Below are 229549 nucleotides of genomic sequence, written 5' to 3'. Positions count from 1 at the left end.
CGTAGCCCGCTCACTTCCCGGGCGGCCGCAGCACCTTCATCGCCAGTCGCATGACCGGCTCGGGGACGCGATCCTGCATCGACAGCGCGCGATCGGCGGCGCGCGACCGCAGCGGGGTGCCGCGACCGAAGACCCGGCTGAGGGCTCCCCCCGACGGCTCGAGGACGACGTGCAGCGGCGGCGCACCCACCGAGGCGCCGAGCGCATTCGCGATCACCATGCGCTGGATCTCGCTGGTGCCCTCAAAGATCGTGTACAGCTTGGCATCCCGATACCACTTCTCGACCGGGTGATCCGTGATGTAACCCCACCCGCCCATGGTTTGGATGGCCCGCTCGGTCGCCTTGACGGCCACCTCGCTCGCGGCCATCTTCGACATCGAGCCCTCCCCCCGGTCGAACGACACCCCGTTGGCCGCCATCCATGACGCCCGCCAGGTCAGCAGCCGCGCCGCGTCGATCTGGGTGGCCAGTTCGGCGAGCGTGAAGGCGATGCCCTGATTGTCGATGATCGGTCCGCCGAACGCCTCGCGCTCGGTGGCGTACGCGGTCGCATACTCGAGTGCGGCGCGCGCGATGCCGATCGCCTGCGCGGCCACCATCGGGCGCGTCTGCTCGAACGTGCCCAGCGTCGCCGAGCCGGAGCGTTGGCCACCGGCGACCACCTCGCGCGCCTTGGCGAGCTTGTGCTCCAGCTTCTCCTCTCCCCCAAGCAGATTCGCGCCCGGGACGCGGACTCCCTCGAAGAGCAGCTCGGCCGTGTGCGATGCCCGGCAGCCCAGCTTGTCGAGCTTGCGCACCAGTTTCAGGCCGGGCGTCCCGCCCGGCACGATGAACAGCGCCTGACCGCGATGGCCGAGTTCCTCGTCCACCACCGCGTTGACGACATGCACGTTGGCGATCCCGCCGTTGCCGATCCACATCTTGTGGCCGTCGATGATCCAGTCATCGCCGTCGCGGCGGGCCCGCGTGCGTAGATTGCGGACGTCGCTGCCCCCTTCGGGTTCGGAGATCGCCAGCGCCGCGAGTTTGATGTCACCGGGCGTCCCGAAGCATTCCGGCGCCCACTGCAGCATCTGCTCGGGGGACGCGGCCTGACCGATCGCGGACAGGGCAAGCGCCGGCATGACGATCGCCAAACCGATTCCAGCACAACCCCAGAACAGCTCCTCCATGAACATCGGCAACGAGATGCCGGTCGGGTCGCCGATCAGATCGCGGTAGAACAGCGGGCTGTAGAAGCCGCAGCGGGCCGCCTCCTCGAGCACCGGCCAGGGAAACTCCTGTCGCTGGTCGTATTCGAGGGCAACGGGGCGTATCACCGACTCCGCGAACTCGTGCGTCCGGCGGGCCAGGTCGTGTTGCGCGGCCGTCGGTGTCAGGTCGAACGTCATCGCTGGGCTTTCGGGGTTGGCAATGGTTGCCGACCTCGACTACCCCGTCGACCCCCTCAGCAAACTGTCAGGCGGCGGACCGGGGCCCGATCTGAGCGGCCGGCAGGTGCAGTACGACCGCGGCAGCCGGCACGGCATCATGCTCGTGACGAGCCAGCAACATCGCGTTCTCAGGCAACTGCCGCGAGTTGATCTCGCCGCTGGCGATCCGGCGCAGGACGTCGTGGGCGGCGGCCAACTGTTCGCGCTTCCTGTACTGGCCGCCCGGCAACTTCACGCCCGCCCAGACGCCGTATTCCTCGCGGTGCGCGATGGCGTGCTGCGCGCATCGGCGCTGCTGCGCCAGCGGGCAGCGCCGCAGGCACTGGATCCTCGCCTCGGTAGCCGACCGTTCGTAGGCACGTGCCTTCGCCGCGCCGTCAGCGTCATCGTCGTCGGGGTAGCCGAACCACAGTTCCGGGTTCGCTGCGCAAGGGTGTCCCATCTCGGCCTCCTCGTCGGGCTTGAACGTAGTCGAAAGCGTATACGCATCCGAGCGGCCACCGCAAGAGAAACGAGACAAAAACGTATATCCCAAATCTGGTCGAGGCTGCTGTGTAATATCCGGCCTATGGCCGGAGCCTGCGGTGAGCCGTGAATCGGCCGGTGCGGCAATCCGCGCCCTGCGCGAATCGCGCGACTGGTCGCTCGCCGAGCTGGCGGCCGCGACGGGCGTCAGCGTCATGGGGCTGAGCTTTCTCGAACGCGGAGCGCGCAAACCGCACAAAAGCACAGTTCAAAAGGTTGAAAACGGCCTCGGTCTGCCGCCGGGCACCTACTCCCGGCTTCTGGTGGCCGCGGATCCGGAAGCGGAGCTGGCGCGGTTGCTCGCCGCCCAGTCCCCCACCGCGCCGCCGGCGAGGCGCACGGGTCCGGTGGTGGTCGATCGCCACAGCGATACCGAAGTGCTGGAAGGCTACGCCGAGGCGCAGCTCGACGCCCTCAAATCCGTCATCGATCGGCTGCCGGCGACAACATCAAACGAATATGAGACGTATATTCAGTCTGTGATCGCGCAGTGCGTCAAGGCGGAGATGCTCGCCGCGAGTTCGTGGCGGGTGGCGGTGAACGCCGGAGCCGACTCGACGGGCCGGCTGATGGATCACCTGCAGGAACTCGAGGCGACGCGCCAGACCCTGCTGGAGCGGATGCCCACCAGCCTGACCGCCCGGTTCGACCGGGCCTGCTCCCGGTCGTCCCTGCCGGAGACGATCCTCGCCGCTCTGATCGGCGTGGCCGCCGACGACGTCTTCGACATGCGGAGCAGCGGGGTGATTCCGGCGGGGGCACTCCCCCGCGTTCGCGCCTTCGTCGAGGCCGTCGAAGCGGCGGACCGGGACGTCACGCAACAGGGGGCGTCGTGACGTCCGGCGAGATCGACCTGCTGAGGCGGGCCCATGAGTTCTTCGCCGGCGACGTGCGCCCACCGGCGTGGGACGTCGGCTTGGAGCGCCGCGATGGCCTCGTGCCACAACCGAATCATGTTGCGTTGCAGTACTATCGGGACGCGGTCGAGCGCACGCGACAGCGGCTGCTCTCGGCCGTCCGCATCGACGCTGCGGCCGCGGAGGTCGTCGCGAAGGCCTCCCGGGACCGGTCCGAGGCCCGACGGCTCACCCGAGGCGTTCTCGACGAGGCCCGCGCCGACACCGTCACCGCCGTCTCGCCGCTGGCGCAGCGGGAGGCGATGCGGCGTCGAGCGGCGCGGCTGCGCACCCAGCGTGGACATGTGCTGTCCGCCCGCCTGCAGGCTCGGCGACACGCGGCGGCGCTGCGGGCGCTGAGATACCGGCTACGGCACCGCGGTCCGGAGTCGGTGAACGGCCGCGCCGCACTCGCGGTGCGCGCCGCGCTGTCACGCCTGGGACGACCCTACGTCTGGGGTGCGACGGGGCCCGAGCAGTTCGACTGTTCCGGGCTGGTGCAGTGGTCGTATGCGCAGGCCGGGGTTCACCTCGACCGCTCCACGTATCAGCAGATCAACGACGGAATCCCGGTGCCGCGGTCACAGGTCCGTCCCGGCGATCTCGTCTTCCCGCATGCCGGGCACGTGCAGCTGGCCATCGGCAACAACCTGGTGGTCGAAGCACCGTATTCGGGTGCGTCGGTGCGGATCAGCCGGATGGGGGCCAACGTCGCGATCCGGCGACCGCTATGACAGTGATCCGGGCAAGGCGAAGGGGTTGATCCGAATGCCGGAACGGGCCGGGCCTTCGATCGACGCGGTGCGAGCGCGGCAGGCGCAGCTCGCGCGTCGGCACGACGCGATCACCGACGCCGACCGCGTCCTCGCCGACGTGCTCACCACCGCCCACGCCGCCATGCGGGAAAGCCTCGGGCGCCTGGAGGCGATCGGCGAGGACATCGAGAACGCCGTGGCAAACCAGGCGGACCTGGCCTTGGACACCCCGTCGGGCGCGCGCGAGTTTCAGAGGTTTCTGCTTGCCAAGCACCGCGAGATCTCCGCCGTCTTGGCGGAAGCCCGGGAACTGGGCCGCGAGAAGAGGACCGTGCTGGACGGCCTGCGGACGCAGTACGGCCAGTGAAGGCGAAAGGTGTTTGTTCACAACGTCGGTCGTGCTGAATTGTCAGCCGCGATGCGCCCTGCGTACCGTCGCCCGGCATGGAGGGGTCACGATACGTGGCGCAGCGAACCACACCGCCAGCGGCATAGGCCATGTCGGTACATGACGAGTTGCTCGCGGCGGTTGCCGCTCTCAGGGACCGCACCGGAGACGCGACCGCGTGGCAGACCGGATTGGCGCCGAGCGAAGTGGCCGCCGTCCTCAGTCCCGCAACCGGTTCCGAGCAACTCAGCGCCATTCTGGGCAAGATCCATCGGCAACACCCGGATGTGTTCGGCGCCGCGACGCCCGACCCACCGCCGAACGCGCCCCCGCCGGCAGCCCCCGACGAGCGCGAGAGCGGCGATGCCGCGGATGCCATCGCACGCGCCGAAACGGCTTTGGCACAACAGAATTCGACCAGCTCGCAGCTCGACATGCAGGTGGTCGCGGCCATCCTCAACGCACACCTCACGACCGTCGAGGGACGGGAGGCGCTGGTGAAGCTGCAGCGTGAAACGGAGGCGGCGGTGCAGGCGCGCTCCGATCTGGACACCCCCGCGGGAGCCCGGGACTTCCAGCGGTTCCTCATCGGCAAGCTTCGAGACATCCGCGCCGTGGTGCTCAACGCCAGCCTGGACGACACGTCGAAGTCCGCCCTGATGGCCGCCTGGACATCGCTGTACGACGCGTCCCGGAGCGACCCGGGCAGCGGTGACGGGGTGCGCACATCGGCCGACGCCGACGAGGATCCGGCGCCGGATGATCCCGCTTGGGACCCTCTGCTCGATGTGGCCGACGAGGCGGACCCGGACACGGACGGGTCACTCAGCCAGCCACCGGGCGCCGGACCTGCCGCAGCTCCGATGCCGTCGCCGCCGATGCCGGCCCTTCCCGCCCTGGGCGCCGGGCCGCTGCCGGGCCTCGGTGCGGCGCCGGGTTCGTTGGGTGGTCTGGGCTTGCCGCTGCCCGCGCTGCCGGACGGCGGCAGGGGGGATCCGACACTGCGGGCGTTCGGCGACGACAAGCCCCGGCCGCCGGAGGCCCGGGACCTGGACGAGCCCGACCCCGACGCCGCCGCCGAACAACCCGAGGACTCCTCGCCACCACCGTCGGGGGTGACGGTGACACTGCCCGACGGTGAGACGGTCGCGGCGGCCAATGCTCAACTCGCGGCCGCGATCAAGGCGGCGATCGCCGGGGTGCCCATCCCAGATGCGTTCCGCCAGCAGGGAATCACCATCCCCGCTGCGGGATCACCGGTCGCCGAACCGATCGACCCGCCGCGGCTGCAGCCCGGCGACATCGGCATCTTCACCGATCGGCACGCGCTTGCGCTGGGCCCGGGCAAAGCGGTGCTGGACGGGCAGATTCAACGCATCGCCACCGTGAGCGGCCCGGGCTTTCTAGGCTGGGAACACCCACCGGCGCCGTCCACGAGCGCGGACGCGCCGCCCAGGACCGACCCACAGACACCCGCCCGGCCTGCGCCCGCACCCACCACCACACAATAGAAACCGCCGGCCCGCCGACGACGCATGACAGGAGACAGCAAATGGCAGATTCGATCCAGGTAGTGCCCGCGCACCTGCGCGAAGCTGCCGCACGTCACCGCGAGACCTCCGACTACCTGCGCACCGTCCCGTCATCGCATGACGCGATCCAGGAAAGCCTGGACTCGCTCGGCCCGATCTTCAGTGAGCTCCGCGACGCCGGACGCGAACTGCTCGAGGTCCGGCGGCAATGCTACGAGCAACAGGCCGACGACCACGCCGACATGGCGGAGAATCTGACATTGTCCGCGGCGATGTGGGAGCGGCACGAGCAGGATGCGGCGCGGCAGTTCCGCGGCATCGTCGACGGCGGTCGATGACGGACGCCAACCCCGCTTTCGACACCGTTCACCCGAGTGGGCACATCCTGGTCCGCTCCTGCCGCGGCGGATACATGCACAGCGTCGCGCTGACCGAAGGGGCGATGGAGACCGACGCCGAGACCCTCGCGCGGGGCATTCTGCTGACCGCCGACGTGTCGTGCCTGAAGGCCTTGCTGGAAGTCCGCGACGAGATCGTTGCGGCCGGCCACACTCCGTCCGCGGAGGTGCCCACCGTCCGGGACCTCGACGTCGCCATCGAGACGTTGCTGGCGCACAAACTGCGCAGCCGCGCAAAGTAGGCTTACCGTCGTCCTACAGCAGCCAGACCTTGGCCGCGTCCGGGTCGGGTGCGATATCGGTGGGCGGCTCAATGGGATTGGCGCCGAACAACTCTCGCGCGCGCGCCAGCAGGGTGCGCACTTCGTCGAGTTGCTGCTGCAGCGCAGAATCGGCCATGGCCACACGCTACCCACGTGGTGACGGCGGCACAATTCACTGACTGGAAAGGCCCCCCGGTAGTGCCGGTAGGCTTAGCCGGTGGCGATCTTCGGTCGGATAACGGCGCGCCAGCGCCTCCGGAGAGCGACCCGAGAATCACTGGCGATTCCGGCCTTCAGCTCTCCCATCGATTGCACCCCCTGGGTGACCGGTGGACTCTGGCCTGCCGAGCTGTCGACGACCGATCCCGAAACCGCCGGTCTGGCAGAGCATCTCAGGACCGATCTCGAGCGAATCGCCAGAAGTGCCAATGACGAGCTGAAGCTCGTCAAGCGCTCTGGGTTGCCCGACCCCGCGCGCCAGGCCGAAGAAGCCCGAATCATCGACGACGCACGCGCCCGCGCCGAGCGGAGGGTCGAGTCGACGGTGCGCCAACTGCATACCGTGCCTGCCCCGGCGCACCGGAGGGCCCGGCACGTCCCCGGGACGGATTTCGAGGCGACGCAGGTCCTGCCCGCGGTCACCGAATGGGAGCCTGTGCCCGCGCCGGCACAGGCGACACCCGAGCCGCGGTGGCGTGTCGCCGCGCCTCGCCATGACGAAACCCTCGTCATACCGGCCGTCACCGATGACATGCCCGCTCCCCCGGTTCCCCCGCTGCCGGCTCCCCCGGAGCCGCCCGAGGCGGTGGAGCCGGAACCCGTCATCGAGGCACCGGTAGCGGCCCCTCCCCCGCCCGCGAGCGCACCCGACGAAGCGGCCCCGGCGCACGCAGTTCCAGCCCGCGGGGAGCCCGACGGCGACCGGCTGAATCGCCTGCTGGAGTTCGTCGTCCGGCAGGAGCCGCGGCTGAACTGGGCGGTCGGGGATCATGTCGACGGCACCACAGTGGTGGTGACCGACCTGGCCCACGGGTGGATCCCGCCGGGGATCTCCCTCCCGGCCGGTGTGCGGCTACTGGACCCCGCGCGACGCGACGGCAAGGCCGCCGCCCTGATCGGCGAGACGGCGCGCGTCGTCACGTACGCCCCCGGTGATTCGTTGCGCCGCTCGGCCGACTTGGCGACGACGACGTCCTCGCTGCAGCCGCGCGAACTTCCGGCGACCGACGATCTCGGCGGCGCGCTGAGCGCGGCGACGCGGCGCGACGGGTTGCCGAGGATGGTGCACGCGATGGCGAGTACCGCGGCCGCGGGCACCCGCATCGCCGATCAAGAGGTCGACGTCTTGCGCGTTCATCTCGACACCGCCCGGTACCAACTGCTGGTTCAGCATCCGAACGTCGACCCCACGCTCCTGCTCAACTGCCTGTTGCTGGCCGCCACCGAAGCCTTCGTCATCGGAGACACGGTGTCGGCGAACTATCACCTGCGCTGGTTCCAGGCGCTGGAGGCGGCGCCGCCGTCGTAGACACGGCAGTTAGGCGATGAATTGACGCTGGTCGGAGGGGTCGACGATACTGGCCGGGTGTCGGGGTCCGGCGGTCGCTCGCATTCCAGCGACAAAGACCTCGTCGAATCCGTTCTCCGGGAACTCAGCGAGGCGGCCGACAAGTGGGAGGCCCTCGTCGCGCAAGCCGAGGCCGTCACCTACAGCGTCGATTTGGGAGACGTGTATGCGGTCGCGAACTCCGACGGCAGGCTGCTCGAACTGGTCCTGCATCCGGGCGTGATGACCGGCTACGCCCACGGCGAGCTTGCCGACAGGCTCAACCTGGCAATCACGGCGTTGCGGGAAGAGGCCGAGGCCGAACACAAAGCGATGTACGGCGGCCCGCTGCACTAGGCGCGCCCGGCGCTGGGTTGGATGGGCGCCGTCTCTCTTCGCGCGCTGCGCGCGCTCATCGCCCGGCGCCCGGCGGCCCAGCGAAAGCCTGCGCGATCTCCAGCCAGCGCTGCGCGTCCGGACCCTGCGCCGTGAGGTCCAGGGCGCTCAGCGGACGTCGCTGCGTCACCAGGAAACAAAAGTCTTCCGCGGAACCGGTGACTCGCTGCACGGCGTCCGGCGGTCCCCAACTCCACGTGTCACCACTCGGTCCGCGCAGCTCGACAAAAAACTGCTCGGCGGGAGGCGCCAAATTGTGGACGGCAAACGCGTAATCGCGGGTGCGCACCCCGAGGTGCGCGATCGAGCGCAGCCGCTCGGTGGGCCGGCGCTCGACGCCGAGCGCATCGGCCACGTCAAGCCCGTGCGCCCACGTCTCCATCAACCGCGCGGTGGCCATGGATGCCGCGCTCATCGGCGGCCCGAACCACGGCAACTTCCGGCCGTCGGGAACCGTCAGCAGCGCCTCGTGCAGCCGTACGCGGGTGCGTCGCCATTCGTCGAGCAGTTCGGCCGGCGGCAGGGCCGCCAAGTCCGCCGCGCCCGCGTCGACAAAACCCGTCGGATCGGCCGCCGCGGCTTGCAGGGCTTCGGCGAAACCGGCCTCGTCGGTGACGGCGGTCAGGGCGACCCGGTCTGTCCACAGGAGGTGACCGATCTGGTGCGCAATGGTCCAACCGGGGGCAGGCGTGGCGTCGGCCCAGCGCTGCGCCGGGAGCGGCGCGACCAGAGCGTCCAGGTCGTCACTTTCGGCGCGCAGGTCGGCGACGATCGGCCCGGGTCCAGCCATCAATGCCTCCGGGCCGTCGAGAGCAACGCGGACGGGACAAACACGTACGTACCTTAGCGATCGGTCCTCGGCTCGCCCCGGCGGCCGATGAAGGCGTGCAAGAGAAGCCCACCGAGATACAGCACCGAGCCGAACAGCACGAAAGCCGGGGCGCGGCCATCGTCGGGAATCACCGTCGCCGCAACCGTGATAGCAACGATGAACGCCACCCAGAACAACGCGTCCTGAACCGCGAACACGTGTCCGCGCAGGGCGTCGTCGACGTCCATCTGCATCGCCGAGTCGGCGCACAGCTTGACCATCTGCCCGGACACCCCGAGCAGAAAGCTGGACCCGACCATCACCGGGAGCAGCAGCGTGGCGGCGGGAAGCTGGATGACGGCCGACGCCGCCAACGCACCGTTCGCCGTCGCGTAGCGGCCCCAACGCCGCACCGCCGACGGCGTCAACACGTTGGCCAGAAACGCTCCCAGGCCCGAGACGGCGAAGAACAACAACGCGGTCCCCAGCCCTCCCGACGCCGCTCGGCCCGTCAGGTGGTGGACCAGCAGCAGCATGAGTAGCGAGTTGATCCCGACCACCATGCGGTGCGCGGCCAGCCCCGAGAGCGTTGCGGCCACCGTTGGGCGCTGCGCCACCGTGCGCACACCGTGCATCCAGCCCGTGATAACCGCGTAGACCACCGGCCCGTGGATGGCCCTCTTGGTGTCGTCGGGGCCCAGCGCGCGGGGTTTGAACCGCCACGAGAGCAGCAACGCGAGCGAAATCGGAAGCGCGGTAAGGAAGATGATCGCCGACGCACCCTTGTCGCCGGCGCCGACGAGGAATCGCGGCACCAGCATGAAGTTCGCGCCAAGAAACGCGGCGGCCGCGCCGGACGCGGTGGCCACCGAGTTCATCGTGACCACCCGTTCGCGCGGCACGACGTGCGGGAGCGACGCCGATAGGCCCGACGCGACGAACCGGGCGAGGCCGTTGGCGATCAAAGCGGCGAACAATAGCGGCATATCCCCCGCGCGAAGCGCCAGGATCGTTCCGATCGCCGCGATGAGGACGAGCCGGCTCACATTGGCGCCGACGAGCACCAGTCGGCGGTCCCAACGGTCCATCAGCGCGCCGGCGAACGGGCCCAGCAGCGAGTACGGCAAGAACAGCACGGTGAAAGCCCGCGCAATGGCCATCGGATCGGTGGCGCGGTCCGGGTTGAACAGCAGCGCACCGGCCATCCCGGCCTGAAACAGGCCGTCGCCGAATTGGCTCGCCATCCGCACTTGCAGCAGCCGCCAGAAGTCGGGCAAATCGCGCACCGACCGCCAAAGGTGCACGGGTGCGCCCGAGTTCATCCGGGTTTGGATCACAGAACCGTCTTCCACGAATTCGAGTCGGCGGACGACGCCGCTTGATCAACACTACAAATATTCGCGGTGAACGCTCGATTGCCCCGGGCGACGGGAAGGAGGTGCGATGATGGTGAAGTGCCGCCGCCGGAGGATCCAGAGGACTACATCGCGCCCGCCGCGCAGCGGGTACGCGCGGGCACGTTGCTGCTCGCCAACACCGATCTCCTGGAGCCGACGTTTCGGCGCAGCGTGATCTACATCGTCGAGCACAACGACGGCGGAACGCTGGGCGTCGTGCTCAATCGGGCCAGCGAGACCGCGGTGTACAACGTGTTGCCGCAGTGGGCCAAACTGACGGCCAAGCCGAAGACGATGTTCATCGGGGGACCGGTGAAGCGCGACGCGGCCCTGTGCCTGGCGACGTTGCGGGTCGGTGCGGATCCGCAAGAGGCACCGGGCTTGCGTCACGTGGCCGGCCGGGTGGTGATGGTGGACCTCGACGCCGACCCAGACGGCATCGCACCGCTGGTGGAAGGTGTGCGCATCTTCGCCGGGTATTCGGGATGGACCATCGGCCAGCTCGAGGGCGAGATCGAACGCGACGACTGGATCGTCTTGTCGGCGTTGCCGTCTGACGTTTTGGTGGGGCCGAGGGCCGACCTATGGGGGCAGGTGCTGCGCCGCCAGCCGCTACCGCTGTCGATGCTCGCGACGCACCCGATCGACGTCAGCCGGAACTAGTCACGATCGCGAGCCCGGCGTTGCCCGGCTGCGACCGCCGAGAGCGCGGTGAGGGTCGTGTTTTGGCGCGGGTCACGACCGCGGGAGCAATGCCGACGCGGGACCACCCATGGTCCCTAGCCCGCCAACCGCGGTCCGAGAGTCGTCAGCCGCAGGACTGGGTGCAGGCGGCGCATTGCCCGCCGCAGCCGGGGGCGGCCGCTTCCTGACGCGCGGCGAAGCGGGCACTCTGGTACGACCCGGCGGCCAGCGTGCCCAACCCGCCGACGACGCAGACGATCAGCACCACCAGAGCGGTCTTCGGGGATGCGGCGAGCGCGACCATACCGCCGGCGGCGAGCATCACCGCCGCCGCCAATTGCGTCGGCGCCATGGCGCGCAGCGCCAACTGCGTCGTGTCGACAGATTCGTTGTGTGACAGCGACCAGGCCCCGAACCCGGCCGACGCCACGGCCGCGCACACGCACAGCACCCCCGCGATCAGCATGGGCTCACAATACGAGCCCGGCTTTCCTTTCGCGCGTTTGGCTCCGGCCGGTTTCGCGCCGGGGCGGTTCAGTGCTGGAGAAACGAAAAGTTCGGCAGGGGCGGCAGGCCGGGCACCATGGCCAGCAGGTTGGGTGCGGGCTGGGGCGCCGGGGCCACGTTCGGGACCGGCGCCTGGACGGGAAGCCCCGCCGCGGCCGCGGTGGGCACCTGAGCGACCGGAGCCCGTACCGGTGCCTGCCCGGGAAGGCCGACCTGGGACGGAACCGCCGTCTGGACGGGCACGGGCACGGGCGCTGCAGTGGGCGCCTGGACGGGCGCGGGCGCCTGCGCGGGAGCGGGGGAGGCGGCACCGGGTGCGGTGACCCGGAAGCCGTTGACGATGGCGTCGGTAGCGGGGGCGTCGGCGACGGCGACGGCCCGGTCAGTGCTCACCGCCAGCGACACCAGGTACTTGTCACGCCCCGAAGTGGCGATGACGTTGCGGCGCGAGGTGTTGACCGTGACGTCGCCGTCGCGGTAGGTGCCTTCGATGACCGAGGAGGGGAAGCCGCCGAAGTCGGCCATCGAGGCGTTGGTCGTCTGCCACGCAAGCAGCTTCTGGCTGTCCACATATCCGTGCGTGATGGCGTCCCGGGGATCGAAGTTTCCGACCAGTTTGTAGACCACCACCTGGGCGTTCGAGCTGTAGATGCTGGTGCCCTGCCGGTCGGCGATCACTGCGAACGCGTCAGGCACGTTCGGGTCGGGCACCTGGGTCCAGCGGGGCGGCACCGGCAGCGTGATGTCCAGCGCGTTGAATCCCTGGGGCTTCTGCGGTTCCAGCTTGACGCCCTTGGACTGCAGGTATTCCCGCAAGGTGCCCGTCGTCGCGGGAGTGACGGCGGGCTGCCCGGCAACTCCAGTGGGCGCCGCCGGCGGGGCGGCCGCGGCCCCCTGGGCCCCGGGGGCGGTGGCCAGCGTCGGGTTCGACGCCGGCGGGGCGGCAAGCAGCCGGTTGGGGACCTGCGCGGGGGCGACCGCGACGTTCTGCGGCGCGGGCATCGGCGCGGCGATGCCGGGAGCGGGTGGCGCCGGATAGAGGGGATCGGCCGAGGCGTTGGCGCCGGCGAACACCGTGAGGCCGATCCCGCCCGCGGCGAGACCCCCTGTGATTACCCGCATTGCACGGGCGATCTGAATCATCAGCGTCGGTCCTTCCCATGCTGCCCGGGTTAGGCACACCCGTCGTAGAGGCCGACTGTAACCAGAGGTCAGAGGCGGTGAACAGGCTCGAAACCGACCTGGGATGAACCTCTGACCGGTGCGCAACGGAACCGATATCAACCTGTGGCCGGCGTCTCCGCCGTGGCGGTCCTTATACCCTGTTCAGGTGACCGAATCCCCGACCGCCGCTCCCGAGAGCAACTCGGCCGCCGCCGCCGAGTCGTCTGTGGACGCCGACGCGCCACCGCACCGCTACACCGCGGCGCTCGCGGCCCGGATCGAGAGCACCTGGCAGGAGAATTGGGCGAGGCTCGGGACGTTCAACGTCTTCAACCCGGTGGGTTCGCTGGCGCCGCCGGACGGTACGCCGATTCCGGCGGACAAGTTGTTCGTGCAGGACATGTTTCCCTACCCGTCGGGCGACGGACTGCACGTCGGGCACCCGCTCGGCTACATCGCCACCGACGTCTACGCCCGCTATTTCCGCATGGCCGGCCGCAATGTGCTGCACGCGTTGGGGTTTGACGCTTTCGGGCTGCCCGCCGAGCAGTACGCCGTACAGACCGGCACCCATCCACGCACCCGGACCGAGGCCAACGTGGTCAATTTCCGGCGGCAGCTGGGCCGTTTGGGTCTGGGCCACGACAGCCGGCGCAGTTTTTCGACCACCGACGTCGAGTTCTACAAGTGGACGCAGTGGATCTTCCTGCAGATCTACAACGCGTGGTTCGACACGGCCGCCCAGAAGGCCCGCCCGATCGCCGAGCTGGTTTCCGAATTCGACTCCGGGACAAGACGTCTCGATGACGGCCGGGACTGGGCAGAGCTGTCGGCGGGGGAGCGTGCGGACGTCATCGACGGCTTCCGGCTGGTCTACCGGGCCGACTCGATTGTCAACTGGTGCCCCGGCCTGGGCACGGTTCTTGCCAACGAGGAGGTCACCGCCGACGGGCGCAGCGACCGCGGAAACTTCCCGGTGTTTCGGAAGCGCTTGCGCCAGTGGATGATGCGCATCACCGCTTATTCCGACCGGCTCCTGGACGACCTCGATTTGCTGGACTGGCCGGAGAAGGTCAAGACCATGCAGCGCAACTGGATCGGCCGTTCGACCGGCGTGCAGGCGCTGTTCTCGGCAACCGGGCCCGGCGGTTCCGACGTCGACATCGAGGTGTTCACCACCCGGCCCGACACCCTCTTCGGTGCAACGTATCTGGTGCTCGCGCCCGAGCATGAGCTGGTCGACGGCCTCGTCGCCGAGGAGTGGCCGGAGGGAACCGACGCACGCTGGACGTACGGCGCCGCCACACCGGGGGAGGCGGTCGCGGTCTACCGCGGCGCGATCGCCGCGAAGTCGGACCTCGAGCGTCAGGAGAGCAAGGAAAAGACCGGCGTGTTCCTCGGCGCCTACGCGACCAACCCGGCGAACGGACAGCGGGTCCCCATCTTCATCGCCGACTACGTGCTCGCGGGTTACGGCACGGGCGCGATCATGGCGGTTCCGGGCCACGACCAGCGCGACTGGGACTTCGCCCGCGAGTTCGGCCTGCCGGTCGTGGAAGTGATTGCCGGAGGCGATGTTTCGCAGGCCGCGCACACGGGCGACGGCGTGCTGGTCAACTCCGGATACCTGGACGGCCTGGACGTCGCGGCGGCCAAGAAGGCGATCACCGCGCGCCTGGAGGACGAGGGGCGCGGCCGGGCGCGCATCGAATTCAAGCTGCGCGACTGGCTTTTCGCACGGCAGCGGTACTGGGGCGAGCCGTTCCCGATTGTCTACGACGAAGACGGCCGCCCGCACGCGCTCGACGAGGCTGCGCTGCCCGTCGAATTGCCCGACGTGCCGGACTACTCGCCGGTGCTGTTCGACCCCGACGACGCCGACAGCGAGCCGTCACCACCGCTGGCCAAGGCGACCGACTGGGTGCATGTCGAGCTGGATCTGGGCGACGGGCTCAAGCCCTACACCCGCGACACCAACGTGATGCCGCAATGGGCGGGCAGCTCGTGGTACGAGCTGCGCTACACCGACCCGCACAACTCGGAACGGTTCTGCGCCAAGGAAAACGAGGCGTACTGGATGGGCCCGCGGCCGGCGGAGCACGGCCCGCAGGATCCTGGCGGCGTCGACCTGTACGTCGGAGGGGCCGAACACGCGGTGCTGCACCTGCTGTATGCGCGGTTCTGGCACAAGGTCTTGTACGACCTCGGCCATGTCACTTCGCGCGAGCCGTACCGGAGGCTGGTCAACCAGGGCTACATCCAGGCGTTCGCGTACACCGACGCCCGAGGGTCCTACGTGCCCGCGGACGAAGTCATCGAACGTGGCGGCCGGTTCTTCCACCCGGCGTCCGGCGGTGAGATCGAGGTCTTCCAGGAATTCGGGAAAATCGGCAAGAGTCTGAAGAATTCGATATCGCCCGACGAGATCTGCGACGAATACGGCGCCGACACGCTTCGGGTGTACGAGATGTCAATGGGCCCGCTGGAGGCCTCCCGTCCGTGGGCGACCAAGGACGTCGTCGGTGCGCACCGGTTTCTGCAGCGTGTGTGGCGACTGGTGGTCGACGAGCACTCCGGGCAATCCCTGGTCGTCGACGGGCAGCAGCTGGACGACGACACGCTGCGGGCCCTGCACCGCACCATCGCCGGCGTCACGGAAGACTATGTCGCGCTGCGCAATAACACCGCGGCCGCCAAGCTGATCGAGTACACCAACCACCTCACCAAGACGCACCGCGACGCGGTACCCCGTGCCGCGGTCGAGCCGCTGGTGCTGATGCTGGCCCCGCTAGCGCCACACCTGGCCGAGGAGCTGTGGCTGCGGCTGGGCCACACCGCCTCGCTGGCGCACGGCCCGTTCCCGCAGGCCGATCCTGCCTACCTTGTGGATGAGACGGTCGAGTATCCGGTCCAGGTGAACGGGAAGGTGCGCGGGCGCGTGGTGGTGGCCGCCGACGCCGACGAGGAAGCCCTCAAGGGCGCGGCGCTCGCGGACGACAAGGTTCAGGCTTTCCTGGCCGGCGCCGCGCCGCGCAAGGTGATCGTGGTGCCGGGCCGGCTGGTCAACCTGGTGGTCTGACCGGCCCGGGCCGCAGCACGATCTCGTGGACGTGGCCGTCGGGCGGCGTCGTCACCGCGTGGACAACGGCGCCCGCGACCGTCTCCGGCCGCAGGAAGTTGGCCGGGTCGTACTGCCCGCCTTCGAACGCGACGAGTTCGCGCTGCATGTCGCTGTCGGTGCGGCCGGGATAGACGGTGGTCACCCGCAGTTCGGGTTCGTCGGCGCGCAGCGAATCCGCCAGGGCCCGCAACGCGAACTTGCTGGCCGAATACGAGGCCATACCGGGCATCACGGAGCGCCCCGCGCCCGAGTTGATGAACACCACCTGGCCTCGGGCCCGTCGCAACGCCGGCAGCAGCGCGAGCGTAAGTGCCACGGGCCCAAAGACATTGACGGCGAAGGTGGCGCGCCACTCGTCGACGTGAGACTCCCCGAGGTGGCCGGGAATCGACACCCCGGCGTTGTGCACCAACACGTCGAGTTCGTCGACGACCTCGCACGCGGCGTCGATGTCGTCCCGGTCGGTGAGGTCGAGCGGAAACGTCGTGGCGCCGAGCCGGGTGGCGACGGCGTCCAGTCGCTCCGATGGACGCCCGGCCAGCAGCAGGGTATGAGTGGGCGCCAGGGCGGTGGCGATGGCAGAACCGATGCCGCCGGCGGCCCCGGTGATGAGTGCAGTGGGCATGCACATCACTCTACGGGCGCGGCGAACCCCGGCGAACGGCCTTGACTACAAGGCGGTTTCGCGCTCTTCACAGGCAGGAGGGTCCCCGGCGCGGCCCGGTGCCGGCTCGCCACAGGCCAGACGCTCCAGGGGTGCCAGCGCCTTCTTCAACGTCTCGACGTCGGACTCGGGCAGCTGAGCGAGCATCGCCGCCAGGGCGGCGCGGCGATTGGCCAGCGATTCACCATGGACGGCTCGCCCCCGAGGGGTGATGTCGACCAGCACGGCCCGCAGGTCCGACGGGTCCCGCGAGCGCTTGACCAGTCCGATCTTCTCCAGCCGCCGGATGGCGACGGTGGTGGTCGGCGTCCGTACCCGTTCGTGCGCCGCCAGGTCCGTCATGCGAATCGGACCCTGGTCGAGCAGCGTGACCAAGATCGAGAGCTGCGCCAAGGTCAGGTCGCCGGCCGCCGCGCCGTTGGGATCCCCCCGCCGCAGAATCGAAAACAGCTTGGACAGCGCCCGGTGCAAGCCTTCCGCAAGCTCGGTGACCTCGCCCGAGGCCGATTCGCTGTCCGCCATAGACGGGGAGTCTAACCGGATATCCGATCCGGACAAGGGAGCCGGCGCACTCACAGGACCTGGGACAGGAAACGCTGTAGGCGTTCGGTGCGCGGAGCGTCGAATATCTGCTCCGGAGGGCCGGATTCCACAACCTTGCCGCGGTCCATGAAGACGACCGTGTCGGATGCGGACCGGGCGAAACGCATCTCATGGGTGACGACGAGCATCGTCATGCCGTCGGCGCCCAGGTCGGCGATGAGTTGCAGAATCCCCTTGACTGTTTCGGGGTCCAGCGCCGAGGTCGCCTCGTCGAAGAACATGACCTGCGGCGCCATTGCCAATGCGCGGGCGATCGCGACCCGCTGCTGCTGTCCACCCGAAAGGGCGCCGGGTCGCGCAGCGGCCTTGTGTTTCAAGCCAACTCGGTCCAACTGGGCAAGGGCCAACTCGCGCGCGGCGTCCGGTGAGAGCCGCCGCAGCTTGCACGGCGCCAAAGCGACGTTCTTGAGCACACTCAGGTGCGGAAACAGGTTGAAGTGTTGAAACACCATCCCGATGCGCTGGCGAAGCTTGTCGGGATCGTCAGCCAGCACCGATTGGCCGTCGAGGAGGATGTCGCCGCTGTCCGGCTCGTTCAGCCGGTTCAGGGTGCGCAGCAGGGTCGACTTGCCCGAGCCGGACGGACCGATGATCGCGACCGTGCTGCTCGCCGGGGCATCGAGGTCGACGCCGCGCAGCACCTCCTGACCGCCGAGGGTCTGGTGAATTCCCTTGGCAGTCAACGATACCGGTGCGATGGCGGGCCCTTCGGCGCTCACGTGATCTCCTGACCGAAGGTGGGGATGAGGACGTCGGCGCGGTCTTCCGGCTCGGCGGCGCCACGGCCGCGGCGGAGGCGTGCGTCGATGTAGTTGACGAGATGGGTCAACGGAATAGTCAAGATCAGGTAGAAGAGACCCGCGGCGACCAACGGCGACAAGCTGCCCGTCTGTGCGTTGAGGTCGCGGCCGACTTGGAAGAGCTCTCGCTGGTCGGCCACCAGGCCCAGGAAGTAGACCAGCGCCGAGGCCTTGAGCAGCCCGATGAACTGGTTGACCAGCGCGGGCAGCACCCGCCGGATGCCCTGCGGCACCACCACCAGCCGCATCGCGGACGTGTAGCCGAATCCGAGGGCGCGGGCCGCCTCGAGCTGTCCCGGGTCGACGCTCTGGATGCCCGAACGGAAGATCTCGCCCATGTAGGCGGCGGCCATCAGTCCCAGGGCGGCGATGCCGAGGGGGTAGGGGTTCTTGTGGGTCAGGTCGCTCACCAGCGGCCCGATCCCCATCCCGATGATCAGAATGATCACCACCTCGGGCAGGCCGCGGAAGATGTCTGTGTACACCCGCGCCGGCCAGCGCAGCCATCGCGAGTGCGAGATGCCCGCCATGGCAAGGATCATCCCGAGCACCAGACCGATGACGATGGCGCAATTCGTCAGGATCAACGTGTTGGGCAGGCCGGTCTTCAGGAGAACCGGGATGGCCTGCCGGTACATGTCCCAGTCGAGAAACGAGTCACGCAGCTGGGCCAGCGTCGACTTGGGCGCGGCCGGCCCGACGGGCTTGCGGTGCTGGCCGGCGACGATCGCGGCGAAGTCGGGCAGCTTCGGGGCGGGGGCCGCCCGCGAACCGGGCTTCCACCCCGGTGGCAGGGTCCGCGGCACCCACTGGCAGTACAGGTTGGCCCAGGTGCCGTCGGCGATCACGGCGTCCAGGCCGGAGTTCAGAGCGTCGACCAGCGGCTGGTTGTCAGGGGCCACCGCGTAGGCCACGAAGGTGCCGGAACTGAACGTGTTCGCCACGACCACGGCGGGATCGCCCGGCCGGATGACCGTGCCGGCGAGCGTTCCGGGCGCCACCCACGCGTCGATCTGTCGCGTCTTGAGGCTGCCGTACAGCGTCGCGAAGCCGGGATACTTCACCGGTTGCAGGTGCAAAGTGTCGACGACGTACGACTCCTCGACCGTGCCCTGGACCACGCCGATCCGTTGGCCGGCGTGCAGATCGGTGAAATTCTTGATCGCCGAGCCGGGTGGAACCACCAGCGAGTAGAAGCCGAAGTCGTAGCCGTTGGTGAACGCCACCGTGCGGCGTCGCGGGTCGGTGGCCTTGACCGAGGCGGAGCCGACGTCGAACCGCCGGGTGGCGACCTGGGCGAGCAACGCGGAGAAATCGGTGCTGACAAAGCTGATCCGCAGGCCGAGCTTGTCGGCGACAGCGCGCAAGAGCTGGTTGTCGAAACCGGTGAATTCGCCGGTGGAATTGATGCAGATATTCGGCGGAGCATCCGACAAAGTGCCGACTGTCAGCACACCGGGCGTCTGGAGCCCGAGGGCGCCGACGTTCACCGCGCTCAACGGCTCCACGCCCGCGGTCGTGTGGTCATCGGAATTGTGTGCCGCGCCGCTTTCCGTCAGGTCCTTCGGCAAGACCGTGGCGCTGTCCACGCCGGCCGGTGTGCATTGCCTCGTGTCGGCGGCGGCCCGCTGCGCCGGCCCGACCACCGCCATGCCGCACACGATGAGAATCGTTGCGGCCAGCGGGACGAGCTTTCCGCGGCGCGTGCTGCGCCGGCCCACGGGCGGAATCATCACCGCCACCGTATCGACAGTCGGGCGGTCCGGCCTGCCGGGAACAGGGGAATTTCTGGTGGAGATGCGCCGCGGCCGCACTCGCGATCACCGCGGCCGCGCTCGCGGTCGCCGCTAGAGCGCGAGGGACGGTTCCGCGCGGACCTCACCGGCCGCGGCCAGCACGCGTACCGGGCCGGTGACCACCCGGCTGACGTCGTCCGGCGCGGTGAACACCCTGCGCCGGCACAGTTCGGCCAGCATGGTCTGGGCCATCTGATACGAGCGGCCGACGCATGCGGCCCGCGCGGCCTCCGGATCGTGCCGGTGGATCGCGGCGGTCTCGTCTTCGTAGAACGGCAGCATGTCCTCCCGGCCGCTCTGGTACGTCGCCCAGAACGCGCGGGGGATCAGGTTTCGCGACGCTCGGATGGTCGCGGCCAGCCGCGGGCCCGCGTACTCGTCGTTGATGGTGTGCCGATACTCGGCGGCAATCTCGTAGAAGGCCCTCGAGTCCCTGGCCGAGCGCAGGGAGCGCATCAGCGCGTCGAGTTGACCCAGGACACGGGGGGTGGGATTGGCCGCCGCTCGCGCCGACGCGATGCCCTTGAGCACACCGTCGAGTTCGTGATGCTCGAGGACCGTGGCCTCGTCGAACCTCTCGACGAACGCGCCGCGGTGATAGCGCGTGGACACGATGCCGTCGTGCTCGAGCTGGACCAGCGCCTCCTGTATCGGGACGCGGCTGACTCCGAGGCCGATGGCGATCTCGTTGCGGTCGACGCGGTCACCGCTGCGCAGTTTCCCCGTCAGAAGAAGATTCAGGATGTGTGAAACAACCAGGTCTTTTTCCTTGACCCCGTATTTCTTGGGCATCTATTTCCTCGAGCGCCTTCCAACCCTTCGGCCAATCAGCGCGAGAAGTTTCTCATGAGATGGCGCATGAAACATAGATGTTTGGCCGGTGAAAACGGGGTAAACGGGGTTGACGCCGCCTGACCGCTCAGCGGGCGTCGCGCCATTTGCAGAGCGCTTCGGCCACGCTCAGGTCGTAGTCCGGGCCGTCACAGCCCACAGTCAGGGTCGTGACGCCGAGGTCGACGAGAGCTTCCGCGTTGCCGATCAGCCCGTCGCCCTTCTCGACGGCGGCGGAGCGTTCGATGGTCGCCGGGTCGCGGCCGACGTCGGCGCAGTGCCGTCCCAAAACCTCCGACTTGGCCGGAAACTCGTCCACCGAAGTGAAGCTGTGCCAGATGTCGGCGTATTCGGCCACGAGGCGCAGCGTCTTGCGTTCCCCGCCTCCGCCGATGAGGACGGGAATGTCGCGGGTGGGCGCCGGGTTCAGCTTGGCCAGCCGCTGCTTGATGCGGGGGAGCGCGGTGGCCAGGTCGTCGAGGCGGCTGCCCGCCGTTCCGAACTCATAGCCGTACTCGTCGTAGTCCTTTCGCTTCCAGCCCGATCCGATGCCGAGCACCAGCCGGCCGTCCGAGATGTGGTCGACGGTGCGGGCCATATCGGCCAGCAGTTCCGGATTGCGGTAGGAGTTGCACGTCACCAGCGCGCCGATCTGGATGCGCGACGTCTGCTCGGCCCAGGCCCCGAGCATGGTCCAGCATTCGAAGTGCGGGCCGTCGGGGTCGCCGTACAGGGGAAAGAAGTGGTCCCAGTTGAAGGCGATGTCCACACCGATGTCCTCGCAGCGGCGGACGGCGTCACGCATTTGCCGGTACTCCGGGGCGTGCTGGGGTTGTAGTTGGACACCGATGCGGATGGGGAATTCACGATCCATGGCGCCACTCCTCCTCGTCGCTTCTCTCCGCATCGTCGTCGGCGCGGGTCATATGGCCACCATAGGCTCAGAGCGCGCCGAGCACTCCGCGGAGCAGGTCGATCAGCGCCCGCGGCTGGTCGCTCTGGACCGAGTGCCCGGAATTCTCCACGATGTGTGCCGCGCGGAATTGCGTTGCGCGCCTTGCAAGCTCGTCGGCGTCGTCGTCGCTGACGAAACCCGAGGAGCCGCCGCGGATGAGCGTGATGGGCGCGGACAGCCTGTCGACGTCGTCCCACAGGCCGTCGAAATCCGGAAAGGTGCGGATGGCGTCGTAGCGCCATGTCCAGTTGCCGTTGTCGAGGCGGCGCGAGTTGTGGAACACCCCGCGGCGCAGCGCCTTCACCTCGCGGTGCGGCGCCGCGGCGACGGTGAGGTCGACCATCGCCTGAAAGCTCGGGAACTCGCGTTCGCCGTGCATCAGCGCCACGGTGCCCTGCTGTTCCTTCGTCATCTCCGAGTGCCGTTGCAGCGCCGAGGGGGTGACGTCGATCAATACCAGTTCGTTCACCAGATCGGGCGCCTGCGCGGCCACCCGCAGCGCCGTCAATCCACCCAGCGACATCCCGACCATGAGATCGGCTCCGGGCGCGTGCTCACGCAGCGCCGGTAGCAGGGCGTCGGCGTTGAGCTGCGGCGAGTAGTCGCCGTCCTCGCGCCAGGCCGAGTGCCCGTGCCCGGGCAGGTCGACGGCCAGCGCCGGCTCGCCGAGGCCGACGATCACGGTGTCCCACGTGTGCGCGTTCTGGCCACCGCCGTGGAGGAAAACCACGCGCGGGGGAGAGGCGCCCCAGCGCAGCGCGCTGATCCTGCCGTCGTCGGTGCCCGTCTCGACCCGCTCGACGTCGGGTATAGGGCCGGACACCCCGGCTTGCTCGGCGTTTTCGGGCAGCAGCGAGAATTCGGACAGCCCGGCCAGTTCGTCCTCGGAGATTTCGGTCACGGTCTCTGACCCTAGACCCGGCGCCCGGCGCCGCGGCGGGCCAAAAGCTCAAACTGATTGCTCCCGGGGAGAAACGGAAAGTGCGGTGAAGCCGCACCACGCGACTTCACCGCACACCCGGCGAAGAAGAACTACCCCTCGATGAATTCTTCGAGCTGGGCCCGCGCGACGTCGTCGACCAACTGCTGCGGGGGGCTCTTCATCAGGTAAGCCGACGCGGGAACCACCGGTCCGCCCATGCCGCGGTCCTTGGCGATCTTGGCGGCGCGGACCGCGTCGATGATGACGCCCGCCGAGTTCGGCGAGTCCCACACCTCGAGCTTGTACTCGAGGTTCAGCGGCACGTCTCCGAAGGCGCGACCCTCGAGGCGCACGTACGCCCACTTGCGGTCGTCGAGCCAACCCACGTGGTCGGACGGGCCGATGTGCACATCGCGGGTCTTGAACTCGCGCTGCAGGTTGGAGGTGACGGCCTGCGTCTTGGAGATCTTCTTGGACTCGAGCCGCTCGCGCTCGAGCATGTTGAGGAAGTCCATGTTGCCGCCGACGTTGAGCTGCATGGTGCGGTCGAGCTGCACGCCGCGGTCCTCGAACAGCTTGGCCATGACGCGGTGAGTGATCGTCGCGCCCACCTGGCTCTTGATGTCGTCACCGACGATCGGCACGCCGGCGTCGGCGAACTTCTTGGCCCACACCGGGTCCGACGCGATGAACACCGGCAGGGCGTTGACGAACGCGACGCCGGCGTCGATGGCGCACTGGGCATAGAACTTGTCGGCCTCTTCCGAGCCCACCGGCAGGTAGGAGACGAGGACGTCGACCTTGGCTTCCTTGAGCACCTGCACGACGTCCACGGGCTCGACGTCGGAAAGCTCGATGGTGTCGGCGTAGTACTTGCCGATCCCGTCCAGGGTGGGACCGCGCTGCACCACCACGTTGGTGGGCGGCACGTCGGCGATCTTGATGGTGTTGTTCTCCGAGGCGAAGATCGCGTCGGACAGGTCGAAGCCGACCTTCTTGGCGTCCACGTCGAAGGCCGCGACGAACTTGACGTCGCGAACGTGGTACGGCCCGAACCGGACGTGCATGAGCCCGGGCACCGTCGACGTCTCGTCGGCGTTCTGGTAGTACTCAACGCCCTGAACCAGCGACGACGCGCAGTTGCCGACGCCGACAATGGCGACTCGAACCTCTGACTGCGCTTCTGGCGCGTTCTGCTCACTCATTTGGGCGTTCTCCTAACTTCATAACCTTGTGTCCCCGGGTATTCGGACTGCAAATCTCTGAATTTTTGTGTCGTGCAGGGTGTTTCACGCCTATTCGGAAAGGCCGGGCATGGCCCGTTCCGCGGCGATGAGCTCGTTGAGCCACTTGACTTCACGCTCACTGGACTCGAGCCCGAGCTGATGGAGCTGACGCGTGTAGCGGTCGAACGAACTGCTGGCCCGCGCCACCGCCTCGCGCAGGCCTTCGCGCCGTTCCTCGACCTGACGCCGGCGGCCTTCCAGGATGCGCATCCGTGCCTCCGCCGGAGTCCGGTTGAAGAAGGCCAGGTGCACGCCGAAGCCGTCGTCGGTGTAGTTGTGCGGGCCCGTGTCGGCCACCAGCTCGGCGAAGCGCCGGCGACCCTCGTCGGTGAGCTGGTAGACGCGGCGGGCGCGGCGAACGGGCGTTCCAGCCGGGGCGGCGTTCTCGGCGATCAGCCCCTCGGCCTGCATGCGCCGCAGGGCCGGGTAGAGCGAACCGTAGGAAAACGCCCGGAACGCGCCGAGCAGGCCGGTCAGCCGCTTGCGCAGCTCGTAACCATGCATGGGCGACTCGATCAGGAGACCCAGAATGGCAAGCTCCAGCATCGATCCACCTCCTTTTGCATCATTGGTTACGACGGTACGACGTCTCGTGTCATCGTATCGTTTCGATATATTCGCCACAACTTCACCTGACGTGGTGTGCCCTCCGTCACGGCTGACGGTCGGGATCAGGAGGGTGGGTTGATTCGCTTGATGGTGCCGTCACCTGCGAAGGCGATGTAGCCACCGCCGTAATCGCTGGAGACGTACACCGACAGCGACAGCGATCCCGGCGCGGTCGGGTCCGTCGCCGGTTCGATGATCAAGTACGTGCTCGTGACGTCGGACGGCTTGATATGCAGGGTCTGGGGCGCGCCCCGCATGATGCCGACGGTCTTGGTGACGTCGAACCGGGAAAGGTCCACCGGAACCGCCCCATCGGCCGAACTCTTGGCGGAGCTCGTCGGATCGCCGTACCCGCCGCGGTAGTCGTAGGCCAGGACACGGCGATCGTCCGAGGGATCCGGGCGGTCGAGCACCGCATACGTCGGGTAGACGACCATGCGGTACCCGATGGCGTTCCCGAACCGCTTGCGCGTCTGTTCCATGAGGCCGGTGAGCCCGCCGACCGACTGCAGTTCAGTGGGCGGGGTCAACACCACCGGGCCGACCCCGTCCGGCTTGGCGCCGGGATCGGTGGTGAAGTCCAGGGGCGAGCGGGTGTTGCCGTAGAGGCCCCAGCCGAGGCCCATGCCCAGCAGCACGGACACCACGAAGGCCACCGCGAGCAGCACCCACCCGCGGGGCCGTGCGGGCTTCGCCAGCGGCGTGACGTCTGGCTGTTGCATCGCGGCGCCGGACTGCAGGTCGGCCACCAGGGCCCGCAGGTCGCCGAGCGTGACGGCGTTGGTGGCCGCGCTCACGCGCTGGCGGTGCTCCTCCATGGACAGCTCGCCGTCGTTCAAGGCCTCGTCGAGGACTTTGCAGGTTTCCTGCCGGTCGGCGTCCTTGGCTCGTGTCGACGACGTCGCCCCTCCGGTGAGCGGAGTCCCGAGCGCTTTTGCCACGGGATGATCGTAGAAGTCCTTGTCGGGTTCGGCACAAGTCTCATGGCCGGCGTCCGCGGGCCGTGTGCGGGGGGTGATTGGCATCAGCTCCAGGGTCGGCGACGTACTCTGGTCAACGTGCGACTGCAGCGACAGGTGGTGGACTACGCGCTTCGGCGCCGCTCACTGCTGGCCGAGGTGTACTCGGGCCGCACGGGCGTGTCCGAGGTGTGCGACGCGAACCCGTACCTGCTGCGGGCGGCGAAGTTTCATGGGAAACAGAGCCGGGTGATGTGCCCGATCTGCCGCAAGGAGCAGCTGACCTTGGTGAGCTGGGTGTTCGGCGAGCACCTGGGCGCGGTGTCCGGGTCGGCCCGCACGGCCGAGGAACTGGTGTTGTTGGCGACCCGGTTCGACGAGTTCGCGGTCCACGTGGTGGAGGTATGCCGGACCTGCAGCTGGAACCATCTGGTCAAGTCGTACGTGCTCGGCGCGGTGCGCCCGGCACCGCCTCCAAGGGGCACCCGGACGGCGCGCAACGGCGCCCGCACGGCCATTGAGTAACGAAGGGCCCCACGACCAGTCGCGGAGTGACGCGCAGCCGCCGACTGAGCGCGTGGGCAGACACGAGCGGCGCGACGGCGGCCCCCGGGGCGTCCCCCCGGTGCCCGGCCAGCGCCGCGTCGTCCCGCCGGACGACCGGTTGACGACGGTCCTGCCGCCCGTCGTCGACGATCGATCGGCGCGGCGCGCCGACCCCATCGACGAGGTCAAGGCCGCGCTGGACCACCCCACCGGCCCGGTGCAGCGCGACCCGCTCGACGAGGTGAAGGCCGCGCTGGACGGGAGGCGCTCCTCCCGGCGCGACCGCCTGCTCTCGGGCGGCCCGCCACCGCCGGGACCCCGGCCGCCGGACGGACCCGCGCACCGTGAGCCCGGCCCCGGGCGCCGCCAGAGCTGGACGCAGCAGGTCAACTGGCTGTGGGTGCGACGGGCGGCGTACCTGACCGTCGCGATGCTGGTGCTGCTGCCGCTGGTGACCTTCGGCATGGCCTACTTCATCGTCGACGTCCCCAAACCGGGCAACATCCGGACGAATCAGGTGTCGACGATCCTGGCCAGCGACGGCTCCGAGATCGCGAAAATCATTCCACCCGAAGGCAATCGGGTCGACGTCAACCTCAACCAGGTGCCCGTGCACGTGCGCCAGGCGGTGATCGCCGCCGAGGACCGCAACTTCTATTCGAACCCCGGCTTCGACTTCAGCGGCTTCGCGCGCGCGGTGAACAACGACCTCTTCGGCAGCGGCGACCTGCAGGGCGGCTCGACCATCACCCAGCAGTACGTCAAGAACGCGCTCGTCGGCTCCGCGCAGCACGGGATGAGCGGCCTGATGCGCAAGGCGAAGGAACTCGTCATCGCCACGAAGATGTCGGGGGAGTGGTCCAAAGACGATGTGCTGCAGGCATATCTGAACATCATCTACTTCGGCCGCGGGGCGTACGGGATTTCCGCCGCCGCCAAGGCGTACTTCAACAAACCCCCCGAGCAGCTGACCGTTTCGGAGGGCGCCCTGCTGGCCGCCCTCATCCGGCGGCCGTCCGCGCTGGACCCCGCCGTGGACCTCAAGGGCGCGACCGACCGCTGGAACTGGGTCCTCGACGGGATGGTGCAGACGAAGGCGTTGTCGCCGAGCGAGCGCGCGGCACAGGTGTTTCCGGCGACGGTCCCGCCGGACCTGGCCCGCGAGCAGAACCAGACGAGCGGGCCCAACGGTTTGATCGAGCGTCAGGTGACCAAAGAACTGATGGACCTGTTCAACATCGACGAGCAGACGCTGAACACCCAGGGATTGCAGGTCACCACGACGATCGACCCGAAGGCGCAGCAGGCCGCCGAGAAGGCCGTGTCGAAGTATCTCGACGGCGAGGACCCCGACATGCGCGCCGCCGTCGTCTCGATCGACCCCCACAACGGCGCGATCCGGGCCTACTACGGCGGTTCGGACGCGCAGGGCTTCGACTTCGCCCAAGCCGGGCTGCAGACCGGGTCGTCGTTCAAGGTCTTCGCGCTGGTGGCCGCGCTCGAACAGGGGATCGGGCTGGGGTATCAGGTCGACAGCTCTCCGCTGACGGTGGACGGCATCAAGATCACCAACGTGGAGGGTGAGGGCTGCGGAACCTGCAATATCGCCCAGGCGCTCAAGCAATCGCTGAACACCTCCTACTACCGGTTGATGCTCAAGCTGAAGGGCGGCCCGCAGGCGGTCGCGGACGCCGCGCATCAGGCCGGGATCGCCACCAGCTTCCCGGGGGTTGACCACACGCTGTCCGAGGACGGCAAGGGCGGTCCGCCCAACAACGGGGTGGTGCTGGGCCAGTACCAGACCCGGCCCATCGACATGGCCGCCGCGTACGCCACGCTCGCGGACTCCGGCGTGTATCACCGGCCACACTTCGTGCAGAAGGTGGTGAACTCCGAGGGCCAGGTCCTGTTCGATGCCGGGAACTCCGACAGCGGCGGCGAGCAGCGCATCGACAAGGGCGTCGCCGACAACGTCACCGCGGCCATGGAGCCGATCGCGGGCTACTCGCGCGGGCACAGCCTGGCCGGGGGCCGGCCGTCGGCGGCTAAGACCGGCACCACCCAGTTCGGTGACACCAACTCGAACAAGGACGCCTGGATGGTCGGCTACACGCCGTCGCTGTCGACGGCGGTGTGGGTCGGCACGGTCAAGGGTGACAAACCGCTCGTAAACTCTTCCGGCGGTCAGGTTTACGGGTCGGGCCTGCCGTCGGACATCTGGAAGGCGACCATGGACGGGGCGTTGAAGGGCACGTCCAACGAGTCCTTCCCCAAGCCGAGCGAGATCGGCGGCTATGCGGGCGTGCCGGCGCCGCCGCCGCCGCCCAAGGCGCCGCCGTCGGAAACGGTCATCCAGCCGACGGTCGAAGTCGCGCCGGGCATCACCATCCCGGTCGGCCCGCCGCAGACGATCACGGCCGGGCCGCCGGCGCCGGACGGTGTCCCGCCGGGCGGCCCACAGGCCCCGCCGCCGCCAGGCCAGCCGCCGCCGTGACGGGCGCCGAGCCGCCCGTCGCCACCATCTCACCGCAGCCGCTGACCACCGATCTGCGGAGCGTCGCCAACCGCGACTGTCCCAGCCGCACCGAAGCTTTGGGCGCCGCCCTGGCCGAGGTCATCGGCGGACCGGTGGGGCGGCACGCGCTGATCGGCCGCACCCGGGTCATGACACCCGTGCGGGTGATGTTCCTGATGGCGCTGGTGTTCATGGCGCTCGGCTGGTCGACGAAGGCCGCCTGCCTGCAGAGCACGGGCACCGGGACGGGTGACCAGCGGGTCGCCAACTGGGACAACCAGCGGGCGTATTACGAGCTGTGTTATTCCGACACGGTGCCGCTGTACGGCGCGGAGTTGTTGAGCCAGGGCAAGTTTCCCTACAAGTCCAGCTGGATCGAGACGGACGGGAGCGGAACCCCGCAGACCCAGTACGACGGCAAGCCCGCGGTGCGCTACATGGAGTATCCGGTGCTGACGGGCGTCTATCAGTACGTGTCGATGGCGGTGGCCAAGAGCTACACCGCGTTGAGCAAGCTGGCGCCGGTTCCGGTGGTCGCCGAGGTCGTGATGTTCTTCAACGTCGCGGCGTTCGGGCTCGCGCTGGCCTGGCTGGCGACGGTGTGGGCGACGGCCGGGCTGGCCGGCCGGCGCGTGTGGGACGCGGCCCTGGTGGCGGCGTCACCGCTGGTGATCTTCCAGATCTTCACCAACTTCGACGCCCTCGCAACGGGTTTGGCGATGGGGGGCCTGTTGGCGTGGGCGCGGCGCAAGCCGGCGCTAGCCGGTGTGCTGATCGGGTTGGGCGCGGCGGCCAAGCTCTACCCGCTGTTGTTTTTGGGTCCGATGCTGGTGATCGGTCTGCGGACGCGGCGCCTGGGGGCGCTGGGCCGCACCGCTGCGGCTGCGGCGGCGACCTGGCTGCTGGTGAACCTGCCCGTGCTTGTGCTCTTCCCGCGCGGCTGGTCGGAGTTCTTCCGGCTCAACACCCGGCGCGGTGACGACATGGACTCGTTGTACAACGTGGTCAAGTCGTTCACCGGCTGGCGCGGACTGGACCCGAAGCTCGGCTTCTGGCAGCCACCGACGGTGCTCAACGCCGTCGTCACGGTGCTCTTCGTATTATGCTGTGCGGCAATCGCATACATCGGTTTCACCGCTCCCGTCCGGCCCCGGCTGGCACAGCTGGTGTTCCTGGTGGTGGCCGCCTTCCTGCTGACCAACAAGGTATGGAGCCCGCAGTTCTCGCTGTGGCTGGTGCCGCTGGCCGTCCTGGCGTTGCCGCATCGGCGGATCCTGCTTGCCTGGATGACGATCGACGCGCTGGTGTGGGTGCCCCGCATGTACTTCCTGTACGGCAACCCCAACCGGTCGCTGCCGGAGCAGTTCTTCACCACCACCGTGCTGCTGCGCGATCTCGCCGTCATCGCCCTGTGCGCGTTGGTGATCCGGCAGATCTACCGGCCCGACGAGGACCTGGTGCGCTGGGGTGGCCGGGTCGACGACCCGTCGGGCGGCCCGTTCGACCGCGCCCCCGACGCCCCGCCGGGGTGGCTCCCGGCATGGTTGCGCCCCGCCGGCCAGCGACGGCCGGCCGCCGTGGCGCCCGACACCGACACCGAGTTGGTCGGCAGCGTGCCGCCATGACGCTGATCGCCATCCCCTTGTTCGCGCGGTTCACGGCTTTGGACGCCGTGGGTCCTTATGAAGTGCTGCAACGCATTCCGTCGTTCGACGTGGTGTTCGTGGGGCATCGGCGCGGTGACGTGCGCACCGAGAACGGCATGCTCGGCATGACCTGCGATGCGAGGTTCGACGAGATCACCGCACCGGACGTGGTGGTCTGCCCGGGCGGCATCGGGACCCGGCAGTTGATCCACGACGAGACCATCCTCGCATGGCTGCGGTCGGTCCATCCCCGAACCACATTCACCACCTCGGTGTGCACGGGGGCGCTGCTGCTCGCGGCCGCGGGACTGCTGCAGGGCCTCACCGCCACCACCCACTGGCGGGCCGCCGACCTGCTCACCCAGCTGGGCGCGCGCTACGTCCCCGAGCGGGTCGTCGAGCACCTGCCGCAGCGCATCATCACCGCGGCCGGGGTGTCCAGCGGCGTCGACATGGCCCTGCGCCTGGTGGAGCTGCTCGCCGACCGGCAGGCCGCGCAGGCCGCCCAGCTGCTCATCGAATACGACCCCCAGCCGCCCTTCGATTCGGGCAGCCTCGCCAAGGCCGACCCGGCGACGGTGGCCAGGGCCGAGGACTACCTGCGCGCTCGGCAGTAGCCGGGCCGTTTTCGCGGTCGGGCCGAAGTCCGGTAACCTGGTGCGGTTGCCGACGCAGGCGACCCTCCTGCCACGGAACCACCGTGGCCGCTCGAGACCAGAGGAGGTGGTGAGGTTTCCATGCGTCCATACGAAATCATGGTCATTCTTGACCCCACGCTCGACGAACGCACCGTGGCACCGTCCCTGGAGACGTTCCTCAACGTCGTCCGCAAGGACGGCGGATCCGTCGACAAGGTCGACATCTGGGGCCGCCGGCGCCTGGCGTACGAGATCGCTAAGCACGCCGAGGGCATCTACGTCGTCATCGATCTGAAGGCCGAGCCGGCGACGGTCACCGAACTCGACCGTCAGCTGAGCCTGAACGAGTCGGTGTTGCGCACCAAGGTGATGCGCACCGACAAGCACTGACTGTTCGCTGTCGGCGCCGCTGCGTACGCTCAGCGAGACACTCATGACCACTCACCGACCCCAGGCGGACCCAGGAGGAAATGATGGCTGGTGATACCACGATCACCGTGGTCGGGAACCTGACCGCTGACCCGGAGCTCAGGTTCACTCCGTCGGGAGCCGCCGTCGCGAACTTCACGGTGGCGTCGACGCCCCGCATCTACGACCGCCAGAGCGGCGAATGGAAGGACGGCGAGGCGCTGTTCCTGCGGTGCAACATCTGGCGGGAGGCGGCCGAGAACGTCGCCGAGAGCCTGACGCGGGGTTCGCGCGTGATCGTGACGGGGCGGCTCAAGCAGCGTTCGTTTGAGACGCGCGAGGGCGAGAAGCGCACCGTCGTGGAGGTCGAGGTGGACGAGATCGGCCCCTCGTTGCGGTACGCCACCGCCAAGGTGAACAAAGCCAGCCGCAGCGGCGGCGGCGGCGGGGGCGGCTTCGGCAGCGGCAGCGGCAGCGGCGGAGGCGGGGCGGGCCAGGCGGCGCCGCAGGCGAGCGGCGGATCCGGTGACGACCCCTGGGGCAGCGCCCCGGCGTCCGGGTCCTTCGGTGGCGGCGACGACGAGCCACCGTTCTGACCCACGAACTCATAAAGACATAGGAACGGAAGAAAGACAGACATGGCCAAGTCAACGAAGCGGCGGCCGGCTCCGGAAAAGCCGGTCAAGGCGCGCAAGTGCGTCTTCTGCGCGAAAAAGGGACAAGCGATCGACTACAAGGACACCACCTTGCTGCGCACCTACATCAGTGAGCGCGGCAAGATCCGGGCGCGCCGGGTCACCGGGAACTGCGTGCAGCACCAACGCGACATCGCGCTCGCGGTGAAGAACGCCCGCGAGGTCGCCCTGCTGCGCTTCACCTCCTCGGCGCGTTAAGCGCCGGGCTGCAACCGAAAGTTCGTAACGATGAAGCTGATACTGACGGCTGACGTCGACCACCTCGGAACCGTCGGCGACACGGTCGAGGTCAAGGACGGCTATGGCCGCAACTTCCTTCTCCCGCGCGGCCTGGCGATCGTCGCATCGCGCGGCGCGCAGAAGCAGGCCGACGAGATCCGCCGCGCCCGGGAAACCAAGATGGTGCGCGACCGCGAGCACGCCACCGAGCTCAAGACGGCAATCGAGGCGCTCGGATCGGTGTCGCTGCCGGTGAAGACCGCGTCCGACTCCGGCAAGCTGTTCGGCTCGGTCACCGCCGGCGACGTGGTCGCGGCGATCAAGAAGGCCGGCGGCCCGAATCTCGACCGGCGGATCGTCCGGTTGCCGAAGGCGCACATCAAGGCCGTCGGCACCCACCGGGTGGCGGTGCACCTGCACCCGGAGATCGACGTCGAGCTGGCCCTCGTCGTCGTCGCCGACAGCTAAGCCCCCGGCATTAGCCCGGCCACCGGCGGCCCGCCTCATCGGCGGGCGCCGGTGATGCATCGCGCTGTCACGGCGCCCGGCGCGCTCATTCGATCGGTCGCGGGAAGCGGCCCTAGCGAACTGATTGCGCGGCTTGCCCCCGCGCCCCCTCTTTACCGTGCCGTAACGCTGCCAAAATGCGGCGGAAAACCAACACGCCCGGCGCGGTAACCTGCGGCGACACGCCGTAGAGATTCTTGTCCACACCACATGCAGGGCGTTGTATGGCGCTTATCAGCGTTGATGTCCCAGCACCCCGATTTGATCCACAGGTTCTGCACAACCCGTTCAACACAGGTGTCGACGGATATGCACACTCCATGCACAGGTTCATGAACAGCGCCCCTTTCGGGCGCTCGCAGCAACGTTTAACGTCGTCCCGGCGCGAGGCGTGCGGGCGCGATCGGGTGAAGTGTCGGCGCCTTGACTTACGCTCTGAAAACAAATGATCGAATATACGTTCGGGTGCGTGTGTCAAGGGGAGGAGGGAGTCCGTGGCGGTCGTCGATGACCTGGCGCCGGGCATGGATTCGTCGGCGCCCAGTGAGGACTATGGCCGTCAGCCCCCGCAGGATCTCGCGGCGGAGCAGTCGGTCCTGGGCGGGATGCTGCTGAGCAAGGACGCCATTGCCGACGTGTTGGAGCGGCTGCGGCCCGGGGACTTCTACCGCCCGGCGCACCAGAACGTCTACGACGCGATTCTGGACCTCTACGGACGTGGGGAGCCGGCGGACGCCGTGACGGTCGCCGCGGAACTCGACCGCCGCGGCCTGCTGCGCCGCATCGGCGGCGCGCCCTATTTGCACACGCTGATCTCGACGGTGCCGACGGCCGCCAACGCCGGGTACTACGCGGGCATCGTCGCCGAGAAGGCCCTCCTGCGCCGGCTCGTGGAGGCGGGCACGCGGGTCGTGCAGTACGGGTATGCGGGCGCCGAGGGTGCCGACGTGGCCGAGATCGTCGACCGGGCGCAGGCCGAAATCTACGAGGTCGCCGAGCGGCGGATGTCCGAGGACTTCGTGCCGCTCGAGGACCTGCTGCAGCCGACGATGGACGAGATCGATGCCATCGCGTCCAACGGGGGCATCGCGCGCGGCGTGCCGACGGGCTTCACCGAGCTCGACGAGGTGACCAACGGCCTGCACCCCGGACAGATGATCATCGTGGCGGCCCGGCCGGGCGTGGGGAAAGCGCTCGCGCTGGACACACCGCTGCCCACGCCGAACGGCTGGACGACGATGGGTGACGTCGCGGTCGGTGATGAATTGCTCGGCGCGGACGGGCGCCCGACGCGGGTGGTGGCCGCGACCGACGTGATGCTGGGGCGGCCCTGCTACGCAATCGAATTCTCCGACGGCACGACGATCGTCGCCGACGCGGCGCATCAGTGGCCGACGGGCCGCGGCATCCGCACCACCGCACAGTTGCATTCCGGCTGGGACAGCATCGCCGCGGCCGGGTCGAGCGCTTACCACTCGAGTCACCAGGCCACGACCGCGCTGATGGCGCCGGCCCTCCGGATCCAGTCGGTGCGTCGCGTGGACACCCTTCCCGTGCGCTGCGTCCAAGTGGACACGGCGCCGCACCTCTACCTGGCCGGTCGCGGCATGGTGCCCACCCACAATTCGACGCTCGGGTTGGACTTCATGCGGTCGTGCTCGATCAAGCACCGCATGGCGAGCGTCATCTTCTCGCTGGAAATGAGCAAGTCCGAAATCGTGATGCGCCTGCTGTCGGCGGAGGCAAAGATCAAGCTGGCCGACATGCGTTCGGGCCGGATGAACGACGACGACTGGACCCGGCTGGCGCGGCGGATGAGCGAAATCAGCGAAGCGCCGCTGTATATCGACGATTCGCCGAACCTGACGATGATGGAGATTCGCGCGAAGGCGCGAAGGCTGCGGCAGAAGGCCGACCTCAAGTTGGTGGTCGTCGACTACCTGCAATTGATGACGTCGGGGAAGAAGGTCGAGTCGCGCCAGATCGAGGTGTCCGAGTTCTCGAGGCAGCTCAAGCTTTTGGCGAAAGAGATCGAGGTCCCGGTGGTGGCGATCAGCCAGCTCAACCGTGGCCCTGAACAGCGCACCGACAAGAAGCCGATGTTGTCGGACCTTCGTGAGTCGGGTTGCCTGACCGCCAACACACGAATCTTGCGGGCGGACAACGGCGCTGAGGTGACTTTCGGGGAGCTGATGCGTACCGGCGAGCGTCCGCTGGTGTGGTCGCTGGACGAGCGGCTGAGGATGGTCGCCCGTCCGATGACCAACGTCTTCCCCAGCGGCCACAAGGAGGTATTCCGGCTGCGCCTGGCGTCGGGGCGCGAGGTTGAGGCCACCGCCAATCATCCTTTCATGAAGCTCGAAGGCTGGACCCCGTTGGGCGAGTTGAAGGTTGGCGACCGAATCGCGACTCCTCGACGCGTGCCCGAACCGGTGAACACCGAGCGCATGAACGAGTCGGAACTTATTCTGCTGGCCCACATGATCGGTGACGGTTCGTGCGTGAAGAAGCAACCGATCCGGTATGCGTCTATCGACGAGGCGAATCTGGTTGAGGTCACGGTGTCCGCCGCGCATTTCGGCGTGACCGCCGTTCGCGACGACTACCCGGCCGCACGGGTGACCACCCTGCGGTTGCCGGCGCCGGAGCGGTTGACTCACGGCAAGCGCAACCCGATCGCGGCGTGGCTCGACGGGCTTGGGCTGTTTGGGAAGCGCAGTCACGAGAAATTTGTGCCAGAGGCCGTCTTTCGTGCGCCCAACGATCAGGTGGCGCTGTTCCTCAGGCACCTGTGGGCGACAGATGGGTCGGTGCGCTGGGATGAGAAGGTCGGTCAAGGCAGGATCTACTACGCGTCAACGAGCCGACGCCTGATCGACGACGTCGCTCAGTTACTGCTGCGGGTGGGCATTCACGCGAGGATCAAGCGGGTGACGAAGCCCGGCTATCGCGATGGGTGGCACCTGTACATCTATGGCGCGGAAAATCAGGCAAAGTTCCTCCGACACGTCGGTGTGCACGGAGCCAGGTCGGTTGCGGCCCAAAGGGTCCTGGCTGAGCTCGAGGGAGTGGTGCGTAACACAAACCTCGACACCGTCCCGCGGGAGGTATGGGCTCAAGTTCGAGAAGCTCTGTCGAACAGGCAAATGACGCACCGCCAATTTGCTGCTGCCATGGCGACTCAGTTCTGCGGGTCGACCATGTGGAAGCATGCGCCCAGCCGGTCACGACTACACCGTGCGGCCATCGTGCTCGATGACCCAGACATGCATGACTTGGCGACCAATGAAGTCTACTGGGACAGCATTGTCGAGATAACGAGCCTTGGCACACAGGATGTCTACGACGGAACCGTCGACGGCACACACAATTTCGTTGCCAACGGCATCAGCGTCCACAACTCGCTCGAACAAGATGCCGACATGGTGATCCTGCTGAACCGGCCGGACGCGTTCGAGCGCGACGACCCGCGCGGGGGAGAGGCGGATTTCATTCTCGCCAAGCACCGTAACGGCCCGACCAAGACGGTCACCGTCGCCCACCAGCTGCACCTGTCGCGGTTCGCCAACATGGCGCGTTGAGTTCATTGCTCAAGCAAATTGGTCACGTCTCAACCGAATGGCCACATAGAGCGCGGCCGCGAACGCCTCCACGATCGCGGCATCCATACGAGGTCTCCTAACTCCCGAATCCACCCGGCACGGGCGTGGTTCGAGCGTTGATCAGGGTCGGTCGTTCGCGGTCGGCGATCCCGGCTTTGACCAACTCGAATACCTCGTCGGAACTGTGTGCTTCATGGGCGTCGACGCCGTAGCTGGCCGCGGTGGTGACGATGTCCAGGCCGGGGATGTCAAGGCCGGGCACGTTCGGGGTCTTTTCCCAGACGCCGAATTCTTTGACCACCCCGTATTCGGCGTTGGACGCCACGACAACGGTGAGCGGAATGTTGTAGCGCGCGGCGCTCCACAGCGCGGTGATCGCATAGTGGATCGACCCGTCACCCATCAATGACACGACGGGACGATCCGGGGCCGCGATTTGAGCGCCGACGGATGCGGGTAGGCCCCAGCCGAGTCCGCCGCCGGCCGCGGACAGATGCGATTGCGGCTTGCTTGGGCGGATGCTTCCGGTCATGGGGATCTCGTTGCTGCCGGCTTCGCTGACCCACAGTGTGTCTTCGGGTGCGGCGTGGGCAACGGCGGTCCATAGGTCTGTGGGTTTGAGCGGCACCTGCGCCGAAACGCGTTCGGGGACCGCGGTTCTCGGTGCGGGGGCGGGGCGCTGGGTGGGTTTAACCGCTGCCGCCAATGCGCGGGTCGCGGTGCGGATGTCGGCGACGATGGCGTCCCCGACCGGGGCGCGGGCGGCTTCGTCGGGATCGTTGGTGATGTGGATCAGGCGTGTGCCTTCCGGCAAGTAAGGCCCGGGCACCATGGGGTAGTAGCGGAACACCGGCGTGCCGACCGCGAGGATGAGGTCGTGTCCGGCGAGGATCTGCGAGATCCAGCCCGCACCTGGCGGGAGCGCGCCGTGATAGAGCCGGTGGTTTTCCGGGAATCCGCTCCAGCCGGTCAACGGGGCGGTGAACACCGCTGATTGGGTGCGCTCGGCCAGCTCGATCACCGCGTCGTAGGCGTCGTAGCGGTCGATGTCGCCGCCAACAACGATTGCCGGTGATGTGGCGGCGTCCAGTTGTGCACCGACTTGCTCGGCCAGTTCTGTCGGGAAACCGGCCGCGTGGGTCACCGTGCGGTCTCGCACCACCGTGATATCGGCGAGCTGTTCACCGGTGAGTTCGACCGGCATATCGTCCATCGGCAGCGACACGAACACCGGCCCCATCGGCGGGGTGGTCGCCAAGTGAATGGCTCGCGTCAGCACGGCAGGGGATTCACTGGCGGTCGCGGGCTCGGCAGCCCACTTCACGAAAGGCTTTGGTGTGGTGGTGGGTTCGTGATTCGTCAACAGGCAGTACTGGTTTTGCATGTTCCGGCGCTGATTGCCCGCCGTGATGATGAGCGGTGTCTTGTTCACGTAGGCGTTGTAGATCTGGCCTTGTGCGTTACCCATGCCGGGCGCGGTGTGCAGGTTGACCACCGCGGGCCGCCGGGTGACCTGTGCGTACGCGTCGGCCATCCCGACCGGGATCATCTCCTGCAGGCCAAGAAAATAGCGGAAGTCGTCGGGAAAATTTTGCAGCAGAGCTAATTCGGAGGAGCCGGGGTTGCCGAACCAGGTGGTCAAATCGTGTGAGCGGAAGAGGTCGAGGATGGCGTCGCGCACTGTGGTCATTGAGTGATCTTCGCTCTCGAGCGAAGTTTTCGCAGGGTTCAGTCAGCGACTTCGACGAGCTGGGCGAGCAGTTCATCGAGTTCAGCGCTGACCAACCTCTGACAAGACTTCACCGGCGACCTGGCCGCAGACCACACGGATTGATCGCCGGTGACTTCACGGCGCGATAATCAACGGCATGCCGCTAGCTGCGCGCGATGCTGTCGATGCTCCCGAGCTATCCCCGCTGTGACACCTGAAGAGGTGCTCCAGCGATCTATCGACGATGTCATGGGTGCGAGCGCCGACATCGATTGGTCGGTTTGCGTTCGAAGTGCCGCAGGTCACGAACTCGCCTCCTGGAATGCCGATCGTCCGATGAAGACCGCGAGCGTCGGCAAGCTGCTGTTACTTGTCGAGACCGCACGGCAATGCGCAGAGGGCGATCTCAGCGGGGCTACCTTGCTCGGCCGGGATGCAGCGCTCCTGGTCGCCGATTCGGGGATCTGGCAGCACCTTAACGTCGAGAGATTATCCATCCACGATCTCTGCGTTCTGATTGCCAGCGTCAGCGACAATCTGGCCACGAACGTCCTGCTCAAAAGGGTGGGCTTGCGTGCGCTTCGCGACCGTGCCGAATCCCTCGGCTTGGTCCACACGGCCTTGCTGGACTACGTCCGGGATCACCGAGGCCCAGCCGACCCTGCGACGCTGTCTACCGGCTCGGCATCCGAGTTGTCGCGTCTGATGAGTCAGCTGGCGCGCAACGAGCTGATATCGGCAACGGTTTCAGAACAGGTGAACGCCTGGCTGGCAACCTCCGTAGACCTATCCATGGTCGCGGGCCCGTTCGGGCTTGACCCGCTGGCCCATGCGACGTCGGATCGAAACCTCCTTATTCGTAACAAGACTGGCGCTGACGCCGGGGTCAGAGCGGATGTCGGAACGATTGGGCGAGACTCCGTCCGGTTCGACTATGCGGTGATCGCCAATTGGGATGCCTCGGACGGCGACCTGCGAGACGCGGCGCTGGCGGGGATGCATGCCATCGGCACGACACTGAGGACCATGATCGAAACTGCTTCGTGAACGATCCGAATGAGGCCTCGGCGCGCCTTTTCTCGCGGCGCACGGGTTCATTGTCGTTCGGCTATGCCGAATTAATCCCGCTATCGGTACTGGTTTCGGCAACTTGTCGGAGGGTGCGTGCATGCTGGCGCACAACCACGACGGAAGGGACCGACGATGTGCTGGCAATGTGACAACCCGGGCGGCACAACCGAGGAGTACCTGGACGAACTGCGTGCAACCATCCTCGACCACGGCTGGGCGGTGCAGTACGTCGAGAGCGAGAACAGACCGTTCGCTTACACGGTCGGCCTGCACGGTCGAGGGCTACCCGAATTGCTGATGACGGGTCTGCCCCCGGACACGAGTTGTCGCGTGCTGAATTCCATCGCTCACATGATCGTTGACGACGGCACACACCTTGCTCCGGCGATGCACATCGACTATGAGAACAGGTTTCTCATCGAGGTGACCGAGGTCGAGCATCCCGATGTCCACTTGAAGTTAGCGGCCACGCTCTTCGGCCCCCGGATTCGAGCGTTGCAACTGGTGTGGGCCGACGATAAAGGCCGTTTCCCTTGGGAGGCGGGTTGGGGGCATGGCCGTCGCCGGCAGCCGGTGCTGGGCGCCCGGGCTCCCTGGCCCGGCTCGGCGGCATAGAACGCGCAAATCGCCGCGCCGGCGCGCCGATGCGCGTCAAGGTCCGCTCAGCGAAAGCGCACGTTCACCGTCGCCAGCCCGAAGATTTTCCGCCCCCCGGACTTCGCGCCTACGATGACCGCCCCGGAGCGCGTCTCCGGGTCCAAAGATTTGATCCGGCCGCTGAATTCGACGTCGGCGCCCTCCGCCGCCGACACGATCGCGGGCTGCGACAGCCGCACCGCGTACCGCGTCACCGCGCCGGGATCGCCCGTCCAGGCCGAGACGAACCCCGAACCGAGCCCCATGGTGAGCATGCCGTGGGCGATCACATCGGGCAGGCCGGCCTGCTTGGCGATCTCCTCGTCCCAGTGGATCGGGTTGGCGTCGCCCGCCACGCCGGCGTAGTTTACCAGGTCGCCGCGGGACAGCCGGGCGTGGTGGACAGGCAGCTCGTCGCCGACGTTCACGTCGTCGAAGGACGGCGTCCCCGGTGTGCGGGTCGCGCTGCCGTCGGCGATCTGGACGTCGCCTTCGGGGCGCACGGTCTTGTGGTAGACGGCGTCGGACTCGTGGATTGCGAGTATGTCGACGTCGTGCATCATCTTGTTCGCTGCGGCCGTCTTGATCGCCGGATCGACATCCTCGGAAGTAATGCCGACGACGGTGGTGTGCAAGGTATGGACCCGCTCCCCGGCCGTGTCGGTGAAGGTGTTGGTCACGGTGATGAGGTCCCGACCGGCGAACCTGCGCACCGACGACAGTTCGACGTCGACGAGCAGTTCGTCCCCCTCGACGATCGGGCGGTGCTGCTCGAAGACCTCCTCGGTCTGCATGTAGGTGTCGTAGCCGACGACCACCGATTCGAACAAGCGGCGGTTGCAGGCCATGCCCGGAACGGACGTGAACGTCATGGGCGCCACCAGACCCGCATAACCCAGGTCCGCGGCGGCGGCGACATCCCAGTGCGCCGGGTGGTAGTCCTGCACCGCCCGCGCGTACTCACGTACCTTTTCGCGGCCCACTAGGTACGTGCCGTCCATCTGGTAGTAATGGCCGACCCGCGCTTGCAGCTCCGACTCTTCTACTGCTGCGGTCATGAATTCGCTCAACTTGTCTATCGGCTTGTTGATGAGGCCGACCACAGCACCCTAGCGTGCGCGCACAGCGGCAATGCCGGCCGACACTCCTCGCTGCCCGATGCTCTCGCGACGGCCGACCTACAATGCTGCTACCGCCATCGGCCGGAAAGGGATCGCGATGACTGCGCCGGTCGACCCCTCGGTTCCACCCAGCGGCACGGGATGCGTGGAGTGCGAAGCCGTCGGCGGTTGGTGGGTTCACCTGCGGCGCTGTGCCGCCTGTGGGCACATCGGGTGCTGCGACGAGTCCCTCGCCCGGCACGCGACGGCGCACTGGAAGAACACGGGTCACCCCGTTATCCGGTCGTTCGAGCCGGGCGAGGACTGGTTCTGGAACTACGACACCAACGATTACTACGACGGGCCGGAACTCGCCCCACCGGAATGTCGTCCCGAGGACCAAACAGCCCCCGGCCCGCGCGGCAGGGTGCCCCGCAACTGGGGCTATCTGATCCGCCACCGCGACGGCTGACGAGCGTCCACGCGAGTTCGTCAGGCGGCGCGCTGGTATTCGATGGGGCTGCGGTGGGTCGCCGCGCGCAGCGGTTGCCACCGGAACACGCCGGCGCCCTGGGCGTACGACAGGTGCCCGCCGAGGGCACCGCCCACGCTCAGCACGGTCAGGCCCAGCAGCGTGAAGGCCCGCGCCGCGCCCAGCCGCTCCCGCCGGTAGGCCCGGTAGGCGAGCGAGAACATGACGACCCCCACGAAGTTCGACGCCGCATGCACCAGGCCCACACGCTGCTGCCGCCGACCGAGCAGCACGTAGTCGGCCCAACCGGCCAGCAGGGTCGGCGGGGTCGCGGCGAGCCCGACCGCGACGAGTCGGCGGGCGGTCGCGACGTCCCGGAACACCACGTCGAAGACCACCGACGTCATCCAGGTGCCGATCGGCAGCGTGACCAACAGCGGATGCACGGGGTGGCCGAGCCAGGAGCCGCGCAGGGCGCGGGCCAGGCGGCCATGGCCGATCAGCCGGCCGGCGATGTGTGATGCGGCGGAGGCCGGCGGATCGAGCGCTTTGATCCGTTCGGCGCTGCCCAGGGCGTCATGCAGATTCATGCGGAGGGTTTACCCCCTCGTGAAACTTCGAACCCCGCACCCGCCCGCGGCCAAACTGAGGCTACAAACGAATCTTCGCGAATGCCCCGAAAAATGTTGCGCGGCAACCAATCCTTCGGAACAACGAGGCTCAGCCGAGGTGGGCCGACAGCAGCCAGGCGCCGATCGACTTGCGGCCGTTGCCCTCGTCGCGGATGTCGGCGCCGGAGAAGGCGCGGAAACCCTCGACGAACTCGTCGGGCACGTTTGCGTGAATACGGGCCGGGCGAACCTCGTCGATCACCCAGTACTTGGACACCACCGCGCGCAACTCGTCCTCGGTGACCGCATTGACCGGTCCGTCTGGCGGCATGCCGGCGCGGTCGAAGACCAGCACGAAGTACGACGCCCCGGGCGCGGCGGCCCGCACGATCGACTGCTGATACCCCTCCCGCAACTCGAGCGGCATTGAGTGGAAAAGGGTGGAGTCGACGATCGTGTTGAAGCGACCGTCGTACCCAGTGAAGGCGCTGATGTCCGCGACGTCGAAGGTCGCATTCGTCAGCCCCCGCCTGGCCGCCTCCTCGCGCGCCAGCGCGATGGCGGTGGGGGACTGGTCCAGGCCGACGGTGGTGAAGCCCCGCTCGGCCAGGTGCAGCGACACCGCGGCCTCGCCGCATCCGGCGTCGAGCACGACGCCGTGGAACTTCCCGGCGTCGATCAGTGCGGCGATTTCGGGCTGCGGTTCGCCGATGCTCCACGGTGGCCGGGTGCCCTCGCCCATTTCCGCGGCCTCGCCGCGGTAGGCGGATTCGAACATCTCTTGAGTCGGCTGAGTCATGACCCCTGTATATCAGCCTAGCTGATATGAGTCAAGCTTCTTGATATAGCTTTGGTGGACCGGCAGGTGGGGCGCTAAGGTATACGGTTGTTCACCGATGGACTGGTGCACCGTGCGGACATGGAGAGCTTTTCGATGCTGGAGCGAGAAATAGGCCGAGTCGCGGACGTCGCCTTCGATGCCGTGGACGCGACCATCACCCGCATGGTGCGCGTGGTGGGGTTCGTCTCGACGGCCGTGGCGCGGGCCGCTCGCGAAATATCGGACCTGGCGTGGGACTACCAGGATCTCGCCGGTGATCTGCGTCGGCCCGAACCAGAGTCGAAGGCCGATTCCCGGCGGCCTCAGCTGCGTCTTCTGGTGACGAAACCGTCCGCTTGAGGGGCGGCGACGGAGGACCGGGCTGGCTTCTTAACACGGAGGTTGCAATCCCTTTGTCGCCTGGCGAAGGACAAGACGCAACCTTCTCCGATCCGTCGCTGATTTAAGACCCTACGGACGGCCGGACCGATGATTCAGGGCCGAAGGTCCTCGGTATTTGAGCATTAGGGTCCACGAGATCTCCCGCTCCTCGTCGCCGGACGCGCTACGCCGCCCCCTGCCTATAGTCGAGCAGTGACCATCCGGTACGACGAGGCGCTCCGCGAGCGGGTTCGGGCGCACCTGAAGGCGCACGACCGCCGCACGGTGACCGACGCGAGCAAGCGGCACGCGGCCGTCGCGGTGGTGCTGGTGGATTCGCGCGTCGGGGAGGACAGGGTGGACCCCGCGCCGGTCGACGAATGGAACGCCGACCGGCCGATGCCGGAGGCCGGCCTCGACGGCCGCATGGTCAACGTCTCGGGCGGTGCGGCGTTCCTGCTGTGCCGCAGGGCGGCACGTCTGACGTCGCATGCCGCGCAGTGGGCGCTGCCGGGCGGTCGTCTCGACCCCGGTGAGACCGTCGTCGACGCGGCGCTGCGGGAGTTGAGTGAGGAGGTCGGCGTCGCGCTTCCCGACTCGTCGGTGCTCGGCCTGCTCGACGACTACGCGACGCGGTCCGGGTACGTCATCACGCCGGTGGTGATCTGGGGCGGCGGCCGGCTCGACCCGCGGCCGGCGCCGCAGGAGGTGGTGGCGGTCTACCGGGTGGGTCTGCACGAATTGCAGCGCGACGACTCCCCGCGCTTCATCAGCATCCCGGAGAGCCAGCGGCCGGTGGTGCAGATTCCGTTGGGGAACGACCTCATTCACGCACCGACGGGCGCCGTGCTGTTGCAGCTGCGGTGGCTGTGCCTCGAGGGCCGCGACGACCCGGTCGGAGAGTTCGAGCAGCCGGTGTTCGCCTGGCGATAGGTCAACCGGGTCAGGCCGCTGCCGTCCTCTGAGTCGAGAGGACGTTGACTTCGGAGTGCAGGTGACCGCAGGCCGCGCATCGGACCTCGTACTCGAGGGTGTTCGCCCCGCGGTCCAGGAATCGATAGTCGGCCCAGGCCATGCACCTCGGGCAACGGGTACGACCGCGTTCCACCGCCATCGGCTGCGTCCCTTCACTCTGCTATGAGGCGGTAAGTACCCGTTTCCCGACACGTCGAATCGTTGGCGAACGACTGTTCCGGTGAATCATCGGTCGGGGGCGAACTTCAACACCTGCCCCGGCCTCACGATCCGGTTGTTCCTGTCGAGCGTGGCGTTCTCGGCGATGTAGAGGTTGTCGGCCGAGTCGACGGCCACGGTGGAAGCGCGCTCGGAGACAGGCACTTTCGTGGCGGTCGTCCCACCGGCCGGCAGCTCGAACAACCCGGCCGTCTTCTGCCAGGCGTCGGCGACGAAGAGGTTTCCGGCGGAGTCGATCGCAAACCGACTGGCTTCGAGCAGGCCCGGGAAGGAGAGGGCGGTCGGGGTGTCGGCGTTGGCCACGAGTTTGCGGACCCGGCCCTTCCCGGTGCCCCGGATGGTGTCACCGAGGTAGACGGTGCCGGCCTTGTCGACCGCCACCGCGCGCGGCAGGTCCACGTCGGCGAAGGGAAGGTCTGTTGAGCGGGTGTCTCCCGGGGCCAGCCTCTTCACTCCGTACTTGACGTCCAGGCCGCCGCCGGCCTCGTCGCCGGCCGCGTAGGCGGTACCTGCCGCATCGACGGCGATGGCCTGGATGTTCACGAATCCGCGGAACGGCAGCCGGATCGGGCTGGGCGCGCCCGGCGCGAGCTCCCAAACGCTCGTTCCGTCGCACAGGTAGAGGTTGCCGGCGCCGTCGGTGGCCATGTCGGACGCCAGGCGGAAATCGATGCCCGGCACGGTTTTCGCGGTCGGGCTGGTGGCGGACGGGGGCAGCGTGAAGAGCCGGCGTGTCCCCAGATCACCCTCTGCGACGCCCGGAGTCAGCGACCCGAGGACGTAGACACCTCCGGCGGCATCGACTGCGATGCTCTGGGCCTGGTTCAGGTCGGGGAACGGCAGGGGCGTGGGCGCGGCGGTGTAGGTGTGCTGGCTCGGCGTGGTGTCCGAATGACGGGTGAGGCGGGGAACGGCGACGGCGGCCGCGGTCCCGATCAGGGCCACGGCGACGACCGCGAGCACGGCGATGAGCACGCGTCGCCGTCGCCTCGGCCGCGCGACGGGAGAGGGCAGGGGTTGCCATTCGGCGTGGCCGTGGGACGGATACCCGCCGGGCGCAGAGGGTCTCGTGAGCCGATTGCTCGGTCCGTCATGGTGCGCGGTGGCCAGGGCGTGCCGGGCGGCGTCGGCCAGCTCCGCGGCGCTGCCATAACGCTCGCCGGGATTGGGGGCCATGCCACGGGCGATCACGCGGTCGAACTCGGGCGGGATGCCGGGCCGGCGCTGACTGGGAGGCACGACGATCGGCATCGGGGGGAAGCCGGTGAGGCACTCGTAGAGAACGCCGGCCAGGGCGTAGATGTCGGCGCGGTAGCTTGCCTCGCTGTTGCGCATCCCTTCGGGGGACCGCTGCTGTGGCGACGGGAACGCCCGGGGATCCGCCAGGTAGGCGCGCCCGTCGTCGGACAGCAGGATGGTGGCCGTCGTGACCTCGCGATGGAGCGACTCGGTGGCGTGGAGGTGGTCGATTGCCGCGGCGATCTGGCACACCAGGTCGACGGCCCGCGCGGGCTCCATCGGCCCGCGCGCCAGCACCGTCCGCAGGTCGGTGCTCACGTGCCGGCCCCGATCCGCGGCCGGGGGTGGGTTTGGCTGGCGCGTCCCATCACGCGACCGCAAGCTTGAGCAGGCGCTTGTTCTCGGTCAGGTAGAGGTTGCCGGCCTCGTCGAGCGCGATTCCGCCGAATTCCTGACTTTCGGTGGCGAACAACTGTATTGATGTGTTCGCCCCGGCGGGAAGCCTGATCACCCGCCCCATGAGGTTCGCGTTGTCGAGCACATAGACGTCGCCGCGCGCGTCGACCGCCAGCCCATGGGCCGAGCCGAGCGCGGCGAACGGCAGCTGATCCGCGGTCGGGGCGCCGGGCCTAAGCCTGAACACCCGGCCGCGGTCGGCGGCGTAGACGTTGCCCGTCTTGTCGACCGCGACGCTGGTGAAGTACCCGCTGCCGAGGGGGAGCACCGTCGGATTGGTGGCGCCCACGGGCAGTTCGAGCACCCGGTCGACGCTTGCGGTGTACACGTTCCCGGCCGCGTCGGTTGCGACATCCTCGGGGCGGATCCGGCCGAAGGGCAATTCCGTTGCGCCCGTTGCGCCGGGCGGCAGCTTCCACACGCGCCCGGCGCCGTTGCTCTTGGTCCAGTCGACGACATAGACGTTTCCGGCCCCGTCTGCCGCGACGCGTTTCGGGTCCTCCAGGGGAGGAAAGGGCAACTCCCGGGCCGCGGTGGCGCCGACGGGAAGTTCGAGCACGCGCTTCGCGATTTCGTCGACCACGTAGATGTCACCCCGGTCGTCCACGGCCACGCCCAGGAGATCGCCGGTCCCCACGACCGGCAACGGCGTCGCGTTGAGCGGCGGGGCGGTGCTCGTCGCGGCGGCCGAACGCGACGTCGTGGTGGCGCCGGGCGCGCCGCCGGGGGAAGTGGACCGATTGCCGACGCGGACCAGGGCGACCGCGGCGATGGAGGCGGCGATGACCGCCGCGATGACGACGGCAATGACGATGCGGCGCCGGGCTTTTCGAGGTTTCGCCGGCGGGTGGAATGCCGGCGGGGCCGCCCTCGGAACCGTGCGGTCACGATCCTGCTGCCACGGCTGCGTGGTCGGCGCGCTCGCCCATCCCTGTTCGGGTGCGCCGGTGTGCAGTGCGCGTTGGGCCGCGGCGGCGAGCTCGCCGGCGCTGCGATAGCGCTCGCCGGGGTTCTTGGCCATGCCGCGCGCGATCACCTCGTCGAAGCCCACGGGAAGCCCCGGCCGCTGCCGGCTGGGCAGGGGGATCGGCGCGGTCAGGTGGGCGGCCACCAGCGACGGGATTTCGTCGCGGCCCGGGAACGGGTGCGATCCGGTCAGACATTCGTAGAGCACACAGGCCAGGGCGTAGATGTCGGCGGCGGGGGTGACCTGGCCGTTGGTGAGTCGCTCCGGCGCGAGGTAAGCGAACGAGCCGATGGTGGTGCCCTCGCTCGTGAGCTTGGTGTCGGTGGCCGCGTTCGCCAGGCCGAAGTCGACCAGCGAGGCGAAGTCGTTGCGGCCCAGCAGGATGTTGGCGGGCTTGACGTCGCGGTGGATCACCCGCTCGGCGTGCGCGGCGTCCAGCGCGGAGGCGATCTGGCGGGTGATGGCCACCGCCCGCCCCGGGTCCAGCGCCCCCTCGCGGTCGAGCACGCCCTGCAGGTCGGTGCCGTCGATGAGCCGCATGTCGATGTAGAGCTGGCCGTCGATCTCGCCGCAGCTGTGGACGGGCACGACGTGCGGATCGTGCAGCCGTCCCGCTGTGCGGGCCTCGCGAAACAGCCGCTCCCGGAACGCCGGGTTGTGAGAGTAGCTGCTGGACAACAGCTTCAGGGCCACCACGCGATGCATCGCGGTGTCCTCGGCCTCGTAGACCTCGCCGAACCCGCCCCGGCCCAAGAGGCGCCTCAGCAGGTACGGGCCGAACCGGGAGCCGGCGCGCGGGCCGGAAGGATGGGTATCGGTCGGTTCATCGACCACGCCGGCCCCCCGCCGTCGACATATCGGTGATCACGCTCCCGCACCCAGTTCCAGGACCCTGCCGTCCGTGCAGCTGTCGGCGTTGTTGCAGTCGACCACATAGATCTCGCCGGCCTCATCGGTGGCCAACCCGCGCGGGTAGTTCAGCCCCGGGAAGTGCAGCTCGGCGGACGCCGCCGCGCCGGAGGGCAACTTCCACACCCGATGCTTGAACGGATCGGAGACGTATACCGTCCCATCCTTGGCGGCGGCCACGCCGTAGGGCGCGTCGAGGCCCCCGAAGGGCAGTTCGGTGGGGATGGAGGCGCCGGCGCCGAGCTTCAGCACATGCCGGCCGCCGCTGTCGACGACGTAGACGTTGCTGTCGCCATCGACCGCGATGCCCACCGGTGAGTCAAGGGGGGTGGTGGGCATCAGCCGCGTGGGCTGCGTGTCACCGGCCGACAGCTTGAGCACCTCCTTCAGGGCCTGGTCGGCGACGTAGACGCTCCCGTCCTTGCCGGCGGCCACGCCCACCGGGTTCCCGAGGGGCCCGAACGGCATGAGATGCGGGCCCCGGGCCCCGGGCGTCAACTGCCAAACCGCGGACGCGTGCGTGTCGGTGGCGTACACGTTGTCGTGGGCGTCGACAGCGACACCTTCGGCGAACAGGTCCCCGAAGGGCAACTCCACGGGAGCGTCGCGGCCTTCGGCCAGTTCGAGGATGCGTCCGTTCGGGGAGTGGGGTGTCAGTTCGGCGACGTAGATGGTGCCCCGGCCGTCCAACGCGACGCCGCGGGGAAGGGCAAGCTTGGGGAACGGCAGGGTGACGGGAGCCGTCGACGAGGGCCGCGGCCGAGAGGCGGCCTGCTGGGCCGGACCGCGCCGATGGGTGATCGCGATGGCCGCCACGGTGGCGGCGGTCGCGACGACGACGGCGAGCGCGGCCACGATCGTGAGCAGGCGACGGCGCGACCCGCGGCGCGGCGGCGGCGGGCCGACGGCCGGGGACGGATGCTGGGCGGGGGGCGGCGCCGGCGTCGATTCCCAGGGTTGCGTCGTCGACACCGCGGGACCGCGGCGCGCGGGCGCCACCACCGCCTCCGCGGCGGCGGCGAGTTGGCCTGCGCTCTGGTAGCGGTCGCCGGGGTTCTTGGCCATGCCGCGGGCGACGACGGCGTCGAATCCCGCGGGGATTCCCGGTCGCTGGCGGCTGGGCACGGGGATCGGGGCGGTCATGTGCGCGGCCATCAGCTCGGGCAGTTCGCGGTGCGCCGAATACGGGGCGCGACCGGTCAGGAGTTCGTAGAGGACGCAGGCGAGCGCGTAGACGTCACAGCGGTGGTCGACGGGCTCGCCGGTGAGCCGTTCGGGCGCGACGTAGTCGAAGGTGCCGACGGCGGTGCCGGGCTTGGTGAGCCTGGCGTCCCCCGCGGCGTTCGCCAACCCGAAGTCGACGAGGCTGGCGAAGCCGTCACCGGCCAGCAGGATGTTGGCGGGTTTCACGTCGCGATGGATCACGGTCTCGGCATGGGCGGCGTCCAGCGCGTCGGCGACCTGCCGCACGATGGACACCGCCCGGCCCGGCTCCAGGGGGCCCTCGCGTTGCAGCAGAGTCGCCAGGTCGACGCCGCGGACCAGCCGCATGTCGATGTAGACCTGGCCATCGATCTCCCCGCACCCGTGGATGGGCAGCACGTGCGGTTCGCGCAGCCGCCCGGCCGTGCGCGCCTCGCGGAACAAGCGCTCACGGAACACCGGGTCCTGGGAGAAGGTGCCGCTCAACACCTTCAGCGCCACTACGCGGTGCATCGCGGTGTCCTCGGCCTCGTACACCTCGCCGAAACCCCCGGCCCCCAGCAGCCGCGTGAGCCGATAGGGGCCGAACAGCGAGCCCACCCGCGAATCGGCCGGCCGACCCACCGCCGGATCCTCGCCCACCCCCACCACCTCAGCTACTGCGCGGCGCCACGCAACGACAACACCGAAACATCCTGCCATGGTCAATTCACCCGGCCCCGCGGCAACCGGCGCGCGACCAGCGAATGCGGTCGTCGGCCAGCGTTTTCCGGCACCGGCGCCGGGGTATCAGCCTGCCACCCATGACAACGGTGCCGCGGGTCGCAATGACTCCCGACACCCCGACGACCGGGCGGTCGGCAACTGCTTATCCCAGATCTCGGGCGCGCGTCGCTCATGCACGGTCCGATCCCCGTGGCCCTGCAGGTGATCACCGGCGCGGCGCTGGCCTATGTCATCGTCCGGCGGGGCCGGCGCTGGCGGACCCTCTGGGTGCCCCTGGCCGCGGCGGTGGGGGCGGCAACCGGCAGCGTGGCCCATGAGTGCTACAGCAACCTCGGACTGGCGAGCGAGCCTCCGCCGTGGCGGATGTGGGGGTGGGTGTGCCTGGTGGGGGTAGCGACCGCCGCGGCGGTATTCGGTTGGCGCGGCGCGGGCTGGTGGCGCCGGAACGCGGCCGCGTTCGCGTGGTCGTTCTGCCTGCTGTGCACCGGGCTTACGATCAACGGGTGGTTGGGCTACTTCCCGACGGTCTCGTCGGCGTGGGGCCAGCTCACCGGCGGCCGGCTGCCGGATCAGACCGACCTGCAAACGGTCCGGGCCTTCAAGGCCAAAGGGGTTGCGCCGCAACGCGGCGCGGTGCTGGCCGTCGACACCGGGACGGGCGGATCGGGTTTTCGCCACCGCACCGAGTGGGTGTACCTTCCGCCGGCCTGGTTCGCCGCGGCGCCACCGCGGCTCCCCGCGATCGCGATGATCGGCGGCGAATTCAACACCCCGGCCGACTGGATTCGCGCCGGTGACGCGGTTTACACCCTGGACGCGTTCGCCTCGGCACACGCCGGGCGGGCCCCCGCCGTCGTCTTCGCCGACCCGAGCGGCGGTTTCGCCGTCGACACCGAATGTGTCAACGGGTCGCGGGGAAACGCCGCCGACCATGTGACCGACGACGTGGTGCCCGCGGTGCAGCGCGCCTTCGACGTTGGGGGACAGGGGAAATGGGGCGTGGTGGGATTCTCTTCCGGGGGCACCTGCGCGGTCGACTTCGCGGTCATGCACCCCGAGCTGTTCAGCGCGTTCGTCGACATCGGCGGCGACCTCGGTCCGAATGCCGGCACCCGCGAGCAGACCATCGATCGGCTCTTCGGGGGCGACGCGGAACAGTGGTCGAGGTTCGATCCCGGCACCGCGATCGCCCGGCACGGACCGTACGCCGACCTGTCCGGCCTCTTCGCGGTGTCGAGGGCGGGCAAGAAGGCGGGCGTGGGTCAGGCCGCCGCCGAATCCCTGTGTGCGCTGGGCGCCGCCAGGGGAATCGACTGCGACATCGTCGAATACCCTCAGCGGCAACGGCATTCACGGCGACACTGCCGTGGCTCATGGACCGGCTCGACGGCGAGCAGGCGAGGTAGCCGTCAGCGGGTGCTCTCGTCGGCCAGGTCGTGGTGGGACTGATGGCGACCCGGCGCGTCCGGGTCGTTGTCCCGCTGCTCCAGCTGCTCCTGCAATTCGCGCTGCTCCTCGGTCGCCTTCCTGGCGTCCTCGGGCGTCGGCGCGGGGTCGATGTTGTTCTGCTGATCCACCGGAGATCTCCTCGAACGTTGGTCGATGTCTCCGGTGAGGTTCGACCGAATCGCGCCCATCGAAACAAGCCGGGAAACAAGTCGCCGGAACAAGAGAGGGGGCGGTGCCGTGTTCACGCCTCTCGGCAAGTGGTCGCTCGAAGCGACGGTTCTGGTGTGGTACCCGGGGGAACGCACGACACCGCCGACCGGAACCAACGAGCACCCCGCCCCGCTTATTCCGCCGGATGTCAGAGCGGGGGCCGCACCGTCACCACGTCGGCGAGGCCGCTGAACTGCAGGAGCGGCATCAACACCCGGTTCGCGACGATCTCGATGTGGCCGACATGCGCGAAGAGGGTGTTGATCGCGGCGCTGTCCAGGTATTCCACCTGGCTCAGGTCGATCGTGACCGTCCCCCCGTCGGCGGTGGCCTCCCGCAGCGCCTCGATGAACTGGTCGATGTTGCTGAGGTCCAGCTCGCCCCGCGCGATCAGCACGCGCGTGCCGTCGGTCCGACGGGTGGCGGAGAGGATCAAGGGCGTGGCCATCAGGTGAGCCTCGCCCGCAACTCGACCACTGTGCCGCCGGTGCCGGCCGTGCCCGGCTTGATGCTGACGTCGTTCATCAGCCCCCGCATGAGGGTGATGCCCCGGCCGCGGTGAGAATCGGCGGCCTGTTGCGGTGTCTTCCAGCTGCCGGTGTCGGAGACCGTCACCCGGACCTGGTCGGCAAGCGCCGTCGCGTACAGGGTAACCGTGCCGGGGCCGTTGCGGTGCCCGTGCTCGATCGCGTTCGCGACAGCCTCGCCCGCGGCCATGAGCACACTCAGCGTCTGATCCGCGTCCACCCCGGCGCGTTTCAGCCAGGTCCGCAGGGCGGCGCGGGTGCTGGCCAGGTGGTTGACGTCGGCCTCGAAATCCGCTTCCAGCGGGGGCGGTTGGCGGTAGAGCAGCATGGCGACGTCGTCCTGATATCCGCCGTCGGGCGCGAGGCTCGACATGAGTTCGCCCGCAAGCTCTTCCAGCGAGGACGCGCCGCCGTCCCGGACGATCTCCGCCGCCTGGGCGATGCCGTCGTCCAGCGGGACGCGGCGGCGCTCGACGAGGCCGTCGGTGTAGAGCAGCAGGGTGGCGCGCGCCGGAAGGGTGATCCGGGCCTGTGGGCGCGGCCAGTCCTGCCGAAGCCGCAGCCCGAGGGGGATGCTGCGGCCCTCGTCGAGCAACCGGATCGTGCGATCGGCGTCGACCACCACCGGCGGTGGATGGCCCGCGCTGGCGTAGATCAACTCGCCGGTCTCGCTGGTGAGCACGGCGCAGAACGCCGTGGTGCATGCGGCGCCGGGCAGCTGCGCCGCGAAGCGGTCGAGCGCCTCGAGAGTGGCGCTGGGACTGGGGTTCTCGAGCAGGAGGGCGCGGCAGGCGCTGCGGAGCTGACCCATCACCGTCGCCGCCGTCAGGCCGTGGCCCACGCAATCCCCGACGATCAACGCCAGCCGCCCGTCGCCGAGGTCGACGACGTCATACCAGTCGCCGCCGATCTGCAGGGGCCGGGTCGCGGGCTGGTAGCGCACCGCGAATCCCGAAGGCAGCACGGCGGGGCCGAGCATCGCGTGCTGCAAGGCCAGCGCGGTTTCGCGCTGCTGGTCGATCTGATGCACCCGTTGCAGGCCCTGGCCCAGGCGGCCGGCCAGCACCGTCAGCAGCGTTTGGTCGTCGCCGGTGAACGGCCGGTACCGGGCGAGTTCGACCCAGATCACCAGGACGCCGCGGGGATGTTGCAGCGCGATGCCGGCCGTCTCCCGAGTGGTCGCGTCGGTGATCAGCATGTGCCCGTCACGCAGCGAGGTGATCGCGTCCCGGGTGGCTGCCGGCAGGTCCGCCCAGCGCGACGGCTCCCCGTCCGACACCAGGCTCGGTTCATCCGATCCCGACGCCGAGTCGGGGGCGGGTGCGGGGAACGTGGCGGCAAGCACCAGGCGGGCCCGCCACAGCTTGCGCAGCCCGCGGACGGCGGCCGACAGGGCGTCGTCGACCGAATCCGCCTGCGCGAGTTGCTCGTTGAGCTCGGCCAGGGCACTCTGTCGTTGCACCGTGTAGTGCTCGGTGGTGACGTCGCGGAACGTGCCGACGACGACCCGGCGGCCGGTGTCGGGGTCCCGGGCGTGGTTGACGGCGGTCCGGATCCACAGCCGATGACCGTCGCGGTGCACGGCGGGCACGACGTAGGTGCCGCTGGCCTCCCCCGACAAGGCCGCGAACAACCCGGCGCACTGCAGGTGGGCATCGCGGTCGGTCTCCGGATCGGGCCACCACGGGTGCATCGGCTGGTAGGGGATGCCGTCCTGCCCGTACCCGAGGACGTGGGCGAAGGCGGCGTTGATCTCGATGACGGCGCCGCGCTCGTCGCACACGAAGAACGCCTCCTGGATCGACTCGATCAACGCGCTGCGCCACCGCGCCTGGTGGTTGCGCAGCCGCGCGAGTTCGATGTTGGCGCGCACGCGGGCCAGCAGCTCCGCGGCGACGAAGGGCTTGACCAGGTAGTCGTCGGCGCCGGCGCGCAAGCCCTCGATGGACGCCTCCTGCCCGGCCCGCGCCGAGAGCAGCAGCACCGGCACCGCGGCCGTCCGCGCGTCCGAGCGCAGTGCCTTCACCAGCGCCATGCCGTCGAGCCGGGGCATCATCACGTCGCTGACCACGAGGTCCGGGGCGCTGTTTCGAACCGACTCGAGCGCGCGCACGCCGTCGCTGACGGAGTCGACCTCGTAGCCGGCCGCGCCCAACAAACGGCCCAGGTACTCGCGCATGTCGATGTTGTCGTCGGCGATCAGCACCCGCGGCGGCGGTCCCGAGCTCCACACCTGGCTGGCCGCGCTGACCGGTGCCAGCCCCACTTCGGGGCCGTCGGCCGACGTGGCGTCGACGTCGCTGGCCACCCAGCGCAGGGCCTCCTGCACGTACGGTTCGGCGCTGCCCGAGCCGCCGCGCGACGTTTCGGCGGCGGAGACGGCGTCGGCCGGCAGGTGCGCGACGCCCAGCGGCAGCCGGACCGTGAAGGTGGTGCCCAGGCCCTCGGTGCTGTCGACGGCGATGCTGCCCTCGTGCAACCCGACCAGCTCTTTGACGAGGGCAAGGCCGATCCCGCTGCCTTCCGAGGAGCGGGCGTAGGGGGTCTCGATGCGGTGGAACCGGTCGAAGAGCCTCGGGAGTTCCGTTGCGGGAACGCCGATCCCGGTGTCGCTGACCGTGACGACCGCGTCGGGGCCCTCGCGGCGGACGGCGACGGTGATCGAGCCCTGGAAGGTGAACTTCAGCGCGTTGGACAGCAGGTTGAGCACCACCTTCTCCCACATGTCGCGGTCGAGGTACACCGGCTCGTCCAGCGGTGGGCAGTCGACCCGCAACTCGAGCCCCGCCCGGTCGACGGCCGACCGGAAGATGCTGGCCAGGTCCGCGGTGACGCCGGCCAAATCGATCGGCTCGTAATGGGCTTGCATGCGGCCGGCCTGGATGCGCGAAAAGTCCAGCAGCGTGTTGACGAGCTTCATCAGGCGCAGCCCGTTGCGGTGGATGATCTCGAGTTCTCCACGCGTCTGCTCATCGAGTTGCGCCGTGTGCGAACGCAATTCGGCCAGCGGTCCCAGGATCAGGGTCAGCGGGGTGCGCAGCTCGTGGCTGATGTTGGAGAAGAACGTGGTCTTAGCCCGGTCAAGCTCCGCCAGCTCCTCGGCGCGTCGCTGCTGGGCCTGGTAGCTGCGGGCGCTGCCGATTCCCGCCGCAAGGTGCGCCCCGACCAGTTGGAGGAACGCGCGATAGCCCTCGTCGAGCGGACGGTAGCGGTTCAGCGCGGCGACCAGGACGCCGTAGGGGGCGGCGCCCTGCTGAGACAGCGGAACCACCAGCGCCTGCAGCGGCGGATCCGGCCAGGCTCCGGTCGGCAGGCCGGCCGGGAGGTCGTCGTCGAGTGCGATCACCATCGACTCGTTGCGGGGTGACTCTTCGGCGGTCCACACCAGGGAGCGGGCCGCCGTCAGCAGGGCCCGGGCGGCCGGATGGTCGGCCTCGATCCCGCTGAACCCCGCGAGCCGGGCCCCGCCGGTGTCGTCGAAGAGGCCGATGAGAGTGAACGGCAGATCCTGCTGATTCCGGCTGAGTTGGCGGCCGGCGAACGCCAGCATCTGGTCTTCGGTGCGCACCACGCTCGGGTCGGAGCCGAGGTCGCGCAGCGTGGCCATCCGCCGCTCCGCGATCACCTGCTCGGTGTCCTCCCTGACGACGCAGAGCATGCCGGCCACGTGGCCGTCCTCGTCGCGCAGGGGACTGTAGGAGAACGTGTGATACGACTCTTCGGCGTATCCCGACCGCTCGAGGAACAGCTGCAGCGCCGTGTCCCACGTCGCCTGCCCGGTCGAGAGCACCTGCTCGATGCGCGGGCCGATGTCGGTCCAGATCTCCGCCCAAACCTCCCGCGCGGGACGGCCCAGGGCCCAGGGGTATTTGCGGCCGAGGGTGGCGTGGCGGTAGGCCGCGTTGCAGAAGAAGGTGAGTTCCGGACCCCACGCCATCCACATGGAGAAGCGCGAGGACAGCACAGTGTTGACCGCGGTCTGCAGGCTTTGTGGCCAGCCGAGCGGCGATCCTAGCGGGGTCGCCGACCAATCGACCTTGGCGAGATCGGGCCGCAGTTCGTCGTCGGCGGCGAACACGGCGGCCTCCTTGGCGGCCGGCGATTGCGCGGTGCTGTCATCAGCACCCACCCGCCGTTCCTCTCTGGCGGAGCAAAGCCGAGGCGCCGCGGGGCGGCTGGCTCGCCCAGGCGGTTTGCTCTTCGGCGCTGATGGGAGCGCGATCCTGCAGACTGATCTTCGGAGCCTACCGGAGGGCGACCGGCGACCGGTATGGCACGGCCACGGCCAGACCAAGGGTGCCCTCAGCAAACGAATCTCGACTCCTTCAGCCGCCGTCTGTTCGGCCGCGTCGGCCCGAGAGACGGTGTGACCACGTCGGCCCGTCTCGCGCGGGCGCCCGTTAGGATCTGCACATCCACTGGACAGTGACGAGAGGGGTGAGCCTTGTCATCGGGTGGTTCGGCGCGCTCGGACGGCGACAGCTGGGATCTGGCCTCCAGCGTGGGGGCGACCGCGACGATGGTCGCGTCGGCGCGGGCGCTGGCGTCGCGCGGGCCGGACCCGCTGCTCGACGACCGTTTCGCCGAGCCGCTGGTCCGCGCGGTCGGTCACCCGTTCTTCGTCCGCATGCTCGACGGCGAGATACCGCTCGACGACGACGACGTGCCCCTGACGTTCCAGCAGCGCCGTGAGCAGATCACCGTTCGCACAAGGTTTTTCGACGACTTTCTCCTCGATTCCACGGCCGGCGGCATCCGCCAGGCCGTCATCCTGGCCGCCGGGCTGGACGCGCGGGCGTACCGGTTGCCCTGGCCGTCGGGCACCGTGGTGTTCGAGGTGGATCAGCCCGAGGTGATCGCCTTCAAGGGCGTGACGCTGGCCCAGCTCGGCGCCGAACCGACCGCCGAGCGGCGCGCCGTGGGCGTCGACCTGCGCGACGATTGGCCGGGCGCGTTGCGCGACAACTACTTCGACAGCGCGGCGCCCACCGCCTGGATCGCCGAGGGGCTGTTGCCCTACCTGCCGCCGGAGGCCCAGGATCGGCTGCTGGACAACATCACCTCGCTGAGCGCGCCCGGGAGCCGGCTGGCGACCGAGAACATCGCCGACATGTCCGTGTTCACCGACGAGCGCGCCCGCGCGTTGCGGAGCGGCTGGCGCAAGCACGGCCTCGACATCGACGTCGCCGAGTTGGTGTGGGCCGGCGAACGGCGCCAGGCCGCCGACCACCTGACCTCGACCGGTTGGCGGGTGACCCGGCACGCCACCGAGGATGTCTACGCCCGGTACGGGTTCGCCGTGCCCGACAACGAGATACTCGCCACGTTCCGCGGCGCGATCAGCTACGTGAGCGCCGAGCTCGGCTGAGCGCATCGCCGACCCCGTCGCGCGCGGGTGACGTCAGTCGCCGTTTCCGCACCGTTCAACCTCCCGCAACGCCAAGGGTCCATGCTTACCGGAAACAGTTTCCTATGAGGATGGTCCGGCTGTCGACCGTTCGGAAGGTGATGGACATGATGAACAAGATCTGCGCGTGCGTCTCGGGTGGGTTGCTGGCGATCGCGCTGCTGCCGGCCGCGTCGGCGGCGGCCGACACCACCGACGCCGACTTCAACAGCTACCTCAACAACCACGGCGTCCATCTCGGCTCGGCGGCCCAGACCGTGGACATGGCCCGCATGATGTGCAAGGACCTCGACTCCGGCTTCACCCAGAAGGACGAGGTGGACGTGCTCACCGGCGCGCACCGGCTGAATCCGGACCAGGCCAAGCTGTTCGTCGGGGCGGCGACCGCCGACTACTGCCCGAACCACCACAACGCGAGCCCACCGGCCAAGAGCTGACCCCGCGATCCGGACCTATGCCGCCACCCGCGGGAGCACCTCGTCGCCCAGCCGCCGGACCCAACCCGCCGGATCGGTCGTGCCGGGAAGCGGCCCGGTGTTGACCAGGTCGATTCCCAGCGCGGAGTAGCGGTCCAACTGGCGCAGGTATTCGTCGACGTCGGCGAAGGGATCTGCGAAAAGGCCCGCGGTGAGCCGGATCTCACCAAAATCGCGTCCCACGGCGTCGCAGTGGCGGCGCAGGACGTCCAGCTTGTGCGGCAACTCCTCGAGCGCGGAAGTGCTGTTCCACACGTCGGCGTACTGCGCCACCAGGCGCAGCGTCTTCTTCTCCCCGGCGCCGCCGATGAGGATGGGTGGTCGGCGCACCGGCTGCGGCCGGCAGATCGTCTCGGCGAGCCGGTAGTGCCGGCCTTCGAACGGACCGTCGTCGTCGCTCCACATCTGCCGGCAGATCTGCAGCGTTTCCTCGAGCATCTCGAAGCGCTCGCCGAGCGGCGGGTAGGGGATGCCGAGCGCGTGATGCTCGCGGTCGTACCAGGCGGCGCCGAGGCCCAGCATGGCTCGGCCGCCGGCAAGGACGTCCAGGGTGGTCACGGTCTTGGCGAGCACGCCGGGGTAGCGGTACGTGACCCCGGTGACCAGCATGGTGAGCGTGAGGCGCTCGGTCAGGCCGGCGAGGTAACCCATGGACGTATACCCCTCGAGGAACGGGTCTTCGGCCGAACCGAGGCCTTCCATCTGGAAGAAGTGGTCCGCCAGGGTGAACATCTCCACTCCGGCATCCTCGGCGGCTCTGGCCGTGGCGGCCATCGTCGGGCCAAGCCGTTCGGGCGGCCCGGGCAGGAAATCGATGTAGTGGACGCCGAATTTCATTGTGTCGTGGCTCCTTTCGTCAATCGTCCAGCCGGGCGAGCAACGCCAGGGCGTCGTTGATCACCTGGCGCTCGCGCTCGGTGTAGCGGTCCTCCATCGCGCGCGCCAGCCACTCGTCGCGCACCTTCCGGTCACTCTCGGCGCGGCGGCGGCCGGCGGCGGTCAGGGCGATGAGCTGGCGGCGGCCGTCGTGCGGATCGGGCGCGCGTTCGATCAGGCCGTGCCGGTCGAGCCCGGCCACCGTGGCGGCCATGGACTGCGGCCGAACGCGTTCGGCGCCGGCCAGCTGGCTGGTGGAGGCCGGCCCGTCCTTGGCGAGCCGCAGCAACGCCGCCGTCTGCGGCGGTGTGAGGTCGTCCGCCGTGGCGGCCTCCCGCAGGCGCCTGCGCAGCCTGCTGAACACGACGCGCAGATCCCTGGCCGCCCGGATCGACGACTCGCTGACGGTGACCATATAGACAGCCTAGACTGTACAGTCTGAACTGTCTAGTTACACCGCGAGGGCCGGGGGAATGACCGGGGGTGGCGGGGGCGTTGGCCTGGCTATGGCCGACAACATTGAGCTGAGCCCGACCGATTGGGTGCGCGAGCAGACCGAGAAGATCCTGAGTCAGGGCACGACCGACGGCGTCCACATCTACGACCGCCCCGTCGTGCTGCTGACCGTCACGGGCGCGAAGAGCGGCAAGCAGCGATACGTGCCGTTGATGCGCGTCGAGAAGGATGGGCGCTACGCCATGGTGGCGTCCAAGGGCGGCGCCCCGGAGCACCCGCTGTGGTACTTCAACGTCAAGGCCAATCCGTCGGTGACGCTGCAGGACGGCGACAAGGTGGTGCAGCTGACCGCGCGCGAGCTCGAGGGGCCCGAGCGCGACGAGTGGTGGCGCCTGGCGGTCGAGGCGTACCCGCCGTACGCCGAATACCAGACGAAGACGGAGCGGCAGATCCCCGTCTTCGTCCTGGAATAACGCGGGACGGAACCTGAGTAGTTCTACTCACGCATGACGGGTAGAAACGCGCGGGCTTGCGCCCCGTCATTTCGTGATGCTTTTTCGAGGTGCGCTGCAACCAGATTCGCACCCTCGAACGGAAAGGCATCCACGCGCCCGTGACAACTTTTGGCTTTCCCACGCCCACCGAGCTGGCGGCCCGCACCCCGGCCGACCGCGACCGCGCCCTGGACGTCATGCGCATCGGGGCCCTGATCGGCGTCATCGCCGGCCACACCGTGATGGCGATCAGCGTCATCCGCAACGGCGTGCTGATCTGGGACAACCTGCTGACGACCTCGGTGGTGTTCCAGGCGCTGACCTGGATCTTCCAGATCATGCCGCTGTTCTTCTTCGCCGGCGCCGCGGCGTGCGTGTCGTCCTGGTCGCCGGGCACCAACTGGGGTGGCTGGCTGATGCGGCGCTGCACCAGGCTTTTCCGGCCGGTCTTCTACTACCTCGCCTTCTGGGCGGTCGCGCTGACCGTGCTGTACGGCGTTCTGCCGCAGCACGTTTACGAACCCGTCGCCGGCGTCAGCACCCAGCTGCTGTGGTTCCTCGGCGCTTATGTGCTGGTGCTGGGCGCCATGCCGGTGCTGGCCCGGATCACCACAGGGCACCGCCTGGCCTGGGGTGTGCTGGTGGTCTATGGGGCCATCGCGGCGGTGGACGCGGTCCGGTTGCATTGGCCCGCCGCGTCGGCGCTGGGTTACCTCAACCTCGGTGTGTGGCTCATCCCCGCCATGTTCGGCGTGGCGTATCGCCGCCGACTGCTCAGCGGGCGGGCCGCGCTGGTGGTGGCCGCCGCCGCGTTCGCGGTGGATCTGGCGCTGGTGACCTGGGGTCCGTACGAGGTCAGCATGGTCGGCACCGGCGACCACCGCCTGTCCAACACCAGCCCGCCGTCGCTGCTGCTGGCCGGACACGCGATTGTGTTGAGCGCCTTGGCGATCGCCGCCGCGCCGGCGGTCGGGCGGTGGGCGCGGCGGCCGCGGGTGTGGTGGTGGACCGCGATCGGCAACTCCGGGGCGATGACCCTCTACCTCTGGCACATGCCCGCGCTGCTCGCCACGCAACTGGTGTTCGACGTCCTGGGTCACCCCCGCTATCCCGGCCGGCCGGACTTCCTGGTCGTCAGCGTCGCGCAAGTGCTGGTGATGGTGATCGCCGTCGCCGCGATGTTTCTGGCGCGGCGGCCGCTGGAGAACAACCCGCTGGCGGGCTGGGACGGGGTGGGCGCGATCTCCTCGGTCGGACGGGGGGCGGTGACCGGCGCCCTGCTGTGCGTCGCGGGAGTGGCGACCTTGGCCGGGGTGCGGTGGGGCCTCAAGGACGAGGGCCTCGTCTGCTTCACCGCCATGGTGGCCGCGCTGCTGGCCGCCCGGGCGGTGGCCACGCTCGCACCCGCTCCCGTCGAGCCGAGATAGGCGGGCGGACATGGCGATTCAGAATGCGCCGCGGTCCCTGGCCGCCGGAGCCGCCGCCTTGAATTTCGTCGGATTCGCGGTCCACCTGTGCGGGTTCCTCACCGCCGGCTGCGCCCTTGCCAAGTTGCTCGACGGCCTGGGCTTCCTCGCCGTGCTGATGCTGCTGAGCCCCTTCGGCCTCGGTCTGGGGTTGCTCGGCTGCCTCGAGCTGTTCGCCGCGGCGGGGCTGCTGGGTGGCGGCGTCCTGCTGCTGTGTCGGCGGCGGTCCGGTGTCTGGGTCACCGTCGGCGCGTCCGCGGCGGGCTGCCTGGGCCCGCTGCTGCTGGCCGCGCGAATCATCCCCGCTCCCATCGTCTTCGGCAAGGTTGCGGCGGGGATGCCCAGCGGCCAGTTGGCCCTCCTCCTCGGCGGCTGCGTCGTGGTGCTGTCGGGCCTGATCATGGCCCTCACGATGGTTCTGGCGGTCACCGCTCCGGGGCGCGTCGCGGCGGGCTAGGGCTCTCTAGGGCTCGCCGTCCAGCCCGTGCTCGATCGCGTAGCGCGTCAGCTCCACGCGGTTGGCGACCTGTAGCTTGCGGAACGTCGCCTGGACGTGATTCTCGACGGTGCGGTGGCTCAGCGACAGCCTCTGCGCAATCTGTTTGGCCGACAGGCCCTTTGCCACGTAGCGCAACACCTCGGTTTCACGCTCGGTGAGGCTGGGCCCGGTCACTCCCGGCTCCTTGCTCTGGGCGATGCGCCGGTACTCGCCGAGGACCAGCCCGGCCAGGCTCGGGGTGAACACCGCCCGGCCCGCCGCCGTCGCCGCGACGGCCTCCGAAAGCTCGGCCCTGGAAGCGCTTTTCACGAGGTACCCGGTGGCTCCCGCCTTGACCGCTTCGAGGACGTCGTCGCGCTCGTCCGATGCCGACAGCACCAGCACCCGCGACGACGGTGACACCGCGAGCACCTCCGCCGTCGCCTGGGCTCCGTCACCGTCGGCGAGCCTCATGTCCATCACGACGACGTCCGGCTTGAGCACTTCCGCGCGGCGGCGCGCGGCGGCGACGTCGTCGGCGGTGGCGACCACGTCGAATCCGTCGCCGGCGAGGTCGCGTGCGACCGCGTCGCGCCAGATCGGGTGGTCGTCGACCACCATCACCGTCGGGGCAGTATCGGTGGCCTCAGCCATGGCGTCCCTCCCGTCGCGGCACCCGCATCTCCCACTCGCTGCCCTCGCCCGCGGCAGAGTGCAGGTGTGCGCTGCCCCCCATCGACTCCAACCGGCCCACAATCGATTTCGCGATCCCGAAGCGTCCCTGCAGCACGGCCTCCTCCAGCCGGCCGGCGGGGATTCCGACTCCGTCGTCGCGCACGGTGACCGTCACCGAGTCACCCAGGTCCTCCAGGAGCACGTATGCGTGGGCGTCGGGGCCCGCGTGGGCCCGAACGTTGTCCAGCGCGTTACCCACCGCGGCGTCCAACTCCGCGGCCGCGGGCCTCGGTAGGACGACGGGCGTTCCCGGCAGGCTGACAGACACCCGGTCGGACTCCTTGCGGCGGAGCAGGGAGCGCACGTCGATCGTGGACCGGTCCCCGTCCTGGTCGATGCCGATGGAGGCCACCCACCGTCGTAGCGCCCGTTCCTGCTCACCGGCCAGGTCGGCCAGATCGGAAGTGGCGCCGCCGATTTCGTGGCCCCGCTTGGCGATGAGCGCCAACACCTGGATGGCGCCGTCGTGAACCTCACGCGAGAGTCGCTCCCGTTCGTTCACCGCGGCGGACAACTGAGCCGCCCGCTGCAGCTCGTCGTGGGCGCGGCGCGCGGTCTGGGCGGCCATACCGATGGCCATGCCGATCGCCAACTCGATGATGATGGTGGCGTTGTGGCCGAGGTTGAGGCTGAAGTAGTTCTTCACGGCGAAGTTGGTGGCCATCACCACCAGGCCCGTCGCCACCCCGCCGACCGGGCCGAATTGGATGGCGGTCGAGATCGTCGGGTTGCTGGCCCACAGCGTCGTCGGCCACGTCTGGTTGTCGGCGGCCCACTGCGGGGAGGTGACGATCTCGTTCGACAACATCAGCCCGACGACGACCACGACTTCCGCGATCACCCACGCGGGCCTGCGGCCGAAGCCGCGCAGGTAGGCGTACGCGCAGGCCGCGCTCCAGGCGATGAGGACCGCGAACAGCACCCATCCCAGCGCCGGCCGGCGCAGGTCCGCGTTGACCGCGATCTGAAAGCCCAGCGCATAAAGGCAACTCAGCAGCCGGAAGACCTGGGCCGCGCGCCACAGCGGCGCGGTCGCGTCGGGACTGTCGGTCGCCATCGGGCTCAGCATAGGGCGTGCGCGGGCCTCGGCCCGCGCGGAGAATCCCGCGCGAGACCGGGCGTCAGCCCGCGCTGGTGAACGGGTCGTACTCCGCCAGCAGCTTCTCGATCCGCGCCTCGTCGAGGCGCACCCGGACGGTCGCGGCTTCCTGCTGGTCGCGGATGACCTTCGCCAGGGTGAAGGCGCTCGAGACGAGGAACAGCATCGTGATGCCGAAGAACATCCGCTGCCACGTGTCGAGCGGAAGGAAGAGGATGCCGCCGACCGCGGCGACCAGGCTGACGCCGAACGCCACGGCTGCCTGGATGAAGAAGGCGACGGTGTTCTTCGAGGTGTTGTCGGGAAGTGTCATGGGCACCAGCATGCGGCCGGGCGCGGTGGGTTCAGAAGGGTAGGACTACTCAAATCGGGAACCCGGGGGTTGCCTTGCGGCGATGGCGGTCGGGTGACTCGGGCGGGAGCGGAGCGTGACGGTGAACAACAACGGCGGGGTGCTGCGCGTCGGTAACCTCGAGCCAACGTTCTCCGCCGAGCTGGCCGCGCGCTATGACATTCCCGAACTCCCGGGCGGCCCCAGTCGCAAGCAGTTCCTCGCCGAGCACGGGACGGACGTGCGGGTCGTCGTCACGTCCGGCTCCCCGGGCGTCGACGCCGACACCATGGCGGCGCTGCCCAACCTCGAGGCGATCGTCAACTACGGCGACGGGGTCGATTCGATCGACCTGGACGAGGCCGGGCGCCGCGGCATCGGCGTGAGCAACACCCCCGACGTGCTGTCGGACACCGTGGCCGACACGGCGCTGGGGCTGATCCTGATGACGCTGCGCCGCTTCGGGGCCGCCGACCGCTACGTGCGGGAGGGCCGGTGGTCCCGCGACGGCGCGTTTCCGTACGGCCGGGACGTGAGCGGTCTGCGGGTCGGGATCCTGGGACTGGGCCGGATCGGTTCGGCCATTGCGACGCGGCTGCTCGGATTCGACTGTGAAATCGCTTATCACAACCGCCACCGGGTCGACGGCTCGCCCTACCGCTATGCCGCATCGCCCGTCGAGCTGGCCGAGTCGGTCGACGTCCTGGTCGTCGCCACCACGGGCGACCGCAAGACCCCACACCTCGTCGACCGCGCCGTGCTCGAGGCGCTGGGCCCCGAGGGATATCTCGTCAACATCGCGCGCGGCAGCGTCGTTGATCAGGACGCCCTCGTCGAGCTGCTCGCGACCGGGGGACTGGCCGGTGCGGGGCTGGACGTCTTCGCCGACGAACCGCACGTCCCGGCCGAGCTGGTCGGCCTCGACAACGTCGTGCTGTTCCCGCACATCGGGAGCGCCACCGCCCGGACCCGACGGGCCATGGCGCTGTTGGCGATTCACAACCTCGACAGCTACCTGACCACGGGCGAGCTGGTGACCCCGGTGCTCCGGCCCGCGCGGCGCTGAGAAGACGCTACGTGAGGTCGGCGGCCACCCGTTCCAGCGCGGCGAGGTGGTCGTCGACCGTCGCGAGCCCGGCGCCCATGGTGTTCACCGAGACGTACGTCGCCCCGCCCTCGCGCCAGGCCGCGATGTGGGCGGCGACCTTGTCGGGATCACCGGTCCAGCTGACCTGGCCCTCCATCCCGAGGGTGGCGGGGTCGCGCCCGGCATCGCTTGCCGCCCGCGCCACCCGTTCGCGCGCCTGGTCGAGGCGCGGGCCCGGGCCCACCATCGGGAACCACCCGTCGCCCAGCCGTCCGGCGCGTTCCAGCGCGCGGTCCGACGCGGCGCCGATCCACACCGGGATCGGCCGCTGGACCGGCAGCGGCGCCAGGCCGGCGCCGGTCACCGTGTGATATCGGCCCTCGAAGGTGACGGATCGCTGCGTCCACAGCGCGCGCATGAGCTGCACCTGTTCCTCGGAGCGCGCGCCGCGGTTGGTGAACCGCTCGCCCAGCGCCTCGTATTCGACCGCGTTCCAACCCAATCCGACACCGAGCCGGAAGTTCCCGCCGGTGAGCAGGTCGACCTCGGCGGCCTGCTTGGCCACCAGGACCGACTGGCGCTGCGGCAGGATGATGACGCCGGTGACGAGTTCCAGCGAGGTGACCGCGGCCAGGTAGCCGAACATGACGAACGGCTCATGGAACGTCGTCTCGATGTCGTAGGGGCCCCGCCAGTCGCGGTGCACCTCCGGGTCGGCGCCCACGACGTGGTCGTAGGCGAGGATGTGGGTGAATCCCAGTTCTTCGACCCGCTGACCGTAGGCGCGGACGACGGCAGGGTCTCCGCCGAGCTCGGTCTGAGGGAACACGACACCGGTGCGCATTGACGGTGCAACCGCGAGCCGACGGGATAACTTCCCCGGCGAGCAGTGAACGATTGTTCACAGGCAATTGCCAGGATCCCGGTACCGCCGGTATGTATATCTCCCCGGATCGCGGGGTACCCGGCCGACTGAAGGGTCGCCACGGCGCCGTGACCGCGCCGGCGCGTCGTGAGCACGACACGCCTCAAGCACTCTCGCGCTTGGTCGACCACTCCGTCACGAACGAGGCAGGAGCCGGCCGTCGGTCGGCGGGAGGAGTTCCAATGCCAGAGGTCCAACTGCACCACGACGGACATCCGAGGTACCGCCGGATGGTTCGCTTCGACTGGTCGGACACGCCGTTGCACTGGGTGCCGGACGACCCGTTCACCACGCACATGATCAACGTCCTGCACCTGCTGTTGCCCGAGGGTGAGCGCCACTTCATCAAGGCCGTCCTCGAGGCGTCGTCGCTGGTCGACGACCCCGAGCTGGAGGCGGCGATCAAGCCGTTCATCCAGCAGGAGTCCTGGCATGCCTGGGCGCACCAGGTGGTGCTGGACCACCTGGCCGAGCAGGGCATCGACACCGCGCCGTACACCACGCGGCTGCGCAAGACCCTGTCCCTGTCCCTCGGCGACCCGCCGAAGTTCTTCCCGCCGCCGCTGCAGAGGTGGTGGTTGTACCGGCGCCTGGCCGACGTGGCGGCGCTGGAGCACTTCACCGCGATGCTCGGGCAGTGGGTCCTGCAGAACCGGGGCCTCGAGCAGGCCGGCGCCGACCCGGTCATGCTCGACCTGCTGCGCTGGCACGGCGCGGAGGAGGTCGAGCACCGGTCGCTGGTCTTCGACGTCTACGAGCACGTGTGCGGCAACTACCTCATCCGGGCGTTCTCGATGGCGATGGTCGCGCCGCTCTTCATCGGCTGGTGGATCGCCGGGGCGCGATACCTCATGTCCCACGATCCGACCATCGACCAGAAATGGCGATTCCGGGATTGGCTGCGCGCCGCCCGCGCGAGCAAGCTGCCCGGACCGTGGCAGCTCTTGGTCACCCAGCCCGCCCGCTACCTGCGGCCCGGCCACCATCCCGGTCCCGAGGCGGACACCCAGAAGGCGGTCGCGTACATCGAGCAGTCGCCGGCCGCCAAGGCCGCCCGGGAGCGGGCGCAGTCGCAGGGAAAGGTGACGGTCTGATGAAGGTTCTGGTCGATCTTGACACGTGCGACGGCAACGGCGTGTGCATGAGCCTGTGCCACGAGGTGTTCGACGCGCGCGAGGACGGGCTGCACGTGCTGCAGGCCGAACCTCCGGCCGACCTTCGGGGTCAGCTGAAGGCCGCCGAGGTCTCCTGCCCCACCCGGGCCATCACGGTGAGGGACTGAGCCATGGTTCGTCAGCTCAGGAAGGTGGTCGTCGTCGGCAACGGCGTGGCGGGGACGCGGGCGGCGGAAACCCTGCGCCAGGACGGCTACGACGGTGACCTGACCATCGTGGGCGCCGAGCGGCACGCCCCCTACCACCGCCCGCCGCTGTCGAAGAAACTGCTCACCGGCGAGGTCTACCGGGCGGGGGTGGACCTGGCTCCGCAGTTCGACTTTGACGCGCGCGTGCTGCGCGGCGCCACGGCGCTGAAGGTGGACATGGCGTCGCGGACCCTGCACACGCGCGACGATGGCCGGGAGTCGCCGATACCGTTCGCCGGCCTGGTGATCGCCAGCGGTGCGCACCCGCGCGAGTGGCCGGGGGGCCCGGTCCCCGACGGGGTGCTGATGCTGCGGACGGTCGAGGACTGCCTGGCCATCCGGGAGCGGCTCGGCTCGCGGCCGCGGGTCGTCGTGGTGGGCGGCGGTTTCATCGGCGCCGAGGTCGCCGCGAGTTGCCGATCGATCGGGCTCGACGTCGTGCTCGTCGAGAAGGCCGCCTGCCCGCTGTTGGCCGCGTTGGGCGAGGAACTCGCCGCCCGGTGGGCCGCCCTGCATCGCCGCCACGGCGTGGACCTCCGCGTCGGGGTCGGAGTCGACGGTTTCGTCGGCAACGGGCACGTCAAAGCGGTCCGCCTCACCGACGGTTCGCAGGTGCCCGCGGACCTCGTGGTGGTCGGCCTGGGTGTCAGCCCGAACACCGGCTGGCTCGAGGGATCCGGACTGCAGGTGGACGACGGCGTGCTCTGCGACGCCACGGGTGCGGCGGAAGGCGCCCCCGACGTCGTCGCCGCCGGTGACGTCGCGCGCTGGTGGCACCCGCTGTACGAGCGGCACCTGCGCACCGAGCACTGGGAGGACGCGGGACGGCAGGGCGCGGCAGCGGCCCGGACGCTCCTCGCGGGCCCGGACTCCGCCCAGGCCTACGACGACGTGCCGTACTTCTGGTCGGACCAGTACGATGTGAAGCTCCAAATGCTGGGCGTGCCAACGGGTTACGATGCGGTCGAGATCGTCGAGGGCGACGCGGGCGCGTGGGAGTTCGTCGCCGCCTACGGCATCGAGGGGCGCACCGTCGCGGTGCTCGGGACGATTCCCAACCGCGTGCACGCCTACCGCGACGCCATCGCACGACGCGCCGAGTTTCCGCCCCCGCGGCCGGATTAACCCGAATCAGCCCGGATCGGCCCGGTGTGGCATCCACCACAAACACGAGGATGCGCCACCGCAAACCGGGTACCCGACTCGCTACGCCCGGACAAACCCGCACTGACGCGGCATCGAGACGGCTTGGTCATTCGATTAACGGGTATCTAGGCCGCGTGAGGAATCCATCATGAGCCACACCATCCAACGCCAGCTCGGGGAGTACAACAGCCCCATCGAGGACGAACTCGAGGAGGCGTTCACCCGAATGCTGAGCGAGGGCGCCCAGCGGATGCACCGCTCCTGGCGCGGGGTGCTGGTGACCGGCTTCTTCGGCGGTACCGAGGTCGCGCTGGGGGTGCTCGCCTACGTGTCAACCCTCAATGCCACCCACCAGCCGTTGCTGGCGGGACTGGCCTTCTCGATCGGCTTCCTGGCGCTCCTGCTCGGCCGCAGCGAGCTGTTCACCGAGGGGTTCCTGGTGCCCGTCGTCACCGTGGCGGCCAAGCGCGCGAGCTTTCTGCAGCTCGCCAAACTCTGGGGCGGCACGATGTTCGCCAATCTGGTCGGCGGCTTCGTGATCATGTGGCTGATCATGACAGGGTTCCCGGAGCTGCACGAGCAGACCGTGGAGTCGGGGGCGCACTTCGCGACCGCGCCGCTGTCGGCGCAGTCCATGGCGCTGGCGGTGCTCGGCGGCATGGTCATCACCCTGATGACGCGCATGCAGCACGGCACGGATTCCGTCCCCGCGAAGATCGCCGCGGCGATCGCCGGGGCCTTCCTGCTCGCCGGGCTGCGGCTGTTCCACTCGATCCTGGACTCGCTGCTGATCTTCGGCGCGCTCGTCACCGGCAAGGCGCCGTTCGGCTACCTCACCTGGCTGGGCTGGTTCGGCTACACCGTCGTGGGCAATGTCGTGGGCGGGCTGCTGTTCGTGACCATGCTGCGGCTGCTGCGCAGCAAGGACCGGCTGCAGGACGAACGCGCCGAGGCCGAGGCCTCGTGAGCCGGGCATCCCGCTGACTCAGGCGAACAGCCGGTCGGCCAACTCGGTGACGGCCGAGCCCGACACGTCCCAGTCGCCCGACGGCCCGAGGTCGTCGGTCTGACCCGGCCCGTATTCGCCGGGGCGGGCCACGAATCCCGTTGCCAGGCCGCAGCTTTGCGCGGCCGCAAGGTCGGAGTTGTGCGCCGCGACGAGCATCACCTCGCCGGGTTCCAGGCCCAGCAGACGCGCCGGGGCGTGATAGGCGCGCGGATCGGGCTTGTAGGCGCGCCCGACATCCGAGCCCAGCACCACGTCCCAGGGCAGGCCGGCGTACTTCGCCATCTCGACGAGCAGTCCGGTGTTGCCGTTCGAGAGCGGTCCCACGATGACGTGCCGCTTCATCGCGGAGATCCCGGCGACGCTGTCCGGCCACGGCGGCAGCCACCGCCACGAGCGCGCCAGCGCCCGAAGCTCGTCGTCGGGCAACGACTCGGGTGCGACGCCGACGGCCCGCAGCGACGCTTCGAGGTTCTCCCGGTGCAGGACGTCCAGCGACGTGAACTCCCTGCGCCCCGAACGGACTTCGTGAAGCGCCGGCTGGTAGCGGCTGCGCCAGTCGAGGGCGAACTCCGCCGGCCGCAAGGAGATGCGGTGACGATGAGCGAATTGCCCCACCGCGTCGGCGATGCCCGAGCGCCAGTCGACGACGGTTCCGAAGGTATCGAAGAGGATCGCGCGCACCGTCCGACCCGTCGAGGGTGATCGATATTCGGGCATTGCTCAGCCTAACGGCCCGGGGCCCGACCCTCCGCGACCGACCTTGATGGGTCCGTGGCCGAAGCGAGACGAGGATCGCGTTATCGGCCCCGGGCCGAATGGGTATGTGACAGTCATGAGTTCACGACCCCCGACGACCGCCACACCGGCGCAGTTGATGCTCGCCGGATCCGCCGACGCCGCCACGGCCGCGCACCTGCGCCATGCGCTGCGGCGGTGGCTGCGGCAGGTCGCCCGGATGCCCGGGGAGGCCCACGACGACATCGTGCTGGGAGTCAACGAGGCGCTCGCCAATTGCGTCGAGCACGCGTATCGCGAGCACCGCACCGTGGGCACCATGAAACTTCATGCGAGCTTCGATCCCGCCGTCAAGTCGATCCGGGTGTGCGTCAGCGACCGCGGGACCTGGTACCGGCGCACGGCGCACCGGCCCAACGATCCGCGGGCGTCGCGCGGCATCCTGCTCATGCATGCCGTAGCCGACCATTGCGTCATCGAGGCGCGCCCCAGCGGCACCACCGTGTGCCTGGATTACGCGGCCGACGCCGAACGCGCCGCAGGCTAGCGTCCGCGGATCCCGTCATTGGCGGCGACCCGCCGCGCCCGGCTAGCGTCCGCGGATCCCGCCGTCGACGACCTTCACCTGCTTGTGCGGGTATCGCCGCCGGGCGTGCTCACCCGCCGCCGAGTTCGGCAGCACATACAGCGTTTCCTCCTTGTCCTGCAGCGGTTTCAGCACCGTGTCCATGAAGGCCCTGCGGTCGTCGAGGTACGGCTCGATGACGTCCTCACCCGCCGGGCACACCGCCAGGCAGTAGGCGGCCTTGTAGTTGGGTTTGAACGCCAGGCTCTGCCACATCGACGCGTTCTCCGAATCGGTGACGCGGGAACGGAAATCGGCCGCGCCAGCGCTGTCGGCGATCGTCTGGACCCAGTCGGTGAACCCGCCCATGAACTCGCGATAGTTGTGCACCGAGCAGGCGACGAAGTCGAACTCGCCCTGTTTGCCGATCGCCCCGACGGGGCAGGCGGCGACACACAGCTTGCACTCCAGGCACGGGCTGTAGTCCAGTGGCGTGCCGTAACTGCTTATCTGCGCGTCGAGCAGGATGGTGCCCAGCAGGATGAAATTGCCGAACTTCGGATGAATCACATTGCGGTGGATGCCCATTACGCCCAGGCCCGCCGCGACGGCGACCGGCTTGTGCGCCACCACCCAGATCCTGCCGGGGAACCTGTCCATCTCCATCGGGAAGGTCGCCGACGGGTTGAGCGCCCGGTAGCCCGCATCCTGCAGTTGCCGCACGATCCGGTGGGCCGCCTCGTTGAGCACCTCGCCGCTGCGATGGAACTCCTGGTTGGCCACGCTGCGCGCCGTCGAGCGCACGTTGTCGCGGTTCATCTTGACCACCAGGGAGATGTAGCTATTCGTTCCCGGAAGCGCGGCCCGGACGTGCTCGACCTCCGACGCCAGAGCGGGATCGTCGACGCTGGCGAACGCGACGTCGTCGGCGCCCGCCCGAAGGCACATTTCGCGCAGCCAATCAGCCTCTACGACAACGGGTTTGGTCTGCTTCGGCCTGGACCGCACCCGCCGGACGGTGGGGTGCCGGTTCAGTCGTTCGGGAAGCCTGTCCGCCATGCTGAGTATGGTACACCATACCCAGCATGCTTGGCCGAACGCGTGTCCTAGACGCCGACGGCGCGCTCCAACTCCTTCAGCGACGTCTCCAGGTGACCGAGCAGCCGCTGCAGGTGGGGGATGCTGCGGCGGCACCCGACGAGACCGAAGTCGAGGTTCCTGTCGTTGTTCGTGACGGTGATGTTCACCGCCTGCCCGTCCAGTGGGATCGACAGGGGGTAGTTCCCGTCGAGGCGGGCGCCGCGCCAGTACAGCGGCTCCGAGCGGCCGGCCGAGACGTTGGAGATGACGATGTTGAACGGCGGGGAGGCCGCCGAAAGGTACCCGGGGATCAGGCCGAAGAACAGCCCGCCGACGTTCAACGCGGACAGGGCGAGCTGCTGCACCGGCGGCAGCTGCCAGAACACCTCTTTCGTGTCGCGGATCGACGTGCTGATCACCTCGAGCCGCCGGCCCGGGTCGTCGAGGTCGGTCGCCAGGTTGCACAGGAACGTCCCGACCATGTTGCCCCCGCGGTCGTCGTCGTCCTTGCGGAGGTTGACCGGGACCATCGCGGTCAACGGGGCGTCGGGCAGCGCGTTCTGCTCCTGCAGGTACGCGCGCAGGGCCCCGGCCGACATGGCGAGCACCACGTCGTTGACGGTGACGCCCGCGGCCGACTTGACCGCCTTGATGCGTTCCAACGACCACGACTGGGCGGCCACCCGCCGGGCCCCGCCGATCCGGACGTTGAACATGCTGCGCGGTGCCTGGAACGGCAAGTTGAGTTGCTGCTCGAGCAGCGCGGCGCGCGCGAGCTTCAGCGTGGACGGGGCGAGGGAGAGCGCCGCCCCGGCGGCGCCGCCGAGCCGCCCCAGCAGCGACGCCCGCTCGCGCTGCTTGCGCTGCCGCGGGCCCAGGGCCCACGGCACCCGCACCTCGTCATCGGCCGGGTCGGCGGTGAACGCGCGCTGCATCAGCCGCAACGCCGTCACGCCGTCCATCAGCGAGTGATGGAACTTCGTGTAGACCGCGTACCGTCCGTCCTGCAGGCCCTCGACCAGGTGCGCCTCCCACAGCGGGCGGTGCCGGTCGAGCAGGCTGCCGTGCAGCCGGGACACCAGTTCCAGGAGGTCACGCACCCGTCCAGGCTCGGGGAGGGCCGAGCGGCGGAGGTGGTAGTCGAGCTCGACGTCCCGGTCGAACGACCACGCCACGTTGGTGACGCCGCCGAAGAAGGCCGGGTGCTTGCGGAAGGTGGGCTGCACCTGCGTGCACTCGAGCATGGCCTGGTAGTTCTCGCGGACGAAGTGCGGCCCAGCATCCTCGGGCGGCTCGAAGAGCTGCAGCGAACCCACGTGCATCGGATGCTCGCGGGACTCGCCGATAAGGAACAGCGCATCCGTCGGCGATATCGGTTCCATGGTTGACGCTCCCATTCCGTGTGGCCGTGCCACCCACCTGACACCGGGCTCTACTTCCCTTTAGCCAAAGCGGGCGTCCACCACACCCGATCACGCCTGGGGAATTGGCGGAGCGCCGGCGGGCGCCGCGGGCGCGACCGCCCGGAAGGCGGCGGTGACCTCCGCGACCCGGGGGTCGTCGCGCAGCTGCTCGAGGGTCTCCGGCAGCGGGATCCGCCAGTTCGGGTACTCGTCGATGGTGCCCGGCAGGTTGGGCTGCCGGGGCTCGGCGATCACGTCGTACGGCGAGATCAGCTTCAGCCGGCTCGGCGTCGCCGCCAGGAACCGGTGCATCGCGGCGATGATCGCCGCCTCGTCGGGCTCGCGCGAGTCCTGCGGCAGCAGCCCCTCGGAGCGCAGCAGCGCCAGCCACTCGGCCCGTTCCTTTTTGGCGCCGGCCTCCTCGGCGGGGACGTCGTCGAGCAGGCCCAGGTCGGCCCGCGCGCGCACGTGCTCTCCCCGGAGGAACCCGGCCGCCGTGGGCAGGTCATGGGTGGAAAGGCTCGCCGCCGCCCGCGACGGCCACTGCGCCGGGCGCAGCAGCGGCTCGTCGGGTGCGGACTCGTCGCGGGTGAACCACGACACCGCGCACCCCAACATGCCGTTGCCGGCCAGCGCCTCGGTGACCTCCGGTTCGACGGTGCCCAGGTCCTCGCCGACCACAATGGCCCCGGCGCGGTGCGCCTCCAGGGCGAGGACGGCGAGCATCACGTCGGCGTCGTAGTGCACGTAGGTGCCGCGGTCCGGGCCGTCGCCGGGCGGTATCCACCAGAGCCGCCACAGGCCGGCGACGTGGTCGATGCGCAGGCCGTCGGCGTAGGTCAACACGGCGCGCAGCATGTCGCGCAGCGCTGCGTAGCCGGTGGCGGCGAGGCGGTCCGGCCGCCAGGGCGGCAGGCCCCAATCCTGTCCGCGGGGCGTGAAGTTGTCCGGCGGCGCGCCGACGCTGACACCCCTGGCGAGCACGTTGGCCAGCGCCCACGCGTCGGCGCCCTCCTGGTCGACCCCGACGGGAAGGTCGTGCAGTACGCCCAGGGCCATGCCGGCTTGGCGGGCGGCGTCTCTGACCGCGATGAGCTGCTCGGCGCACTGCTGCTGAACCCAGGCGTGAAACGCCACCCTGGGCGCCAGCTCCAGGCGCGTCTCGGCCACCGCCGGGCTCGCGACGTCGCGCAGAGGCTCCGGCCACCGGCTCCACCGCCCGTCGTGGCGCTCGGCCAGCGCGCAGTAGGTGGCCCAGTCCCGCAGGCCTGCTGAGGCGTTCGGCGCGTCCAGCGGGGAGGGCCTGCCCTCGGCGCGCCACAGCAACTCCAGCGCCGCCCGCTTGGCCGCCCACACGAGGTCGTGGTCGATCCGCTCGGTGCTCGCCGACACCCGCAGGGCACCGATCTCCGCGCGGGTCTCGGGGTCGGCCCGGTGATAGGCGTCGATGTCCTCGATGCGCAGCGCCAGCGGGTTGGCGAACCGCCGGCTGGACGGGGTGTAGGGCGAGGGTTGCACGGGGTGCGTCGGCCCCGGTGCGCTCAGCGGGTTGAGCAACACCGCGCCGGCTCCGTGCTCGGCCGCGGTCCAATCCATGAACTGCCGCAGATCCCCCAGGTCGCCGATGCCCCACGAGCGGGCCGAGCGAAGCGCATACAGCTGCAGCATCCACCCCCACGTGTCCGGCGCGGTCGGCACCCGCGGCGGGGCGGCCACCAGCGTCGCCTCCCCGCCGTCGCGGGTGTGGAGCCGGTACCAGCCGGGCTGCAGATCGCCGGGCAATTCGTCACGCACGTCGATCCGGTCGCCGTCCTCACCCACCAGGAGCGTGGCCCCCGGAAGCGGATGGGGACGCCCGTCCACACGCACGGCGACCGTCGGCGGCAGGGCGCCGACGCGGTTGAGCTCGTCGAGCCGGGCCAGCTCGCGGCGCCGCTGCTCGGGCGTGGCCGCCTCGACGTCGAGCAGTCCGAGCACGCGGACCACCACGTCCGCGTCCACCTCGACCGGCTCGCGGCGCTCGTTGCGATAGGACGTGGCCACCCCGTGCGCGGCCGCCAAGCGGCGCAGATCCTCGGGGATCGGCTTGGCCTCCGCCATCACCGCACCGGACCGTCGGGGCGAACGGCTGAAACGCTGGCACCGCAACGAGTCGTGAGCACGACGAGGGTATACCCAGGCCCCCATTTCTCACACCGGCCGGCGCCGGGCGCCAGCAACGCCGGGGGCACCGAGCCGCGGCTGTCCGCCGCGTCCGGAGATCGATTGCCCGATAGGCCGTTTCGCGGCCGGCCCGCGGGAGGGGGAATGCACTGGCAGGAGCGGTGCGACCGGCCCGATACACTAGGGCCTCAGCGCGGTGATCGGCCCTGATCGCATGCCGCCAAGCCAACAAAATCATCCAACGTCGAAGGTTGTGCCTTGCCCGAAAAGCCGAGCGAAAACGTCAGCTTGAAGCCGCATTTCGAGGACGTGCAGGCGCACTACGACCTGTCCGACGAGTTCTTCGCGCTGTTCTTGGACCCGACGCGGACCTACAGCTGCGCATACTTCGAGCGCGACGACATGACGCTGGAAGAGGCGCAGCTGGCCAAGGTCGACCTTTCCCTCGGCAAGCTCGGGCTGGAACCGGGCATGACGCTGCTCGACATCGGCTGCGGGTGGGGCACGACGATCGTCCGTGCGCTCGAGCGCTACGACGTCAACGTCGTCGGCCTGACGTTGAGCCGCAACCAGCAGGCGCACGTCCAGAAGCGTCTTGACGAGCACCCCTCGCAACGGAGCAAGCGCGTGCTGCTGCAGGGCTGGGAACAGTTCGACGAGAAGGTGGACCGGATCGTCTCGATCGGCGCCTTCGAGCACTTCGGGCGCGACCGCTACCCCGACTTCTTCAAGATGGCCTATGAGGCCCTGCCGGCTGATGGCGTGATGTTGCTGCACACCATCATCAAGCCCAGCGACGAGGAGTTTGCCGAGCGCGGGCTGCCCATCACCATGACCAAGATCCGGTTCATGAAGTTCATCATGGACGAGATCTTCCCCGGCGGTGACCTGCCCGCGGCCAAGGTCGTCAAGGAGCACGCGGAGCGCGCCGGCTTCGACCTGAAGCTCGTCCAGCAGCTGCGCCTGCACTACGCCCGCACCCTCGACACCTGGGCGGCGGCCCTGGAGGCGCACCGCGACGAGGCCATCGCGATCCAGTCGCAGGAGGTGTACGACCGGTACATGAAGTACCTGACCGGCTGCGCCGACCTGTTCCGCGAGGGCTACACCGACGTCGCGCAGTTCACCCTCACCAAGGGCTGACCGCCACGCCCGTGCGCGGTTTATGAGCGCCGGGCACCGGGTAACTCCACGAGCAACAACCTGATCCGGTAGGCGCCGATCCTCATCGGCGCAAAACCGCAGGAGGAGTTGACCGTGGGTGCCAAACATCGCCTGAGTGAAGCGCCGGAGCAAAGACGATCACCGGCCGAGGGAGGCGCGCGGCGCGCGATGTCGGGCATCGCCTCGTTGTGCGAAGTCGTCTCGGCGTCGGTGCTGTGCGCGGCGGCCCTGACGGCGCTCATGATCAACGTCGAGCCGCAGAAGCCGTCCGTGGTGGCGAACCCGGCGCCACCGCCGATCTCGCAACCGGTGCGTCAGCAGGGGACCGTGATCGCCGTGTCCGGCAACTCGGTGACCGCGCGCAGCGCCAACGGGTACACGCAAACCTACGTCGTCACCCCGAACACCACTCTCATCACCCAGAACGGCACCCACCTCGTCACCGCCCCAGCGCATTTCGCCGTCAACGATCGGATCGACATCGTCGGCACCATCCAGGGCGGCACCGCGCTGGCGACGGCCGTGGCCGCCGGCGATGCCGGCCACGGGGACGGACCGCCGATGGACTTCGACGGGGATCCTGGCCACACCTGAACACTTTCGCGAGCAGCGCCCTGCGGTCGGATTCAGTAGAGTCCGCCTCTATCCGAATCCTCGACCGCAGGAGGCACCCGTGAGCGAGCACGAAGTGCGCATGATCATTCTGTCGACCGACGACCTGGACGAGTCGATCCGGTTCTATGGCGAAACCCTCGGGATGCCGCTGAAGTTCCGCGACGGAGCCCACTTCGCGGCCCTCGACGGAGGAGCGGTCACCCTAGCGCTGGCTACCGCGGTCGACCATCCGATCCCGGGAAAGGTGGTCGTCGGCATCAAGACGGCGGACGTCGACGCCGCCGCCAAGGCCATCGAGGCCAGCGGTGGCGGAATTGTCAAGGGGCCGTACGACGATGCTCACGAACGCCGAGCGGTGGTCTACGACAACAAGGGCAACGGCCTGGTGTTCTACCGGCCCCTGTCCCGGTGAGTCGCGGTGACCTACCTTCCGGTGCGCTCGCGGTGCTTGCAACCCGGCCAGCAGCAGGGCCTGCGCTTGCCCTCTTCCAGCTCCTCCTGAGTGCGGCGGATGCGGCGTTGACGAGTCTTCTCCTGCTTGGCGTCCTCGATCCAGCAGATGAACTCGTTACGCGCCAACGGCGTGATGTCCGTCCATGCGGCGAGTGCGGCCGCGTTGGCCGACAGCGAAGTACGCAAGTCCGCGGGCAATTCGTGCACCACCCCGCCGGGAACGTCCCCCTTGTCCGTCATGGGGTCAGGCTAGCGGTTGGACCCGGCGGCGGAACCAATCACGACACGTTTTCCGCGCGCCTCCGCTGAGCTGCACGTCTTCCGGACGGCAATAGCCGCTCTTGACGACGGGGTTCGCCCGGCGGCACCGAGGTTGGCTTCACCAACGGCCCGCGAGTCCGCCCGCCGTCCGGGCCCCGCCGTCGCGTCCGTAGGGTGGTTGGGACGCGGACGGGTGGGAGGTCGTGATGTCAGTGCTTTCCACACCCATTGTCGCCGACGCGCTTTCCCGCGCGATCGCCGCGACGATCCGTCCCGCCGCCAAGGCCGGGGTCAGCTTTCCGTCCATCGCCGGCCGAACGACGCTCGCCACCGTGCCCACGCGGCACGGGCCAGTCGCCGCAACTGTATACCACCCGGGTCCCGGCCCTGCTCGCCCGCCGGTATACGTCAACGTGCACGGCGGCGGTTTCGTCATCGGCCACCCCGAGCAGGACGACCCGTGGTGCCGCTACCTCGCCGCCCACGCCGGCGTGGTGGTGGTGAATCCGGACTACGCGCTGGCACCGCGCAGCCGCTTTCCCATTGCGGCCGAACAGGTTTACGACATCGTCTGCTGGGCGGCCGGACCGGGCCGGGACTGGGACGGCACCCGGTTGTGTGTCGGCGGGCAAAGCGCGGGCGGCAACCTCAGTGCGGCCGCCGCCCGGCTGGCGCTCGAAAACAGCGGTCCGGCGATCGTCTTGCAGGTGCTGCACTACCCACCGCTCGACCTGGTCACCCCCACCCGCGACAAGCCCTCGGCGGCAGGCGCCGGTGCGGTGATGAAGCCCTGGATGGGTGAGATCTTCGACACCGCGTACATCCCCGATCCGGCGCAGCGGCGTCACCGGCTGGCGTCACCGGCGTGGGGCGCCAACGCCGACGGCATCGCGGGCATCGCACCCGCGTTGATCGTGACCGCGGAAAAGGACCGGCTGCGAGACGAAGCCCGCCTGTACGGCGAGAAACTCGCGGCCGTCGGCGCGTTGGCCGAGTACTACGAGGTGCCCGGTGTCGACCACGGCTACAACATCATGACCAACGCCACCGAGGTGACGGTCCGAAGCTACGAAATCATGGCAGCGCACGTGGTGCGTGCGGTCACCCGAGAATCCGCGTAAGGCGCTCAGCTACGTTCCAAATGCGCGCTTTCGTCGTGCAATTCGTCGCGGCGCAGCGTCATCGGCGTGAGCTCGGGCAGGTCGCCGCCGGCGATCACCGCCCGGGTGATCGGGGTCAGCGCCCGAAACAGCGCCTCGACCTCGTCGTCGGTGAGCGCGTCGAGCGCGGACAGTCCGAGGGCGTCCGTGGTGGATTCGATGCGGTCCTTGAGGTCCCGACCCACCGCGGTCAGTGACCCGTCGTCGTCGAGGAGCCCCCGGTCGGCGAGGCGCCGTTCGTGATGGCGCCACGCCTCCTCGTCGTAGTCGCGGGTGCGGGCGAGGTACTCGCGCGGGACGCGGCCCGCGGCGGCGTGCAGCACGTTCGACTCCCGGCCCGAGATGCCGTGGGCCACCAACGCCGCCACGTGGCCGTCGCCGCGCTGCTCGCGCAGCAAGGTCGCGGCGTGCCACAGCGCCGCCAAGGGCTCGTCGGGCCACGGCAACGCGCGGTTGGCGGCGAACAGTGGCCTGCCGTCGAGGGGAGCGTGCCGGGCCGCCTTGCCCGCCAATTCGGCTGCGACCGAGACCGTTTCGTCCGAGTCGAGGCCGTAGCGGCGCAGCGCCGCGACCGCGGCGTCCTGCCGCGCGCGCAGCGCCGCGTCGGGCCCGGCGATCTCCCAGGCCGCCGGCAGCGCCTTGGCCACCCGTTCGGGCGCGAAGTTGTAGAAGACCGCGCTCACCACCTCGGGCGGCACCATGCCCAGGGGCGCCGAGCGGGCGGCGAAGTATCCCATCCAGAAGCCCCGGTAGCCCAGGCCGTCCAGCGCGGCCCGCGCCTCCGGCGCGAAATAGGTGACGGCGTGCACCGGCTCGAATCGATCGAAGAAGCGCCGCGCCAAACGGGGTTGTCTGCGCATCGTCGAAGTTAACCACCCGGTTGCCGCGCGGCGCGATACCGGTCTGGCCCGCGCGTACCCTCGCGCTAGACGAATACCGGCGAGAGGCGCGGCGATTGCCCCGGGCGGACGAGCACCGATACGTGATCATCGGCGCGGGTGCCATAGGCGGCACCGTCGGCGCGGTGCTGACGCGGGCGGGCATACCCGCGGTGTTGGTGGCGCGGGGGCGCCACGCCGAGGTGCTCGCCCGGCAGGGCTTGTCGCTCAGAACGCCCGACGGCACCTTCCGCACCCCGGTGAGCGCGGCGGGGCGACCCGACGATGTGGAGTTGGACCATCGCGACGTGTTGGTCTTCGCGACCAAGACGCAGCAACTCGATGCGGCGTTGCGCGAATGGGCGGATCGACCGGTGCGCGGCCCGGGTGGCCTGATCGGAACCGCGGGCGAGCGGCTGCCGGTGATGACAGCGCTCAACGGCGTTGCGGCCGAGGAGATGTCGCTCCGCTATTACGCGCGGGTGTTCGGTGTCTGCGTGTGGTTGCCCGCCGTGCATGTCGAGCCGGGCGAGGTGATCGTGCGGTCGTGGCCGGTGGCCGGCCAGTTCCACATCTCGCGGTGGCCCGCGGCGCGGACGACGGCGGACGACCTCGCTCTCTTGGACGTGCTCGCCCGGGCCTGGAGCGCAGCGGGAATCCTGGTGAGCCTGCCCGAGGACGTGGCCCCGTGGAAGTACAACAAGCTGCTCAGCAATTTGGGCAACGCCGTCGGCGCCCTGACCGCCGCCGCCCGCGGTGCGGGCGGGGTCGTGGCCGCCGTGCGCGCCGAAGGGGAGCACGTGTTGCGCTGCGCGGGAATCGATTTTGTCTCGTTCGAGATCTCGAAGGCGGCGCGGGTTGACGGGCCGATCATCCGCCCCGTGCCCGGCTGGGACTCCGGGCCCAGCAACTCCACCTGGCAGTCGATGAGCCGCAACACCGGCAACGTGGAGACGGACTACCTCAACGGGGAGATCGTCCGCATTGCTCACCGGCACGGCCTGGCCGCGCCGCTCAACGCGGGCGTGGCACGGGCGGCGCGGGCCGCCGTCCGCGACGGTCTGGGCCCGGGCAGTTACACGGCCGCGCGACTCGCGGACATGATCGGTCTCCGGCGAGGCGGGTGAATAGCCGGGTCACCCGAGCAGCCACGCCGTGTAACCGTCCGGACGCGCACTGTTTGCCCGATCGTCATCGGGCCGCGGACTCGGTCTGCAAGCCTTGACCGGCGCTCCGGGACGGAAAAGTCGCCGCGGCTGGTGAGGAAAGGGCGGCCATGACCGAACACTTGCGTGCCTACAACAGCCTGTGGCAGGTCCGCAGCGACTCATGGTGCCGGTTGGAGGAGGCCGCCGATCGGCTGATGCGCCCGACCACCACCGGAGCGCTCAAGGACAAATGGGCCGGTGTCTGCCAGGAACTGCTGACGCGCCTGAGCACGCTCGAGCCCTACTGGGCCTATCCCGGCTCACCTCAATTCGCCCGTGTGCAAAGGCTTTTCGCGGCCGGAAGCTACGACAAGTTCGCCCAGACGGTCGGCCAGATCAACCGGGCGCTGACCACGGAGTCGTACCGGTCGGGAGACGTCGACAACGCGGGCGCCGACGACCTCGACATGTTTCCCTCCGACCCGCGCACGCTCGTCGACCACCACGCGGCGCCGCAGGGCGATCGCCCCTACTTCGAGGTCCTCGTCGTCGAGAAGATGACCGAAGACCAGGAGCGCGCGCTGCGCAACGAGGTCCGCAAGTGGCGCCGGCCCGACGACGAGTTCGTCTACGAACTCGTGGTGGTGTCGAGCGGAGACGAGGCCCTGATCGCGGCCCGGCTCAACGTCAACCTGCAGGCGGTGGTGATCAGGCGGCGCTTCTCGCACCAGTCGACCCGGGACCTGTCGGCTCTGTCGGAGTTCGTCGACACCGCGGTGTCGAACGAGTTGGCCGACCACCAGACTCCCGAGGAGCGCGCCCAGATCCTGGCCGTCTCCCTGACGCAGCTGCGGCCCGAGCTGGACCTCTACCTCATGACCGAGATCGAGGTCGAGGGCATCGCCGGCCGGTTGGGCCAGTATTTCCGCCGGGTGTTCCATGCCCGGGAAGGCATGCTCGAGCTGCATCTGTCGATCCTGCAGGGGGTGGCCGCGCGCTACCGCACGCCGTTCTTCAGCGCGCTCAAGCAGTACAGTCACCGGCCCACGGGTGTCTTCCACGCGCTGCCGATCTCGCAGGGCAAGTCGATCGTCAATTCGCACTGGATCAAGGACATGGTGGGCTTCTACGGCCTGGACGTGTTCATGGCCGAGACGTCGGCGACGTGCGGCGGCCTCGACTCGCTGCTGGAGCCGACGGGACCGCTGCGCGAAGCCCAGCAGCTCGCGGCGCAGACCTACGGCTCGCGCCACACCTACTTCGTCACCAACGGCACGTCGACGGCCAACAAGATCGTCACCCAGGCGTTGGTGGCGCCCGGCGACATCGTGCTGCTGGACCGCAACTGCCACCAGTCGCATCACTACGGGATGATGCTGGCCGGCGCGAATGTCGTTTACCTGGAGGCCTATCCGCTCAACGAGTATTCGATGTACGGCGCGGTGCCGCTGCGTGAGATCAAGTCGAAGCTGGTGGCGCTCAAGCGCGCCGGCAAGCTGCACCGCGTCAAGATGATGTCGCTGACCAACTGCACGTTCGACGGGATCGTCTACGACGTCGAGCGCGTCATGGAGGAGTGCCTCGCCATCAAGCCGGACCTCGTATTCCTCTGGGACGAGGCGTGGTTCGCCTTCGCGCGGTTCCATCCCGTCTATCGCACGCGTACCGCGATGGCGGCCGCCCGCGCGCTGCGCCAGCGGTTGCAGGATCCCGAATACCGGCGCCGCTACGAAGACGAGCTGACGGGAGGATCCGGCACCGAGCCGAGCGACGATGAGCTGCTGAACCGCCGCCTCGTCCCCGACCCGGCGAAGGCCAGGGTGCGCGTGTACGCCACGCAGTCGACACACAAGACCCTGACGGCGCTGCGGCAGGGATCGATGATCCACGTCTTCGACCAGGACTTCGATCAGAAGGTGGCCGAGCCGTTCCACGAGGCGTACATGGCGCACACTTCGACCTCGCCCAACTACCAGATCCTGGCCTCGCTGGACCTGGGTCGCCGGCAGGTCGCGCTGGAAGGCGTGGAACTCGTTCAGCGCCAGATCGAGAACGCGATGCAGTTGCGCGACGCGATCGACAATCATCCGCTGCTCAGCAAGTACATGAGATGCCTACGCACGTCGGACCTGATCCCGGACCGCTTCCGGCCGTCGGCCATCGAGCAGCCCCTGCGCTCGGGGCTGCGCAACATGATGGCCGCCTGGGACCAGGACGAGTTCGTGCTCGACCCGTCCCGGATAACCCTCTTCATCGGCCACACCGGTTATGACGGGGACGCATTCAAGCGTCAACAGTTGATGGACCGATACGGGATCCAGATCAACAAGACGTCGCGCAACAGCGTGTTGTTCATGACGAACATCGGCACCACCCGCAGCTCGGTCGCATTCCTGGTGGAGGTACTCGTCAACATCGCGCGCGAGCTCGACCAGGACATCTCCGAGATGAGCCTCGGTGAGCGTGAGCACTTCGAGCGGGCGGTCTACCGCCTCACCGAAATGTCCTTGCCGTTGCCGGACTTCAGCGGCTTCCATCCCGCGTTCATGGATCACAGCGGAAGTGAGGCCACGCCCGAGGGTGACGTGCGGCGGGGCTTCTACCTGTCCTACGACGACACCAACTGTGAATATCTCACCGGTGAGCAGATCGACGAAAAGCTCGATGCGGGAACGCAAGTGGTGTCGGCGACCTACGTGACGCCCTACCCGCCGGGATTCCCGGTGCTGGTGCCGGGCCAGGTGTTCAGCCGCGAGATTCTCCAGTTCATGCGCGACCTCGACACACCCGAGATCCACGGCTACCTGCCCAATTTCGGCTACCGCGTCTACACCGAGAAGGCCATCGAAATCGCCAGCGCCGGCCTGCGGTCCGACGGTCACGGAGCCGCCGCGCAGGCGCCCGAGCGGGTGAAGGCGCCGAAGAAGAGGTCCACCCGAGGTGGCAGCAACGGCGACACGGCGCCCGTCGAGATCGGTTCCGAGCAGCTCGTCGGCGAACAGTACCCGGGCGACGCGGTGAGCGCGCCGCCGCCCTGACAGCTCCCCGAGCCTATTCCGCGGGCGAGCGCTTCAACACGCGTGAACTCACCACCAGAGCGACCAGGGCCACCGAAAACCACGCCAGTAGAACGAGAAACGGCAACACGCGCTGATTGTCGGGAAAATAGGTGGCGGTGTGGATGGCCGAGACCGCGGCCCCACTGGGCAGCGCGTGGTTCAGAAACGCGAACGGTTGTGGCAGCAGGGAGGCAGACACGGCTCCACCCGACGAGGTGTTGCCGAGCAGGATGAACACAACCCAGGTCGGGATGATCGCCCATCGGTGAATCAGGACCAGCATCGTCGAGTTGAAGAGCGCCGCGATGGCGATCTGCGCCGAGATCAGCAGCCACAGTTCGGGAAACGGCGCACGCAGCGCCCCCAGCAGCGGTCCGGCCACGGACGCGAGGCAAGCGCCCCCGACGACCGTCAGCACGGCAACACAGGCGAGCCAGCGGGGGAGCGTCAGCGTCTTGACGTTGGCGCGCAATTGAAACATGGTGACGAACCCCAGGATCGTCGCGGCGATGATGACGTAGAAGGTGGCCACCCCGGCCGGGTCGCATGCCGGCAACGGATGTAGGTCGACGATGGGTAGCAGGTAGTGACCGGGGGCTGTCTGATCGCGCTCCGTGAGGACGCGGGCGGCCGACGCGTCGGAGGCACTGGACAGCAGCAACTGGGCCGGAACCGACGTCGCATCGATCACCGCCGTGATGGCTTGATGGTCGACGGCCGCCGTCGCCGCCTGCCGGGACGGGTAAGTGTGCACATCGAATTCGTGCCTCCCGCGCTGCATCGCGGCGATCACCGGCGCCGTGATCGAGGTGGGGCCGATGACGCCCACCGGAAGGCGCCGCGGGACGGGACGCCCCAGCGCCACCGTATATGCCGCGGCGAACGCCGACGTCATGATGAGGGCGATGGCCATCACCGCGGCGGCCTTGCGATATTCGAGGGGGATGCCCTTCAGGAATCGGCGCTTTGTGGTCGGCGTCGTCGGGGGACTTCCAGCGTCTCCGGTCTCGCGGCGGTCCTCCGACGCGATGGGCGTCGCGTTGTCCACGCGGGCGTGTTCACTCATGGCGCAACAGTTTTCAGCGATCGAGGACGGGCGGCGGGAAGATCAACGGGCGACCAGCGCACGTGACTTGTGGAGATACCCGGATTCTTTGCGGCGAAACGCGCCGGCTCACTGGCCTTTCAGGCTGCCGATGCCCAGCGACCAGTCGGTGCGTTGCCTCGTTGGCGCCGGGTTTTCGATTTCCTCGACGTAGCGTTGCGGGTCGCGGTCGACGATCGGCAGGCCCTCGGTGGTGGGGTGCGCGGCCATGAACTCCCCGTATTGGCGCCCGAGCGCCTCCCGCAGGCCGGCCGGGGCGTGGCGGCGGAAGTCGGAGAGCCCCTCCCGTTCCTCCTCGCCCATGTGGTCGTCGTTGGCGAGCCGGGCCCGGCCGACCGCCTGCCACCACTCGTCGCTTCCGGTCGGCGCGTCGTTCGCGTCCCGCACGGCGTCGCGAATGTCGTTGTGATCGCCGATCGCGTCGAGCGTCTCGCCCTCGGGATCGTCGGCGCCCCGCTTGAGCAATTGAGGGTAGAAGATCTTCTCCTCGATATAGGCGTGCACGTCGAGTTTGTCGGCAAGCGGACGCCATACCCGCTCGAGCGCGCCGCGGCCGGACTGTTGCGCCTGCAGGTCGTCGAGCCGCGCGAACTGTTCGCGGAACCATTCGTGGTCCGCGAGGATCAACATGGTGATGTCAGCCATTGCGACCCCCGGACCTCCTGCCACGCATCGCCGCCATCGTTTCCCATCTTGCGGCGCGCGTCAACGCAGGTGCCCAACGCGTCGCAGGCGGACGGCCCGGCCGACCGCCGTCGCCGACGCCAGCACGGCCATCGCGAGAAGGATGATCGCGGGGACCTCGGTGGACGCCACGAGGGTCAAGACCAGGGGGAGCGCGAAGCCGACGTAGGTCACCACGTAGAACAGCCCGACGAGCGCGCCGCGCGCCTGCGGCGGGGCGGCGACCTGCAGATCGATGAGGCCCTCGCGGAGGCAGAGCCCCGACGCGCAGCCGAGAACCAGCAACAACGGCAGGCCCGCGGCCAACGACATGGCCGCGGGGGCGACGGCGGACGCCGCGTATCCCAGCGCGGCCAGCAGCGCGCCCATCGTGCCGGCCTGTGGCCCCCACGCGCGCGCCCTCGCGACCACCTGGATGACCCCGCTGATGCCGTTGACGAGCAGGGTCGCGGTGCCCGCGGCCATCGGTGCGGCGAGCCCGGTGTGGATCCGGCCGGGAATCGTCACGAAACCCAATGTGGCCGAAGCGAATACCCAGGGCGCCAGCGGCATGGCCCAACTCAGTGCCCAGGCGGTGCCCTGCCGGGCGGGGATCGACCGCTGCGACGTCGGGGGCGCCGCCGGCGGCGTCGCGTCCGCGCGCCGCGAGGCCGCCGCCACGACGAGCATCGCCAGCAGCAGGATCCCGGCGGCGACCCCGAACGACACGGGGATGCCTGGCCGTCCGCGCCCGACGATGGCCCCGGCGGCAAACGGGCCCACGGCGAACCCACCGATCAGTACGGCGCCGGCGGTGGCGGCACCGGCCGGACCCCTCAGGTCGGAGGCCCACGCGGTGCAGGAGCTCATCGCCAGGCCGACGCCCAGCCCGACGGTCAGCCTGCCGGCCAGCAACACGTCGGTTTGCAGCGACAGCAGCATCGCCACCGTGCCGGCCAGAGCGGTTGCCGAACCCGCCAGGGCCAGCGCGCGGCGGCCGAGGGCGTCCGAGGCGCGGCCGCCGATCAGGAGGCCGGGGAGCAGGCCGAGCGCGTAGATCCCGAACGTGGCGTCGAGCGTCGCCGCGCTGAGGTGCCGGCGAACGCTGATGAGCGGCATCGCCGCGACGAAGTTGTTGGCGGCCCAGCCGACGGCGAACAGGAGGGCCAGGATGCTGCCGAACAGGCCGGTATCGGCACGCCGGTCGAGCCCGCCCGGCGCGGACGGCGCACGTTCCGCGACGGCCGCCTCCTTCGACCGCATCCCTGCCTCCCCTCCCTGACGTCAGACTCGACCGACCCTCAACGACGAAGCCGACCCGGGAGGTATTCCCACTGGCCGTGCGTTTGCGCACCGGAATGTCGCGCGTCACAGCCCCGGCAAGGGCTGCACCGCCACCCCGCAAACGCAGGCCGCGCCGGCGGGCCAGCGCCCGGCGTTTGAGAACCGCATGATTTTGTGTACTCGTAGCCACCAGTCCCTCCATTCCCCTCCAGGAAGGCAAACGATGAAGAGAACCTCGGCCGCCGCGCTCGCCGCCGCCGCGCTGCTGATCGGCGCCTGCTCGCCCTCACAGGTCATCAACACCGGCGGCGACACCAAGTGCAAGGACTTCACGTCGCAGGACGAGAAGAAGCAGAACGACGAAGTGAGCAAGATGCTCAAGGACAAGAGCGGCGCCGACCCGAGCAACGTGGAGATCTCCGCGACCCGGCTGTCCGCGACGACGTACTGCCAGACGGTGGGCAAGCCGGACAGCAAGATCTCCGAGGCGCCCCACGGCTGACGCCGGGAGCCCACACCACCGCGGGTCGCCGCCGGCGTCCGACGCGGCGCTCGGCGCCGTCGAGCGCCGGATGGTGCGTCAGCGCTGACTTTGAGTTACTGCTCCGAGTGCCCCGTCGATGCGGGCAGCGCTTCCGCGGCGGCGGCCTCGACATGACGCCGGCCGACGTGGGACTCGGCGCGCATCCGTTCGACCATGTGCGGGTAGTGCAACTCGAAAGCCGGCCGCTCCGAACGGATTCGGGGCAGCTCGGTGAAGTTGTGCCGCGGCGGCGGGCAACTGGTGGCCCACTCCAGCGAATTGCCGTGTCCCCAGGGATCGTCCACCAGCACGGGTTCGCCGTAGCGCCAGCTCTTGAAGACGTTCCACGCGAACGGCAGGACCGAGACCCCGAGGACGAACGCACCGATGGTGGAGACGAAGTTGAGGGTCGCAAAGCCGTCGGTGGGCAGGTAGTCGGCGTAGCGGCGCGGCATGCCGGAGTTGCCGAGCCAGTGCTGAACCAGGAACGTGAGGTGGAACCCGAGGAACGTCAGCCAGAAGTGCAGCTTGCCCAGGCGCTCGTCGAGCAGGCGGCCCGTCATCTTCGGGAACCAGAAGTACACGCCCGCGTAGGTGGCGAACACGATCGTGCCGAACAAGGTGTAGTGGAAGTGCGCCACGACGAAATACGTGTCGCTGATGTGGAAGTCGAGTGGCGGGCTGGCCAGCAACACGCCGGTCAGTCCACCCAGTAGGAACGTCACCATGAAGCCGAGCACGAAGAGCATGGGTGTCTCGAACGTCAGTTGCCCCCGCCACATCGTGCCGATCCAGTTGAAGAACTTGATACCCGTCGGGACGGCGATCAAGAACGTCATGAACGAGAAGAACGGAAGCAAGACTGCGCCGGTCACGTACATGTGGTGCGCCCACACCGCCACGGACAGCGCGGCGATGGCCAGCGTCGCATAGACCAGCGTGGTGTAGCCGAAGATCGGCTTGCGTGAGAACACCGGGATGATCTCGGACACGATGCCGAAGAACGGCAACGCGATCACGTACACCTCGGGATGCCCGAAGAACCAGAACAGGTGCTGGAAGAGGATCACGCCGCCGTTGGCGGGGTCGTACACGTGCGCGCCGAGGCGGCGGTCGGCTTCGAGGCCGAACAGCGCGGCGGTCAACAGCGGGAAGACGATCAGCACGAGAACGCTCGTGACCAGAATGTTCCACGTGAAGATCGGCATCCGGAACATGGTCATCCCCGGTGCGCGCAGGCACACCACGGTGGTGATCATGTTGACCGCACCGAGGATGGTGCCCAGGCCGCCGACACCGACGCCCAGGATCCACAGGTCTCCGCCCGCACCGGGAGTGTGGACGGCATTCGACAGCGGCGTGTAGGCGGTCCACCCGAAATCGGCCGCGCCGCCGGGCATGATGAAGCCGCCCAGCGCGATCAGCGCGCCGCAGATGAAGAGCCAGAACGACAGCGCATTGAGCCGCGGGAACGCCACGTCGGGGGCGCCGATCTGCAGCGGCAACACCAGGTTGGCGAAGCCGAACACGATCGGCGTCGCGTAGAACAGCAACATGGCGGTGCCGTGCATCGTGAACAGCTGGTTGTACTGCTCGTTGGACAGGAACTGCAACCCCGGACGCGCCAGCTCGAGACGGATCAACAGCGCCATCAGGCCGCCGATGAAGAAGAAGATGAAGCAGGCGACCATGTACATGATGCCGATCATCTTGTGGTCGGTGGTGCTGATGAGCTTGTAGACGAGATTGCCCTTGGGACCGGTTCGCGGCGGGAACGGCCGGCGGGCCTCGATGCTCCCGACGGGCGGCGCTTCAGCGGTCATCAACTACCTCCAATGGGCCCCCGCTTCGGGTCCGGCAATCCAAGCGGCCCAAGTATTCCGAGTTGGGCGGGCGCCGACCTAGGGCCGAACGTCCCTATTTGCCGCCCTGATCCGTGCACCGCACGTCGAAGAAGCGAAGGCTTACCTTGGCAGGAGGCCGCGGAAACCCGTGCCGAGCAACGTGTTAACGGGCGGTCAGATCGCGGTCGCCGCCCCGCGGGCCGCCGCGGTGAGGGTGGCGACGAGGCTGTCCTCGTCGGTGTCGATGTCACCGTGCAGCCAGCCGATGATCAGGTCGGTGGTTCCGGCCACCAGCGCACGGGTCGCCAACACCCGGTCGACGGCTTGGGCCGGGCGCCCCGTGAACGGCATGGCGTCGACGGCCATGCGCTCACTGAAGTCCCGGACGGCGCGTTGTTGGCGCTCGCGCAGCCGCGGAAAGCCCGGACACTCCATGTAAAGGCGGGCGTCGGCGGGATCCGACGCGAGGGTGTGCAGGACCGCGCGAAGGGTGCCCTCGACGCGGGCGGCGAGGGGTGCCGTGGTCATGACGCGCTCCATCTGCGCCGACAGCCGGCCGAAGAGGTCGTCCGCGCACGCATCGAGCAACTCGTCCTTGCCGGCGAACTCGCGGTAGAAATACCGCTTGCTGAGGTTGGCCCGCTGGCACACCACGTCGACCGTCAGAGGAGCCACGCCGGCGTCGGCGATCAACGCGCGAGCGGCCTGCAGCAGCCGAACCCGGCGTTCCTCCGAACGTTGCTCGGCACTGAGTCCGCCGTAGACCCGGCCCCCCACGTTCATGAGGACATCTTGACCCATCGAGCGGCGCCAGCCTAATCTAGAACGATTCCGTTCCACATCCTATCAGGCGGCGCATCGGTGACTTTCGACCTCTTCACCCTCGAGCCGTCGGGATGCAAAGTGTCTGACACCCCTCAACCGGCAACCGCACCGTAGGAGACTTCAATGAGCACTCGAATCATGGACGAGGCCGCGCGGTTGCTGGCCACCCCGAAGGCCTACACCGACGAGAAGCGCCTGCACGAGGCGCTGGCTCACCTGCGCGCCCACGCCCCCGTGTCCTGGGTGGACGTCGAGCCATACCGGCCCTTCTGGGCGATCACCAAGCACGCCGACATCATGGACATCGAGCGGCAAAACGACCTGTTCACCAACGATCCGCGCCCGGCGCTCGTGATCGCCGAGGCCGAAGACCTGATGCGGGAACAGATGGAGGCCGGTGTGGGCCTCCGCACGCTGATCCACATGGACGATCCGCTGCACCGCGACGTCCGCAAGATCGGCGCCGACTGGTTCCGTCCGAAGGCCATGCGGGACTTGAAGATCCGTGTCGACGAGCTGGCCAAGCTTTACGTCGACAGGATGGCCGAGAAGGGACCGGAGTGTGACTTCGTCCAGGAGATCGCGGTCAACTACCCGCTCTACGTGATCCTCTCGCTGCTCGGCCTGCCGGAGTCCGACTTCCCGCGCATGCTCAAGCTCACGCAGGAGATGTTCGGCGGTGACGACGCGGAGTTCCAGCGCGGCGGCACCACCGAGGAGCAGTACGCCGTGCTGCTCGACTTCTTCAACTACTTCACGGCCCTCACCGCGTCGCGCCGCGAGCACCCGACCGAGGACCTGGCTTCGGCGATCGCCAACGCCAAGATCAACGGAGAACCGTTGTCCGACATGGACACCGTGTCGTATTACGTGATCGTGGCCAGCGCCGGCCACGACACCACCAGCGCCGGGATTGCCGGCGGCATGCTGGCGCTGCTGGAGAACCCCGGTGAGCTGGCCCGCCTGCAGAACGACCTGGGCCTGATGGGCACCGCGGTCGAGGAGATGATCCGCTGCGCCGTGCCGGTCAAGGAATTCATGCGCACCGCGCAGGCCGACACCGAGGTGCGGGGGGTGCCGATCGCCAAGGGCGAGTCGGTGCTGCTGTCCTACGTGTCGGCCAACCGCGACGAGGACGTGTTCTCCGACCCGATGCGCTTCGACGTCGGCCGCGACCCCAACAAACACCTGTCGTTCGGTTACGGCGTGCACTTCTGCCTGGGCGCCGCGCTGGCGCGGATGGAGATGAACAGCCTCTTCTCCGAACTCGTGCCGCGGATCAACTCGATCGAGCTGGCCGGCGAGCCGGAGCTGATGGCCACGACGTTCGTCGGCGGCCTCAAGCACCTGCCAATCCGCTACTCGCTCAAGTGATCATCAGGTCGCCGGGCGGCTCGTCCCCGAGCACCGCTTGAGCCAAAAGCTCGCCGAGCAAGGGCCCGAACTTCATCAGGTTGCTGCCGACGAACGCGACAACGCGACCGCGGCGCGCCACGGTCCACCCGTCGCCGCCGGCGTCGAGCCACGGGGCCCGCACGGTGACGCAATCCACCCGCCCCACCGGTGAGAGTGTCGGAAACAGCGCCCGCACGGTGGCGGGGTCCGGCACCTCCTGCCCGAACGCCCAGCGGCCCGTGCTGCCCAGCGGAAGACCGTAACCCTCGGGCGCCGACAGGCAGGCCGCTCCGGTGGCATCGGCCCCCTCGTAGGTGAACCGGGTGTGCGGGCCGAACTCGACGTCGAGCGGACCGAACAACTCGGGCGTCCGGACTCCCGCGCAGACGAGCACGCGGTCGCCCCGCACCACGGTGCCGTCCGCGAGCACCGTCGCGCCGTCGTCGCCGACCGACACCACCTCCGCGCGCCGGATGGCGACCCGTTGCGCCAGGGCGCTCAGGGCGCGGCGGATCCGCAGGCTTCCCCCCGACGGATCGAAAAGCCCCGTCTCCCAGGGTGACTCGACAAACGGGACCCGGGCCTCGATCCCGGCCCGGTCGATGCGCCTGAAGTCGGCGCCCGCGGTCCCCATCGCGGCCGCGATGTCGTCGGGGGCACTGACGCTGACGAAGCCCTCGGTGCCCAGCAGCCGGCCCGCGCCCAGTTCGGCCTCCCAGCGCTGCCAACCGGCGCGCGCCCGCATCGCGAGGCGGCACAGGGCCGGACGCCGGTGCGCGACGCGGAAGATGCGTGCGAGCCCGACGGACTGCTCCGCGAACGGTTCACCGCGTTCGAGCACGACGACATCGGCGCCGCGACGGGACAACTCATAGGCGGCCGCGAGGCCGCAGACGCCCGCGCCGATGACGACGATCACCCGACGCTGATACCCATCGCGCTAGAAGTAGAACCCGGCGTAGGGCGCGGCGGCCACCGCGAACAGCCGATCGGCTGCGGCGAGCGCCGCGGGGTCGTCGGCCCGGGCCAGCCCCGCGATGGCGAGTTCGCGCCACCTCGTGCCACCGAGCAGGACGGCGGACAGCCCCTCGATGCCGACGTGCAGCTGCGGCTTGCGTCCGGTCGGCCCCGCGCCATCCGCGCTGATCGCCACGGTCACCGAATTGTGCTTCAGGAGAGGGTCTTCGATCGCTGCGGTGACCTCGCCGTCGCCTTGGTAGCGGCGCGCCGCGAGTGCCCGCGCGACGTCGACGACGCGCAGCCACGTCTCGTCGTGCACAGCCGTGGTCCGCACGGCCCGGCGGTCGAGCATGAGCCAGGCCAGCGGATCGTCCATCGGCAGCATCCAGAACACCACCCGGTCGATCAGGTCGAGGCCCAGCAGGAACCGCAGCAGGCCCAGGTATGCGTCGGTCGTGGGCGCGAAGAAATCCTCGACCACGATGGTCCGCTGGTCGCTGACGAACCAGGAGTCGGTGTCGACCGGGCGGTAGCGGGCGAATCCGGACTCGTGCCCGGGCGCCCCATGGACCACGACATAGCTTGGTGCCGATGCCGATTCGGCGCGCAGTCGCCGGCTGCGCCACCACACCTCGGGCCGGTCGATCGTGCCCGGGCGCGACGGGCGGTTGCGGGTGTAGATCTCGGCCAGGTCGTCCCAGGCGTCGCCGGGATCGACCAGCCGAACGGGACCGCCCGACCCGACGCCGGGCCGCAGCGCCGCCCGCGCCGTCCGAACCTCGACGGTCTGCGTCGAATTGGCCACGCCGTAGCCGTAGCGTCCGTAGATGGTCGCTTCCGAGGCGCGCAGGGTGGCCACGACCTCGCCGCGGTCCGCGATGTCCCGCAACTGATGCCCGACCAGGGCGGTGGCGATGCCCCTGCGGGTGAACGACGGGAGTACCCCGATGTGGGTGACGGCGGCGTGGCCGACGACCGCCCCACCCGGGAGCGTCAACCCGCTCGTCACGGCGTCGGCCGTGCCTACGAGTCTTCCGTCGACGAAGGCCCCGATGGTGCGGCCCGGTTCGAGCAGGCTATTGATCTGCCCGGGCGTGAGGTTGGACAGCGGAGGAAGGCCGATCATGGCGGTGCGGAACACGTCGGTCGCGGCGAGCAGGTCCTCCTCGCTCTCCAGCACGCGGATGTCGGCCGTCATGCCGACATCATGTCGCGTCGCGCGGGTGACACGGCGTCCGGCTCGGTTTTCGCCGGGCGGGGTGTTTCAATCGCGATGATTTCAGCGGCCCCGCTGGGCCGCGGCGTGGACGCGGCGCCCAGTTCGCCCCCGGGCGAGCTCCCCGCCGGAGGCGGCCCCTTCCGGTGGAACGGCGTCCGACCGCGCATCGCCAACGGGCTGGGGTCCGGAAATGAGCCCGGCCGCAGGCTCATTGGCGTCCGGTCGCCGGCGAACCGGTGACCGTCCCGGCTCGGGCCAGCCCTGCCCGCGCTGACCACGCCGCGGCCGGTCTATTCCCGGGCCTCCCGGAGAGCCGGCCGCGCGGATGGTCACGACTCGGTTGCCCGGCGGTTTGTCGGCACAGTGGTCGTGTGACCTCTCGTTCGTTCGATCCCGTGCACTTGGCCATTGCGTTGGAGGGCGCCGGCTGGCACCCCGCCGCGTGGCGCGAGCCGGACGCGCGACCGGACGCGTTGCTCGACGCGGATTACTGGGTGGACCTGGTGGCGGAAGCCGAACGCGGATCGCTGGACTTCGTGACCATCGAGGATTCGCTGGGCGCACAGTCCGACGACACCGTCGAACAAGAGGGCCGCACCGACCGGGTTCAGGGGCGGTTGGACGCGGTGCTCATCGCCGCCCGGATCGCGCCGCGAACCCGGTCGATCGGCCTGGTGCCGAGCGCGGTCGTCACGCACACCGAACCGTTCCACCTGTCGAAGGCGATCGCCACCCTCGACTACGTCAGCGCCGGACGGGCCGGTGTCCGGGTGCAGGTCTCGACGCGCGCCGACGTGGCCGCCCACTTCGGCCGCCGCCAGTTGCCGCGCGTCTCGGCGCAGTCCACCGCCGACCCGGCTTGGCGGCGGCAGGTCAACGAGTACTTCGCGGAGGCCGCCGATTATGTGGAAGTGCTGCGCCGCCTCTGGGACAGCTGGGAGGACGACGCCGAGATCCGCGACGTCGCCACGGGACGCTTCGTCGACCGGAACAAGCTGCACTACATCGACTTCGAGGGCCGCTGGTTCTCCGTCAAGGGGCCCTCGATCACGCCCCGACCACCGCAGGGCCAGCCCATCGTGGCCGCCCTGGGCCACGGCGGGGCGTCGTACGACCTGATCGCCGGCAGCGCGGACGTCGGCTTCGTGACCCCACGCGACGCCACGGAGGCCGCCGACATCGTCGGTGAGATCGACGCGGTGCAGTGGGCGGCCGGCCGCAGCCGGGAAACCCTGCACATCTTCGGCGACCTGGCGGTGTTCCTCGACGACACCGCCGAGGCGGCCGGGGCGCGGCGGCGCCGCCTCGACGATCTGGCCGGTGCCGAATTTACCAGTGACGCCGAGGTTTTCACCGGCACGCCCGCTCAGCTCGCCGACCTGCTCGAGGAGTGGCACGCCGCCGGGCTGTCGGGCTTTCGGTTGCGGCCTGCCGCGCTGCCGCACGACCTGGTGCAGATCACCGAGGGCCTGGTGCCCGAACTGCGCCGGCGAGGCCTGTTCCGCACGACATACCAGGCGGACACGCTGCGGGGCCTGCTCGGATTGGCCCGGCCCGCCAACCGTTACGCGACCGCCTGAGCCGCCCGACTGCGAAGGAACGTCACCGATGAGCCAGCCGCTCAAGCAAATCCACCTCGCCGCCCACTTCCCCGGCGTCAACAACACCACGGTGTGGAGCGACCCGGCGGCCGGCAGCCACATCGAGTTCGGGTCGTTCGTCCGTTTTGCCCAAACCGCGGAGCGGGGCAAGTTCGACTTCCTGTTCCTGGCCGAGGGACTGAGGCTGCGGGAGCAGAACGGCCAGATCTATGACCTCGATGTGGTCGGCCGACCCGACACCTTCACGGTGCTGGCCGCGCTCGCCGCCGTCACCGACCGGATCGGCCTGACGGGCACGATCAACTCCACCTTCAACGAGCCGTACGAGGTGGCCCGACAGTTCGCGTCCCTCGACCATCTGTCCGGGGGCCGGGCCGCCTGGAACGTCGTGACGTCGTGGGATGCGTTCACCGGCGAGAACTTTCGCCGCGGAGGGTTTCTCGCCGAAGACCAGCGCTACGAAAGGGCGAAGACCTTCCTACAGACGGCCCAGGAGCTTTTCGACTCCTGGCGTGGCGACGAAATCGTGGCCGATAAGGCGAGCGGCGTCTTCCTGTCCGACCCCCACGCCGGAGCCTTCGCTCACCGGGACGCGCACTTCGACATTCGGGGGCGGTTCAACGTCCCCCGCAGCCCGCAGGGCCGGCCGGTCATCTTCCAGGCCGGCGACTCCGACGAGGGCCGCGACTTCGCCGCCGCCGCCGCGGACGCCATCTTCTCCCGGCACAGCACCCTGGCCGCCGGCCAGGCGTTCTACGCCGACGTCAAGGGGCGGCTCGCCCGCCACGGGCGTCGGCGCGACGACCTGCTCATCCTGCCCGCCGCCACGTTCGTGGTCGGTGACACCGACGCCGACGCCGAGGAGATCGCACACCAGATCCGGCTCGCCCAGGTGTCGCCCCAGACGGCGATCAAGTTCCTCGAGCAACTCTGGAACCGGGATCTCTCCGATCACGACCCCGACGGGCCCCTGCCGAGCGTGGACCCGGTCGTGGGGGAGAACACCATTTCGCGCGGGCGGGCCAGCGTCCGCACCTTCCGGGACCCGATCGCGATCGCCAACCAATGGCGGGCCAAGGCCGAGGCGGAGAACCTGACCACTCGTGAGTTGATCGTCGAGGTCACCGGGCGGCAGTCGTTCATCGGTGCGCCGGCGACGGTCGCGGCGTCGATCAACGACTTCGTCCAGGCCGACGGCAGCGACGGCTTCATCCTGGTCCCGCACCTCACGCCCGGCGGGCTGGACCCGTTCGTCGACCGGGTCGTGCCACTCCTTCAGGAGCGCGGCGTCTTCCGCACCGACTACACGGGCACCACGCTGCGCGACCACCTCGGGCTCGCACCACTTCCCGCGCCGCGGGTGCCGGGAGCCTCGTCCGGGGTGGCGTCGTGACCGCCAGGACCCCCTTAGGGGTGCTCGACCTGGTCCCGATCTCGTCGGGATCCACTGCGGCGCAGGCGCTTCGCAACAGCATCGACCTCGCGCGGCGCGCCGAGGCGCTCGGCTACGCGCGGTACTGGTTCGCCGAACACCACCTCAATCCCGGCGTCGCGGGCAGCTCACCCGCGGTACTGCTGGCGCTCACCGCCGCGGAAACCTCGACGATCCGGCTCGGATCCGGTGCGGTGCTGATGGGGCATCGCACCGCCCTGGCCACCGTGGAGGAGTTCGGCCTGTTGGACGCGGCGCACCCGGGGCGGTTCGACCTCGGACTCGGCCGGTCCGGCGGCAAACCGGGCGCACCGCGGTCCCTCGTGGCGGCCGGCCCGGCGGGGGCGGTGAGCGGTGGACGCGCATCCAACGGTCTGCTCATCCCGCCGGCGTTCGACCCGACGCCATTCTTCGCCTCGCCCCGTGTGGCCCTGCAGAAGTCGCTGCTTGCGCTGCCGGGCGCGCAGTCCCAGGACTACGGCGAGCAGGTCGACGACATCCTCGCGCTGCAAGGCGGAACCTACCGCTCGGCCGAAGGGGTTGACGCGCGCGCCGTACCGGGGTCCGGAGCGGCTCTGCAGGTGTGGATGCTCGGCAGCAGCGCAGGGGAGAGCGCCGAGGTGGCGGGCAGCCGGGGCCTGCGCTTCGGCGCGAACTACCACATCACCCCGGCGACGGTACTCGAGGCGACCGAGGCGTACCGGGCGGCATTTCGGCCCTCGGCGCACCTCGAGTCGCCCTACGTCGCCGTGTCGGCGGACGTCGTCGTCGCCGAAAATGCTTCGAAGGCAGGGGAACTCGCAGCAGGTTATCCCCTGTGGGTCCGCAGCATCCGCACCGGTGAAGGGGCGATTCCGTTTCCCACCACGGCCGAGGTGCGCGCGCACGCCTGGACCGACGCCGACCGCGACCTGGTGGCCGACCGCGTCGCGACGCAGTTCGTCGGCTCCGCCGTCCAGGTCGCCGACGAGCTGGAGCGGTTGCGCGACGCCACCGGCGCCGACGAGCTGATCGTCACGACGATCACGCACGACCACCGCGACCGGGTGCGCTCCTACGAACTGCTCGCCGGGGAGTGGGCCCGCCGCTAACGGATCGGCAGCCCGGTGACCGCCCGCGAGATGACCAGGCGCTGGATCTCGCTGGTGCCCTCGAAGATGGTGAAAATCTTTGCGTCCCGGTGCATCCGCTCCACGGGGTAGTCGCGGGTGTAGCCGTTGCCGCCCAAGATCTGGATGGCCTCGTCGGTGACGTAGACCGCGGTCTCGCTGGCCACCAGCTTGGCCATCGAGCCCTCGGCGGAGTCGAAATTCTGGTTGTTGCGCGCCATCCAGCCGGCCCGCCACACCAGCAGGCGGGCGGCGTCGATGCGGCTCTTCATGTCCGCCAGCTTGAAGGCCACCGCCTGGAACTCGCCGATCTTGCGGCCGAATTGCTCACGCTGGCAGGCATAGTCGAGCGCGTACTCGTACGCGGCGCGCGCCACGCCGACGGCCATCGCGCCGACCGTGGGCCGCGTGCGCTCGAAGGTCTTCATGGCCGCCTGCCCGCCGGCGGAGGCGCCGGACTTGACGCGGGCGATCCGCGCTTCGAACTTCTCCCGGCCGCCCAGGATCGCGTCCTCGGGCAGCCGCACGTTGTCCAGGACCACCTCGGCGGTGTGCGAGGCGCGGATGCCGTGCTTCTTGAACTTCTGGCCCTGCGACACGCCCTTGGTGTCCGGGGGGATGACGAAGCTGGCCTGGCCGCGGGTGCCCAGCTCGGGATAGACCGATGCGACCACGATGTGGACGTTGGCGATGCCGCCGTTGGTCGCCCAGGTCTTGGTGCCGTTGAGGACCCATTCGCCGGACGCCTCGTCGTAGCGCGCCCGGGTGCGGATGGCGCCCACGTCGGAGCCGGCGTCGGGCTCCGACGAGCAGAACGCGCCGAGCTTGGGTTCCTCGGGCGTGCCGAACATCTCGGGCAGCCAGCGGCCCAGCTGCTCGGGAGTCCCGTTGCCCGCCAGGGCCGCCGCGGCGAGCCCGGTGCCCAGGATGGACAGCGCGATGCCGGCATCACCCCAGAACATCTCCTCGAACGTGGTGAGGAAGCCGAGGCCGGTCGGCTCGGCCGCCTGCTGCGCGAAGAAGTCCGGGGAGTACAGGCCGACCTTCGCGGCCTCCTGGATGACGGGCCACGGGGTCTCCTCGCGCTCGTCCCATTCCGACGCGGCCGGGCGGATCACGTCGGCGGCGAACTTGTGGACCCAGTCGCGGACCTCGATGACGTCGTCGCTCAGTTGAAGTGAGAATGTCACAGTTGCTCCTGAAATATGCTGAGGCTCATGCCTTTTTGGGGATTCGGTAGTTCGCGAGGACGCTGAGCGTTTGGTTCACCCACGCCTCGAAGTAGCGCTCTTCGTCGATGTTGCCCGGCAGGCGGCCGGTCAGCGCCTGCAGCGTCGCGGCATACGACAGCGACCCGATGGCCACGGCCGCGGTGGCCTCGGGGTCGGGAATGCTGCTGCGGCCGGACCGGTTCAACGCGGCCAACTCGTCGGCGAACCGCTGGTAGGCGTTGTCGGTGATCACCTGCCAGGTCTTCTCGTCGAGGTCGCCGAGTTCGTCCGGTTCGCGCAGCATGACCTTCAGCAGGTCCTCGCCCTGCTTGAGGTTGTTCCAGATCAGCCGCCCCGCGGTGCGAACGGCTTCCTCGACGCTGCCGGGCTCCCCGGCGTCGTACTGCTCGCGTGCGGTCACGATGCTGTCGATCCGGTACGCGACCGCCGCCTCCAACAGCTCGCGCTTGGACCCGAAGTGCTTGTAGAGCGCGCCGGATCCCGGGGCCAGCCCGGATGCCCGCTGGATGTCGGCCACCGACGTCGCCGCGTAGCCCTTCGCGGCGAAGAGCCTCAGCGCCTCGGCGAGCAGCCGGTCGCGGCCGGAGGTGACCATAGGTGAGAGAGTACTCACTCACCCCCGGGCCGGGCAAACGCCGAGGATGGCCGGTGCATCGGCCTAGCTGACCGAGAACCCGCCGTCGATGGCGAGCACCTGGTTGGTGATCCCCCGGCTGGAGTCGGCCGCGAAGAAGAGCACCGCGGCGCCGATCTCGTGTGGTTCCTGGAAGCCGAAGGGCGTCGGCCGCGTCGCGGGCCCCGCCGTCAGCGGGCCGGTGGCGTTGATGGCGCCCGGGGTGATGACCGCCCCAGGCAGGATCGTGTTGACCGTGATCCGGTGCTCGGCGAGCTCGAACGCGCTCACCAGGCTGAGGGCCTGCAGGGCGCCCTTGGACGAGGCGTAGGCGGCCAGCCCGGGGACAAGCCCTCCGCGCAGGGCGTTGGAGGCGATGTTCACGATCCGTCCGCCCTGGCCCGCCGCGACCATCTGCCGGGCGATCTCCCGGGTCATCAGGAACGCCCCGCGTGCGTTCACGGTATGAATCCGGTCCCAGTCCTCGGCATGCGCGTCGAGCAGCAACTCGCGATCCTGCAGGGCGGCGTTGTTGACCAGCAGCCAAGGCGCGCCGATGCCCGCGATCGCGTCGGCGGCCGCGACCACCGACGCCTCATCCGCGAGGTCGACCTCGACCGCCGCGGCGTGCCGTCCGGCGCCGGTGAGCGCGGCAACCCGGCCGTCGGCGCCGTCGCGATCGCGGTCGGCGATCACCACGGTGGCGCCGGCTTCCGCGAGCACGTCGGCGATCCCGGCGCCGATCCCGCTGGCGCCGCCGGTGATCACGGCGACGCGGCCGGAGAGGGTGAAAAGTTCGTTGTCCGCCATGGCTTTTTATAGCGTCGAACGTGGACTTGTTGCGTGAACACGCCGTCACCGACGACAACAAGTCGACTTTCGCGCGCCTCGCCAGGGCCAGTTCACCCGCGCTGGATAAGATCCATGTCGGTCTGGCACTTCGAGCGCACTACCTGGAGCCCACATTCGCCTCTTTCGGCATGTACAGCTGCCGATGCGGGTGCTGTCACTGCGAACCATCGTCATCGTCGCCGCGCTGTCGGTCATGGCCCTCGTCGTCGCTCTGGGCGCTTGGGTGTGGATCGGCGTCACCAACGACCAGTACAGCCAGCTCGACCGCCGGCTCGATTCGGTGACCAGCCTCGGCGACATCAACACCCTGATCAACAACCCGCAGCTCACCGCCGACCGGCCCATGCCGGACGGCAACCTGGTGCGCACCGCGCGCATCGGTGACGTGGTCGTGTCCGTTCCGGGCAACATCGTGTTGCCGAAACTGCCCAACGGGTACGCGAACACCACCATCGACGGTGTGCAGTACCGCGTCCGCACGTTCACCGCGGGCGCCGCGTCCATCGCCCTCGCCGCGCCGCTGGCCGAGGCGCAGCACCGGATCAACGAACTGCACCTGCGCGTGCTGCTCATCTGTGGCAGCGTCATCACCGGGACGGTGCTGGTCGGCTGGGTGATCTCGCTGATCATGGTCAACCCCTTCCTGCTGCTGGCGCAGCAGGCGCGCGCCATCAACGCCCAGTCCAGCCCGGACGAGGTCCAGGTCCGCGGGGTCCGCGAGGCCGTGGAGATCGCCGAGGCGGTCGAGGGCATGCTCGCGCGCATCGGCAACGAACAGCAGCGCACCCGCGCGGCGCTCGAATCGGCTCGCGACTTCGCGGCCGTCGCGTCGCACGAGCTGCGCACGCCGCTGACGGCCATGCGGACCAACCTCGAGGTCCTGTCCACGTTGGAGCTGGCACCCGAGCAGCGCCACGAGGTGATCGGTGACGTCATCCGCACCCAGAGCCGCATCGAGGCGACGCTGACGGCGCTCGAACGGCTGGCGCAGGGCGAGCTCACGACGGTCGACGACTTCGTCCCGTTCGACATCACCGAGCTGCTCGACCGCGCGGCGCACGACGCGCTCCGCGTCTATCCCGATGTCCGGGTCTCGCTGGTGCCCTCGCCGACGGTGCTCATGGTCGGGCTGCCGACCGGGCTGCGGCTGGTGATCGACAATGCGATCGCCAACGCGGTCAAGCATGGCGGCGCGACCGAAATCAGCCTGTGCGTGGCCAGTTCGAGCGAGGGCGTGGAAATCGCGATCGACGACAACGGCTCGGGCGTCCCGGAAGCCGAGCGCAGCGCGGTCTTCGAGCGCTTCTCCCGCGGTTCGACGGCATCGCGGTCGGGGTCCGGGCTGGGCCTGGCGCTGGTGGCGCAGCAGGCCGAATTGCACGGCGGCACAGCCTCTTTGCACACCAGCCCGCTGGGTGGAACGCGACTCCTGCTGAGGCTGGCCGGCGACGGGCGCGGCCCGGCATAAGGCCGCCGCCGACTTACGCGTCCGCACACGAGATCGACTTGGCGACCGTGTAACCCCCGATCCCCTCGGGGCCGAGTTCGCGCCCGTACCCGCTGCCCTTCACGCCGCCGAAGGGCGCGAACGGGTCCATGGTGTAGCCCTGGTTGACGCCGAAGGTGCCGGTGCGGACGCGGCCGGCCACGGCCAGTCCGCGTTCGCGGTCGGAGGTGAACACCGACCCCGCCAGCCCGTAGTCGGAATCGTTGGCGATCGCGACGGCTTCGTCGACGTCGCGGTAAAAGATGGCGGTGAGGACCGGGCCGAAGATCTCCTCGCGGGCGATCCGCATGGAGTTGTCGGCGTCGGCGAACAGCGTCGGCCTGACGTACCAGCCCCGGTCGACGCCGACGGGCATGTCGGCGCCACCGACGACCAGGCGAGCGCCCTCCCGCTCGCCTTCGGCGATGTAGTCGCGAACCCGCTCCTGTTGCCGCCGGGACACCAACGGACCCACCTGCGTTGCCGGGTCGGCCGGATCGCCGACGCGCAGTTCGGCGATCTCGGCGGCCAGCACGTCGACGAACTCTTCGCTCCTGCTGTCCGGCAACAGGATCCGGGTGAGCGCGTTGCAGATCTGCCCGGAATTGGACAGGCTCGCCGAGCGGATCGCGGCCGCGACCGCGGCCGGGTCGGCGTCGTCGAGGACGATGGCCGCCGACTTCCCGCCGAGTTCCAGGCTGACCTGCTTGAGGCCGGGCGCGCAGGCCTGCGCGACCGCCCTGCCCGCGGCGGTGGACCCGGTGAACGAGACCTTGTCGACGCCGGGGTGCGCGATCAGCTGCGCACCGACCGTCGCGTCGCCGGGCAGCACGCTGACGACGCCCTCGGGAAGGCCGGCCTCGTCGAGCATCGCCGCCAGTAGCAGCGCGTCCAGTGGCGACTCCGGCGCCGGCTTGACCACCACGCAGCAGCCGGCGAGCAGCGCCGGGATCAGCTTGGTGACGATGAGGAACTGCGGCATGTTCCAGGGCACGATCGCCGCGATCACGCCGACCGGTTCGTGCCGGATGTCGAGGTCGGAGCCGTAGTAGCCGGGGCGCGTCTCCTGCCAGGGGAAGCCCTCGGCGAGGTCGCAGAACGCCGCCATCATCATCGACGGCAGGCCGACCTGGGCTCGCTGGGCGAAGCTGGTGGGCGCACCCATCTCCGCGGTGATCAACTCCGCCATCTGGACCCGTTGTGCCGCATACAGTTTCGCCAGTCGGCGCACGGCGTCGATGCGATCGGCGGGATCCAGGCGTGGCCACGGGCCGTCGTCGAAGGCTCGCCGGGCGCCCGTCACCGCGGCGTCCACCTCGGCGGGGCCGGCGGCAACCACCGAGGCGATGGGCGACTCCGTGTGCGGTGAGATCACCTCGATGGTTTCGCCGGTGCCGCGCGAGGACCAACTTCCGGCGACGTATGGGGTGTCGTGTCGGCGCACTGAAGGTCCTCCTCAACGGTTGGCCAATGGCCCTAATATCAACTACTTGCGATTGTGATGTAGAGCCTATACGGTCGGCAAACATGGCTCGCTTCCCCAAGCCCTCCGAGGGCAGCTGGACACAGCACTATCCCGAGCTTGGCACCGGACCGGTGTCCTACCACGACTGCGTCAGCCCCGAGGTCTACGAGCTCGAACGGGCGGCGATCTTCAAGCGGGCATGGCTGAATGTCGGCCGCGTGGAAAGCCTTCCACGCAAGGGCAGCTACTTCACCAAGGAAGTCAAGGTCGCGAACACGTCGATCATCGTGGTCCGCAACGCGCAGGGTGCGATCAACGCGTTCCACAACATCTGCCGGCACCGCGGCAACAAGCTGGTGTGGAACGACATGCCGTTGGAAGAGACCAGCGGCGTGTGCCGGCAGTTCACCTGCAAGTACCACGCGTGGCGCTACGACCTGGACGGCAAGCTCACCCACGTGCAACAAGAGAGCGAATTCTTCGATCTCGACAAGGACCGCTACGGGCTCGTGCCGGTCCACTGCGACGTGTGGGCGGGATTCATCTTCGTCAACTTCGCCGCGCAACCCGCGCAGTCGCTGCGCGACTTCCTCGGGCCGATGGTCACCGGGTTGGAGGGTTACCCGTTCGAGCGGATGACCTCGCGCTGGCAATACCGCTCGGAGGTGAATGCCAACTGGAAGCTGTACATGGACGCGTTCCAGGAGTTCTATCACGCGCCCGTGCTGCACGCGAACCAGTCGCCCACCAGCTACGCCAAGGCCGCGGCCGAGGCCGGCTTCGAGGCCCCGCACTACCGCATCGACGGACCGCATCGCCTCGTCAGCACCTCCGGCGTCCGCGCCTGGGAGATGGACGCCGAGATGCGCAAGCCCATCGAAGACATCTGTCAGAGTGGGCTTTTCGGGCCCTGGGAGAAGCCGGATCTCGGCGAGCTGCCCGCCGGGGTGAACCCGGCCAAGTGTGATCCCTGGGGGCTGGACTCGTTCCAGCTGTTCCCCAACTTCGTCATCCTGATCTGGAGTCAGGGCTGGTACCTGACCTACCGCTACTGGCCGACGTCCCCCCACACCCACCTCTTCGAGGGCACCCTGTACTTCCCCGAGCCGCGCACGCCGCGCGACCGCGTCGCCCAGGAACTCGCCGCGGTGACGTTCAAGGAATACGGCCTGCAGGACGCCAACACCCTCGAGGCGACCCAGAGCATGATCGAGTCGGGTGCGGTGAGCGAATTTCTGCTCAACGACCAGGAGATCCTGTTGCGCCACCTCCACCACGAGACGGCCGCCTGGATCGCCGAATACCAGCACAATTCGGTGGGGGTGTGACCGTGAACGCCAAGCTGCCAAGCGAATTCGCGGACCTGGAGCCGTTTTCGGCCTGGTGCCTGGACAGCGAGCCCCAGCGTTATCGCAAGCGGTTGAACAGCTCCATGGCCGAGATGCAGGCGTTCTACGACGCCATCACGCCGCGCGCCGAGGAGGCCATTGCCCACTGCGACAAGTTCCCCCTCGACGACCTGCCCGAGGACGTCACCAACCTGATGCACCTGCTGTACTCGATGATCATGGTGTCGTTTCCGGTGGAGTGCTGGAAACAGCCGCGCGTGCCCGACTCCGGCGCCTCGAGCCTCGACTGCGTCTCCGAACCCGTCCCGTGACCATCGTGCTGCGGGCCGACCGCTGGGCCGACGTCGACGGCGGTGCGGTCCGCTCGCCGGCCGTCCTGGTGATCGAGGGCAACCGGATCGCCGCGGTCAATCCCGCTGAGGCGCCACCGGATTCGGCGACTGAGATCGACCTGGGCGACGTGACCCTGCTGCCGGGCCTGATGGACATGGAGCTGAACCTGCTCATCGGCGGTCCCGGCGGACCGGAGGGCTTGCCCAACCCCATGCACGGTGTCCAAGACGATCCTGCGTACCGCACGCTGCGTGGTGCCGTCAATGCCCGCACCACGCTGGACGCCGGCTTCACCACGGTGCGCAACCTGGGCCTGATGGTCAAGACCGGCGGCTACCTATTGGACGTGGCGCTGCAGCGGGCGATCGATCAGGGCTGGCACGCCGGGCCGCGGATCATCCCCGCCGGCCACGCCGTCACTCCCTACGGCGGCCACCTGGACCCGACGGTCTTCCAGCGGCTGGCGCCGGGCATCATGCCGCTGACCGTGGCCGAGGGCATCGCCAACGGCGTGCCCGACGTTAGGGCCTGCGTGCGCTACCAGATTCGGCACGGCGCCAAGCTGATCAAGGTGTCTGCCTCGGGCGGCGTGATGTCGCACAGCACGGCGCCGGGGGCCCAGCAATACTCCGACGAGGAATTCGCCGCGATCGCCGACGAGGCGCATCGCGCCGGCGTCCGCGTCGCCGCGCACGCCGTCGGCGACAGCGCGATCCGCGCCTGCATCCGGGCGGGCATCGACTGCATCGAGCACGGTTTCCTGGCGACCGACGACACGATCCAGATGATGGTCGACCACGGCACCTTCCTGGTCTCGACCACCTACCTCACCGACGCGATGGCCGTCGACCGGATAGCGCCCGAGCTGCGCAAGAAGGCCGACGAGGTCTTTCCCCGGGCGAAAGCCATGCTGCCCAAGGCCATTGCCGCCGGGGTGCGGATCGCCTGCGGAACCGACGCGCCGGCTGTCCCGCACGGGCAGAACGCGAAGGAGCTGTGCGCGCTGGTCGAGCGCGGGATGACGCCCATGCAGGCGATCCGTGCGGCGACCGTGACCAGCGCCGAGCTCATCGAAGCCGAACACGAGCTGGGCCGCCTCGCGGCGGGCTACCTCGCGGACATCGTTGCGGTGCCGGGCGATCCGTCGCGCGACATCGCGAAGACCCTCGACGTGCGGTTCGTCATGAAGGACGGGAACGTCCACCGGCTGGAGAAGGGCGCGTGACGGCGTGGAGCTCACCGACAACATCTTGTGGCTGCTCAAGCAGGCGTTCCACTTCTCCCTGACCACGGTGAACGAGGCCATCAGCTCCCACGGCGTGACGACGGCTCAGATCGGGCTGATGCGCCAACTCGCCAACGAACCCGGCCTGTCGGGCGCGGAACTGGCCCGTCGGCTGCTGATCAGCCCCCAGGGCGCCCAGCTTGCGCTGTCGGCGCTGGAACGCCGCGGTCTGGTCGAGCGCAAGCAAGACCCGCAACACGGCCGAATCATGCAGGCGTATCTCACCGACGAGGGGCGGGCCATCACCACGGCGGTGCTGGCGGACGCGCTCGCCGCGCACGAGAGAGTCTTCGGGGTACTCAGCGCCGACGAACAGCAACTGCTGCACGACCTGCTGGCCCGCGTCGTCGAAAAGGGAACGGGCCATGCCCTTTTCACCGACCACGCCGACTCCTAGCCTGCCGTGGACGCAATCGAGACGCGCAGGAACCTCTATGTCAAGTACTTGATACATACGACAAGTACTTGATACTCTCGCCGTGATGGGAAACGTGGGGACGAATTGCGACGCAACGGCTACTCAGCACAATGCCGCGGGCACGACGACCGAGCAGGTGACGATTCAACTCGATCGGCGGACCACGACCGTCGGCTACCGGCACGGCGACACCCTGCTGCAGACGGCGCGGATGGCCGGCCTGGCCGCACCCTCGTCCTGCGAAGTCGGAAACTGCGGGACGTGCATGGCGCAGTTGACCGAGGGCAGCGCGCGGATGATCAACAACGACGCGCTCACCGACGAGGAAGTGGCCGAGGGCTGGATCCTGACCTGCCAGTCGCTGCCGACCAGCCGATCGGTCACGGTGGTCTACGAGTAACGGGACGGCAGCCATGAATCACGGGCGTTTGACACGGGTGGCGGTGGTCACCGGCGGCGCCTCCGGCATGGGCGAGGCCACGTGCCACGAGCTCGGCCGGCGCGGACACAAGGTGGCGGTGCTCGACGTCAATGGCGAAGCGGCGCAACGGGTTGCCGAAGACCTTCGCGCCGGAGGAATCCAGACGCTCGGCGTGGCGGCCGACGTCTCGAACCGCCCCGCGGTGGAGGAGGCCTTCGCCAAGGTGCGAAGCGAGCTCGGACCGGTGACGATCCTGGTGACCAGCGCCGGATTGGTCGGCTTCGACCGGTTCCTCGACATCACCCCCGAGTCCTGGTCGCGCATCATCGACGTCAATCTGACCGGGACGTTCCACTGCTGCCAGGTGGCGCTGCCCGACATGCTCGATGCGGGATGGGGCCGCATCGTCATGATCTCGTCGTCGAGCGCGCAGCGGGGGTCGCCGCGCATGGCGCACTATGCGGCTTCCAAGGGTGCGGTGATCACACTGACGAAGTCGCTGGCCAACGAGTACGCGGCAAAGGGGATCACGGTCAACAACATTCCCCCGTCGGGCATAGAGACCCCGATGCAACGGCAGTCGCAGGACCAGGGGCACCTGCCGTCCAACGACGCCCTGGCCAGTCGCATCCCCATGGGCCACCTCGGCACCGGCGCCGACATCGCCGCTGCCGTCGGCTTTCTGTGCTCGGACGAGGCCGGCTTCATCACCGGCCAGGTGCTGGGCGTCAACGGCGGGGCCGTGATGTGAGTCAGCGACAAGAGGAGGTTTCTGATGGGTCGGTGGCCTAAGCCGGCGGAGGGCAGCTGGACCGAGCATTATCCCGAGCTCGGCACCGGGCCGATCTCCTTCCGGGACTCGACTTCGCCGGAGTTCTACGAACTCGAGCGCGAGGCGATCTTCAAGCGCGCCTGGCTCAACGTCGCCCGGGTCGAGGAGCTCCCGCGCGTCGGCAGCTACCTCACCAAGGAGATCGAGGCCGCGCGCGCCTCGGTCATCCTGGTCAAGGACCGGGACGAGGTCATCCGGGCCTTCCACAACGTCTGTCGCCACCGCGGAAACAAACTGGTGTGGAACGACTTCCCCAACCGGGAGACCAGCGGCGTGTGCCGGCAGTTCACGTGCAAATACCACGGGTGGCGCTACGGGCTCGACGGCGCGCTGACGTTCGTGCAGCAGCCTTCGGAATTCTTCGACCTCGACACGGCCGACTACGGCCTGCGCCCGGTGCACTGCGACGTGTGGAACGGCTTCGTCTTCATCAACCTCGACGAGCGTCCGCGTCAGGGCCTGCGCGAATTCCTGGGCCCGATGATCACCGCTCTCGACGACTACCCATTCGGCAAGCTCACAGAGCGCTACGACTTCTTGGCGCACAACAACAGCAACTGGAAGATCTTCGCCGACGCGTTCCAGGAGTATTACCACGTCCCGGCCCTCCATCCCCAGCAGGTTCCGTCGGCCGTACGCGATCCCAACGCCGGGTTCGAGTGCGCGCACTTCGGAATCTCTCGCCCGCACCGGGTGGTGTCGACCGCGGGTACCCGCCGCTGGCTCATGGCGCCGGAGTACATGTACCCGATCGAAAAGGCAACCCGCAGTGGCCTCGTCGGGCCGTGGCGCACGCCCGATATCGGCGAGCTGCCCGCCGGCCTGAACCCCGGCGGCATCGAGCCGTGGGGCATCAGCAACTTCCAGATCTTCCCAAACCTCGAGATTTTGATCTACGGCGGCTGGTACCTGCTCTACCGGTACTGGCCGACGTCGCACAACACGCACCGGTTCGAGGCCTACACCGCCTTCCACCCCGCACGCAGCGTGCGCGAACGGATCGAGCACGAAGTGGCCGCCGTGGTCCTCAAGGAGTTCGCGCTGCAGGACGCCGGAATGCTCGGCGGCACGCAGGCGGCCCTGGAAACCGGCATCGTCGACGCATTTCCGCTGAACGACCAGGAAATCCTGGTGCGTCATCTGCACAAGGAGGTCGTCGACTGGGTCGAGCGATATAAGCGCGAAACGCGACCACAACCGGTGGGGGTGTGAGCCATGGCTGACACTCTGCTGCCCAGCGCGTTCGCCGAACTCGAGGTGTTCGCGCAAACCTGGTGTCTGGCAACAGAATCCGAACGCTGGAACCAGCGGATGGCCAGTGACATGGTCGAGATGCGGGAGTTCTACGACGCCTTCTTCCCGAGACTCGAGGAGGCGATCGAGTATTGCGACAAGTTCCCCCTCGACGGCATGCCCGACGATGCACTACATCTGCTGCACCTCATCTACTCGTTGGTGATGGTCGCGATGGCGGTCGAGATCTTCGGCCAGCCCAAGCCCACCGACGCCGCCGACGCCGTCCTCGATCGCATCGGTGAACCGACGCCATGAGCCTGCTGAGCATCAACAAGCTGACGTCGTCGGTCGGCGCCGAGGTCGCGGGAATCGACGCCGACCCGTTGACCTGCGACCCAGTGCTCGCCGACGCGGTGATGGAGGCTCTGGAAGACAACGGAGTCTTGGTGTTCCCGAGGCTGGGTATGAATCCCGAGGTGCAGGTGCGGTTCTGCCGCCGGTTGGGCGAGGTGGACCATTCCTCCGACGGCCACCATCCGGTGGCGGGCATTTACCCCATCACCCTGGACACGTCGAAGAACTCTTCGGCCGCGTACTTGCGGGCCACCTTCGACTGGCACATCGACGGCTGCACTCCCATCGACGACGAGTGCCCACAGAAGGCCACCGTGCTGACCGCCGTTGCGGTCGCCGAGCGCGGGGGTGAAACGGAGTTCGCCAACTCGTATGCGGCGTACGAAGAGCTGAGCGACCAGGAGAAGCGACGGTTCGGTGCTCTGCGAGTGGTGCACTCCCTGGAGGCATCACAGCGCCGCGTGACCCCCGATCCCACTCCCGAGCAACTGCGCCGGTGGCGGCAACGGCGCACGCACGAGCATCCGCTTGTGTGGACGCACCGCAGCGGCCGTAAATCGCTCGTGCTGGGCGCCTCCGCCGACTACATCGTCGGCATGGACCTCGAGGAGGGTCGCGCCCTGCTTGCCGAGCTGTTGGACCGCGCGACCACTCCCGACAAGGTCTATCGGCACAGCTGGGCGGTGGGTGACACCGTGATGTGGGACAACCAGGGCGTCCTGCACCGCGCGGCGCCCTACGATCCGGACTCCTCACGAGAGATGCTGCGCACCACCGTCCTCGGCCACGAACCGATCGAGTAGCCGGTCCACCCCCCAGACGCGAGGAGCAACACATGGCGAAGTCAATTCTTCTTGTCGAAACCCGGCCGGAGTCAGCACAACTCGTCGACGAGTACAACAAGTGGCACGACGATGTGCACATCCCGGAGATGCTGACGATTGACGGCTTCAGCTCGGCTCGGCGCTGGCGGGCCGAGGACGGGCAGTCTTTCATCACGCTCTACGAGATCGACGCCGACGTCGACACGGCCAAGGCGAACCTGCGGGCCGCGTATCAAACCGGCCGGATGTCCAAGCCGGTCGCGGTCCAGTCGGAGCCGCCGCCGGCCCTGCGCTATTTCAGCCTGGTCAGCGAAGCGCCCTAGCGGGCGGCCGGCGACTCACAACTGCGCACCCTGCTGGGCCAGGTTCAGCAGGACGTAGGCCATGCAGAAGAGGAAGTTCAGCACCACCAGCACCAGGCCGGCGAACATCAGCGAGCGGGTGCCCTGTCGCTTGAAGCGCCTGTACCGGGCGCGGCGCGCTTCACGCTGGAGCTGAATCGCGATGAGGGCGAAACTGACGTCGGTCACTTCGTTGTCGGGGACCGGTGCGCCCGCGAGCATCGCCCGGAGCCGCTCCGGTGCGGTCCGCACCCCCACGCGCTCGAAGTGGTGACAGAGGCGCCGCGCTCGCCGGCGACCAAGTGCCTGGCATCGCATTTGTACTTGATGCATGAGGTGCCGCCGTTCGTAGCCCCAGGCGTCGGACGGACTCGTCACAAGCCGGGATTCTAATTCGCCATTACCCGTTTTCGGGAGTACTGAACCGATTCCTTCGCACCAGTTTTTGTCGCGCGTGGATGGGCACAACGCACATTCGCCGAGGCGCGAAAGTCCTGTGACGGATGTTGCTGTTGTGCGCCAGAGCGGGCGCACTGGCCACATCCGCCACAGCGGTCTCGGCGCCCGGGCGAGTGGCAGAGTGCCCGCCCACGCGCGCGGAGGAACAAGCACCTACGGGTTTTCACTGATGTTTGCGGCCGCAACGCGGGTGATGCTGGCTAGCATGACCGACATTGGTCGGCGCGCGGACATGCCGCCGGTGAACTGGAGCGAGTTGGGCGTGGGCGAGCTGCCAACCGGCACTGTGACGCTGTTGCTCGCCGATGTCGAGGGCTCGACACGACTGTGGGAGACCCAACCCGACGAGATGACCGAGGCGGTCGCCCGCCTGGACCGCACCCTGACGGACTTGCTGGCGGATCATGGCGGGGTACGGCCCGTAGAACAGGGGGAGGGCGACAGCTTCGTGGTGGCGTTTGCCCGCGCGAGTGACGCCGCCGCGTGTGCCTTGGGTCTGCAGCGCGCGCCGCTGGCGCCGATCCGGCTGCGGATCGGCGTGCACACCGGGGAGGTGCAGTTGCGCGACGAGGGCAACTACATGGGTCCGACCATCAACCGCGCCGCGCGCCTGCGCGACCTCGCCCACGGCGGGCAGACAGTGCTGTCGGGAACCACCGAGGACCTGGTCGTCGACGCCCTTCCCGCCGACGCGTGGCTGACCGATCTCGGTAGGCACGAGCTGCGCGGTGTCGCCCGCCCCGAGCGGGTCGTGCAGCTGTGCCACCCCGATATCCGCAACGACTTTCCGGCGTTGCGGACATCGAAACCCATTGTGGGAGAACATTTGCCGGTGCAGCTCACCAGTTTCATCGGCCGCGCCAAGGAGATCGACGAGGTGCGGCGGAGCCTCGACGCCAACCGGCTGGTCACCCTGACCGGCGCCGGCGGTGCCGGTAAGACGCGGCTGGGGATCCAGGTGGCGGGCCAGGCGGCCGCCGAGTTCGGTCACGGAGCGTGGTATGTCGACCTGGCGCCGATCGCGGATCCCGATCTGGTGCCGGTCGCGATGGCGGGTGCCCTCGGCCTGACGGATCAGTCGAGCAGATCGACGACGGACACGTTGATCCGGTTCGTGAAAGACCGGCGGATGCTGGTGCTCCTGGACAACTGCGAGCACGTTCTCGACGCGACCGCCGAGCTGACGACCGCACTGCTGAGCGCGTGTCCGCAGTTGGTGCTGCTGGCCACGAGTCGTGAGCCGATCGGGGTGGCCGGCGAGGTGACCTGGCGGGTGCCGTCGCTGTCGCTGGACGACGAGGCTGTCGACCTGTTCGTCGACCGGGCGTGGCGGGCGCGATCCGATTTCACCATGAGCGACGAGCACCTTACGGCGGTGCGCGAAATCTGCCGTCGCCTCGACGGCATGCCGCTGGCCATCGAACTGGCCGCGGCGCGGGCGCGGGCATTGTCCCTCGAGGAAATCCTGGACAGCCTCAATGACCGATTCCGCTTGTTGACCGGGGGACGGCGCACCGCGGTGCGCCGCCAGCAGACGCTGCGCGCGTCGGTGGACTGGTCCCACGCGCTGTTGACCGACCCCGAGCGGGCGCTCTTTCGACGGCTTGCGCCCTTCCTCGGTGGCTTCGACCTTACCGCCGCCCGTGCCGTCGCCGCCGGCACCGACGTCGAGCGCTATCAGCTCCTCGACCAGCTGACGTTGCTGGTGGACAAGTCGCTGGTGGTGGCGGACAACCCCGGCGGCCGGACGCGCTATCGGCTACTCGAAACGGTGCGCCAGTACGCCCTGGAAAAGCTCGGCGAGTCCGGGGAAGCAGACGCCGTGCGGGCGCGTCACCGCGACTACTACACCGCGATGGCCGCCGTACTCGACGCTCCCGCGGCCACCGGCCACCAGCGGCGCGTCGAGCAGGTGGAAGCCGAGATCGACAATCTGCGTGCGGCGTTCGCCTGGAGCCGCGAAAACCGTGACGCCGAACTCGCACTGCAGCTCGCGTCGTCGCTGCAGCCGCTGTGGCTCACCCGCGGTCGCCTGCGCGAGGGAATGAACTGGATCGACGAGGCCTTGGCCGACATGCACACCGACCACTCCCAGGTCGCGCCGGCCGTGGCGGCGTGGGCGCTGGCCGACGCGGCACTGTTCGACGGCTGGGTCGGTGTGCCGGAGCGCAAGGAGCAGGCCGCCCAGGCCCTTGCCATTGCGCGCCAACTCGACGAGCCGTCTCTGTTGGTCCGCGCCCTCACCGCCTGCTTCGCTACGGCCGCCTTCGACCCCGACCACGCGGCCGCCTACTTCGCCGAGGCGATCGAGTCGGCACGCGCTCTCGGCGACAAATGGCGACTCAGTCAACTGCTCGGCTTTCAGGCCTATGCGGCGATGATGGCCGGTCTCCCGTTCACGGAGCACGGGGCAGTGGAAGGGCGCGACCTGGCCGACACGATCGGTGATCGGTTCGCTTCGGGTCAGTGCCGCTTGTGGGGACTCGCCGGAGGACGCGCGGTTCGGGGAGACCTCCACGGCGCTGAGGAAGAGATGCGCGAGGTAGTCGCCGACGCCGACGCCGCCGGTGACGTGTTGACCAAGTTCAACGCCCTGATAACGCAAAGCTTTGTGTTGGGCTGGCAGGGCAAGACAACAACGGCGCTCACCGCGGCCCAAACGGCGGTCGAGTCCGCCGCCGATCTCGGCGCGGCGATCGAGGGGCTCGGCTACCTGTCGTTGAGCGCCGCACACCTGGCCGGGGGCGATGTCGCGGCGGCGCAGCACGCCCTCGATGAGGGCTATCGTCGCGTGGCGGCCGCCGACTTCTCCATGACGAACATGTTGTGGCGAGCCGAAACCGAGCTTGCGGCAGGCGATGTCGTTGCGGCCCGGCTATCGGCCGATCAAGCGGTGTCGGCCACCTCGGGAATGTTCCGGGTGAAGGCGCTGAATGCTCGTGCCCGCGTGGCCCTCGCCGAAGGAAATGCCGAAGCCGCCGAGCGCGACTTACACGACGCGCTGACGTGCGCGGCGGAGATCAAGCTAGAGCTTGGCGTACCCGACGTTTTCGACTGTCTTGGGCGCGTGGCCGCGGATGCCGGGAGCTACCCCGAAGCGACCCGTTTGTTCGGTGCCGCGGAGGGCATGCGGCAGCGCACCGGCGAGGTGCGGTACGCGATCTACCAGGCCGGTTACGAAGAGTCGGTGAGCTCATTGCGAGATGCGATGGAGCCAAACGACTTTGACGCCGCCTGGACCGAAGGCGCCGCGCTGTCCACGGCGGAAGCGATCGCCTACGCGCAGCGCGGCCGCGGCGAGCGCAAGCGCCCCTCGACGGGCTGGGCTTCACTCACCCCAACCGAGTTGGACGTCGTCAAACTCGTCGGGGAAGGCTTGGGCAACAAGGACATCGCCACACGGCTTTTCGTCTCACCGCGCACCGTCGAGACCCACCTCACGCATGTCTACGCCAAGCTTGGCCTGCGTTCGCGCGTCCAACTCGCCCGAGAGGCCGCGCGTCACGCCTGACGCGTCGACCGGTATTCAGCCGCCGGTCATCCGCTCGGACTGCGGCAGGTCGAGGTAGCACTCGAGGTTGCGGTGCATGTTGATCACCCGCCGCTCCTCGCTGGAGAGCACCAGATGGGTGAAGCCGGGCTGGTGCATCCCACGCTGCAGGCCGGCAAGAATTTGGATGTCCTGCGTGAGGACGATCCCGGGCTCCGCTTCCCCGGCGGTCGTGCGCATGTCGGCGGGCTTGTTTCGTGGCGCGCCGGGCGCCATCCGCATCATCAGGAACATGACCAGCTCGCCGTGATCGGGGTCCGGGCCCGGTCGCGAGCACATGACGGTCAGGTGGTCGGCGTTGGCCAGCAACGTCATGTTCGGGAAGACGTTGTATTGGTGCAGCCGGGTGACCCGGTCGGTGTCGGCCCAGGAGAGGTCCACCCCGCGGCTGGCCGCGAACGCGCGCGTGCGTTCCGCGATCACGTCAGCGACCGTCTGACCCGGCTCACGTTCGTCCACGGGGAACGGCGCGCCCTCCGCCGCGCCCATCAGCGCGCCCTGGGTGTAGACGTAGGCGTCCCACACCTCCTCGTCGCTCAGCGCGCCGCCGAAGCGCGGGCTCTGCACCCCGTAGGGCTGGTCCGACTTACCCGTATGACCCCAGATCCGTTGGGGCGCATGGATATCGTCGACGCAGCGCAGCAATTCCGGGTGCAGCGTCTGGACGTGGTAGGTCTCGCTGTAGCCGTCGGCGATGGTCTTCCAGTTCGCCTCGACCTCGACGGTCAGCGTTGCGTAGCAGCGGAAGTCGCCGAGCCGGCACCAGGCGATGTCGTCGGGCACCGCCTCCAGATAGTCGGCCAGCGGCATCGCTCTCATGTCGAGGTTGACGAAGACGAGCCCTTCCCACGTGTCCACCCGGGCGGGCAGCAACGGGAAGTCCGACAGCCGCAGCGAGCCGAACCCCTTGCGGCCGGGCACCCGTTTGAGCTCGCCGGCGAGATCCCACGTCCAGCCGTGGTAGCCGCACTTGAGCTCACGCAGCCCGGAGCCCGAACCCACACAGAGCGAGTTGCCGCGGTGCCGACAGGCGTTCTGAAAGGCGCGCAGCACCCCGTCGTCGCCCCGCACGATGAGCACACCGTATGGGCCGCAACGGTATTCGAAGTAGTCGCCCGGCTCGGCGACATGGTCGACCATGCACGCGAGCTGCCAGACGCGCGGCCACATCCGCTCCGTCTCGAGCGCGGCGAACCCGGGGTCGTAGTAGCGTTCGGCCGGCACGCGGAACGGCGTTTCCGGCGGGGTGCCGATCGCATCCTCGTCGCGGGTGAGGGCCGGGTTGCCGGCGGTCACGGTACCGCGGAACCCTCAGCGCGCCCCGCGCACCAGGCGGCCGGGGCGGGCCCCGGTGTCGACATCGTCGCGCCGCGTCACCGCCCCGCTCACGACCGTCGCCTTGTATCCGCTGGCGCCCTGCAGGATGCGGTTTCCGCCGGCGGGCAGGTCGTAGGCCATTGCCGCCGGGTGCAGCCGGATCTTGTCCATGTCGATGACGTTGATGTCGGCCTTCTTGCCGGGCTCGATGGTGCCGCGGTCGGTCAGCCCGAACAGGTGCGCGGTGTCGCGCGACTGCTTGCGGATCACGTACTCCAGCGAGAGCTTCTCGCCGCGGCGGCGGTCCCGCGCCCAGTGCGTCAGCAGGAACGTCGGATAGGAGGCGTCGCAGATCATCCCGCAGTGCGCGCCGCCGTCGGACAGGCCCAGCACGCCGGCGGGGTGCATCAGCATCTCGCGGATGGCGTCGCAGTTGCCGTCGGCGTAGTTGTACAGCGGCAGCATCAGCATGGAGGTGGCATCCGCCTCGAGCATCAGGTCGTAGAGCGTCGACAGCGGATCCTCACCGCGCGCCTGGGCGATCGCGGCCACCGTGCGGTCGGGCGTGGGCTCGTAGTCGGGCGGGTTGCCCAGCGCGTACAGCCGGTGCAGGGAGTGCTGCACGAGGGCGAACATGCCGTCGAACAGCATGGTCGGGTCGACGGGCAGGTCGTCCTCCGAGAGGATCGCGGCCTTCACCGCGGGGTCGGCGAGGCGCTGCGCGAGTTCCTCGCGGCTGCATTCGGCCTTGAGCTTGCGGTAGGTCGGCCGGTGGCTGAATCCGTGGTGGCCCTGGAAGCCGATCATCATGCCGAACGGGCGCGCCGCGACCTGTGGGTAGAGCCGGCTGCCCGCCGCGTGCGCGTCGGCGGAGAGGTCGAGTTGCTCGCGCCAGAGCTTCGGGTCGGCGTCGACCTGGATGAGCGCGAACGAGACCGGGCGATCGATTTCGCCGGCCAGCCGCCGCATCCACTCGAGTTCCTTCTTGGGGGCGACGATGTCCTCGCCGGCCACGCCCTGCGGCGCGAGCTCGAAGACGGCCTGACCGCCGGCCGCCATCGCGCGGCCGAGACCGAACAGCTCGTCCTCGGCGGCGTAGGTGCCGGGCACGGGTTCGCCGTCCATCGCGCGGTGGCCGAGTGTGCGCGAGGTCGAGAACCCGAGCGCGCCGGCCTCGACGGCCTCCTGAACCAGCCGGGCCATCGCCGCGATGTCCTCGGGCGTGGCGGGCTCGTTGCGGGCGCCGCGTTCGCCCATCGCGTACGCGCGGACGGCACCGTGTGCCACCTGGCTGCCGACGTCGACCGCGAACTTCCGCGTGCCGATGGCGTCGAGGTATTCGGGGTAGGTCTCCCAGCCCCAGGTGATGCCCTCGGTGAGCGCGGTCCCGGGGATGTCCTCGACGCCCTCCATCAGCTCGATGAGCCATTGCTCCCGCCCCGGCCGGACGGGGGCGAAGCCGACCCCGCAGTTTCCCACCACCACGGTGGTCACGCCGTGACCGCTCGACGGCTCCAGCAGGCTGTCCCAGCTGACCTGTCCGTCGTAGTGGGTGTGGATGTCGACGAATCCGGGGGCGACGACAAGCCCGGTCGCATCGATGGTTTCGGCCGCCTCGGCCTTCTCGAGGCCGCCCCCGTCTGCGGCCCGGCGGACGACGTCGACCTCCTTGCCGTCCCTGATGCCGACGTCGGCGCGGTAGCGCTCGGCGCCCGTGCCGTCGACGACGGTGCCGCCGGTGATCTTCAGGTCGAACATGGGTCACTCCTCGCGCCGGACGGCTATTTCGCTACTTGACGTAGCGTATCCCTCACGGCGCTCGGGCGACAGGCCACACGACCGATTTCTGGAACTGTCAACGGTCGCGGGTGAGGCCGGACCAGATCAGCTTGACGCGGGTGCCGCCCGGCGTGCGGTCGATCGTGACCTCGTCGGCGAGCGTCCGCATCAAGGGGATCCCTCGCCCCCGCAGTTGCTGCAGCGCCCCAGCGGCCTGCGGCACCTTCTCGCGCCAGCGGCCCTCGTCGTCGACGCGGACCGCGAGGGTGTCGGAGTCGGCGTCGTAGGCCGCCGTGACGTCCAGCGTCCCGGGTCCGGGCGCATCGACGTAGGCGAACTCCGCGGCGTTGGCGATGGCCTCGTTCACGGCCAGCAGGACGTCGTTGAACCGCTCATCGTCGAGCGAGAAACGTCCCTTCAGCCACGCGGAAAACTCCGCCCGCGCCCGCGCGGCGCTTCGTGCGTCGGCGGAAACTCGCGTTCGCGCGAAGCGGGATCGGTCGTCGATGTCAGGCATGTTGTTCGGCCGGTGATCAGAGCGTCCCAACGGTTCCAGCTGCGTTCCCACCCCGGTAGACGCTCACCGATCGGCGATGTCGCTCAGCGCGTCGTCGAGCGTGCTGTACAGGGGCAGGACGCTGTCGATGCCCATCAGCTTGATGGGCCGGCTGGTGGCCGCCCCGTGCGCCACCACGGCGAACCGGGTGGGCGGCTCGACCTCGGCCTGGGCGGTGACCAGCACGGTCATCCCGGCCGACGCGAGGAAGTCGACTTTGGACAGGTCCACGATCAACGCCGCGGGCCGGGCCGCCAGGGCCGTCTGAATCGCCTCGGTCAGTTGCGGGGCGCTGAGCATGTCCACCTCGCCCGCGACGGTGAGCACGACCGCTTGGTCAACCTGCTGTTTGCCCACCTGGAACGGCGTCGGACCGACTGTTTCCCCGAATTGTTCGACCATGCTGTATCTCACATTCGTCTCTGCGGCACACCGCTCGCTCTCCCAAAGACCACCGCTGACCAGGGCTGTTGATTCAACCCCGCGGAAACCGCCTGGTTATGAAGCGAGCGCACTCCTCGATTCACCGAGTGCTGCGCGGCCACATGCATTCAGTTGATTGTAGGACACGTGGCGCGCCACGCCGGTAGCGCTGCGCCCGCGGGGCGGCCACTCGCCCGTACGACGCGTCCGATCGACCGAACGAAACGCCGCGTCGGCACGTGGTTTGACCGGGAGTTGCGACCCCAGCGGTTGCGCGCGGCGCCGACTCGTGAGGGATTGATCGCAGACCATTTGATCGGCCCGGGAAGGACGGTGGCATGGAGACCGATGGAGACGCGGACGAATCGCCACACGCGCCCTCCGGTGCGCTGACGCGTCGGCACGCCCTGCTCGGGATGGGGGCGGTCGCGGGGTTCGCGGCGGTCGACGTGGGCGCGTTCGCCTACGCCGGCGACTGGCTGCGGCCGGGGCCGCTGAGCACGCTGACGCCGTCCGGGTTCGCCGACCGGTTCGAAAGCGTCTACGGCCGTCACGACGGTTTCCGGCGCAACCACGCCAAGGGGCTCAGCGCCACGGGAACGTTCACCAGCACCGGCGCCGGCGCGGAGCTGTCCCGCGCGGCGGTCTTCCGGCCGGGCGCCGTTCCCGTCGTCGCCCGCTTCTCCCTGTCGGGCGGCCTGCCGGACCAGGCCGACAAGCCGGACACGGTGCGCGGGCTGGGCTTGCTCTTGCAGAGCTCGGACGGGCAGCAGTGGCGGACGGCGATGATCAACATCCCGGTGTTCCCGGACAGCACCCCGCAGGGGTTCTACGAGCGCTTACTCGCATCCAAGCCGGTGCCCGCGACGGGCAAGCCGGACCCGCAGGCGATGGCCGCGTTCCTCGCGCGTCACCCCGAGACGGCCGCGGCGATGAAGATCATCAAGCAGGCCGCGCCGAGTGCGGGGTTCGCCGACAGCGCCTTTCACTCGCTGAACGCCTTCCGCTTTACCAACGGTGCCGGCGTCACGGTCCCGGTGCGCTGGTCGGTCGTTCCGCAACAGGGGTCCGACGTGGCGCCGTCCCCGGCACAGGATTACCTGTTCGACGATGTCATCCGCGCACTCGCTCGGCGCCCGCTCGCGTGGCGGCTGGTGCTCACGGTCGGTGAGCCCGGCGACCCGACCGACGACGCCACCAAACCCTGGCCGCCCGCGCGGCGAACCGTCGACGCCGGCATCGTCACCCTCGACGCCGTGCAGACCGAAGCCGCCGGCAACGCCCGCGACATCAACTTCGACCCGCTCGTGCTGCCCGACGGCATCGCCGCCTCCGACGACCCCCTGCTTGCCGCGAGGTCGGCCGTCTACGCGCGCTCGTTCACCCGGCGCGCCGAGGAGCCGAAGTCGCCCAGCGCGGTCAACGTCAGTGAGGTCCTCAAATGACAGCGGAAAAGGCTTCGGCGCCAGCTCGTTTCGCGCTCTCGTCCCGCATCCTGCACTGGCTGATGGCGCCGATGGTGATCACACAGCTGCTGATCGGCGTCGCCATGGTCGCGTCGCTGGCGCTCTATCCGCTGCTGCTGGCCATCCACCGGCCGCTCGGCGTCGCGATCCTGCTGTTCGCCGTCGTGCGCCTGGCCAACCGGTTCGCCCACCGGCTGCCGCCCTTCCCCGCCAGCATGGGCCCCGCCGAACGGCGGGTCGCGTCGTTGTCGGAGTACCTGCTGTACGCGCTCCTGCTGGCGCAGCCCCTGACCGGCTGGGCGATGCTGTCGGCGGCCCGGCTACCCGTCATCCTCGTCGGCAGCCTCCACCTGCCCGCGATCGCGCCGCGCAACATCGACGTGTATGCGGCGCTCCGCCAGCTGCACGGCGCCCTTGCCCTCCTGCTTTTCCTGGCGTTCACCGCCCACGTCTGCGCGGTGCTGTTCCACACGTTCGGCCTGCGCGACCGGCTCCTCGATCGGATGGCGGTATGGCCCACCCGCAAGTCGGCGCCGTAACCGGGTCGGCGCCGAGTTACGGCCGCTAGCCGACGGCATATGATCGGCCGAGATCGAGCCTGGGGGCCACGAGGGAGTGGAGAGTTTCATGCCGAACGAGAAGCAAGCCGAACGGATGACGTCGGGCCAAGGATTCATCGCGGCGCTCGACCAGAGCGGTGGCTCGACGCCAAAGGCTCTTCGCCTGTACGGCATCGAGGAAAGCGAATACTCCTCCGAGGAGGAGATGTTCGACCTGATCCACCAGATGCGGTCGAGGATCATCACCTCGCCGGTCTTCAACGGCGACCGGGTGCTCGCGGCGATCCTGTTCGAGCAGACCATGGACCGCGAGATCGCGGGACAGAGGTCGACCACCTACCTGTGGGAAACCAAGGGTGTGGTGCCGATCCTCAAGATCGACAAGGGCCTGGCCGAGGCCTCGCACGACGTGCAGCTGATGAAGCCGATGCCCGGCCTCGATGGTCTGCTGGAGCGGGCCGTCGGCAAGGGAGTCTTCGGCACCAAGGAGCGGTCGGTGATCGGCGGCGCCAACGCCGACGGCATCGCGGCGGTGGTCGCCCAGCAGTTCGAGGTCGCCCATCAGGTGCTGTCGCATGGCCTCGTGCCGATCATCGAACCCGAGGTGACCATTTCGATCCCGGACAAGTCCCAGGCCGAGGAGATGTTGCGCGACGAGATCACCAAGCAGCTCGAGACGGTGCCGGACGGCCAGCGGGTGATGCTCAAGCTGAGCCTGCCCAGCGAGGTCAACTTCTACCGCCCGCTGATCGAGCACCCGAAGGTCATGCGGGTGGTGGCCCTCTCCGGCGGCTATTCGCGCGAGGAGGCCAACGAGCTGCTGGCCAAGAACACCGGTTTGATCGCCAGCTTCAGCCGCGCGCTGACCGAGGGGCTGTCGGTCGACCAGTCCGACGAGCAGTTCAACGCGACGCTGGACGAGGCGATCCAGTCGATCTATGACGCTTCGGTCGCCGGCTGACTTCTCTTAATAACGGGTCGCCGCCATCGGTCTCGCGGTGATCGCGAGCGCGGCGTGGCCGGGCGATGCGGGTCGCCGCCATCGGTCTCGCGGTGATCGCGAGCGCGGCGTGGCCGGGCGATGCGGGTCGCCGCCATCAATAGTTGTGATGGGCCAGGGGAGGCCTGCCGTTCTCGCCCTCGTCCGACACCAGTGCGGGCACCATCTCGCTGGTGACGAGGCCCTCGTCGCGGGTCAATTCGTCGACCACGTCGAAGGATTCGGCGATGTTGGCGGGGGTGTCGACGACGATCGTGACGACGGGGACGCGCCGGCTCAGCGCGAGCAGTCGGTCGCCGTGCGGCCGGTGATCGCCGTGGAAACCCCACACACCGCGCAGCACCGTGGCGCCGTCGGGTGTGCTGCGCGCCCACAGCCGCTGGATCAGCGCCCGGTGGATCGGCACGCCGCCGTGGAGGGCCGATTCCGAGGTGTACACCATCAGCTTCTGCCATAGCGGCAGCCCGCGCTCATCGGTGCCGGGCAGGGCGTGCGGCCGTTCGAGGAGTTCGCCGTCGCGCTTGCACACGCGGACCCGTTCCAGGGTGATCATCGGCTGCTCCAGCAGACCGGCGAGCTCCGGCAGCACCCGTCCGATGCGCTCCCCGGAGCCGACCGCGACGATCATCATCGGGACGTCGGTGTTGCGTCCGAAGAACCGGGCGCGCCGGCGCTCCCCGCGGGCGGTGCCGTCGACGCCGAGAAATACCGAGGCGCCGGCGAGTTGGCGCCGATGCATGAGGTCGCAGAGCGCGACGTACGCGGGCACGCCGTCGACCCGCTCCCTGCGCCCGACGTAGATGGTGAGCTTGACGGCCTCGTGCAGCTCGTCGGCCGGCCGTACCGGCCCGATCCCGTCGCGCAGCAACCGCGCCCGCTCGAGGGTGACGAGGCCGCGCTGCTTGACGGCGAGCACGGGGTCGAGCAGCGCCTCGATCCTGGGCCTGGTGTCGACCGCCACGATCGCCACGGGCGGGTCCTCGGACAGCGTCAGCGACTCGTCGGTCCTGAGCAGGCGGCCGGACCCGAAACCGCCGATGCCGCGCAGCACGATGCTGGTCGCGATGTTGTGGCGTCCGTAGAGGCCGAGCAGAGCGTCGGAGACGAAGCCGTCGCGGTTGCGGCGTCGCTCGGCCAGGTAGGCGGTCAGCTTCAGGCAGTCGTCGTCCACTCGGCTCCTACGCGTGGTTCAGCGCGTCGACGATGAGCCGCGTCGTCAGCTCAGCGCGCCGACGCGAATAGTGCTGGGCACCAGAGATTATCGGGTACACCACCCCGCCGACGATGGCGTCCGCGGCCGACTCGGCGGCCGCCTCGTCGATGCCGTCGGCCAGCAGTCGCGCCCGCACGCTGTCGTGCAGCGGCGCGCTGAACCCGGAGCGCAACCGAATGGCGGTGTCCTCGTGCTCCATGCAGGCGACGGTCAGGATGCGCAGCATGGCCGAGCCGCGGGCCGTCGTGAGGCTGGCGACGAGCCTGCCCACCCAGCGCACCAGGTCCTCGGCCAGGTCGCCGGTGTGGTTGACCGACGCGAGGATCGTGTCGGCGTCCTCGAGCATGACGTCGGCGACGAGCGCGGGCCGGCTGGGCCACCAGCGATAGATCGTCTGCTTCCCGACGCCCGCGCGTGCGGCGACCGCCTCGATCGTCAGGCCGTCGAATCCGCGCTCGAGCAACAACTCCCGGGTCGCTGTGACGATCGCGGTGCGCGACCGCTCGCTGCGGCGCCTGGGGGCGCTCGCCCGAGTGTCGGTCGGCATCCGCTGATCCCCGCTTCCTCGGGCCCGGCCCAGCTTTACATCTCACAGGGCGCGCCGTAATGTCCCCACAAGACGAGACGGTCCGTCTTGTAAGGGAGGATATCAGCCCGTGCGGCCCACGCTAGCCCCTTGGCGGCCCTGCGCATGACTTTGGGTCTGACCCCCGAGGAGCAAGACCTCGCCGACGCCGTCGAAAAGTTCGCCGCCCGGCACGCTCCCATCGCCGCCACGCGGGAAACGTTCGACGCGCTGGCTGCCGGGGAGCTGCCGGAGTGGTGGGATGCACTGGTTGCGAACGGATTTCACGCGGTCCATCTGCCGGAGGATGTGGGCGGACAGGGCGGCCGGCTGAGCGACGCCGCGTGCGTGCTGGAGTCGGCGGGCAAGGCGCTGCTGCCTGGGCCGCTGCTGCCCACCGTGTCGACGGGAGCCGTGGCCCTATTGGCCGACAACACCCCGAGCGCCGAATCGCTGCTCCGCGATCTCGCCTCCGGCGCACCCGCCGCGATCGTCCTCCCGGACGAAGGTGACTTCCGGGCGCGCGCCGCCGGGCAGAGCTGGCTGGTCTCGGGCACGTCGAAGGTCACACCGGGCGCCGCTGCGGCCCGCGCAGTCCTGGTCGGCGCCCGGGCCGAGGGCGACGACGTTGTGTGGATCGTTGTCGACACCGGAAGTGGCTCCGCAACAGTAGAATCCGTGTCCGGCACCGACCTCGTCGCCGACGTGGCCGTGCTGCGGCTGGCCGACTACGAGGCGGCAGCGTCCGACGTTCTCACCGGAATCGACCCGGACCGGGCCGCCGACGTCGTCGTCAGCCTGGTGGCCAGCACGACCGCCGGTATCGCGCAGTGGTGCGTCGACGCCGTCACCGCACACCTGCGCACCAGGGAACAGTTCGGCAAGGTGATCGGGACCTTCCAGGCGCTGCAGCACAGCGCGGCGATGCTGCTGGTGAACAGCGAGTTGGCGACCGCGGCGGCATGGGATGCGGTGCGCGCCGTGGACGAGCCCCCCGTCCAGCACCGCCTGGCCGCGGCCGGGGCCGCGGTGATTGCCGTATCGCCGATACCGGATTTGGTTCTTGATTCCCTGACGATGCTCGGCGCCATCGGTTTCACCTGGGAACACGACGTGCACTTGTACTGGCGTCGGGCCATCAGCCTGGCGGCGTCGATCGGTCCGGCCAATCGCTGGGCTCGGCGGCTGGGCGAACTGACGCGCACCCTGCAACGCGACATGTCGGTCAATCTTGGTGACGCCGAATCGGAGTTCCGGTCCTGGGTCGCCGAAACGCTGGATGCGGCAATGCAGTTGCGCAACGACAAACCCGCACCGAACGGCGACTACGAGCATCTGGCCACCGGGCCGCAGCGCACGCTGATCGCCGACGCCGGCCTCATGGCCCCGCACTGGCCGGCGCCGTGGGGCGTCGACGCGGATCCGCTCAAACAGCTCATCATCGACGAGGAGTTCGCCAAGCGGCCCGGGCTGGTCCGGCCGTCGCTGAACATCGCCGAGTGGATCCTGCCGTCCGTGATCGCGGCGGCGCCAAAAAACTTGCAGGAGAAGCTGATCCCGGCGACGCAACGCGGTGACATCCTGTGGTGTCAGTTGTTCAGCGAGCCGGGCGCCGGATCAGACCTCGCGTCGTTGACCACCCGGGCGACCAAGGTCGACGGCGGCTGGCAGATCAACGGTCACAAGATCTGGACCTCGCTGGCCCAGTACGCAGACCTGGGTGCCCTGCTGGCGCGCACCGACCCCGAAGCCAGCAAGCACCGCGGCATCGGCTACTTCATCCTCGACATGCGGGCGCCCGGGGTCGAGGTCCAGCCGATCAAGACCGCCACCGGGCAGTCACACTTCAACGAGGTCTTCCTCAACGACGTCTTCATTCCCGACGACATGTTGCTGGGCGGCCCGACCGACGGTTGGGGCCTGGCCATTTCGACGATGGCCGAAGAGCGTTCGGCCATCGGCGGATACGTCAAGTTCGACCGGGCGGTGGCATTGCGCGCGCTCGCGGCCGAACCCGGCCCGGAACGTGACGACGCCGTGCGGGCGCTGGGTGAACTCGACGCCTACGCCAACGCCATCCGCGCGCTCGGGGTTCGCGAGACCATCCGCCTGCTCGACGGGCAGGCGTCCGGCCCGGCGTCGAGCATCGCCAAGGTGGCCATGAACGTGCTGTTGCGCCGAACCTTCCAGGCCACTTTGCAGTTGACGGGTCGGGTGGCGATGGTGGCCGAGTCCGATCCCGCCATCGTGGAACCCTATTTGCATCTGCCCGCCGAGCTCATCGGCGGCGGAACCAGGGAAATCCAATTGAACATCATCGCCCAGATGATCCTCGGTCTGCCGCGAAAGTAGTTGAGCCGCAAGCGGCTCGGCCAGCGGAGCGGGCGCGGGCTACTTCAATTCCTCGGTCGGCACTCCGTACCGCTCCTGGTAGGCGCTGACCCGCTCCCGCACCTCGCCCGCGTCGAGCCCGGTGTCCGACCAGGTGTACCGGCCACGTCCCCCGTCGCCGGGGTGGGCGGCCAGGAAGTCGCGCATCCTCTGCTCGGTGCCGGGTAGCAGCTGGCGGCCGAGCCTTTCGTAGATGTGTCCGATCGTCGCCCACGGGTCGGCGACGAAATCGCGGTACAGCACGTCGATAACGCGGCCCTCGGGCACAACGCCGCTGTCGCGCAGCGCCATCGCGCGGTCGAGGCCGACGGCGATCTCCTCGTAATTCTGGGCCGCGCACTCGGCGATGTCGGACTCGTCGCTGGCCATCCGCCGCAGGTGGTGGGTGAGGGCGGCGATCGACGAGATGACGTTGAGCGGGTCGCGGTGCGTCTGGACGATCAGGGCGTCGGGATATTCGGCGAGCAGGTTGTCGAGGTGCCAGAGGTGCGCCGGCGACTTCAGCAGCCACTGACCCGGCACGCCGGACTGCAAGTGCTGCAGGAAGATCCGGTGGAAGCGGTAGGCGCCGGTGTGGTCGGCCTCGTAGAGCAGCCAGCGGTAGTAGCTCGGCAGGCGGTACTGCACCGAGAAGATCATGCTGGTGAACTCGCTGGCCGTGATGCGGACGCACTCCTGCCCCACCTGGGCGCCCATGGGGTGATACGCCAGGAAGCCCGGGACGATCTGCTCGGAGAGCTCGATGCCGGCCTGGGTCTGGGCGATGCGCGGGTCGGTCTCGTAGGTTTCGGGCTGCGGCACCGGGCACGGCGCGTCGACCTCCCACGTCAGCGGCGCCCGCAGGTCGGGATCCTGGGCGAGCAGGTCGTAGAGGATGGTGGTGCCGGTGCGCGGCTGGCCGACGATGACGATCGGCCGGGTGATCGGCTTGTCGGCGATCTCGGGATGTTGCTTGCGCCAGCCGATTACGTCGAGCCGGTTCTTCAGGGCGCGCATAACGTCGAGGTGGGCGATCTCCACGCCGATGGGCGAGAGCCGGGCCTCGTTGACGAGGCCCTCGGTGAGGCAGTGCAGCCCGGCCTGCCAGCCGTCGTCGCCGAAGTCGTCGAATCCCGTCTCCGCGCAGGCGGTGGCGACGAGCCGGTCGGGGTCGAATCGCGCCCGCAGCGTCACGCCGGATTGCCTTGTCGGCGAACCGATACCGTCACATCGGGCGGGGCGGGGTTGTCGAGCCAGCGCACCGTCAGGAACCCGCGCCGTCGGCCACCTGTGTCAAGCCAGTGGCCAAACCCGTAGTCGCGCTCCGAGACCGCGATGCGCACCCGACCGTCGGCGTCCGGGCGCACCGCCCGGTTGGTCACCGAACTGTGCCTGCGGCGCGGCTCGAGGCATTCGTGCCAGACGCTTTCCAGCGCGACATTCCAGTACCGCGTATCCGGCGGTTCGAGGTCGAGCAGCAGCGCCTCGCCGGGCTCGAGCCGGAAGGTGCCCATCATGTACAGGTTGTCCGGGGTGGTGTCGGCGGCCCCCAGGTCGGCGGCCTCCGCGGTCACCAGCGCGTTGGGACGGTCGAGGAGCTCGGGCTTGATGGTGCGGTGCAGCGTCAGGAGTTTCATCAGGGTCCACGCCATCGCGGTGAACTGGTCGGCGAGCTCGTCATCGGTGAGCGGTGCCACGGGGCCTGGGTCCAGGGCCTCGATGCGCAATGTGCCGAGTTGCTCCGCGGCCGCGTCGCCGATGTATTCGCGGACGACGACCGAGGACGCGTCCGCGGGGATCTCCACCCACTGCGCGCCGGCGAGGTCATCAGGCTCGTCCGCTGAAAGCACCAGCACGAACTCACCGTCGTCCACCACGAGGTCGACGTCGCTGAGGTAGTTCGCCATGCGCCGCGGTGTCAGGCCGGTGCCGGCGAGGATCTGGAACCCGAGGTAGGCGGTCGTGCCCCGGGTGCCGGTGATCCGGTAGCGCCGGTCGCCGCGGATCATGGCGAGGTAATAGTTGCCGTCCGGGTTGGGTCCGCCGACCATCCTGGTGTCCGAGCACATGTCGAAGAACGCCGGCCGGTCGGGATCGGCCTCGACGGACAGCTGCGCGCACAGCGACGACGTCCGCGCGATCACCCGCAGACCCTCGAGCAGCTCGCGCTCCGACTCGGCGTCCTCGGTCACGACTTTCGTGACGTCGGCGAGCATCTGCTGGAAGAACTGCCACGCGGCGAGCGATTTCGGGGCATCCCGAAACGCCTCATTCTCGGCCATGGACATATGCATAGACCATGGCCGGGCGTCGGGGCTACCCCTGACGGAAAAGAAACTATTAGTCCGCGGTCCCTACGCCGGGCGAGCGTGCCGGGTCATCGCACGAGTTCGCGGTGACGGTTATGAATCCCGCCAAATCACAGCCACAACGGCAATCTTGGCGTAGGAGGCGGCCGGCTGCCACCGCCGTTGACAGTGCGGCCGCACACATTGTCTACTAGTCCCCGACCGAGGGAGCGCCATGCACAAGGACGACCTGATCCTGATCAGCGTGGACGACCACATCGCCGAGCCGGCAGACATGTTCGACGCGCACGTTCCCGCGAAGTACAGGCACCTGGCCCCCCGGGTCGTCATCGAGCCCGACGGAATCCAGCAGTGGTATTACGGCGACATCCGCGGCCGGAACATGGGGCTCAACGCCGTCGCGGGCAAGCCGCGCGAGATGTACAACGTCGACGCCTCGCGGTACGACGAGATGCGGCCGGGCTGCTTCAACGTCGACGAGCGCATCCGCGACATGAACGCCGGGGGTCAGCTGGCCGGCTTGAACTTCCCCAACTTCCCGGGCTTCTCGGGCCAGGTGCTCAACCAGGGGCCCGACCGCGACGTCAACCTCGTGATGATCAAGGCCTACAACGACTGGCACGTGGACGAGTGGTGCGCGGCGCACCCCGGCCGGTTCATCCCGTGCGGCATCCTGCCGCTGTTCGACGTGGCCGAGGCCGCCCGCGAGGTCAAGCGGCTCGCCGACAAGGGCTGCCACGCGGTGACGTTCTCGGAGAACCCAGAGGCGTTGCAGATGCCGAGCATTCACACCAAGTACTGGTACCCGCTGTTCGAGGCGGCCTGCGAGAACAAGACGGTGCTGTGCACCCACGTGGGGTCGGCCTCGCGGTCGCCGATGGTGTCGACGGACGCCCCACCGAGCGTGATGATGACGGCCTCGTCGATGATGAGCATGTTCACCTTCACCGAACTGATCTGGGCCCAGTTCTACGCCGACTTCCCGGACATCAAGTTCTCGCTCACCGAGGGCGATGTCGGCTGGATGCCGTACTTCCTGTGGCGGGCCGAGCACGTCTACCGGCGTCATTCCGGCTGGACCCTGGCCAGTTTCCCGCCGGGCTACGCGGGACCGACCGACGTGTTCAAGCGCCACTTCTACACCTGCTTCATCAGCGACAAGGTCGGCGTGCGCAACATGGACTGGTTCAACGAGGACATGCTGTGCTGGGAGTCCGACTTTCCGCATTCGGACAGCAACTGGCCGTTCGCGCCCGAGGACGTGATGGAGACCATGGGCCACCTCGACGACGCGGTCATCGACAAGATCACCCACGAAAACGCCATGGCCGCCTACTCTTTCGACCCGTTCCGGCACATTCCGAAGGAACACGCCCGCGCCGGACAGCTGCGCGCCCAGGCCACCGACGTCGACGTCGTCACCCACGTCGGTCATCGGGCGAGCCAACGTGACCGCGACGCGTGGACCCGGATGACCCAGTTCGCGCTGCAGGCGCAGGGGTCGGCGCCGGTGACGGCGGAGGTGGCTGGCATCGCCGGGCGCGCGACCACGCTGGGCGACTGACCGGTGGAAGCCCAAGCGCCGTTCGCCGACTGGCGCGTGGTGGAGCTGTCCAACGGCATCCCGGTGTCGTACTGCGGCAAGATGCTCGCCGACGCGGGCGCCGACGTGGTGAAAGTCGAGTCAGGACGGGGAGATTCGATGCGGTGCTGGTCGGCGGGTGGGCCGCCTGGCGCCTTGTTCGCCTACCTCGCCGCCGGCAAGAAGTCGATTGTCAACCGCGACGAGGACGAGGTTGCGGCGCTGCTGCGCGGCGCCGACGTCGTGCTCACGGACCTGACCGACGGGTGGACCCTCGGTGACATCTCTCGGCGCACCGGCCCCGCCGCCGTGGTGGTCGCCGTGACGCCGTTCGGGACGTCGGGTCCCTACGTCGACCAGCAGCTCGTCGCCAACGAGTTCATCCTGCAGGCGCTGTGCGGGTCGATTCACGGCCGTGGCTGGCCCGGCGACGAACCGGTCCAGGCCGGGGGCCGCCTCGGTGAATGGCTGGCGGGCACGTTCGCCGCAGCCGTCGCGGCGGCCGCCACCCGGCACGCCCTGCGGACCGGCCGGGGCGAGGTCGTCGACGTTTCCACGTACGAGGCGATGGCCATTGCGATGGGCGGACTGTCGGCCATGTCGTCAAGCGTCCTGGGCGCGGATTCCCCTCTGCAGCAACGCAGCCTGGAGTTGCCGTCGATCGTTCCCACGGCCGACGGCATGGTCGGCTTCTGCACCATCACCGCCCAGCAATTCCAGGACTTCCTGGTGATGATCGACCGCGCCGACCTGGTCGGCGATGACGGGTTCGCGTCGTTCGACGGGCGGGTCGCGCGCCGCGACGAGTTCCTGGACATGGTCACCCGCTGGACCCGAAGGCGCACCACCGACGAAATAGTCGACCTCGCGGTGGCCTTCCGGATCCCCGTGGCGCCCATCGCGACCCCCGCCACGCTGCCCACGATCGACCACTTTGTCGAGCGGGGGGTGTTCGTCGAGCCGGGCAGCGGGGCGCTGCAGCCGCGCGTGCCCTATCGCAGCGACGCCATCCTCACCCGGCCGCCCGGCCATCCGCCCGCCCTCGGCGCCGACAACGGCCGCGTCCACTGGCCGCCGCGTGCGGCCCTAACGGAAACCGCTTCGGACGTACTCCCGTTGGCGGACATCCGGATCGCCGACTTCACCGCCTTCTGGGCGGGGCCGGTCGCCACCCAGCTGCTCGGCGCGCTGGGCGCCGACGTCGTCAAGATCGAGGGGGTGCGCCGGCCCGACGGGCTGCGGTTCGCCGGCGGCCGCCCGCCCACCTGGGACCGGTGGTGGGAGTGGGGCCCGGTCTTCTTGTGCAGCAACAACAACAAGCGCGGCATCACCGCGGAGCTCGGCACCGCCGCCGGGCGAGCGATCGCCCTGCGGCTCATCGCGGCAAGCGATCTCGTCATCGAGAACTTCTCGCCGCGGGTGATGGAGAACTTCGGACTGGAATGGGACACCGTGCGGGCGGCCAATCCCCGCGCCGTCATGGTCCGGATGCCGGCGTTCGGCCTCGACGGCCCCTGGCGCGACCGCGTCGGCTTCGCCCAGACCATGGAGCAGGCAACCGGAATGGCGTGGATGACGGGGCACGCGGACGGCCCGCCGGTGATCCCGCGCGGCGTGTGCGACCCGATCGCGGGGCTGCACGCCGCCTTCGCGGCGGTCGCCGCGCTGGTCGTCCGCGACCGGCTCGGCGTGGGCATGCGGGTGGAGGCGACGATGGTGGAGTCGGCGCTGAACGTGGCCGCCGAGATGCTGCTGGAGTACTCCGGCAGCGGAATCGAGCTGCGCCGCAACGGCAACCGAGGTCCCGGCGCGACTCCTCAGGGCGTGTATCCCTGTGCGGGTGACGACGAGTGGATCGCGCTGGCCGCCCTGGACGACGCCGCGCGAACCGGGTTGGCGACCCTGATCGGGGCTCCTCCTCTCGCCGAGTCGGAGTGGCGGGACCGCGCCGACGAGTTGGACAAGCTGATCTCGGCCTGGGCCGCCCGGCGCTCGCCGGCCGAGGCGGTCGAGGCGCTGCGCGGGCGCGGCGTGGCGGCCGCGCCTGTGACGCCGGCCGGGGCGCTGCTGACCGACCCACAGCTGCTCGCGCGCGGCTTCTGGGAACGGATCGACCACCCCGTGGCCGGATCCTTCCTGTGTACCGGCATGCCGTTCGCGTTCGCCGGCAGGCCGCGGCGCTGGATTCGCCGCGTCCCGCCGCTGTACGGTCAGCACACCGCCGAGGTCCTGACCGGCCTGCTGGGGCACGCCGAATCGGGCCTGGCCGAGCTGCACGAGGCCGGCGCGATCAGCAGCCGGCCCAGGGGCCTGTGACATGGCGGTCACCCTGTGCGTGCCGCCGCGCGCGGGCGAATTGTGCGCTGCTGTCCGGTTTTTGGTGCGCCAGGATTCGGTGGTGATGGAGTTGACCGCCCGCCACCGCATCACCGGCGTCGACTGGGACGAAGCCGAGCGCGCCGTGGCGATGGTCGTCGAGATCACCGATCCCGAAACCGCGCGCCCCGTGGACGTGCGAATCGACGTCGTAGAGGCCGGAACCGCGCCGGCCCGAGCCACCACGATCGGCCGCATCCGCCGGGACGGGCGGGACTACGACATCGTCGGCACCTATCTGGGGGTGGTCGCGGATGAAAACTAGAACGGCGGCGATCGTCGGCGTGCACAACACACGGCAGGGGCGACGCCTCGACGGTGAGACGTCACGAAGCCTGGCGCTGAAGGCGATTCGGGGCGCGCTCGACGACGCCGGCCTCACCCTCGACCACGTCGACGGGATCAGCGCCGGTCCGCTGTCGACCGCGCTGATCTACGACCTGCGCCTCGGGCCGGCCTGGCAGGGTCTCGGCTTCGGCGTCGGCATGATCACCGAGGCGGCCACGGCGATCGAGCACGGGATGGCGGACGTAGTGGTGCTGGTCGCCGCGCAGGCCGGCGAATACCGCGACCACCAGGCCACCGCCCCGTGGACCCGGCCCGAGAACGAGTTCGTCGCCCCCTGGGGCATGTTCACGGCGGCCGAGTTCGCCCTGATCGCGCGGCGGCACATGCACACCTACGGCACTACGCGGGAACAGCTTTCGCTCGTGGCCGCGACCATCCGCAACAACGGGTCGCGCAACCCCGAAGCGGTGTACTACCAGAGAGGCCCCTTCACGCCGGACGACATCACCGCGTCGCGGCCCATCGCCGAACCGTTCCACCTGCTCGACTGCGCGACCACCTCCGAGGGTGGGTGCGCACTGGTCGTGGCGAACATCGAGACGGTCGACACCGCGGGCCGGCCGATCTACGTGCTCGGCAGCGGCGCCGACTTCCACGGCCCGTCGTATCAGCACCCGCCCGCCTGGGACCTCGCCGGGCGGCGCGGCGATGACGTGAACGGCGTCGTCGGACGGCGCGCGGCCCAGTGCGCGTTCGCCCACGCCGGGCTGGGCCCCGGCGACGTCGACGTCCTCGAGCTCTACGACCCGTTCTCGTTCGAGATCATCCGGCAGCTCGAGGCTTTCGGATTCTGCGGGGACGGCGAGGGCGGTCCGTTCGTCGCCGATGGCCACATCGCCATCGACGGCAGCCACCCCATCACCACGGACGGAGGCACAATGTCCTTCAGCCACGCGGGCTCCAATCCGCAGATGATGCAGCGGGCCATCCGGGCCGTGCAGCAGCTGCGCGGTGAGGCCGGTGACCTGCAGGTGCCCGACGCGCATATCGCGTTGTGCAGCAACGGGGGAGCGGGCGCCCTGTTCACCACGGTCCTGATCCTGGGAGACGAACCGCGATGACCGCGCTCCGGCCCCAGCGGGGCCCCGTTCCGCACGCGAGCAGCCAGCTGAGCGTCCCCTTCTGGGACGGCTGCCGGTCCGGGGAACTGCGCTACCAGCGCTGCGCGGACTGCGGCGCGTCGAACTTCCCGCCCACCGAGCACTGCCGGCAGTGCCTTTCGTCAGAGGTGCGCTGGACGCGCAGCGACGGCCTCGGCGAGGTGTACAGCTGGACGGTGGTGCACCGGCCGGTGACCGCGGAGTTCGCACCCCCCTATGCGCCGGCCATCGTCACCCTGGACGAGGGCTACCAGATGCTCACCAATATCGTGGGCGTCGCGCCCGACACGCTGAGGATCGGCATGCGCGTGCGGGTGGAGTTCCACGCCGTGGGCAATGACGTGACTTTGCCCTATTTTCAGCCCTACTTCACCGGGTCACCATGAGCCGCAACCGCTTCGGCGACGACCTGCCGGTCACCGCCTACCTCGTTCTGGGCGTGCTCGCGGCCAACGACGAGCAGCTCACGGCCGGCGAGATCAAGACGCGTGCCGAACTGTCGGTGGGCCACTTCTACTGGTCGCCGTCGGTCAGCCACGTGCGGCGCGAGCTGAGCCGATTGCAGGACCGCGGCCTGGCCCGCGAGACCGGAGTCCAGTCCGGCAAGCGCGCCATCACAGTGTACGAAACCACCGATGAAGGACTCGACGCGTTGCGCCGCTGGCTCCAGTACTTCCCGGAGCAGGAGCGCGTCGTCATCAAGCACCCCGTCATCCTGCAGACGTGGCTCGCGCGCGGCGAGAACCCCGAACACGTCGTGGACCTCCTCGACCGGCATCTCGAGGCGACGCGGGCCCGGCTGGACGAGGCGCTGTGGTCGCGGCAGCGCTCGCGCGATCTCGGCATCACCGACGACCCGGAGCAGCGCTTCTCCCTCGCGGTGCTCGACTACTCCATCCGCGGCCTGTACGCGGAGATCTCGAACATCGCTCAACTGCGCGACGAAATCGCTTCGGGCACAACGCAGGATCCCGTCAAACGGGTGCGACGGCCGAAGGGGCAGATCCGGCGCCGGACACCCCGCGATCCGTAGCGTCCCGATATGCCGTGCCGCGGGGTTCGCGCTCCCACAGCGTCTCACCGTGCGGCACCCCCGTGCCCTCGGCGGTCAGCTGGCGCTTGAGCACCTTGTGGGTGGCGGTGCTGGGCAGGTCGGCGGCGAGGCGGACGTAGCGGGGGCGCGCCTTGGGGGACAGGTCGGGCTGCGCATCGAGGAAGGCTTCGAACTCGTCGGGGCCCAGCGTGCGGCCCTCGTTGAGCACGATCGCCGCCATCACCTGGTCGCCCACCCGTTCGTCGGGGACGGCGTACACCGCGACCCGGTTTATTGCGCTGTGCCGCAGCAGGATCCGCTCGATCGGCGCCGCGGCCAGGTTCTCGCCGTCCACCCGCATCCAGTCGGCGGTGCGGCCCGCGAGGTAGATCCAGCCGTCGGCGTCCTTGTACGCGAGGTCCCCGGACCAGTACATGCCGTGGCGCATCCGTTCGGCGTTCGCGTCGGGGTCGTTGTAGTACCCGGTGAAGAAGCCCGACCCCATCGTGTTGACCAGTTCGCCCACCGCTTCGTCGGCGTTGGCCAGCGCGCCCCGATCGTCGAAGCGCGCGATCGCGCACTCGGTGACGGTGTCGCTGTTGTAGACGGCGACGCCGTCGACACCCCTGCCGATCGAGCCCTTCGGCGTCCCCGGCTCGCGGATCACGATGACGGCGTTCTCGGTCGAACCGAAGCCGTCTTCGACCTGCACGCCGAAGCGGCGGCTGAATTCCTCGATGTCCTTGTCGTTGGCCTCGTTTCCGAACGCCACCCGCAGCGGGTTGTCGGCGTCGTCGGGGCGCTCGGCGGTCGCGAGGATGTAGGCGAGCGGTTTGCCGACGTAGTTCATGTAGGTGGCGCCGTACCGGCGCACTTCGTCGAGGAACTGCGTGGCCGAGAACTTCGCCGGCACAATGGCGGCGCCGGACACGACCGCCGGCGACCACCCCGCCACGACGGCGTTCGAATGAAACAGGGGCATGGACACATAACAGGTGTCCTGCTGGGTGAGGGCGAACCGCTCGACCAGACTGAGTCCGGCGAATGTGGCCATCAGGTGAGACACCTGCACCGCCTTGGGGTTTCCGCTGGTTCCCGAGGTGAAGATCATCATGAACGCGTCCATCGGCGTGACATCCCGATGCGGGACGAAATCACCCGCGCCGCCGAGGAATTCGGTCCACTGCGGCGTCGAGGCGTCCAGGATGCGGGTGCCGCCGAGGTCGAGCCCCTCGAGCAGCGGCCAGTGTTCGGCGTCGGTGACCACGAACTGGCAGTCGGCGCGGCGGACGTCGGCGGCCGGCGCCTCGCCGCGCCGGGTCGTGTTCAGGCCGCACAGCACGTAACCGCCCAGCCCGGCGGCCGCCATCTGGGCCAGCATCTCGGGGGTATTGCCCAGCAGCACGCCGACGTGCATCGGCCGGTCGCGGTCGGCGGCGTCGATCAACGCCGCGGCCCGGGCCGCCGCCTGCGCCAGGTACTCGGTCCAAGACCATTGCACGTCATGGTGTTTGACGGCGGTTGCCGGGTCGGACATCCGCTTGCGCAGCAACGCCTGGATCGTGTCGTCGGTCATCGGCGTAAACCCTACCCACCCACCATCATCAGGCCGCCGTCCACGGCCAGCAGCTGCCCGGTGATGAAGCCGGATCCTTCGCCGGAGAGGAACACCAGCATCGGGCCGACGTCGCGCGCGGGGTCACCGAGCTTCCCGCCCAGCGGGATCATCATCTGCATCTGCTGGTCGATCAGCGCACCGGCCTCGGGCCCGAGGAACTCCCGGAACCGGTCGGAGCCGGGCGTCTGCACCGCCGGCGCCAGCGCGTTCACGGTGACCTTGTCGGCGGCCCAGGCCTTGGCGGCAGATCGCGTCCACGCCTGCACGGCGCCCTTCGTGGCGGCGTACACGGCCGAGATCGGGCTGCCCATAATGGCTTCCGACGAGCCGAAGTTGATGATCCGGCCGCCTTGTCCCTTCATGACGGCATACGCGGCCTGGTTGGTGAGGATCGTGGCCTTGACGTTGGTGTCCAGCAGGAACGAGATGTCGTCGGCGCCGATGTACCCGGGAATGCCCGCCTGCCACAGCCCGGCGGCGTTGACCAGAACGTCGAGGCCGCCCAGCCGATCGGCGGCTTCGGCCACCATTGCGGCTACGGCGTCGGGGTCGCGGACGTCGCAGCGTAGCCAGGTGGCCGCGAGCCCCTCGGGCGGCTCGGTGTTGTGGTACGTCGCGGCGACGTGGGCGCACGCCGCGGCGAGCACCTCGACGGCGGCCGCGCCGATACCGGTCGCCCCACCGGTGACCAGTATCCGTCGGCCGTGTAGTGGTGTCTGCATGCCCGCGAGCGTAACGCCAGGGCGAGATTTCGCTCGATTCCCGCCGTGGCGTCACGCCCGCGAAGTGCGAACCATGCTAGGCGCGCACCGCGACCGCGGAGAGCAGGTCGGCGAGGCGGTCCGGCTGGTCGAGCATCGAGAACGTGCGCGCTCCCGCGATCACTTCCAGGCGCGCGCCGGGAATGATGGCCGCGAGCCGCCGGCCGTCCTCCTGTTCGAAGAACACATCGCCGGCCGACCAGGCGACGAGCGTCGGCACGCCGACCTCGTGCAGGCGGGCCGCCACCGCGGTGGTGACCTCGGTGCGCAGCGACAGCGTGAACTGGCGCAGGTCCTCGGTGATCGCCGGGTTCGACAGCCCCGGCCGCACCCATTCCTCGGTCAGGGAGTCGATGTTGGTGTGCGCGAGGCCGTCGAAGGCGCGCTTGCGCGCGGCGGGCACGCGCATGGCCTGCGCGACCGCCTTGAAGGTCGTCTTGGACTTGGCCGCCAGGATCACCGGCTTGAGGACCGGCGGCGGGAAGTGTTCGAACGCATCGCAACTCGTGAGCACCAGCGCCCCGAGACGCTCGGCGTGATGGACGGCGACGAGTTGGGTGACCACCCCGCCGGTGTCGTTGCCGACGAGCACGACGTCCCGCAGGTCGAGGGCGGCCAGCGTCTCGGCGACGATGCCGGCCACGCCCGCGATCGTGCGGTCCGCGCCGCGGCGCAGTGGTTCGGGATGCGCCCCCAGCGGCCAGGTGGGAGCGATGCAGCGCAACCCGCGACCGGCGAGTCGTTGGCTTACCTCGCGCCACAATTGGCCGCCCATCATGTAGCCGTGGACGAACACCACCGGTCTGCCGGATTCGGGTCCGGTTGCTTCGTAATGGATGGTTCCGGCACTAATGTCGATCGTCGGCATGGATGCTCCCAGGTCGGATGTATTTACAAACAGGCTGTCTGTTCGTAAGTTACCAACAGGTTGTATGGAAAGCAAGAGACGGACCCAGGAAGAGCGCTCCGCGGCGACGCGGGGCGCCTTGATCGCGGCCGCGCGCCGGCTGTGGGGCGAGCGCGGGTACGCCGAGGTGGGGACGCCCGAGATCGCCACCGCGGCGGGCGTCACGCGTGGGGCGATGTATCACCAATTCGCCGACAAGGCAGCGCTTTTCCGCGACGTGTTCGAAGCGGTGGAGCAGGACGTGATGGCCCGGATGGCCACGGTCGTAGGCGGGTCGGGAGCGACGACGCCCACCGACGCCATCCGGGCCGCGGTCGACGCGTGGCTCGACATCTCGGGCGATCCGGAGGTGCGCCAGCTGATGCTGCTGGATGCCCCCAGCGTGCTGGGCTGGGCCGGGTTCCGCGAGATCGCGCAGCGGTACAGCCTGGGCATGACCGAGACGCTGCTGAGCGAGGCGATCAAAGCGGGTGAGCTGGCGGACCAGCCGGTGCGGCCGTTGGCGCACGTCCTGATCGGCGCGCTCGACGAGGCGGCCATGTACATCGCCGCCGCGGAGGGCCCGGATCGCGCCCGACGCGAGACCGGCGAGGTGCTGCACCGGCTCATCGACGGGATGCTGCGCGGGTAGGGGCCGCCCAACGTCGACCTGTTGCCGCCCGGAGCGCCAATTCACCGCAACAAGTCGACGTTCGGCGAGTCAGTGCGTATGAGCGAAGAACTGCCAGATCGTGTCGGTGGCGTCGAGCGCGGTCGAGGGGGCCGGGATGCCGGCGAGTTCGGCCAGCGGGCTCGGGTCGCCACCGGGCCACTGGTGCCCCGCGCCGGCCACCGCGATCAACTCCACCGTGCGCCCGCCCGGGCAACCCGCCGTCTGAGTGGTCACGCTTCCCGCCGTGCTCGACGTCGGCGCCCCGCAGCCGTCGATGGCCCGCCAGGTGGCGTTGACCGATTCCACCGAGGGGCCGTCGACGCGCGGATTCCCGTTAATGGCAAAGGCTTTCCCGGGTCCGCCGCCGTAGGGCACCCGATCGTCGGCCGTGCCGTGGATCTGGAGAACCGACGTCGGCCGCGCCTGCGAGCAGTCGGTGAGCAAGGTTCCGGCCACCGGGGCGATCGCGGCGAAGCCGTCGGTCTGGCATGCCAGCCGCAACGCCATCATCGCGCCGTTCGACATCCCGGTGGCATAGACGCGCGCGCGATCGATCGGGATCTGCTGTTCGATCGACCCCACCATCGCGGTGATGAAGCCGACGTCGTCGGCATTCGTGCGCTGCGGCTCGCCGCAGCAGGTGCCGGCATTCCACGCGCGGTTGAGGCCGTCGGGGTAGGCGACCAGGAAGTGCCCGGCGTCCGCCTCGGCGTCCCAGTGATACGAACGCTCGGCCTGTGCGCCGTTGCCGAATCCGCCGTGCAGCATCACCACCAGCGGGGCCGGCTCGGGCAACCCCTGCGGCCGGTACAGGTGGAAGGTCCGTGCCGCCCCACCGGCCTGGAGCGTCTGGCTCGACTGGCCGACCGGAATTCCCTGCGCCCCAGGCGTTCCCGACGCGTGGCCACCGAGGCAACCGCCGAGCGCGACGGCCAGGACCGGGACGAGGAGGGCGGCAATTGCCCGAACGCGAGCTCCCATGCAAGCCATCGTGGCACCCGCGGAGCAATTTGACAAGCAACTTGTCAATCATCCCCGGCGTGGCACACTCGTCGGCATGCGACGTGTTGCGGACGCCGAGTGGGAGCCCACCGTCCCGGCCCTGGTCAACCTCGTGGCCGCCGCCGGGGTGCCCCGCCTGAGAGCGGCCCTCGAGGCTGCGGGGCTGGACAACATCAGGCCGGCGCAGGCGGTCGCCTTGGTGCCCCTGGCGCGCGGGGGGATGCACGCGTCGGACCTGGCGGACCACCTCAACGTGAGCCGTCAGGCCGTCGCGCAGGGGGTGGCCGCGCTGGAGCGCCACGGCTACGTCGTCCGTGTGCCCGATCCGGCCGACGCGCGGGCGCGCATCATCGAACTGACGCCCCGCGGCCGCCAGGCCTTGCGCGTGATGCGCTCGAATGCAACCACTCTCGAAAACCGGTGGAACGAAGTCCTCGGCGAACGCCGATTGGCCCAGCTGCGGGAGACCCTGCGGATGCTGCTTGCCGCCGAACCGGGTGAATAAGTCGCTGGTCCGATCCGTTGAACACGGCGTAGGTTCGACGCAAGACAGCGACAAGGAGCCCGCCGTGCCCATCTTCATCGTCGAGCGCACCTTCGCCGAAGAGCTCGACCCGAACCTCGAGCTCACCGACGGGATCAACCGGATCAACGACGACGAGGGCATTCGCTGGATGTACTCGTTCCTGTCGGCGGACAAGCGCAAGACGTATTGCCTCTACGAGGCCCCGTCACCGGAAGCCATCCGCACCGCGGCCGCGCGCGCCGGGCTCCCGGCCGACGTCGTGGTGGAGGTGCGGGACCGCCTCATGCCCGACGGGGCGTTGTCCGAGATCTGAGCGCGGCCTACCCCAGCAGTTCGCGATCGGCGGCGTACATCGCCGCCTGCGTGCGGTTGGCGGCACCCGTCTTGGTGAGGATGCTGCGGACGTGGTTGGCCGCGGTGTTGGTGCTGATGAAGAGGTGCTCGCCGATCTCCCGGTTGCTCAACCCCTCGGCCAGGAGCCGCAGCACCTCCACCTCCCGGTCCGTGAGGCCATCGGGTCCCTCGGCGACCGTCGCCACCAGCGGCTCCGTCAGTTCGACGATGCGCGCCTGCCCGATCGGCGCGGCGAGGCCGCGGGCCTCACCGGCCAGTCGCCGGGCATCCCCCGCCTGCCCGCGCGACGTCGCGTACCAGGCCTGCCGGGCCAGCGTCTCGGACACGTGGACCACCGACCCCATCCGCCGGTCCATCTCGAGCGCGGCCGCGAAATGGCTTTCCGCCGCGTCGTTGTCACCGCACAACCCCGCCATGCGGGCCAGGTAGCGGTCGGCGCTGCCGAACAGGGCGACGAACTGACCGGCCACCAGGTTCGTGCCGGCGTAGCGGGCGACGAACGGCCGCAGCGCGTCAATCGCCTCGCGATCGCTCAACTTCAGCGCGGCCTCGACCATGAACACCAGCTCCATCGGCCACTGCGCCTCGTCGGTCCGGTCGGCCAGGTTGCGGTTGAGCAGCTGACCGAGTGCGCGGCGCATTCCCCGTTCGCACTTGAGCTCGGTGTAGAGCGCGAGCAGGCCGGGCACCCAGCGGCCGGCGAACGTTTCGCTGCCGTCCACGAACGCGCCGAAGCGTTTGAGCGCGGCGGTCTCGCGACGGATCATGAACATCTGGACGCCGTTCGAGCCCTCCACGTCGTCCGCCCCGAACAGATCGCCTGTGCGCAAGGCGATGTCGGCCCACCGTTCGGCGCCGGCGAAGTCGCCGCGCAGGTAGGCCAGCGCCTGCTCCATGCACGCGCCGACGAAACCGAGGGTCGGTTGCCCGCACGACTGTGCCGCCCGCCGCATGTCGGCGGTCGACGCGGCCAGGTCGTCGGGCCGCCCGTCCAGATAGCTCACCATCGCGCGGAAGTGCGACGCGACACCCAGCGCCTCGTGGTCGCGCCGCGAGAGCGCCATCCGCGACAACTCGGCCGACCGTTCCACCTGGACGTCCACCATCTCCGGCGTGAGGCCGTGCCACATGCCGGTGGCCAGGGTGTGCAACAGAATCGCCGGATCGCCGATCGCCCGCGCGCACTCGATGGCACGGTCGCCGACCTCCCGCCCGCGGGCGGCTTCGCCGGCGAAGGCCAGGGCGCGCCCGAAATTGCCGAGGGCTGCGACGTAGCGCGGGTCGTCGGAGTTCAGCCCGCTCGATTCCAGCGCCGCCGCCAGCAGGTCGGCGGCCCTCGAATCCGCTTGTCCGCGGCGCCAGTTCGCGTCCTCGTAGCCGACGGCGGCCTCGAGCCGGATGAGCGGGTCCGCCGTGGCGCTGACGCGCTCGTAGATGGAGCGCACGCGGGCGAAGTCGCCCGCGCGCACATGGTTCGCCGCGGCCCGCATGCTCAGCCGGGCCCGGTCGGTCATGGTCAGTTCCGGCAGCGACGCGGCGCGTTCGAACCACTTGGCTGCGACCTCGTAGGCCAGGCTCTGCTCGGCCATCGACGCCGCCTGGCGCGCGTAGCGCAGCGCCTGCTCGTGGTAGCCGAGGACGTGCGCGCGCAGGTAGTGGTTGGCCAGGCGCGGCACGAGTGACGGGTCCCCGCGGCCCTCGAGCGCCTCGGCGGCGCGCGCGTGCATGATCCGCAGCCGCGACGCGGCCATGCCCTCGACGACGGCCTCGCGGGTCAGCGCGTGCACGAACGTGAATTCGCCGTCGGAGTCGTCGACCGGCCGGATCAATCCCAGACCCTCGGCGGAGTCGACGGCCGCCAGGGTCGCGGTCAGATCGGCCTCGCCCGCGGCGATGAGCGCGGGCAGATCGAACGATTCGCCGAGCACCGCCGCCTGTTCGATGACGCCCCGGACGGCGGGTCCGAGACCGACGAGGCGGCGGGCGATGGCGTCGCCGATCGACGCGGGAACGGTCGGCTGCGCGCTGAGAGTGGCGATGCCGCCGCGGGATTCGAGCTCCTTGACGAGTTCGGTGAGAAAGAAGGGGTTGCCGCCGGTCTTGTCCCGCAGCAGCGCCGCCGCCGTGCGGGCCGCCGCGGCCGGCAATTGACCAGTGCGCGAGACGAATTCGGCGATCGCGTCGGTGTCGAGGCCCGCGAGGTCGATGCGGCGGACGCCGTCGAACCGGTGCAGTTCGGCCAGTCGGGTGGTGAGGTCGTCGGAGCGGTCGGGCTCGGTGTTCCGGAAGGTGGCCACCACCAGCAGGCGAACGTCGGCGCACCCGATCAGCACGTGTTCGAGCATCGCGAGGGTGGGCAGCTGCGCCCAGTGCAGGTCCTCGAGGATCAGGGCGACGGGCCGGTCGACCGCGAGGCGGCGCAGGAGCCCGGTCACCGCGTCGAAAAGCGCGAGGCGAGCCCCGCCGGCGTCCTCGAGCGGACCGGCGTCGGGGAGGTGCCGGTCGACGTTCGCCGACAGGCGCCGCAAATGGGGTCCGGCGTCGGCCAGGGGCGCCGCGAGGGCACCGGGCGGGGCGGCCGCCAGCAGCGAGTGCAGCGCCGCGGCGAAGGGGGCGTACGGGACGTCCGCGTCGGCCGTCGAGCTGCCCACCAGCACGGCTACGCCGTGGTCGGCGAGCGTCCCGGCCACCTCGGCGGCCAGCCGCGTCTTGCCCGCCCCCGGTTCCCCGCCGAGGAAGACCGCCTGGCGGTTGCCGGTTTGTACCCGTTCCCAGACCTGTTCGAAGGCGGCCAGTTCCGCGGCCCGGCCCACGAATGAGCCGCGCCGGCGTGTGTTCAGCTCGACCGGGAGCGGCGGTGGCAGCCACTGCGCCATGCCCTCAAGGTAACGGCACCGGTATGTGCAGGTCGATAGTCATTTCTGACTATCGTGGAGGGGTTCGCAATTGCCTCGTTGTGGTCATGACGCGCGGCCGGCGCCGGTCGTAGCGTCGCGGCATCGACACAAGGGAGGTACGGGTCAATGAGCCTGACAACCGCAACAGACGAACTGCGCACCCGGCTGGGCGGCGAGGTCATCCTGCCGGACGACCCCCGCTACGACGAGGCCCGGGCGCTGCACAACGGCATGATCGACAAGCGGCCTGCCGTCATCGTGCGGTGCCGATCCGCTGACGACGTCGCGGCCGCACTCGAATTCGCGCGGCGGTCCGGCCTCCCGCTGGCCGTCCGCGGCGGTGGCCACAACGGTCCGGGATTCGGCACCGTGGAGGCGGGCCTCGTCGTCGACCTGTCACCGATGAACCGCGTCGACGTGGATGCCGGCCGGCGCCTCGCGCGGGTGCAGGGTGGGGCCACCTGGCGCGACGTGGACACCGCGACCCACGCCCACGGGCTGGCGACGCCTTCCGGCATCATCTCCAGCACCGGCGTCGGCGGCCTCACCCTGGGCGGCGGCCACGGCTACCTGGCGCGCAAGCACGGCCTGACCATCGACAACCTGGTGGAGGCCGAGGTCGTCCTGGCCGACGGGCGCGTGGTGACCGCCTCGGAATCCCGTCATCCCGAACTGTTCTGGGCCCTGCGCGGTGGCGGCGGGAACTTCGGGGTGGTGACGTCGTTCACCTTCCGCCTGCACCCGATGCGAAACGTCATCTGCGGTGCGACCGCCTGGCCGGCGTCGCAAACCGCCGACATCCTGTCCTGGTACCGCGACTTCCTGCCGGCGCAGGACGAGGACCTGTACGGGTTCTTCGCGGGCATGACGGTCCCGCCCGTGGCGCCGTTCCCGGAGGCGTTTCACCTGCAGAAGGCGTGCGCGGTCGTGTGGTGCTACAGCGGCGACCCGGACCTGGCCGAGGAGGTGTTCGCGCCCGTGCGCGAGATGGCGCCGGCGTTCGACGGGCTGAGCGAGGCGCCGTATCCCGCGCTGCAGTCAACCTTCGACGCGCTGTATCCCAAGGGGCTGCAGTGGTATTGGCGCGGCGACTTCTTCGGGACGGTGCCCGACGGCGCGGTCGAGGCGCACGCGCGCTTCATCGAAGAGCTCCCGACCATGCACTCCACCATGCACCTCTACCCGGTCGACGGCGCCGTGCACCGGGTGGGTCAGACCGAAACGGCCTGGGCTTACCGGGATGTCACGTTCTCGCAGGTCATCGCCGGGGTCGATCCGGACCCGGCCAACGCCGAACTCATCAAGCGCTGGACGGTGGATTACTGGGACGCCACCCACCCGTACTCGGCCGGCGGCGCCTACGTCAACTTCATGATGGACGAGGGCCGCGACCGCGTCCGGGCGACGTACGGGCCGAATTATCAGCGGCTGACCGAGGTCAAGGCGTCCTACGATCCAGACAATGTGTTCCGCATCAACCAGAACATCCCGCCGGCGCGACGCTAGGCTCGGACAGCGGATCGGTGACCGGGAGGGTCCCGCGTGATCACTCGTGACGTCGACGTGGGTGCCGTGGCCGACTCGCCCGCCGAAGGTGCCGCCCTCATAATCGATGCGTGATGGAAGACGCCGTGGTTTACCGCCGCCTCGCCCTGCTCGAGCAACAGGTCCGGCTGTTGTCGGAAAGGCTTGGCATTCCGTGCCCGACGTTCGGCAGCGACGTGGGCGCCACCGCGCCGGGGCAACTCGAGGGCGGAGTGCCGTCGGAGGTGGTGGCCCTGGCTCGATCCGGCAACAAGATCGCCGCGATCAAGCTTTTCCGCGAGCTGACGGGCGCCGATCTGCGGGAGGCGAAGGAGGCCGTCGACTCGCTGTAGCGGGAAGACGGCCTTCTTGGTCGCGTGCCGTCCGAGTGTGATACTGGCAGCCATGAGCTCGCCGACAACGACGTTGGTCGCCGACGACGTGGAGATCGTCCGGCGCGTCCTGGCCCACATCGACGCCGGTACCACCGACGAGGGCGCGCCGTGGCGCGAGCCCGTCGAAAACTACCTCAGCCCAGGTCGTTTCGCCGACGAACTGCGACTGCTGCGCGCGATGCCGAGCGTCTTCGTGCCCTCGGCGGCGATTCCCAACCCCGGGGACCACGTCGAGCGGACGGCCTTCGGAGTGCCCCTGTTCGCCGTGCGCGGGCGTGACGGCCGGGCGCGGGTCTTCCGCAACGCGTGCCGGCACCGCGGGTTCGCGCTGGTCGAGGAAGCCGGCTGTTCGCACGCGCTGGTGTGCCGCTACCACGGCTGGACGTATCGGCTGGACGGTTCGCTGTCGCACGTGCCGCACCCCGATGCCTTCCCGGGCCTGGACATGTCGACCCGCGGTCTGGTCGAGGTCGGAAGCCGCGAGGTCGACGGCCTCGTCGTCATCGGTCCGGTCGAACGCGCCGGCGCCCCCGAGGGCGACGCGATGGCCTGGCTGAGCGACGGCAGCCCGTGGCGCGAAAAGCTCTGCCCCGCAGAGCGACTCATTCACGCGGACTCGGTACTGCGGGCGATGAACTGGAAGGTGCTCGTCGAACAGTTCCTGGAGGGCTATCACCTGCGCTCGACGCACCGGGACACGTTCTTCCCGGTGCAGTACGACGACCTCAACGTCGTCGAGCATTTCGGCCCGAACAGTCGTCTCACGTTCCCGTACCGCAACATCGAACGCCTCCGCGACCGCCCGGAGTCGACCTGGACCGTCGACGCGCGGGTGACGTACGTCTACCACTTGTTCCCCAACGTCATGGTGGCGACGTTCCCCGGCGTGGTGTCCGTTGTGGTGATCGACCCGGTGGACGTCGATCACACCATGGTGAGCACCTACTCGATGGTGAAACCCGAAGTCGCCGAACAGGCTTCCCGCGACCCGTCGCACCGGCTGGTGGGCGCGGGCAGCTTCATCGAGCGGGGCCTCGAGGAGGACAACGAGATGTCGACGGGTGTCCAGCGCGGGTTGCGCTCCGGCGCAAACGAATTCGTGGAGTTCGGCCGGCACGAGAGTGCGATCGGGCACTTTCACGCCAACCTCGACGAGCGGCTGTTGGCGCCCTCGGACTGACCCAGGGGCTACGGCGTCTTCTCGAAGACGTCGTTGAGCGTGACGGTGCGCAGGTCGCGGTCGCGGATGATGTCGACCAGCTGCGGGTAGACGTGGGTCACCGGCAGGTGATTGAGGTGGCCGATGACGATCGACTGCGGCGTGAAGTACTGATCGGCCATCTGGACGATGTAGTCCTCGGTGATGAGCGTGGAGTCCGACAACGAACCCGACCACAAGACCGGGACGTGGTAGCCCAGGTCGGCCGCGACGGCGTCGACGGCGCCGTTGCGCTTCGCGTACGGCGGCCGCCAGTAGGGCTTGGCCCCGATGCCGTACGTCTTCTTGAGGAAGTCGTCGTTACGGGTGAGCTGCTGGGCGATGTCACCCTTGGACAGGGTGGTCAGATCCGGATGCGACCAGGTGTGGTTGCCGAGCTGGATCTGCCCGCTGTCGACCAGCGGCCGCAACATCGCCGCGTTGTCGGTCCAGGAGTTGTAGATGCCGTTGACGAAGAACGTCAGACGCACGCCGGTGTCCTTGGCGAACTGCGTGTAGGCGCGGACCACCTCGCTGTTGACGCCGTCGTCGACCGTGACCGCCAGCAGGTCGCCTTCGCCGGGGATCTTCATCAGCGCGCCGCCACCCGGCAGCGGAATGCGGGCGCCCGGGGGCGGGGGCGGCAACAGGGCGGCCGGGGCCGTCGGCCCCGAGGTCACCACGTCGGGCGACGGCGTCTGCGCGAAGGTGCGGGGCTGCGGGTCGACGACGAGCCGGGCCGCGCCCACACCGGCAACGGTGGCCGCCGCAAGCGCGCCAAGGAATCGGCGGCGGTTCAGCTCCGGGGCGGCACCACCGCGCTGAGGCGTTGCGGCGGCCGGTGAGCCGGTGGCCAGGCGGTTACGCACGGCATTTTTGCGGTGTGACGTCGGCACGCGCGACCCGGTGCCCGGGGTGCGCAGGTAGCCGAAATCCGTCGCCACAGCAGCGAACCGTACCAAACGCAGCAACTCTATGTCGGTTACGTTACGGGAGGGTCAGCTGTGAATTGTGCATCGAAACGGCTACGGTCCGGGCGCGCTGTGTGCCGCGTCGCCGTGGTGCGGCAACGCCACGGGCTCGACGCCCGGGGTGCCCAGCGTCGCGGCGAGCCACGGCAGCGCCGCCTCGAACGCCTGCGCGGCGAACGGCCAGTCGTGCTGGCCGGGTTGGGCGACCACCGCGCACGGAATTCCGTTGGCGGAGGCGGTGGCGCACAGCGCGTTCGCCGCGGCGTCCTGGCCCTCCGGGTTGGCCGCCGGATCGGTGGGTGCGAGGGAGGGGTTGGCCTCCTCGGCGACGGTGTGGGAATCCCCGGACGAGGGAACGTCGAACCATCCCGACACCCCGCTGTAGCGGCCGTGCTTTGTGATCACAGTGATCGGATCGAACGCCGCCCAGGCGTTGCTGTCGCCGCCGAACAGCTTCGCGACGGTCTGCTCCTTGCTGCCGCCGAGCGTCGGACTGCGGTCGCCGGCGATGTCGACGAACGCGCGGAACAGCTCCGGGTGCATGACCGCCAGGTCCACCGCGCAGGTGCCGCCCATCGACCACCCGGCGACACCCCAGTTGTCGCGGCTGGCGCTGACACCGAAGTTCGACACCACGAACGGCACCACGTCCTTGGTCAGATGGTCGGCGGCGTTGCCGCGGCTGCCGTTGACGCACTCGGTGTCGTTGTCGAACGAGCCGGTGGGATCGACGAACACCAGCACCGGTGAGAACCCGTGATGCGCGGCGGCGAAGTTGTCGATCGCGGTGAAGGCGCCGCCGGGGCCCAGCCAGTCGGCCGGGGTGTTGAAGGCGGAGCTGATCATCATGACGGCCGGCAGCTTGGGCGGCGGGTTGCTGTTGAACCACGCGGGAGGCAGATAGACCAGTTCGCGGCGGTGGCGGAAGTGGGAGGCGTTCTCGTCGATGTCCACCGGCACCACCACGCCCTTGCTCGGCCTGGTCCCGGCGATTTGCATCTCCGTGACGCGCAGCCGGTCGACCTGGTCGGGCAGCGGCCCCGAGGTCAGCTGGTTCCACGCCGCGAAGACCGTCGGGAAGTAGCCGACCCAGATGTTCAACGACAGCGCCGCGCACAGCGCGCACAGCGGCACGGAAACGGCCGCGAGGCCGCGCCGCCACCAGCGCGTGCCGGGCCAGCCCAGCAGCAGCACGGCGCACGACAGTCCGGTCAGTGCGATCCAGAGCCACAGGGTCAGCGGCGCCGGGTCGCCGGCGACGCCGAGCGAGACCAGATACCAGTACGCCAGCGCGGTGAGCGCGGCGGCGGCCACGAGCGCACCCGGCAGGACCCATTTGTGCCAGCGGCGTTTGCGCCATTCGATCGCGGCGAGAACCACGAAGAGCGCGACCGCCTGCAGCGCCGGCGGCAGCCAGCCGTGCAGCAGGGACAGCTGTCCGAAGAACTGTGGCAACTCTCCTGGCTTTCGCTCAATCGACGCTTCGCGAAATGTGCTTGGTGGCTGGGCACGAAACGGTAGGACGGACCCATGATCCCACACCGGCGCCGCCACTCCGTCGACCGCGAAGTCGCGGTTGCGGCGCGCTACGCGCCTTGGAACGACCGCAGCCGCAGGCTGTTGGCGACGACGAACGCGCTCGACGCTGCCATCGCGGCGCCCGCCAGCATGGGGTTGAGCAGGCCCAGCGCGGCCAGCGGGATGGCGGCGACGTTGTAGCCAAACGCCCAGAACAGGTTGGTCTTGATGGTGGTCAGCGTCCGCCGGGCCAGCCGGACGGCGTCGGCCGCAGCGCGCAGGTCGCCGCCGACGACGGTGAGGTCGGCCGCCTCGATCGCGACGTCGGTGCCGGTTCCCAGGGCCAGGCCCAGGTCGGCCGCGGCGAGGGCCGCGGCGTCGTTGACGCCGTCGCCGACCATGGCGACCACCCTGCCCTCGGCCTGCAGACGCCGGACGGCGGCCACCTTGCCGGCAGGCAGCGTGTCGGCGATGACCTGCGCGATGCCCACCTCGTCGGCGATGCGGCGGGCGACGGCCGAGTTATCGCCGGTCAGCAGCACCGGGGTGAGGCCCAGGCGCGCGAACTGCCGGACGGCTTCGGCGCTGGTGGGCTTCACGGTGTCGGCGACCACGATGACCCCGCGGGCGAGCCCGTCCCAGCCGACGACGACGGCCGTCTTGCCCTCGCCCTCGGCGCGCGCGCGGGCCGCCTCCAGTGCTTCGTCGAGCCGAACCCCGGAGACCAGGCCGTCGCGGCCCACCACCACCGCGTGGCCGTCGACCACGCCCCGCACGCCCCGCCCCTCGACCGTGCCGAAGCCCTCGACGGCGGGGAGGACGCCGCATCGCGCCCTGGCGCCCGCGGCGATGGCCCGCCCGACCGGATGCTCGGAGGCGTCCTCCACCGCTCCGGCGTAGCGCAGCAGCGCGTCCGAGTCCGTTGTCGGGCCGGCGACGACGCCGGCCAGTGTCATCGTGCCGGTGGTGACGGTTCCGGTCTTGTCGAGCACGATCGTGTCGACGCCGCGGACGCGCTCGAGCACCTCGGGCCCCTTGATCAGGACGCCCAGCTGAGCGGCGCGGCCGGTGCCCACCAGCAGCGCGGTGGGCGTCGCCAGGCCGAGGGCGCACGGGCAGGCGATGATCAGCACGGCGACGGCGGCGGTCAGCGCGGCCGTGACCGACAATCCCGCGGCCACCCACCCGACGAGGGTGGCCAGCGCGGCCGCGACGACGGCCGGAACGAACACGGCGGCGACTCGGTCGGCCAGCCGCTGCACGCGCGCCTTGCCCGCCTGGGCGGCCTCGATGAGCGCGGCCATCCGCGCCAGCGCGGTATCGTCACCGACCCGGGTGGCCCGCACCACCAGCCGCCCGCCGGCGTTCACAGTTCCCCCGGCCACGGCGTCGCCGGGACGGACCTCGACCGGGACGGACTCGCCGGTCAGCATCGATGCGTCCACGGCCGAGGTGCCCGCGGTGACAATCCCGTCGGTGGCGATCCTCTCCCCGGGTCGCACGACGAACTCGTCGCCCACCGCCAGCCGCTCGACGGGAATGCGGATCTCGCCGCCGGGGGACAGCACGGCGACGTCCCTGGCACCGAGCTCCATGAGGGCTCGCAGCGCCTCTCCGGCCCGGCGCTTGGCCCGCTTTTCGAAATACCGGCCCGCCAGGACGAACAGGGTCACCCCGGCGGCCACTTCGAAGTACACGTTTCCCGCCCCGCCGCCGCGGCCGGCGGTGAGCTCGAAGCCGTGGCGCATGCCCGGCTCGCCCGCCGTTCCCCACACCATCGCGCATACGGACCATCCGAACGCGGACAGCGTCCCGATCGAGACCAGCGTGTCCATCGTGGCCGTGCGGTGCTGCAGGCTCGTCCACGCGGCCGCGTGAAACGGCCCGCCGGCCCACGCGACGACGGGCGTGGCCAGCGCCAGCGACACCCACTGCCAGGAGCGGAACTGCAATGCGGGGACCATCGCCATGGCGATGACCGGGACCGCGAGCACGGTCGCGCCGACGAGGCGGGTGCGCAGCGAGGAGACGTCGGGGGCGGCGGGCCCCGGACGCGCCAGCACCGCGGTGTAGCCGGCCTTTTCCACCTCGGCCAGCAGGGCGGCCGGGTCGTAGCCGGACGGGGCCGTCACGGTGGCCTTCTCGGTGGCGTAGTTGACGGTGGCGGCGACGCTGTCGAGCCTGTTCAGCTTCTTCTCGATCCGGGCGGCGCACGAGGCGCATGTCATGCCCGCGATCTTGAGCTCGATGGCGTTGGTCGCCGCGGCCGTCATGCGACCAGAACCGCCTCGAAGCCGGCCTCGTCGACCGCGCTGAGCACCGCGTCGTCGTCGATCGGCGCGGCGGCGGTGACGACCAGCCGTCCCGAGCGCGCGTCGACGTCGATGCCCTCGACGCCGGGCACCCGGCCGACCTCGCTGCGCACCGCGGCCTCGCAGTGCCCGCAGCTCATACCGCTCACCCGGTACTCACTGATCGCCACGGAACTCCTTTCGTACCCACGGGGGATGCTGCGCGCCGAACCGCCGGCCGCGCTGGGGTTGCGCCGCAACATCAACGCCGGCGACGTGCACCGGCGTGTCGCAACAGTTTAGGTGTCGCGCGTTAACCGGCTGGCGACTCCTGCCTGGCCGGCGTCAAGGCTGCGAGAGCAGCAACATGACCCGGCCCTGCGCCGACGGCGGGGCGAAGGCGGACGGGTCGAAGCCGTAGTACTTGCGGTCGTCGGGGCTGACGGCGTCGATCACCTTGCCGGTTGCGCTGAGCTCGCCGTGGTCGACGTCGGCCATCATGCCCCTGAAGTCGGGCACCGCCATCGAGTCGGCGAGCAGCAGCGCCTCACCGCCCCCGGGCAGCGCCACCAGCACGCCGGCGCCCGCATAGTTGTTGCCGCCGCGACCGCGTCCCTGCGGCGCCCAGTAGACCGGTCGCGATGCCACGGCGCCCCGCACGCGCCGGTATTCCCCCGGGTGGCGCGCGTCGGCGACCGTGATGAGGGGCAGGTGGGCGATCGTGCGCTTCTCCTGCACCCACATGACACCCAGCGGGATGCACACGATGGCGTACATCAGGCCCACCAGCGCCAGGACCGGCTTCCAGGCGATCTCCCAGCCGAGCCGGCGCTGCGAAACCGGCAGGCCGCGCAGCTGCGCGTCCAGCTCCCGGCGCCCGAACCGGAAGACGTACCAGGCCAGCAGGCGGGCCAGCGCCATGCAGGCGATGATGATCAGCCCGACGATGCCGCACGCCCGCCAATAGAACGTGCTGTCTCCCTGGTTGACGGTGGCAGCCCACATGACGGCGGGGATGGGCGCCGTGATCAGCAGCAGGAGTGCGTACGACGGATGACTGGTCAGGTAGGGGTACGACACGCTCCAGGCGCGGTTACCGCCGTAGATCGTCAGCGGCCCGACGTCGGCGTGCACGGTCGGAGTCCACGATCCTTGGACCACCCGCGGCCGAACCAGCGAGCGGACGAAGAAGAACCCGAAGAACAGCGAGACGGCGAGGCATCCCCAGAAGGTGCCGTCGAGCCGCTCACCGGTGCCCGGCACGCCGAACGCGCCGTGGATGTCGATCGCCTTGCCGAGGAAGAACATCAGCGGCATCACGACGAAGAACTCCATCAGCCAGATCTGGACCAGCTGCGGGATGCGGGAACCCAGCCTGTCGAAGGCCAGCACGCGTTGCCACAGGAAGCGCCCGACGCCCATGAGCAGGCACCTTAACCAGTTCCGCCCGTTGCGGCGACCGTTCGCTCAGCAGTACGCGATGCCCATGTCGACCGAGACCTGCGTCCCGGTGACGAACCGGGACTGGTCGCCGGCCAACCAGGCCACCGCGTCGGCGATGTCCTCGGGCTGGGCTGCGCCCTCGGGCAGCAGCGACTTGTTCCTGCCCCGCAGTTCGGGGTAGGTGTCGCCGGCCTCGTGGATCGCTTCGCGCATGCGCCCGCCGCCCATCGGGGTGGCGACCGCACCGGGATGCAGGCTGTTGACGCGGATGTTGTGCCGGCCGAGCTCGGCGGCGAACGCGCGGGCCAGCCCGGTGACGGCGTGCTTGCTGGCGGTGTAGTGGACCATGAAGGGCTCCATCCGCACCCCGGCGGCCGACCCGATCAGGATGATGGAGCCGCCGCGGGCGCCGTCGATGATGTGCCGGGCGCCGGCCATGACGGTGTTCCACGTCCCGGTGACGTTCGTGTCGATCGTGTCGCGGAACGCCTCGGGGGTGATGCGGTGCCAGGCCGCCGGGCTGCAGATGCCCGCGTTGGCGACCACCACGTCAAGCCGGCCGAGCTCGGCGACCGCTTTGCTGACGGCGGCGTCGAGGGCGTCGAAGTCGCGGACGTCGACGGCCGCGGACACGACCCGGGCGCCGTTGGCGCGCACCAGTCGCGCGGTCTCGGCGAGGTCGTCGGGCGTCGCCGGGTCGTAGGGAACGCTGGACGGCAACGGCCCGGCGATGTCCACCGCGATGATGTCGGCGCCCTCGCCGCTGAGGCGCACAGCGTGCGCCCGGCCCTGCCCGCGTGCGGCGCCGGTGATCAGAGCGACCCTGCCCGGAAGCGACTGGCTCATCGTTCGTTGGTTTCCTTCTGGCGACGTCTCGCCCTTTGTTCGCCGACACGGCGAAGCGTAGCGTCGGCCTCGCCATGCCGGACAGCCGGAAGGAGACACCATGACCGTCACCACCGTCGATGCGGGGCCCCGCCGGGTGAGCCGGTCGGTCGAAGTCGCCGCGCCCGCCGGCGAACTGTACGCGATGGTCGCCGATCCTCGGCGTCATCACGAGCTTGACGGCTCGGGCACGGTCCGCGACAACGTCACCTGCCCCGCGAATCTCGCTGTCGGGTCGAAGTTTTCGACGAAGATGAAAATGTACGGGCTGCCGTACCGGATCACCAGCACCGTGACCGCCCTGAAACCGAACGAAGTGGTGGAATGGCGCCACCCGATGGGGCACCGCTGGCGCTGGGAGTTCGAGGCGCTGTCGCCCACGCTGACGCGGGTCACCGAGACCTTCGATTACCGCGATGCCGGCGCGATCAAGAACGGGCTCAAGTACTACGAGCGGATCGGCGCCCGCAAGGGCAACACCGAGGGCATCGAGGCCACGCTGGCGCGGTTGCGCGATCGTTACGGTGCAAGGTGAGTCTTTACTGAACGCCGCCGCGCCGCGGGTCGTCCACTAGGGGTGAACAGAACCGGGCTCACCGCCGATACACACCGTCGCATCGCCGAGTCGCTTTCGCAGACCGGGCAACTCGTCGCCCGTTACGGCCTGGTGGTCGTGCTGGCATGGATCGGCTTCGGGAAGTACGTGAAGATGGAGTCGCGCGTGCTCATCGAGCACAGCCCGCTGATGAGCTGGATCTACGACGTGTTCAGCGTGACGACGGTCGCGCGCGGGCTCGGGACCATGGAAATCGTTGCCGCGCTTCTGATCGCGCTGCGGCCGGTGTCGCCCCGTGCGTGTGTGGCGGGCAGCGCGCTGGCCGTCGTGCTGTTCGTGGGCACGATCAGCTTCCTGTTCACCACGCCGGGGGTGGTCGCGAAACACTACGCCGGCCTTCCGGTGTTGTCGGCGTTGCCGGGGCAGTTCCTGCTCAAGGACCTGGTGCTGATCGGCGTGGCGATATGGAGCCTCGGCGAAGCGCTGGCGGCCGCGGCTCACACGTAAGGCAGCACGTCGTCGGCCAACAGGTGCAGGCTCGCCCACCCCTCTTCGAGCGGGAGGCCCCCCGCCAGGGGGTTCATCACGACTTCGCTTCTCCCCCTGCGAATCTGATCGAGCAGCTGTGCGGGAGTGAGGATCTCGACGACACCGCGGTCGCGCAGGTCGTGGGCCGACGCGACCGCCGTCTCGTTGGGCCGCGGGACGCCGGACCGCTTCCAGGCGGTGTACTCGGCGGCCTCGTGCATGAGGAAGTCGCCGTAACGGGCCCAGGCCGTGTCGGGATCGTTGTGCAGCAGGGTCACGGTGCTGCCGTTCTCGGGCCGGTAGACGAAGCCGCTGGTGCCGTTTCTTTCCATCTCCCGCTCGTAGACGGCTTCCACGTCGGGCAGGGCCATCGGCGGGGAGAACGGGAGCCCGAAGCGGGCGGCGCGCCTGGCCGCCGCCGCGGTCATGCCGCCGACGAAGAAGATCGGGTGCGGTTTCGTGTGGGGCTTGGGCGTGACGTTGATGCGCGCCCCGCCGTATTCGAACGGCTCGTCGCCCCACGCCCGCAGCAGAACCGTCAGGCACCGGTCCATCAGCGCGGCCCGCTGCGACCAGTCCTTCCCGGCGGCGTGGTACTCCTCTGGGCGGTAACCCATTCCGGCCACGAAGCTGAACCTGCCCTGGGTGAGGTTGTCCAGCACGGCGATGTCCTCTGCGAGGCGCACCGGTTCGTAGAGGGGGAGGATCAGCGCGTTGACGCTGATACGCGCGCGGCGCGTGCGCCCCGCGACCGCGGCGGCCATGATCAACGGCGACGGCAGCCACCCCGTCGCCGCCAGGTGGTGTTCCTCGGTGCTGATCGCGGTGAAGCCGCGCCCGTCGGCGTACTCGGCCATGTCGAGTGCGGCCTGGTAGCGCTCCGCGTGGCGTGCCGCCGGGTCGGCGACATTGGTCATGTTCAGCCGCAGGGCGGTGAGCAGACTCACCGGGCGTCACCGTCGCCGCGCGCGAACAGGGTGCCCCGGATCAACGCCTTCGCCGCCTCCAGCGTCACCGCGTAGGCGTCGGGTGCCAGGGCGGCGGCCCGTTCGGTCAGGCCGCGCGCCAGCGCGTCGAGCGCGTCGACCGTCGCCTTGGTCTCGGTGCCGCGGGGCAGCCGTCCCCGCGCCCCGGCCTCCTCGACGATGTCAGAGAGGATGGCCCGCAACGCCTTAAGCCCGGGGGGCACGGCCCGGCGCCCGCGCGGACGCTCCGCGCGTTCGAAGGCGGTCAGGAAGGGTGCGAGGTATGGATGGTCGCGCATCAGCCGGCCCGCCTCGTCGAGCACCGCTTCGATCCGCTCGGCCGGGTCGTCCGCGCGGCCCGCGGCGGATCGCAGCCGTGGCAACGCGATCTCGTCCACCTCCCTGACCGTCGCGGTGAGCAGCGCCGACTTGCTGGGGAAGTAGTGGTAGAGGCTGCCGCTGGTCATGTCGGCGGTGCGCGCGATCTCGCGGATGGTGGCGCGGGAGTGGCCCAGCTCGGCCACGCAGCGCATGGCCGCGGCGACGATCCGGGCGCGGGTCTGCTCGCTGTCGGCGCCGACGGGCCTGCCGAGGACGGGCGGAGTGACGGTCATGCCCGCGGTGAACCTCCTGGTGAACCGCTCACACCACACCTCCCCGCCGCGGTCGGCGCTAATCAATCAGTCGATAATATTCGACGGTGGCGACGAGAAGGCGGGCGCAGCGCGGGCGCCCGGTCGGTGCCGTCGGGGACGAGACCCGGCAGCGGATCATCGCGGCCACGATGCGCTGCGTCGCCCGGCAGGGTTACTCGCGCGCCACCATCCGCGAGATCGCCCGCACGGCGGGCGTCACGAGCGCCAGCCTGTACAACTACTTCCCGACCAAGGACGAACTGATCAGGGCGGCGATCGCCGCCCGGACGGAGATCGCGCTGCCACGGTTGCGCGGGGCCGCCGGCGGCCCCGGCGATGTCGTCGAGCGAATCGAAGCGGTGCTCGACGAGTCGGGCCGGCTGATGCGCGAATATCCCGACCTCGCCGCGTTCGAGTGGGCCATCCGGTCCGAGGGCGCGGCCGCCCTGGGCGAACCGGCGTTGAACGACAGGGGGTTTCACGCCTTCCGCGAGATCATCGAGGGCATCGTGGGCGACGCGCAAAACCGGCAGGACGGCGCCGTCGACGCGGTGTACGCGCTGATCTACGGGCTGACCGAGTTGGCGGCGACGCTGCCGGCCGCCGAGTACCACGCCGCGCTGCGATCGGCCAAGCGACTGGTCAGGGGGAATTTGCTGAGCGGGACCGGCCGTTCCCGGCGGCGTTGAGGCGTTGACCGAGCAGCCACGTCCGCGCCCGGTCTTGATATGATCAATTGATTGATTATATAGTCTCCTCGCGAAAGAAAGCCGGGAGCGTGACCGAGACCGTTGACATGACGTTCGACGTCGACGCGCTGCGCCGCAAATACGCCGAGGAACGGGCTCGCCGCCTGCAGCCCGACGGCATCGCGCAGTACGTCGAGACCACCGGCGCCTTCGCCCGGTTCGCCGAAGACCCCTGGGTCGACGACTCCTTCACCCGCGAGCCGCTGACCGACGAGGTCGACGTGGCGATCGTCGGCGCGGGCTTCGGTGGCCTGCTGACCGGGGCGCGGCTTCGCGAACTCGGCGTCCAGAGCGTGCGGTTGATCGACCGCGCGGCCGACGTGGGCGGCACCTGGTACTGGAACCGGTATCCCGGCATCGCCTGCGATGTCGAGTCCTACGTGTACATCCCGCTCCTCGAGGAACTCGGCTACATGCCGGCGGAGAAGTACGCCAGGGGTGCGGAGATCTTCGAGCATTGCCGGCGCATCGCCGCGCACTACGACCTGTACCGCGACGCGTGCCTGCGCACCGAGGTGCACGAGATCCGTTGGGAGCCGGAAACTTCCCGGTGGATCATCCGGACCAACCACGGCGACGAGATGCGCGCCAGGTTCGTCTCGATGGCCAACGGGTACCAGGCCAAGCCCAAGCTGCCCGGCATCGAGGGCCTCGGCACCTTCCGCGGGCACGCGTTCCACACCAGCCGGTGGGACTACCGCTACACCGGCGACCACCTGGAGAACCTGGCCGACAAGCGCGTCGGCATCATCGGCACCGGCGCCACCGCGGTGCAGTGCGTGCCCCACCTCGCCGCGGCGGCCCGGCGCCTCTTCGTGTTCCAGCGCACGCCCTCGTCGGTCGACGTCCGCGCCAACCGGCCCACGGACACGAACTGGGCCAACGGGTTACGGCCGGGCTGGCAGCGCGAGCGCATCCAGAACTTCCAGATCCTCACCGCGGGCGGCCGTGCCGAGGCGGACCTCGTGGCCGACGCCTGGACGAGCATCACCCGCAAGCTTCCGGTCATGCGCCACGACGGCGACGGCGCGGTCGATCCCGAACAACGCGGCCGCGACATCGAACTCGCCGACTTCGCCAAGATGGAGGAGATCCGCGCGCGGGTCGACGAACTCGTCGCCGACCCCGCCACCGCCGAGGCGCTCAAACCCTGGTACGGCTACTTCTGCAAGCGGCCCTGCTTCCACGACGAATACCTGCAGACGTTCAACCGCGACAACGTCACGCTGGTCGACACCCGCGGTCGCGGCGTCGAACTCATCACCGAGGCCGGCGTCGTCGTCGACGGGACCACCTACGAGCTCGACTGCCTCATCTTCGCAACGGGATTCGAGGTGGGCACCGACTACAGCCGGCGCACGGGTTTCGAGCTGATCGGCCGCGACGGCCTGACGCTCACCGACTACTGGCGCGACGGCGTGCGGACGTTCCAGGGGCTGTGCGCGCGAGGCTTTCCGAATTGCTTCATCGAAAGCATCTCGCAGGCGGGCCTGACGGTGAACTTCCCCTACCTGCTCGACGTCCAGGCCGGCCACGTCGCCTGGATCATCGCGCGGGCGCTCGAGCGGGGCATCACCGCAGTCGAGGCCTCGCTCGCGGCGGAGGACGCCTGGGTGGACACGGTGGTGGCGCGCTCCGCCGCCACCGCCGAACGGGCCAGCACGTGCACCCCGGGTTACTACAACCGGGAGGGCAAGGCAGACGCGAAGACCCGGCAGGGCAGCTTCTTCTTCGGCGGCCCCACCGAGTACGCCGACATCTTGGAGTCCTGGCGCACCGCAGGCGATTTCCAGGGATTTGAGATCCACGGGGGTAAGCGGTGACAAGCCGGCGGGCTCGACGGCGTTACGCCGTCGGACGGCTGCGCGGGGCGACCCGCCGGGGACGTCCGCCGCGGGTGGTGATCATCGGCGCCGGGTTCGGCGGGCTGGGCGCCGCGGTGGCGCCGCGCCGCGCCGGCATCGACGACCTCACCATCGTCGAGGCCGACGACGGCGTGGGCGGCACCTGGCGGCGCAACACCTATCCCGGGGCCGCCTGCGACATCCAGAGCCACCTGTACTCGTTTTCCTTCGCGCCCAACCCATCCTGGAGCCGCACCTACGCCCGGCAGCCGGAGATCCTCGCCTACCTCGAGTCGGTGGCCGACGACTTCGACCTGCGCCGCCACCTCATGCTCGGCACGCGCGTGCGCTCGGTCCGGTGGAACCCGGACGGCGCGGGGTGGGACTGCGAGCTCGAGCGCGATGGGCGTTCCGAGACGCTGACCGCGGACGTCATCGTCTGTGCCGTCGGGCTTTTCGGCGCGGTCAGGCTGCCCGACATCGACGGCCTCGCCGGGTTCGGTGGCACCCTCATGCACACCGCGCGGTGGGATCACGGCGCCGAGCTTGCGGGCAGGAAGGTGGCGGTGATCGGCACCGGCGCCAGCGGGGTCCAGGTGGTTCCCGAGCTGGCGAAGACCGCCGCGCGACTCACCGTCTTCCAGCGGACACCGCCGTGGATGGTCCCGAAGGACGACCGGCCCTACAGCACAACGGAATTGGAACGGTTCAGGCGTCATCCCCTCGCCGTGCGCCGCACCCGCTGGCAAATTTGGAAGTTCCAGCACGACAACACCGCCACCCTCGCCGACGATCCGGTGGTGAACGCCCGCAGCCGGATCGCCACGTCGTTCCTCGAGCGCACCGTGCCCGACGAGAGGCTGCGCCGGGCGCTGACCCCCGCCTACCCGTTCCGGTGCAAACGGGTGCTCCTCGGCCACGACTATTACCGGGCGCTGCAACGCGACAACGTCGAACTCGTCACCGACCCGATCGCGCGCGTCACCCCGACCGGGGTCGTCACCACAACCGGCCGGGTCGTCGACGCCGACGCCATCGTGCTGGCCACGGGATTCGAGACGTCGCACTACCTTTCGGGCATCGAGGTCGTCGGCATCGGCGGGCAACGGCTGCACGAGCGTTGGGGTGACGACCCGAGCGCCTACCTGGGCGTCGCCGTCAGCGGATTCCCGAACTTCTTCATGCTCTATGGGCCCAATACGAATCAGGGCGGCAACTCGATCGTCTACATCCTGGAGGCCGCCGCGCGCCTGGTGTCCAGCGCGGTGAGCCGGGTGGCACGCCGGGGCGGCTACCTCGACGTGCGTCCCGAGGCCGAACGGCGTTACAACGACGCGCTTTCCGCCGACCTCGAACGCTCGATATGGACGCAGTGCGACAGCTACTTCCGCTCGCCCAGCGGCCGCATCGTCACCCAGTGGCCCTACACCGAACTGGAGTACGCCCGCCGGACCTGGCGGTTGCGGACGCGGGATTGGGCCCACCACGCGAAGCGCTACCGGGCGGGATCGTCGGCCACCTCGATGTCGCCCGCCGCGGCCGCCCTGCGCAGTTGATGGAAGTCGTCGAGTGACTTGTCGGCGTACGCGTACGACCACTCGGCGATCGCCGCGTGGACGGTGTCACTGCTGCCGACGTAGCCCTGGAGCACCGAGGCGTTCGCGCTCTGCGAGTGGGCTCGCGCCAGCAAGACCGCGCAGGCCACCACATACTCGCCGAACGTCGACGGCGACATGCCTTCCGTTTCGACGGTGCCCTTCATGTCGTGGAACTGACGGACGTAGTAGTCGCGGCCGTCCTTGCGCGTCGTCCCGAGAAACACATCCGACATCGCCTGCAGGATCAGCTGGCCGTCCACCACACGCACGCCCTGGCCCTTCGCCTCGACGGCGGCCGTGAGCGAGTCGGGTTGGCGCCGTTGACCGTATTCGTCGAGCACCGATCGGACCGCCTCCTTGATCTGCAAAATCAGGGGCGTGTTGTTGGGACCCACCAAGATGACGAGATAGCACCTGGTGCCGACGCTGCCCACGCCGACGACCCGAAGCGCGACGTCGGTGACGCGGAAATGGGAGAGCAGCAAGGCCACGTCGGCCGGGACCGCGGCCAGGTACTCCTCGATCGACTCCACCAGTGGCCCCTCGACGTCCTCGTCCACGTGCTGCAGCAGCGGAGGGTCTTCGCGCAGTCGCGTGGTCCCGTCCGGACCGACCTCGGTGATTCGTCTGAAGACCCGGGCCGACGTGCGTGTGCGGGCCCGGGCCGTCGTCTTCCTGATGACGTCCAGCATGCCCTTGGAGACTTCGCCTGCGTGCCGCTCCGGTTCGACGCGTAGGTAGTAGCGGTCGAGGACGTTCATCTCGAGCATGCTCTGCAGGCTGGCTTGGTAGCCCTCCACCGCCTGCTCGACGCAGCGCTTGATGGCTGGTTTGGGGTATCCGGCATGGCGGCCGCCGACGATCGCGCTCGTGATGAGGCGTTTGACGTCCCATTCCCCGGGCGCGACGGCGGCCTCGTCGAAGTCGTTGAGGTCGAACACGATCGAGCGGTCGGGGGCGGCATACATGCCGAAGTTGGCCACATGGGCGTCGCCGCAGCACATCACCTCGATCCCGCTCGACGGGCTCGCGGCCAGGTCCGCGGCCATGACCGCGGCCGAGCCCCGGTAGAACGAGAACGGGTCGGCCAGCATCCGCGCGAAGCGCAGTGGCACGAGTTCGCGGAGCCGGCCGTCGTTTTGGGCGACGAGGATCTCGGTGGCGGTGCGCCCGGCGGGGTTCAGTTGCGCGAGTGCGCGTCGAGGCGTCGACTTCCTGAGCGCGCGACCGCGCGCGACGTCCTCGCCAGGGACCTCGAGGTCGATGAGGCGTTCACGCAACTGGCGTTGCGGCATCCGATCAGCATATGCAAGCGGGCGCAATCTCGCCTTGTCGCGCGCGGCTAGCCTTGGCCGCTTCCGGCTTTGACCGCCGCGATGACGCCCCCGTCGACCAGCAGGTCGGTTCCCGTGATGAACGAGGCGTCCGGTCCCAGCAGGAACGCGGCGGCCGCGGCGATGTCGTCGGGCGTGCCGAGCCGTCCGGTCGCGGACATCGCGATCATCGCCCGCATGCCGTCACCGACCGGGGAGGCAAGTTCCTGCTGGCCCATCGGCGTGGAGATGATGCCGGGGCTGATCGAATTGATGCGCGCGCCGCGCCTGCCCCAGTGCGCGCCGGCCGCGCGGACGCGAATCTGGTTGGCATGCTTGGCGATCGGATAGGCAAAGTTCGGCTCGGTGATGCCGCTGACGAAGTCCAGCTGCAGCAGTTCGCTCGGCGGATTGTGAGCCAGCGCCCGTTCTTGCTCGGCCGCCAGCGGGGGCACCAGGTGCCCGGCCATGCTGGCAACCACCACGCCCGCGCCGCCGCGCGCGACCACGTCGCCGAACTCCTGTAGCACCAGCGCGGTGCCGAGAAGGTCGACGGCCAGGATCGCCTCGGCCGAGGCCTGCACCGGGGAGAGGCCGGCGGTGTGCGCCACCTGCGTCACGTCTCCCAGCGATGCGGCGTATTGGGCGAGCTCGTGAACCGATTCGGCCGACGCGACGTCGACGCGACGGCTTTGCACGTGATGTCCGTGTCCCGCAAGGGATTCGGACACCGACGCCAGCGTCGCCTCGTTGTAGTCGGCGAGCAGCACCGTCTTTCCGGAGCCGAGCCTCCTGGCGATCGCCTCGCCCATTCCGCCGACGCCGATGATGGTCAGTACGTCACGAGCCATCGCTCCACTTCCCAGTCAGTCCCCGTCCGGGGATGGTAACCGGCGGGCCGCACCAACCTCAGTGCCCGGGTTCCTGCCCCTCGTTGTGGGGATGGCCGCTGTGGCGGATCGCCCTGTCGGAGAACGGAGCCCGGAGGGTGGCGAGCAGGTGGCGGCGGTTGACGATCAGGCCCACGACCGCCACCGCGGTGTACACGGCGCAGAGCGCCAACCGCCCGTGCGTGGAGTTGATCGGGAACTGGACGACGAACAGCACCAGCAGGGCCCACGCCGCGCCCCGGCCGAAGCGCAACCCGAGGATCAGCGCGACGCCCATCAGGGTCTGGGTCGCCGTGAGCAGCACCTCCTCGACCTGCCGGAAGTCGAGCGCCAGCGAGGCGCCGCCCCCGCCGAGCAGGTGCGCCACCGGCAACGAACCCACCAGCAGCGTCCACTGGTTCACCTTCGAGGAGATGAGCGTGGCGACGGCCGCCGTGCCCTTGCCGCGCGCGGCGAAGATCGTCGCGATGATGAACTCGGGGGCCTCGGAGGCCAGCGGTGCCAGCCATTGAACCAGCAGGAACCGGTCGACGCCGAGCTCGGTGCCGGCGTCGACCAGGTTGTCGGCGAACGGCTTGGCGCACAGCAGGATCACCGCGCCCGACGCCAGGAAGAGACCGATGACGGCGATGCGCCGGCGGAGGTCGGGCAGGTCGCCGATGGCGGCGGCGGTGCCGATCAGGTCGGGTTCCTCCACGTCGCCGTGGCTGACCTTGTAGAGGTAGTAACCGAACCAGCCCAGGAGCGTCACGCCCAGCACGAGGTGGATCTCGCGGGTGGCGGGAATGACGAACGCGACGACGCCGGCGATGAGGAGGAAGCCGAGTTCGACGCGGTTGGCCGGTTGCAGGGCCACGCCGCGGGTTTTGGCCGCGCCGGCCTTGCGCGCCGCCAGCATGCCGACCAGGACCCCCACCGGCCACCCCAGCCCCATGAGCAGCCGGTTGGATCCGGTCATGTTTGCGGCCGCGTACTGGGTGTACGCGGCGTTGTGTCCCGACACGAAGGCGTAGTACAGGTCCACGGCGTACTCCGGCAGAACCGCGACCAGCGCCAGCACCGCGATCGCGATGCCGCCGGCGACGTCGATCTGCGCCGCCTCGGCGGCCCACGCCAGCAGGAAGCTGGCCGCGACTACGGCGGCCCCGTAGATCAGCAGGGCGGCGACCGGATCCGCATGCAGGCCGGCTATCCGCGTCACCAGGGCGGGGGCGATGAAGGCGACGGTGATGAACGCCGAACGCAGCAGGGTGCGTCGGTGTCCGCGTGACGTGGTCGAGACCGCTGGCCGTTCGGTGCCGATCATCGTCATCCTTCGTGAGCTTCTCGGAGGCTCGCTGGCCCGGGCGATCTGCCTACGAAGCTACCCGTCGATCCGGCGGCCAGCAACGTCGCCGGTGGTGGGGCTGACGGGGAAGTGAGCAGCTGTCTTTGCTGGCCAAAGGGGTACGACGGGCGAAGTTAGGGTTACCTGATCCTAAAGTTGGGCAAACCTTCGGCGGACGGTGGTGCCGTTTTGCCCGGTGCGAGCGCCGAGATCGCCCTGACGGTTGTGCCTCGCCGACTTTCGGCGACCGCCGCGGCGTTCTCGGCGTACCCGGCCACCGCTAATCCCCCATCGTCGCTGCGGCGGCCTGGGTCAGCAGCTCGACGGCCTGCCGCCGTTCGAGGGAGGCGAGCAGTTGCGCGCCGGCGCGCAGGCTCTCGCCCACGAACCAGGTCGGACCGTTGGCCAGGTTCTCGAATGCCTCCGCGATCACGTCCTCGACGGCGGCGGCACCGGGCGGCACGTCGTGCGGCGAGGCGATCTGGCCGCGGCTGTGTTCGAGTTGCCTGAGCGCGGGGGTGTTGGTCTTGCCGAGGATGAGGCCGAGGACGTCGACGCCGGTGTCGCGCAGTTCCGACCACAGCGCCTCGGCGAACACCATGTCGAAGGCCTTGGAAGCCCCGTAGGCGGCCATGTTGGGCCCGCCGGCCAGCCCGGCGCCCGAACCGAAGATGACGATCGCGCCCCTGCCCCGCTCGACCATCGGCCGGGCGAAATGGTGGCACAGCTGCATCGGAACCATGCAGTTGCGCTGCACCATGGTCTCGGCCGCCGCCAGCGAGTTCGCCAGGAAGGGCCTGAAGTCCGGGTCGGCCCCCGCGCAGTAGACCAGGGTGCCGATGTCGATGTCTTCGGTCGCCTCCGCGACCGCCGACGCCGCCCCCGGCCGCGCGAGGTCGAGTGCCAGCGTCCGGGTTTGCACGCGCGCCTGGGACTGGAGCTCCGCCGCGACCCGGTCGAGGACGGCCTGCCTGCGGGCGATCAGCACGACGTTGACCCCGCGCTCGGCGAGGCCCTTGGCGAACGCTTCGCCCACGCCGTCGGAGGCGCCCGCCACCAGCGCCCAGGGCCCGTATTTGTCGGCGAACGTCACCTAGGGGCTCCCCACTTCGCTCACGCGCACCGTCGTGAATTGTCTTCTGGCGATTCGCCACCCGTCGGGGGTCCGGACGCACTCGTCGTCGTAGAAGCCGATCCCGTTCACGCAGCCCCGGTTGTCCGCGGCCATGATCAGCGCGTCGACGTAGGTGCGCGCCGTGGCCCGGTCGCCGTCGACCGCGATGGCCTGGTTGCTCAGACGGTGCAGCGTGTGGCCCGCCATGGCGTGGACCTCCGTCATGAACTGCGTGACGGCGTCGACGCCGCGCCATGCGCCGATCACGCCGTAGTCGAGCTCGCAGTCGTCGGTGAAAACCGTTCGGAACAAAGGCCAGTCGCGTCGGTCGATCCCAGTGGCGTAGCGCACCAGCAGGTCGGCGATGTCCTGACGGTCCTCACGCTCGGTCATGCGACGTCTCCGTTCGGCTGGACCACGATGCCGGCGCTGCTACCCGTTAACTATCTCGAATAATCGATATAGACTCTCGAATGTTCGCCTCACTGTAGGAACGGCGCCGCAGAGGAGTCAAGCGATTCGCGGATCGACGTCAGCGCCGACCGCCAGGGTGCTCGACGTTGTCGAGCTCCTGGCCCGGTCCGGCAATGCGCGCCTGCGGTTCTCCGACGTCGTGCGCGAACTCGACCTGACGCAAGCGACGGCGCACGCGATCCTCAAGACGTTGTGCGACCGGGGGTGGGCCAGCCGCGACCCGATCGCCAAGACGTTCACCCTGGGCCCGGCGCTTGCGGTGGTGGCGGCGCGGACGGACACCGCCCGGCCGCTGGCGCACGCGGCCCGGTCCGCGGCGCTGCGGCTCTCGGGTCAGGTCGGGTACGCCTGCTCGGTGGTCGAGCGATTCGGCGACTCCCTGGTGGTCACCGCGTTCGAGGGTGAGCCCGCCACCCAGCCGTCCGGGATCCCGGGGGACCGCATCCCCTACGCCCCGCCGTTCGGGGTGGCCATCGCCGCGTGGGACACCGAGGAGGAGCAGCGCGCGTGGATCCGTCGCGGCGCGGGCGACAACGCCGATCGCATCGAGCGCCTGCGGCAGGTGCTCAGGCACACGCGCGAGCGCGGGTTCGACGTGGACTGGACCACGCCCGCCCTGGCGCAGGCCGTGCAGGTGGTGACCACGCTGGACATCAACGAGATGCCGGCGTCGGTGCGCCAGATCATGGACCAGCTGCTGGTCGAATTCACCACCATCGGCTTCCTGTCCGACGACAACCCCGGCCGGCGCAAGCGGCCCGTGGTGACCATCGCCGCACCGGTTTTCGACGAACGGCAGGTTGCCCTGATGGTGGCGGTGCACCCGCTGTGCCCCCTGAGCGCCCGGCAGATCCGGGTCATCGGCAAGCACCTCACCGACGAGACGCGGGCGATCAGCGAACCCCCGCGGGCGGCCGCCGTCGATCGCGCGGTGTGAGAATCGGCGTATGGAACTGCGGCAGCTGCGCTCGTTCGTGGCGGTTGCCGAGGAGTTGCACTTCGGCCGCGCCGCCCGGCGCCTGCACATCTCGGGACCCGCGTTGTCGCAACAGATCCTGGCGCTGGAGCGCGAACTGGGCACCGACCTGTTCGTGCGCGACCGGCGCAGCGTCCGGCTGAACGAGGCCGGACGGTCGCTGCTCGTCGACGCGCGCAGGATCCTGTCCCTGGCCGACGACGCCAAGCGCCGGCTGCAGCAGGCGGCCGCCTCCAGCACCCCGGTGCGCCTGGGCTACGTCAGTTGGCTGCCCGACGGCATCAACGAGATGGTGGAGTTCAAGGCGCTGCGCATCGACGAATGGGTGCTGCCGTCGCACGCCCAGGCCGACCGCGTGGCGGAGGGCACCCTCGACGTCGCGGTGGCGTGGGTCACCGACGAGCACGTCGAGCGGCGCGGTCTGATCGCGCAGCTGCTGCGCGTCGAGCCCCTGGGCGCCGTCAGTCCCGGGCTGACATCCTCCGAACCCATTGCGGCACAACGCCTCAACGTCCTGGTCGACGCCGACGAATCGGCATGGTCGTCCTGGAATCGGTTTGCCACCCAGTTCGCCGCCGACACCGGCGCGCGCGTCATCAGGATCGACGATGGCGGCGTCACCGGGGACGCGTTCCACGCGCACGTGCGCAGGATCGGCGCCGCCGTCCTCGCATCCCCCAAGCGCCACACCGCCGCGCTCCCGCCCAGCCTCGGCCGGCGGCCCGTCGCCGAGCCGGTGCCGCTGTGGACGTGGTCGCTTCTGCGACGCCGCGACGACGACCGGGTCAGCGTCCGCAACGTGGTGGACGCGCTGCTGGCGTCCGCGCGCGGCCGCGATTGGCTGACACCGCCGGCCGAGCGGTGGTGGGTGCCGCCCGGCGACCCGCACCGCGACGCCCTGGGCGCCGGCCAGCGGTAAGAACTCCCGCCAAGCGCTCGTAAGGGATTGGTCCTGGACGCCCCGTCCCCCACTGCGCTTCGGTTGAGGTAACGCGACGTGGAGGGTGACCGTGACACAGACCTACCTGGTGGACGAGCTGGCCGGCTTCGTCGTCGGCGCGGAGCAGGCCGACCTGGCGGCCGGTTCGCGGGCGCTGCTCAAACGCAACGTCCTCGACAGCATCGCCTGCGCGATCGGCTCCCTCGACGGCGGGATCGTCGGAACGATCCGCGACCACACCGACCAGTTCAGCGGCGTGCCGACGGCGACCCTGGTCGGCGGGGGCCGGGCGTCGGTGGATCAGGCCGCCTTCTTCAACGCCGTGCTCGTGCGCTACCCCGACCTGCTCGACACGTACCTGACGATGGGTGGGCTGTGCCACCCCGCCGACAACCTGGGCGCGGTGTTGGCCGTGGCCGAGCACACCGGCGCGACCGGGGCCGACTTCCTGCTCGCCCTGGCGGTCGCCTACGAGGTCCAATGCCGGTTCAGTGCCGCCGTTCCCGTCATGGCCCGGGGCCTGAATCACGCTCTGCAACTGGCGATGTCGGTCGCCGCGGGCTCGGCAAAGTTACTCGGGCTCGACGCCGAACGGACCGCAAGCGCGATCGCGGCGGCGGCGGCCGACAACGTCTCGGTGGCGGCGGTGCACGCCGAACCGGTCGCGCATTGGAAGGGCATCTCGCCCGCGATCACCGGCATGCGCGCGGTGTACGCGACCATGCTGGCCGCCCGCGGCATCACCGGCCCCAAGGCGTTGTTCGACGGGCCACACGGCCTGGTCCAGCTTTTTGGTCAGCCGATCGACCTGCGCAGCGGCGACCGCGCCCTGAACTGCGTCGAGCAGACCTACCTGAAGCAGTACTGCTCGCTCATCCACGGCCAGGTCGTGATCGACGCCGTGCTGGCACTGCGCGACGAGAACCGGCTGCGGGGCGACGACGTCGCGCGGGTGGACCTCGAGGTGTTCCAGGGCGCGTATGACTTCGCGGGCGGCGGGGCGTACGGCGACAAGAGCCACCCGCAAACCAAGGAGCAGGCCGACTACAACCTGAAGTACCTCAGCGCGGTCGCGCTGATCGACGGCGGGGTCGGGCCCGAACAACTCGAGGACGAACGCGTGCGGCGCGGCGACGTGCAGGACCTGCTGGCCCGGGTCAACGTCGAGCCCGGCGCCGACCTGACCGCGGACTATCCGAAACGCACCGCTGCCCGCGTGCACATCGTCACGCACGACGGCCGGGAGTTCTCTCGCGAGCAGACCGACTACGAGGGCTCACCGACGCGCCCCCTGACCTGGGACCGCGTCGTCGACAAGTTCCACTGGCTGGCCGAGCCGTTCTGCGACGAGGCCCTGCGGGCCGACATCGTCGCCGCGGTCGATCGGCTCGACCACCTCGGCATCGCCGAGCTGACCGGCCTGCTGGGCGCGGCGAGCCCCACCGCGCTGCGGCCGCGCGGCAAGGCCCGGTTCTGACGGGGGAGCGGCCGCGCGTGCCCTCGTGCGTTGCTCGCCGCCCGCACTGGAATGATCGGGGGGCATGCGCAACGAACGCGGCACCAACCGCTGGGAGCTGGTCACCTGCGGGACTCGGGGACACGTCACCTACGCGCCCGACGACACGGCCCTCGCCGAGAGGCTGAGCGGCCACACCGGGCTCGGGGAAGTGTGGCGCTGCCTGCGCTGCGGCGAGTTCACCCTCGGCAAACCGGCGCGCCACGGCCCCGCCGAAGACGCGCCGATGATCATGCGCGGCAAGGCTTTACGTCAGGCCATCATCATCCGCGCCCTCGCGGTGGAGCGGCTCTTCCGCGCGGTGATCATCGCGCTGGCCGCCTACGCCGTCTGGAAGTTCCGGGGCGCCCGGGGCGCGATCCAGGACACCCTGGACCGCGACCTGCCGGTGTTCCGCGCGGCCGGCTTCAAGGTCGACCAGATGACGATCGTGCACGAGCTGGAGAAGGCGCTGGCCGCCCGGCCGTCTACGCTGGCGCTGCTGACCGCGATGCTCGCCGGTTATGCCCTGATCGAGGTCATCGAGGCCGTCGGCCTGTGGCTGCTGAAGAGGTGGGGCGAGTACTTCGCCGTGATCGCCACGTCGGTCTTCCTGCCCCTCGAGATCCACGACCTCGCCAAGGGCATCACGATGACCCGGCTGGTGACGTTCGCCATCAACGTGGCCGCCGTGGTCTACCTGCTGTTCTCCAAGCGGCTGTTCGGCCTGCGGGGCGGGCGCAAAGCCTACGACGAAGAGCGGAAAGGCGAGCAGCTGCTCGACGTCGAACGGGCCGCCGCCGGGGCTTGACCGATCGCGAACCGCGACGCGCGACGGCGCGGAGGATGTCACAATCGCGCTTGTGCCCGAAAACGGTGATTTGCAATACGTTCGGCAGCGGTTCCGGCTGCTGTTCGACTGGGCGACCGACGGGATCTGGTTGGCGGACCAGAACGGCCGGTTCCTCGACGTGAATCCGGCCGCGTGCCGAATCCTGGGGTATTCCCGCGAAGAGCATCTGCGCCTGACCGTCGAAGACCTGGTCGGGTCGGCCGAGACCGGGGCGCGGCTGCAGGAGCTCAGAAGCACCCTGGCGCAGGGCGGTCGTGTCACCGACGTATGGGAACCCCGCACGGCCGACGGGCGCCATGTGGCTCTCGAGCTCAGTCACGCCTTCACTCCCGACGGGCTGTGGCAGGCCATCGGCCGCGATATCAGCGAGCGCCGAAGAGCGGAGGCCCGGCTGCGGGCGGAGTCTCAGCGCGACCGCGAGATCGTCGAGGTGCTGCAACGCCACCTCCTTCCGGAAGACCTCCCGGCCCAGGATCGGGTCAGCCTCGCCATGCGCTACGAGCCGGCCGTGGAGGCGCTGACCGTCGGCGGGGACTGGTACGACGTGGTTCGGCTGCGCGACGGGCGCATGTCGCTTCTGGTCGGTGACGTGGTCGGAAAGGGAATTGCCGCGGCGGCGGTCATGGGCCAGTTGCGCAGCGCTGCCCGTGCTCTGCTGCTCGACGGTCACGGCCCCGCCCAAACGCTCACCGCTCTCGACACTTTCGTCGCCACCGTGCCCGGGGGGCATTTCTCCACAGTGTTCTGCGGATGCGTGGACACGGTTGCGGGGACGGTCCGGTACAGCAGCGCCGGTCATCCCCCGCCCATCGTGGATGACGGCGGCGCCGCATACCGGCTGCTTGACGAAGCCCAGTCGGTTCCGCTGGGCGTCTCCGTGGAAGCCCGCCGCCCCGAGACGACGGCGCGACTGCCCGGGGGTTCGACCTGGTTGTTGTACACCGACGGGCTGGTGGAACGCCGCAGGCAATCGATTGATATCGGAATCAATTGCGCCGCAGATATCTTGGCCCAGACTCGCTACCTGACGCCGTCCGCCGTCGCCGATCGGCTGGTCGACGAACTTCTCGCCGGTGGCCACGATGACGACGTCGCGCTGCTCGTCTATCGCCAACCCGACCTGCCGGGCAACGTCTGAAGGACGCCCCGACTCCCGGCGCGGGCAGTCGAGACCGCCTCGCACGAGAATTCGAGTACTGGCACGGGGACCGCCCGGGCCCGTCACGCGCCGCGGGGCCGGGCATACTGCCCACGGCAGGAACGGAGACGCCAATGGGCACCTATGCGATCACCGGATCGGCTTCCGGGATGGGCCGCGAGACCGCGCTGCGGTTGCGGGGCGACGGACACACCGTGATCGGCGTCGACATCAAAGGCGCCGACATCCCCGCGGACCTGTCCACCCCCGCCGGCCGCCGGCACGCCGCCGACGGTGTCCTCGAGGCCTGCGGCGGCAGGCTCGACGGCGCCGTGCTGGCCGCCGGGCTGGGCCCCAGCCCCGGCCGGGACCGGCCGCGCCAGATCGCCCAGGTGAACTACCTCGGGGTCGTCGAATCGCTGGCCGCGTGGCGACCGGCGCTGGCCGCGGCCGGCGGCGCGAAGGTCGTGGTGGTCGCGAGCAATTCGGCGACGACGGTCCCGGCGGTGCCGCGCCGCACCATCAGGGCCCTGCTCGCCCACGACGCCGAGAAGGCGGTGCGATCGGTGCGGCTGATGGGGCCGGCCGCGCCGACGATGATGTACGCGGCCTCGAAGATCGCCGTCAGCCGGTGGGTGCGGCGGCATGCGGTGCTGCCGGAGTGGGCGGGGGCGGGCATCCGCCTGAACGCCCTCGCGCCGGGGGCCATCATGACGCCGTTGCTCGAAGAGCAACTGTCAAACCCGATGCAGGCCAAGGCGGTTCGCTCGTTCCCCGTCCCGGTCGGCGGGTTCGGCGAGGCGCAGCACATGGCCGCCTGGATGTGCTTCATGCTCTCGGAGTCGGCCGACTTCCTCTGTGGCAGCATCGTTTTCGTCGACGGCGGAACCGACGCGTATTTCCGCTCCGACGATTGGCCCAAACCCGTGCCGGTCCGCCGGCTACCCGGCTACCTGCGCAAGTTCCGCAACCGCGGAGTGTGACCCACGACGCACTCCGTCGGGGATGTGGGTGACGCAACAGCGCCGCTTCTTGTGGCGTTCACCCCGGCGGGGCGATGCTGTAATTCGACTAGCGTCAAATTCTAGAAAGTCGGCATACCGCCGGCCCAACGAAGGATCGATAGCGTGTCCACACTGCAGGCCCTGATCGGCCAGGGCCCTACGAACCTCGACGTCGTCACCCCGATCAAGGAGCGCGCGTGCCACGCGCTCTACGCCGTCCTCCGGAGCAGGCCGAAGGGTCTGCTCGGCCAGGGCGGCCCCGACGTCCGCCTGATGCCCAGGGGTGCCGAGCGCTGCTGACCGCGCCACCCGGCAGACTGAGCGGTCGGTGGACGAGTACTGGAACCACAACACCGCCTACCACGCCTGGCTGGTCGGCATCGCGGCGCGGCTCCGCGGCCGGGTCCTCGACGTGGGGTGCGGCGAGGGGTTGCTGGTGCAGCGACTGGCGGCCGTATCGACCGACGTCCTCGGCATCGATCCCGACCCCCAGTCCGTGCGGCGCGCGCGGCAGCGACTGCGGTCCGTCGGCAACGCCTCCGTCGAGCTGACCGGCTTCCCCGGCCCGGACGCCGCGCGGCGCCCGTACGACCTCATCACCTTCGTCGCCAGCCTGCACCACCTGCCGCTGCGCGAGACGTTGCTCGAGGCGCGCCGGATGCTCGCACCGGGAGGCGAGCTCGCGGTCGTCGGGCTCGCGGCGAACAAGAGCGTCGCCGACTGGGTCTGGTCGGGCCTGTGCACCCCGCCCGCGCGGGCGGGATCGTGGCTGCATGGGGAGACCCGCGACATCGGCGTGGCGGTGGCGCAGCCGCGCGAAAGCCTCGCCGAGATCCGCCGGGCGGCCGACGACCTGCTGCCCGGCTCCCGCATCAGGCGCGGGCTTTACTACCGCTACCGCCTGAAGTGGCGAAAACCGTGAACTGGCTTCAGGATTCGTTGGCGCGCTCGCGCTCGCGCCGACGGGCGCGCGAGGCACGCAGATTGGCGGCGTTGCCGCACGTCTTCACGTCGTGCCACACCCCGCTGTTGTTCTTCGAGCGGTCGTAGAACGTCGACGCGCACCGGTGGTTTCGGCACCGCTTGACCCGCCTCCAGGTCCCCGCGTGCTGGCTCAGCAGGATCTCGCCACACAGCGCCGAGGCCAGCCAACGCCACCCGGCGCCGGCGGGCTCCAGCCGCACCTCGCCGGTGTCGGACAGGGTCAGCGACGCCGCGACCGGCGCCACCGCAACGCCCGGCTGAGCGCTGTCCATATCGGGGGCCACCAACGAGCCGATCGTCGCGCGCAGCGCGCGGAGCCGGGCCAGGTCCGCCTCGGCCAGGACCGGGAGCTCGACGTGTCGGCCATGCAGGCGGGCCCACGTGCGCACCGCGCCCGCGACCCAGGCCGCGGCTCGGGCCGGATCGGCCAGCAGGTCCGGGCCGTAGCCCTCGATGCCCGAGGTGTTCAGGAAGTCCTGCACGAGTCCCAGGCCGCCGGGTGCCGAGTCCAAGCCGTAGCGCTGTGACGCAGGCCATGCATCTGACATAGTCAAAGAGTACTTGACTCTGTCACTAACCACAATTACCGTGACAGAATCTAAAAGCTTTCACCTACGTCATAAGGAGTGCATCATGGTCAACGTCAAGGGCGCGACGGTACTGGTGACCGGCGGGCAGCGTGGACTCGGGAAGGCAATCGTGGCCGAGCTGCTGGAGCGGGGAGCCGCGAAGGTGTACGCGACGGCACGGGCGCCGAAGCCCAGTGCGGACCCGCGCGTGGTCAGCGTCGAGCTGGACGTGACGGACCCCGATTCGGTGGCGGCGCTGGCCGTCACGGCGTCCGACGCCGAGATCGTCATCAACAACGCCGGCATCCTCGCCGCCCCGAACCTGCTCGCCAGCGACATCGACGAGGTGCGGGCCGTCTTCGAGACGAATGTCTTCGGCGCCCTGCGGGTGGCGCGGGCCTTCGCCCCGGTCCTCGCCGACAACGGTGGCGGAGCGCTGGTCGACATCCTGTCGATCCTGTCCTGGCTGCCCGGCTTCGGCGGTTACGGCGCGTCCAAGGCCGCCCTGTGGTCGATCACGAACTCGCTGCGCGTCGAGCTCGAGAAGCAGGGCACCCTGGTCGTCGGCGTACACCTGAGCTACACCGAGACCGACATGACCAACGGGTTCGACGTGGCCAAGAACGATCCGCGGGACGTGGCGCGCGCGGTGGTGGACGGCATCGAGCGCGGCGAGCCCGAGGTGCTGGCCGATGACGACACCCGTCAGGTCAAGGCGGCTCTGTCGGGTCCCGTCGAGACACTCGTCGTGGCTTAGGGGTGATGGCCGTACCCATTGCGGGTGGCAGGTCCGCACGGGCGCGACGTGTTTGGATAGCGGTATGCCCGACACCGACGAGGACCGCATCGTGAGCGCCACCCGGGTCATCTCGGCCAGCGCCGAACGCATCTTCGAGCTGATCGCCGACCCGGCGCGCCACCCGAGCTGGGACGGCAACGGCAACCTGGCCTCAGCCGCCCCGGGGCAGCGCGTCCGTGGCGTCGGAGACATTTTCACGACCAAGCTGACCAACGGCGCTGTGCGCGAGAACCACGTCGTGGAATTCATCGAGGGCAGCAAGATCGCCTGGCAGCCCGCGGATCCCAAGAAACTGCCGGCCGGTCACCTGTGGCGCTGGGAAGTAAGCCAGATCAACCCGACCCTCACCAGCGTCACCCATACCTACGACTGGACGGCGCTGACCGACAGCGCCCGGCTGGAGCGCGCCCGCGCGACGACGCCCGAGATGCTGCGTGCGTCGATGGATCGGCTGGCCACACTCGCGCAGGCGTCGGATCAGTGAGCCGATCGCACCCCGCTCTGCCCCCACCCGGCGGCGACAGCGCCGCCATCGTCACCGGCGCCTCGTCCGGCATCGGAGAGCAGCTCGCCGAAACACTCTCCCGGCGCGGCTATCCGGTGGTGCTGGTGGCCCGCAGCGCCGACCGACTGGACGCGCTCGCCGGGCGACTGGGACCCAACGCGCACCCGCTGCCGGCCGACCTGTCCGATCGGGCCGCCCGGGCGGCCCTGCCCGACAGGGTCGCGGCGCTCGGCCTCACGCCGGGCATCCTGGTCAACAACGCCGGGTTCTCGACGCTCGGTGTGGTCGCCGAATCCGTCCCCGAGCGCGAGCTCGACCTCGTCGAGGTCGACGTGGCCGCCGTGGTGGACCTCTGCAGCCGGTTCCTGCCCGGAATGGTCGACCGCCGCCGCGGCGCCATCCTCAACGTCGCCAGCGTCGCCGCCTTCGGTCCGCTGCCGGGGCAGGCCGCCTACGGCGCCGCCAAGGCGTTCGTGCTGTCCTACACGCACAGCCTGCGCGGGGAGTTGCGCGGCACCGGGGTCAGCGCGACCGCGCTGTGTCCCGGCCCGGTCGACACCGGGTTCGGCGAGGCGGCGGGGTTCTCCAAGGAGGACGCGGAAGCCGCGCTGCCCCGGCCGATGTGGGTGCCCGCCGAGGAGGTCGCGCGGGCCGGCATCGAGGGGCTCGCGGCCGGCAAGGCCGTCGTCGTCCCGGGTCGCGTCAACCGGGCGGCCGCGGCGATCTTCCGGGCCGCCCCGCCCGAGCTGATGTTGCCGATGCTGGCGCGCATCCACCCGGCCTTCAAAGGGCGCTGATCGGCTCCCGGCTCACGCCTTGGTGCCGCGCACCCACTGGATCGTGCCGAGATTCTTCACCCGCACGCGGGTGAACCCGTGGTCCCGCAGGATGTCGGCGATCTCGTCGTTGCCGAACACGTGCGCCCCCACGTTGGGCAGTTTCTGCCAGAACCGGGCCAGGGGCCCGGCGGTCGGCACCATGACGGCCAGCCGCCCGCCGCGACGGAGCACCCGGCCCATCTCGGCGAGGGCCGCCGTCGGGTGGGGGACCAGTTGCAACACGGCGGTCGAGACCACGGCGTCGACGCATCCGTCGCGCAGCGGAAGCCGTTGCGCGTCGGCCCGAATGAACCCGACCCGTGGCCCCGCCTCGTTGCGGACGGCGCGCTCGAGCATCGGCTCAGAGATGTCGACGCCGAGGGCGAGCCCGTCCGGGCCCGCGGCGCGCGCCAACGACGCGGTGATGTTGCCCGGGCCCGAACCGACGTCGAGCGCGATGCCGCCCGGCGGGATGCGGAGCCACTCGATCGGGAGTCGCCAGGCGTTGACCAGCCGGCGGGCCAGGGCCTGGGTGTTGTCGTAGAGCATCGACCCCACGGGGGACGCCCACGCCGCCTGGATCGGGCCGGTGTTCCTCGGCACGTCGTCGTCCGCGGGGTCGAGCAGGTCGAGATAACCCTTGCTCGCATCGATGTCGGTCGGCCGGTCGGCGAGTAGGTCGACCGCGCGGCGCAGCGCGGGGGGCAGCGAGATGCGGACGTCGGTCATGCGCACTCCTTCGAAGCAATCCCGAAGCGGGACAGCGCGTATCGAGACTTCGATCAGGCTACGCCGTTGCTCCCGCGAATTACCGCCTCGCCACGGCGTTTTCGCGCACCAACGCGCACAGGCGCCACCGGCCGGGCACACCCTTGAGCTCGGCCTCGCCGCGGTCGGTGAACTGGTGGCGTGATCCGGTGACGATGTCCCGCACGGTCGAGGAGACCAGCACTTCGCTGGGGCGGGCGAGGGCCGCCACGCGCGCCGCGATGTGCACGGCCATGCCGGCGACGTCCACTCTCGAGGCTTCGCGCACCTCCACCTCGCCGGCGTGGATGCCGACCCGCACCTCGATGCCGAGGACGCCGACCGCGTCGACGATGGCGTCGGAGCAGGCGATGGCCGCGCTCGGGCTGCTGAATGTCGCGACGAATCCGTCTCCGGCCGTGTTGACTTCGCGCCCGCCGAAGCGCTGCAGCTCGTGGCGCACGATGCGGTCGTGATTGTCGAGCAGGTCACGCCACCGATGGTCGCCGAGAGCCGCGGCGCGCTCGGTGGAGCCGACGATGTCGGTGAACACGATCGTGGTGAGCAGGCGCTCGGTGTAGGAGGCGGCCCGGACCCCGGTGACGAACTCCTCGATCTCGTCGAGCATCGGCGCCGTGTCGCCGACCCAGTACAGGGCGTCCTCGCCCGGCAGCTCGACCAGCCGCGAGCCGGCGATGCGCTCGGCGAGGTAGACGCCGTGGCCCAGCGGGCTGAACAGCGGGTTGTCGCGGTGCAGGATCAGGGTGGGCACCGTGATGCGGGCCAGGGTGTCGCGGACGTCGGCCTCGCGGATCTTCCTGATGAACGCGCGCGCCATGCTCGGCGACGCCGCGCGGTTGCCGGCGTGGTCCCACCACGCGCGGAAGGCCCCGTCGGTGGAGACAGACGGGGCGACGACTCCGAGGATGTCGAAGCCCCGCTCGACGGCGTCGGGCTCGATCCCGACCGTCGTGAACGGGTCCGACGCGGTCATGTCGCTGCCGATCGGGTAGTCGGGCCCGCGCAGGGTGCGCGCCGAGCCGTTGAAGATCACCAGGTTGGCCACGCGGTCGGGGAAGTCGGCCGCCAGGACGAGCCCGGCCAGCGAGGTGAACCCCGGGGCGAATACCGTCGCCCGCTCGGAGCCGACCGCGTCCATCACCGCGACGGCGTCCTGGGCCCACGACGTCGGCCCGATGGCGTCGAGCGAGGCGACCCGGGAGGACAGCCCGATGCCGCGCTGGTCGAAGCGGATCACCCGGCTGAAGGAGGCCAGCCGCCGGTGGAAGCGGTACATCGACGGCTCGGAGTCGACGCAGTCGATCGGGATGAGGGGACCCGGCAGGACGAGCAGGTCGGTCGGGCCCTCGCCGAAGACCTGATAGGCGATGTCGACTTCGCCGCAGCTGGCGTATCGGGTGCGCGGAACCGCAGAGGTCCCAGACATGGCTCCAGGCTAGCGGCCGATGATCGGAACGAGGTAGCGGGCCGCGTAGCGGCGGACGGCCGCCTGATCCGAAATGTCCAGACGGTCGGTGGGGAAGACGATGATGCCCAGCGCCACCCGCAGGAGGATGTCGGCGATGTCGGCGAGCTCGTCGTCGGGAACGTCGGCGCCGCAACGCCGCAGCGTGTGGGCGATGCCGTCGGCGAACTGGCGGATCGGGAAGACGTGCGAGCGGGAGAACAGGCCGAACAGCTCCGGCTCGCTGTCGACGATGCGCGAGTAGAGCGGCGAATCCTGGACCAGGCGCACCCCGAGCGCGAACGCCTCGACGACGGCCTCCTGCGGGTCGCACCCGGTCGTGGCCTGGTCGAGCGTGCTGAAGAAGAACTCGGCCTCGCGCCGCACCACCTTCTCGAAGAGGTCGTCCTTGGTCGGGAAGCGCCGGTACACGGTGCTGCGGCTGACCCCGGCGCGCGCGGCGACGTCCTCGATGTTGGCCCGGCGCACGCCGTAGGTCTCGAACACGGCCCGCGCCGTGTCGAGGATCTTCTCGTCCAGGTTGCCGTCTGGGCTGTGGTTCGGCACGAATCACGACCCCCTCGGCACTCTCGGCGCACCGCTGCTATGGTGACACAAAGATACGGTTTTGTTTCTCTGCGCCACAATAGGCCTTTTGGGCGGGTATGGGGGCACGCAATGACGACGCAGCCGGACTTCGACACCGGGGTCCGCGAGGCCGTGCCCATGCCCGTGGAGGAACCGGCCGACGCCGCCGGCCCGCGCCTGGGGCCGGAGTCGCTGATCTGGAAGTTTTACGGGGACAACCGCACTCAGTTCTTCGGGTTCCAGCGCACCGCCGGCGTCGAGAACTGCATCGAGCAACTGGCCCAGGGCGTGTTCGACCACTCGGTGATCTTCAGCGACATGCTGGGCCGGGCCAGGCGGACCGCGCCGCCCCTGATGAAGACGGTCTACTCCGACGACCCGCACACGTGGGGGCGCAAGGTCCGCGACTTTCACAAGCCCATCAAGGGCACCATCAGCGACGGCTCCCGCTATCACGCGCTGAACCCCGAGCTGTTCTACTGGGCGCACGCCACGTTCGTCGACCAGGTCATCTACACCGCCGACACGTTCATCCGCAGGCTCTCCGATGCCGAGAAGCGGCAGATCTTCGAGGAGGGCAAGGTCTGGTACTCCCTCTACGGGGTCAGCGACCGCGGGCAGCCGCAGACGTACGACGACTTCGTCGCCTACTGGGACGCGATGCTCGACCGGTTCGTCCCGCACAAGACCGTGCTGTACGGCACCGGCTACATCCGCAAGGGGATACCGGGTCCGCGCTGGATTCCCAGGCCCGTATGGCGGGTGCTGTCCGCACCGCTGAACGCCTACACCCGGCTGGTGCTCGTCGGCACCCTGCCCCCGCAGATGCGCGAGGTGTGCCGACTGCAGTGGGATGCCAAGAAGGAGAGGCGCTTTCGGCGGTTCGCCGCCGTCGTGCGGGCCCTGAACCCGGTGGTCAACCGGATGCCGCTCTGGTTCGTGTACACACCCTGGGCGGCGGCCGCCTGGCGTCGCACCGGCGTCGATCCGCGCCGGCTGCACAATGTCCCCCGACGCGCCGTGGAGACCGTCGGCTGAACGGCGCGTGGACGGCCGCGAAACTCATTGTGAAATAAGCACATCGGGCGGGCCGCGCTTGGCCGGTCGGTGCGAATGAGACAGGATCGACGGCGTGGCCGATATCGATTTCTCGCTGTTGGACGTCCCGCGATCGGCGCCCGTGGCGGACGCCGAGGCCTACCTGCGCGCCGCGATCGCCTGGCACTTCGGACCGGACACCGGATCGGCCTTCTGGCTGCGCGCCGCACGGACGCTCGACTTCGATCCGCTGACCGACGTCAGCACGTTCGCCGACCTCCGCCTGTTCCCCAACCTCGTCAACGAACTGCGCGACGCGCCGGCCGAGGACCTCATCCCCTGCGGGTACGGCACCCCACCGCCCGCCCCGCAGATCTTCGAATCCGGCGGCACCACGGGCGCGCCCAAGCGAACCGTCCAGATGCCCGACTGGATCGCGCAGGTGATCGAGTGGCAGACCGAGGACTTCGCGACCGGCGGGTTCGTTCCCGCGCGCGGGTTCCTGTGCGTCATGCCCAGCGGCCCGCACGGCGTCGGCTACTTCTCCCGCCGCGTCGCCGAGCGGCTCGGCGCGACCTTCCACACCGTCGACGTCGACCCCCGCTGGGTGAAGAAGCTCGCCGCCCGCAACGCGGCCGCGGAGATGTCCGCCTACGTCGCTCACGTCGTCGAGCAGGCCGTTTATGTCCTGCGCACGCAGGACATCGTCAACCTGCACACGACGCCCCCGCTGATCGAGGCCTTCGCCCGCGACGACGCGATCGTGGACCTGCTGAACGACAAGGTCCGCTACGTGCTGCTGAGCGGCGCCCACGTGGACGCCGACACCCTGGACCTGCTGCGCGACATCTTCCCCGCCACCACGATCACGATGGCGTTCGGCAGCACGATGGTGCTGTCGCAGGCCGTCACCCGGGTCGGCGACGACGGTGCGTTCGTCTTCCACCCGCGCACGCCCTACGTGGTGTTCTGGGTGATCGACCCCGACACGGGCGAACGGGTGCCCTACGGGGAGCGGGGGCAGGTGGTGATGAACCACATCAGCAGGGGGATGTTCGTCCCCAACAACCTCGAGCGCGATCTGGCCACCCGAATGCCCTGCGACACGGGCGAATTCAGCGACTCCGTCAGCGAGGTGCGGCCCGTGACCACGTTCGAGGGGGAGGCCGTCATCGAAGGGGTGTACTGAATGCTGCTCGATGCCCTCGGCGTTGGCGGCGAGTACCGCACCCGCAACCGCGAAGTCCTTCACGACACCGCAGGTGCCCGGGCCGCCGAGATCAGCCTGGTTCCGCCGCTTTATGTTTCGCGCGCGATCACCGCGCAGCGCAAGGCGGCCCCGCCGCCGTTTCCCGTGCGGGAGAAGGCCCTGGCGGCGGCTGCCGAGATCTTCGCCACCGGCGTGGTCGCCGGGCTGGACTTCGACGGCTACGTCGCGCTCACCAGCCGGATCTCAGGGCTTCCGGTCGCCGTGACGCGGGCGGGGGCAACCGGGGTGGCCGACGCCGTCCGTGACGCCTTCACCGCGGTGCGGGCGGCACGCCCGGCCGGCGCCGCGTTCGACCGGCGCGACGATGTAACCCGCGAGGGTGCCGCGGTGTGGGCCCGGCGCGGGGAGGTGTTCGCCGTGCACGCGGCGGGCAACGGCCCAGGCGTGCACGGCCTGTGGCCGCAGGCGCTGGCGCTGGGCTACCGCGTCGCTGTGCGCCCGTCGCGCCGCGAGCCCCTGACCGCGCACCGGCTGGTGCACGCCCTGCGCGAAGCGGGTTTCGGACCCGCGGACGCGGTCTACCTGCCCACCGCGCACGACGGGGCCGACGAGATCATCCGGTCGGCCGACCTCGCGATGGTCTACGGCGGCCAGGACGTGGTGGACAAGTACGCCGGCGATCCGGCCGTGATCGTCAACGGGCCCGGGCGCAGCAAGATCTGCATCACCGCCGACCGCGACTGGCGCGACTACGTCGACCTCGTCGTCGACTCCGTCGCCAACCTCGGCGGGGTGGCATGCGTCAACACCACCGCCGTGCTGTACGAGGGCGACGCCGCGCCGTTGGCCCGGGCGATCGCCGACAAACTGGCGGCCATCCCGCCACTCCCGACCGACGACGAGCGGGCCGTCCTGCCCACCCAGCCGCTCGAGAAGGCGAAGGCGCTGGCGGGCCACCTCGCGGCCAGGGCCGCGGGCGCGACCGCGCTGCTCGGCGCCGACCAGGTGGTCGCGGACCTCGGTGACGGCCGCGCCGCGCTGCGCCCCGCCGTGCACCTACTGGCAGACCCCGATCCGGACAGGCTCAACACCGAGCTGCCGTTTCCGTGCGTGTGGGTGTCGTCATGGTCGCGCGCCGCGGGCCTTGCGCCACTGCGGCATTCGCTCGTCGTCACCGCGATCACCGGGGACGACGACCTGATCGACGGCCTGCTCGCCGAACCGACCGTCGGCAACGTCTACCGCGGCCGCCACCCGACCTACTACGCGGCGCCGCGGATCCCACACGACGGGTTCCTGGCCGACGCCCTGATGCGCAACAAGGGCTTCATCGGGGACTGACGCCGCCGTCGTCCGTCCGAAGGGAAGGTCCCCACACGCGACATGTGGGGACCTCCAAGCCGCGCGGCGCCCTTGCCGCACGTGCCTCAGCGGATCACTCGCCGAAGCCTGGCGCGCCGACCGTCGTGGCACCGCCCGTGCCGAGGCGGCTGGCTGCGAAGGCGACGCCCTTGTCGATCATCGTTCCGTCGGAGGCGTAGGTGTCGTGCGCGGCGAAGTTCATCCCGTCGGAACACACCGGGTCTTCCGGTGCGCAGACCTTGATGGTCTTGGCTTGGTAAAGCGGCCCGATCGCGAGGGGCGGCTCGCCGAGGAAGTTCATCGCCCGGACGTTGGGCGTCCCGAACAGCACCACCGACGAAACATGGTCGGCGACGGCGGGGTCCAGCGGCTTCGGCACGGTGGCCGGGTCCACCCCGTCGGGGACGGTGGCCGACGTGACGAAGCCGACGACAGCCGCGCCCTGGGAGTAGCCCCCGAGCACCATCTTGGTGTTGGGGCAGTCGTGCGCCATCGACACGACGTGGGCGCCCGCATCGCGGATGCCGTCGAGGCCGGTGTCCCACTCGTTGCTGGCGGGGTAGTTCACCGGGTACACGTCCAACGAGCGACCGCCGACGCGCGAACGTAGGCCATCCACGAACGCCTGCCCGGTCGGGCCGACGCCGGGAGCCTCGCCGGTGCCGCGTGCGAACACCACCTGGACGTCGGGACACGGTTGGGCCTGTGCGGAGGGGAGGGCGGACGTGGCGGGGGCGACGACGGACCCGCCAAGGGCCGTCGCGGCCACCGCCGCGGGGACGAGGGACTTTAGGGCATGACGTGCGATCATGGCGCAAAAGTGCCCAACCGGCCCGCCGCTTAAACCACCAAATTAGTTAAATTTTTTAAGCGGCCGTAAATTCCGCCGCACTGCGCTCGGCTCGGCCCGGTCCGGGGGTTCGACCGCCGGATTCGCGTGTGCCAGATGCGGTCTCGGGCGCGGGAGCCAAACCCCCGAAGGTCGACGGCCTTAAGGGCGGGTCGCGGCTCGGGCCGGGATGGCGGTGTGGTCTGCTAGTTCTATTGAGTGCGAGGTAGGGGTCAAGCCACGGCCTTCCCGTCAGAGGGGTCTCGACACGCGAGCGGATGCGGCGAAGTTGGACGTTTTAGCGCAGTTCCTCACCAGGGTGACCGACCGATTGGCCAACCCGGCAAGGGTTTCGGACCCCGAGAGGTTGCGTGCCGCCGTCGCGGGCAGCGTCGCCCTGGTCACCGGCGCCTCCTATGGCATAGGCGAGGCGACCGCCCGGCGGCTGGCCGCCGGGGGGGCGACGGTGCTGCTGGTGGCGCGGTCGGCGGACCGGCTCGACGACCTCGCCGCTTCGATCAACGCGGGCGGCGGTCGGGCGGAGGCGTATCCGACCGACCTCACCGACGAAGCCGCCATCGCCGACCTGACCAAGCGGATCACCGACACCCATGGCGCGGTCGACATCGTCGTCAGCAATGCGGGCAAGTCGTTGCGCCGCTCGCTGCACCACCAATACGACCGGCCGCACGACTTCGAGCGCACCATCGCCGTCAACTACCTCGGGCCGATCTGGCTGCTGCTCGGCCTGCTGCCGGCCATGCGGGAGCGCGGCAGCGGGCACATCGTCAACGTCTCGAGCGTCGGCGCTCGGCTCGTGCCCGGGCCCCAGTGGGGGGCCTATCAGGCGTCGAAGGCCGCCTTCGATCGCTGGCTGCGCAGCGTCGCACCCGAACTGCACGCCGACGGCGTGCACGTCACCTCCGTGTACTTCGCGCTCGTCCGCACCCGGATGATCGAACCCACACCGCTGCTCGGCCGGCTTCCGGGCATGACCCCCGACGAAGCGGCCGACGCGATCGCCAAGGCGATCATCGAACGGCCCCGCACCAACGAGCCGCCCTGGGTGTGGCCCGCCGAGATCGCCTCGGTGCTGCTGGCCGGGCCCGCCGACGTCGCGGCCCGGCTGTGGTACCGCCGGTTCTTCGCCGAGTCGCAGTCCCGGGAGGTGACGGCATGACGGGCGAGGGCGTGGTCGCCACCGCGGCGCGGGCGCTCGTGCGCTCGGGCCTGCTGGGCCCGCTGCCGCCGGGCGCGGTGTTCCGGCTGCTGCGCGAGGCACGCCGGGGCGGCACCAACCCCTACACCCTGCTGGCCGTCACGGCGGCCCGGTGGCCGGGCCGGGCCGCGATCGTGGACGACGACGGCGTCCTCACGTACCGCGAGCTGCGCGAGGAGACCGAGTCCCTCGGCCGTGAGCTCTCCCACGCCCGCATCGGGCCCGGCCAGGCGGTGGGCGTCATGTGCCGCAACGGGCGCGGCTTCATCGAGGGCGTCTTTGCCGCCGCGCTGGTGGGCGCCGACGTCGTGCTGGTCAACACCGACTTCCGCACCGACGCGCTGGCATCCGCGCTGAGCTCGCACGGGATCACCGCCGTCGTCGCCGACGAGGAGTTCTCGGACCGAGTGCGGGCCGCGGATGAGTCGGTGCTCGTCGTCGACCCCGCGACGGTGACCGCCTACGAGGCCGGGCCGCGACCGAAGGTGGCCCGGCCGGGCCGGATCATCCTGCTCACGTCGGGCACCACCGGCAAGCCCAAGGGCGTTCCGCGCAAGCCGCAGCTGCGGTCGGCGGTCGGCGTCTGGGTGACGATCCTCGACCGCACCGGCCTGCACACCGGCTCGCGGATCTCGGTGGCGATGCCGATGTTTCACGGACTCGGCCTCGGCATGCTCATGATGACGATCGCCCTCGGCGGCACCGTGCTCACCCAGCGGCACTTCGAGGCCGAGGCGGCGCTGGCGCAAGCCTCGCTGCATCGCGCCGACGCCTTCACCGCGGTGCCGGTCGTGCTGGCGCGCATCCTCGACCTGCCACGACGCGTCCGCGCCAGGAACCCGGTGCCGTATCTGCGGGTGGTGCTGTCCAGCGGCGACCGGCTGGACCCCGGGCTCGGCCAGCGATTCATGGACGCCTACGGCGAGATCCTCTACAACGGCTACGGCTCCACCGAGGTGGGCATCGGGGCGCTGGCGACCCCCGCCGACCTGCGCGACGCCCCGGAGACCGTCGGCAAGCCGGTCGCCGGCTGCCCGGTGCGCATCTTCGACAAGAAGGGCCGCCCCGTGGGATCGCGCGTCACCGGCCGCATCTTCGTCGGCGGCGAGCTGGCCGGCGAGGGCTACACGGGCGGCTCGGGAGTGGCGGAGGCCAAGGCCGTCGTGGACGGCATGACCAGCACCGGGGACATGGGCTACCTCGACAACGAGGGCCGGCTGTACATCGTCGGCCGCGAGGACGACATGATCATCTCCGGCGGCGAGAACGTCTACCCCCGCGCGGTGGAGAACGCGCTCGCCGAACATCCGAGCGTCGCCGACAACGCGGTCATCGGCGTCCCCGACGAGCGGTTCGGGCACCGGCTGGCCGCGTTCGTCGTGCTGCAGCCCGGTGCCGACGTCGACGCGCACGCCCTCCGGGATTACCTGAAGGACAGGGTTTCTCGCTTCGAGCAGCCCCGCGACATCAACATCGTGGACGTGATCCCGCGCAATCCCGCAGGCAAGGTCGTCCGCAGGGAGTTGAGCGGCTAGCGGCTTCGGTCCCCTTCGGCAGGCTCCAGCGCCGCGACCCTGCTGGCCAGCCAATTGGGCGCCAGCACCGAGACGGCGGTGGCACCCGCGGTGGCGCCGATGACACCGGTCCAGGCCACCGGACCCAGCGGGGTGCAGCCGAAGAAGTGGCTGACGCCCGGCGTCTGGACGATCGCGACGAGCACGCCCGCGCTGCCCAGCGCCGTGCCAAGCACCAGCGGGCTGTGCCGTCGCGTCAGCAGCGTCTGCGCCAGCTGGGTGGTGACCAGGGCCGTCAATCCCATTGTGCTGGTGCGACGTTCGGTGCCCGGCGTCCAGCGACCGATGGCCCAGGCCGCCGTCGCGCCGGCGGCTGTTACCGCGCCGCGGGTGACGATCTGGCGCATCAGCGGCGCGTCGAGGGACGGCGCCGGTCCGCCCAGCGTCGCCATCTGGAAGGCGCGCTCCAACTCTTCGGCGTCGCGGTCGGCGCCGTCACCGTCCTCGTCGGGCCGCTGGTACTGCGGCGTGACCGCGACCGCGAGCGCGGGGAACATGTCGGTGAGGAGGTTCACCAGCAGGAGCTGCCGGGTACCCACCGGCGCCCGGCCGGTGCCCAGGGCGGTCCCGATGATCGTGAACAGCACCTCGCCGACGTTGCCGCCCACCAGGATTCCGACGGCGTCGCGGACGCCGCCCCACATCCCGCGGCCCTCGACCAGCGCGTCGAGCAGTACGCCCAAATCGTCCTCGGTGAGCACGATGTCGGCGGCTCCCCGGGCGGCCGACGAGCCGCGCCCGCTCACCCCGATGCCCACGTCGGCCATCCGGATCGCGGCGGCGTCGTTGGCCCCGTCGCCGACCATCGCGGTCACCTGGCCGCAGGCCTGCAGCGCCGAGACGATCTGCACCTTCTGCTCGGGGCTGACGCGCGAGAACACCTGCACGCGGGCAGCGACCTTGGCGCGTTCGTCCTCGTCCAGGGCGGTGAGCTCGGCGCCGGTGATCTCCCGCGCGTCGGCGGGCAGGCCGAGCTGACGGGCGATGGCCCGCGCGGTCACGGGGTGGTCGCCGGTGATCAGGACGACCCGGCGGCCGGCCTCGACGAGCGCCTCGATGAGGGGTCGCGCCGACGCGCGGGCGGTGTCGGCCAGGCCGACGTAGCCGATCAGGTCGAGGTCGTGGGCGGCGGCGTCGACGGCGTCGGTGTCGGTGTCCTCCTCGCTGGTCCCGTGCTCCCAGCGGCGCTGCGCCACCGCCAGCACACGCAGGCCCTGCTCCGCCAGCCGCAGCACGAGGGCCTCGGACTCGGCGTTGTGGTCGGCGTCCGAATCGTCGAACCGGCAGCGCGGCAGGATCTCCTCGGGGGCGCCCTTCACCACCAGCATCGGTCCGCCGTCGGCCGCGAGGACGCCGACCGACGCGGAATACCCGCGGCTGGACTCGAACGGCACCTCGGCGAGCACGGTCCAATTCGAAAGAGCTTGTTTGTCAAGGGAACTGGCGCCCGTGAGGATCGCCTCGTCGGTGGCGTGGGCGTGCCCGCCTCCGTTGTGCGGCTGGGTGCTGCTGCGGGCCGCGGCCATCAGCACCTCGGCGGCCCGCGGGTCGGTCAGGTCGGGGAAGGGCCCCTCGGGCGGGGTCCCGTACGGCACGCTGCGCACCACGCGCAGCCGGTTCTCGGTGAGCGTGCCGGTCTTGTCGAAGCACACCGTCTCGACGCGGCCCAGGGCCTCGACCGCGCGGGGCGTGCGGACCAGCGCCCCGCGCTGGGACAGGCGCTGCGCGGCGGCCAGCTGCGCCAGCGTGGCCACCAGCGGCAGGCCCTCGGGAACGGCGGCGACTGCGATGGCGACGCCGTCGGACACCGCCTGACGCAGCGGCGCCCGGCGTGCGAGCGCCAGGCCGGCGACGGTCGCGCCGCCGGCGAGGGTCAGCGGCAGCACCTTGCTGGTCAGCTCGCGCAGCCGGGCCTGCACGCCGGCGGCCGACTCGACGTCGGCGATCGCCGACATCGCCCGGTGCGCCTGGGTGCCCGCACCGGTGGCCACCACGATGGCGCGGGCGTGCCCGGCGACGATCGTGCTGCCCTCGAACAGCATGCTGGCCCGGTCGCTGTCGGCGACGGCGACCGGATCGACCTGCTTGTCCACCGGCAGCGACTCGCCGGTGAGCAGGGACTCGTCGACCTCGAGGTCCTCGGCCACCAGCAGACGGGCGTCCGCGGGCACCACCTCCGGGGCGGCCAGGTCGATGATGTCCCCGGGGCGCAGCGATTTCGCGCTGACCGTGACGGTCCGCTCGGCGGTGCGGCCGGCGTCCAAGCGGCGGCGGGCCGTCGCGACCGTGGGGAGGACGACCCGGCGGGCGAGCTGGTCCTGCTCGGCGAACAGCTCGGCGATCGCGGCCTCGGCCCGCAGCCGCTGCACCCCGCCGGCCAGCGCGTTGGCGGTCATCACGCCCGCGACCAGCACCGCGTCCACCGTGCTGCCGGTGATCGCCGACGCCGCCGCCCCCACGGCGAGGATGGGCGTCAGGGGGTCGGCCAGCTCGGCCCGCGTCGCGGCGAGCAGGCGACCCAGGCGGCTCGCCGGGCCCCGCAGCGGCGCCACGACCGGGTTGTAGGACAGGTCGTCAAGGAGCTGCCGCCACGGCGCCGTGCCGGCCTCGACGGTCAGGGGCCGCGTGCGGCTGGCCAGCCGCGAGTAGACGATCTCCGGGTCCAGGGCGTGCCACGCGGTGAGCGGCTGCGGCGTGGGGTCGGCCTGGCGCAGCACCCGCGTGGCCGCGAAGCTGCCCTGCATCAGCGCGGCGGCCGCGGCGGCGTTCACGGGGTTGAGCCAGCGCTGCACCGCGAAGGGGCTGGCGGTGCGCGGGTCGCCGGTGACCAGCAGCAACCCGGCCAGGGTGCTGCCGCCCTTGGCCAGCCGCACCGCGGACTCCGTGGCCTCCCGGGCCACCGGCAGCGCGGACAGGATCCGCACCGCGGCGGCCAGATCGGTGCCGGTGATGATGTCCGCGGTCCACGGCGTCGCCGCCTGCGGGTCGTCGAGCGCCACCCCGACGTCGGCGATGGCGAGCGCGGCCAGGGTGTCGGTGGACGCGAAGTCGCGGTGCAGCGCGGTGATCAGCAGCACCGGCCCGCGGTCGGTCCGCAGGTCGCGCACCAGCGTCAGCAGCGGCGTGCCGGCCGGGTGGCTCACGGCGACGCTGGCCGTGAGGTCCTGGGTGCCGGCGACGTGCCGCAACACCACCCGCGCGCCGGTGCGGTGCGCGGTCTGCAGCAGCGGGATCGCGAACGGGTCGACCTCCCAGCCCACGTCGACGCTGCCCACGCGTTCCCCGTCGACGATGAGGTCGGCGTGTTCGAGGCCCTGCGCGGGCGCCGCCGACGGCCCCTGCGCACGGATCCAGCGCAGGCGCGCGCCGGTCGCCGGCAGCTCGTCGGGGTCGGGCTCGGGGGCCTCCTCGCCGTGCAGCAGCGCGTCGGCGACCTCGTAGACCCGGTCCTCGTCCCAGCCGGGTACCTCCCCGCGGGCCTGCAGGACGGCGCGGTTGTCGCCGCGCAACGCCGCCCCGTCGATGACGATCACCTTCACCCGATCGAGGCGGCGCAGGGCGCCCGGGTCGAGGATCAGCTGCCCGGCGTTGGCAAGCCCGCGGCCCAGGACCGCGGCGAAGGACTGCCGGCCCACGTGGGCCGCGCGGGGGACGCCCGCCAGCAGGGCGCCGGCCGCGTCCTCGGTGCCGCCGCCTGCCAGCAGCGCGCCCGCCGCCGCGACCAGCGAGGCGTTCGCGGCCTGGTCGGTGTATTCCTCCACCGGGCCGGCCATCGACCCCTTGGCGGTGTCGATGGCGGCGTCGATCGCCCCGCCGACCACCACGTGGGACACTTCGCCGGCGGCCGCGGCGGCCCAATTGTGGCGCGGCGCATGAGATTTGGGCCCGGCCGACGAGATGACGGGTACCACCGGGGCCTGCGGCCGTTTCGGGCTGGCCAGCTCGGGCTCGCGCTCCCGCCAGCGTTGCCGGTGGGCGGCCGCCTCGGAGACCTGGAGGCTGCGCTGCGCCAGGTCGAGCAGGGGGGTGCCGACCGCCTGGGTCAGCCCGTTGGCGACCGCCGTCGATGCGCTGAGCGCGATGTCGGTGCCGACCCGGCCGAGGCGCGATTCCAGCACGGCCACCACCCGCGGCTGGTGGTTCAGCAGGGCCGCGGCCGCGCGGGCGCTTCGCGGCGCGACGGGCAATCGGCCCAGCCAGCCGGTCACCGCGGCGCCGATGGCGGCGGCGTCCATGGCGGCGGCGCTCAGCGGGACGAGGATCGCCAGCGGGTTGCCGGGGTCGGCGAACGGCGCCGACCGCGTGGTCGACTTCGGCACCACGAGCGTGAGGTCGGCGGCGACGCGGCAGACCGTGTCCCGCACCTCGTCGAGCACTGCGTCCTCGTCGGCGTCGCCGTCGAATTCGACCACGAGCCGGCCGAGCGCGCCCTCGACGTGGGCGCTGGCGATTCCGGGGATGCGCCGCACCGGCTCCTCCAGCGCGGGCGCGTGCTCGACCCAGCCGGGGAACGGCAGCAGCGGGTCGAGGTCGAGGTGCACGCGCCGGCCGCTCTGCCAGCGCACCGGCGGTGTCACCCCGCCCGCCGGGCGGGCGGCCGCACCGCCGATCCCGATCGCCCGGCCCGTCGTGCTGGCCATCGACTGCACCACCGGTCCGGCCAGTTCCGCCACCGGGCTGGTCAACTCCTGCACGGCGCCCGCCGCCCCGGCCGCGGTGGACACGCCGGCCCGCACCAGCAGTGCGGCCCCGCCGGCCACGCCGGCGACCACGCTCGTCACGCCGGGGATCTTCACTCGCCTCACCCTTCGCTTGCGCCTGCGTCGAGATTGTTCCCATGATCCCGGCGCGTGGGGGAGCCGTCCACGGATGCTCCGGGCGGTAGGCCGCTACGGCGGGTCGAATCGTCTGGTCTTCGGGGGTAAAGCTGCCCTGTCGAAAGCTTACCGGGCCGGCGGCAGGCCGAAGGCGCTGAACAAGCCGGGCTCGAGGAAGACGGTGACGGTCGCGATCCCGCTGGCGCCCCGGGTCAGAACGTGGATGGAGTGCGCCCGCAGGACGCCGTCCGCGGCGCGCCGGTATTCGGCGACCGCGGGTTGCGAGTTCGCCGCCGTCGGGAACATGGCGACGTCGCCGGGGGCCGCGAAGGCCCGCGCGGCGAGGAAGCGCAGCACCGCGTCGCGGCCGGCGAACCACACGGGCATGGGCGGCATCTCGAGTTTGACGTCGGCCTGCAGCAACTCGGTGAGCGCCGCGACGTCCGCGTTCTCGAATGCCGCGCAGTACCGGTCCAGCAGTTCGCGCCGGGGGGCGTCGTCGGGCTCGGACAGGCCCTCCTCGTCCGGGGAGATCTCGGCGAGCCGGGCCCGCGCCCGCTGCAGCGAGCTGTTGACCGCGGCGGGGGTGGTCTCGAGGAGTTCGGCGACTTCGGCCGCGCTGAACTGCACGACGTCACGCAGGATCAGGACGGCGCGCTGACGGGCCGGAAGTTCCTGCAGGGCGGTCATCACCGCCAGTCGCACGCTGTGCTTCGCGGTGACGGCCTCTTCGGGGCCGGGGAACATCAGCGCATCCGGAATCGGCTCCAGCCACTCGTATGCCGCGCCGTGATCGTCCAGCCTCGCGTCGGGATCGGTCGAGCCGTCGCCCAGCCCGGCCGGCAGCACGCGGCGGGAGCGGTTCTGCACCGCGCGCAGGCAGGCGGTGGTCGCGATCCGGTACAGCCAGGTGCGCAGGGCCGCGCGCTCCTCGAACGCCGGGTACCCGCGCCACCCCCGCAGGTAGGTTTCCTGGACCAGGTCCTCGGCGTCGTGGACCGAGCCGAGCATGCGGTAGCAGTGCGCGATCAACTCCGCACGGAACGGCGCCGCCTGCTCGATGAACTCGTCCTGAGCCGGCACGGCACTCTCCTATCGCTCGATCGCTATTGAAGTACAGAGACACCCGGGCGCCGAAATTCATCGGCCCGGCCGCGATGAATTCGCGCCGCGCGCCGTATCTCAACCAGGGAAGGCCGGCACCACGCCGGCGCCGATCACTCCCGTATCGAAAGCGAGCAGACCATGACTCATGTCAGCGCCGGCGGACTCGCCGGCACCACCGCGATCGTCACCGGCGCGAGCCGAGGATTCGGCCGAGCAATCGCCACCGCCCTGGCGGGGGCGGGCGCTCAGGTCGTTGGCGTCGCGCGCACCGGTTCGCGCCTCGAGGAGCTTCGCGACGAGCTGGGCGCGGGCTTCGTCCCGGTCGTCGCCGACGCCGCCGACCCTGCGACCGCCGTCCGCCTCATCGACGAACACCGGCCCCGCACGCTCGTCCTGTGCGCCGGGGCGGCGCCCACGATGAGGCCGCTGCAGGACCAGACGTGGGAGAGCTTCAGCGAGAACTGGAACGTCGACGTCGCACAGGCCTTTCACTGGATCCGCCATGCGCTGCGGCGCCCGCTCGCTCCGGGCAGCTCGGTGATCGTGCTGTCCAGTGGCGCCGCGATCAACGGGTCACCGCTGAGCGGCGGCTACGCGGGCGCCAAGGCCACCGTCCGGTTCGTCGCCGGATACGCCGCCCTCGAAGCCGAGCGGGCCGGGCTCGGCATCCGGTTCGTGTCCCTGCTGCCGCGGCTCACGCCGGTTACCGAGTTGGGCGCCAGCGCCGTCGCCGCCTACGCCGAGCGGCAGGGCGTCGACGTCGACACGTTCGTCCGCTCTTCGGGTCCCGCGCTGAGCGCCGATCAGACGGCGAGGGCGGTGCTGGAACTCGCCGGCGGCGCGCCGGGCGCCGATGCCTACCTGCTGACCGCGTCGGGCCTCGCGCCGGTCGCATGAACAATCAAACCCGAAGGGAGGCAATGGCAATGGACGCACCGGCGATCGTCTCGGCGCAGGAGTGGGCGGCGGCGCGCGAGCGCCTGCTGGTCAAGGAGAAGGAACTGACCCGGGCCCGCGACGCGCTGGCCGCGCTGCGCCGGCGGATGCCCTGGCTGGAGGTGACCGGGCGCTACGAGTTCGAGGGGCCGGAGGGCACGACGGACCTGCCGGGTCTGTTCGGGGGGCGGCGCCAGCTCATCGTGTACCGCGCGTTTTTCGAGCCCGGGGTGGACGGCTGGCCCGACCACGCCTGCCGGGGCTGTTCGATGATCGCCGACCACATCGGGCACCTGGCCCACCTGAACGCCCGCGACACCACGCTGGTGTTCGCCTCCCGCGCGAAGCAGCCCGACATCGCGCGCCTCAAGGCGCGGATGGGCTGGGAGATGCCGTGGTACACCATGACCGACGGCTTCGATGCCGACTTCGGCGTCGACGAATGGCACGGCACCAACGCGTTCATCCACGACGGTGAGCGCGTCTTTCGCACCTATTTCGTCAACAACCGCGGAGACGAGGCCCTGGGCACCACCTGGAGCTTCCTGGACCTGACGGCCCTTGGGCGGCAGGAGAACTGGGAGGACTCACCGGAGGCGTATCCGCAGACACCGCCCTACGAGTGGTGGGAATGGCACGACGCCTACGGCGAACGGGCACCGGCGCGCTGGTTCGGCGACCCCGAACCCGGGAATTCGGCCGATCCCCGTCCGGCCCGCTGAATTACACGCCAAAGACACCGTCGAATAACACGAATGCGCGGTAGCCGTCGAAACGGCTACACCGCGCAATATTCGGCCGGATCGAAGCGGCTACAGAATTCGGTGGTGTGCCCTGCCGAAGTGGTATCCCGTGGGGAACGATTTCTCGATGACCTGCAACTGGTGATCGACGCGGGATTCGAGTTCGAGCACCACGCAGCCGTCGCCGACGGTCTTGGACTCGAGGACTATGTACCGCTGTCCGCCACCGTTGACGTCGGTGACGGGATCACCAGAGTGCAAATTTTCTACGGGCACCAATTCCGGGGTTCCGTGTGATTCCACCCAAGTCACAGTAGGTCAATCCGGCGGGTGAGGGAATAGATTCCCGGCCTACCGGCCGGGCTCGGCGCCGGGCTGTTTGAAGAAGACGCTGACCCGACGGATGAGCCCGGTGCCGTCCCGTTCGAACGCCAGACATTCGGGCCATTGCGCGGGCACGCCGTCGATCTCGAACGCCTCGGTCAATTCGACGAACGACAGGCGGTCGTCGACGTGCGACACACGTTGCACGTGCAATTGGTGGCCCTCGAGGTTGGTCAGCACCTTGCGCAGGTAGGCGACGTAGTGCGCCTTGCCCTCGACGACGTCGCAGAAGGGGCCCTCCCGCGTGAGCCCCTCGTCGGCGAGCGTCGCGGCGAGGCCGTCCCAGTCGTGGGCGGCCAGGCACTCCAGGTAACGCTCGATGACACCGGTCACTCCCCACACGGTATGCCAACGCGGCCCCGGGGCAAATGGGGATCGGTAGGGCGAAAGGCACGCAACAATGGTCCGATGACCCATCCCAGCGCGCCGCGGTCGCCGGCCGAGGCGCCCACCTGCTACCGCCACCCGGGCCGCCCGACGTACCTGCGGTGCAACCGGTGCGAGCGCTACATCTGCCCGGACTGCATGCGCGACGCCGCCGTGGGGCACCAGTGCGTCGAGTGCGTCTCGGCGGGGGCGCGAACTGTCCGTCAGCCGCGGACCCAGTTCGGGGGCCGGGAGCGATCCGGCGCGCCCGTGGTCACCTACGCGCTGATCGCGATCAACGTGGTGGCGTTCGTCGTGCAGATGGCGTCGGGAACCCTGGAGCGCGACCTCACCCTGTGGCCGCCGGCCGTGGCCGGCGGCCAGTACTACCGCCTGGTGACGGCGGCGTTCCTGCACTACGGGGCGACGCACCTGATTTTCAACATGTGGGCCCTGTACGTCGTGGGGCCGCCGCTCGAAATGTGGCTCGGGCGGCTGCGATTCGGCGCGCTGTACGCGCTCAGCGGCCTCGGCGGTTCCGTGCTCGTCTACCTGCTGTCGCCGCTCAACACGGCGACCGCCGGCGCCTCGGGCGCGATCTTCGGACTTTTCGGCGCCACGTTCGTGGTGGGCAGGAAGCTGACCCTCGACGTGCGCTGGGTGGTCGCGGTGATCGCGATCAACCTGGTTTTCACGTTCGTCGCCCCGGCGATCAGTTCGCAACAGATCAGCTGGCAGGGGCACGTCGGCGGCCTGGTGACGGGTGCGTTGGTCGGTGCCGCCTACGTCTACCCGCCGAAGGACCGGCGCAACCTGGTCCAGCTCACGGCGACCATCGCCGCCCTGGCGGTATTCGGCGCGCTGATCGCTTGGCGCACCGCCCAATTGGTGACGGAGTTCTCCCTGTGAGCTGGTGGGTCGCCGAGGCCGAGTGCACGCTGAGCCGCGACGTGCCCGCCCCGCCGCAAGCGGTCCGGGATTTCTACGTCGACCTCGACAACATCAAGCTGGTCCACCCGCTGATCGTCTCGGTGGAGACGTTGTCGCGCGTCGAGACGGCGGACGGCTATTCGCAGGCCTACCGTGTGGTCGATCGGATCCCGTTGGGGCCGTTGACGTTGAAGGCGACCTATCGCGCGCGGCTGCACGTGCCGGCCGACGGTGACGTGCGCACCGAGGCCGACCAGCCTCCCGGCGTGCGGCTGCGCGGGACGGTGAGTTTCGAGCCGGTCCCGGGCGGCACTCGCGTCACCGAGCGGATCCGCATCACCGCGCCCCGCCCCCTGGCCGGGATCACGACACGGGAGGCGGTCAAGGCGCACATCGCGATGCTCGAGGGGATCAGCCGGCACTTCCAGCCGGGGTGAAGGGCCGGGGCCGACGGCTCAGCTGCCCGTGAAATCGATGATGCCGCGGATGTTGCGGCCCTCGCGCAGGTCGGTGAACGCCTCGTTGATCTCGTCGAGCCGGTAGTGCCGGGTGACCAACTCGTCGAGCTTCAGCGCGCCGGCCTGGTAGAGCGACAACAGCATCGGCACGCTGGTGCGCGGGTTCATCCCGCCGTAGAGCGCTCCCCGAAGCTGTTTGGCCGACAGGGTGAGCTCCTGCAGCACCAACGGAACCGGAGGTTCGGTGAACGGGGTGATTCCGGTGAGCACGCATATCCCGCCCTTGCGGAGCAGCGCCATCGCCAACGGGATCAGGTCCACGTGCACCACTCCGGGACTGAGGACGACGCGGTCGGCCATGACGCCGGCGGTGATCTCCCGGACCAGCGGTATCGCCTCCTCGGCGGAGGCGGCGGCATGCGTGGCACCGAAGAATTTCGCCGAATCCCGCTTGGAATCAACCGGATCCACCGCGACGACGTTCCTCGCGCCGACGGCCCGCGCACCCTGCAAAGCGTTCATCCCGACACCGCCGGTGCCGATGACGACCACCGTGTCGCCGGGTTCGGTGCCCGCCGATATCGTCGCCGACCCCCACCCGGTGCTCACGCCGCACGACACCAGTGACGCGGCGTGGAAGGGGATCGTGTCGTCGATCTTGATGACGGACCTCTCGGAGAGCACCGCGTATTCGGCGAACGTGCCGAGTTGGCCGTAGGCCAAGAGGTTTTCGTCTCCGAGATGCCGGCGGCACGTCCCGTCGGTGGGCATCTCCCGCACGAACAGGCTGGCACCGATGTCGCAGATGTAGCTTTGACCGTTCACGCAGAATCGGCAATTGCCGCAGGCGGGGATGAACGACAGCGCCACGCGGTCCCCCGGCCGCACCGTCGTCACGCCCGGTCCGATCTCGGCGACGATACCGGCGCCCTCGTGACCGCCGAGGAGCGGGAACCAGTCCGGTGCGGGCTGACCGCTCGCGGCCAGCACCTCGGGGGTCGGCACGACATCGCCGGTGAACAGATGGTCGTCGGAGTGACAGACTCCGGCAACGGCCATGCGCACCAGCACTTCACCGCTGCGGGGCGGATCGAGCTCGATCTCGTGGATCTCCCAGTCCCTGCCCACCCCGCGGATGACGGCGGCGCGACACTTCACGACGACCTCCCCGCTGATATCCGTGCCGTTACGGCGCGTAGCCCAAGGTGCTCTTGGTTTCGAGGTACTCGTTGAATCCGAATTCGCTCCACTCCCGCCCGTTGCCGCTGTGCTTGTATCCGCCGAAGGCCGAGTTCATGTCGAAGGCATGGTTGATGGTGACCCAGCCGGCGCGAATCTTGTGGGCCACCTCTCGCGCCTTGTCGAGGTCGGCCCCCGAAACATAGCCCGCCAGACCGTAATCGGTGTCGTTGGCGATCTGCACGGCCTGGTCGAGATCGTCGTAGCCGAGGATGCACAGCACCGGGCCGAAGATCTCCTCGCGCGCGATCGTCATGTCGTTGCTGACGTTGGCGAAGACGGTCGGCTTGACGTAGTAGCCCTTGTCCAGCCCGGCCGGCCGCCCCGGGCCGCCGGCGACGAGGGTCGCGCCCTCGTCGATACCCGTCTGGATCAGGCGTTGCACCTTTTCGAATTGCGACTGGGAGGCCACCGGTCCGATGGCTCTCTTGTCTCCGGGGTCGCCCACCTTCACCTGGTCCACAACACCCCGCGCGATCTCGATGGCCTCCGCCACGCGCGAATTGGGCACGAGCATGCGCGACGGCGCGTTACAACTCTGGCCCGTGTTCGGCATCATGTTGGCCACGCCGGCGCGCACGCTGTCGGCGAAGCCCGCGTCGTCGAGGACGATGTTGGGGCTCTTGCCGCCGAGTTCCTGCGTCACCCGCTTCACCGTCGGGGCGGCATTCCTGGCCACCTCGACACCCGCCCGCGTGGACCCGGTGAACGACACCATGTCGACGTCGGGGTGACTCGCCAGGGCCACGCCGACCCCGGGGCCGTCGCCGTTGACGAGGTTGTACACCCCGGCCGGCACGCCCGCCGCGTCGAGGATCTCGGTGAAGACGTAGGCCGAGAAGGGCGCCACCTCCGACGGTTTCAGGATCATCGTGCACCCGGTCGCCAACGCCGGATACACCTTGACCGCGATCTGGTTGATCGGCCAGTTCCACGGCGTGATCAGGCCGCAGACGCCGATCGGCTCCTTGGCGATCAGCGTTGCCCCGTGCTGTTCTTCGAATGAGAAGTTCTTCAGCACATCGATCGCCGTCACCAGGTGGCCGATCCCCAGCTGCACCTGCGGGCCGGCGGCCAGGGCGGGCGGCGCGCCCATCTCCTCGGTGACCGCCTCGGCGAGATCGCCCGCCCGTTTCTGGTATTCGGCGAGGATGGCCTCCAGCAGGTCGAGCCGCTCTTCACGGCTGCTTTGCGACCAACCGGCGAAGGCACGCCGCGCCGCGTTGACCGCGACGTCCACGTCGGCGGCCGAGCCGAGGGAGATCCGCCCCGAGGCCCGCTCGGTGGCGGGATTCTCGACGTCAAACGTGTTGGGCCGCACCGGGTCCACCCAGCGGCCGTCGATGTAGAACTGCAAGCATTCGCGCATGACTGCTCCTTACTTACTGAGTGCCTTCGGCATACCAGGTCCGGAATCGGTCGTACTTGGGCATTTCCTCGGAATTGGCCTTCGGATCGATGCACACGTGCACCACACCGACCTTGCCACTGGCGTAGGCGCGAGCGATCGCCGGACCGATCTCCTCGTCCTTCTCGACGTACTCACCGTGGCATCCGAAGCCCTCGGCGACCTTGTCCATCCGGACGTCCTTGCTCCAGTGCACACCGGGCTGCGGCGACGGCTGGGAGAACGTGCGCTTGTAAACACCCACTTCCAAGCCCCACTGATGGTCGACGCCCACCACGCACATCAGTGGAAGGTTCAGCCGCGCAGCGGTTTCCAGCTCGGCGATGTGGAAGAGGAAACTCGAATCACTGGTCAGCAGCATCACCGGGCGCTTGCGGCCGTCGGCGACGGATGCTCCGATCGCGTAGGGCAGGCCGGTGCCGAGGTGGCCGAAGTTCTGGTTCCACATGACGTCGCGCGGCTTGGCCTGCGAGTAGGTCCAACCGAAGATCACCGTGGCGCCACCGTCGCGCACCATGATGCCGTCCTCGAGTTCGTTGAATGCCCTGGTGGCCTCGACGACGAAGCGCGCCGGGTGGATCGGCGAGCGCCCGGACGGTGCCGATTCCGCCATCGCGGCAAGCTCTTTCGCATCCTTGTCGATCAGGACCTGCAGCGCGGGAGCGGCTTTGCGCGGAGAATCCTTGAGTGCGGAGACGAGCTGCGGCACCACACCGCGCAGATCGCCGACCAGCGCCACGTCCATCGGACGGTTGACGCCGATGGCGGCCGGGTCCTGCTCCACGTACACCCATTTGCGGTTCGCGTCGTTGCCGGCCCAATGCTGGGTGCGGCCGTAGTGCATGGGCTCACCGAGTTCGGTACCCAGCGCGACGCACAGGTCGGATTCCTCAACCGCCTCGTTGGCCGCCGGGGAGAACAAGTAGGGGAACGTCCGCTCCTGCAGTCCCGGGATGAATGAGGTGCCACCGGATGTCTGGATCACCGGGCAGGCCATCAGCTCGGCCAACTCCTTGACCTGCTGTTGCGTGCGGGAGGTGTGCACGCCATGGCCGACCAGCAGGACAGGGCTCTTGGCCTCGCGGATCAGCTTCGCGGCCGCGGCCACCTCCCGCTCACCCGCGCCCTGGTTCACCAGCCGATACCGCTGCGGCGGCGGCGGATCCGCGACGTCGAGCTCCTCGAGTATCACGTGCGAGGGGTACTCGATGTAGGCCGGGCCGGGTGTGCCCGACATAGCCCGGCGGATTGCCTCGTGGACGATCTCGTCGGTCTGGTCGGCGTACTCGATGGACGCGCTGTACTTGACCGACGCTGCGACAAGAGGCTCCTGGCGGACGAATTGGATGCGTCCGCGCCGAACCCGGCGCTCGGTGACGCGGGCGCGCTGCCCGCCGAGGAATATCACCGGCGAGTTCTCCACGAGCGCGCATTGGACCGCTCCGGCGATGTTGGCCATGCCCGGGCCGAGGGTGCCGATGCACAGCCCGGGCTTGCCGGTCATCCGTGACGCCGCCTCGGCCATGAAGCCCGCGCTCAGTTCGTGGTGCGGCGCGACCACCGACCATCCGCGGGCGTCGGCCTCGGCGAACATGTGCACGAAGTTCGGGTCCGGGATGCCGAACAGCGTGTTCACGCCCTCGGCCTCGAAAAGGTCGAGAATGCGTTTGTACACGGGCACAGCCATTCTCAAAATTCCTTTCCATCGTGAGCCGGCGGCGCCGCGCTCGCCCCGAGCTGTTCGAGTATCTCCGCGGTGTCGGCTCCGAGCTCCGGCGCCGGACCCGCGACGCGACCGGGCGTCCGGGAGAACCAGGTGGGGACGCCCGGGAAGCGCACCGGCCCGTTCGGGGTGTCCACGGTCTCGAACATGCCGACGGCATTGAGGTGTGGATCGTCGAAGAGGTCGCCGGGGGTGTTCAGGGGAGCGGCCGGTATCTCGAGTTCGCGCAACAGCGCCAACCACTCCCGGGTCGAGCGCTGTTTCATCGTCTCGGCCACCAACCCGTAGATCGTGTCGATCTGACGTGCGCGCTGTTCCAGCGTCGCATACGACTCGTCGGCCCAAGCCGGCCGCACCGCCTCCATCGACGCGCTCCAGTGCTTGTCGTTGTAGATCAACACGGCGATGTGCCCATCGCTAGTGCGATACGGACGCCGGTTGGGCGCCACCGTCCGCGGGTACACCGCCGGACCCAGCGGAGGGTCGAACAGGGCGCCGTTGGCGTGCTCGACAAGCATGAACGACGCCATGGTCTCGAACATGGCGACTTCGACTTCCTGACCCTCCCCGGTGCGCTCGCGGTGGAACAGCGCCATCGTGGTGGCGTACAGCGCGGTGAGGCCGGCGACCTTGTCCGCCATGATGGTTCCGACATAGTCGGCCTCGCCGGTCAGCTGCTCCTGCACCGCCGGCAGGCCGCACTCGGCCTGAATCGTGTCGTCGTAGGCGGGCCGGTCGCGATCGGGTCCGCGCCGGCCGTAGCCGTAGCAGTTGGTGTAGACGATCGCCGGGTTGATGGCGGCGACGTCGTCGTAGGCGAAGCCGAGCTTGGCGATCGCCTTGGCGCGCATGGAATGGATGAACACGTCGGCGGTTTCGAGCAGTGCGCGCAGGGCCCGTGCGCCGTCGTCGGTGTGCAGGTCCAGCACGACGCTGCGCTTGCCGCGGTTGACGTTGACGAACACCCCGCTCATGCCCGGCGCCGGGCCAACGGAGATGTATCGGGTGTTGTCGCCCTGCGGCGGTTCGACTTTGATCACGTCGGCGCCCATGTCGGCCATGATCTGCGTGCAGTAGGGGCCCATCACCATTGCGGTGAGGTCGATCACCAGCACGCCGGCCAGCGGGCCCGTCCGATCAGCCATGCAGCGCGCCCCGATCGCCGGACCGGTGCGCCAGCCCGAAGCTGTAGCGGATGTGCTCGCCGTGACCATCCGGCACGGGCGGGAACACCAGCGGCGCATCGATGTTGCGGATGGCGTCCAGACATTCGTCGACATCCTCGATCGTCCACGACGGCCGGCACACGCCTGGGCTCTCGGCGACGACGGCGCGCGCGACGCGGCCCGCCAGCGCGATGAACATCTCCCCGGTCACCGAGCAGGACTCGTGGGCGAGCCAGGCCGCCACGGGCGCAACGAGATCGGCGTCCATCGGGGGATACGCCGAGGTGTCGATCCCGTCGGCCATTCGTGTCACGGCCGCCGGAATGATGACGTTGCTTCGGACCCCCTCGGCGGCGCCCTCGAGGGCGGCGACGTGGGACAGGCCGGTCACGCCGGCCTTGGCGGCCGCGTAGTTGGCTATGTCGCGGTTCCCGTACAGGCCCCCGATCGAGGAGGTCAGCACGATGCGCCCGTACCCGGACTCGCACATGACCGGGAACGCCGGCCGTACGACGTTGAACGCGCCGCGCAAATGCACGTCGAGGACGGCGTCGAAGTCGTCGTAGCTCATCTCTTTCAGCGAGCCGCGGCGGACGATGCCGGCGTTGTGGATCAGGATGTCGAGGCGCCCGTACGAGTCGAGCGCGGTCCGGATGATCGCCTCGCCCCCTGCGGGGGTGCCGACCGACGCGGTGCTCGCGACGGCCCGCCCTCCGGCCGCTGCGATCTCACCGACCACGCGCTCGGCCGGTCCGGCGTCGGGCCCGTCGCCGGCCAGTGTGACGCCGGAGTCGTTGACGACGACCTTCGCGCCGCGTGACGCCAGAAGTTGCGCGTACGCGCGGCCCACGCCGCGGCCGGCTCCGGTCACGACCGCCACGCGGTCGTCGAACCTAAGCACCGGCTTGCCTCGCGCGTCGAGCGCGGAGTTGTTGTGGGGAAATGGGCTTTCTTCCCGCAACAAGTCGACGTTGGCAACGCCGAGCGGGGGCCGTCGTCAGAATCATCCGCCCAGGACCAGACCTTCCAGGTCGCCCTTGTCGCGCCACTGCTTGATCAGGTCACCGAACTCGTAGAAGCCGGGCGCATAGTATTCGCCGATGGCCGAGCGGATGCCCTCCCCGCCACCGCCGCCCTCGTTGTTGTAGTAGCCCGGCGTGCAGGAGACGGCGAACTCCGTTGTGTCCACGGCGACTTCGCGGATCGTCTGGACCCAGTCCTCCTGCGCTTGGCGGCTAGGCTCCACGGTCGTCGCCCCGCGCGCTATCGCCTCGGCGATGATGTAGGCGATGTGTTCGGCCTGCTGCTCGAACATCGCGGTGGTGTTCGCCGACACGCCGCCCTGGATGAAACCGGTGAAGAACTGGTTCGGGAAGCCGGCGCTCGTGATGCCGTGCAGCGACCGATAGCCGTCCCGCCAGTGGTCGAACAGCGACAGGCCGTCGCGGCCCTCGATGACGTCGATGGCGTAGCGCCGGCTGATCTCGGTGGTGATCTCGAAGCCGCTGGCCCAGATGATGCAGTCGACCTCGTACTCGATCCCGTTGGCCACCAATCCCTTTTCGGTCACCCGTTCGACGCCCTTGCAGTCCGACACGTCGACCAGTGTCACGTTCGGCCGGTTGTAGGTAGCCAGGTACTCGTCGTTGCTGCAGGGCCGTTTGCACATGAACCGGTAATAGGGCTTGAGGGCCTCGGCGGTGTCCGGGTCGTCGACGACGGCGTCGACGTGGCGGCGGAGCCGCTCCATGACCTTGTAGTCCTCTTCCTCGTGGATCGCGGCGAGCTGTTCCATCGACAGGGACGCGGGATCGTCCATCGCGGCGAGCCGCGCGGTCATGTTGCGGCCCAGTTCGGTCCAGAAGTCGCAGACCATGTCGGCCTGGTCGAAGACCACCCCTCCGCCCAGGGGCGACCAGCGGTGGAAGTTGCGTTTGCGTTCCTCCTGCCAGCCCGGCCGCAGCGACGCCGCCCAGTTCGGGTCGGTCGGCTCGTTGCCCCGCACGTCCACCGACGAGGGCGTGCGCTGAAAGACGTAGAGATGCCGCGCGTCCCGGCCCAGGTGCGGCACCAGTTGCACGCCGGTCGCGCCGGTGCCCACGAGCGCGACGCGCTTGTCGCGGAGCTTGTGCAGTCCGCCGCTGGCGTCGCCGCCGGTGTATTCGTAATCCCATCGCGCCGAATGGAATTGGTGCCCTGTGAAATCCTTGATGCCCGGAACGCCCGGGAGTTTCGGTCGGTTGAACGAGCCCTGCGTCATGACCACGAAGCGTGCGCGGATGTCGTCGCCGCGGTTGGTGCCGAGCCGCCACCGCTGGATCGCGTCGTCCCAGCGCATCTCGGTGACCTGGGTGGAGAAGATCGCCCCGTCGTAGAGCCCGAAGTGTTTGCCGATGTTGCGGCAGTGCGCGAATATCTCGGCGCCGTCGGCGTACTTCTTCGTCGGCACGTAGTCGAGCTCTTCGAGCAGCGGGATGTAGCAGTATGCGTCGTTGTCGCATTGGATTCCCGGGAAGCGGTTCCAGTACCAGACTCCCCCGAAGTCCCCGCCCATTTCGATGACGCGGATGTCGGCGACCCCGGCCTTCTTGAGGTAGGCGCCGGCCAGCAGACCGGCGATGCCGCCGCCAAGCACCGCCACCTCGACGTCCTCGGCGATCGGATCGCGGACCGACACCGGCGTGTACGGATCCACCTCGTAGAAGTCGGCGTAGTCACCCTTCAGTTCGAGGTATTGCTGGGAGCCCTCCGAGCGCAACCGCTTGTCGCGCTCGTGCAGGTACTTTTCCCGCAGCGCGGCGAGGTCGATGTCGTCGGGTGTGTCGGTCGGCCCGCACTCGTCGAACAATGACATGGCGCGTTTCTCCTCAAAGCTCTTCTGGTTCGCCGGTACCCATGTACTTCGACAGTTGGTAGTGCAGGTTCACGGTGCTGCGCTCGCGGTACGGGTTGGGCATGGTGCCGCGGAAGCCCAAGGACTTCATCCCCTGCTGCACCGCCGCCATGTTCGAGAAGTCCTGGGGCAAAACCGACAGCCACCGCGGATCCCCGGGCGGGGTGTACTCCCATTGCGTCTGCGGCTCTTGACCTTTGGGGTACAGCTCGAAGACCGAGACCTCGAAGATGCACTTGTCCGGGTCGTAGCTGGGATGTGGCCGGGCGCTGTAGCACAGCGCGACCGTCAGACCTTGACCGATCTGGAAGTTCGGGAAGATCTGCCATGCGGTGCCGGCCTGACCCAGAATGTCGGGAGGGATGTCGGGCCAGATGACGCCCCGGGCCTCGTCGTCGCGGCGGGCCGACGCCAACCAGTGCTCGAGCACCTTGTCGGCCGGCGTGCCCTCCGGCAATTCGTCGACCAGTCGCTTGGCGGCGTTCACGAGCGTCTCGGTGGTGGAGGTGTTGGTCTCCTCCATGGTGTAGATCTGCATCTGGGCGGTCGAGACCCGCGGATCCGCGCCCGTGCCGAGGCGGATCTTGGACTTGGTGGCCTCCAGGTCGTCGGGAGCGTCGTAGCCGATGTTGCTGTGCTTGCCCTGCGCCTTGGCCCAGCCCTTGAATTCGCCGAACTGGTTGAATTCCGGATGGGTTGTGTAGACGTGGTAGGTCTCGTTGAACGCCTCCAACGCGACCTTCCAGTTGCAGTCGAAGTGCAGCCATTTGCGCCACTTGTAGCGCATGTTCTCCAGCCCGAAGGGGTCGAGGATCTTCGCGGCGGGGAACAGGTAGTCGGCCAGCGGCTCGCAGTCGGGGTCCATGTTGATCCACAGCCAGCCGCCCCAGGTGTCCACCCTGACGGGACGCAGGTGCGTGTTCTCCGGCGTCAGCGCGCCCTGCCAGTCCTGTTCCTCGCGGATGTGCGTGCAGGCCCCGTCCAAACCGTAAGTCCAGCCGTGGAATCCGCAGACGAACGACTTGCGGGCCCGGCCGCGGGCGTTCTTCGCGCCCTGGGGTGTGTCGATCAGCCGGCGGCCACGGTGCATGCAGACGTTGTGGTGGGCCTGAAACTGGTTGTCCCCGGTGCGCACCACGATGATCGAGTCGTCGAGGATGTCATAGGTCAGGTAACTGCCCACCTCGGGCAGTTCCTCGACGCGGCCAACCTGCTGCCACACCTTCCGCCATAATTTGTCGCGCTCGGCGCGGGCGTAGTCGTCGCTGATGTACGCCTCGACGCCGATCGTCATCGGCTGCGAAAGCTCTTCGACCGCTTCGGAGTTCACATCCTTGGCCAGGTCGGTCATGTCAGCCTCCTGATCGCCGCGCGGAAGGATTCGTCCTTGAGGAACAGCGAGGTGTTGTCGGGGCCCAGATGGCTCCATTTGAGGTCGAGCCCACCGTCGACGAGCAGCGTCTGGCCGGTCATGTAGCTCGAGAGGTCGGAGAGCAGGAAAAGGATGGCGCCGGCCTGCTCCTCGGGCCGGCCGCGGCGGCCCATCGCGATCGCCTGTCGATCGCGCTCCGGATCCTCGTCGACATAGGTGCGCGAGGCCGCGGTCTCGGTGACGCCCGGCGCCACGGCGTTCACCCGGATGCCGGACAAGGCCAGCTCGAGCGCCATCGTCCGGGTCATCGCCGCGATCGCGGCCTTGGCGGTGCCATAGGCGATGTGAAACGGCGCGGTGTTCATGCCGCTGATCGACGAGATCGACACGATCGACCCGGGCTGCTGCCGCGCGACGAGTTCGGCGGCCACCGCCTGGCTCATGAAAAACGCCGTTTCGAGGTTGTCGGTGAAGATCTTGCGCCAGTCGCCGCGCGTCACGCGGGTCGACGGCATCCACGTCGACGGTTCGGCGCCGCCGGCGACGTTCACCAGTCCGTAGAGGTTTCCGTCGGCGCGCCGCGCACGGTCGATGACAGCGGCGATGCCCTCGTCGGTCGACGCGTCGGCGGCGACGGGCACGACCGTCAAGCCCTGGCGCGCCAACGGAACGACGTGCTCGTCGAGGTTTTCCTTCGAGCGGCTCACCGCGATCACGGTGGCGCCCGCCGCGGCGGCCATCGCCGTGACCGTCGTGCCGATCCCGCCGCCGCCGGCACCGGACACCACGACGATGCGGCCGTCGAGCCTGAGGAAATCGTGCATGACCTGCTTCCCGAGCGCCCAAACATTTGTCCGGACCACAAGTCGGATTCTGCCTTTTGGAGAACACTATTCCCACCGAGAACCCAGGCTGTCAAGGTCGGGAAAGGGCGCGTTTGCGGCTATTGTCTGGACTAGTGCCGCTTGGTAGCGTCCGTGGCAGACGGGCGCTCACGGGTGGAAGGATTTCGACCGGACATGTCGACTTCACGGGCCACCGCGGCGCAACCATCGCGGTATGCGGTCGCCCACCCGATCGACATCGCCGAGGACTGGGAACTCGCCAGGGTCACGCCTGGAAGCAGGTTGTTCGGCGCCAACGGCCTGCGCACCGGTCCGGATGGGCGCGTCTACATCGCACAGGTCACCGGCAGCCAGATCAGCGCGCTGGACCCTCGCACCGGGGAACTGGGAGTGGTGAGCGCCAAGGGCGGCGAGATCGTGGCTCCCGACGACGTCGCGTTCGACGCGGCCGGCAACCTGTACGCGACGGAGGTGATGGACGGACGGGTCAGCCTGCTCGACACGACCGGGCGCACCACGGTGCTGCGCGACGACCTCCCGTCCGCCAACGGCATCACCGTGTACCGGGGCCGGCTGTTCATCGGCGAATGCCGCGAGGGCGGGCGCATCGTGGAGCTCGACATGACCGGCGGGCCGCCACGGGTGCTGTTGGACAACGTGCCGTCGCCGAACGCGATGGAGGTCGGACCCGACGGCCTGCTGTATTTCCCGGTGATGGGCGCCAACGAGATCTGGCGCGTCGACCCGGACGGCGGCCAACCGCAGTGCGTCGCCGGCGATCTCGGCGTGCCGGACTCGGTCAAGTTCGACGCTCAGGGCCACATCGTTTCGACCCAGGTCGCCAGCGGACAGGTGCTGCGCATCGATCCCCGCAGCGGCGATCGGCGGGTGCTGGCCCAGCTGAGACCCGGGCTGGACAACTGCACCTTCGTCGGCGACCGACTGCTCGTCTCCAATTTCACCGGGGAGATCACCGAGATATCACCGGACGGCGCGACGCGCACGGTGCTGCCCGGCGGGCTCAACTGGCCGCTGGATCTCACGGTGGGCGACGACGGGCGGCTCTACATCGCCGACGGCACGTACTTCTACGTGGCGTTGCCGGACGGATCGTTGCAGACCGTGGGGATGCTGTTCAGCCCCGGCTATCCCGGATTCCTCCGCGGCGTGGCGTCGAGCGGTCCCGGCGAGTTCGTCGTCACGACCTCGGGTGGTCAGGTCGGCCGCTACCGGCCGGCGGCGCACGAAACCGACGTGCTGGCAGACGGTTTCGACCAGCTTTACGGGGTCGCGGTCGGCGCCGGCGGTGTTCTCGTCGCCGAGTTGGGCACCGGACGCGTGCTGTCGCTGCGGTCCGGCCACACCGAGGCGCTGGCCACCGACTTGCGCGACCCGGTCGGCGTTGCGATCGGCCCGGACGGGACATGCCTGGTGGCGGAGGCGGGTGCCGGCCGGGTGGTCGCGGCGAACGGATCCAGGGTCGACACCGTCGTTGCCGACCTGCAACGCCCGCAAGGGATTTGCGTGCACGACGGTGTGCTCTACATCGTCGACGCCGGCACCGGGGAGGTGGTCGGGTTCGATCCGGACACCAAGGCCCGACGGACCATCGCGTCCGGGCTGCCCGTCGGCCCGCCGCCGGGCGTGGTGCCCAAGCCGCTCAAGGGCATGCCGCCGTTCTCCGGTCCGCAGGGCCCATTCGCCGGGATCGCCGCCGCGGCCGACGGCACGCTCTACCTCTCGGCCGACGGCGACGGCAGCATCCTGGCCCTGCGCCGATCGCGGGAAAACCGCTGATGTCCCAGGCCATTTCGAGCGAACACCGCTACCTGCAGATCGCGCGCACGCTGCGCAAGGAGATCGTCGACGGCGTGTACCCGGTGGGTTCGCAGCTACCGACCGAACACCAACTGTGTGAGCGATTCGCGGTGAGCCGCTACACGGTCCGCGAAGCGCTGCGCCGGCTGAGCGAGGACAACCTCGTCGCCTCGCGACCTCGGGCGGGCACCCGTGTGGTTCCCCGTCCGGCGTCCAGTTCCTATGCGCAGGAGACGATGTCGATCGACGACCTGCTCGCGTTCGCGGCCGGTGCGCAGCTGACCATCGAGTCCAACGAGATGGTGGTGATCGACGACGAACTCGCCGCCCGCACGGGTCTGGCGCCCGGCACACAGTGGCTCTCGGTGCGCGGCTACCGGCAGGCCGACGGCGCGCAGGCGCCGTTGTGCCGGACAGAGTACTACATCAACCGCGATTTCGCCGCGGTCGGCAGGCTGCTGCAGCGCCACACCGGCCCGATCTTCCCGTTGATCGAGGACCTGTTCGGTGTGAGCATCGCCGAGCTGCGCCAGGAGATCGCCGCAGTGCTGCTGCCTCCCGAGCTGGCCGACGGCCTCGGAGTGACGGCGGGCACCGCCGCGCTACAGATGCGACGCACCTACGAGACCTCCGATGGCGAGGTCGCCCAGGTGACGATCAACACCCATCTGTCGTCGAGCTTTCGCTACGCGATGACCATGCGCCGCGTGAATGAGTAGGCCGGGCGTCGCGATGGACGAGGTACGCGCGGCGGAGGCGTACCGGGCCGGATGGTGGGTGCACACCACGCTGGCCGATTCACTGCGGGCCGCCGCGGAGACCTCACCCCAGCGAACGGTGTTGGTGGACGGCGACACTCGGCTGGACTGCGCCACGCTCCACGCGCAGGCCGCCGGGTTGGCCGCCGCCCTGACGGCACGCCTCCCGCCCGGCAGCACGGTGTCGTTCATGCTGCCGAACTGGCACGAGGCCGCGGTGATCTACCTGGCGGCGACGCTTGCCGGGATGGTGGTGAACCCGATCCTGCCGTCGCTGCGCGACCACGACCTGCGCTTCATCCTCGAAGACGTCGAGGCCGCCATGGTCTTCGTCCCGCACCGGTTCGGCGGCCATGACTACGTGGCGATGCTCGACCGCGTGACCGCCGCGATGCGCCGTGCCCCCGAGGTCGTGGTGCTGCGCGGTGAACCCGGTGCACACACTCCGTACCCCCGGCTGCTGAGCGAGCGGCGGGACGCGCGCGAGTTGCCGGCCCTGGACCCGGACGCGGTCCGAATGGTCCTGTACACGTCGGGCACCGCCGGGCGCCCGAAAGGCGTTCTGCACAGTCACAACTCGATCCACGCCCTGATCTGTCAGATCCGCGACCAGTGGAACGTCGAGGCGGGTGACGCGTTCCTGGTTCCCTCGCCCATCGCTCACATCGGCGGTTCAATCTACGCGTTCGAGTGCCCGCTGATCCTCGGCACCACCGCGGTGCTGATGGACCGCTGGGACGCGTCGACGGCGGTGACGTTGATGGATGGCGAACGCTGCACCCACATGGCGGGGGCGACACCGTTTCTGCAGCAGCTGCTCTCCGCCGCGGAACGCGCCGGCACACGTCTGCCGGATCTGAAGGTCTTCATCTGCGGCGGCGCGTCCGTGGCGCCCTCGCTGATCCGGCGCGCCGCCGGGTATTTCGATCGGGCGGTCGTGACCCGGGTGTACGGCTGCACCGAAGTGCCGGTCGCGACCGTCGGCGCACCCCGTCGCGACGAAGCCGATCGGGCCGCGGACACCGACGGACGGGCCGGCATCGCCGAGATCAAGCTTGTCCCACACGACGCCGCCCCGGTGGGCGACGGTGAGATCTGTGTGCGCGGACCGCAGATGCTGCTGGGCTACCGTCACCCCGAGGACGACGTCGAATCATTCGACGCCGCAGGCTTTTTCCGCACCGGGGACCTCGGCCGCTGGGTCGACGACCAGTACCTCCTCGTGACGGGGCGGGCCAAGGACGTCATCATCCGCAACGGCGAGAACATCTCGGCGAAGGAGGTCGAGGACCTGCTCGCCGACCACCCCGGCATCGCCGAGATCGCGGTGGTCGGACTGCCCGACGACCGGACCGGGGAACGGGCGTGCGCGGTGATCGTCCCGGCGCAGGAGTCGGGGCCCGACGTCGCGAGCCTGCTCGCCGCGCTGAAGAGCAAGGGTGTCGCCACGTTCAAAGCGCCCGAGCAGGTGGTCATCTGGGACGCGCTCCCCAAGAACGACGCGGGCAAGGTCCTCAAACATCGGATCAGAGCGGTGCTGACGTCCGTGGCACCCGAAGGCGCGGCGGGTCGCCGCCGGGAGACACGGGATGGCTGACATGCAGGTCGCGATCGTCACGGGCGCAAGCAGCGGCATCGGTCTGGGCTGCGCGACGAAACTCGCCGAGATGGGGATGGCCGTCCTCGGCACGGGTCGTGACGAGGATCGGTTGACCGCGCTCGAACGGTCTATCGGCGACCCGGCGCGGGTCGCCACCCTGGCCGTCGACCTGACCCAGGACGACGCTCCGCGACGGATTGTCGACCTCGCCGTCGACCGGTGGGGGCACGTCGACTTCCTGATCAACAACGCCGGGGTGGGCAATCCCAAGCCGCTGCACGAGACGGACGACGAAACCTTGGACTATTTCCTGGGTTTGATGCTGCGGGCGCCGTTTCGGCTCGCGCGCGAGGTGCTTCCCCACCTGCGGCCTCCGGCGGCGATCATCAACATCACGTCGACGTTCGCCGTCGTCGGCGGGCTTCGCGGCGGGGCGTATTCGGCGGCCAAGGGTGGGCTGACCGCGCTGACCACCCACATCGCCTGCCAGTACGGCGCCTCGGGCATCCGCTGCAACGCCGTCGCGCCCGGTGTGACCGTGACGCCGATGGTCGAGAATCGCCTGGAAGACGACCGGTTCCGCAAGATCAACACCGAGCTGACGCCCCACCAGCGGCTGGGGATGGTCGACGACATCGCCAGCACCGTCGCGTTCCTGTGTTCGCCCGGCGGGAGTTTCATCAACGGGCAGACGATCGTCGTCGACGGCGGGTGGAGCTCGACCCGGTACCTGTCCGACTTCGCGCTGAACTCGGAGTGGATCGAGCGGTGAACGTGTGGCCCGCCGCGTTCGTACGCACGACGCTTCCATTGAACCTGTCGGGCCTGGCCGAGTTGGATACCGGCCGCTACCACTCGATCTGGCTGCCCGACCACATGGTGAGCTTCTGGCCCGATGCGCTGTGGACGCCGGAGTTCACCGACCTCGCGACGTCCTCGCCGTCGCCGCACCGCCACCTCGACGGCATGGCGGTCGCCGCGGCCGCGGCCGTGCTGACCGACAACGTGCCGTTGGCCACGAGTGTGGTGGACACGGTCCGCCGCCACCCGGCCATGCTGGCCCAGAGCGCGCTGACCATCGACCACCTTTCCCGCGGGCGGTTCATCCTCGGCCTGGGCAGCGGCGAGGCCGAGAACATCCTGCCCTACGGTTTCGACTTCGCCCGACCCGTCAGCCGTTTCGAGGAAGCCCTGAACGTCATTCGACTCCTCTGGGACAGCGACGGGCCGGTGGACTTCGAGGGCCGGTTCTACCGGCTGCGTCATGCCCGGCTGGACACCGAGCCGTACCAGGGGCGCTTCCCGCCCATCTGGATCGGCGCCAGCGGGCCACGGATGCTCGACATCGTCGGGCGTTACGCCGACGGTTGGTGGCCGGCCGGAGCATGGACCCCCGACCACTACGCCGAGATGCTCGGCGCGATAAGGCAATCGGCCGAACGGGCCGGCCGCGACCCGATGGCGATCACACCGTGCTACGTGCAGGTCTGCCTGATCGGCGAAGACGACGACGCGATCGAGAAGATCGTGCGCGCCCCGCTGGTGGCGGCGTTCTTGCTGCAGGTGCCGGCGAAACAGCTGCGCCGCTTCGGCTTTGCTCACCCGATGGGAGATGACTGGGGCGGGTTTCACGACATCGACCCGACGACGCTGACGCGCGAACGGATCGTCGACTTCCTTCGCCGCGTCGACCCGGACGCGATCCGGGCGGTCGTGCCGCACGGCACACCACACGAGGTTGCCCGAATCATCAAGTCGTATGTGGATGCGGGGCTTCGCGTTCCCAAGATCCTGGACTACGGTGCGATGGCCGGACTCGAGTTCAGCGCCGCCTCGCAGGTCAACGTGCGCAAGACGGAGGACGAGTTGTTGAGTCTGTGTGGAGCTCAGCCGTGACGGCAGCACTCGACGCGAACGCGATGCTCGCCCGCGCCCGCACCGAGACGGGACTCGACGACTACGGCGATCCGACGCTGCCGGAGCGGTTCCGCTTGGCGGTCGACCACCTCAACGCCATCGGCATGGACCCGAACGGCGTCGCACAGGCGGAGGACGTCTGTCACTGGCTGCTGACGTCGCGGCTGGAGTTCATCGAGGACCGCAACCGCTATCCGATCGCCGCCGAGGTGATCGATCGGCCGATGTTCGTGACGGGCGAGCCGCGCTCGGGCACCACGCTGATGCACGCCCTGATGGCGGTGGATCCACACGCCCGCGCGCTGCGCTTCTGGGAGGTGATGTACCCGTCACCGCCGCCCGGCGTCACCGGCCCGGACGACCCGCGCCGGTCCCGGGCGGACGCCGACTGGCGTGAGATCAACGCGAAGATGCCCAAATGGCTGCTCAGCCACCCCTACAACGACATGCTCGGCGACGGTCTTCCGGAAGACGAGCGCACCTGGGCCTTCGACTTCCGGGTGATGACCCCGACGGCGTGGTGGCGGGTCCCGATGCAGACACTGGTCGCCGGCCTGCCGACGGACGCGGCGGCGCAGTACCGGCTGCACAAGGCGATGCTGCAACAGTTCCAGTACAACCGCCCGCGAAAATACTGGGTGCTGAAGGGCTTTCACGGGTTTCGCCTGCAGGAGCTGTTCGGTGCCTATCCCGACGCGACCCTGGTGTGGCTGCACCGCGACCCCGTCCAGGTCGCGGCGTCCCGCACCATGATGATGGCCGACATCCTCGACGGCATCGTCGGTGGGATCGACCTCGCCGTGGAGGCGAAGAAGCATCTCGAGATGACTCGGGCCAGCATCGCCAACACCATGACCCACCCGATGGTGGACGACCCCCGGATCCTGCACGTCCCCTATTCCGACTTCATCGCCGATCCGGTCGCGACCGTGGGCCGCTACTACGCCTTCTGCGGCCGCACCCTCACCGCGGAGGCCGAGGCGGCCATGCGCGACTACCTGGCCCACAACCGCGGCGACCGCTACGGCAAGTTCCGGTACTCCACGCGCGTGTTGACCGACATCGGGGAGAATCTCGAAGACCTGCACGCCGAATTCACGCCCTTCCGTGAGCGGTTCGGCGTCGGCATCGAAGAGCGCGATTGACACACCGATGCGCAGCAGGCTCTCTGTCCACAATGTCACCTTCCTCGGGGCGGACCTCGCTGAGCTGCAACGGCATTGGACATCCCTCGGCCTGCGACACCTGAGCGTCCTCGACGCCCAACTTCTCGACCCCGGCTTCGCGCGGCTGGTCCGGGGCGAGGGTTACCGGGTCGAGGCGGTCTACCACCTGTTCGGCGACGGCCGATTGTCGGCGGAAGGGCAGTCGGTAACCGGCGGACGCGCGCACCTGTCCGGGCTCATCGATGCCGCCGCCGGGGTGGGAGCGCGGTGCATCTACATGCTCACCGGCGGGCGCGGTGAACTGGACTGGGAGCAGGCGGCCGACCGGTTCTGTCGCGCGATCGAACCGTGCGTGCGGGAGGCGGAGGAGGCCGGCGTCGCCCTGGCCATCGAGAACGCGTCCAGCCTCTACGCCGACATCCATATCGCACACACCCTGCGGGACACCGTCACCCTCGCCGAGCGGGCCGGGCTCGGCGTCTGCATCGACCTGTTCCACTGCTGGGCCGAAGCCGATCTCGCGGGCCTGCTGCGGCGGGCGCTGCCGCGGACGCAACTCATCCAGTTGAGCGATTACGTGCTGGGAGACCGGGCTCTGCCGGCCAGGGCGGTGCCCGGCGACGGCACGATTCCGATCGAGTCGTTCGTGGCTCAGGCGTTGGCCGGGGGCTACCGGTTCGGCTTCGACCTGGAACTGCTCGGGCCGCGAATCGACGCCGAGGGCAGGCTGGCGGCGGCCGGCCGGGCGTGCGCGACGGTGAGCGCGATGCTCGACAGGCTCGGCGCCTGAGAACGAAGGGGATGCAATGGCTTTCGGCGAAGGGGCAGACGATGCGGCGCTCGGCGACGCGTGGGATCAGTTCTGCGAGCGGTTGAAAGCGGCCGGCAGGCAGGCGTTCAAGGACTTCAACGCGACGTCGGGTGTGCAGCGCGCCGACGCGTTCCGCTTTCTCACGCAGAATCTGGGGCAGGCCTTCGATCTGGCACTGGAAACCCGCGACAGCCGCTATCCGGTGCTGCACGCCTTCTGTAACCCGACCCGCAAACTCGGGGGAGACTGCGCCGATTTCACCTACCAACAGGTCTGGATCGACGGCGGATCGACGTACCGCATCTCCGGAACCCGCGGCACCGCGCCGTTTTTCAATGTCACCGTGCAGGGCGCGCGTCCGGGGGGTCCCGGCGTGCTGCACGAGCCCTTTGGCGACGTGCCGGAGGTGAACCTGCTCGGCGACCAACTCCGTGTCGAGCCGGACGGCACTTTCGAGCTGTACGTCGGCGGTCCCGAGCGTGGGCCGAACTGGTTGCCGACCACCGCCGCGTCGCGAAAACTGTTCATCCGTCAGGGCTTCGACCGCTGGGATGAGCGCCCCGCGCGGATGCGCATCGAGCGCGTCGACATGACGTCGCCCAAGCCGGTGCCGACGCCCGCCACGATGGTCGAGGCGATGGGCTGGGCGGGGGATTTCGTCACCGGGCTGATGAGCGACTGGCCCGACTTCCCGTTCGCCCATGGGGGCGTAGACCATCGGCATCCCAACCGGTTCCCCCGCCCGGACCCGTCGGATGCGGACGGCAAGCGCGGACGAACCGCCGCCAACATGTACTGGGAACTGGGGCCGGACGAAGCCCTCATCGTCGAGTTCGATGCCCACGAGGGCCTGTGGATGATCACGAACATGGGCGCGTACTTCACCAGCATGGATTTTCTCTACCGGCCGGTGAGCTACACGCCGAGCCGGGCGTCAGTCGACGGCGACGGCAAAGTGAGGCTGATTCTGGCCCACCACGACCCCGGCTATCACAACTGGGTCGACACCCAGGGGTTCGAACGCGGGAACCTCACCTACCGCCACATGCTCGCGGGTGAGCCCGCGGCGCTGACCACCCGGCTGGTCAAGCATGCCGACCTCCCAGAGGCGCTGCCTCGAGAGACCCCGCGCGTCACCAGCGCCGAACGCACAGCGTTGATGTGGGAGCGCTTCGACGGCGTCCGTCGTCGTTTTCCCCTTTGATGCGGCTCGGGGCGCGCGTGTCTTCCGGCCATCGGAGTTCCCCGCATTTAGGCTTGCTCCGATCACGAGGAGGGGCAGCGACGTATCGGCATCAACTATGGCGCCGGGCGACAGGGTCACAAGGGCGCGCTGACGGCGAACGCTGAGCCGGGCGGGAGGTATCCCGCGCCGGCGCCCTCTGCTGCGCGGACGCGGTGGGTGGCGCCCGTGCGCCGGGTCGGTCGGCTCGCGGTCTGGGACAAACCCGAACGGGCCAACGGCATTCCCGCGCTGGACGGGCTGCGCGCCATCGCGGTCGGACTCGTGCTGGTGGGGCACGGCGGGATCCCCGGCGTCGGCGGCGGCTTCATCGGCGTGGACGTGTTTTTCGTCCTCAGCGGCTTCCTGATCACCTCCCTGCTCCTGGACGAACTGGGCCGCAATGGCCGTATCGACCTGACCGGCTTCTGGATTCGGCGGGCGCGGCGGCTGCTGCCCGCCCTGGTCTTGATGGTGCTCACCGTCGCCGCGGCCCGCGGGCTGCTTCCGGACCAGGCCCTAACGGGCCTGCGGAACGACGCGATCGCCGCGTTCCTGTGGGTGGCCAACTGGCGGTTCGTCGCCCAGAACACCGACTACTTCACCCAGGGCGCCCCGCCGTCGCCGCTGCAACACACCTGGTCCCTGGGTGTGGAGGAACAGTACTACTTCGTCTGGCCGGTGTTGCTGATCGCGGTGACGCTCGCCCTGGCCGCGCGGGCGCGGCGTCGTCGCGCCCGCGCCACCGTCGGCGGGGTGCGCTTCGCCATGTTCCTCATCGCCACCGTGGGGGCGCTGGCCTCCGCCGCGGCCGCCATCGCGCTGACGTCCCCGGGGACGCGCGACCGCGTCTACTTCGGCACCGACACCCGCGCGCAGGCGTTGCTCATTGGCGCCGCCGCGGCGGCCCTGCTCGTGCGGGACTGGCCATCGCTGAACCGGGGCTGGTGCCTGATCGGCACCCGGTGGGGGCGCCGGGTCGCCCGCATCCTGCCGGTGCTCGGGCTGGCGGGCCTGGCGGCGGCCGTGCACTACGCGACGGGCGAGGCAGGAGAGTTCCGCCACGGGCTGCTGATCGGCGTCGCGCTCGCGGCCGTGCTCGTCGTCGCGCCGGTGGCGCTCGAGCAACGCGGAGCCGTGGCCCGCGCGCTGTCCTGGCGACCGCTGGTGTGGCTGGGTGCTATCTCCTACGGCGTCTACCTCTGGCACTGGCCGATCTTCTTGGCGCTCAACGGCGAACGCACGGGCTGGTCCGGTCTGCCGCTGTTCGGTGCCCGCTGCGCCGTCACGGTCGCGGTGGCGGCGCTGTCGTGGTGGCTGATCGAGCAACCAATCCGGCGCTGGCGGCCGGCGCGGGTGCCGCTGCTGCCGCTCGCGGCGGCCACCGTGGCCAGCGCCGCCGCGGTGACCCTGCTGGTGGTCCCCGTGGGCACCGGGCCGGGGCTGCGGGAGGACGGCCTCCCGCCCGGCGTCTCGTCGGTCGCCGCGGTCTCGCCGTCTCCCCCGGGGGGGAGCCGCCCGCGGCCACGGGATCCCAATCGGCCGTTCACCGTATCCGTCTTCGGCGACTCGATCGGGTGGACGTGGATGCACTACCTGCCCCCGACGCCCGGGTTCGCGTTCCTGGACCACACGGTGATCGGCTGCAGCCTGGTGCGCGGCACGCCGTACCGGTACATCGGCAAGACGCTGGACCAGCGGCCGGAGTGCGACGGCTGGCCGATCAGGTGGTCGAATCAGGTGAGCCAGGATCAGCCGGACGTCGCGCTGCTCATCATCGGTCGCTGGGAGACCGTCGACCGCGTCAACGAGGGCCAGTGGACGCACATCGGCGACCCCACTTTCGACGCCTACCTCAACGGGGAGCTCGAGCGGGCCCTGGACATCGCCGGCTCGAGCGGCGTTCGGGTCGTCGTCGCGACGGTGCCCTACAGCCGGGGCGGCGAGAAGCCGGACGGCCGCCTGTATCCCGAGGACCAGCCCGAGCGGGTCAACCTATGGAACACCATGCTGCGCAAGGCCGTTGCGCACCACCCCGGTGTCCAGATCCTGGACCTGAACAAGAAGCTGTGTCCCGACGGCGTTTACACCGCCAAGGTCGACGGCATCAAGGTACGCAGCGACGGCGTCCACCTCACCCCCGAGGGCGTGAAGTGGTTGACGCCGTGGCTCGAGGAGTCGCTGCGCTAGTCCTACGGTCGCGACCGGCCCCGCCCGGCTACGCCTTTTGGCGGGGACCCGCTGCGCCCGGCTACGCCGCGCTTGCGATCCCCGCCGCCGCGCTCGCGATCGCGACTAATCGCCCGTGCGGCAGCTGACTTCCATGCTGTCGCTGTCGCGCACCAGGAAGTTGAAGCTCACGTAGCCGTTGGCCGGGTCGCGCACCCGGTCCAGGTACGGCTGTGTGTCTGCCGCATTGGTGTTGTCCGCCACGATCAGCACACCCGGCGACAGGCGCGGCTCGAGCAGTTCGATCACTGGCAGGTACAGATCCTTCCACCCGTCGAGCAGCACGAAATCGACCGGTCCGTCGAGCTTCGCCAGCGTCTCGAGCGCGTCACCCTCGAGAACGGTGATCACGTCGTCCAATCCAGTGTCGGCGAACGTCTTCTTCGCCGCGGCGATCTTGGTGGGGCTGAGCTCGGTGGTCACCACCCGGCCGCTGCCGTTGTCGCGCACCGCCGACGCCAGGTGAAGGGCCGAAATGCCGAAGGACATGCCGAATTCGACGACCGTGGCCGGTCGCGTCGCCCGCACCAGCGAATACAGCAGGCGGCCGGCCTCGGGGGTCACCGGGATGTAGAACTCGCTCATCGCCTCGGCGCGTTCCCGCGCGTTCATCGGCCGATCGAAATCGCCCCGCCTGTCGCGCAATAGCGACATCTGGTTGTTCGCCTCGGCGTACATCGCGTCGAGCACCGTCGCGACCCTGGGATCCTGCAAAGTGTTGGCCATGGTGTCGAGGGTAACCACGTCAGGGGTCTGCTCACCGAATGGAGCTTTGCTTCACCCCGAATTGGTCGGCAGCAGAACGATTTTGCCGTGAGTGTGGCGCTGCTCGAGAAGTTCGAACGCGTCGGCCACCCGGTCCAGCGGGAAGGTCGCGGCGATGTCGAACTCGACTGCGCCGCTGGTGACCAGCTCGGCGATCTCGGCCAGCACCTCCGGCGTCGACGCATCCGCGCTGCCCTCGGTCTTGGCGCCCACCTCGGCGGCCTTCTGGAACGAGATGATGGTCTCGATCCGCTCGGGCGCGACGCCGAGGTCGACCGCCACGTCGATATAGTCCGGCCCGAACAGGTCGATGAAGGCGTCGACGCCGTCAGGTGCCGCCTCACGCAACCGCTGCGTCAGGCCGTCACCGTACTCGACGGGAATCGCGCCGTGTTCCCGCAGCCACTGCGCGTTGTCCGGTCCGGCGATGCCGAGCACCACCGCCTCGCGCAGCACGAGCAGCTGCACGACCAGGCTGCCCACCCCGCCCGCGGCCGCCGACACCGCGACCGTGTCCCCCGCCCGGGGCGCCACCGCGCGGACGGCGGCGTAGGCCGTCGCGCCGACGACATACAGCGAACCCGCGACCTCCCAGCTCAATTCGGCGGGCTTGCGGATCAGCTGGCCGACGGGCACCGCGGTGTGGGTGGCATGGCTGGACCGGCGCAGGCTGAAGCCCAGCACTTCGTCGCCGACGGCGAACTCGGTGACGCCCGCTCCGACCGCGGTCACCACGCCCGCGAGGTCGCTGCCCTCCCCGGACGGGAAGGTGGCGGGAAACATGTCATGCAACGCCCCGACGCGGATGCCGGCCTCGCCGGGATTGATGCCGGCCGCGCGGACCTCGACCACCACCTCGCCGGCCCCGGGCGACGGCATGTCGATGTCGGCCACGTACAACACATCCCTGCCGCCGTAGCGGTCGAACCGCACGGCATGCGCCGTCTCAGCCGTCATCGTCGAAGACTCCTCACCCCGCCGGCTCCGTTTCCGCACGCCAGCTTAGGCCGCTTTAGGCGTACCCACCGGCGACGCCTTGCGCGTATCTTCATAGGCGCCGTAATTCCCATCGGACATCGATCGACGTGGAGGGATCACCCATGGAGGTTGCTCGCAGCGCCGTCGCCGGCTGGGCCGTCGCCACTCTGGTGACGGGCGCCCTGGTAAGCGGATGTGGAGACAACGACAAAGACAAGAACAAGGGGTCGTCGTCGACCAGCGCCTCGTCCAGCACCGTCACGAGCCCGTCGGCGGCTGCGCAACCCAAGGACTACAGCGGCCTGCTGATCAAGCCGAGCGACATCGGCGGCGACGTCGCCGCCCCGCAACCGCCCGTGCTGAACCCCAACAACGCGGCGGGTGTCGCGCAGTTGTTCGCCAGCCCCGACAACAGCCGCCGGATCGGCGACACCATCCTGATCGTGGCCGACCCCGCGGCCGCGGCGGCGGGGGTGGAAAACACGAAGGCCAACTACGCCAGCAAAGTCAGCGGAACCTGGCAGCCCGTCGACGTCGGCTCCAACGGCAACATCATTCAGGGCACGTCGCCGGACAACTCGCAGGCGATCACGGTGCTGCTGTTCACCGAGGGCAAGGCGCTGGTGAACATGGAATTCGACAGCGCGCCCAACGATCCCATCGACCAGGCCGCGGCGGCGGACATCGGCCGCAAGCAGGACGCCGCCATCAAGGCCAATCCGCCCGGCTGACGGGTCAGGCCACCACCTGAATCGGGTCGCCCACGTTGACCTGGTTGAAGTACCATGCGGCGTTGTCCGGGCTCAGGTTGATGCACCCGTGGCTGACGTTCGCGTGGCCCTGCGAGTCCACCGACCACGGCGCGGAGTGCACGTAGACACCGCTCCAGGTGACGCGCACGGCGTAACTGGCGGTGATCTTGTAGCCCTCGGGCGAACTCAGCGGGATGCCGATGGTCCGCGAGTCCATGACCACGGTGCGTTCCTTCTCCAGGGCGGTGAAGTTGCCGATCGGGGTGGGGCGGCTGGGCTTGCCCATCGACGCCGGCATGGTCCGCAGCACCTCGCCGTTGCGGCTGACGGTGAAGGTGTGTGCGGACAGGCTGGCCACCCCCAGCAGCGCGTCGCCGGTCTCGAAACCGGTGTTGTCGAGCGCCTGGACCGTGACCGAGACGTGGGAGTGGGCGGGCCAGTAGTGGGCCGGAACCCACTGCACGACGTTGTTTTCGGGCCACTCGAAGTGCCCGGTCATCACCGGTGACGTCACGCGGATCGTCCGCTCGGCGGCGGCGCGGTCGGTGACCGGTGCGCTGAACGTGACGACGACGGGATGCGCCACCCCCACCACCGCGCCGTTGGCGGGCGATATCGAGGCTATTGCGGGCACGGGCTGGGGGAGCGGGACCGCGGCCAGGCCGCGCGCGGCGCTTCCGAACAGGCCGAGCGACGCGACCGCTACCATAACGAGTAGATAACGAACCGCTCGACGCATGGCCTTTACCCTTCGCGCTGGTGCATTCGACACAACGGTATTCTACTGGCCGTCTACCCATTACGGTTTTCAGCAAACATTGCCTCGGCGACGTCGGTGGCCCGGCATCCGGGGAGGTGCGGGTGCTCTTTCGTCAACTGGAGTACTTCGTCGCGGTGGCTCAGGAGCGCCATTTCGCCCGCGCGGCCGAGAAATGCCATGTCTCCCAGCCGGCGTTGTCCGCCGCGATCGCCAAGCTCGAACGGGAACTGAATGTCACGCTGATCAACCGCGGGCACAGCTTCGAGGGCCTGACCCCCGAGGGTGACCGGTTGGTGGTGTGGGCCAAGCGGATTCTCGCCGAGCACGACGCGTTCACCGCCGAGGTGCGCGCGGTGCGCTCGGGCATCACCGGGACGCTGCGGCTGGGCACGGTTCCCACCGCGTCGACGACGGCGTCCCTGGTTCTCTCCGCGTTCTGCTCGGCACACCCGTTGGCCAAGGTGCACATCCAATCCCGCCTCGCCGCCACCGAACTGTACCGGCGCCTGCGCGAATTCGAGCTGGACGCCGCGATCGTCCACTCCGACCCGGCGGAGGCCCACGACGTGAACCTGGTGCCGCTGTACCGGGAGCGTTATGTCCTGCTGTGCCCGGCGGACATGCTTCTCCCGGGGGCGTCGACGCTCACGTGGCCTGAGGCCGCTCAGCTGCCACTGGCGCTGCTGACGCCCGACATGCGGGACCGCCAGATGATCGACGCGGCCTTCGGCGAACACGCCTTCACCGTCGTGCCGCAGGTCGAAACCGATTCCGTCGCTTCGCTGTTCGCTCAGGTAGCGACCGGAAACTGGGCCTGCATCGTGCCGCATACCTGGCTGTGGACGTCACCGCTGGGCGCCGACACCCGCGCCGTGGAGCTGGCCGACCCGGTACTGACGGCCGAAATCGCGCTCGCCACAGGAGGTTCCGGACCGGGCTCGCCGGTCGCGCGCGCGCTCACCGCGTCGGCCGGGCAGCTGAAGCTCGACGAGTTCTTCGACTCGCGACTCAGGGCGCTCACGCACCGGCGCTGACGCCCGACGCCTTCGGGTTCAGGCTCGACAGGTGCCCGCTCTCCACCCCGGCCGCCGGGTCCAGTTGGCAGTCGATGAGCGCGGGCCCGTGTGAGGCGATGGCATCGGCGAGGGCGGCCCGCAGCTCGGATGGCGTGGTGACGTGATGTCCCTTGCCGCCGAACGCCTCAGCGATCAGCTCGTGCCGAGCCCCGGCGTTCAGCACGGTCGGCGCCGGGTGGCCGTCCGCGGGCGCTTCGTCGCCGCGGTAGACGCCGCCGTTGTTGAGGACGACGACGGTCACCGGCAGGCGATAGCGGCAGATGGTCTCGACTTCCATTCCGCTGAAACCGAATGCGCTGTCGCCCTCGATCGCCACCACCGGCCGGCCGGTCTCCACGGCGGCGGCGATGGCGTAGCCCATGCCGATGCCCATCACGCCCCAGGTGCCCGTGTCGAGCCGGTGGCGTGGCAGTTCCATGTCGACGACGTTGCGCGCGAGGTCCAGGGCGTTGGCTCCCTCGTTCACCACGTAGACGTCCGGATTGTCCTGCAGCACCGCCCGGATGGCGCCGAGCGCGTTGTAAAACCGCATCGGGTGCGGGTTTTCGGCCAGCCGTTCTGACATCTTGGCGTCGTTGCGCGCCTTCCGGTCGGCAAGCTCGGCGGCCCACTCGGCGGCGACGGTCAGCGGCCGGTCGGCCACCGCGTCGCAGAGCGCCGACATCACCGAACCGATGTCGCCGACCAGTGGCGCGGCGATCGGCTGGTTGCTGTCCAGCTCCGAGGCGTCGATGTCGACCTGCACGAATTTCGCGTCGGCGGACCACTGGGGTGACTCCCCGTGGCCGAGAAGCCAATTCAGTCGCGCACCGACCAGCAGCACGGCGTCGGCGCGCGAGATCGCCAGCGACCGGGCGGCGGCGGCGGACTGGGGGTGCGAGTCGGGCAGCAGGCCCTTGGCCATCGACATCGGCAGGAACGGAATCCCCGTGTCCTCCAGGAACTTACGGATCGCGCCGTCCGCCTGTGCGTAGGCGGCGCCCTTGCCGAGCACCATCAGGGGCCGGCGCGCCTCGCGCAACACGTCGAGCGCGCGGCCGACCGCCTCCGGTGCCGGCAGCTGGCGGGGGGCCGGGTCGACGACCCGCCACACCGTGGCCGCCGCGGCGGCGGCGTCCATCGCCTGGCCCAGCACGGCGCCGGGGATGTCGAGGTACACGCCGCCCGGCCGCCCGGAGATCGCGGTGCGCAGCGCGCGCGCGACGCCGCGGCCGACGTCCTCGACCCGGCCGATGCGGTAGGCCGCCTTCGCGAACGGCCTTGCGGCAGAGAGCTGGTCGAGGTCCTGGTAGTCGCCCCGCTGCAGGTCCACCTTCGCCCTGTTGCTGGACCCCGAGATCTGGATCATGGGGAAGCAGTTGGCGGTCGCGTTGGCCAGCGCTGGCAGTCCGTTGAGGAAGCCGGGGCCCGACGTCGTCAGGCACACGCCGGGCCGCCGGGTGAGGAAGCCGGCAGCGGCCGCGGCGTTGCCGGCCGACGCCTCCTGGCGAAATCCGATGTAGCGGATGCCCGACGCCTGGGCGCTGCGCGCCAGGTCCGTGATCGGGATGCCGACGATGCCGTAGATGGTGTCGATGTCGTTGGCCTTCAGCGCTTCCACCACCAGGTGGAAGCCGTCGGTCAGGCGTCCCGTGACTGCGGTCATGGTGGCGACCCCTTCTCTCCCCGCGTCTTTCCGGCGCGTGGCGTGCGCCGCGCCCGTTGACCACTGTGGTCGACGCGGCGGGCGGCTGTCCAAGACTAAGCCGCTATGCACCGATCGACGGTGTCTATCGATAGGCGGCGGTTATCGGTTGTGAGCGAGTCAGTATTGGACTTACGGGTGGGCGGTTCGGCATGGTGCCATCAGAACCCTTCACACCCGAGGAGCGCGGCATGACGTCTGACTCGATGACCGGCAGCGAAGTTCCGGCCGCCGGCGGCGCGGCACCCCGGATCGCCGACCTGGTCGGGGCGTCGGCGCGCCGGTTTCCCGAGAAGCCGGCCCTGGTGATCACCGACAACCGCACGCCCATCGCCTATCGCGACCTGGCGGGTTTGGCCGAGGACCTGGCCGCGCAGTTGGCGGGCGCCGGTCTGCGGCCCGGCGACCGGGTGGCGCTGCGGGCCGGCAGCAACGCCGAGTTCGTCGTCGGGTTGCTGGCGGCGTCGCGGGGCGATCTCGTCGCGGTGCCGCTGGACCCGGCCCTGCCCGTCGAGGAGCAGCGGACCCGCTGCGAGCGGGTGGGCGCGCGGGCCGTGCTGGTCGACGGTGAACCCGCCGGCGAAGGGTGGTGGTGGCCCATCGCGGTGAGCGCCGACGGCGGCACGCCCGCGGTGCGCCTGCGGGCCGCCGGGCCGGCGCGGGACGCCGTCGCCACGCCCGAGGGCCTCCGGGACGACGACGCGATGATCATGTTCACCGGGGGAACCACCGGGGTGCCGAAGATGGTTCCCTGGACGCGCGACAACCTCGCCGCGTCGGTGCGGGCCATCGTGGCGGGATACGGCCTCGGTCCCGACGACGCGACCGTGGCAGTGATGCCGCTGTACCACGGCCACGGGCTGCTCGCCGCCCTGCTGGCCACCCTGGCCGCCGGCGGCACCGTGCTGCTGCCCGCCCGCGGCCGGTTCTCGGCGCACACGTTCTGGGACGACGTCGCCGCCGCGCGCGCGACGTGGTACACCGCGGTCCCGACCATCCACCAGATCCTGTTGGAGCGCGCCAAGACCGGGCGCGAGGGGGACGGCCCGGTCGGGCTGCGCTTCATCCGCAGCTGCAGCGCCCCGCTCACCGCCGAGGCCGCCCGCGCGCTGCAGGACGCGTTCTCGGCGCCGGTGGTGTGCGCCTTCGGCATGACCGAGGCCACCCACCAGGTGGCCACCACCCGCGCCGAACACGGCGAAAACCCGGCGGCCACACCGGGTCTGGTCGGACGCTCGACCGGACCCGAGATCCGGATCGCCGGGCCCGGCGGCGAGCCGGTGCCCCCGGACGCCGTCGGGGAGGTCTGGCTGCGCGGCCCCACCGTCGTGCGCGGCTACCTCGGCGACCCCGCGATCACCGCGGCGAACTTCACCGACGGGTGGCTGCGCACCGGCGATTTGGGCTCGTTGTCGGCGGCGGGCGATCTGACGATCCGCGGCCGCATCAAGGAGCTCATCAACCGCGGCGGGGAGAAGATCTCCCCGGAGCACGTCGAGGGCGTCCTGGCCAACCATCCCGACGTGCTGGAGGTAGCCGTCTTCGCCCGGCCGGACCCCATGTACGGGGAGACGGTCGCCGCGGTGATCGTCCCGCGTGGGACCACCGCGCCCACGCCCGACGAGCTCGCGGAGTTCTGCCGCGGCCGGCTCGCCCCCTACGAGGTGCCCGCCAGCTTCGAACTGAGCGCCGAGCTGCCACACACCGCGAAGGGCTCGCTCGACCGGCGGGCCGTGGCCAGTCAATTCGGCGGAGTCTGACCAAACCTCGAAACGAATTGTCAGACGGTCGCTTTCACGCGTGCGGCCGCCGATTCGGGCATCGGCTCGTACCGGGCGAACGACCGGGTGAACGACGCGGCACCGTGCGCCAGCGACCGCAGGTCGATCGCGTAGCGCGTCAGCTCCACCTGGGGCACCTCCGCCTTCACCACGGTCCGCTCGTTGCCCGCCGTGTCGGTGCCGAGCACGCGACCACGCCGGCCCGACAGGTCACCCATCACCGCGCCGACGAAGTCGTCGGGCACCAGCACCGAGATCTCGTCGATGGGCTCCAGCAAGGTCACCTTGGTGGCCGCGGCCGCCTCCCGGAGCGCCAGCGAACCGGCCATCTGGAACGCGAAGTCGGACGAGTCCACGCTGTGCGCCTTGCCGTCGAGCAGCGTGACCCGGATGTCGACCACGGGATAACCGGCGTGCACACCCTTCTCCATCTGCGCGCGCACCCCCTTCTCGACGCTCGGGATGAACTGCCGCGGCACCGCCCCGCCGACCACCTTATCGAGGAATTCGAAACCGGTGCCCTCGGGCAGCGGTTCCACCTCGATGTCGCACACGGCGTACTGGCCGTGGCCGCCGGACTGCTTGACGTGCCGGCCGTGGCCTTTGGCCTTGCCGCCGAACGTTTCCCGCAGCGGGACCCGCAACTCCACCGTGTCGACGGTGACCCCGTAGCGGTTGGCCAGCGCGTCGAGCACCACCCCGGCGTGGGCCTCGCCCATGCACCACAGCACGATCTGGTGGGTCTCGGGGTTCTGCTCGATGCGCAGCGTCGGGTCCTCGGCGGCCAACCGCCCGAGGCCCACCGACAGCTTGTCCTCGTCGGTCTTGGCGTGCGCCGCGATGGCGACCGGTAGCAGTGGCTCGGGCATCGTCCACGGCCGCAGCACGAGCGGCTCGGCCTTGTCCGACAGCGTGTCACCCGTCTCGGCGCGGCTGAGCTTGCCGATGGCGCAGATGTCACCCGCGACCACCGCCGTCGCCGGCCGTTGCTGCTTGCCGAGCGGAAAGGACAGGGCGCCGACGCGCTCGTCCTCGTCGTGGTCGGGATGGGTGTGCCCGTTCCCGTTGGTGGCGCCGAAGAACGACGCAAAATGGCCCGACACGTGGACGGTCGCGTCGGGCCTGATGGTTCCGGAGAACACCCGGACCACGCTGACCCTGCCGACGTACGGGTCCGACGTCGTCTTCACCACCTCGGCCAGCAGCGGCGCGTCGGCGGCGCAGGACAGGGTCGCGTGCGGGGCGCCGACCGGCGTGAACACCTCCGGGAGGGGATGCTCGAGGGGCGACGGGAAACCGCGCGTGGCCACCTCGAGCAATTCGAGCGTGCCGACGCCGGTGCCGCTGCACACCGGGATCACCGGGAAGAACGTCGCCCGGGCGACGGCCCGCTCCAGGTCGGCGATCAGCACCGCCTCGTCGATCGACTCGCCGCCGAGGTAGCGGTCCATCAGCGACTCGTCCTCGGACTCCTCGATGATGCCCTCGATCAGGGCGCCCCGCGCCTCCTCGACCCGGTCGGCGTCCGCGGGGTCGGGCGGGTGAATGGCGCGCTTGCCGCCGGTGTAGGAGTAGCGCTTCTGCGAGAGCAACCCGATCAAACCGTCGCAGTTGGCGGGGGAGGTCGGCAGGTAGAGCGGTAACACCTTGTCGCCGAACGCATCCTGGGCCGCGGCCAGCGCCTCGGAGTAGTTCGCGCGGGCGTGGTCGAGCTTGGTGATCACCACCGCCCGGGGCATGCCGACCTGGCTGCATTCCTGCCACAGCGACTTCGTCGGCTCGTCGACGCCCTCGTTCGCCGCGATCACGAATAGCGCGCAGTCCGCGGCGCGCAGGCCGGCCCGCAGCTCCCCGACGAAGTCGGCGTACCCCGGCGTGTCGACGAGGTTGATCTTGACGCCCTCGTGGGCCAGGGATGCGACGGCCAGGCCGACCGAGCGCTGCTGACGGATCTCGGCGTCGTCGTAGTCGCAGACCGTGCTGCCGTCGGCGATCGAGCCCGGCCTCGACAGCACGCCCGCCGCCACCAGGAGGGCGTCGACCAGGGTGGTCTTGCCGGCTCCCGACGGTCCCACCAGCACCACGTTGCGGATGTCGCCCGGACCGTTGGCGGTGGGGGCCGTCGCCGCGCCCTGGGAAGCAGTCGTCTTGTCCGCCATGACAATCCTCCGTGACTTCGGCCGCGTCGTTGCGTACCTATCTAGCTACCATTCCCCCAACTTCCGCCGACCACAAGACCGGCGGGGACGATCACCCGGGGCGCCCTGCTCAGGCGTGCCAGCTCGACCAGCGGCGCACGGCCACCGCGATGACCGGGCCGTTCAGCGAAACCGACTGGTATTGAGGGTATTTCGCGCGTAACAGGCGAAAGCCGACCGCCATCGCCTCGTCGTCCTGGTGCACCGTGGCGACGCCGTCGGCCCGCACCCACCACAGCCGCGTCCAGTCGTCGGCGTAATGGTCGGCCAGCAGGCAGACCAGCGGGTTGGCGCGGATGTTGGTCAGGCGGCGCAGCCGCCGGGTGGTCTTGGGTTTGGCGTCGACGGCGGTGTAGACCACGTCCGTGTCGTCCCCGTCGTCAGTGCCGACCGCGAACACCACCGGAACCAGGTGCGGCGTCCCGTCGGGCGCCGTCGTGGCCAGGCGGGCCACCGGGGACCGCGCGAAGCTGGCCCTGGGGTCGAAGTCGCCCACCGGCTCAGCTTAGGGGCCGGAACGGGTGGTGACCGACCGGTGGCTGGACACCCGTGACACGTAAACGGCTGCGACGACACGCCGGGCGGATTCATACGGTCAGTGCAACATCCGTTGTTTTGAGGAGTTGCCATGCCGAGTGGTTATCCGTTTTCGAGGGCGGTGCGGCGAGAGTTTTTGGATCTGGTGTGCCAAGGCATGCCGGTGATTCGGGCCGAGCGCGTGGTGGGTGTGTCGCTGAATACCGGGTCGCGCTGGTGGCGGGAGGCTGGCGCCATGAAGATCGGACGAAATTAATGGAGTTCGGGTTTAGCCAATCCGGGGGATCTGTCACGCCCGGGTGGGCATGGGCACCGGCTCAGCGCCGAGGAGCGGGTGATGATCATGCGCGGGCGCGACGCCGGCCTCAGTGATGCTGACATCGGCAAGCAGATCGGCCGTGATCGCAGCGTGGTGTATCGCGAGGTTCGACGAAACCGGAACGCCGACGGCGACTACCACGCGCTGATGGCCCATGGTCGTGCCGCAGACCGAGCACGCCGACCCAAGCAGTTCAAGCTCAAGGACAATCCGCTCTGCGCGCTGATCGAAGCCTGGATGGATGATGGGTGGAGTCCCAAACTGATCGCCGACATGTTGGCCCGCGATCATCCCCATGACAGGCAGGCCCGGGTGAGCCACGAAACCATCTACCAAAGCCTGTATGTGCAGACCCGCGGCAGTCTGCGCGCTGATCTGCACAAATGCCTGTCCACCAAACGGGCGGCACGCAAAGCGCGGGGCCGCTACGTCAGCCACGGCGTCTACAACGGCGAGGAATTCACGATCAGCGATCGTCCCGCCGAGGCGGAGGACCGCGCCGTGCCCGGTTCCTGGGAAGGCGATCTGATCTTGGGGCCCGGCGGCGCCAGCGCGATCGGCACCCTGGTCGAACGCAGCACCCGCTTCACCATCCTGTTGCACCTACCCACCGGCCACAGCGCCGCGGCCGTCGCCGCCGCGATGATCGAGGCGATGAGCGAGCTGCCCGAGCACCTGCGGCGCGCCATCACCTGGGATCGCGGCAGCGAAATGGCTAACTGGCGCGAGATCTCGCTGCAACTAGGCGCCCCGGTCTACTTCTGCAACCCGCACTCACCCTGGCAGCGCGGCAGTAACGAAAACACCAACCGGCTTCTGCGGTTCTGGTTCGAAAAGGGCAGCGATCTAAGCCGTTACACCAAAGCCGACCTCAAACGCATCCAAGACACCCTCAACCGCCGGCCCCGCCCCACACTCAACCTCGACACCCCCGCCCAACGACTCGCCCAACTCCTCGACCAAGCCGCCTGACCAGATGTTGCACTAACCGATTGACAATGCC

The 229549-nt window shown here is 69.5% G+C and carries 211 protein-coding genes and 2 pseudogenes; 113 read left to right on the top strand and 100 right to left on the bottom strand.

What is annotated here, in order from left to right:
• Nucleotides 1-10: 10 nt before the first annotated feature.
• Together GPY60_RS03755 and GPY60_RS03750 are read right to left on the bottom strand one after the other, a co-directional pair.
• The gene (locus GPY60_RS03755) at nucleotides 11-1393 is read right to left on the bottom strand and encodes an acyl-CoA dehydrogenase family protein (protein ID WP_156686276.1); all 1383 of its coding nucleotides are present in this window, start codon (nucleotides 1391-1393) and stop codon (nucleotides 11-13) included.
• 67 nt (nucleotides 1394-1460) lie between these two features.
• Nucleotides 1461-1877 carry a WhiB family transcriptional regulator gene (locus GPY60_RS03750; RefSeq protein ID WP_156686275.1) on the bottom strand — a complete coding sequence of 139 codons (417 nt, stop codon included), beginning with the start codon at nucleotides 1875-1877 and terminating at the stop codon, nucleotides 1461-1463.
• A gap of 142 nt (nucleotides 1878-2019) precedes the next feature.
• Here GPY60_RS03750 and GPY60_RS03745 point away from each other — a divergent pair, with 142 nt between their 5' ends.
• From GPY60_RS03745 to GPY60_RS03720, 6 genes are all read left to right on the top strand, one after another.
• On the top strand, nucleotides 2020-2796 hold the full coding sequence (locus GPY60_RS03745; RefSeq protein WP_156686274.1) for a helix-turn-helix domain-containing protein: 777 nt from the start codon (nucleotides 2020-2022) through the stop codon (nucleotides 2794-2796).
• The gene (locus tag GPY60_RS03740; protein ID WP_156686273.1) at nucleotides 2793-3590 is read left to right on the top strand and encodes a C40 family peptidase; all 798 of its coding nucleotides are present in this window, start codon (nucleotides 2793-2795) and stop codon (nucleotides 3588-3590) included. Before GPY60_RS03745 ends, GPY60_RS03740 begins: the two co-directional genes overlap by 4 nt.
• A 34-nt stretch (nucleotides 3591-3624) precedes the next feature.
• Nucleotides 3625-3978, top strand: a complete 354-nt coding sequence (locus GPY60_RS03735; RefSeq protein ID WP_156686272.1) for a DUF4226 domain-containing protein — start codon at nucleotides 3625-3627, stop codon at nucleotides 3976-3978.
• A 131-nt stretch (nucleotides 3979-4109) separates the two neighbouring features.
• Entirely contained in the window at nucleotides 4110-5510 is a 1401-nt protein-coding gene (locus GPY60_RS03730) for a DUF4226 domain-containing protein (RefSeq protein WP_156686271.1), read from the top strand.
• A 41-nt stretch (nucleotides 5511-5551) separates the two neighbouring features.
• Entirely contained in the window at nucleotides 5552-5869 is a 318-nt protein-coding gene (locus GPY60_RS03725; RefSeq protein ID WP_156686270.1) for an ESX-1 secretion-associated protein, read from the top strand.
• Nucleotides 5866-6171, top strand: coding sequence for a DUF2694 family protein (locus tag GPY60_RS03720; protein ID WP_156686269.1), 306 nt, complete (start codon nucleotides 5866-5868; stop codon nucleotides 6169-6171). The genes GPY60_RS03725 and GPY60_RS03720 overlap by 4 nt, the downstream gene beginning before the upstream one ends.
• A 13-nt stretch (nucleotides 6172-6184) precedes the next feature.
• On the opposite strand, the gene GPY60_RS26525 is transcribed toward GPY60_RS03720, so the two are convergent.
• Nucleotides 6185-6328, bottom strand: a complete 144-nt coding sequence (locus GPY60_RS26525; RefSeq protein ID WP_197283523.1) for a hypothetical protein — start codon at nucleotides 6326-6328, stop codon at nucleotides 6185-6187.
• Nucleotides 6329-6409: 81 nt separating this feature from the next.
• Here GPY60_RS26525 and GPY60_RS03715 point away from each other — a divergent pair, with 81 nt between their 5' ends.
• Both GPY60_RS03715 and GPY60_RS03710 read left to right on the top strand, forming a co-directional pair.
• Nucleotides 6410-7720 (top strand): DUF5632 domain-containing protein, encoded by a 1311-nt coding sequence (locus GPY60_RS03715; RefSeq protein WP_156686268.1) that lies wholly within the window; start codon nucleotides 6410-6412, stop codon nucleotides 7718-7720.
• Between the two features lie 57 nt (nucleotides 7721-7777).
• Entirely contained in the window at nucleotides 7778-8095 is a 318-nt protein-coding gene (locus GPY60_RS03710; RefSeq protein WP_156686307.1) for a DUF2710 family protein, read from the top strand.
• A gap of 55 nt (nucleotides 8096-8150) precedes the next feature.
• On the opposite strand, the gene GPY60_RS03705 is transcribed toward GPY60_RS03710, so the two are convergent.
• Complete coding sequence (locus tag GPY60_RS03705; RefSeq protein ID WP_156686267.1) at nucleotides 8151-8924, bottom strand: TIGR03084 family metal-binding protein; 774 nt, start codon at nucleotides 8922-8924, stop codon at nucleotides 8151-8153.
• Nucleotides 8925-8977: 53 nt separating this feature from the next.
• The gene (locus tag GPY60_RS03700; protein ID WP_156686306.1) at nucleotides 8978-10267 is read right to left on the bottom strand and encodes an MFS transporter; all 1290 of its coding nucleotides are present in this window, start codon (nucleotides 10265-10267) and stop codon (nucleotides 8978-8980) included.
• A 132-nt stretch (nucleotides 10268-10399) separates the two neighbouring features.
• Here GPY60_RS03700 and GPY60_RS03695 point away from each other — a divergent pair, with 132 nt between their 5' ends.
• Nucleotides 10400-11005, top strand: coding sequence for a YqgE/AlgH family protein (locus tag GPY60_RS03695; protein WP_156686266.1), 606 nt, complete (start codon nucleotides 10400-10402; stop codon nucleotides 11003-11005).
• 145 nt (nucleotides 11006-11150) lie between these two features.
• Here GPY60_RS03695 and GPY60_RS03690 read toward each other — a convergent pair whose 3' ends face one another.
• Together GPY60_RS03690 and GPY60_RS03685 are read right to left on the bottom strand one after the other, a co-directional pair.
• Entirely contained in the window at nucleotides 11151-11492 is a 342-nt protein-coding gene (locus GPY60_RS03690; protein WP_156686265.1) for a hypothetical protein, read from the bottom strand.
• Between the two features lie 68 nt (nucleotides 11493-11560).
• On the bottom strand, nucleotides 11561-12676 hold the full coding sequence (locus GPY60_RS03685) for an LpqN/LpqT family lipoprotein (protein WP_156686264.1): 1116 nt from the start codon (nucleotides 12674-12676) through the stop codon (nucleotides 11561-11563).
• Between the two features lie 187 nt (nucleotides 12677-12863).
• On the opposite strand from GPY60_RS03685, the gene leuS reads away from it, so the two are divergent.
• On the top strand, nucleotides 12864-15776 hold the full coding sequence (leuS, locus tag GPY60_RS03680; protein WP_156686263.1) for a leucine--tRNA ligase: 2913 nt from the start codon (nucleotides 12864-12866) through the stop codon (nucleotides 15774-15776).
• Here the strand turns inward: leuS and GPY60_RS03675 are convergent.
• From GPY60_RS03675 to GPY60_RS03630, 10 genes are all read right to left on the bottom strand, one after another.
• Entirely contained in the window at nucleotides 15760-16443 is a 684-nt protein-coding gene (locus GPY60_RS03675; protein WP_156686262.1) for an SDR family oxidoreductase, read from the bottom strand. The two genes, leuS and GPY60_RS03675, sit on opposite strands and share 17 nt — an antisense overlap.
• A 45-nt stretch (nucleotides 16444-16488) precedes the next feature.
• Nucleotides 16489-17004, bottom strand: coding sequence for a MarR family winged helix-turn-helix transcriptional regulator (locus GPY60_RS03670; RefSeq protein WP_156686261.1), 516 nt, complete (start codon nucleotides 17002-17004; stop codon nucleotides 16489-16491).
• A 50-nt stretch (nucleotides 17005-17054) separates the two neighbouring features.
• Nucleotides 17055-17804 (bottom strand): amino acid ABC transporter ATP-binding protein, encoded by a 750-nt coding sequence (locus tag GPY60_RS03665; protein ID WP_156686260.1) that lies wholly within the window; start codon nucleotides 17802-17804, stop codon nucleotides 17055-17057.
• Nucleotides 17801-19618: an ABC transporter substrate-binding protein/permease gene (locus GPY60_RS03660; RefSeq protein WP_156686259.1), complete on the bottom strand. Its 1818-nt coding sequence runs from the start codon at nucleotides 19616-19618 to the stop codon at nucleotides 17801-17803. The genes GPY60_RS03665 and GPY60_RS03660 overlap by 4 nt, the downstream gene beginning before the upstream one ends.
• A 114-nt stretch (nucleotides 19619-19732) precedes the next feature.
• Nucleotides 19733-20473: a GntR family transcriptional regulator gene (locus GPY60_RS03655; protein ID WP_156686258.1), complete on the bottom strand. Its 741-nt coding sequence runs from the start codon at nucleotides 20471-20473 to the stop codon at nucleotides 19733-19735.
• A 127-nt stretch (nucleotides 20474-20600) separates the two neighbouring features.
• Complete coding sequence (locus GPY60_RS03650) at nucleotides 20601-21386, bottom strand: LLM class F420-dependent oxidoreductase (RefSeq protein ID WP_156686257.1); 786 nt, start codon at nucleotides 21384-21386, stop codon at nucleotides 20601-20603.
• 67 nt (nucleotides 21387-21453) lie between these two features.
• Nucleotides 21454-22368 (bottom strand): alpha/beta fold hydrolase, encoded by a 915-nt coding sequence (locus GPY60_RS03645; protein WP_156686256.1) that lies wholly within the window; start codon nucleotides 22366-22368, stop codon nucleotides 21454-21456.
• 131 nt (nucleotides 22369-22499) lie between these two features.
• Entirely contained in the window at nucleotides 22500-23594 is a 1095-nt protein-coding gene (locus GPY60_RS03640; protein WP_156686255.1) for an inositol-3-phosphate synthase, read from the bottom strand.
• Between the two features lie 90 nt (nucleotides 23595-23684).
• Nucleotides 23685-24221 carry a PadR family transcriptional regulator gene (locus GPY60_RS03635; protein WP_156686254.1) on the bottom strand — a complete coding sequence of 179 codons (537 nt, stop codon included), beginning with the start codon at nucleotides 24219-24221 and terminating at the stop codon, nucleotides 23685-23687.
• A gap of 125 nt (nucleotides 24222-24346) precedes the next feature.
• Nucleotides 24347-25225, bottom strand: coding sequence for a DUF1707 SHOCT-like domain-containing protein (locus GPY60_RS03630; protein ID WP_156686253.1), 879 nt, complete (start codon nucleotides 25223-25225; stop codon nucleotides 24347-24349).
• A gap of 117 nt (nucleotides 25226-25342) precedes the next feature.
• Between GPY60_RS03630 and GPY60_RS03625 the strand changes: the two genes are divergently transcribed.
• The 9 genes from GPY60_RS03625 (at nucleotide 25343) to GPY60_RS03585 (ending at nucleotide 35998) form a co-directional block, all read left to right on the top strand.
• Nucleotides 25343-25768 (top strand): DUF5318 family protein, encoded by a 426-nt coding sequence (locus tag GPY60_RS03625; protein ID WP_197283522.1) that lies wholly within the window; start codon nucleotides 25343-25345, stop codon nucleotides 25766-25768.
• 52 nt (nucleotides 25769-25820) lie between these two features.
• Nucleotides 25821-28283 (top strand): transglycosylase domain-containing protein, encoded by a 2463-nt coding sequence (locus tag GPY60_RS03620; protein WP_156686252.1) that lies wholly within the window; start codon nucleotides 25821-25823, stop codon nucleotides 28281-28283.
• Complete coding sequence (locus GPY60_RS03615) at nucleotides 28280-29929, top strand: glycosyltransferase family 87 protein (protein ID WP_156686251.1); 1650 nt, start codon at nucleotides 28280-28282, stop codon at nucleotides 29927-29929. Before GPY60_RS03620 ends, GPY60_RS03615 begins: the two co-directional genes overlap by 4 nt.
• A complete protein-coding gene (locus GPY60_RS03610; RefSeq protein ID WP_156686250.1) occupies nucleotides 29926-30567 on the top strand; it encodes a DJ-1/PfpI family protein in 642 nt (213 codons plus the stop codon). Before GPY60_RS03615 ends, GPY60_RS03610 begins: the two co-directional genes overlap by 4 nt.
• Before the next feature lie 120 nt (nucleotides 30568-30687).
• Entirely contained in the window at nucleotides 30688-30978 is a 291-nt protein-coding gene (gene rpsF / locus GPY60_RS03605; protein ID WP_156686249.1) for a 30S ribosomal protein S6, read from the top strand.
• A gap of 83 nt (nucleotides 30979-31061) precedes the next feature.
• Nucleotides 31062-31592, top strand: coding sequence for a single-stranded DNA-binding protein (locus GPY60_RS03600; RefSeq protein ID WP_156686248.1), 531 nt, complete (start codon nucleotides 31062-31064; stop codon nucleotides 31590-31592).
• A gap of 42 nt (nucleotides 31593-31634) precedes the next feature.
• Nucleotides 31635-31889, top strand: a complete 255-nt coding sequence (rpsR, locus tag GPY60_RS03595; RefSeq protein ID WP_156686247.1) for a 30S ribosomal protein S18 — start codon at nucleotides 31635-31637, stop codon at nucleotides 31887-31889.
• 30 nt (nucleotides 31890-31919) lie between these two features.
• A complete protein-coding gene (gene rplI / locus GPY60_RS03590; protein ID WP_156686246.1) occupies nucleotides 31920-32378 on the top strand; it encodes a 50S ribosomal protein L9 in 459 nt (152 codons plus the stop codon).
• A gap of 533 nt (nucleotides 32379-32911) precedes the next feature.
• Nucleotides 32912-35998: a replicative DNA helicase gene (locus GPY60_RS03585; RefSeq protein ID WP_197283521.1), complete on the top strand. Its 3087-nt coding sequence runs from the start codon at nucleotides 32912-32914 to the stop codon at nucleotides 35996-35998.
• Between the two features lie 97 nt (nucleotides 35999-36095).
• Here the strand turns inward: GPY60_RS03585 and mdlC are convergent, their stop codons facing one another.
• Nucleotides 36096-37709, bottom strand: coding sequence for a benzoylformate decarboxylase (gene mdlC / locus GPY60_RS03580; RefSeq protein WP_156686245.1), 1614 nt, complete (start codon nucleotides 37707-37709; stop codon nucleotides 36096-36098).
• A 228-nt stretch (nucleotides 37710-37937) separates the two neighbouring features.
• On the opposite strand from mdlC, the gene GPY60_RS03575 reads away from it, so the two are divergent.
• Together GPY60_RS03575 and GPY60_RS03570 are read left to right on the top strand one after the other, a co-directional pair.
• Nucleotides 37938-38777, top strand: coding sequence for a serine hydrolase (locus tag GPY60_RS03575; protein ID WP_156686244.1), 840 nt, complete (start codon nucleotides 37938-37940; stop codon nucleotides 38775-38777).
• Between the two features lie 117 nt (nucleotides 38778-38894).
• Nucleotides 38895-39416, top strand: a complete 522-nt coding sequence (locus tag GPY60_RS03570) for a DUF4262 domain-containing protein (protein WP_370462643.1) — start codon at nucleotides 38895-38897, stop codon at nucleotides 39414-39416.
• Between the two features lie 47 nt (nucleotides 39417-39463).
• On the opposite strand, the gene GPY60_RS03565 is transcribed toward GPY60_RS03570, so the two are convergent.
• Complete coding sequence (locus GPY60_RS03565; protein WP_156686243.1) at nucleotides 39464-40495, bottom strand: fused (3R)-hydroxyacyl-ACP dehydratase subunits HadA/HadB; 1032 nt, start codon at nucleotides 40493-40495, stop codon at nucleotides 39464-39466.
• A 160-nt stretch (nucleotides 40496-40655) separates the two neighbouring features.
• On the opposite strand from GPY60_RS03565, the gene GPY60_RS03560 reads away from it, so the two are divergent.
• The gene (locus GPY60_RS03560; protein WP_156686242.1) at nucleotides 40656-41009 is read left to right on the top strand and encodes a UBP-type zinc finger domain-containing protein; all 354 of its coding nucleotides are present in this window, start codon (nucleotides 40656-40658) and stop codon (nucleotides 41007-41009) included.
• Between the two features lie 20 nt (nucleotides 41010-41029).
• On the opposite strand, the gene GPY60_RS03555 is transcribed toward GPY60_RS03560, so the two are convergent.
• Together GPY60_RS03555 and GPY60_RS03550 are read right to left on the bottom strand one after the other, a co-directional pair.
• Nucleotides 41030-41599, bottom strand: a complete 570-nt coding sequence (locus tag GPY60_RS03555; RefSeq protein ID WP_156686241.1) for a DUF2231 domain-containing protein — start codon at nucleotides 41597-41599, stop codon at nucleotides 41030-41032.
• 130 nt (nucleotides 41600-41729) lie between these two features.
• A complete protein-coding gene (locus tag GPY60_RS03550) occupies nucleotides 41730-42419 on the bottom strand; it encodes a class I SAM-dependent methyltransferase (RefSeq protein ID WP_156686240.1) in 690 nt (229 codons plus the stop codon).
• Between the two features lie 87 nt (nucleotides 42420-42506).
• On the opposite strand from GPY60_RS03550, the gene GPY60_RS03545 reads away from it, so the two are divergent.
• On the top strand, nucleotides 42507-42800 hold the full coding sequence (locus tag GPY60_RS03545) for a hypothetical protein (protein WP_156686239.1): 294 nt from the start codon (nucleotides 42507-42509) through the stop codon (nucleotides 42798-42800).
• A gap of 234 nt (nucleotides 42801-43034) precedes the next feature.
• Nucleotides 43035-43754: an NUDIX hydrolase gene (locus GPY60_RS03540; RefSeq protein ID WP_156686238.1), complete on the top strand. Its 720-nt coding sequence runs from the start codon at nucleotides 43035-43037 to the stop codon at nucleotides 43752-43754.
• Between the two features lie 267 nt (nucleotides 43755-44021).
• Here the strand turns inward: GPY60_RS03540 and GPY60_RS03535 are convergent, their stop codons facing one another.
• Genes GPY60_RS03535 through GPY60_RS03525 form a run of 3 tightly spaced genes read right to left on the bottom strand, consistent with a single transcriptional unit; the run spans nucleotide 44022 to nucleotide 49431 of the window.
• On the bottom strand, nucleotides 44022-45572 hold the full coding sequence (locus GPY60_RS03535; protein WP_156686237.1) for a protein kinase: 1551 nt from the start codon (nucleotides 45570-45572) through the stop codon (nucleotides 44022-44024).
• Between the two features lie 49 nt (nucleotides 45573-45621).
• On the bottom strand, nucleotides 45622-47511 hold the full coding sequence (locus tag GPY60_RS27485; protein ID WP_156686236.1) for a serine/threonine-protein kinase: 1890 nt from the start codon (nucleotides 47509-47511) through the stop codon (nucleotides 45622-45624).
• A 30-nt stretch (nucleotides 47512-47541) separates the two neighbouring features.
• Nucleotides 47542-49431 carry a serine/threonine-protein kinase gene (locus GPY60_RS03525; RefSeq protein WP_231639291.1) on the bottom strand — a complete coding sequence of 630 codons (1890 nt, stop codon included), beginning with the start codon at nucleotides 49429-49431 and terminating at the stop codon, nucleotides 47542-47544.
• A 255-nt stretch (nucleotides 49432-49686) separates the two neighbouring features.
• Between GPY60_RS03525 and GPY60_RS03520 the strand changes: the two genes are divergently transcribed.
• Complete coding sequence (locus tag GPY60_RS03520) at nucleotides 49687-50964, top strand: alpha/beta hydrolase-fold protein (protein WP_156686234.1); 1278 nt, start codon at nucleotides 49687-49689, stop codon at nucleotides 50962-50964.
• Here GPY60_RS03520 and GPY60_RS26520 read toward each other — a convergent pair.
• From GPY60_RS26520 to GPY60_RS03510, 3 genes are all read right to left on the bottom strand, one after another.
• Nucleotides 50925-51092 (bottom strand): hypothetical protein, encoded by a 168-nt coding sequence (locus GPY60_RS26520; protein ID WP_197283520.1) that lies wholly within the window; start codon nucleotides 51090-51092, stop codon nucleotides 50925-50927. The genes GPY60_RS03520 and GPY60_RS26520 overlap by 40 nt on opposite strands.
• 230 nt (nucleotides 51093-51322) lie before the next feature.
• Entirely contained in the window at nucleotides 51323-51622 is a 300-nt protein-coding gene (locus tag GPY60_RS03515; protein WP_156686233.1) for an STAS domain-containing protein, read from the bottom strand.
• Nucleotides 51622-55830 (bottom strand): SpoIIE family protein phosphatase, encoded by a 4209-nt coding sequence (locus GPY60_RS03510; RefSeq protein WP_156686232.1) that lies wholly within the window; start codon nucleotides 55828-55830, stop codon nucleotides 51622-51624. The genes GPY60_RS03515 and GPY60_RS03510 overlap by 1 nt, the downstream gene beginning before the upstream one ends.
• Before the next feature lie 315 nt (nucleotides 55831-56145).
• Between GPY60_RS03510 and GPY60_RS03505 the strand changes: the two genes are divergently transcribed.
• A complete protein-coding gene (locus GPY60_RS03505) occupies nucleotides 56146-57069 on the top strand; it encodes a class I SAM-dependent methyltransferase (RefSeq protein ID WP_156686231.1) in 924 nt (307 codons plus the stop codon).
• A 146-nt stretch (nucleotides 57070-57215) separates the two neighbouring features.
• Complete coding sequence (locus GPY60_RS03500) at nucleotides 57216-57545, top strand: DUF732 domain-containing protein (protein WP_197283519.1); 330 nt, start codon at nucleotides 57216-57218, stop codon at nucleotides 57543-57545.
• 15 nt (nucleotides 57546-57560) lie between these two features.
• On the opposite strand, the gene GPY60_RS03495 is transcribed toward GPY60_RS03500, so the two are convergent.
• Both GPY60_RS03495 and GPY60_RS03490 read right to left on the bottom strand, forming a co-directional pair.
• Nucleotides 57561-58421, bottom strand: coding sequence for an LLM class F420-dependent oxidoreductase (locus GPY60_RS03495; RefSeq protein ID WP_156686229.1), 861 nt, complete (start codon nucleotides 58419-58421; stop codon nucleotides 57561-57563).
• 19 nt (nucleotides 58422-58440) lie between these two features.
• Nucleotides 58441-58875 (bottom strand): MarR family winged helix-turn-helix transcriptional regulator, encoded by a 435-nt coding sequence (locus tag GPY60_RS03490; protein WP_156686228.1) that lies wholly within the window; start codon nucleotides 58873-58875, stop codon nucleotides 58441-58443.
• 91 nt (nucleotides 58876-58966) lie between these two features.
• On the opposite strand from GPY60_RS03490, the gene GPY60_RS03485 reads away from it, so the two are divergent.
• The 3 genes from GPY60_RS03485 to GPY60_RS03475 all read left to right on the top strand — a co-directional run bounded on the left by GPY60_RS03485 (nucleotide 58967) and on the right by GPY60_RS03475 (nucleotide 61333).
• Nucleotides 58967-59389 (top strand): nitroreductase family deazaflavin-dependent oxidoreductase, encoded by a 423-nt coding sequence (locus GPY60_RS03485; RefSeq protein WP_156686227.1) that lies wholly within the window; start codon nucleotides 58967-58969, stop codon nucleotides 59387-59389.
• 140 nt (nucleotides 59390-59529) lie between these two features.
• Nucleotides 59530-60837, top strand: coding sequence for an acyltransferase family protein (locus GPY60_RS03480; protein WP_231639289.1), 1308 nt, complete (start codon nucleotides 59530-59532; stop codon nucleotides 60835-60837).
• Between the two features lie 10 nt (nucleotides 60838-60847).
• Nucleotides 60848-61333, top strand: coding sequence for a hypothetical protein (locus GPY60_RS03475; protein WP_156686226.1), 486 nt, complete (start codon nucleotides 60848-60850; stop codon nucleotides 61331-61333).
• A 6-nt stretch (nucleotides 61334-61339) separates the two neighbouring features.
• On the opposite strand, the gene GPY60_RS03470 is transcribed toward GPY60_RS03475, so the two are convergent.
• Genes GPY60_RS03470 through GPY60_RS03460 form a run of 3 tightly spaced genes read right to left on the bottom strand, consistent with a single transcriptional unit; the run spans nucleotide 61340 to nucleotide 63501 of the window.
• The gene (locus GPY60_RS03470) at nucleotides 61340-62008 is read right to left on the bottom strand and encodes a response regulator (RefSeq protein ID WP_156686225.1); all 669 of its coding nucleotides are present in this window, start codon (nucleotides 62006-62008) and stop codon (nucleotides 61340-61342) included.
• Nucleotides 62001-63158 (bottom strand): MacS family sensor histidine kinase, encoded by a 1158-nt coding sequence (macS, locus tag GPY60_RS03465; protein WP_156686224.1) that lies wholly within the window; start codon nucleotides 63156-63158, stop codon nucleotides 62001-62003. Before macS ends, GPY60_RS03470 begins: the two co-directional genes overlap by 8 nt.
• 52 nt (nucleotides 63159-63210) lie before the next feature.
• Nucleotides 63211-63501 (bottom strand): YiaA/YiaB family inner membrane protein, encoded by a 291-nt coding sequence (locus tag GPY60_RS03460; RefSeq protein WP_156686223.1) that lies wholly within the window; start codon nucleotides 63499-63501, stop codon nucleotides 63211-63213.
• 115 nt (nucleotides 63502-63616) lie between these two features.
• Between GPY60_RS03460 and GPY60_RS03455 the strand changes: the two genes are divergently transcribed.
• The gene (locus GPY60_RS03455; RefSeq protein WP_156686222.1) at nucleotides 63617-64585 is read left to right on the top strand and encodes a 2-hydroxyacid dehydrogenase; all 969 of its coding nucleotides are present in this window, start codon (nucleotides 63617-63619) and stop codon (nucleotides 64583-64585) included.
• Nucleotides 64586-64592: 7 nt separating this feature from the next.
• On the opposite strand, the gene GPY60_RS03450 is transcribed toward GPY60_RS03455, so the two are convergent.
• Nucleotides 64593-65450: an LLM class F420-dependent oxidoreductase gene (locus tag GPY60_RS03450; RefSeq protein WP_156686221.1), complete on the bottom strand. Its 858-nt coding sequence runs from the start codon at nucleotides 65448-65450 to the stop codon at nucleotides 64593-64595.
• Between the two features lie 263 nt (nucleotides 65451-65713).
• On the opposite strand from GPY60_RS03450, the gene GPY60_RS03445 reads away from it, so the two are divergent.
• The 4 genes from GPY60_RS03445 (at nucleotide 65714) to GPY60_RS03430 (ending at nucleotide 69007) form a co-directional block, all read left to right on the top strand.
• On the top strand, nucleotides 65714-66625 hold the full coding sequence (locus GPY60_RS03445; RefSeq protein WP_156686220.1) for a metal-dependent hydrolase: 912 nt from the start codon (nucleotides 65714-65716) through the stop codon (nucleotides 66623-66625).
• On the top strand, nucleotides 66625-66813 hold the full coding sequence (locus GPY60_RS03440) for a ferredoxin (RefSeq protein WP_156686219.1): 189 nt from the start codon (nucleotides 66625-66627) through the stop codon (nucleotides 66811-66813). Before GPY60_RS03445 ends, GPY60_RS03440 begins: the two co-directional genes overlap by 1 nt.
• Nucleotides 66814-66816: 3 nt before the next feature.
• Complete coding sequence (locus tag GPY60_RS03435; RefSeq protein WP_156686218.1) at nucleotides 66817-68019, top strand: NAD(P)/FAD-dependent oxidoreductase; 1203 nt, start codon at nucleotides 66817-66819, stop codon at nucleotides 68017-68019.
• Between the two features lie 169 nt (nucleotides 68020-68188).
• Nucleotides 68189-69007, top strand: coding sequence for a formate/nitrite transporter family protein (locus GPY60_RS03430; RefSeq protein WP_156686217.1), 819 nt, complete (start codon nucleotides 68189-68191; stop codon nucleotides 69005-69007).
• Nucleotides 69008-69025: 18 nt separating this feature from the next.
• Here GPY60_RS03430 and GPY60_RS03425 read toward each other — a convergent pair whose 3' ends face one another.
• The gene (locus GPY60_RS03425; RefSeq protein WP_156686216.1) at nucleotides 69026-69766 is read right to left on the bottom strand and encodes a haloacid dehalogenase type II; all 741 of its coding nucleotides are present in this window, start codon (nucleotides 69764-69766) and stop codon (nucleotides 69026-69028) included.
• 115 nt (nucleotides 69767-69881) lie between these two features.
• Here GPY60_RS03425 and GPY60_RS03420 point away from each other — a divergent pair, with 115 nt between their 5' ends.
• Complete coding sequence (locus GPY60_RS03420; RefSeq protein ID WP_156686215.1) at nucleotides 69882-70331, top strand: ATP-binding protein; 450 nt, start codon at nucleotides 69882-69884, stop codon at nucleotides 70329-70331.
• A 42-nt stretch (nucleotides 70332-70373) separates the two neighbouring features.
• Here GPY60_RS03420 and GPY60_RS03415 read toward each other — a convergent pair whose 3' ends face one another.
• From GPY60_RS03415 to malQ, 3 genes are all read right to left on the bottom strand, one after another.
• Entirely contained in the window at nucleotides 70374-71408 is a 1035-nt protein-coding gene (locus GPY60_RS03415; protein ID WP_156686214.1) for an epoxyqueuosine reductase, read from the bottom strand.
• Between the two features lie 47 nt (nucleotides 71409-71455).
• A complete protein-coding gene (locus GPY60_RS03410; RefSeq protein WP_156686213.1) occupies nucleotides 71456-72811 on the bottom strand; it encodes a WS/DGAT/MGAT family O-acyltransferase in 1356 nt (451 codons plus the stop codon).
• A gap of 90 nt (nucleotides 72812-72901) precedes the next feature.
• On the bottom strand, nucleotides 72902-74932 hold the full coding sequence (gene malQ, locus GPY60_RS03405) for a 4-alpha-glucanotransferase (protein ID WP_156686211.1): 2031 nt from the start codon (nucleotides 74930-74932) through the stop codon (nucleotides 72902-72904).
• Nucleotides 74933-75253: 321 nt separating this feature from the next.
• Between malQ and GPY60_RS03400 the strand changes: the two genes are divergently transcribed.
• The 3 genes from GPY60_RS03400 (at nucleotide 75254) to GPY60_RS03390 (ending at nucleotide 77186) form a co-directional block, all read left to right on the top strand.
• Nucleotides 75254-76138: a cyclopropane mycolic acid synthase family methyltransferase gene (locus tag GPY60_RS03400; protein ID WP_156686210.1), complete on the top strand. Its 885-nt coding sequence runs from the start codon at nucleotides 75254-75256 to the stop codon at nucleotides 76136-76138.
• 189 nt (nucleotides 76139-76327) lie between these two features.
• On the top strand, nucleotides 76328-76753 hold the full coding sequence (locus GPY60_RS03395) for a hypothetical protein (RefSeq protein ID WP_231639287.1): 426 nt from the start codon (nucleotides 76328-76330) through the stop codon (nucleotides 76751-76753).
• A 79-nt stretch (nucleotides 76754-76832) separates the two neighbouring features.
• Complete coding sequence (locus GPY60_RS03390) at nucleotides 76833-77186, top strand: VOC family protein (protein WP_156686206.1); 354 nt, start codon at nucleotides 76833-76835, stop codon at nucleotides 77184-77186.
• 11 nt (nucleotides 77187-77197) lie between these two features.
• Here the strand turns inward: GPY60_RS03390 and GPY60_RS03385 are convergent, their stop codons facing one another.
• The gene (locus GPY60_RS03385) at nucleotides 77198-77467 is read right to left on the bottom strand and encodes a YdeI/OmpD-associated family protein (protein WP_156686204.1); all 270 of its coding nucleotides are present in this window, start codon (nucleotides 77465-77467) and stop codon (nucleotides 77198-77200) included.
• Nucleotides 77468-77694: 227 nt separating this feature from the next.
• Here GPY60_RS03385 and GPY60_RS03380 point away from each other — a divergent pair, with 227 nt between their 5' ends.
• Nucleotides 77695-78609: an alpha/beta hydrolase gene (locus GPY60_RS03380; RefSeq protein WP_156686202.1), complete on the top strand. Its 915-nt coding sequence runs from the start codon at nucleotides 77695-77697 to the stop codon at nucleotides 78607-78609.
• A gap of 5 nt (nucleotides 78610-78614) precedes the next feature.
• Here the strand turns inward: GPY60_RS03380 and GPY60_RS03375 are convergent, their stop codons facing one another.
• Nucleotides 78615-79508, bottom strand: a complete 894-nt coding sequence (locus tag GPY60_RS03375) for an SCO6745 family protein (protein ID WP_156686201.1) — start codon at nucleotides 79506-79508, stop codon at nucleotides 78615-78617.
• A gap of 95 nt (nucleotides 79509-79603) precedes the next feature.
• Between GPY60_RS03375 and GPY60_RS03370 the strand changes: the two genes are divergently transcribed.
• On the top strand, nucleotides 79604-80653 hold the full coding sequence (locus GPY60_RS03370) for a ketopantoate reductase family protein (RefSeq protein WP_156686199.1): 1050 nt from the start codon (nucleotides 79604-79606) through the stop codon (nucleotides 80651-80653).
• Between the two features lie 149 nt (nucleotides 80654-80802).
• Nucleotides 80803-83712, top strand: a complete 2910-nt coding sequence (locus GPY60_RS03365) for an aminotransferase class I/II-fold pyridoxal phosphate-dependent enzyme (protein ID WP_231639285.1) — start codon at nucleotides 80803-80805, stop codon at nucleotides 83710-83712.
• A 13-nt stretch (nucleotides 83713-83725) separates the two neighbouring features.
• Here GPY60_RS03365 and GPY60_RS03360 read toward each other — a convergent pair whose 3' ends face one another.
• From GPY60_RS03360 to GPY60_RS03350, 3 genes are all read right to left on the bottom strand, one after another.
• Nucleotides 83726-84799, bottom strand: a complete 1074-nt coding sequence (locus GPY60_RS03360; protein ID WP_231639283.1) for a DUF3533 domain-containing protein — start codon at nucleotides 84797-84799, stop codon at nucleotides 83726-83728.
• A gap of 108 nt (nucleotides 84800-84907) precedes the next feature.
• The gene (locus tag GPY60_RS03355; protein ID WP_156686197.1) at nucleotides 84908-85483 is read right to left on the bottom strand and encodes a hemerythrin domain-containing protein; all 576 of its coding nucleotides are present in this window, start codon (nucleotides 85481-85483) and stop codon (nucleotides 84908-84910) included.
• A 60-nt stretch (nucleotides 85484-85543) separates the two neighbouring features.
• Nucleotides 85544-86764, bottom strand: coding sequence for an MFS transporter (locus GPY60_RS03350; RefSeq protein WP_156686195.1), 1221 nt, complete (start codon nucleotides 86762-86764; stop codon nucleotides 85544-85546).
• A 244-nt stretch (nucleotides 86765-87008) separates the two neighbouring features.
• On the opposite strand from GPY60_RS03350, the gene GPY60_RS03345 reads away from it, so the two are divergent.
• The gene (locus GPY60_RS03345) at nucleotides 87009-87287 is read left to right on the top strand and encodes a hypothetical protein (protein WP_156686194.1); all 279 of its coding nucleotides are present in this window, start codon (nucleotides 87009-87011) and stop codon (nucleotides 87285-87287) included.
• 95 nt (nucleotides 87288-87382) lie between these two features.
• Here GPY60_RS03345 and ctaD read toward each other — a convergent pair whose 3' ends face one another.
• Nucleotides 87383-89131 carry an aa3-type cytochrome oxidase subunit I gene (gene ctaD / locus GPY60_RS03340; RefSeq protein WP_156686192.1) on the bottom strand — a complete coding sequence of 583 codons (1749 nt, stop codon included), beginning with the start codon at nucleotides 89129-89131 and terminating at the stop codon, nucleotides 87383-87385.
• A gap of 195 nt (nucleotides 89132-89326) precedes the next feature.
• Nucleotides 89327-89935, bottom strand: coding sequence for a TetR/AcrR family transcriptional regulator (locus GPY60_RS03335; RefSeq protein ID WP_197283517.1), 609 nt, complete (start codon nucleotides 89933-89935; stop codon nucleotides 89327-89329).
• 165 nt (nucleotides 89936-90100) lie between these two features.
• Between GPY60_RS03335 and GPY60_RS03330 the strand changes: the two genes are divergently transcribed.
• Entirely contained in the window at nucleotides 90101-91351 is a 1251-nt protein-coding gene (locus GPY60_RS03330) for a cytochrome P450 (RefSeq protein ID WP_156686188.1), read from the top strand.
• Here the strand turns inward: GPY60_RS03330 and GPY60_RS03325 are convergent.
• On the bottom strand, nucleotides 91344-92291 hold the full coding sequence (locus tag GPY60_RS03325) for an NAD(P)/FAD-dependent oxidoreductase (RefSeq protein ID WP_156686186.1): 948 nt from the start codon (nucleotides 92289-92291) through the stop codon (nucleotides 91344-91346). The two genes, GPY60_RS03330 and GPY60_RS03325, sit on opposite strands and share 8 nt — an antisense overlap.
• Nucleotides 92292-92312: 21 nt before the next feature.
• Nucleotides 92313-93530 (bottom strand): GNAT family N-acetyltransferase, encoded by a 1218-nt coding sequence (locus GPY60_RS03320; RefSeq protein ID WP_156686184.1) that lies wholly within the window; start codon nucleotides 93528-93530, stop codon nucleotides 92313-92315.
• A gap of 392 nt (nucleotides 93531-93922) precedes the next feature.
• Here GPY60_RS03320 and GPY60_RS03315 point away from each other — a divergent pair, with 392 nt between their 5' ends.
• The 3 genes from GPY60_RS03315 to GPY60_RS03305 are packed head-to-tail and all read left to right on the top strand — an operon-like array spanning nucleotide 93923 to nucleotide 97675.
• Nucleotides 93923-95131, top strand: a complete 1209-nt coding sequence (locus GPY60_RS03315) for an LLM class flavin-dependent oxidoreductase (protein ID WP_231639281.1) — start codon at nucleotides 93923-93925, stop codon at nucleotides 95129-95131.
• Nucleotides 95132-95159: 28 nt separating this feature from the next.
• The gene (locus GPY60_RS03310; RefSeq protein WP_156686182.1) at nucleotides 95160-96545 is read left to right on the top strand and encodes an NtaA/DmoA family FMN-dependent monooxygenase; all 1386 of its coding nucleotides are present in this window, start codon (nucleotides 95160-95162) and stop codon (nucleotides 96543-96545) included.
• Entirely contained in the window at nucleotides 96542-97675 is a 1134-nt protein-coding gene (locus GPY60_RS03305; RefSeq protein WP_231639279.1) for an LLM class flavin-dependent oxidoreductase, read from the top strand. The genes GPY60_RS03310 and GPY60_RS03305 overlap by 4 nt, the downstream gene beginning before the upstream one ends.
• Here GPY60_RS03305 and GPY60_RS03300 read toward each other — a convergent pair.
• The 3 genes from GPY60_RS03300 to GPY60_RS03290 form a co-directional block, all read right to left on the bottom strand.
• Nucleotides 97672-98883, bottom strand: a complete 1212-nt coding sequence (locus GPY60_RS03300) for an acyl-CoA dehydrogenase family protein (RefSeq protein WP_156686179.1) — start codon at nucleotides 98881-98883, stop codon at nucleotides 97672-97674. The genes GPY60_RS03305 and GPY60_RS03300 overlap by 4 nt on opposite strands.
• A 25-nt stretch (nucleotides 98884-98908) precedes the next feature.
• Nucleotides 98909-99520: a TetR/AcrR family transcriptional regulator gene (locus tag GPY60_RS03295; protein ID WP_156686178.1), complete on the bottom strand. Its 612-nt coding sequence runs from the start codon at nucleotides 99518-99520 to the stop codon at nucleotides 98909-98911.
• 63 nt (nucleotides 99521-99583) lie between these two features.
• Complete coding sequence (locus tag GPY60_RS03290) at nucleotides 99584-100348, bottom strand: SDR family NAD(P)-dependent oxidoreductase (protein WP_156686176.1); 765 nt, start codon at nucleotides 100346-100348, stop codon at nucleotides 99584-99586.
• 184 nt (nucleotides 100349-100532) lie between these two features.
• Between GPY60_RS03290 and GPY60_RS03285 the strand changes: the two genes are divergently transcribed.
• Complete coding sequence (locus GPY60_RS03285; RefSeq protein WP_156686174.1) at nucleotides 100533-101858, top strand: sensor histidine kinase; 1326 nt, start codon at nucleotides 100533-100535, stop codon at nucleotides 101856-101858.
• A gap of 13 nt (nucleotides 101859-101871) precedes the next feature.
• On the opposite strand, the gene GPY60_RS03280 is transcribed toward GPY60_RS03285, so the two are convergent.
• Nucleotides 101872-103320 carry an aldehyde dehydrogenase gene (locus tag GPY60_RS03280; RefSeq protein WP_156686172.1) on the bottom strand — a complete coding sequence of 483 codons (1449 nt, stop codon included), beginning with the start codon at nucleotides 103318-103320 and terminating at the stop codon, nucleotides 101872-101874.
• 83 nt (nucleotides 103321-103403) lie between these two features.
• Between GPY60_RS03280 and GPY60_RS03275 the strand changes: the two genes are divergently transcribed.
• The 10 genes and pseudogenes from GPY60_RS03275 to GPY60_RS03230 all read left to right on the top strand — a co-directional run bounded on the left by GPY60_RS03275 (nucleotide 103404) and on the right by GPY60_RS03230 (nucleotide 110716).
• The gene (locus GPY60_RS03275) at nucleotides 103404-104669 is read left to right on the top strand and encodes an aromatic ring-hydroxylating oxygenase subunit alpha (RefSeq protein ID WP_156686170.1); all 1266 of its coding nucleotides are present in this window, start codon (nucleotides 103404-103406) and stop codon (nucleotides 104667-104669) included.
• A 2-nt stretch (nucleotides 104670-104671) separates the two neighbouring features.
• A complete protein-coding gene (locus tag GPY60_RS03270; RefSeq protein ID WP_156686298.1) occupies nucleotides 104672-105001 on the top strand; it encodes a hypothetical protein in 330 nt (109 codons plus the stop codon).
• Complete coding sequence (locus GPY60_RS03265; protein WP_156686169.1) at nucleotides 104998-106248, top strand: metal-dependent hydrolase family protein; 1251 nt, start codon at nucleotides 104998-105000, stop codon at nucleotides 106246-106248. Before GPY60_RS03270 ends, GPY60_RS03265 begins: the two co-directional genes overlap by 4 nt.
• Before the next feature lie 4 nt (nucleotides 106249-106252).
• The gene (locus tag GPY60_RS03260) at nucleotides 106253-106705 is read left to right on the top strand and encodes a MarR family winged helix-turn-helix transcriptional regulator (protein ID WP_156686167.1); all 453 of its coding nucleotides are present in this window, start codon (nucleotides 106253-106255) and stop codon (nucleotides 106703-106705) included.
• A 139-nt stretch (nucleotides 106706-106844) separates the two neighbouring features.
• Nucleotides 106845-107126, top strand: a pseudogene (locus GPY60_RS03255) (2Fe-2S iron-sulfur cluster-binding protein); the annotation flags it as partial.
• 28 nt (nucleotides 107127-107154) lie between these two features.
• A complete protein-coding gene (locus GPY60_RS03250; protein WP_156686164.1) occupies nucleotides 107155-107898 on the top strand; it encodes an SDR family NAD(P)-dependent oxidoreductase in 744 nt (247 codons plus the stop codon).
• Nucleotides 107899-107922: 24 nt separating this feature from the next.
• Nucleotides 107923-109191, top strand: coding sequence for an aromatic ring-hydroxylating oxygenase subunit alpha (locus GPY60_RS03245; RefSeq protein WP_156686162.1), 1269 nt, complete (start codon nucleotides 107923-107925; stop codon nucleotides 109189-109191).
• A gap of 3 nt (nucleotides 109192-109194) precedes the next feature.
• Nucleotides 109195-109530, top strand: coding sequence for a hypothetical protein (locus GPY60_RS03240; protein ID WP_156686160.1), 336 nt, complete (start codon nucleotides 109195-109197; stop codon nucleotides 109528-109530).
• On the top strand, nucleotides 109527-110372 hold the full coding sequence (locus GPY60_RS03235) for a TauD/TfdA dioxygenase family protein (protein WP_156686158.1): 846 nt from the start codon (nucleotides 109527-109529) through the stop codon (nucleotides 110370-110372). Before GPY60_RS03240 ends, GPY60_RS03235 begins: the two co-directional genes overlap by 4 nt.
• A 32-nt stretch (nucleotides 110373-110404) precedes the next feature.
• A complete protein-coding gene (locus GPY60_RS03230) occupies nucleotides 110405-110716 on the top strand; it encodes a DUF4286 family protein (RefSeq protein WP_156686156.1) in 312 nt (103 codons plus the stop codon).
• A 15-nt stretch (nucleotides 110717-110731) separates the two neighbouring features.
• On the opposite strand, the gene GPY60_RS03225 is transcribed toward GPY60_RS03230, so the two are convergent.
• Nucleotides 110732-110992 carry a hypothetical protein gene (locus GPY60_RS03225; RefSeq protein ID WP_156686297.1) on the bottom strand — a complete coding sequence of 87 codons (261 nt, stop codon included), beginning with the start codon at nucleotides 110990-110992 and terminating at the stop codon, nucleotides 110732-110734.
• A 433-nt stretch (nucleotides 110993-111425) separates the two neighbouring features.
• Here GPY60_RS03225 and GPY60_RS03220 point away from each other — a divergent pair, with 433 nt between their 5' ends.
• Nucleotides 111426-114704 carry a helix-turn-helix transcriptional regulator gene (locus GPY60_RS03220; protein WP_156686296.1) on the top strand — a complete coding sequence of 1093 codons (3279 nt, stop codon included), beginning with the start codon at nucleotides 111426-111428 and terminating at the stop codon, nucleotides 114702-114704.
• A gap of 15 nt (nucleotides 114705-114719) precedes the next feature.
• On the opposite strand, the gene GPY60_RS03215 is transcribed toward GPY60_RS03220, so the two are convergent.
• The 4 genes from GPY60_RS03215 to GPY60_RS03200 all read right to left on the bottom strand — a co-directional run bounded on the left by GPY60_RS03215 (nucleotide 114720) and on the right by GPY60_RS03200 (nucleotide 118797).
• Nucleotides 114720-116039, bottom strand: coding sequence for an aromatic ring-hydroxylating oxygenase subunit alpha (locus GPY60_RS03215; RefSeq protein WP_156686155.1), 1320 nt, complete (start codon nucleotides 116037-116039; stop codon nucleotides 114720-114722).
• A gap of 15 nt (nucleotides 116040-116054) precedes the next feature.
• Nucleotides 116055-117818: an N-acyl-D-amino-acid deacylase family protein gene (locus GPY60_RS03210; protein ID WP_156686153.1), complete on the bottom strand. Its 1764-nt coding sequence runs from the start codon at nucleotides 117816-117818 to the stop codon at nucleotides 116055-116057.
• A 97-nt stretch (nucleotides 117819-117915) separates the two neighbouring features.
• Nucleotides 117916-118356 (bottom strand): ATP-binding protein, encoded by a 441-nt coding sequence (locus tag GPY60_RS03205; RefSeq protein ID WP_156686151.1) that lies wholly within the window; start codon nucleotides 118354-118356, stop codon nucleotides 117916-117918.
• A gap of 63 nt (nucleotides 118357-118419) precedes the next feature.
• A complete protein-coding gene (locus GPY60_RS03200) occupies nucleotides 118420-118797 on the bottom strand; it encodes an STAS domain-containing protein (RefSeq protein ID WP_156686149.1) in 378 nt (125 codons plus the stop codon).
• A 359-nt stretch (nucleotides 118798-119156) separates the two neighbouring features.
• Here GPY60_RS03200 and GPY60_RS03195 point away from each other — a divergent pair, with 359 nt between their 5' ends.
• From GPY60_RS03195 to GPY60_RS03185, 3 genes are all read left to right on the top strand, one after another.
• Nucleotides 119157-120263 carry a catalase family peroxidase gene (locus tag GPY60_RS03195; protein WP_304610687.1) on the top strand — a complete coding sequence of 369 codons (1107 nt, stop codon included), beginning with the start codon at nucleotides 119157-119159 and terminating at the stop codon, nucleotides 120261-120263.
• Nucleotides 120260-120823 (top strand): cytochrome b, encoded by a 564-nt coding sequence (locus GPY60_RS03190; protein WP_156686148.1) that lies wholly within the window; start codon nucleotides 120260-120262, stop codon nucleotides 120821-120823. Before GPY60_RS03195 ends, GPY60_RS03190 begins: the two co-directional genes overlap by 4 nt.
• A gap of 88 nt (nucleotides 120824-120911) precedes the next feature.
• The gene (locus GPY60_RS03185) at nucleotides 120912-121805 is read left to right on the top strand and encodes a fructose bisphosphate aldolase (RefSeq protein WP_156686146.1); all 894 of its coding nucleotides are present in this window, start codon (nucleotides 120912-120914) and stop codon (nucleotides 121803-121805) included.
• A 136-nt stretch (nucleotides 121806-121941) separates the two neighbouring features.
• On the opposite strand, the gene GPY60_RS03180 is transcribed toward GPY60_RS03185, so the two are convergent.
• Both GPY60_RS03180 and GPY60_RS03175 read right to left on the bottom strand, forming a co-directional pair.
• Entirely contained in the window at nucleotides 121942-123015 is a 1074-nt protein-coding gene (locus GPY60_RS03180) for a DUF190 domain-containing protein (RefSeq protein ID WP_156686143.1), read from the bottom strand.
• Between the two features lie 7 nt (nucleotides 123016-123022).
• Complete coding sequence (locus GPY60_RS03175) at nucleotides 123023-123604, bottom strand: TetR/AcrR family transcriptional regulator (RefSeq protein WP_156686142.1); 582 nt, start codon at nucleotides 123602-123604, stop codon at nucleotides 123023-123025.
• 144 nt (nucleotides 123605-123748) lie between these two features.
• Between GPY60_RS03175 and GPY60_RS03170 the strand changes: the two genes are divergently transcribed.
• Entirely contained in the window at nucleotides 123749-125974 is a 2226-nt protein-coding gene (locus tag GPY60_RS03170) for an acyl-CoA dehydrogenase (protein WP_156686294.1), read from the top strand.
• Nucleotides 125975-126013: 39 nt separating this feature from the next.
• Here GPY60_RS03170 and GPY60_RS03165 read toward each other — a convergent pair whose 3' ends face one another.
• On the bottom strand, nucleotides 126014-127186 hold the full coding sequence (locus tag GPY60_RS03165; protein ID WP_156686140.1) for a sulfotransferase family protein: 1173 nt from the start codon (nucleotides 127184-127186) through the stop codon (nucleotides 126014-126016).
• A complete protein-coding gene (locus tag GPY60_RS03160) occupies nucleotides 127183-128274 on the bottom strand; it encodes a DUF1214 domain-containing protein (protein WP_231639275.1) in 1092 nt (363 codons plus the stop codon). The genes GPY60_RS03165 and GPY60_RS03160 overlap by 4 nt, the downstream gene beginning before the upstream one ends.
• 241 nt (nucleotides 128275-128515) lie before the next feature.
• Between GPY60_RS03160 and GPY60_RS03155 the strand changes: the two genes are divergently transcribed.
• The 6 genes from GPY60_RS03155 to GPY60_RS03130 are packed head-to-tail and all read left to right on the top strand — an operon-like array spanning nucleotide 128516 to nucleotide 134740.
• Nucleotides 128516-129865, top strand: coding sequence for an amidohydrolase family protein (locus GPY60_RS03155; RefSeq protein ID WP_156686137.1), 1350 nt, complete (start codon nucleotides 128516-128518; stop codon nucleotides 129863-129865).
• Between the two features lie 3 nt (nucleotides 129866-129868).
• A complete protein-coding gene (locus GPY60_RS03150; RefSeq protein WP_156686135.1) occupies nucleotides 129869-132199 on the top strand; it encodes a CaiB/BaiF CoA-transferase family protein in 2331 nt (776 codons plus the stop codon).
• A gap of 1 nt (nucleotide 132200) precedes the next feature.
• Nucleotides 132201-132524, top strand: coding sequence for a hypothetical protein (locus GPY60_RS03145; RefSeq protein ID WP_156686133.1), 324 nt, complete (start codon nucleotides 132201-132203; stop codon nucleotides 132522-132524).
• Entirely contained in the window at nucleotides 132514-133668 is a 1155-nt protein-coding gene (locus tag GPY60_RS03140) for a thiolase family protein (RefSeq protein ID WP_156686131.1), read from the top strand. Before GPY60_RS03145 ends, GPY60_RS03140 begins: the two co-directional genes overlap by 11 nt.
• Nucleotides 133665-134093, top strand: a complete 429-nt coding sequence (locus GPY60_RS03135; protein WP_156686130.1) for a Zn-ribbon domain-containing OB-fold protein — start codon at nucleotides 133665-133667, stop codon at nucleotides 134091-134093. The genes GPY60_RS03140 and GPY60_RS03135 overlap by 4 nt, the downstream gene beginning before the upstream one ends.
• Nucleotides 134090-134740: a PadR family transcriptional regulator gene (locus GPY60_RS03130; protein WP_156686128.1), complete on the top strand. Its 651-nt coding sequence runs from the start codon at nucleotides 134090-134092 to the stop codon at nucleotides 134738-134740. The genes GPY60_RS03135 and GPY60_RS03130 overlap by 4 nt, the downstream gene beginning before the upstream one ends.
• Here GPY60_RS03130 and fadD1 read toward each other — a convergent pair.
• From fadD1 to GPY60_RS03115, 3 genes are all read right to left on the bottom strand, one after another.
• Nucleotides 134682-136316 (bottom strand): fatty-acid--CoA ligase FadD1, encoded by a 1635-nt coding sequence (gene fadD1, locus GPY60_RS03125; RefSeq protein WP_156686126.1) that lies wholly within the window; start codon nucleotides 136314-136316, stop codon nucleotides 134682-134684. The two genes, GPY60_RS03130 and fadD1, sit on opposite strands and share 59 nt — an antisense overlap.
• 11 nt (nucleotides 136317-136327) lie before the next feature.
• Nucleotides 136328-137080 carry an SDR family NAD(P)-dependent oxidoreductase gene (locus tag GPY60_RS03120; RefSeq protein ID WP_156686124.1) on the bottom strand — a complete coding sequence of 251 codons (753 nt, stop codon included), beginning with the start codon at nucleotides 137078-137080 and terminating at the stop codon, nucleotides 136328-136330.
• Nucleotides 137081-137156: 76 nt separating this feature from the next.
• Nucleotides 137157-137987, bottom strand: a complete 831-nt coding sequence (locus tag GPY60_RS03115) for an alpha/beta fold hydrolase (RefSeq protein ID WP_156686122.1) — start codon at nucleotides 137985-137987, stop codon at nucleotides 137157-137159.
• 64 nt (nucleotides 137988-138051) lie between these two features.
• Here GPY60_RS03115 and GPY60_RS03110 point away from each other — a divergent pair, with 64 nt between their 5' ends.
• Entirely contained in the window at nucleotides 138052-138657 is a 606-nt protein-coding gene (locus GPY60_RS03110) for a TetR/AcrR family transcriptional regulator (RefSeq protein WP_156686121.1), read from the top strand.
• A 69-nt stretch (nucleotides 138658-138726) separates the two neighbouring features.
• On the opposite strand, the gene GPY60_RS03105 is transcribed toward GPY60_RS03110, so the two are convergent.
• The gene (locus tag GPY60_RS03105; RefSeq protein WP_370462642.1) at nucleotides 138727-139659 is read right to left on the bottom strand and encodes an extracellular catalytic domain type 1 short-chain-length polyhydroxyalkanoate depolymerase; all 933 of its coding nucleotides are present in this window, start codon (nucleotides 139657-139659) and stop codon (nucleotides 138727-138729) included.
• A 76-nt stretch (nucleotides 139660-139735) separates the two neighbouring features.
• Here GPY60_RS03105 and GPY60_RS03100 point away from each other — a divergent pair, with 76 nt between their 5' ends.
• Together GPY60_RS03100 and GPY60_RS03095 are read left to right on the top strand one after the other, a co-directional pair.
• Nucleotides 139736-140185: a MarR family winged helix-turn-helix transcriptional regulator gene (locus GPY60_RS03100; RefSeq protein WP_156686119.1), complete on the top strand. Its 450-nt coding sequence runs from the start codon at nucleotides 139736-139738 to the stop codon at nucleotides 140183-140185.
• Nucleotides 140186-140249: 64 nt separating this feature from the next.
• Nucleotides 140250-140519: a DUF4242 domain-containing protein gene (locus GPY60_RS03095; protein ID WP_156686118.1), complete on the top strand. Its 270-nt coding sequence runs from the start codon at nucleotides 140250-140252 to the stop codon at nucleotides 140517-140519.
• 7 nt (nucleotides 140520-140526) lie between these two features.
• On the opposite strand, the gene GPY60_RS27480 is transcribed toward GPY60_RS03095, so the two are convergent.
• Nucleotides 140527-143436, bottom strand: coding sequence for an ATP-binding protein (locus GPY60_RS27480; protein WP_156686117.1), 2910 nt, complete (start codon nucleotides 143434-143436; stop codon nucleotides 140527-140529).
• 147 nt (nucleotides 143437-143583) lie between these two features.
• On the opposite strand from GPY60_RS27480, the gene GPY60_RS03085 reads away from it, so the two are divergent.
• The 3 genes from GPY60_RS03085 to GPY60_RS03075 all read left to right on the top strand — a co-directional run bounded on the left by GPY60_RS03085 (nucleotide 143584) and on the right by GPY60_RS03075 (nucleotide 146556).
• On the top strand, nucleotides 143584-144963 hold the full coding sequence (locus tag GPY60_RS03085; protein ID WP_156686115.1) for an FAD-binding oxidoreductase: 1380 nt from the start codon (nucleotides 143584-143586) through the stop codon (nucleotides 144961-144963).
• Between the two features lie 113 nt (nucleotides 144964-145076).
• Nucleotides 145077-145334, top strand: coding sequence for a ribosomal protein L7/L12 (locus GPY60_RS03080; protein WP_156686293.1), 258 nt, complete (start codon nucleotides 145077-145079; stop codon nucleotides 145332-145334).
• Nucleotides 145335-145386: 52 nt separating this feature from the next.
• Nucleotides 145387-146556, top strand: coding sequence for an aromatic ring-hydroxylating oxygenase subunit alpha (locus tag GPY60_RS03075; protein WP_197283515.1), 1170 nt, complete (start codon nucleotides 145387-145389; stop codon nucleotides 146554-146556).
• An 8-nt stretch (nucleotides 146557-146564) separates the two neighbouring features.
• Here the strand turns inward: GPY60_RS03075 and GPY60_RS03070 are convergent, their stop codons facing one another.
• The 6 genes from GPY60_RS03070 to GPY60_RS03045 form a co-directional block, all read right to left on the bottom strand.
• Entirely contained in the window at nucleotides 146565-147374 is an 810-nt protein-coding gene (locus GPY60_RS03070; RefSeq protein WP_156686292.1) for a polysaccharide deacetylase family protein, read from the bottom strand.
• Nucleotides 147375-147599: 225 nt separating this feature from the next.
• Nucleotides 147600-149000, bottom strand: a complete 1401-nt coding sequence (locus GPY60_RS03065; RefSeq protein WP_156686111.1) for an alpha/beta hydrolase — start codon at nucleotides 148998-149000, stop codon at nucleotides 147600-147602.
• Between the two features lie 131 nt (nucleotides 149001-149131).
• Complete coding sequence (locus tag GPY60_RS03060; protein WP_156686109.1) at nucleotides 149132-151336, bottom strand: heavy metal translocating P-type ATPase; 2205 nt, start codon at nucleotides 151334-151336, stop codon at nucleotides 149132-149134.
• Nucleotides 151333-151545: a heavy-metal-associated domain-containing protein gene (locus tag GPY60_RS03055; RefSeq protein ID WP_156686107.1), complete on the bottom strand. Its 213-nt coding sequence runs from the start codon at nucleotides 151543-151545 to the stop codon at nucleotides 151333-151335. The genes GPY60_RS03060 and GPY60_RS03055 overlap by 4 nt, the downstream gene beginning before the upstream one ends.
• A 154-nt stretch (nucleotides 151546-151699) precedes the next feature.
• Nucleotides 151700-152776 carry a hypothetical protein gene (locus GPY60_RS03050; protein WP_156686105.1) on the bottom strand — a complete coding sequence of 359 codons (1077 nt, stop codon included), beginning with the start codon at nucleotides 152774-152776 and terminating at the stop codon, nucleotides 151700-151702.
• Nucleotides 152777-152821: 45 nt separating this feature from the next.
• A complete protein-coding gene (locus GPY60_RS03045) occupies nucleotides 152822-153643 on the bottom strand; it encodes a mycofactocin-coupled SDR family oxidoreductase (protein ID WP_156686102.1) in 822 nt (273 codons plus the stop codon).
• Nucleotides 153644-153743: 100 nt separating this feature from the next.
• Between GPY60_RS03045 and GPY60_RS03040 the strand changes: the two genes are divergently transcribed.
• Nucleotides 153744-154217 carry an SRPBCC family protein gene (locus tag GPY60_RS03040; RefSeq protein ID WP_156686101.1) on the top strand — a complete coding sequence of 158 codons (474 nt, stop codon included), beginning with the start codon at nucleotides 153744-153746 and terminating at the stop codon, nucleotides 154215-154217.
• A gap of 42 nt (nucleotides 154218-154259) precedes the next feature.
• Complete coding sequence (locus tag GPY60_RS03035) at nucleotides 154260-154745, top strand: YkgB family protein (RefSeq protein WP_231639273.1); 486 nt, start codon at nucleotides 154260-154262, stop codon at nucleotides 154743-154745.
• Here GPY60_RS03035 and GPY60_RS03030 read toward each other — a convergent pair.
• Together GPY60_RS03030 and GPY60_RS03025 are read right to left on the bottom strand one after the other, a co-directional pair.
• The gene (locus tag GPY60_RS03030) at nucleotides 154736-155713 is read right to left on the bottom strand and encodes an LLM class flavin-dependent oxidoreductase (RefSeq protein WP_156686099.1); all 978 of its coding nucleotides are present in this window, start codon (nucleotides 155711-155713) and stop codon (nucleotides 154736-154738) included. The two genes, GPY60_RS03035 and GPY60_RS03030, sit on opposite strands and share 10 nt — an antisense overlap.
• Nucleotides 155710-156345 (bottom strand): TetR/AcrR family transcriptional regulator, encoded by a 636-nt coding sequence (locus GPY60_RS03025; protein WP_156686290.1) that lies wholly within the window; start codon nucleotides 156343-156345, stop codon nucleotides 155710-155712. The genes GPY60_RS03030 and GPY60_RS03025 overlap by 4 nt, the downstream gene beginning before the upstream one ends.
• 86 nt (nucleotides 156346-156431) lie before the next feature.
• On the opposite strand from GPY60_RS03025, the gene GPY60_RS03020 reads away from it, so the two are divergent.
• The 3 genes from GPY60_RS03020 (at nucleotide 156432) to GPY60_RS03010 (ending at nucleotide 160515) form a co-directional block, all read left to right on the top strand.
• Nucleotides 156432-157055, top strand: coding sequence for a TetR/AcrR family transcriptional regulator (locus GPY60_RS03020; RefSeq protein WP_231639271.1), 624 nt, complete (start codon nucleotides 156432-156434; stop codon nucleotides 157053-157055).
• 89 nt (nucleotides 157056-157144) lie between these two features.
• Nucleotides 157145-158938, top strand: a complete 1794-nt coding sequence (locus GPY60_RS03015) for a flavin-containing monooxygenase (RefSeq protein ID WP_156686097.1) — start codon at nucleotides 157145-157147, stop codon at nucleotides 158936-158938.
• Nucleotides 158935-160515 (top strand): flavin-containing monooxygenase, encoded by a 1581-nt coding sequence (locus GPY60_RS03010; RefSeq protein WP_156686095.1) that lies wholly within the window; start codon nucleotides 158935-158937, stop codon nucleotides 160513-160515. The genes GPY60_RS03015 and GPY60_RS03010 overlap by 4 nt, the downstream gene beginning before the upstream one ends.
• On the opposite strand, the gene GPY60_RS03005 is transcribed toward GPY60_RS03010, so the two are convergent.
• The 5 genes from GPY60_RS03005 to GPY60_RS02985 all read right to left on the bottom strand — a co-directional run bounded on the left by GPY60_RS03005 (nucleotide 160455) and on the right by GPY60_RS02985 (nucleotide 165594).
• Nucleotides 160455-161852, bottom strand: coding sequence for a DUF2252 domain-containing protein (locus GPY60_RS03005; protein WP_156686094.1), 1398 nt, complete (start codon nucleotides 161850-161852; stop codon nucleotides 160455-160457). The two genes, GPY60_RS03010 and GPY60_RS03005, sit on opposite strands and share 61 nt — an antisense overlap.
• A 47-nt stretch (nucleotides 161853-161899) precedes the next feature.
• Nucleotides 161900-162721, bottom strand: coding sequence for an SDR family oxidoreductase (locus tag GPY60_RS03000; RefSeq protein ID WP_156686092.1), 822 nt, complete (start codon nucleotides 162719-162721; stop codon nucleotides 161900-161902).
• Between the two features lie 58 nt (nucleotides 162722-162779).
• Nucleotides 162780-164072, bottom strand: coding sequence for a sodium:proton exchanger (locus tag GPY60_RS02995; RefSeq protein ID WP_156686090.1), 1293 nt, complete (start codon nucleotides 164070-164072; stop codon nucleotides 162780-162782).
• Nucleotides 164073-164367: 295 nt separating this feature from the next.
• Nucleotides 164368-165180, bottom strand: a complete 813-nt coding sequence (locus GPY60_RS02990) for an SDR family NAD(P)-dependent oxidoreductase (RefSeq protein WP_156686088.1) — start codon at nucleotides 165178-165180, stop codon at nucleotides 164368-164370.
• Nucleotides 165181-165594 carry a nuclear transport factor 2 family protein gene (locus GPY60_RS02985; RefSeq protein WP_156686086.1) on the bottom strand — a complete coding sequence of 138 codons (414 nt, stop codon included), beginning with the start codon at nucleotides 165592-165594 and terminating at the stop codon, nucleotides 165181-165183.
• A gap of 157 nt (nucleotides 165595-165751) precedes the next feature.
• Here GPY60_RS02985 and GPY60_RS02980 point away from each other — a divergent pair, with 157 nt between their 5' ends.
• From GPY60_RS02980 to GPY60_RS02950, 8 genes are all read left to right on the top strand, one after another.
• Nucleotides 165752-166612, top strand: coding sequence for a helix-turn-helix domain-containing protein (locus GPY60_RS02980; protein ID WP_156686084.1), 861 nt, complete (start codon nucleotides 165752-165754; stop codon nucleotides 166610-166612).
• Between the two features lie 10 nt (nucleotides 166613-166622).
• Nucleotides 166623-167570, top strand: a complete 948-nt coding sequence (locus GPY60_RS27475) for a LysR family transcriptional regulator (protein ID WP_156686083.1) — start codon at nucleotides 166623-166625, stop codon at nucleotides 167568-167570.
• 109 nt (nucleotides 167571-167679) lie between these two features.
• Nucleotides 167680-169068 carry an MmgE/PrpD family protein gene (locus tag GPY60_RS02970; protein ID WP_156686288.1) on the top strand — a complete coding sequence of 463 codons (1389 nt, stop codon included), beginning with the start codon at nucleotides 167680-167682 and terminating at the stop codon, nucleotides 169066-169068.
• A 64-nt stretch (nucleotides 169069-169132) separates the two neighbouring features.
• Nucleotides 169133-169897, top strand: coding sequence for a DUF2127 domain-containing protein (locus GPY60_RS02965; protein ID WP_156686082.1), 765 nt, complete (start codon nucleotides 169133-169135; stop codon nucleotides 169895-169897).
• A 52-nt stretch (nucleotides 169898-169949) separates the two neighbouring features.
• A complete protein-coding gene (locus tag GPY60_RS02960; RefSeq protein WP_156686081.1) occupies nucleotides 169950-171077 on the top strand; it encodes a PP2C family protein-serine/threonine phosphatase in 1128 nt (375 codons plus the stop codon).
• 134 nt (nucleotides 171078-171211) lie between these two features.
• On the top strand, nucleotides 171212-172060 hold the full coding sequence (locus GPY60_RS02955) for an SDR family oxidoreductase (RefSeq protein ID WP_156686080.1): 849 nt from the start codon (nucleotides 171212-171214) through the stop codon (nucleotides 172058-172060).
• A 144-nt stretch (nucleotides 172061-172204) separates the two neighbouring features.
• The gene (locus GPY60_RS26515; RefSeq protein ID WP_197283514.1) at nucleotides 172205-172381 is read left to right on the top strand and encodes a hypothetical protein; all 177 of its coding nucleotides are present in this window, start codon (nucleotides 172205-172207) and stop codon (nucleotides 172379-172381) included.
• 28 nt (nucleotides 172382-172409) lie between these two features.
• Complete coding sequence (locus GPY60_RS02950; protein WP_156686079.1) at nucleotides 172410-173003, top strand: class I SAM-dependent methyltransferase; 594 nt, start codon at nucleotides 172410-172412, stop codon at nucleotides 173001-173003.
• Nucleotides 173004-173010: 7 nt separating this feature from the next.
• Here the strand turns inward: GPY60_RS02950 and GPY60_RS02945 are convergent, their stop codons facing one another.
• Nucleotides 173011-173613 carry a CGNR zinc finger domain-containing protein gene (locus GPY60_RS02945; RefSeq protein WP_156686078.1) on the bottom strand — a complete coding sequence of 201 codons (603 nt, stop codon included), beginning with the start codon at nucleotides 173611-173613 and terminating at the stop codon, nucleotides 173011-173013.
• An 85-nt stretch (nucleotides 173614-173698) separates the two neighbouring features.
• On the opposite strand from GPY60_RS02945, the gene GPY60_RS02940 reads away from it, so the two are divergent.
• The 3 genes from GPY60_RS02940 to GPY60_RS02930 all read left to right on the top strand — a co-directional run bounded on the left by GPY60_RS02940 (nucleotide 173699) and on the right by GPY60_RS02930 (nucleotide 175735).
• Nucleotides 173699-174391, top strand: a complete 693-nt coding sequence (locus GPY60_RS02940) for an SDR family oxidoreductase (protein WP_156686077.1) — start codon at nucleotides 173699-173701, stop codon at nucleotides 174389-174391.
• A gap of 64 nt (nucleotides 174392-174455) precedes the next feature.
• The gene (locus tag GPY60_RS02935; protein ID WP_156686076.1) at nucleotides 174456-174917 is read left to right on the top strand and encodes an SRPBCC family protein; all 462 of its coding nucleotides are present in this window, start codon (nucleotides 174456-174458) and stop codon (nucleotides 174915-174917) included.
• Nucleotides 174914-175735 carry an SDR family NAD(P)-dependent oxidoreductase gene (locus tag GPY60_RS02930; protein ID WP_156686075.1) on the top strand — a complete coding sequence of 274 codons (822 nt, stop codon included), beginning with the start codon at nucleotides 174914-174916 and terminating at the stop codon, nucleotides 175733-175735. The genes GPY60_RS02935 and GPY60_RS02930 overlap by 4 nt, the downstream gene beginning before the upstream one ends.
• Before the next feature lie 12 nt (nucleotides 175736-175747).
• Here GPY60_RS02930 and GPY60_RS02925 read toward each other — a convergent pair whose 3' ends face one another.
• From GPY60_RS02925 to GPY60_RS02915, 3 genes are all read right to left on the bottom strand, one after another.
• Entirely contained in the window at nucleotides 175748-176485 is a 738-nt protein-coding gene (locus GPY60_RS02925; protein WP_156686074.1) for a class I SAM-dependent methyltransferase, read from the bottom strand.
• Nucleotides 176486-176564: 79 nt separating this feature from the next.
• Complete coding sequence (locus GPY60_RS02920) at nucleotides 176565-177950, bottom strand: adenylate/guanylate cyclase domain-containing protein (protein ID WP_156686073.1); 1386 nt, start codon at nucleotides 177948-177950, stop codon at nucleotides 176565-176567.
• Nucleotides 177951-177959: 9 nt separating this feature from the next.
• Nucleotides 177960-178535, bottom strand: coding sequence for a TetR/AcrR family transcriptional regulator (locus tag GPY60_RS02915; protein WP_156686072.1), 576 nt, complete (start codon nucleotides 178533-178535; stop codon nucleotides 177960-177962).
• A gap of 111 nt (nucleotides 178536-178646) precedes the next feature.
• On the opposite strand from GPY60_RS02915, the gene GPY60_RS02910 reads away from it, so the two are divergent.
• From GPY60_RS02910 to GPY60_RS02900, 3 genes are all read left to right on the top strand, one after another.
• The gene (locus tag GPY60_RS02910; RefSeq protein ID WP_156686071.1) at nucleotides 178647-179594 is read left to right on the top strand and encodes an oxygenase MpaB family protein; all 948 of its coding nucleotides are present in this window, start codon (nucleotides 178647-178649) and stop codon (nucleotides 179592-179594) included.
• Between the two features lie 94 nt (nucleotides 179595-179688).
• Nucleotides 179689-180783: an AMP-binding protein gene (locus tag GPY60_RS02905; RefSeq protein ID WP_156686070.1), complete on the top strand. Its 1095-nt coding sequence runs from the start codon at nucleotides 179689-179691 to the stop codon at nucleotides 180781-180783.
• Nucleotides 180784-182145, top strand: a complete 1362-nt coding sequence (locus tag GPY60_RS02900) for an aldehyde dehydrogenase family protein (protein WP_156686069.1) — start codon at nucleotides 180784-180786, stop codon at nucleotides 182143-182145.
• 94 nt (nucleotides 182146-182239) lie between these two features.
• On the opposite strand, the gene GPY60_RS02895 is transcribed toward GPY60_RS02900, so the two are convergent.
• Nucleotides 182240-182977: a cutinase family protein gene (locus tag GPY60_RS02895; protein ID WP_156686068.1), complete on the bottom strand. Its 738-nt coding sequence runs from the start codon at nucleotides 182975-182977 to the stop codon at nucleotides 182240-182242.
• Nucleotides 182978-183314: 337 nt separating this feature from the next.
• On the opposite strand from GPY60_RS02895, the gene GPY60_RS02890 reads away from it, so the two are divergent.
• Complete coding sequence (locus GPY60_RS02890) at nucleotides 183315-184175, top strand: SDR family NAD(P)-dependent oxidoreductase (RefSeq protein ID WP_370462641.1); 861 nt, start codon at nucleotides 183315-183317, stop codon at nucleotides 184173-184175.
• On the top strand, nucleotides 184172-185749 hold the full coding sequence (locus tag GPY60_RS02885) for an AMP-binding protein (protein ID WP_156686066.1): 1578 nt from the start codon (nucleotides 184172-184174) through the stop codon (nucleotides 185747-185749). Before GPY60_RS02890 ends, GPY60_RS02885 begins: the two co-directional genes overlap by 4 nt.
• Here GPY60_RS02885 and GPY60_RS02880 read toward each other — a convergent pair.
• Both GPY60_RS02880 and GPY60_RS02875 read right to left on the bottom strand, forming a co-directional pair.
• A complete protein-coding gene (locus tag GPY60_RS02880) occupies nucleotides 185746-190584 on the bottom strand; it encodes a cation-translocating P-type ATPase (RefSeq protein ID WP_156686065.1) in 4839 nt (1612 codons plus the stop codon). The two genes, GPY60_RS02885 and GPY60_RS02880, sit on opposite strands and share 4 nt — an antisense overlap.
• Nucleotides 190585-190731: 147 nt before the next feature.
• Nucleotides 190732-191688: a sigma-70 family RNA polymerase sigma factor gene (locus tag GPY60_RS02875; RefSeq protein WP_156686064.1), complete on the bottom strand. Its 957-nt coding sequence runs from the start codon at nucleotides 191686-191688 to the stop codon at nucleotides 190732-190734.
• Nucleotides 191689-191850: 162 nt separating this feature from the next.
• Here GPY60_RS02875 and GPY60_RS02870 point away from each other — a divergent pair, with 162 nt between their 5' ends.
• Both GPY60_RS02870 and GPY60_RS02865 read left to right on the top strand, forming a co-directional pair.
• Nucleotides 191851-192609 (top strand): SDR family oxidoreductase, encoded by a 759-nt coding sequence (locus GPY60_RS02870; protein WP_156686063.1) that lies wholly within the window; start codon nucleotides 191851-191853, stop codon nucleotides 192607-192609.
• A gap of 29 nt (nucleotides 192610-192638) precedes the next feature.
• Nucleotides 192639-193370 (top strand): DUF899 domain-containing protein, encoded by a 732-nt coding sequence (locus tag GPY60_RS02865; protein ID WP_156686062.1) that lies wholly within the window; start codon nucleotides 192639-192641, stop codon nucleotides 193368-193370.
• A gap of 90 nt (nucleotides 193371-193460) precedes the next feature.
• On the opposite strand, the gene GPY60_RS02860 is transcribed toward GPY60_RS02865, so the two are convergent.
• Both GPY60_RS02860 and GPY60_RS02855 read right to left on the bottom strand, forming a co-directional pair.
• Nucleotides 193461-193694 carry a hypothetical protein gene (locus tag GPY60_RS02860; protein WP_197283513.1) on the bottom strand — a complete coding sequence of 78 codons (234 nt, stop codon included), beginning with the start codon at nucleotides 193692-193694 and terminating at the stop codon, nucleotides 193461-193463.
• A 48-nt stretch (nucleotides 193695-193742) separates the two neighbouring features.
• Nucleotides 193743-194108: a nuclear transport factor 2 family protein gene (locus GPY60_RS02855; protein WP_231639265.1), complete on the bottom strand. Its 366-nt coding sequence runs from the start codon at nucleotides 194106-194108 to the stop codon at nucleotides 193743-193745.
• A gap of 75 nt (nucleotides 194109-194183) precedes the next feature.
• Between GPY60_RS02855 and GPY60_RS26890 the strand changes: the two genes are divergently transcribed.
• Both GPY60_RS26890 and GPY60_RS26885 read left to right on the top strand, forming a co-directional pair.
• Complete coding sequence (locus GPY60_RS26890; RefSeq protein WP_231639263.1) at nucleotides 194184-195050, top strand: rhomboid family intramembrane serine protease; 867 nt, start codon at nucleotides 194184-194186, stop codon at nucleotides 195048-195050.
• Entirely contained in the window at nucleotides 195047-195508 is a 462-nt protein-coding gene (locus GPY60_RS26885; protein ID WP_231639261.1) for an SRPBCC family protein, read from the top strand. The genes GPY60_RS26890 and GPY60_RS26885 overlap by 4 nt, the downstream gene beginning before the upstream one ends.
• An 18-nt stretch (nucleotides 195509-195526) precedes the next feature.
• Here the strand turns inward: GPY60_RS26885 and GPY60_RS02845 are convergent, their stop codons facing one another.
• The 8 genes from GPY60_RS02845 to GPY60_RS02810 form a co-directional block, all read right to left on the bottom strand.
• A complete protein-coding gene (locus GPY60_RS02845) occupies nucleotides 195527-196687 on the bottom strand; it encodes an NDMA-dependent alcohol dehydrogenase (RefSeq protein WP_156686060.1) in 1161 nt (386 codons plus the stop codon).
• Nucleotides 196688-196715: 28 nt separating this feature from the next.
• Complete coding sequence (locus tag GPY60_RS02840) at nucleotides 196716-198137, bottom strand: aldehyde dehydrogenase family protein (RefSeq protein WP_156686059.1); 1422 nt, start codon at nucleotides 198135-198137, stop codon at nucleotides 196716-196718.
• Between the two features lie 13 nt (nucleotides 198138-198150).
• On the bottom strand, nucleotides 198151-199863 hold the full coding sequence (locus GPY60_RS02835; protein ID WP_156686058.1) for a thiamine pyrophosphate-binding protein: 1713 nt from the start codon (nucleotides 199861-199863) through the stop codon (nucleotides 198151-198153).
• A gap of 2 nt (nucleotides 199864-199865) precedes the next feature.
• On the bottom strand, nucleotides 199866-201044 hold the full coding sequence (locus GPY60_RS02830) for a CaiB/BaiF CoA transferase family protein (RefSeq protein ID WP_156686057.1): 1179 nt from the start codon (nucleotides 201042-201044) through the stop codon (nucleotides 199866-199868).
• The gene (locus GPY60_RS02825; RefSeq protein WP_156686285.1) at nucleotides 201037-201945 is read right to left on the bottom strand and encodes an SDR family NAD(P)-dependent oxidoreductase; all 909 of its coding nucleotides are present in this window, start codon (nucleotides 201943-201945) and stop codon (nucleotides 201037-201039) included. The genes GPY60_RS02830 and GPY60_RS02825 overlap by 8 nt, the downstream gene beginning before the upstream one ends.
• Nucleotides 201946-202068: 123 nt before the next feature.
• A complete protein-coding gene (locus GPY60_RS02820) occupies nucleotides 202069-203919 on the bottom strand; it encodes a flavin-containing monooxygenase (protein ID WP_156686056.1) in 1851 nt (616 codons plus the stop codon).
• A gap of 13 nt (nucleotides 203920-203932) precedes the next feature.
• Entirely contained in the window at nucleotides 203933-205309 is a 1377-nt protein-coding gene (locus tag GPY60_RS02815; RefSeq protein WP_156686055.1) for an aromatic ring-hydroxylating oxygenase subunit alpha, read from the bottom strand.
• Complete coding sequence (locus GPY60_RS02810) at nucleotides 205306-206154, bottom strand: SDR family NAD(P)-dependent oxidoreductase (RefSeq protein ID WP_156686054.1); 849 nt, start codon at nucleotides 206152-206154, stop codon at nucleotides 205306-205308. Before GPY60_RS02810 ends, GPY60_RS02815 begins: the two co-directional genes overlap by 4 nt.
• 195 nt (nucleotides 206155-206349) lie before the next feature.
• Between GPY60_RS02810 and GPY60_RS02805 the strand changes: the two genes are divergently transcribed.
• From GPY60_RS02805 to GPY60_RS02765, 9 genes are all read left to right on the top strand, one after another.
• Nucleotides 206350-207972: a Vgb family protein gene (locus GPY60_RS02805; protein ID WP_156686053.1), complete on the top strand. Its 1623-nt coding sequence runs from the start codon at nucleotides 206350-206352 to the stop codon at nucleotides 207970-207972.
• Nucleotides 207972-208712, top strand: a complete 741-nt coding sequence (locus GPY60_RS02800; RefSeq protein WP_156686052.1) for a GntR family transcriptional regulator — start codon at nucleotides 207972-207974, stop codon at nucleotides 208710-208712. The genes GPY60_RS02805 and GPY60_RS02800 overlap by 1 nt, the downstream gene beginning before the upstream one ends.
• Complete coding sequence (locus tag GPY60_RS02795) at nucleotides 208705-210348, top strand: AMP-binding protein (protein ID WP_231639259.1); 1644 nt, start codon at nucleotides 208705-208707, stop codon at nucleotides 210346-210348. Before GPY60_RS02800 ends, GPY60_RS02795 begins: the two co-directional genes overlap by 8 nt.
• A complete protein-coding gene (locus tag GPY60_RS02790; protein WP_197283512.1) occupies nucleotides 210341-211123 on the top strand; it encodes an SDR family NAD(P)-dependent oxidoreductase in 783 nt (260 codons plus the stop codon). The genes GPY60_RS02795 and GPY60_RS02790 overlap by 8 nt, the downstream gene beginning before the upstream one ends.
• Nucleotides 211120-212247 carry an LLM class flavin-dependent oxidoreductase gene (locus GPY60_RS02785; RefSeq protein ID WP_156686051.1) on the top strand — a complete coding sequence of 376 codons (1128 nt, stop codon included), beginning with the start codon at nucleotides 211120-211122 and terminating at the stop codon, nucleotides 212245-212247. The genes GPY60_RS02790 and GPY60_RS02785 overlap by 4 nt, the downstream gene beginning before the upstream one ends.
• Nucleotides 212244-213413, top strand: a complete 1170-nt coding sequence (locus GPY60_RS02780; protein WP_156686050.1) for a sulfotransferase family protein — start codon at nucleotides 212244-212246, stop codon at nucleotides 213411-213413. The genes GPY60_RS02785 and GPY60_RS02780 overlap by 4 nt, the downstream gene beginning before the upstream one ends.
• 7 nt (nucleotides 213414-213420) lie before the next feature.
• On the top strand, nucleotides 213421-214224 hold the full coding sequence (locus GPY60_RS02775) for a sugar phosphate isomerase/epimerase family protein (RefSeq protein ID WP_156686049.1): 804 nt from the start codon (nucleotides 213421-213423) through the stop codon (nucleotides 214222-214224).
• Nucleotides 214225-214240: 16 nt separating this feature from the next.
• Nucleotides 214241-215449, top strand: a complete 1209-nt coding sequence (locus tag GPY60_RS02770; RefSeq protein ID WP_156686048.1) for a DUF1214 domain-containing protein — start codon at nucleotides 214241-214243, stop codon at nucleotides 215447-215449.
• A gap of 207 nt (nucleotides 215450-215656) precedes the next feature.
• Nucleotides 215657-217657, top strand: a complete 2001-nt coding sequence (locus GPY60_RS02765; RefSeq protein WP_156686047.1) for an acyltransferase family protein — start codon at nucleotides 215657-215659, stop codon at nucleotides 217655-217657.
• Between the two features lie 105 nt (nucleotides 217658-217762).
• On the opposite strand, the gene GPY60_RS02760 is transcribed toward GPY60_RS02765, so the two are convergent.
• Both GPY60_RS02760 and GPY60_RS02755 read right to left on the bottom strand, forming a co-directional pair.
• Nucleotides 217763-218422: an O-methyltransferase gene (locus tag GPY60_RS02760; protein ID WP_156686046.1), complete on the bottom strand. Its 660-nt coding sequence runs from the start codon at nucleotides 218420-218422 to the stop codon at nucleotides 217763-217765.
• Nucleotides 218423-218473: 51 nt separating this feature from the next.
• Entirely contained in the window at nucleotides 218474-219418 is a 945-nt protein-coding gene (locus GPY60_RS02755) for an NADP-dependent oxidoreductase (protein ID WP_156686045.1), read from the bottom strand.
• Nucleotides 219419-219561: 143 nt separating this feature from the next.
• Here GPY60_RS02755 and GPY60_RS02750 point away from each other — a divergent pair, with 143 nt between their 5' ends.
• Nucleotides 219562-220170, top strand: a complete 609-nt coding sequence (locus tag GPY60_RS02750) for a hypothetical protein (RefSeq protein ID WP_156686044.1) — start codon at nucleotides 219562-219564, stop codon at nucleotides 220168-220170.
• A gap of 4 nt (nucleotides 220171-220174) precedes the next feature.
• On the opposite strand, the gene GPY60_RS02745 is transcribed toward GPY60_RS02750, so the two are convergent.
• Nucleotides 220175-220930, bottom strand: a complete 756-nt coding sequence (locus GPY60_RS02745; protein ID WP_156686043.1) for a L,D-transpeptidase — start codon at nucleotides 220928-220930, stop codon at nucleotides 220175-220177.
• Between the two features lie 122 nt (nucleotides 220931-221052).
• Between GPY60_RS02745 and GPY60_RS02740 the strand changes: the two genes are divergently transcribed.
• Nucleotides 221053-221985, top strand: coding sequence for a LysR family transcriptional regulator (locus GPY60_RS02740; protein WP_156686042.1), 933 nt, complete (start codon nucleotides 221053-221055; stop codon nucleotides 221983-221985).
• Here GPY60_RS02740 and oxc read toward each other — a convergent pair.
• Nucleotides 221969-223672, bottom strand: coding sequence for an oxalyl-CoA decarboxylase (gene oxc / locus GPY60_RS02735; RefSeq protein WP_156686041.1), 1704 nt, complete (start codon nucleotides 223670-223672; stop codon nucleotides 221969-221971). The genes GPY60_RS02740 and oxc overlap by 17 nt on opposite strands.
• A 230-nt stretch (nucleotides 223673-223902) precedes the next feature.
• Here oxc and GPY60_RS02730 point away from each other — a divergent pair, with 230 nt between their 5' ends.
• A complete protein-coding gene (locus GPY60_RS02730) occupies nucleotides 223903-225471 on the top strand; it encodes a FadD7 family fatty acid--CoA ligase (protein WP_156686040.1) in 1569 nt (522 codons plus the stop codon).
• Nucleotides 225472-225491: 20 nt separating this feature from the next.
• Here the strand turns inward: GPY60_RS02730 and GPY60_RS02725 are convergent, their stop codons facing one another.
• Together GPY60_RS02725 and GPY60_RS02720 are read right to left on the bottom strand one after the other, a co-directional pair.
• Nucleotides 225492-227651: an elongation factor G-like protein EF-G2 gene (locus GPY60_RS02725; RefSeq protein WP_156686039.1), complete on the bottom strand. Its 2160-nt coding sequence runs from the start codon at nucleotides 227649-227651 to the stop codon at nucleotides 225492-225494.
• 109 nt (nucleotides 227652-227760) lie between these two features.
• Nucleotides 227761-228186 carry a TIGR03668 family PPOX class F420-dependent oxidoreductase gene (locus GPY60_RS02720; protein ID WP_156686038.1) on the bottom strand — a complete coding sequence of 142 codons (426 nt, stop codon included), beginning with the start codon at nucleotides 228184-228186 and terminating at the stop codon, nucleotides 227761-227763.
• 132 nt (nucleotides 228187-228318) lie between these two features.
• Between GPY60_RS02720 and GPY60_RS02715 the strand changes: the two are divergent.
• A pseudogene (locus tag GPY60_RS02715) lies at nucleotides 228319-229518 on the top strand (IS30 family transposase).
• The last annotated feature ends 31 nt before the right edge of the window (nucleotides 229519-229549 follow it).

Origin of the sequence: Mycobacterium sp. Marseille-P9652 (assembly GCF_902652685.1) — a bacterium.
Classification (GTDB): Bacteria; Actinomycetota; Actinomycetes; order Mycobacteriales; family Mycobacteriaceae; genus Mycobacterium.
This window is presented reverse-complemented; position numbering and strand designations above follow the sequence as displayed.

Bases quoted from the DNA above. Each gene is read 5' to 3' on its own strand.
- GPY60_RS03440 (WP_156686219.1), top strand. From the start codon at position 66,625: ATGAAGGTTCTGGTCGATCTTGACACGTGCGACGGCAACGGCGTGTGC.
- GPY60_RS02810 (WP_156686054.1), bottom strand. From the start codon at position 206,154: ATGCACGATTTCCTCAGGCTCGACGGCCGCATCGTCGTGGTGTCCGGT.
- GPY60_RS03005 (WP_156686094.1), bottom strand. From the start codon at position 161,852: ATGCCGCAACGCCAGTTGCGTGAACGCCTCATCGACCTCGAGGTCCCT.
- GPY60_RS03550 (WP_156686240.1), bottom strand. From the start codon at position 42,419: ATGACTCAGCCGACTCAAGAGATGTTCGAATCCGCCTACCGCGGCGAG.
- GPY60_RS02965 (WP_156686082.1), top strand. From the start codon at position 169,133: ATGCGCAACGAACGCGGCACCAACCGCTGGGAGCTGGTCACCTGCGGG.
- GPY60_RS02725 (WP_156686039.1), bottom strand. From the start codon at position 227,651: ATGGCGGACAAGACGACTGCTTCCCAGGGCGCGGCGACGGCCCCCACC.
- GPY60_RS02955 (WP_156686080.1), top strand. From the start codon at position 171,212: ATGGGCACCTATGCGATCACCGGATCGGCTTCCGGGATGGGCCGCGAG.
- GPY60_RS03235 (WP_156686158.1), top strand. From the start codon at position 109,527: ATGAGCCTGCTGAGCATCAACAAGCTGACGTCGTCGGTCGGCGCCGAG.
- GPY60_RS03155 (WP_156686137.1), top strand. From the start codon at position 128,516: ATGCACAAGGACGACCTGATCCTGATCAGCGTGGACGACCACATCGCC.
- mdlC (WP_156686245.1), bottom strand. From the start codon at position 37,709: ATGACCACAGTGCGCGACGCCATCCTCGACCTCTTCCGCTCACACGAT.
- GPY60_RS03470 (WP_156686225.1), bottom strand. From the start codon at position 62,008: ATGGCTGAGGCCACCGATACTGCCCCGACGGTGATGGTGGTCGACGAC.
- GPY60_RS03200 (WP_156686149.1), bottom strand. From the start codon at position 118,797: ATGGTCGAACAATTCGGGGAAACAGTCGGTCCGACGCCGTTCCAGGTG.
- oxc (WP_156686041.1), bottom strand. From the start codon at position 223,672: ATGACCGCAGTCACGGGACGCCTGACCGACGGCTTCCACCTGGTGGTG.
- GPY60_RS03175 (WP_156686142.1), bottom strand. From the start codon at position 123,604: ATGCCGACCGACACTCGGGCGAGCGCCCCCAGGCGCCGCAGCGAGCGG.
- GPY60_RS03115 (WP_156686122.1), bottom strand. From the start codon at position 137,987: ATGCCGACGATCGACATTAGTGCCGGAACCATCCATTACGAAGCAACC.
- GPY60_RS03275 (WP_156686170.1), top strand. From the start codon at position 103,404: ATGGCTCGCTTCCCCAAGCCCTCCGAGGGCAGCTGGACACAGCACTAT.
- GPY60_RS03500 (WP_197283519.1), top strand. From the start codon at position 57,216: ATGATGAACAAGATCTGCGCGTGCGTCTCGGGTGGGTTGCTGGCGATC.
- GPY60_RS03240 (WP_156686160.1), top strand. From the start codon at position 109,195: ATGGCTGACACTCTGCTGCCCAGCGCGTTCGCCGAACTCGAGGTGTTC.
- GPY60_RS02750 (WP_156686044.1), top strand. From the start codon at position 219,562: ATGGAGGTTGCTCGCAGCGCCGTCGCCGGCTGGGCCGTCGCCACTCTG.
- GPY60_RS02920 (WP_156686073.1), bottom strand. From the start codon at position 177,950: ATGTCTGGGACCTCTGCGGTTCCGCGCACCCGATACGCCAGCTGCGGC.
- GPY60_RS02795 (WP_231639259.1), top strand. From the start codon at position 208,705: ATGAGTAGGCCGGGCGTCGCGATGGACGAGGTACGCGCGGCGGAGGCG.
- GPY60_RS27480 (WP_156686117.1), bottom strand. From the start codon at position 143,436: ATGGCGCAGTGGCTGCCACCGCCGCTCCCGGTCGAGCTGAACACACGC.
- GPY60_RS03415 (WP_156686214.1), bottom strand. From the start codon at position 71,408: ATGGCGGACAGGCTTCCCGAACGACTGAACCGGCACCCCACCGTCCGG.
- GPY60_RS02820 (WP_156686056.1), bottom strand. From the start codon at position 203,919: ATGTCATTGTTCGACGAGTGCGGGCCGACCGACACACCCGACGACATC.
- GPY60_RS03380 (WP_156686202.1), top strand. From the start codon at position 77,695: ATGTCAGTGCTTTCCACACCCATTGTCGCCGACGCGCTTTCCCGCGCG.
- GPY60_RS03395 (WP_231639287.1), top strand. From the start codon at position 76,328: ATGTCGGGCATCGCCTCGTTGTGCGAAGTCGTCTCGGCGTCGGTGCTG.
- GPY60_RS02870 (WP_156686063.1), top strand. From the start codon at position 191,851: ATGACTCATGTCAGCGCCGGCGGACTCGCCGGCACCACCGCGATCGTC.
- GPY60_RS03475 (WP_156686226.1), top strand. From the start codon at position 60,848: ATGGCGATTCAGAATGCGCCGCGGTCCCTGGCCGCCGGAGCCGCCGCC.
- GPY60_RS03655 (WP_156686258.1), bottom strand. From the start codon at position 20,473: ATGCCCAAGAAATACGGGGTCAAGGAAAAAGACCTGGTTGTTTCACAC.
- fadD1 (WP_156686126.1), bottom strand. From the start codon at position 136,316: ATGACCGACGACACGATCCAGGCGTTGCTGCGCAAGCGGATGTCCGAC.
- GPY60_RS03105 (WP_370462642.1), bottom strand. From the start codon at position 139,659: ATGGGAGCTCGCGTTCGGGCAATTGCCGCCCTCCTCGTCCCGGTCCTG.
- GPY60_RS03725 (WP_156686270.1), top strand. From the start codon at position 5,552: ATGGCAGATTCGATCCAGGTAGTGCCCGCGCACCTGCGCGAAGCTGCC.
- GPY60_RS03285 (WP_156686174.1), top strand. From the start codon at position 100,533: ATGCGGGTGCTGTCACTGCGAACCATCGTCATCGTCGCCGCGCTGTCG.
- GPY60_RS03635 (WP_156686254.1), bottom strand. From the start codon at position 24,221: ATGCTGGAGCTTGCCATTCTGGGTCTCCTGATCGAGTCGCCCATGCAT.
- GPY60_RS02840 (WP_156686059.1), bottom strand. From the start codon at position 198,137: ATGCGCGAATGCTTGCAGTTCTACATCGACGGCCGCTGGGTGGACCCG.
- GPY60_RS03245 (WP_156686162.1), top strand. From the start codon at position 107,923: ATGGGTCGGTGGCCTAAGCCGGCGGAGGGCAGCTGGACCGAGCATTAT.
- GPY60_RS03080 (WP_156686293.1), top strand. From the start codon at position 145,077: ATGGAAGACGCCGTGGTTTACCGCCGCCTCGCCCTGCTCGAGCAACAG.
- GPY60_RS03565 (WP_156686243.1), bottom strand. From the start codon at position 40,495: ATGACCGCAGCAGTAGAAGAGTCGGAGCTGCAAGCGCGGGTCGGCCAT.
- GPY60_RS02775 (WP_156686049.1), top strand. From the start codon at position 213,421: ATGCGCAGCAGGCTCTCTGTCCACAATGTCACCTTCCTCGGGGCGGAC.
- GPY60_RS03290 (WP_156686176.1), bottom strand. From the start codon at position 100,348: ATGGCGGACAACGAACTTTTCACCCTCTCCGGCCGCGTCGCCGTGATC.
- GPY60_RS02790 (WP_197283512.1), top strand. From the start codon at position 210,341: ATGGCTGACATGCAGGTCGCGATCGTCACGGGCGCAAGCAGCGGCATC.
- GPY60_RS03040 (WP_156686101.1), top strand. From the start codon at position 153,744: ATGACCGTCACCACCGTCGATGCGGGGCCCCGCCGGGTGAGCCGGTCG.
- GPY60_RS03435 (WP_156686218.1), top strand. From the start codon at position 66,817: ATGGTTCGTCAGCTCAGGAAGGTGGTCGTCGTCGGCAACGGCGTGGCG.
- GPY60_RS03170 (WP_156686294.1), top strand. From the start codon at position 123,749: ATGACTTTGGGTCTGACCCCCGAGGAGCAAGACCTCGCCGACGCCGTC.
- GPY60_RS03190 (WP_156686148.1), top strand. From the start codon at position 120,260: ATGACAGCGGAAAAGGCTTCGGCGCCAGCTCGTTTCGCGCTCTCGTCC.
- macS (WP_156686224.1), bottom strand. From the start codon at position 63,158: ATGCTGAGCCCGATGGCGACCGACAGTCCCGACGCGACCGCGCCGCTG.
- GPY60_RS03330 (WP_156686188.1), top strand. From the start codon at position 90,101: ATGAGCACTCGAATCATGGACGAGGCCGCGCGGTTGCTGGCCACCCCG.
- GPY60_RS03345 (WP_156686194.1), top strand. From the start codon at position 87,009: ATGAAGAGAACCTCGGCCGCCGCGCTCGCCGCCGCCGCGCTGCTGATC.
- GPY60_RS03145 (WP_156686133.1), top strand. From the start codon at position 132,201: ATGGCGGTCACCCTGTGCGTGCCGCCGCGCGCGGGCGAATTGTGCGCT.
- GPY60_RS03360 (WP_231639283.1), bottom strand. From the start codon at position 84,799: ATGAGTGAACACGCCCGCGTGGACAACGCGACGCCCATCGCGTCGGAG.
- malQ (WP_156686211.1), bottom strand. From the start codon at position 74,932: ATGGCGGAGGCCAAGCCGATCCCCGAGGATCTGCGCCGCTTGGCGGCC.
- GPY60_RS03610 (WP_156686250.1), top strand. From the start codon at position 29,926: ATGACGCTGATCGCCATCCCCTTGTTCGCGCGGTTCACGGCTTTGGAC.
- GPY60_RS03085 (WP_156686115.1), top strand. From the start codon at position 143,584: ATGAGCCTGACAACCGCAACAGACGAACTGCGCACCCGGCTGGGCGGC.
- GPY60_RS03075 (WP_197283515.1), top strand. From the start codon at position 145,387: ATGAGCTCGCCGACAACGACGTTGGTCGCCGACGACGTGGAGATCGTC.
- GPY60_RS03320 (WP_156686184.1), bottom strand. From the start codon at position 93,530: ATGACGGCCGACATCCGCGTGCTGGAGAGCGAGGAGGACCTGCTCGCC.
- GPY60_RS03050 (WP_156686105.1), bottom strand. From the start codon at position 152,776: ATGGGCGTCGGGCGCTTCCTGTGGCAACGCGTGCTGGCCTTCGACAGG.
- GPY60_RS03060 (WP_156686109.1), bottom strand. From the start codon at position 151,336: ATGACGGCCGCGGCGACCAACGCCATCGAGCTCAAGATCGCGGGCATG.
- GPY60_RS03140 (WP_156686131.1), top strand. From the start codon at position 132,514: ATGAAAACTAGAACGGCGGCGATCGTCGGCGTGCACAACACACGGCAG.
- GPY60_RS03335 (WP_197283517.1), bottom strand. From the start codon at position 89,935: ATGAACGTGGGGGGCCGGGTCTACGGCGGACTCAGTGCCGAGCAACGT.
- GPY60_RS03410 (WP_156686213.1), bottom strand. From the start codon at position 72,811: ATGGAACCGATATCGCCGACGGATGCGCTGTTCCTTATCGGCGAGTCC.
- GPY60_RS02800 (WP_156686052.1), top strand. From the start codon at position 207,972: ATGTCCCAGGCCATTTCGAGCGAACACCGCTACCTGCAGATCGCGCGC.
- GPY60_RS03160 (WP_231639275.1), bottom strand. From the start codon at position 128,274: ATGGCCGAGAATGAGGCGTTTCGGGATGCCCCGAAATCGCTCGCCGCG.
- GPY60_RS02935 (WP_156686076.1), top strand. From the start codon at position 174,456: ATGCCCGACACCGACGAGGACCGCATCGTGAGCGCCACCCGGGTCATC.
- GPY60_RS03690 (WP_156686265.1), bottom strand. From the start codon at position 11,492: ATGCTGATCGCGGGGGTGCTGTGCGTGTGCGCGGCCGTGGCGTCGGCC.
- GPY60_RS03205 (WP_156686151.1), bottom strand. From the start codon at position 118,356: ATGCCTGACATCGACGACCGATCCCGCTTCGCGCGAACGCGAGTTTCC.
- rplI (WP_156686246.1), top strand. From the start codon at position 31,920: ATGAAGCTGATACTGACGGCTGACGTCGACCACCTCGGAACCGTCGGC.
- GPY60_RS03560 (WP_156686242.1), top strand. From the start codon at position 40,656: ATGACTGCGCCGGTCGACCCCTCGGTTCCACCCAGCGGCACGGGATGC.
- GPY60_RS03675 (WP_156686262.1), bottom strand. From the start codon at position 16,443: ATGCCCACTGCACTCATCACCGGGGCCGCCGGCGGCATCGGTTCTGCC.
- GPY60_RS03230 (WP_156686156.1), top strand. From the start codon at position 110,405: ATGGCGAAGTCAATTCTTCTTGTCGAAACCCGGCCGGAGTCAGCACAA.
- GPY60_RS03460 (WP_156686223.1), bottom strand. From the start codon at position 63,501: ATGACACTTCCCGACAACACCTCGAAGAACACCGTCGCCTTCTTCATC.
- GPY60_RS03685 (WP_156686264.1), bottom strand. From the start codon at position 12,676: ATGATTCAGATCGCCCGTGCAATGCGGGTAATCACAGGGGGTCTCGCC.
- GPY60_RS03045 (WP_156686102.1), bottom strand. From the start codon at position 153,643: ATGAGCCAGTCGCTTCCGGGCAGGGTCGCTCTGATCACCGGCGCCGCA.
- GPY60_RS02910 (WP_156686071.1), top strand. From the start codon at position 178,647: ATGACGACGCAGCCGGACTTCGACACCGGGGTCCGCGAGGCCGTGCCC.
- GPY60_RS03135 (WP_156686130.1), top strand. From the start codon at position 133,665: ATGACCGCGCTCCGGCCCCAGCGGGGCCCCGTTCCGCACGCGAGCAGC.
- GPY60_RS03490 (WP_156686228.1), bottom strand. From the start codon at position 58,875: ATGGTCACCGTCAGCGAGTCGTCGATCCGGGCGGCCAGGGATCTGCGC.
- GPY60_RS02755 (WP_156686045.1), bottom strand. From the start codon at position 219,418: ATGACGGCTGAGACGGCGCATGCCGTGCGGTTCGACCGCTACGGCGGC.
- GPY60_RS03735 (WP_156686272.1), top strand. From the start codon at position 3,625: ATGCCGGAACGGGCCGGGCCTTCGATCGACGCGGTGCGAGCGCGGCAG.
- GPY60_RS26525 (WP_197283523.1), bottom strand. From the start codon at position 6,328: ATGGCCGATTCTGCGCTGCAGCAGCAACTCGACGAAGTGCGCACCCTG.
- GPY60_RS03600 (WP_156686248.1), top strand. From the start codon at position 31,062: ATGGCTGGTGATACCACGATCACCGTGGTCGGGAACCTGACCGCTGAC.
- GPY60_RS03355 (WP_156686197.1), bottom strand. From the start codon at position 85,483: ATGGCTGACATCACCATGTTGATCCTCGCGGACCACGAATGGTTCCGC.
- GPY60_RS03485 (WP_156686227.1), top strand. From the start codon at position 58,967: ATGGCCGACAACATTGAGCTGAGCCCGACCGATTGGGTGCGCGAGCAG.
- ctaD (WP_156686192.1), bottom strand. From the start codon at position 89,131: ATGACCGCTGAAGCGCCGCCCGTCGGGAGCATCGAGGCCCGCCGGCCG.
- GPY60_RS03750 (WP_156686275.1), bottom strand. From the start codon at position 1,877: ATGGGACACCCTTGCGCAGCGAACCCGGAACTGTGGTTCGGCTACCCC.
- GPY60_RS03495 (WP_156686229.1), bottom strand. From the start codon at position 58,421: ATGAAATTCGGCGTCCACTACATCGATTTCCTGCCCGGGCCGCCCGAA.
- GPY60_RS03185 (WP_156686146.1), top strand. From the start codon at position 120,912: ATGCCGAACGAGAAGCAAGCCGAACGGATGACGTCGGGCCAAGGATTC.
- GPY60_RS03720 (WP_156686269.1), top strand. From the start codon at position 5,866: ATGACGGACGCCAACCCCGCTTTCGACACCGTTCACCCGAGTGGGCAC.
- GPY60_RS03420 (WP_156686215.1), top strand. From the start codon at position 69,882: ATGAGTTCACGACCCCCGACGACCGCCACACCGGCGCAGTTGATGCTC.
- GPY60_RS02900 (WP_156686069.1), top strand. From the start codon at position 180,784: ATGCTGCTCGATGCCCTCGGCGTTGGCGGCGAGTACCGCACCCGCAAC.
- GPY60_RS02995 (WP_156686090.1), bottom strand. From the start codon at position 164,072: ATGACGATGATCGGCACCGAACGGCCAGCGGTCTCGACCACGTCACGC.
- GPY60_RS02895 (WP_156686068.1), bottom strand. From the start codon at position 182,977: ATGATCGCACGTCATGCCCTAAAGTCCCTCGTCCCCGCGGCGGTGGCC.
- GPY60_RS02835 (WP_156686058.1), bottom strand. From the start codon at position 199,863: ATGGCTGTGCCCGTGTACAAACGCATTCTCGACCTTTTCGAGGCCGAG.
- GPY60_RS03385 (WP_156686204.1), bottom strand. From the start codon at position 77,467: ATGACGGACAAGGGGGACGTTCCCGGCGGGGTGGTGCACGAATTGCCC.
- GPY60_RS02940 (WP_156686077.1), top strand. From the start codon at position 173,699: ATGGTCAACGTCAAGGGCGCGACGGTACTGGTGACCGGCGGGCAGCGT.
- GPY60_RS03705 (WP_156686267.1), bottom strand. From the start codon at position 8,924: ATGGCTGGACCCGGGCCGATCGTCGCCGACCTGCGCGCCGAAAGTGAC.
- GPY60_RS03000 (WP_156686092.1), bottom strand. From the start codon at position 162,721: ATGGCTCGTGACGTACTGACCATCATCGGCGTCGGCGGAATGGGCGAG.
- rpsF (WP_156686249.1), top strand. From the start codon at position 30,688: ATGCGTCCATACGAAATCATGGTCATTCTTGACCCCACGCTCGACGAA.
- GPY60_RS03210 (WP_156686153.1), bottom strand. From the start codon at position 117,818: ATGTTCGACCTGAAGATCACCGGCGGCACCGTCGTCGACGGCACGGGC.
- GPY60_RS02830 (WP_156686057.1), bottom strand. From the start codon at position 201,044: ATGGCTGATCGGACGGGCCCGCTGGCCGGCGTGCTGGTGATCGACCTC.
- GPY60_RS03425 (WP_156686216.1), bottom strand. From the start codon at position 69,766: ATGCCCGAATATCGATCACCCTCGACGGGTCGGACGGTGCGCGCGATC.
- GPY60_RS02770 (WP_156686048.1), top strand. From the start codon at position 214,241: ATGGCTTTCGGCGAAGGGGCAGACGATGCGGCGCTCGGCGACGCGTGG.
- GPY60_RS03515 (WP_156686233.1), bottom strand. From the start codon at position 51,622: ATGGCCACGCCCTTGATCCTCTCCGCCACCCGTCGGACCGACGGCACG.
- GPY60_RS03650 (WP_156686257.1), bottom strand. From the start codon at position 21,386: ATGGATCGTGAATTCCCCATCCGCATCGGTGTCCAACTACAACCCCAG.
- GPY60_RS03310 (WP_156686182.1), top strand. From the start codon at position 95,160: ATGAGCCAGCCGCTCAAGCAAATCCACCTCGCCGCCCACTTCCCCGGC.
- GPY60_RS03660 (WP_156686259.1), bottom strand. From the start codon at position 19,618: ATGATTCCGCCCGTGGGCCGGCGCAGCACGCGCCGCGGAAAGCTCGTC.
- GPY60_RS03110 (WP_156686121.1), top strand. From the start codon at position 138,052: ATGGAAAGCAAGAGACGGACCCAGGAAGAGCGCTCCGCGGCGACGCGG.
- GPY60_RS03025 (WP_156686290.1), bottom strand. From the start codon at position 156,345: ATGACCGTCACTCCGCCCGTCCTCGGCAGGCCCGTCGGCGCCGACAGC.
- GPY60_RS02805 (WP_156686053.1), top strand. From the start codon at position 206,350: ATGTCGACTTCACGGGCCACCGCGGCGCAACCATCGCGGTATGCGGTC.
- GPY60_RS03375 (WP_156686201.1), bottom strand. From the start codon at position 79,508: ATGCGCAGACAACCCCGTTTGGCGCGGCGCTTCTTCGATCGATTCGAG.
- GPY60_RS03450 (WP_156686221.1), bottom strand. From the start codon at position 65,450: ATGCGCACCGGTGTCGTGTTCCCTCAGACCGAGCTCGGCGGAGACCCT.
- GPY60_RS03445 (WP_156686220.1), top strand. From the start codon at position 65,714: ATGCCAGAGGTCCAACTGCACCACGACGGACATCCGAGGTACCGCCGG.
- GPY60_RS03130 (WP_156686128.1), top strand. From the start codon at position 134,090: ATGAGCCGCAACCGCTTCGGCGACGACCTGCCGGTCACCGCCTACCTC.
- GPY60_RS03670 (WP_156686261.1), bottom strand. From the start codon at position 17,004: ATGGCGGACAGCGAATCGGCCTCGGGCGAGGTCACCGAGCTTGCGGAA.
- GPY60_RS02885 (WP_156686066.1), top strand. From the start codon at position 184,172: ATGACGGGCGAGGGCGTGGTCGCCACCGCGGCGCGGGCGCTCGTGCGC.
- GPY60_RS03640 (WP_156686255.1), bottom strand. From the start codon at position 23,594: ATGAGTGAGCAGAACGCGCCAGAAGCGCAGTCAGAGGTTCGAGTCGCC.
- GPY60_RS02815 (WP_156686055.1), bottom strand. From the start codon at position 205,309: ATGACCGACCTGGCCAAGGATGTGAACTCCGAAGCGGTCGAAGAGCTT.
- GPY60_RS03120 (WP_156686124.1), bottom strand. From the start codon at position 137,080: ATGCAGACACCACTACACGGCCGACGGATACTGGTCACCGGTGGGGCG.
- GPY60_RS02745 (WP_156686043.1), bottom strand. From the start codon at position 220,930: ATGCGTCGAGCGGTTCGTTATCTACTCGTTATGGTAGCGGTCGCGTCG.
- GPY60_RS03100 (WP_156686119.1), top strand. From the start codon at position 139,736: ATGCGACGTGTTGCGGACGCCGAGTGGGAGCCCACCGTCCCGGCCCTG.
- GPY60_RS03700 (WP_156686306.1), bottom strand. From the start codon at position 10,267: ATGAACTCGGGCGCACCCGTGCACCTTTGGCGGTCGGTGCGCGATTTG.
- rpsR (WP_156686247.1), top strand. From the start codon at position 31,635: ATGGCCAAGTCAACGAAGCGGCGGCCGGCTCCGGAAAAGCCGGTCAAG.
- GPY60_RS02730 (WP_156686040.1), top strand. From the start codon at position 223,903: ATGACGTCTGACTCGATGACCGGCAGCGAAGTTCCGGCCGCCGGCGGC.
- GPY60_RS03365 (WP_231639285.1), top strand. From the start codon at position 80,803: ATGACCGAACACTTGCGTGCCTACAACAGCCTGTGGCAGGTCCGCAGC.
- GPY60_RS03430 (WP_156686217.1), top strand. From the start codon at position 68,189: ATGAGCCACACCATCCAACGCCAGCTCGGGGAGTACAACAGCCCCATC.
- GPY60_RS02760 (WP_156686046.1), bottom strand. From the start codon at position 218,422: ATGGCCAACACTTTGCAGGATCCCAGGGTCGCGACGGTGCTCGACGCG.
- GPY60_RS02985 (WP_156686086.1), bottom strand. From the start codon at position 165,594: ATGACCGAGCGTGAGGACCGTCAGGACATCGCCGACCTGCTGGTGCGC.
- GPY60_RS02925 (WP_156686074.1), bottom strand. From the start codon at position 176,485: ATGACCGACGTCCGCATCTCGCTGCCCCCCGCGCTGCGCCGCGCGGTC.
- GPY60_RS02945 (WP_156686078.1), bottom strand. From the start codon at position 173,613: ATGTCAGATGCATGGCCTGCGTCACAGCGCTACGGCTTGGACTCGGCA.
- GPY60_RS03755 (WP_156686276.1), bottom strand. From the start codon at position 1,393: ATGACGTTCGACCTGACACCGACGGCCGCGCAACACGACCTGGCCCGC.
- GPY60_RS02865 (WP_156686062.1), top strand. From the start codon at position 192,639: ATGGACGCACCGGCGATCGTCTCGGCGCAGGAGTGGGCGGCGGCGCGC.
- GPY60_RS26890 (WP_231639263.1), top strand. From the start codon at position 194,184: ATGACCCATCCCAGCGCGCCGCGGTCGCCGGCCGAGGCGCCCACCTGC.
- GPY60_RS03195 (WP_304610687.1), top strand. From the start codon at position 119,157: ATGGAGACCGATGGAGACGCGGACGAATCGCCACACGCGCCCTCCGGT.
- GPY60_RS03220 (WP_156686296.1), top strand. From the start codon at position 111,426: ATGCCGCCGGTGAACTGGAGCGAGTTGGGCGTGGGCGAGCTGCCAACC.
- GPY60_RS03520 (WP_156686234.1), top strand. From the start codon at position 49,687: ATGCACGGTCCGATCCCCGTGGCCCTGCAGGTGATCACCGGCGCGGCG.
- GPY60_RS03730 (WP_156686271.1), top strand. From the start codon at position 4,110: ATGTCGGTACATGACGAGTTGCTCGCGGCGGTTGCCGCTCTCAGGGAC.
- GPY60_RS03295 (WP_156686178.1), bottom strand. From the start codon at position 99,520: ATGGTCACCTCCGGCCGCGACCGGCTGCTCGCCGAGGCGCTGAGGCTC.
- GPY60_RS27475 (WP_156686083.1), top strand. From the start codon at position 166,623: ATGGAACTGCGGCAGCTGCGCTCGTTCGTGGCGGTTGCCGAGGAGTTG.
- GPY60_RS03350 (WP_156686195.1), bottom strand. From the start codon at position 86,764: ATGCGGTCGAAGGAGGCGGCCGTCGCGGAACGTGCGCCGTCCGCGCCG.
- GPY60_RS03555 (WP_156686241.1), bottom strand. From the start codon at position 41,599: ATGAATCTGCATGACGCCCTGGGCAGCGCCGAACGGATCAAAGCGCTC.